The 206,829-nt window shown below is 46.7% G+C and carries 207 protein-coding genes, 1 other RNA gene, 2 pseudogenes and 2 riboswitches (1 of these 212 only partly in view); of the genes and pseudogenes, 107 read left to right on the top strand and 103 right to left on the bottom strand.

Going from position 1 to position 206,829, the window contains the following annotated elements:
- The 4 genes from ERX35_RS04055 to ERX35_RS04070 form a co-directional block, all read left to right on the top strand.
- Positions 1-948 carry the 3' portion of a RecQ family ATP-dependent DNA helicase gene (locus tag ERX35_RS04055; protein ID WP_149458636.1) on the top strand. It extends 414 nt beyond the left edge of the window, so 948 of the gene's 1,362 nt are visible here — the last part of the coding sequence; its start codon lies beyond the left edge, outside the window; it ends in the stop codon at positions 946-948.
- Positions 949-1,022: 74 nt separating this feature from the next.
- The gene (locus ERX35_RS04060) at positions 1,023-2,042 is read left to right on the top strand and encodes a LysM peptidoglycan-binding domain-containing protein (RefSeq protein ID WP_149458637.1); all 1,020 of its coding nucleotides are present in this window, start codon (positions 1,023-1,025) and stop codon (positions 2,040-2,042) included.
- A 22-nt stretch (positions 2,043-2,064) separates the two neighbouring features.
- Entirely contained in the window at positions 2,065-2,703 is a 639-nt protein-coding gene (locus ERX35_RS04065; RefSeq protein WP_149458638.1) for a CBS domain-containing protein, read from the top strand.
- 45 nt (positions 2,704-2,748) lie between these two features.
- On the top strand, positions 2,749-3,729 hold the full coding sequence (locus ERX35_RS04070) for a YpdA family putative bacillithiol disulfide reductase (RefSeq protein ID WP_149458639.1): 981 nt from the start codon (positions 2,749-2,751) through the stop codon (positions 3,727-3,729).
- On the opposite strand, the gene ERX35_RS04075 is transcribed toward ERX35_RS04070, so the two are convergent.
- A complete protein-coding gene (locus ERX35_RS04075; RefSeq protein WP_149458640.1) occupies positions 3,719-4,684 on the bottom strand; it encodes an asparaginase in 966 nt (321 codons plus the stop codon). The genes ERX35_RS04070 and ERX35_RS04075 overlap by 11 nt on opposite strands.
- A 74-nt stretch (positions 4,685-4,758) precedes the next feature.
- On the opposite strand from ERX35_RS04075, the gene cmk reads away from it, so the two are divergent.
- The 22 genes from cmk to ERX35_RS04185 all read left to right on the top strand — a co-directional run bounded on the left by cmk (position 4,759) and on the right by ERX35_RS04185 (position 22,363).
- Positions 4,759-5,412 carry a (d)CMP kinase gene (gene cmk / locus ERX35_RS04080; protein WP_149458641.1) on the top strand — a complete coding sequence of 218 codons (654 nt, stop codon included), beginning with the start codon at positions 4,759-4,761 and terminating at the stop codon, positions 5,410-5,412.
- Between the two features lie 75 nt (positions 5,413-5,487).
- A complete protein-coding gene (rpsA, locus tag ERX35_RS04085; protein ID WP_149458642.1) occupies positions 5,488-6,645 on the top strand; it encodes a 30S ribosomal protein S1 in 1,158 nt (385 codons plus the stop codon).
- Between the two features lie 107 nt (positions 6,646-6,752).
- Entirely contained in the window at positions 6,753-8,063 is a 1,311-nt protein-coding gene (gene der, locus ERX35_RS04090) for a ribosome biogenesis GTPase Der (RefSeq protein ID WP_149458643.1), read from the top strand.
- A gap of 12 nt (positions 8,064-8,075) precedes the next feature.
- Positions 8,076-9,074, top strand: coding sequence for an NAD(P)H-dependent glycerol-3-phosphate dehydrogenase (locus tag ERX35_RS04095; RefSeq protein WP_149458644.1), 999 nt, complete (start codon positions 8,076-8,078; stop codon positions 9,072-9,074).
- A gap of 9 nt (positions 9,075-9,083) precedes the next feature.
- On the top strand, positions 9,084-9,290 hold the full coding sequence (locus tag ERX35_RS04100; RefSeq protein ID WP_149458645.1) for a DUF2768 domain-containing protein: 207 nt from the start codon (positions 9,084-9,086) through the stop codon (positions 9,288-9,290).
- Positions 9,283-9,999 carry a hypothetical protein gene (locus ERX35_RS04105; protein ID WP_170234530.1) on the top strand — a complete coding sequence of 239 codons (717 nt, stop codon included), beginning with the start codon at positions 9,283-9,285 and terminating at the stop codon, positions 9,997-9,999. Before ERX35_RS04100 ends, ERX35_RS04105 begins: the two co-directional genes overlap by 8 nt.
- A gap of 111 nt (positions 10,000-10,110) precedes the next feature.
- The gene (locus ERX35_RS04110; protein WP_149458647.1) at positions 10,111-10,383 is read left to right on the top strand and encodes an HU family DNA-binding protein; all 273 of its coding nucleotides are present in this window, start codon (positions 10,111-10,113) and stop codon (positions 10,381-10,383) included.
- Between the two features lie 108 nt (positions 10,384-10,491).
- Positions 10,492-10,947, top strand: a complete 456-nt coding sequence (locus ERX35_RS04115; RefSeq protein ID WP_149458648.1) for a hypothetical protein — start codon at positions 10,492-10,494, stop codon at positions 10,945-10,947.
- A 23-nt stretch (positions 10,948-10,970) separates the two neighbouring features.
- Positions 10,971-11,681, top strand: a complete 711-nt coding sequence (locus ERX35_RS04120; protein WP_149458849.1) for a demethylmenaquinone methyltransferase — start codon at positions 10,971-10,973, stop codon at positions 11,679-11,681.
- A gap of 11 nt (positions 11,682-11,692) precedes the next feature.
- The gene (gene hexs-b, locus ERX35_RS04125; protein WP_246143113.1) at positions 11,693-12,628 is read left to right on the top strand and encodes a hexaprenyl-diphosphate synthase large subunit; all 936 of its coding nucleotides are present in this window, start codon (positions 11,693-11,695) and stop codon (positions 12,626-12,628) included.
- A 69-nt stretch (positions 12,629-12,697) separates the two neighbouring features.
- Entirely contained in the window at positions 12,698-13,144 is a 447-nt protein-coding gene (ndk, locus tag ERX35_RS04130; protein WP_149458650.1) for a nucleoside-diphosphate kinase, read from the top strand.
- A gap of 87 nt (positions 13,145-13,231) precedes the next feature.
- Positions 13,232-14,398 carry a chorismate synthase gene (aroC, locus tag ERX35_RS04135; protein ID WP_149458651.1) on the top strand — a complete coding sequence of 389 codons (1,167 nt, stop codon included), beginning with the start codon at positions 13,232-13,234 and terminating at the stop codon, positions 14,396-14,398.
- 8 nt (positions 14,399-14,406) lie between these two features.
- Positions 14,407-15,441: a 3-dehydroquinate synthase gene (locus ERX35_RS04140; RefSeq protein WP_246143114.1), complete on the top strand. Its 1,035-nt coding sequence runs from the start codon at positions 14,407-14,409 to the stop codon at positions 15,439-15,441.
- Positions 15,431-16,714, top strand: coding sequence for a 3-phosphoshikimate 1-carboxyvinyltransferase (gene aroA / locus ERX35_RS04145; protein ID WP_149458653.1), 1,284 nt, complete (start codon positions 15,431-15,433; stop codon positions 16,712-16,714). Before ERX35_RS04140 ends, aroA begins: the two co-directional genes overlap by 11 nt.
- Positions 16,711-17,925, top strand: coding sequence for a tetratricopeptide repeat protein (locus tag ERX35_RS04150; protein WP_425463248.1), 1,215 nt, complete (start codon positions 16,711-16,713; stop codon positions 17,923-17,925). Before aroA ends, ERX35_RS04150 begins: the two co-directional genes overlap by 4 nt.
- Complete coding sequence (locus ERX35_RS04155; RefSeq protein ID WP_170234531.1) at positions 17,915-18,430, top strand: YpiB family protein; 516 nt, start codon at positions 17,915-17,917, stop codon at positions 18,428-18,430. The genes ERX35_RS04150 and ERX35_RS04155 overlap by 11 nt, the downstream gene beginning before the upstream one ends.
- A gap of 4 nt (positions 18,431-18,434) precedes the next feature.
- Entirely contained in the window at positions 18,435-18,863 is a 429-nt protein-coding gene (locus tag ERX35_RS04160) for a DUF2487 family protein (RefSeq protein WP_149458656.1), read from the top strand.
- 117 nt (positions 18,864-18,980) lie between these two features.
- Complete coding sequence (locus ERX35_RS04165; RefSeq protein WP_149458657.1) at positions 18,981-19,484, top strand: QcrA and Rieske domain-containing protein; 504 nt, start codon at positions 18,981-18,983, stop codon at positions 19,482-19,484.
- A gap of 12 nt (positions 19,485-19,496) precedes the next feature.
- Complete coding sequence (gene qcrB / locus ERX35_RS04170; protein ID WP_149458658.1) at positions 19,497-20,171, top strand: menaquinol-cytochrome c reductase cytochrome b subunit; 675 nt, start codon at positions 19,497-19,499, stop codon at positions 20,169-20,171.
- A gap of 32 nt (positions 20,172-20,203) precedes the next feature.
- A complete protein-coding gene (locus ERX35_RS04175; protein WP_149458659.1) occupies positions 20,204-20,992 on the top strand; it encodes a menaquinol-cytochrome c reductase cytochrome b/c subunit in 789 nt (262 codons plus the stop codon).
- 49 nt (positions 20,993-21,041) lie between these two features.
- Positions 21,042-21,611, top strand: a complete 570-nt coding sequence (locus tag ERX35_RS04180) for a DUF1405 domain-containing protein (protein WP_149458660.1) — start codon at positions 21,042-21,044, stop codon at positions 21,609-21,611.
- A 56-nt stretch (positions 21,612-21,667) separates the two neighbouring features.
- Positions 21,668-22,363, top strand: a complete 696-nt coding sequence (locus tag ERX35_RS04185; RefSeq protein WP_149458661.1) for a zinc metallopeptidase — start codon at positions 21,668-21,670, stop codon at positions 22,361-22,363.
- 52 nt (positions 22,364-22,415) lie between these two features.
- Here ERX35_RS04185 and ERX35_RS04190 read toward each other — a convergent pair whose 3' ends face one another.
- A complete protein-coding gene (locus ERX35_RS04190) occupies positions 22,416-23,258 on the bottom strand; it encodes a YitT family protein (protein WP_425463254.1) in 843 nt (280 codons plus the stop codon).
- Positions 23,259-23,354: 96 nt separating this feature from the next.
- Here ERX35_RS04190 and ERX35_RS04195 point away from each other — a divergent pair, with 96 nt between their 5' ends.
- The 11 genes from ERX35_RS04195 (at position 23,355) to ERX35_RS04245 (ending at position 34,112) form a co-directional block, all read left to right on the top strand.
- Complete coding sequence (locus tag ERX35_RS04195) at positions 23,355-23,678, top strand: nucleotide pyrophosphohydrolase (protein WP_149458663.1); 324 nt, start codon at positions 23,355-23,357, stop codon at positions 23,676-23,678.
- A complete protein-coding gene (gene mgsA, locus ERX35_RS04200) occupies positions 23,675-24,049 on the top strand; it encodes a methylglyoxal synthase (protein ID WP_149458664.1) in 375 nt (124 codons plus the stop codon). Before ERX35_RS04195 ends, mgsA begins: the two co-directional genes overlap by 4 nt.
- Position 24,050: 1 nt before the next feature.
- Entirely contained in the window at positions 24,051-25,181 is a 1,131-nt protein-coding gene (gene bshA / locus ERX35_RS04205; RefSeq protein WP_149458850.1) for an N-acetyl-alpha-D-glucosaminyl L-malate synthase BshA, read from the top strand.
- Entirely contained in the window at positions 25,165-26,331 is a 1,167-nt protein-coding gene (locus ERX35_RS04210) for a CCA tRNA nucleotidyltransferase (RefSeq protein WP_170234532.1), read from the top strand. Before bshA ends, ERX35_RS04210 begins: the two co-directional genes overlap by 17 nt.
- Positions 26,324-27,301, top strand: coding sequence for a biotin--[acetyl-CoA-carboxylase] ligase (locus tag ERX35_RS04215; RefSeq protein WP_149458666.1), 978 nt, complete (start codon positions 26,324-26,326; stop codon positions 27,299-27,301). The genes ERX35_RS04210 and ERX35_RS04215 overlap by 8 nt, the downstream gene beginning before the upstream one ends.
- 1 nt (position 27,302) lies before the next feature.
- A complete protein-coding gene (locus ERX35_RS04220) occupies positions 27,303-29,888 on the top strand; it encodes a helicase C-terminal domain-containing protein (RefSeq protein WP_149458667.1) in 2,586 nt (861 codons plus the stop codon).
- Positions 29,889-29,949: 61 nt separating this feature from the next.
- On the top strand, positions 29,950-31,137 hold the full coding sequence (locus ERX35_RS04225; RefSeq protein ID WP_149458668.1) for a pyridoxal phosphate-dependent aminotransferase: 1,188 nt from the start codon (positions 29,950-29,952) through the stop codon (positions 31,135-31,137).
- Positions 31,134-32,426, top strand: coding sequence for an asparagine--tRNA ligase (gene asnS / locus ERX35_RS04230; protein ID WP_149458669.1), 1,293 nt, complete (start codon positions 31,134-31,136; stop codon positions 32,424-32,426). Before ERX35_RS04225 ends, asnS begins: the two co-directional genes overlap by 4 nt.
- A gap of 52 nt (positions 32,427-32,478) precedes the next feature.
- A complete protein-coding gene (locus ERX35_RS04235) occupies positions 32,479-33,144 on the top strand; it encodes a DnaD domain-containing protein (RefSeq protein ID WP_149458670.1) in 666 nt (221 codons plus the stop codon).
- On the top strand, positions 33,134-33,793 hold the full coding sequence (gene nth / locus ERX35_RS04240) for an endonuclease III (RefSeq protein ID WP_149458671.1): 660 nt from the start codon (positions 33,134-33,136) through the stop codon (positions 33,791-33,793). Before ERX35_RS04235 ends, nth begins: the two co-directional genes overlap by 11 nt.
- The gene (locus ERX35_RS04245; protein ID WP_149458672.1) at positions 33,783-34,112 is read left to right on the top strand and encodes a YpoC family protein; all 330 of its coding nucleotides are present in this window, start codon (positions 33,783-33,785) and stop codon (positions 34,110-34,112) included. The genes nth and ERX35_RS04245 overlap by 11 nt, the downstream gene beginning before the upstream one ends.
- Positions 34,113-34,648: 536 nt before the next feature.
- On the opposite strand, the pseudogene ERX35_RS04250 reads toward ERX35_RS04245, so the two are convergent.
- Positions 34,649-36,724 (bottom strand): annotated as a pseudogene (locus ERX35_RS04250) (transglycosylase domain-containing protein); the annotation flags it as partial.
- Between the two features lie 3 nt (positions 36,725-36,727).
- On the bottom strand, positions 36,728-37,336 hold the full coding sequence (gene recU, locus ERX35_RS04255; RefSeq protein ID WP_149458674.1) for a Holliday junction resolvase RecU: 609 nt from the start codon (positions 37,334-37,336) through the stop codon (positions 36,728-36,730).
- 74 nt (positions 37,337-37,410) lie between these two features.
- On the opposite strand from recU, the gene ERX35_RS04260 reads away from it, so the two are divergent.
- From ERX35_RS04260 to ERX35_RS04295, 8 genes are all read left to right on the top strand, one after another.
- On the top strand, positions 37,411-37,743 hold the full coding sequence (locus ERX35_RS04260) for a DUF1798 family protein (protein ID WP_149458675.1): 333 nt from the start codon (positions 37,411-37,413) through the stop codon (positions 37,741-37,743).
- Positions 37,743-38,300: an SLOG family protein gene (locus ERX35_RS04265; protein WP_149458676.1), complete on the top strand. Its 558-nt coding sequence runs from the start codon at positions 37,743-37,745 to the stop codon at positions 38,298-38,300. The genes ERX35_RS04260 and ERX35_RS04265 overlap by 1 nt, the downstream gene beginning before the upstream one ends.
- 10 nt (positions 38,301-38,310) lie before the next feature.
- Entirely contained in the window at positions 38,311-38,622 is a 312-nt protein-coding gene (locus ERX35_RS04270) for a DivIVA domain-containing protein (RefSeq protein ID WP_149458677.1), read from the top strand.
- Positions 38,623-38,666: 44 nt separating this feature from the next.
- Positions 38,667-39,040: RNase P RNA component class B (gene rnpB, locus ERX35_RS04275), an RNA gene on the top strand.
- A gap of 147 nt (positions 39,041-39,187) precedes the next feature.
- Positions 39,188-40,306 (top strand): THUMP domain-containing class I SAM-dependent RNA methyltransferase, encoded by a 1,119-nt coding sequence (locus tag ERX35_RS04280; protein WP_149458678.1) that lies wholly within the window; start codon positions 39,188-39,190, stop codon positions 40,304-40,306.
- Positions 40,307-40,415: 109 nt separating this feature from the next.
- On the top strand, positions 40,416-43,781 hold the full coding sequence (locus ERX35_RS04285) for a dynamin family protein (protein ID WP_149458679.1): 3,366 nt from the start codon (positions 40,416-40,418) through the stop codon (positions 43,779-43,781).
- Between the two features lie 11 nt (positions 43,782-43,792).
- Positions 43,793-44,590 carry a sulfurtransferase gene (locus ERX35_RS04290; protein ID WP_149458680.1) on the top strand — a complete coding sequence of 266 codons (798 nt, stop codon included), beginning with the start codon at positions 43,793-43,795 and terminating at the stop codon, positions 44,588-44,590.
- A gap of 3 nt (positions 44,591-44,593) precedes the next feature.
- The gene (locus ERX35_RS04295) at positions 44,594-45,466 is read left to right on the top strand and encodes a 5'-3' exonuclease (RefSeq protein ID WP_149458681.1); all 873 of its coding nucleotides are present in this window, start codon (positions 44,594-44,596) and stop codon (positions 45,464-45,466) included.
- 167 nt (positions 45,467-45,633) lie between these two features.
- Here the strand turns inward: ERX35_RS04295 and ERX35_RS04300 are convergent, their stop codons facing one another.
- Positions 45,634-46,038: a ribonuclease HI family protein gene (locus tag ERX35_RS04300; protein WP_170234533.1), complete on the bottom strand. Its 405-nt coding sequence runs from the start codon at positions 46,036-46,038 to the stop codon at positions 45,634-45,636.
- Positions 46,019-46,720, bottom strand: a complete 702-nt coding sequence (locus tag ERX35_RS04305; RefSeq protein ID WP_149458683.1) for a queuosine precursor transporter — start codon at positions 46,718-46,720, stop codon at positions 46,019-46,021. The genes ERX35_RS04300 and ERX35_RS04305 overlap by 20 nt, the downstream gene beginning before the upstream one ends.
- Before the next feature lie 113 nt (positions 46,721-46,833).
- Between ERX35_RS04305 and ERX35_RS04310 the strand changes: the two genes are divergently transcribed.
- From ERX35_RS04310 to brnQ, 25 genes are all read left to right on the top strand, one after another.
- Entirely contained in the window at positions 46,834-47,010 is a 177-nt protein-coding gene (locus ERX35_RS04310) for a zinc-finger domain-containing protein (protein WP_149458684.1), read from the top strand.
- 10 nt (positions 47,011-47,020) lie between these two features.
- Complete coding sequence (locus ERX35_RS04315) at positions 47,021-48,133, top strand: conserved virulence factor C family protein (RefSeq protein WP_149458685.1); 1,113 nt, start codon at positions 47,021-47,023, stop codon at positions 48,131-48,133.
- 1 nt (position 48,134) lies between these two features.
- On the top strand, positions 48,135-48,572 hold the full coding sequence (locus ERX35_RS04320) for a BrxA/BrxB family bacilliredoxin (RefSeq protein ID WP_149458686.1): 438 nt from the start codon (positions 48,135-48,137) through the stop codon (positions 48,570-48,572).
- Entirely contained in the window at positions 48,556-49,335 is a 780-nt protein-coding gene (locus ERX35_RS04325) for a class I SAM-dependent methyltransferase (RefSeq protein WP_149458687.1), read from the top strand. The genes ERX35_RS04320 and ERX35_RS04325 overlap by 17 nt, the downstream gene beginning before the upstream one ends.
- Positions 49,336-49,572: 237 nt before the next feature.
- Positions 49,573-50,523: a thymidylate synthase gene (locus ERX35_RS04330; RefSeq protein ID WP_149458688.1), complete on the top strand. Its 951-nt coding sequence runs from the start codon at positions 49,573-49,575 to the stop codon at positions 50,521-50,523.
- Between the two features lie 11 nt (positions 50,524-50,534).
- Positions 50,535-51,005, top strand: a complete 471-nt coding sequence (locus ERX35_RS04335; protein ID WP_149458689.1) for a dihydrofolate reductase — start codon at positions 50,535-50,537, stop codon at positions 51,003-51,005.
- A 1-nt stretch (position 51,006) separates the two neighbouring features.
- Positions 51,007-51,720, top strand: coding sequence for a lysophospholipid acyltransferase family protein (locus ERX35_RS04340; RefSeq protein ID WP_246143115.1), 714 nt, complete (start codon positions 51,007-51,009; stop codon positions 51,718-51,720).
- Positions 51,713-52,255 (top strand): DUF2140 family protein, encoded by a 543-nt coding sequence (locus ERX35_RS04345; protein ID WP_149458691.1) that lies wholly within the window; start codon positions 51,713-51,715, stop codon positions 52,253-52,255. Before ERX35_RS04340 ends, ERX35_RS04345 begins: the two co-directional genes overlap by 8 nt.
- Positions 52,256-52,260: 5 nt before the next feature.
- Positions 52,261-52,779 (top strand): peptide-methionine (S)-S-oxide reductase MsrA, encoded by a 519-nt coding sequence (gene msrA, locus ERX35_RS04350; RefSeq protein ID WP_149458692.1) that lies wholly within the window; start codon positions 52,261-52,263, stop codon positions 52,777-52,779.
- 1 nt (position 52,780) lies between these two features.
- Positions 52,781-53,209: a peptide-methionine (R)-S-oxide reductase MsrB gene (msrB, locus tag ERX35_RS04355; protein WP_149458693.1), complete on the top strand. Its 429-nt coding sequence runs from the start codon at positions 52,781-52,783 to the stop codon at positions 53,207-53,209.
- A gap of 25 nt (positions 53,210-53,234) precedes the next feature.
- Positions 53,235-53,735 carry a PTS sugar transporter subunit IIA gene (locus tag ERX35_RS04360; RefSeq protein WP_149458694.1) on the top strand — a complete coding sequence of 167 codons (501 nt, stop codon included), beginning with the start codon at positions 53,235-53,237 and terminating at the stop codon, positions 53,733-53,735.
- The gene (locus ERX35_RS04365; protein ID WP_149458695.1) at positions 53,735-53,959 is read left to right on the top strand and encodes a YozE family protein; all 225 of its coding nucleotides are present in this window, start codon (positions 53,735-53,737) and stop codon (positions 53,957-53,959) included. Before ERX35_RS04360 ends, ERX35_RS04365 begins: the two co-directional genes overlap by 1 nt.
- Positions 53,960-53,994: 35 nt before the next feature.
- On the top strand, positions 53,995-54,120 hold the full coding sequence (locus ERX35_RS11640; RefSeq protein ID WP_281290570.1) for a hypothetical protein: 126 nt from the start codon (positions 53,995-53,997) through the stop codon (positions 54,118-54,120).
- Between the two features lie 18 nt (positions 54,121-54,138).
- Positions 54,139-55,602: a S41 family peptidase gene (locus tag ERX35_RS04370; RefSeq protein ID WP_149458696.1), complete on the top strand. Its 1,464-nt coding sequence runs from the start codon at positions 54,139-54,141 to the stop codon at positions 55,600-55,602.
- 13 nt (positions 55,603-55,615) lie between these two features.
- On the top strand, positions 55,616-56,680 hold the full coding sequence (locus tag ERX35_RS04375; RefSeq protein WP_149458697.1) for an undecaprenyldiphospho-muramoylpentapeptide beta-N-acetylglucosaminyltransferase: 1,065 nt from the start codon (positions 55,616-55,618) through the stop codon (positions 56,678-56,680).
- A gap of 11 nt (positions 56,681-56,691) precedes the next feature.
- Positions 56,692-57,315, top strand: coding sequence for a phosphatase PAP2 family protein (locus ERX35_RS04380; protein WP_149458698.1), 624 nt, complete (start codon positions 56,692-56,694; stop codon positions 57,313-57,315).
- A 179-nt stretch (positions 57,316-57,494) separates the two neighbouring features.
- Complete coding sequence (locus ERX35_RS04385) at positions 57,495-58,157, top strand: response regulator transcription factor (protein ID WP_149458699.1); 663 nt, start codon at positions 57,495-57,497, stop codon at positions 58,155-58,157.
- Positions 58,154-59,521, top strand: a complete 1,368-nt coding sequence (locus tag ERX35_RS04390) for a sensor histidine kinase (protein ID WP_149458700.1) — start codon at positions 58,154-58,156, stop codon at positions 59,519-59,521. Before ERX35_RS04385 ends, ERX35_RS04390 begins: the two co-directional genes overlap by 4 nt.
- A 105-nt stretch (positions 59,522-59,626) precedes the next feature.
- On the top strand, positions 59,627-62,395 hold the full coding sequence (locus ERX35_RS04395) for a 2-oxoglutarate dehydrogenase E1 component (RefSeq protein ID WP_149458701.1): 2,769 nt from the start codon (positions 59,627-59,629) through the stop codon (positions 62,393-62,395).
- A gap of 13 nt (positions 62,396-62,408) precedes the next feature.
- Positions 62,409-63,623: a 2-oxoglutarate dehydrogenase complex dihydrolipoyllysine-residue succinyltransferase gene (gene odhB, locus ERX35_RS04400; protein ID WP_149458702.1), complete on the top strand. Its 1,215-nt coding sequence runs from the start codon at positions 62,409-62,411 to the stop codon at positions 63,621-63,623.
- A 158-nt stretch (positions 63,624-63,781) separates the two neighbouring features.
- Positions 63,782-64,645: a VOC family protein gene (locus ERX35_RS04405; protein WP_149458703.1), complete on the top strand. Its 864-nt coding sequence runs from the start codon at positions 63,782-63,784 to the stop codon at positions 64,643-64,645.
- A gap of 53 nt (positions 64,646-64,698) precedes the next feature.
- Positions 64,699-64,902 carry a DUF6501 family protein gene (locus ERX35_RS04410; RefSeq protein WP_149458704.1) on the top strand — a complete coding sequence of 68 codons (204 nt, stop codon included), beginning with the start codon at positions 64,699-64,701 and terminating at the stop codon, positions 64,900-64,902.
- 36 nt (positions 64,903-64,938) lie between these two features.
- Entirely contained in the window at positions 64,939-65,721 is a 783-nt protein-coding gene (locus ERX35_RS04415) for an ATP-binding protein (protein WP_149458705.1), read from the top strand.
- Positions 65,721-67,553 carry a vWA domain-containing protein gene (locus tag ERX35_RS04420; protein ID WP_149458706.1) on the top strand — a complete coding sequence of 611 codons (1,833 nt, stop codon included), beginning with the start codon at positions 65,721-65,723 and terminating at the stop codon, positions 67,551-67,553. Before ERX35_RS04415 ends, ERX35_RS04420 begins: the two co-directional genes overlap by 1 nt.
- Before the next feature lie 99 nt (positions 67,554-67,652).
- Positions 67,653-68,984 carry a branched-chain amino acid transport system II carrier protein gene (gene brnQ, locus ERX35_RS04425; protein WP_149458707.1) on the top strand — a complete coding sequence of 444 codons (1,332 nt, stop codon included), beginning with the start codon at positions 67,653-67,655 and terminating at the stop codon, positions 68,982-68,984.
- Between the two features lie 15 nt (positions 68,985-68,999).
- On the opposite strand, the gene ERX35_RS04430 is transcribed toward brnQ, so the two are convergent.
- From ERX35_RS04430 to ERX35_RS04440, 3 genes are read right to left on the bottom strand one after another with little or no spacing between them, the layout of a single operon-like run.
- A complete protein-coding gene (locus tag ERX35_RS04430) occupies positions 69,000-70,163 on the bottom strand; it encodes a toxic anion resistance protein (RefSeq protein WP_149458708.1) in 1,164 nt (387 codons plus the stop codon).
- Positions 70,163-70,846, bottom strand: a complete 684-nt coding sequence (locus tag ERX35_RS04435; protein ID WP_149458709.1) for a 5-bromo-4-chloroindolyl phosphate hydrolysis family protein — start codon at positions 70,844-70,846, stop codon at positions 70,163-70,165. Before ERX35_RS04435 ends, ERX35_RS04430 begins: the two co-directional genes overlap by 1 nt.
- Positions 70,847-70,880: 34 nt before the next feature.
- Positions 70,881-71,147, bottom strand: a complete 267-nt coding sequence (locus tag ERX35_RS04440) for an acylphosphatase (RefSeq protein WP_149458710.1) — start codon at positions 71,145-71,147, stop codon at positions 70,881-70,883.
- Positions 71,148-71,282: 135 nt separating this feature from the next.
- Between ERX35_RS04440 and ERX35_RS04445 the strand changes: the two genes are divergently transcribed.
- Both ERX35_RS04445 and cspA read left to right on the top strand, forming a co-directional pair.
- Complete coding sequence (locus ERX35_RS04445; protein ID WP_149458711.1) at positions 71,283-71,600, top strand: DUF1033 family protein; 318 nt, start codon at positions 71,283-71,285, stop codon at positions 71,598-71,600.
- A 152-nt stretch (positions 71,601-71,752) separates the two neighbouring features.
- Positions 71,753-71,953, top strand: a complete 201-nt coding sequence (gene cspA / locus ERX35_RS04450) for a cold shock protein CspA (RefSeq protein ID WP_016912585.1) — start codon at positions 71,753-71,755, stop codon at positions 71,951-71,953.
- A 235-nt stretch (positions 71,954-72,188) separates the two neighbouring features.
- On the opposite strand, the gene lysA is transcribed toward cspA, so the two are convergent.
- The 8 genes from lysA to ERX35_RS04490 form a co-directional block, all read right to left on the bottom strand.
- Positions 72,189-73,454 carry a diaminopimelate decarboxylase gene (gene lysA, locus ERX35_RS04455; protein ID WP_149458712.1) on the bottom strand — a complete coding sequence of 422 codons (1,266 nt, stop codon included), beginning with the start codon at positions 73,452-73,454 and terminating at the stop codon, positions 72,189-72,191.
- Positions 73,451-74,518 (bottom strand): alanine racemase, encoded by a 1,068-nt coding sequence (locus ERX35_RS04460; RefSeq protein ID WP_149458713.1) that lies wholly within the window; start codon positions 74,516-74,518, stop codon positions 73,451-73,453. Before ERX35_RS04460 ends, lysA begins: the two co-directional genes overlap by 4 nt.
- Positions 74,515-75,663: a M20 metallopeptidase family protein gene (locus tag ERX35_RS04465; RefSeq protein WP_425463249.1), complete on the bottom strand. Its 1,149-nt coding sequence runs from the start codon at positions 75,661-75,663 to the stop codon at positions 74,515-74,517. The genes ERX35_RS04460 and ERX35_RS04465 overlap by 4 nt, the downstream gene beginning before the upstream one ends.
- Positions 75,664-75,754: 91 nt before the next feature.
- Positions 75,755-76,468, bottom strand: a complete 714-nt coding sequence (dapD, locus tag ERX35_RS04470; protein ID WP_149458715.1) for a 2,3,4,5-tetrahydropyridine-2,6-dicarboxylate N-acetyltransferase — start codon at positions 76,466-76,468, stop codon at positions 75,755-75,757.
- A gap of 20 nt (positions 76,469-76,488) precedes the next feature.
- Positions 76,489-77,205, bottom strand: coding sequence for a 4-hydroxy-tetrahydrodipicolinate reductase (gene dapB, locus ERX35_RS04475; protein ID WP_149458716.1), 717 nt, complete (start codon positions 77,203-77,205; stop codon positions 76,489-76,491).
- Positions 77,202-78,086, bottom strand: coding sequence for a 4-hydroxy-tetrahydrodipicolinate synthase (gene dapA / locus ERX35_RS04480; RefSeq protein WP_149458717.1), 885 nt, complete (start codon positions 78,084-78,086; stop codon positions 77,202-77,204). The genes dapB and dapA overlap by 4 nt, the downstream gene beginning before the upstream one ends.
- The gene (locus ERX35_RS04485; protein WP_149458718.1) at positions 78,079-79,074 is read right to left on the bottom strand and encodes an aspartate-semialdehyde dehydrogenase; all 996 of its coding nucleotides are present in this window, start codon (positions 79,072-79,074) and stop codon (positions 78,079-78,081) included. Before ERX35_RS04485 ends, dapA begins: the two co-directional genes overlap by 8 nt.
- Before the next feature lie 11 nt (positions 79,075-79,085).
- Entirely contained in the window at positions 79,086-80,294 is a 1,209-nt protein-coding gene (locus tag ERX35_RS04490; RefSeq protein ID WP_149458719.1) for an aspartate kinase, read from the bottom strand.
- A gap of 65 nt (positions 80,295-80,359) precedes the next feature.
- Positions 80,360-80,535: riboswitch (Lysine riboswitch) on the bottom strand.
- A gap of 114 nt (positions 80,536-80,649) precedes the next feature.
- On the opposite strand from ERX35_RS04490, the gene ERX35_RS11400 reads away from it, so the two are divergent.
- A complete protein-coding gene (locus tag ERX35_RS11400; RefSeq protein WP_170234534.1) occupies positions 80,650-80,823 on the top strand; it encodes a hypothetical protein in 174 nt (57 codons plus the stop codon).
- A 38-nt stretch (positions 80,824-80,861) separates the two neighbouring features.
- Here ERX35_RS11400 and ERX35_RS04495 read toward each other — a convergent pair whose 3' ends face one another.
- Complete coding sequence (locus tag ERX35_RS04495; protein WP_149458720.1) at positions 80,862-82,463, bottom strand: ABC-F family ATP-binding cassette domain-containing protein; 1,602 nt, start codon at positions 82,461-82,463, stop codon at positions 80,862-80,864.
- 115 nt (positions 82,464-82,578) lie between these two features.
- Between ERX35_RS04495 and ERX35_RS04500 the strand changes: the two genes are divergently transcribed.
- The 10 genes from ERX35_RS04500 to ERX35_RS04545 all read left to right on the top strand — a co-directional run bounded on the left by ERX35_RS04500 (position 82,579) and on the right by ERX35_RS04545 (position 92,192).
- Complete coding sequence (locus ERX35_RS04500; RefSeq protein ID WP_149458721.1) at positions 82,579-83,448, top strand: CvfB family protein; 870 nt, start codon at positions 82,579-82,581, stop codon at positions 83,446-83,448.
- 136 nt (positions 83,449-83,584) lie between these two features.
- Positions 83,585-84,163, top strand: coding sequence for a TetR/AcrR family transcriptional regulator (locus ERX35_RS04505; protein WP_170234535.1), 579 nt, complete (start codon positions 83,585-83,587; stop codon positions 84,161-84,163).
- 73 nt (positions 84,164-84,236) lie between these two features.
- Entirely contained in the window at positions 84,237-85,379 is a 1,143-nt protein-coding gene (locus ERX35_RS04510; RefSeq protein ID WP_149458723.1) for an acyl-CoA dehydrogenase family protein, read from the top strand.
- A gap of 17 nt (positions 85,380-85,396) precedes the next feature.
- Positions 85,397-87,034: an AMP-binding protein gene (locus ERX35_RS04515; RefSeq protein WP_149458851.1), complete on the top strand. Its 1,638-nt coding sequence runs from the start codon at positions 85,397-85,399 to the stop codon at positions 87,032-87,034.
- A gap of 1 nt (position 87,035) precedes the next feature.
- Positions 87,036-88,382, top strand: coding sequence for an acetyl-CoA carboxylase biotin carboxylase subunit (locus tag ERX35_RS04520; protein WP_149458724.1), 1,347 nt, complete (start codon positions 87,036-87,038; stop codon positions 88,380-88,382).
- A gap of 30 nt (positions 88,383-88,412) precedes the next feature.
- Positions 88,413-88,622 carry an acetyl-CoA carboxylase biotin carboxyl carrier protein subunit gene (locus tag ERX35_RS04525; protein WP_149458725.1) on the top strand — a complete coding sequence of 70 codons (210 nt, stop codon included), beginning with the start codon at positions 88,413-88,415 and terminating at the stop codon, positions 88,620-88,622.
- Positions 88,623-88,633: 11 nt separating this feature from the next.
- Entirely contained in the window at positions 88,634-89,542 is a 909-nt protein-coding gene (locus tag ERX35_RS04530) for a hydroxymethylglutaryl-CoA lyase (RefSeq protein ID WP_149458726.1), read from the top strand.
- Positions 89,523-90,281: an enoyl-CoA hydratase-related protein gene (locus tag ERX35_RS04535; RefSeq protein WP_149458727.1), complete on the top strand. Its 759-nt coding sequence runs from the start codon at positions 89,523-89,525 to the stop codon at positions 90,279-90,281. The genes ERX35_RS04530 and ERX35_RS04535 overlap by 20 nt, the downstream gene beginning before the upstream one ends.
- A 7-nt stretch (positions 90,282-90,288) precedes the next feature.
- Positions 90,289-91,806: an acyl-CoA carboxylase subunit beta gene (locus tag ERX35_RS04540; RefSeq protein WP_149458728.1), complete on the top strand. Its 1,518-nt coding sequence runs from the start codon at positions 90,289-90,291 to the stop codon at positions 91,804-91,806.
- A 155-nt stretch (positions 91,807-91,961) separates the two neighbouring features.
- Complete coding sequence (locus ERX35_RS04545; RefSeq protein ID WP_149458729.1) at positions 91,962-92,192, top strand: hypothetical protein; 231 nt, start codon at positions 91,962-91,964, stop codon at positions 92,190-92,192.
- Positions 92,193-92,228: 36 nt separating this feature from the next.
- Here ERX35_RS04545 and pepF read toward each other — a convergent pair whose 3' ends face one another.
- Positions 92,229-94,037 (bottom strand): oligoendopeptidase F, encoded by a 1,809-nt coding sequence (gene pepF, locus ERX35_RS04550; RefSeq protein ID WP_149458730.1) that lies wholly within the window; start codon positions 94,035-94,037, stop codon positions 92,229-92,231.
- Between the two features lie 167 nt (positions 94,038-94,204).
- Here pepF and ERX35_RS04555 point away from each other — a divergent pair, with 167 nt between their 5' ends.
- Both ERX35_RS04555 and ERX35_RS04560 read left to right on the top strand, forming a co-directional pair.
- Positions 94,205-94,576 carry a hypothetical protein gene (locus ERX35_RS04555; protein ID WP_246143116.1) on the top strand — a complete coding sequence of 124 codons (372 nt, stop codon included), beginning with the start codon at positions 94,205-94,207 and terminating at the stop codon, positions 94,574-94,576.
- Between the two features lie 134 nt (positions 94,577-94,710).
- Positions 94,711-96,306 (top strand): choice-of-anchor I family protein, encoded by a 1,596-nt coding sequence (locus tag ERX35_RS04560; protein ID WP_149458731.1) that lies wholly within the window; start codon positions 94,711-94,713, stop codon positions 96,304-96,306.
- 171 nt (positions 96,307-96,477) lie between these two features.
- Here the strand turns inward: ERX35_RS04560 and ERX35_RS04565 are convergent, their stop codons facing one another.
- Together ERX35_RS04565 and ERX35_RS04570 are read right to left on the bottom strand one after the other, a co-directional pair.
- Positions 96,478-97,764 carry an aminoacyltransferase gene (locus ERX35_RS04565; protein ID WP_149458732.1) on the bottom strand — a complete coding sequence of 429 codons (1,287 nt, stop codon included), beginning with the start codon at positions 97,762-97,764 and terminating at the stop codon, positions 96,478-96,480.
- Between the two features lie 19 nt (positions 97,765-97,783).
- Positions 97,784-99,034, bottom strand: coding sequence for an aminoacyltransferase (locus ERX35_RS04570; protein ID WP_149458733.1), 1,251 nt, complete (start codon positions 99,032-99,034; stop codon positions 97,784-97,786).
- Between the two features lie 160 nt (positions 99,035-99,194).
- On the opposite strand from ERX35_RS04570, the gene ERX35_RS04575 reads away from it, so the two are divergent.
- Together ERX35_RS04575 and ERX35_RS04580 are read left to right on the top strand one after the other, a co-directional pair.
- On the top strand, positions 99,195-99,860 hold the full coding sequence (locus ERX35_RS04575; RefSeq protein ID WP_149458734.1) for a virulence RhuM family protein: 666 nt from the start codon (positions 99,195-99,197) through the stop codon (positions 99,858-99,860).
- The gene (locus ERX35_RS04580) at positions 99,860-100,237 is read left to right on the top strand and encodes a hypothetical protein (RefSeq protein ID WP_149458735.1); all 378 of its coding nucleotides are present in this window, start codon (positions 99,860-99,862) and stop codon (positions 100,235-100,237) included. Before ERX35_RS04575 ends, ERX35_RS04580 begins: the two co-directional genes overlap by 1 nt.
- 25 nt (positions 100,238-100,262) lie before the next feature.
- Here the strand turns inward: ERX35_RS04580 and ERX35_RS04585 are convergent, their stop codons facing one another.
- The 3 genes from ERX35_RS04585 to ERX35_RS04595 all read right to left on the bottom strand — a co-directional run bounded on the left by ERX35_RS04585 (position 100,263) and on the right by ERX35_RS04595 (position 103,141).
- On the bottom strand, positions 100,263-101,303 hold the full coding sequence (locus ERX35_RS04585; protein ID WP_149458736.1) for a M42 family metallopeptidase: 1,041 nt from the start codon (positions 101,301-101,303) through the stop codon (positions 100,263-100,265).
- A 64-nt stretch (positions 101,304-101,367) separates the two neighbouring features.
- Positions 101,368-102,630, bottom strand: a complete 1,263-nt coding sequence (locus ERX35_RS04590) for a Y-family DNA polymerase (RefSeq protein WP_149458737.1) — start codon at positions 102,628-102,630, stop codon at positions 101,368-101,370.
- 139 nt (positions 102,631-102,769) lie between these two features.
- A complete protein-coding gene (locus ERX35_RS04595) occupies positions 102,770-103,141 on the bottom strand; it encodes a sporulation protein (protein WP_149458738.1) in 372 nt (123 codons plus the stop codon).
- A gap of 88 nt (positions 103,142-103,229) precedes the next feature.
- Here ERX35_RS04595 and ERX35_RS04600 point away from each other — a divergent pair, with 88 nt between their 5' ends.
- Both ERX35_RS04600 and ERX35_RS04605 read left to right on the top strand, forming a co-directional pair.
- Positions 103,230-104,243 carry a cation diffusion facilitator family transporter gene (locus ERX35_RS04600; RefSeq protein WP_149458739.1) on the top strand — a complete coding sequence of 338 codons (1,014 nt, stop codon included), beginning with the start codon at positions 103,230-103,232 and terminating at the stop codon, positions 104,241-104,243.
- A 2-nt stretch (positions 104,244-104,245) separates the two neighbouring features.
- Entirely contained in the window at positions 104,246-104,434 is a 189-nt protein-coding gene (locus tag ERX35_RS04605) for a 2-hydroxymuconate tautomerase (RefSeq protein WP_149458740.1), read from the top strand.
- 42 nt (positions 104,435-104,476) lie between these two features.
- Here the strand turns inward: ERX35_RS04605 and ERX35_RS04610 are convergent, their stop codons facing one another.
- Positions 104,477-105,418, bottom strand: coding sequence for an LCP family protein (locus ERX35_RS04610; RefSeq protein ID WP_149458741.1), 942 nt, complete (start codon positions 105,416-105,418; stop codon positions 104,477-104,479).
- A 132-nt stretch (positions 105,419-105,550) separates the two neighbouring features.
- Between ERX35_RS04610 and msrA (ERX35_RS04615) the strand changes: the two genes are divergently transcribed.
- Positions 105,551-106,060 (top strand): peptide-methionine (S)-S-oxide reductase MsrA, encoded by a 510-nt coding sequence (gene msrA / locus ERX35_RS04615; RefSeq protein WP_149458742.1) that lies wholly within the window; start codon positions 105,551-105,553, stop codon positions 106,058-106,060.
- 150 nt (positions 106,061-106,210) lie between these two features.
- On the opposite strand, the gene ptsG is transcribed toward msrA (ERX35_RS04615), so the two are convergent.
- Positions 106,211-108,304 (bottom strand): glucose-specific PTS transporter subunit IIBC, encoded by a 2,094-nt coding sequence (ptsG, locus tag ERX35_RS04620; protein WP_149458743.1) that lies wholly within the window; start codon positions 108,302-108,304, stop codon positions 106,211-106,213.
- A gap of 101 nt (positions 108,305-108,405) precedes the next feature.
- Positions 108,406-109,251 (bottom strand): glucose PTS transporter transcription antiterminator GlcT, encoded by an 846-nt coding sequence (gene glcT / locus ERX35_RS04625; RefSeq protein WP_149458744.1) that lies wholly within the window; start codon positions 109,249-109,251, stop codon positions 108,406-108,408.
- Positions 109,252-109,383: 132 nt separating this feature from the next.
- Here glcT and ERX35_RS04630 point away from each other — a divergent pair, with 132 nt between their 5' ends.
- Complete coding sequence (locus tag ERX35_RS04630) at positions 109,384-110,364, top strand: DUF1002 domain-containing protein (RefSeq protein WP_149458745.1); 981 nt, start codon at positions 109,384-109,386, stop codon at positions 110,362-110,364.
- A 22-nt stretch (positions 110,365-110,386) separates the two neighbouring features.
- Here the strand turns inward: ERX35_RS04630 and alsT are convergent, their stop codons facing one another.
- The 5 genes from alsT to ERX35_RS04655 form a co-directional block, all read right to left on the bottom strand.
- The gene (alsT, locus tag ERX35_RS04635; RefSeq protein WP_246143117.1) at positions 110,387-111,865 is read right to left on the bottom strand and encodes a glutamine transporter AlsT; all 1,479 of its coding nucleotides are present in this window, start codon (positions 111,863-111,865) and stop codon (positions 110,387-110,389) included.
- A gap of 105 nt (positions 111,866-111,970) precedes the next feature.
- Positions 111,971-114,373 carry a DNA topoisomerase IV subunit A gene (gene parC / locus ERX35_RS04640; RefSeq protein WP_149458747.1) on the bottom strand — a complete coding sequence of 801 codons (2,403 nt, stop codon included), beginning with the start codon at positions 114,371-114,373 and terminating at the stop codon, positions 111,971-111,973.
- Positions 114,373-116,385, bottom strand: a complete 2,013-nt coding sequence (gene parE / locus ERX35_RS04645; RefSeq protein ID WP_170234536.1) for a DNA topoisomerase IV subunit B — start codon at positions 116,383-116,385, stop codon at positions 114,373-114,375. Before parE ends, parC begins: the two co-directional genes overlap by 1 nt.
- A gap of 167 nt (positions 116,386-116,552) precedes the next feature.
- Positions 116,553-117,194: a 3-oxoacid CoA-transferase subunit B gene (locus ERX35_RS04650; protein ID WP_170234537.1), complete on the bottom strand. Its 642-nt coding sequence runs from the start codon at positions 117,192-117,194 to the stop codon at positions 116,553-116,555.
- Complete coding sequence (locus tag ERX35_RS04655) at positions 117,194-117,892, bottom strand: CoA transferase subunit A (protein WP_149458750.1); 699 nt, start codon at positions 117,890-117,892, stop codon at positions 117,194-117,196. Before ERX35_RS04655 ends, ERX35_RS04650 begins: the two co-directional genes overlap by 1 nt.
- A 187-nt stretch (positions 117,893-118,079) precedes the next feature.
- On the opposite strand from ERX35_RS04655, the gene plsY reads away from it, so the two are divergent.
- A complete protein-coding gene (gene plsY / locus ERX35_RS04660) occupies positions 118,080-118,661 on the top strand; it encodes a glycerol-3-phosphate 1-O-acyltransferase PlsY (RefSeq protein WP_149458751.1) in 582 nt (193 codons plus the stop codon).
- Between the two features lie 8 nt (positions 118,662-118,669).
- Positions 118,670-118,954 (top strand): HesB/YadR/YfhF family protein, encoded by a 285-nt coding sequence (locus ERX35_RS04665; RefSeq protein WP_149458752.1) that lies wholly within the window; start codon positions 118,670-118,672, stop codon positions 118,952-118,954.
- Between the two features lie 66 nt (positions 118,955-119,020).
- On the opposite strand, the gene ERX35_RS04670 is transcribed toward ERX35_RS04665, so the two are convergent.
- The 5 genes from ERX35_RS04670 to ERX35_RS04685 all read right to left on the bottom strand — a co-directional run bounded on the left by ERX35_RS04670 (position 119,021) and on the right by ERX35_RS04685 (position 125,350).
- Positions 119,021-119,437 carry an acyl-CoA thioesterase gene (locus ERX35_RS04670; protein WP_149458753.1) on the bottom strand — a complete coding sequence of 139 codons (417 nt, stop codon included), beginning with the start codon at positions 119,435-119,437 and terminating at the stop codon, positions 119,021-119,023.
- A gap of 72 nt (positions 119,438-119,509) precedes the next feature.
- Positions 119,510-122,218: an aconitate hydratase AcnA gene (gene acnA, locus ERX35_RS04675; RefSeq protein ID WP_149458754.1), complete on the bottom strand. Its 2,709-nt coding sequence runs from the start codon at positions 122,216-122,218 to the stop codon at positions 119,510-119,512.
- Positions 122,219-122,352: 134 nt separating this feature from the next.
- A complete protein-coding gene (locus ERX35_RS04680; protein ID WP_342779909.1) occupies positions 122,353-123,726 on the bottom strand; it encodes a TrkH family potassium uptake protein in 1,374 nt (457 codons plus the stop codon).
- Positions 123,666-123,812, bottom strand: a complete 147-nt coding sequence (locus tag ERX35_RS11405; protein ID WP_170234538.1) for a hypothetical protein — start codon at positions 123,810-123,812, stop codon at positions 123,666-123,668. Before ERX35_RS11405 ends, ERX35_RS04680 begins: the two co-directional genes overlap by 61 nt.
- The gene (locus ERX35_RS04685) at positions 123,812-125,350 is read right to left on the bottom strand and encodes a glycine betaine uptake BCCT transporter (RefSeq protein ID WP_149458756.1); all 1,539 of its coding nucleotides are present in this window, start codon (positions 125,348-125,350) and stop codon (positions 123,812-123,814) included. Before ERX35_RS04685 ends, ERX35_RS11405 begins: the two co-directional genes overlap by 1 nt.
- Before the next feature lie 220 nt (positions 125,351-125,570).
- Here ERX35_RS04685 and mscL point away from each other — a divergent pair, with 220 nt between their 5' ends.
- A complete protein-coding gene (mscL, locus tag ERX35_RS04690) occupies positions 125,571-125,936 on the top strand; it encodes a large conductance mechanosensitive channel protein MscL (protein WP_149458757.1) in 366 nt (121 codons plus the stop codon).
- A gap of 36 nt (positions 125,937-125,972) precedes the next feature.
- Here the strand turns inward: mscL and ERX35_RS04695 are convergent, their stop codons facing one another.
- The 5 genes from ERX35_RS04695 to ERX35_RS04715 all read right to left on the bottom strand — a co-directional run bounded on the left by ERX35_RS04695 (position 125,973) and on the right by ERX35_RS04715 (position 131,210).
- Complete coding sequence (locus tag ERX35_RS04695) at positions 125,973-126,584, bottom strand: SCO family protein (protein WP_149458758.1); 612 nt, start codon at positions 126,582-126,584, stop codon at positions 125,973-125,975.
- A gap of 86 nt (positions 126,585-126,670) precedes the next feature.
- On the bottom strand, positions 126,671-129,559 hold the full coding sequence (locus ERX35_RS04700) for an AAA family ATPase (RefSeq protein WP_149458759.1): 2,889 nt from the start codon (positions 129,557-129,559) through the stop codon (positions 126,671-126,673).
- Positions 129,546-130,664: an exonuclease SbcCD subunit D gene (locus ERX35_RS04705; RefSeq protein ID WP_170234539.1), complete on the bottom strand. Its 1,119-nt coding sequence runs from the start codon at positions 130,662-130,664 to the stop codon at positions 129,546-129,548. Before ERX35_RS04705 ends, ERX35_RS04700 begins: the two co-directional genes overlap by 14 nt.
- A 99-nt stretch (positions 130,665-130,763) precedes the next feature.
- The gene (locus ERX35_RS04710) at positions 130,764-130,979 is read right to left on the bottom strand and encodes a DUF2922 domain-containing protein (RefSeq protein ID WP_149458761.1); all 216 of its coding nucleotides are present in this window, start codon (positions 130,977-130,979) and stop codon (positions 130,764-130,766) included.
- A gap of 30 nt (positions 130,980-131,009) precedes the next feature.
- Positions 131,010-131,210: a DUF1659 domain-containing protein gene (locus ERX35_RS04715; RefSeq protein WP_170234540.1), complete on the bottom strand. Its 201-nt coding sequence runs from the start codon at positions 131,208-131,210 to the stop codon at positions 131,010-131,012.
- A gap of 93 nt (positions 131,211-131,303) precedes the next feature.
- Here ERX35_RS04715 and ERX35_RS04720 point away from each other — a divergent pair, with 93 nt between their 5' ends.
- Entirely contained in the window at positions 131,304-131,801 is a 498-nt protein-coding gene (locus ERX35_RS04720; protein WP_149458763.1) for a DUF2621 family protein, read from the top strand.
- A 12-nt stretch (positions 131,802-131,813) separates the two neighbouring features.
- On the opposite strand, the gene ERX35_RS04725 is transcribed toward ERX35_RS04720, so the two are convergent.
- From ERX35_RS04725 to ERX35_RS04755, 7 genes are all read right to left on the bottom strand, one after another.
- Complete coding sequence (locus tag ERX35_RS04725) at positions 131,814-132,299, bottom strand: CcdC family protein (RefSeq protein ID WP_149458764.1); 486 nt, start codon at positions 132,297-132,299, stop codon at positions 131,814-131,816.
- A gap of 1 nt (position 132,300) precedes the next feature.
- Complete coding sequence (locus ERX35_RS04730; RefSeq protein WP_149458765.1) at positions 132,301-132,984, bottom strand: cytochrome c biogenesis CcdA family protein; 684 nt, start codon at positions 132,982-132,984, stop codon at positions 132,301-132,303.
- Between the two features lie 127 nt (positions 132,985-133,111).
- Positions 133,112-133,342 (bottom strand): YneF family protein, encoded by a 231-nt coding sequence (locus ERX35_RS04735; protein WP_149458766.1) that lies wholly within the window; start codon positions 133,340-133,342, stop codon positions 133,112-133,114.
- A 64-nt stretch (positions 133,343-133,406) separates the two neighbouring features.
- On the bottom strand, positions 133,407-134,717 hold the full coding sequence (locus ERX35_RS04740) for a CitMHS family transporter (protein WP_149458767.1): 1,311 nt from the start codon (positions 134,715-134,717) through the stop codon (positions 133,407-133,409).
- Between the two features lie 108 nt (positions 134,718-134,825).
- The gene (gene tkt, locus ERX35_RS04745) at positions 134,826-136,814 is read right to left on the bottom strand and encodes a transketolase (protein ID WP_149458768.1); all 1,989 of its coding nucleotides are present in this window, start codon (positions 136,812-136,814) and stop codon (positions 134,826-134,828) included.
- Between the two features lie 60 nt (positions 136,815-136,874).
- On the bottom strand, positions 136,875-137,111 hold the full coding sequence (locus tag ERX35_RS04750) for a DUF896 domain-containing protein (RefSeq protein WP_149458769.1): 237 nt from the start codon (positions 137,109-137,111) through the stop codon (positions 136,875-136,877).
- 106 nt (positions 137,112-137,217) lie between these two features.
- Positions 137,218-137,451, bottom strand: coding sequence for a hypothetical protein (locus ERX35_RS04755; protein WP_149458770.1), 234 nt, complete (start codon positions 137,449-137,451; stop codon positions 137,218-137,220).
- A gap of 140 nt (positions 137,452-137,591) precedes the next feature.
- Between ERX35_RS04755 and lexA the strand changes: the two genes are divergently transcribed.
- The 4 genes and pseudogenes from lexA to ERX35_RS04775 all read left to right on the top strand — a co-directional run bounded on the left by lexA (position 137,592) and on the right by ERX35_RS04775 (position 139,813).
- Complete coding sequence (gene lexA, locus ERX35_RS04760; protein WP_149458771.1) at positions 137,592-138,212, top strand: transcriptional repressor LexA; 621 nt, start codon at positions 137,592-137,594, stop codon at positions 138,210-138,212.
- 394 nt (positions 138,213-138,606) lie between these two features.
- Entirely contained in the window at positions 138,607-138,813 is a 207-nt protein-coding gene (locus tag ERX35_RS04765) for a hypothetical protein (RefSeq protein WP_149458772.1), read from the top strand.
- Positions 138,814-138,818: 5 nt separating this feature from the next.
- Positions 138,819-139,292, top strand: a pseudogene (locus ERX35_RS04770) (ZinT/AdcA family metal-binding protein); the annotation flags it as partial.
- Positions 139,293-139,357: 65 nt separating this feature from the next.
- A complete protein-coding gene (locus ERX35_RS04775) occupies positions 139,358-139,813 on the top strand; it encodes a hypothetical protein (protein ID WP_149458773.1) in 456 nt (151 codons plus the stop codon).
- A gap of 36 nt (positions 139,814-139,849) precedes the next feature.
- On the opposite strand, the gene ERX35_RS04780 is transcribed toward ERX35_RS04775, so the two are convergent.
- The 6 genes from ERX35_RS04780 to ERX35_RS04805 all read right to left on the bottom strand — a co-directional run bounded on the left by ERX35_RS04780 (position 139,850) and on the right by ERX35_RS04805 (position 145,321).
- Positions 139,850-140,269, bottom strand: coding sequence for a hypothetical protein (locus ERX35_RS04780; RefSeq protein WP_149458774.1), 420 nt, complete (start codon positions 140,267-140,269; stop codon positions 139,850-139,852).
- A gap of 9 nt (positions 140,270-140,278) precedes the next feature.
- Complete coding sequence (locus ERX35_RS04785) at positions 140,279-141,280, bottom strand: CAP domain-containing protein (protein ID WP_149458775.1); 1,002 nt, start codon at positions 141,278-141,280, stop codon at positions 140,279-140,281.
- 104 nt (positions 141,281-141,384) lie between these two features.
- The gene (guaC, locus tag ERX35_RS04790) at positions 141,385-142,368 is read right to left on the bottom strand and encodes a GMP reductase (RefSeq protein ID WP_149458776.1); all 984 of its coding nucleotides are present in this window, start codon (positions 142,366-142,368) and stop codon (positions 141,385-141,387) included.
- Between the two features lie 142 nt (positions 142,369-142,510).
- A complete protein-coding gene (gene rpsN, locus ERX35_RS04795; RefSeq protein WP_149458777.1) occupies positions 142,511-142,780 on the bottom strand; it encodes a 30S ribosomal protein S14 in 270 nt (89 codons plus the stop codon).
- Positions 142,781-142,791: 11 nt separating this feature from the next.
- The gene (locus tag ERX35_RS04800; protein ID WP_149458778.1) at positions 142,792-143,706 is read right to left on the bottom strand and encodes a metal ABC transporter solute-binding protein, Zn/Mn family; all 915 of its coding nucleotides are present in this window, start codon (positions 143,704-143,706) and stop codon (positions 142,792-142,794) included.
- 136 nt (positions 143,707-143,842) lie between these two features.
- On the bottom strand, positions 143,843-145,321 hold the full coding sequence (locus ERX35_RS04805; protein ID WP_149458779.1) for a catalase: 1,479 nt from the start codon (positions 145,319-145,321) through the stop codon (positions 143,843-143,845).
- A gap of 234 nt (positions 145,322-145,555) precedes the next feature.
- On the opposite strand from ERX35_RS04805, the gene ERX35_RS04810 reads away from it, so the two are divergent.
- Both ERX35_RS04810 and ERX35_RS04815 read left to right on the top strand, forming a co-directional pair.
- Positions 145,556-146,998 carry an amino acid permease gene (locus tag ERX35_RS04810; protein WP_149458780.1) on the top strand — a complete coding sequence of 481 codons (1,443 nt, stop codon included), beginning with the start codon at positions 145,556-145,558 and terminating at the stop codon, positions 146,996-146,998.
- A gap of 87 nt (positions 146,999-147,085) precedes the next feature.
- Entirely contained in the window at positions 147,086-147,406 is a 321-nt protein-coding gene (locus ERX35_RS04815; protein ID WP_149458781.1) for a hypothetical protein, read from the top strand.
- A gap of 45 nt (positions 147,407-147,451) precedes the next feature.
- Here ERX35_RS04815 and panD read toward each other — a convergent pair whose 3' ends face one another.
- The 3 genes from panD to panB are packed head-to-tail and all read right to left on the bottom strand — an operon-like array spanning position 147,452 to position 149,488.
- Positions 147,452-147,832 (bottom strand): aspartate 1-decarboxylase, encoded by a 381-nt coding sequence (panD, locus tag ERX35_RS04820; RefSeq protein WP_149458782.1) that lies wholly within the window; start codon positions 147,830-147,832, stop codon positions 147,452-147,454.
- The gene (panC, locus tag ERX35_RS04825) at positions 147,829-148,680 is read right to left on the bottom strand and encodes a pantoate--beta-alanine ligase (protein WP_149458783.1); all 852 of its coding nucleotides are present in this window, start codon (positions 148,678-148,680) and stop codon (positions 147,829-147,831) included. The genes panD and panC overlap by 4 nt, the downstream gene beginning before the upstream one ends.
- The gene (gene panB, locus ERX35_RS04830) at positions 148,673-149,488 is read right to left on the bottom strand and encodes a 3-methyl-2-oxobutanoate hydroxymethyltransferase (RefSeq protein WP_149458784.1); all 816 of its coding nucleotides are present in this window, start codon (positions 149,486-149,488) and stop codon (positions 148,673-148,675) included. Before panB ends, panC begins: the two co-directional genes overlap by 8 nt.
- 83 nt (positions 149,489-149,571) lie before the next feature.
- Between panB and ERX35_RS04835 the strand changes: the two genes are divergently transcribed.
- Positions 149,572-150,423, top strand: coding sequence for an oxidoreductase (locus tag ERX35_RS04835; protein ID WP_149458785.1), 852 nt, complete (start codon positions 149,572-149,574; stop codon positions 150,421-150,423).
- 129 nt (positions 150,424-150,552) lie between these two features.
- Here ERX35_RS04835 and ERX35_RS04840 read toward each other — a convergent pair whose 3' ends face one another.
- From ERX35_RS04840 to ERX35_RS04855, 4 genes are read right to left on the bottom strand one after another with little or no spacing between them, the layout of a single operon-like run.
- Complete coding sequence (locus ERX35_RS04840) at positions 150,553-151,362, bottom strand: Cof-type HAD-IIB family hydrolase (RefSeq protein ID WP_149458786.1); 810 nt, start codon at positions 151,360-151,362, stop codon at positions 150,553-150,555.
- Positions 151,363-151,381: 19 nt separating this feature from the next.
- A complete protein-coding gene (gene thrB / locus ERX35_RS04845; RefSeq protein ID WP_149458787.1) occupies positions 151,382-152,272 on the bottom strand; it encodes a homoserine kinase in 891 nt (296 codons plus the stop codon).
- Entirely contained in the window at positions 152,269-153,330 is a 1,062-nt protein-coding gene (gene thrC, locus ERX35_RS04850; RefSeq protein ID WP_149458788.1) for a threonine synthase, read from the bottom strand. The genes thrB and thrC overlap by 4 nt, the downstream gene beginning before the upstream one ends.
- Position 153,331: 1 nt before the next feature.
- A complete protein-coding gene (locus ERX35_RS04855) occupies positions 153,332-154,525 on the bottom strand; it encodes a homoserine dehydrogenase (RefSeq protein WP_149458789.1) in 1,194 nt (397 codons plus the stop codon).
- 116 nt (positions 154,526-154,641) lie between these two features.
- Between ERX35_RS04855 and ERX35_RS04860 the strand changes: the two genes are divergently transcribed.
- Complete coding sequence (locus ERX35_RS04860; protein WP_149458790.1) at positions 154,642-155,985, top strand: aspartate kinase; 1,344 nt, start codon at positions 154,642-154,644, stop codon at positions 155,983-155,985.
- Positions 155,986-156,009: 24 nt separating this feature from the next.
- Here the strand turns inward: ERX35_RS04860 and ERX35_RS04865 are convergent, their stop codons facing one another.
- The 10 genes from ERX35_RS04865 to ERX35_RS04910 all read right to left on the bottom strand — a co-directional run bounded on the left by ERX35_RS04865 (position 156,010) and on the right by ERX35_RS04910 (position 165,111).
- Complete coding sequence (locus ERX35_RS04865; protein ID WP_149458791.1) at positions 156,010-157,041, bottom strand: DUF2332 family protein; 1,032 nt, start codon at positions 157,039-157,041, stop codon at positions 156,010-156,012.
- 90 nt (positions 157,042-157,131) lie between these two features.
- Positions 157,132-157,554, bottom strand: a complete 423-nt coding sequence (locus ERX35_RS04870; RefSeq protein WP_149458792.1) for a MarR family winged helix-turn-helix transcriptional regulator — start codon at positions 157,552-157,554, stop codon at positions 157,132-157,134.
- 142 nt (positions 157,555-157,696) lie between these two features.
- On the bottom strand, positions 157,697-158,728 hold the full coding sequence (locus ERX35_RS04875; RefSeq protein WP_149458793.1) for a S66 family peptidase: 1,032 nt from the start codon (positions 158,726-158,728) through the stop codon (positions 157,697-157,699).
- Between the two features lies 1 nt (position 158,729).
- On the bottom strand, positions 158,730-159,104 hold the full coding sequence (locus ERX35_RS04880) for a hypothetical protein (RefSeq protein ID WP_149458794.1): 375 nt from the start codon (positions 159,102-159,104) through the stop codon (positions 158,730-158,732).
- Between the two features lie 2 nt (positions 159,105-159,106).
- Complete coding sequence (locus ERX35_RS04885; RefSeq protein ID WP_170234541.1) at positions 159,107-159,577, bottom strand: alpha/beta fold hydrolase; 471 nt, start codon at positions 159,575-159,577, stop codon at positions 159,107-159,109.
- A 109-nt stretch (positions 159,578-159,686) separates the two neighbouring features.
- Positions 159,687-160,640, bottom strand: coding sequence for a family 20 glycosylhydrolase (locus ERX35_RS04890; protein ID WP_149458796.1), 954 nt, complete (start codon positions 160,638-160,640; stop codon positions 159,687-159,689).
- Positions 160,641-160,712: 72 nt separating this feature from the next.
- Positions 160,713-162,677 (bottom strand): ABC transporter permease, encoded by a 1,965-nt coding sequence (locus tag ERX35_RS04895; protein ID WP_149458853.1) that lies wholly within the window; start codon positions 162,675-162,677, stop codon positions 160,713-160,715.
- 1 nt (position 162,678) lies between these two features.
- Positions 162,679-163,431 carry an ABC transporter ATP-binding protein gene (locus ERX35_RS04900; protein WP_149458797.1) on the bottom strand — a complete coding sequence of 251 codons (753 nt, stop codon included), beginning with the start codon at positions 163,429-163,431 and terminating at the stop codon, positions 162,679-162,681.
- Between the two features lie 92 nt (positions 163,432-163,523).
- Positions 163,524-164,435, bottom strand: coding sequence for a sensor histidine kinase (locus ERX35_RS04905; RefSeq protein ID WP_425463250.1), 912 nt, complete (start codon positions 164,433-164,435; stop codon positions 163,524-163,526).
- Positions 164,436-164,439: 4 nt separating this feature from the next.
- Positions 164,440-165,111 (bottom strand): response regulator transcription factor, encoded by a 672-nt coding sequence (locus ERX35_RS04910; RefSeq protein ID WP_149458798.1) that lies wholly within the window; start codon positions 165,109-165,111, stop codon positions 164,440-164,442.
- A 530-nt stretch (positions 165,112-165,641) separates the two neighbouring features.
- Here ERX35_RS04910 and ERX35_RS04915 point away from each other — a divergent pair.
- Entirely contained in the window at positions 165,642-166,307 is a 666-nt protein-coding gene (locus ERX35_RS04915; RefSeq protein WP_149458799.1) for an Ltp family lipoprotein, read from the top strand.
- A 346-nt stretch (positions 166,308-166,653) separates the two neighbouring features.
- Here the strand turns inward: ERX35_RS04915 and glnA are convergent, their stop codons facing one another.
- From glnA to ERX35_RS05000, 17 genes are all read right to left on the bottom strand, one after another.
- Positions 166,654-167,991 carry a type I glutamate--ammonia ligase gene (gene glnA / locus ERX35_RS04920; protein ID WP_149458800.1) on the bottom strand — a complete coding sequence of 446 codons (1,338 nt, stop codon included), beginning with the start codon at positions 167,989-167,991 and terminating at the stop codon, positions 166,654-166,656.
- 16 nt (positions 167,992-168,007) lie between these two features.
- Complete coding sequence (locus ERX35_RS04925) at positions 168,008-168,373, bottom strand: MerR family transcriptional regulator (protein WP_149458801.1); 366 nt, start codon at positions 168,371-168,373, stop codon at positions 168,008-168,010.
- 111 nt (positions 168,374-168,484) lie between these two features.
- A complete protein-coding gene (locus ERX35_RS04930; protein WP_149458802.1) occupies positions 168,485-169,732 on the bottom strand; it encodes a methionine gamma-lyase family protein in 1,248 nt (415 codons plus the stop codon).
- Positions 169,725-171,008, bottom strand: a complete 1,284-nt coding sequence (gene hflX, locus ERX35_RS04935; protein WP_149458803.1) for a GTPase HflX — start codon at positions 171,006-171,008, stop codon at positions 169,725-169,727. The genes ERX35_RS04930 and hflX overlap by 8 nt, the downstream gene beginning before the upstream one ends.
- A gap of 79 nt (positions 171,009-171,087) precedes the next feature.
- A complete protein-coding gene (hfq, locus tag ERX35_RS04940) occupies positions 171,088-171,282 on the bottom strand; it encodes an RNA chaperone Hfq (RefSeq protein WP_149458804.1) in 195 nt (64 codons plus the stop codon).
- Complete coding sequence (miaA, locus tag ERX35_RS04945) at positions 171,279-172,217, bottom strand: tRNA (adenosine(37)-N6)-dimethylallyltransferase MiaA (protein WP_425463251.1); 939 nt, start codon at positions 172,215-172,217, stop codon at positions 171,279-171,281. The genes hfq and miaA overlap by 4 nt, the downstream gene beginning before the upstream one ends.
- Positions 172,201-173,103: an alpha/beta fold hydrolase gene (locus ERX35_RS04950; protein ID WP_149458806.1), complete on the bottom strand. Its 903-nt coding sequence runs from the start codon at positions 173,101-173,103 to the stop codon at positions 172,201-172,203. Before ERX35_RS04950 ends, miaA begins: the two co-directional genes overlap by 17 nt.
- Before the next feature lie 80 nt (positions 173,104-173,183).
- On the bottom strand, positions 173,184-174,860 hold the full coding sequence (locus ERX35_RS04955; protein WP_149458807.1) for a glycerol-3-phosphate dehydrogenase/oxidase: 1,677 nt from the start codon (positions 174,858-174,860) through the stop codon (positions 173,184-173,186).
- Positions 174,861-174,985: 125 nt separating this feature from the next.
- Positions 174,986-176,485: a glycerol kinase GlpK gene (gene glpK, locus ERX35_RS04960; RefSeq protein ID WP_149458808.1), complete on the bottom strand. Its 1,500-nt coding sequence runs from the start codon at positions 176,483-176,485 to the stop codon at positions 174,986-174,988.
- 13 nt (positions 176,486-176,498) lie between these two features.
- Positions 176,499-177,317, bottom strand: a complete 819-nt coding sequence (locus ERX35_RS04965) for an MIP/aquaporin family protein (RefSeq protein WP_149458809.1) — start codon at positions 177,315-177,317, stop codon at positions 176,499-176,501.
- 148 nt (positions 177,318-177,465) lie between these two features.
- A complete protein-coding gene (locus ERX35_RS04970; RefSeq protein WP_149458810.1) occupies positions 177,466-178,011 on the bottom strand; it encodes a glycerol-3-phosphate responsive antiterminator in 546 nt (181 codons plus the stop codon).
- Complete coding sequence (gene mutL / locus ERX35_RS04975; RefSeq protein ID WP_149458811.1) at positions 178,011-179,813, bottom strand: DNA mismatch repair endonuclease MutL; 1,803 nt, start codon at positions 179,811-179,813, stop codon at positions 178,011-178,013. The genes ERX35_RS04970 and mutL overlap by 1 nt, the downstream gene beginning before the upstream one ends.
- Positions 179,813-182,296, bottom strand: a complete 2,484-nt coding sequence (mutS, locus tag ERX35_RS04980) for a DNA mismatch repair protein MutS (RefSeq protein WP_149458812.1) — start codon at positions 182,294-182,296, stop codon at positions 179,813-179,815. Before mutS ends, mutL begins: the two co-directional genes overlap by 1 nt.
- 111 nt (positions 182,297-182,407) lie before the next feature.
- Positions 182,408-182,833, bottom strand: coding sequence for a YlbF/YmcA family competence regulator (locus ERX35_RS04985; protein WP_149458813.1), 426 nt, complete (start codon positions 182,831-182,833; stop codon positions 182,408-182,410).
- On the bottom strand, positions 182,833-184,368 hold the full coding sequence (gene miaB, locus ERX35_RS04990; RefSeq protein ID WP_149458814.1) for a tRNA (N6-isopentenyl adenosine(37)-C2)-methylthiotransferase MiaB: 1,536 nt from the start codon (positions 184,366-184,368) through the stop codon (positions 182,833-182,835). Before miaB ends, ERX35_RS04985 begins: the two co-directional genes overlap by 1 nt.
- Positions 184,369-184,443: 75 nt before the next feature.
- A complete protein-coding gene (locus ERX35_RS04995) occupies positions 184,444-186,282 on the bottom strand; it encodes an ABC transporter ATP-binding protein (protein ID WP_149458815.1) in 1,839 nt (612 codons plus the stop codon).
- Positions 186,275-188,032, bottom strand: coding sequence for an ABC transporter ATP-binding protein (locus ERX35_RS05000; protein WP_342779907.1), 1,758 nt, complete (start codon positions 188,030-188,032; stop codon positions 186,275-186,277). The genes ERX35_RS04995 and ERX35_RS05000 overlap by 8 nt, the downstream gene beginning before the upstream one ends.
- Before the next feature lie 106 nt (positions 188,033-188,138).
- Between ERX35_RS05000 and ERX35_RS05005 the strand changes: the two genes are divergently transcribed.
- On the top strand, positions 188,139-188,789 hold the full coding sequence (locus tag ERX35_RS05005; RefSeq protein WP_149458816.1) for a VTT domain-containing protein: 651 nt from the start codon (positions 188,139-188,141) through the stop codon (positions 188,787-188,789).
- A gap of 30 nt (positions 188,790-188,819) precedes the next feature.
- Here the strand turns inward: ERX35_RS05005 and ERX35_RS05010 are convergent, their stop codons facing one another.
- From ERX35_RS05010 to ERX35_RS05065, 12 genes are all read right to left on the bottom strand, one after another.
- Positions 188,820-189,527 carry an ABC transporter ATP-binding protein gene (locus ERX35_RS05010; RefSeq protein WP_342779910.1) on the bottom strand — a complete coding sequence of 236 codons (708 nt, stop codon included), beginning with the start codon at positions 189,525-189,527 and terminating at the stop codon, positions 188,820-188,822.
- Complete coding sequence (locus tag ERX35_RS05015) at positions 189,520-190,257, bottom strand: ABC transporter permease (protein ID WP_149458818.1); 738 nt, start codon at positions 190,255-190,257, stop codon at positions 189,520-189,522. Before ERX35_RS05015 ends, ERX35_RS05010 begins: the two co-directional genes overlap by 8 nt.
- The gene (locus ERX35_RS05020) at positions 190,254-190,541 is read right to left on the bottom strand and encodes a thiamine-binding protein (RefSeq protein WP_149458819.1); all 288 of its coding nucleotides are present in this window, start codon (positions 190,539-190,541) and stop codon (positions 190,254-190,256) included. The genes ERX35_RS05015 and ERX35_RS05020 overlap by 4 nt, the downstream gene beginning before the upstream one ends.
- A 2-nt stretch (positions 190,542-190,543) precedes the next feature.
- Positions 190,544-191,542: an ABC transporter substrate-binding protein gene (locus ERX35_RS05025; RefSeq protein WP_149458820.1), complete on the bottom strand. Its 999-nt coding sequence runs from the start codon at positions 191,540-191,542 to the stop codon at positions 190,544-190,546.
- A gap of 40 nt (positions 191,543-191,582) precedes the next feature.
- Positions 191,583-191,686, bottom strand: a riboswitch (TPP riboswitch).
- A 19-nt stretch (positions 191,687-191,705) separates the two neighbouring features.
- On the bottom strand, positions 191,706-192,569 hold the full coding sequence (locus tag ERX35_RS05030; RefSeq protein WP_149458821.1) for a 2-oxoacid:ferredoxin oxidoreductase subunit beta: 864 nt from the start codon (positions 192,567-192,569) through the stop codon (positions 191,706-191,708).
- Positions 192,570-194,312: a 2-oxoacid:acceptor oxidoreductase subunit alpha gene (locus ERX35_RS05035; RefSeq protein WP_149458822.1), complete on the bottom strand. Its 1,743-nt coding sequence runs from the start codon at positions 194,310-194,312 to the stop codon at positions 192,570-192,572. It lies immediately after the preceding gene.
- A 90-nt stretch (positions 194,313-194,402) separates the two neighbouring features.
- Complete coding sequence (locus ERX35_RS05040; protein ID WP_149458823.1) at positions 194,403-195,200, bottom strand: TIGR00282 family metallophosphoesterase; 798 nt, start codon at positions 195,198-195,200, stop codon at positions 194,403-194,405.
- A 27-nt stretch (positions 195,201-195,227) separates the two neighbouring features.
- Complete coding sequence (locus tag ERX35_RS05045) at positions 195,228-195,536, bottom strand: DUF3139 domain-containing protein (RefSeq protein ID WP_170234543.1); 309 nt, start codon at positions 195,534-195,536, stop codon at positions 195,228-195,230.
- A gap of 301 nt (positions 195,537-195,837) precedes the next feature.
- Positions 195,838-196,647, bottom strand: coding sequence for an AAA family ATPase (locus tag ERX35_RS05050; protein WP_149458825.1), 810 nt, complete (start codon positions 196,645-196,647; stop codon positions 195,838-195,840).
- Positions 196,640-198,076 carry a Mu transposase C-terminal domain-containing protein gene (locus ERX35_RS05055; RefSeq protein WP_149458826.1) on the bottom strand — a complete coding sequence of 479 codons (1,437 nt, stop codon included), beginning with the start codon at positions 198,074-198,076 and terminating at the stop codon, positions 196,640-196,642. Before ERX35_RS05055 ends, ERX35_RS05050 begins: the two co-directional genes overlap by 8 nt.
- Positions 198,048-198,641: a recombinase family protein gene (locus ERX35_RS05060; RefSeq protein ID WP_149458827.1), complete on the bottom strand. Its 594-nt coding sequence runs from the start codon at positions 198,639-198,641 to the stop codon at positions 198,048-198,050. The genes ERX35_RS05055 and ERX35_RS05060 overlap by 29 nt, the downstream gene beginning before the upstream one ends.
- Positions 198,642-198,817: 176 nt before the next feature.
- Positions 198,818-199,417, bottom strand: a complete 600-nt coding sequence (locus ERX35_RS05065; protein WP_149458828.1) for an SCO family protein — start codon at positions 199,415-199,417, stop codon at positions 198,818-198,820.
- Positions 199,418-199,510: 93 nt separating this feature from the next.
- Between ERX35_RS05065 and ERX35_RS05070 the strand changes: the two genes are divergently transcribed.
- Both ERX35_RS05070 and ERX35_RS05075 read left to right on the top strand, forming a co-directional pair.
- Positions 199,511-199,867, top strand: a complete 357-nt coding sequence (locus tag ERX35_RS05070; protein WP_149458829.1) for an ArsR/SmtB family transcription factor — start codon at positions 199,511-199,513, stop codon at positions 199,865-199,867.
- Complete coding sequence (locus ERX35_RS05075) at positions 199,864-201,954, top strand: heavy metal translocating P-type ATPase (protein ID WP_149458830.1); 2,091 nt, start codon at positions 199,864-199,866, stop codon at positions 201,952-201,954. Before ERX35_RS05070 ends, ERX35_RS05075 begins: the two co-directional genes overlap by 4 nt.
- A gap of 352 nt (positions 201,955-202,306) precedes the next feature.
- Here the strand turns inward: ERX35_RS05075 and ERX35_RS05080 are convergent, their stop codons facing one another.
- Positions 202,307-202,627: a hypothetical protein gene (locus ERX35_RS05080; RefSeq protein ID WP_149458831.1), complete on the bottom strand. Its 321-nt coding sequence runs from the start codon at positions 202,625-202,627 to the stop codon at positions 202,307-202,309.
- Positions 202,628-202,644: 17 nt separating this feature from the next.
- Positions 202,645-206,829, bottom strand: a 4,185-nt coding sequence (locus tag ERX35_RS05085) for an RHS repeat-associated core domain-containing protein (protein ID WP_149458832.1), incomplete at its 5' end; no start/stop codon positions are given.

A 206,829-nucleotide genomic window follows, 5' to 3' on the forward strand; every position in this document is an offset into this window, starting at 1 on the left:
CTCTCTGAGTGGGGCTATGATTTCAGGCCGCATTATCTGCTGCTGAACGAACTGCTGGATTATTATGCCGGCGCCCAGGTGATAGCCCTGACAGCGACTGCTAATGATAAGACCATTCATGACATCCAGCATCTGCTGCACCGGCGCCTTCATGTCATCGACAATCGAACGGTCAGAGAGAACATCTTTTTGAAGGTGCTGCCTGCGCCATCTGCCAGAAAAATGTCGCTGCTGAAAGAGCTGCTGTGGTCTGCCGGACCGTCAATCATCTACTTCTCTTCAAAGCGGATGTGCGATGATATCCATCAGCAGCTGACAAGTGCGGGTTTCAAGGGGATGACCTATCATGCTGATATGAGCTATGAGGATAGGATGGGCGTGCAGCTGTCCTTTCAGAATGACAGCATCCAGTATGTCTGCGCCACCAGCGCGTTTGGCATGGGAATCAACAAGAAGAACATCAGAACGGTTATCCACTATCATGTCCCGAAGTCGATGTTTCAATACGTGCAGGAAATCGGCCGGGCGGGGCGTGACGGTGAGCAGTCCCAGGCCATTCTGCTGTTTAATGCAGAAGACCTGAATATTGCCTACAGATTTCTTGAAGAAGACCGGGTGACAGAACAAGACCTGATATTATATCGGGACAATATCCGGCTCAGTGAAGAGAAACAGGAGTCTATCTCGATTCTGCTCAGACGATTTTCGTATCAGGAACTTGAGCGGCTGCTGACACTGGAAACCGCCGTCAAATATGAGGCGCTGCGGGCGATGACTGAATACGGGGCAAAAGACCATTGTCTGACCAGCAGGCTTTATGATGTAGAAGAAGGGTGCCGACATTGTCAAGTCTGTGTCGGTGATCAAGCGTTCAGCTTCCAGACGGTGCTGCAGCAGAAAACAGAGCTCGGCTACAAGGAATACATTAATTCTTTGTTTCCGGCCTAGTAGTGCTTTACTAATAAGTCTTTCATTGTCTATAATAAATAATATATTTATATAAAGAATAAGCAGGTGAGAACATGTCAAAAGATGATTTTAGAGATGAATTTGAAAAAAGCAGACAGCCTATCGAAAGACAGGAAGATGTGACAGAAGAGCCGACGGTGACGTCTGATGCGCAGGCGGATGACACGCAAGGATTTCTGAAGCGTGGTGTGTCCAGAAAGAACCGTTCAGCAGAAAGACGACGTCGTGTCGAACAGAACGAAGATGAACCGGCGGAAGAAAGAGGAAGAGACAAACGGCGTAAGCGCAACGCGGCAGCCGGTGAAGCGGATCAAACAATCAGCCGGACGACATTTGTTGCCGGTGCCGGCAGCACGGCGGAACAAAGTGCAGAAGCGGATGCGGTTGAGCCGACTCCTGTCGAGCCCGTCGCAGCAGAACATGAAAGTGATGAAGCAGACGAGCATAAGCCTGCAAGCAAGTTGATACCTCTGTTAGCGGCTCTGTTAATCTTAATACCGATCATACTGCTGATTGGAATGTATATTAACAAGCAGATCAACGGTCCAAAGCAGGATCAAGTAGCGGTCACTCAAAATAAAGAGCAGTCTACAGAAGACAAAGCTGCGACGAAATCAAAGGCTGAAACGACAGACACAGCTCAAGAGCCGGCGACGACAGAAGCAGTAACGACAGAAGCACCGATGACCGAAGCAGCAACTGAAGAAGTGACGACAGAAGCACCAATGACAGAAGCACCAACGACAGAAGCACCGATGACCGAAGAAGTAACAACAGAAGTACCGACGACGGAAACACCGATGACAGAAGCAGCAACTGAAGAAGTAACAACAGAAGCACCGACAACAGAGGTGCCAACGACAGAAACACCGGCTTCCGAGAAAGTCACAACTGAAGATAGCCATCATACAGTAGCAGCGACTCACGTTGTAGGCGCCAACGAGAATTTATACCGCATTGCCATTAAATATTATGGCAGTGGTACACCTGCAAACGTAGAAAAGATTAGACGTGCCAATGGCATTTCAGGCAATGCAATCGGGGCAGGACAGACATTAGTCATACCTGAATAGTAAGCAAATTAGGGGGATGGATATGTACTTAAAAACGATTATGATACCAAAAGGCAAGTGTTATGTGGCAAGTCCTGACGATTCTGTCAGATCAGTGCTTGATAAGCTGGAGCATTACGGAATTGACGGCATGCCGGTAGTAGGCAGCGGTACTTATTTCGGCACAGCGACACAGTTTGATATTTTCAGACATTTCTTCTTCATGAAAGATAGAAAAGGTAAGGACGATTTTCTGGATAATACGAAGATTAAAGACATTTTGACACTTGATAAATATAGTGTTAAAGACGACTCATTATTTGAAGAATCATTTTTGTCACTTCAAGATTTCCCGATTCTAAGTATCATCAATGACCGTAATGAATTTCTCGGTGTAGTCACACGCTTTGATGTTATGGAGCAGTTCAAGAGTGCATTCGGCATGAACCGTAAGGGCGTCCGTATCGCCATCACTTCCATCGATGCAGAAGGCCGTATTAAGCGTCTGGCGCAGGCGATGCAGAAATTCAAAGTGAACGCCATTTCATTTGTTACATTTGATGAGACAGATAAGATGCACCGCCGTATGATCATTAAAGTAGAATCAGATAAGGACATCAAGAAATTTACAAAATACTTAAAAAATCACGGATTTAAAATCCTTGATATTCAAGAAGACTAAGGAGCTCGTTGCTGAGCTTCTTTTTTATGAGGAAGGTGTAATCATTTGAAAGTAATTGAAAGTATTATTATCGGAGCAGGGCCGTGCGGTATGTCAGCAGCAATCGAGCAGAAAAGGCTGGGGATTGATACGCTGATTATTGAAAAAGGTAATGTAGTGCAGGCAATCTACAACTATCCGACCCATCAGACGTTCTTCTCATCCAGTGAGAAGCTCGGCATCGGGGACGTACCGTTTATAGTCGAAGAGCATAAGCCGAGACGCAACCAGGCGCTTGTCTACTACCGTGCGGTTGCAAAATATTATGACCTGGACATCCGTATTGAAGAGACCGTGCTTGAAGTGACACGACATGACGACGGCTTCCGGCTGAAAACAACTAAGGACACGTATCAGTGCCGCTACTTGACGATTGCGACAGGTTACTATGGTCAGCCGAACACACTTGAAGTGCCGGGTGCAGAGCTTGCGAAAGTCCATCACTATTTCAAGGAGGCACATCCGTACTTCAACAAGAAAGTAGTGATCATCGGCGGCAAAAATTCAGCAGTCGATGCTGCGATCGAACTGGAGAAGGCAGGGGCAGAAGTGACGGTCATTTACCGGGGCGCTGCGTATTCAAAGAGCATTAAGCCATGGATACTGCCGATTTTTGATTCACTCGTCAAAAACGAAAAGATTGAGATGCATTTCAATGCGCATGTTGAAGAAATTACTGAAAACATCGTCATCTTCTCAGCGGAAGGTAACACTTATGAGCTTGAGAATGATGATGTGTTTGCGATGATCGGTTATCATCCTGACTATTCATTTCTGAAGGCAGCGGGCATCGAGCTTGTGACCAATGATTACGGTACAGCGCCTTACTATGACCGCGAGACGATGGAGACGAATGTAGCTGATTTGTTCATCGCAGGCGTCATCGCTGCCGGAAATGATGCGAACACCATTTTCATCGAAAATGGTAAGTTCCACGGCGGTCTTATAGCGGAAACCATCAATAAGAGGAGAGCCGTTACCGGCTGAAATAAGTGGTCAGTTTCTCACTGTGCAGACCGTTGCTGAGTGCAACAATCAGCTTCAGCCGGGCTTTCTGACCGTTCAGGCCGTTCGAGAAGATGACTCCTTTCTGATGAAGCTCATAGCCGCCGCCTTCATACTGATAGTTATTGCTGACGATGCCGTTGAAGCAGCGTGAGACAAGGACGACTGGAATATGCTGGGCAAGCAGTTCGTTCAGCCCGCTGAGCGCACTCGGCGGCAGGTTTCCCTGCCCTAGTGCTTCAATGATGACGCCGTTATAGTGCGCTTCACTGAAGAAGCGGAGCAGTTCTGCATCCAGGTCGGCATGTGCTTTAATCAGTCCGACTTTAATGGATTCATCGACTTTGACGAGCGGCTGATGCCTCACCGGCAGATGATGGAAGTAAATGTTGTTCTTTGTAATAATGCCGAGCGGCCCGTAGTTCGGGCTCTGGAAAGTGCTGGTGTTGGAAGTATGGGTCTTTGTCACGTTTTTAGCGCTGTGAATCTCGTCATTAAACACAACGAGTACGCCCTTTCCTTTGGCATTCACATCACAGGCAGTCCGTACCGCTGCGATATAGTTGTATAGACCGTCCGCACCGATTTCATTGGAGGAACGCATGGCGCCGGTCAATATAACAGGGATGGAGACATTTAACGTCAGATCCAGAAAATACGCTGTTTCTTCAAGCGTATCAGTGCCGTGGGTGATCACGACGCCGTCATAGTTATCTTCATTAATATGCAGGATAATGGTCTTTCTTAAGTCATTCATATGATGTAACGTCATATGCGGTGAGGGCACCTGGAATGGATGAATCTCTGTAATTTCTGCCAGCTGCTGTACCGTCGCAGCATTGGATACTGGGTTTTCATTGTTCGTTGTCACATAGCCGTCTTTATTTTCTGACATGCTGATGGTGCCCCCTGTATGGAGCACTAATAGCTTTTTCATGGCTGCCTCCTTATTACATTGCTGTTATTTCTATGATAGAATAAATAAGATTAAACGACAAGGTAGGTAACATGATGAATAAGATAAACATCGCAATAGACGGCCCGGCAGCAGCCGGGAAGAGCACGATTGCTAAACGAGTGGCTGAAGCACTCCGTATGGTCTACGTGGATACAGGTGCCATGTACCGTGCCATTACGCTTGCACATCTTAATAATCAGGAGACATCTTTCAAGGAGCTGGTTGGTCAGCTGGAGCTCAGACTGATCAACGATGACGGTCAGCGCGTACTGCTGAACGGTGAAGACATTACAGACAGAATCCGGGAGAATGATATCACGGAAAATGTATCGTTTGTAGCGAGTCAGCAAGAAGTCCGTGAGTTTCTTGTGCAGCTGCAGCAGCTGATGACCCGCGACAAGGGAGTGGTCATGGACGGCCGCGATATCGGCACGACAGTCATTCCTGATGCCGAACTGAAAATTTATATGATCGCCTCTGTCGAGGAACGGGCTAACAGACGGCTGCTGGACAATGCCGCCCGCGGCATCGTGAGTACGTATGACCAGCTTGTCGCTGATATTTCCGAGCGTGACCATCTGGACATGACGCGTGACATCTCCCCGCTGTCAAAAGCAGAAGATGCCATCCAGATCGATACAACAGGGCTGACGATCGACAAAGTAACCGAGAGAATTCTCGCCCTTGCTGAAGAAAAACTGCAGTAAAGGCGTATCTCTTGACTTTTAAACAATATTATAAGAAGTTTAATAGGGAAGATTTATTATTAGGAGGACGAGACGATGACTGAAGAATTCAACGAAAATATGATTACTGAAATTAATGAAGGCGATAAAGTGACAGGTACTGTCCAAAAACTCGAAGATAAGCATGTAGTCGTGCATATCGACGGTGCAAAATATGATGGTATCATCCCAATCAGCCAATTAACAAGCCTTCATATCGACAAAGCTGAAGAAGCGGTTTCTGTTGGGGACGAAATCGAAGCATTTGTCACTAAAATCGAAGACAAAGAAGAAGATGGACACTATATTCTTTCTAAACGTCAATTAGATGAAGTTCAATCATTTGATTCACTACGTGAGAAATTCGAAAATAATGAAACCATTGAAGCAGAAGTTAAAGAAGTCGTTAAAGGCGGCCTTGTAGTAGATGTCGGTCTGCGCGGTTTCATTCCTGCTTCATTGATTTCCACTAACTATATTGAAGACTTCTCAGATTACCAGGGCCGTCAGCTGACACTGAAAATTGAGGAGCTGGATCAGGAGAAAAACCGTGTCATCCTGAACCATAAGGCTATTGAAGAAGAAGAGAACAAAGTGAAGCGTGCAGAAATGTTGAAATCACTTGAAACAGGTGCGGTCGTAGACGGTAAAGTCGCACGTATTACGAACTTCGGCGCTTTCGTCAATATCGGCGACGTCGACGGGCTGGTTCACATTTCGCAGATTACCCACGACCGTCTTGAAAAAGTAGAGGATGCCCTTGAAATCGGTCAGGACGTCAAAGTTAAAATCTTAAATGTCGATGAAGATTCAGAGCGAATCTCACTTTCTATTAAAGATGCACTGCCAGGACCTTTCGAAACAATCGATGAACAGTTCAAAGTGGGCGATATTGTCGACGGTAAAGTGATGAGACTTGCAGCATTCGGCGCATTCGTCGAAATCGCTAAAGGACTTCAGGGTCTTGTGCATATTTCTCAGATCAGCCACGAACATATCGGCAGTCCATCAGACGTACTAGAAGTCGGTCAGACCGTACGCGTGAAAATTCTTGATATCAACAAAGCGGATGAACGTATCGGCTTATCTATCAAAGCGACTGAAGAACAGACAGAAGACTTTGATACATCTTATTTAAGTGCTGCACAGCATGACGACGATGCACCGACTTTAGGCGATGTTTTCGGCGACAAATTCAAAAATTTAAAATTATAATAAGCCCTTATTAAAGAAGTAACGTTTCGGCGTTACTTTTTTTAATTATGATAACAATTCAAGATATGATAGAATATACAGGATATTAATTGAGAGGAAGAACAAGATTGACTAAACCAACAATAGCTATAGTCGGCCGTCCTAACGTCGGTAAATCGACGATATTCAACCGGATTATCGGTGAGCGCGTCTCTATCGTCGAAGATACACCCGGTGTGACACGCGACCGAATTTATTCCAGTGGTGACTGGCTGACACATGAATTCAATATTATAGATACGGGCGGCATTGAGCTCGGTGACCAGCCGTTTCAGGAGCAGATTCGTGCCCAGGCTGAAATTGCGATCGATGAAGCAGATGTCATCATCTTCATGACTAATGCCCGTGATGGCGTAACGCGCGACGATGAATTCGTGGCCCAGCTGCTCTATAAATCCAATAAACCGGTTGTACTAGCAGTGAATAAAGTGGATAACCCGGAAATGAGAGCAGATATTTATGAATTCTATTCGCTGGGATTCGGTGAACCGTTCCCTATCTCAGGCTCCCACGGCCTTGGCCTGGGCGACCTGCTGGATGAAGCGAGCAAGCATTTCCCTGAGGAAAGTGAAGAGGACTATGATGACAATGTCATTAAATTCAGTCTGATCGGTCGTCCTAACGTCGGTAAATCAAGTATGATCAACAGTATTCTTGGTGAAGAGCGGGTCATCGTGTCACCGGTCGCTGGAACAACTCGTGATGCCATTGATACGGTATATACCTACCAGGACCAGGAATATGTCATGATTGATACAGCTGGTATGCGTAAAAAAGGGAAAGTCTATGAAGCGACGGAACGCTATTCAGTCTTACGTGCGCTGCGTGCCATTGAACGTTCCAATGTCGTCTTAGTTGTCATCGACGCTGAAGAAGGTATCATTGAGCAGGACAAGAAGATCGCAGGCTACGCACATGAAGCGGGAAAAGCTATCATCATTGTCGTCAACAAATGGGATACAGTGGATAAAGACTCGAAGACGATGAAGAAGTTCGAAGATAATATCCGGGCGCACTTCCAGTTTCTGGACTATGCGCCGATTGCGTTTGTCTCTGCTTTACAGCGCAAACGTCTGACAACATTGTTTCCGCTGATCAATATGGCAAGTGAAAACCATAAAAAACGGGTGCAGAGCAGCACGCTCAATGAAGTAATCACTGATGCTGTAGCGATGAACCCGACGCCCACTGACAATGGCAGCCGCCTGAACATCTTCTACAGTACACAGGTCGCGATTGAACCGCCGACGTTTGTCATCTTTGTCAATGATGTAGAGATGATGCACTTCTCCTATAAGCGGTTCCTGGAGAACAGAATACGTGATGCATTTGGATTTGAAGGAACGCCGATCCATTTAATCACAAGGAAGCGTAATTAGGAGGGACTTTTAATGACAGCTATAACAGTGTTGGGGACAGGAAGCTGGGGAACAGCACTTGCGAACGTTCTGCTGGATAACGGTCATGACGTCCTCATGTGGGGTAAAACAGAGCAGACGGTCAATGAGCTGACGACTGATCAAACGAACAGTCAATATTTGCCGGGGATATTATTGAACCCGCGTATGCGGGCGACGACGGCTCTTCACGAAGCGGCTGCCTTCAGCGACATCGTCATCATGGCTGTGCCGACGAAAGCCGTCCGGGAAGTCTGCCGGAAGCTGAATGATGCAGTCGCTGGCAGGAAAGTGTTTATCCACGTCTCAAAAGGGATTGAACCGAAAACATTCAAGCGTATCTCTGAAATGATTGAAGAAGAAATAAAACCGGAATTCTTCGGTGGTGTCGGCGTGCTGAGTGGACCGAGTCATGCGGAGGAAGTGGCGCAGAAGCAGCCGACGACTGTCGTGGTGGCCTCCTGCAGTGAAACCATCAGAACAATGGCACAGGATTTGTTTATGTGTGATTACTTCCGGGTCTATACCAATGATGATCTGGTTGGTGTGGAGATCGGCGGCGCCTTAAAGAATATTATTGCGCTGGCTGTCGGTATTACAGACGGGCTCGGCTACGGAGATAATGCGAAAGCTGCGTTGATGACCCGTGGACTTGCTGAAATCACACGGCTCGGCACGAAAATGGGCGCAGATCCGCTGACATTTCTCGGTCTCGCAGGGATCGGTGACTTGATTGTCACTTGTACATCCGTGCACTCGAGAAACTGGAAGTGCGGTAATATGCTGGGCAGAGGACTATCACTTAATGATGCCTTAAATGAGATGGGTATGGTGGTCGAAGGTGTCAGAACGACGGAAGCGGCCTATGAGATGGCCCGGACGTATCATGTCGAAATGCCGATCACTGAAGCGCTCTACGGTGTGCTGTTCAATGATGAACCGCTGGAAAATAACGTGAAGCTCTTGATGAACCGCGAAAAAACAAATGAATAGGTGGCTCTAATGTTTAACATCTCTAGAATGGATTTAATGTGGGTATCTTTCTACTCATTAGGATTAATGCTGGCGGCGATGGCACTCATCTACTTCGCCAGATTTAAAGTGAAGAATAAAGCTCTAGCGACTGTGCTGACCATTGCCGCTTATTTAAGTCTGCTGATCAGCGGGCTGTTGATGATTATTGTGCTAGGTGGGTCCAGTTATGCTTAAACGTCTCTTACTATTAATTATTCCTGTCTTTTTCCTGTCCGGCTGTCTATATCCGGAAGAGCAGCGCGCTGAAAACCAGGTGGCACCAGCCGATCAGCTGAACATGGTGCAGACTGCGGTCAATCAGTATCAGCAGGATAATAACGGCCTGCTGCCGCTTAAAGACCGGGATGAAAGCTATGACCTGTATGTCAAGCATCCGATTGATTTCGACAAACTATCACCGCGCTACTTATCTCAGCTGCCCGGCTCTTCTTTCGAAAAAGGCGGCTACTTCCAGTATGTGCTGATGGACGTCGAGACGCATCCGAAAGTGAAGCTGATCGACCTGAGAACAGCAGAAGTGCTGAAAGATTTGAGGATCCGGCTGAACATTAAAGATAATGAACTGCCGCTGAAAAAGAAAATCGGACCTAATGTCTATGAGATTGACTATAAAAAATACGGCTTAAAAAAATATCCGACTGTAAAAAGCCCTTACAGCGGTGAAGCGCTGCCCGTTTATATCAACGGGGGCAGCGAATTCATCGTGGATTACACAGTGGATCTCGGCAGAATCATCAATACAAAACAGTTGAAGCTGAAAAAAGGAACAGATATCCGTCATATTCTTTATGACGACTCACCCATCCTGCCGGCCTACAGTGTTCCATATACAGTAGACAATCATAATGAACCGATATTTAAATCGCAGGCTATTGCAGAGTGAAAAAAGAGTGAAACTGACAATAAACATTGCAGTATCAACGTTTGTTGTGTTAAAGTCATAACATAATGATAATCATTTATCATTACATAACCTTTGGGGAGGTGAATTGACGTGAATAAAACAGATTTAATCAATGCAGTTTCTGAAAATGCTAATTTAACTAAAAAAGAAGCAGGTTTAGCTGTTGATGCTGTTTTTGAATCAATTCAGAAATCATTATCTAATGGTGAGAAGGTTCAATTAATCGGTTTTGGTAACTTTGAAGTTCGTGAACGTGCTGCTCGTAAAGGGCGTAACCCACAAACTGGTAAAGAAATCGAAATTCCGGCAAGCAGAGTGCCAGGATTTAAAGCTGGTAAAGCTTTGAAAGACGCAGTTAAATAATTGTGACTTTTAAAAAAGCCCGTTAACGGGCTTTTTTATTTTGAGTATTTTAGTTTATCTCTTTCATATTTAAGTTATAATATACAGGTAATGACTGGAGGAAAAATGATGGATTTCATCGCGCAGTACCAACATGATAACCAATTACTTGAACAGCGGTACACATCATACAAGTGCCCTGAAATCAATCCTTATATCGCATCTATCGTTCGGCGCCTCGATATAAGCAGCAACATCAAAAAAGCTGTGCTGGCCATTGACTCGAGTATGAGATATGCAGACACGATCACGCATAGCAACAAAGCGACAGCTTTATTGACAACCGACCTGCTGAGCGCACTCTTCTATCGGTATATGGCGGAGCCTTTCAACCCGGAGCAGTTCAAGCTGCTGACACAGGCGGTTAAAGACCAGAATATATGGAAGGCGCAGTTCAAGGAAACCGGGGACTTATCATTAATCGCCCGGATTGAGACCGCCTTCATCGCGCCGTTTATGTCGCTTGACGATACCGATGTAGTGACATTGATTCAACAGTCTTCGCTTAATAATTTGACAAAGTAGGTGCAACATTGACTAAACAGGGAATGCCGCAAACACAGGAAGAAAAAACAGAACTGGTTCACGGTGTCTTCGAAAACATTTCGACGCGCTATGACCGGTTGAATGATATTATCAGCTTCAACCAGCATAAGAGCTGGCGTAAGAAAGTCATGAAACGGATGCAGGTGAAACGAGGTGCCCATGCGCTTGATGTCTGCTGTGGTACCGGGGACTGGACGATTCAGCTGGCTGATGCTGTCGGCCGCACCGGACATGTGACCGGTCTTGACTTCAGTGCCAACATGCTGAAAGTCGCCGAGGCAAAGACAAATCATACTGCCAACATTGAACTGATCCAGGGCAATGCCATGGCGCTTCCCTTTGAAGATGACCAGTTCGACTATGTCACCATCGGTTTCGGTCTCCGAAACGTCCCTGATTATTTGCAGACTTTAAAAGAAATGCTCCGTGTGGTAAAACCGGGCGGTATGGTGGTCTGTCTGGAGACAAGTGACCCGACCATGCCGGTATTTAAGCAGGGCTATCAGGTCTACTTTAAATTCATCATGCCGCTGTTCGGCAAAATATTCGCCAAATCAATGAAAGAATACAGCTGGTTACAGCAATCTGCCTTTAACTTCCCGGGCAAATACGAGCTGGCAAAACTTTTTGCACAGGCCGGATTTGTCAATATCGAATTCAAAGGATTTACAGGCGGCGTCAGTGCGATGCATATCGGCTATAAACCACATTAAGGATGATCACTATGAATGAAAGTATCCGCTCAGTTGAATCGTTGTTAAATGAGGTCATCAGTGACAATCATTCTTCCTTGAACGAAGCGGGGAAGCACATTTTGACGTCTGGTGGTAAGAGAATCAGACCTTATTTCGTGCTGCTGGCCGGGACATTCGGCAGTGCGGACGATGACACTTTGATCCGGACCGCAACTGCACTGGAAATTATCCATATGGCGAGTCTTGTCCATGATGACTATATCGACAACAGCGCTAAAAGACGGGGGGTCAGCGCTGTTCATGAAGAATGGAATGCACCGGTAGCCATACAGACCGGACATTATCTCCTCGCCTCGGCGCTTAACTTGATCTCTGGCATTGATAATCAGTCCTATCATCAGTACTTCGCAGACGTTATTCTGGAAGTGTGCTACGGAGAGTTCGCACAGATGGAAGATCAGTTTAATACGGCTGTATCATTTACGAAGTATTTGAGGCGCATCAACAGAAAGACCGCGATCCTGCTTGAGGCGAGCTGCAAACTTGGTGGTCTCAGCACGGGGGCAGCTGACAAAGAGATTTATCATCTCGGTAAGTTCGGTCATTTTATGGGGATGAGCTTTCAGATCATCGATGATGTACTGGATTATACAAGCAATGAAGCAGCCCTTGGTAAACCGGTCGGCAGTGATATCAGGAATGGTCATATGACACTCCCGCTGATGTGCGCCGTAAAACATGACGCGCAGCTGAGCGCACTGCTTGCTGAACTTCACGCCGGGCAGTCTGAAGATTATTTCAGGCAGGTCATTGAAGCGGTGAGAGCAGCAGGTATTACTCCTGCTTTGGACATCAGTGCAGCCTATGCCCGAAAAGCGGCCGCTCATCTCCATGAACTGCCTGAGACACCGGCTCGAGCAAAGATGCAGGAACTGCTGGACCGGATGACAAGACGGACACATTAGGCATTGAAAGAAATCGTTTACAATGGTAAACTGTCTTTGGCTTTATAATAATTAAAGGTAGGGATAATGATGGAGAGAACATTTTTAATGATCAAGCCTGACGGTGTTGGTCGTAACTTGATCGGCGAGATCGTCAGAAGAATTGAAAACAAAGGGTTAAAAATTGTTGGTGCTAAATTGATGACTGTGTCCGAAGAGCTGGCAAAAACGCATTACGGGGAGCACAGTGAAAGACCATTTTTCGGTGAGCTTGTAGAATTCATTACATCAGGCCCAGTGTTTGCGATGGTACTTGAAGGGGAGAACGTTGTTCAGGTCGGACGTACGTTAGTGGGTGTCACTAATCCTTCTGAGTCATTGCCTGGCACTATCCGTGGTGACTACGGTCTGACAGTCGGCAAAAATATTATCCATGGTTCAGATTCTGTTGAATCAGCAGACAAAGAGATTGCCTTGTGGTTCAAGGAAGACGAACTGGTTGACTATTCTTTAGTGAATGCAGCCTGGATCTATTAATATACATAAAACAGGTCGTGCCGTGGCACGACTTTTTTTATTTATGTTAAACTAGACGTATTGAATAGTGTGAAAGGATGTATGCGTGTGAGATTTTTAACAGCGGGTGAATCGCATGGCCCACAGCTGACTGTGATTATTGAAGGAATTCCTGCCAATCTTCAGCTGACAGCGGAAGAAATAACGAGTGAACTTTTGAAAAGGCAGGGCGGCTACGGCCGGGGACGCCGTATGCAGATCGAGAAAGATACAGTGGAAATCATGTCCGGTGTAAGAAATGGCTATACACTCGGCAGTCCGATTACGCTTGTCGTCAAAAATGACGATCATAAACACTGGCTGAACATCATGGGCACCGCACCGATTGACGAGGCAGCTCAGGAGGCGATGAAACGCGTTATCACGAAACCGAGACCAGGGCATGCTGACCTTGTCGGCGGCATGAAATATAATCACCGGGATCTGCGGAACGTACTTGAACGTTCAAGTGCACGGGAGACAGCGGCAAGAGTAGCTGTCGGTGCGGTCGCAAAATTACTGCTCAAACAGCTGGGAATCGAGATCATCAGCCGCGTCAAAGAAATCGGCGGCGTCAAAGATGAGCACGAGTATACGCTGGAGGATATTAGGAATGGCAATGAGCGGAATGATGTCAGATGTCTCGATGAAGCAGTGGCCGAGCGCATGCGCGAGCGGATTGATGCAGCCAAGAAAGCAGGTGACTCTATCGGCGGTGAAGTGGAAGTCACGGTTATCAACTGTCCAGCAGGGCTCGGCAGCTATGTGCATTATGACAGAAAGCTTGACGGGCGCATCGCTCAGAGCGTCATCAGCATCAATGCATTTAAAGGCGTCTCGTTTGGTGCCGGATTTAAAATGGCCGCGCTCCCGGGCAGCGAAGTTCAGGATCCGATCGCTTATGACGAAGCGCAGGGCTATTACAGGCTGAGCAATCATCTCGGCGGCTTTGAAGGCGGGATGACGAACGGCATGCCGATTACAGTGAATGCGGTGATGAAGCCGATTCCGACGTTATACAAACCGCTGCCGTCTGTCGATATTGAGACGAAAGAAGCTTATCAGGCAAGCATTGAGCGGTCAGACAGCTGTGCCGTTCCAGCGGCCTCCATCGTCTGTGAGCACGCCGTGGCATTCGAGATTGCCCGCGCGGTTCTCGAGGAGTTCCAGTCGAATCATATGGAGCAGCTGATACAGCAGGTCGCCGAGTACCGTGCAAAGGTGAGAGCGTACTGATGCAGCTGATGACGACGTATGCCGATAACAATTATCCTATTATCGTCGGTGATGAAGCGCTGTCTTCATTGGCAGCGGTCAGCGGCTACAGCCATTATATTTATATAATTGACCGGGCAGTCATGCGGCATCACCGGGCGATGATTGACAGCCTGATCCATAAGCACGCTTTAGTGTACGAAGTGGACGGCGGTGAAGCATTGAAGACGCTGACTAAATATGCTGCAGCAATAGAAGATATACTGGCAGCCGGCATTACGCGCCGTGCTGTCGTCATTGCTATCGGCGGGGGCAGTGTCGGTGACTTTGCCGGATTTGTCGCTGCCACGCTGCTGCGCGGTGTTGACTTTATCCAGGTGCCGACGACGATTCTGGCCCATGACTCTAGTGTCGGAGGGAAGACAGGTCTGAACAGCGCTGCCGGTAAAAACTTAATAGGCGCATTCAAACGCCCGGCAGGAGTCTATTATGACCTGACGTTTCTGACCTCTTTACCTTATGACGAGAAACTGAGCGGCTTCGCTGAAGTCATTAAGCATGCGATGCTTGAGTCAGAGGAGAGAAGGAGAGAACTGCAGCGTGACATCCCGTCCTGGAACGAATTAGCAGCGCTTAACCGGATGGACTACTGGGTGATGTCCGGCATCCGGCAGAAACTTGCGATTGTCTTGGCGGATGAACTGGAGCACGGTGCAAGACGTTACTTGAACTTAGGGCATACGTTCGGTCATGCCGTTGAATTCAGACATAAAATCCCCCACGGTTATGCCGTCATGATCGGTCTGCTGTACATGGAAATACTGTCCGGAAGAACCCCGCATCACCTCATCGACTGGTTCCGTGCGCTGCAGCTCCCGATACCCCGGTTTGCTGACTTTCAGGACTATTATGAATTGATGAAGAAAGACAAGAAAAATAATGATGAAAACGTGCAGTTCGTGCTGCTGAATCCGCAGCCGTGCATGCATAGTTTCGGTGAAGATGAGTTGAAGGAAGCGTTCACTCAGCTGCAGTCATTGTTAGGAGTGGAAGATGAATATTAAACTGAAAGCCCCGCTTAAAGGCGAAGCAAAAGTGCCGGGCGATAAATCAATCACACATCGGGCGATCATATTCAGCTCGCTTGCAGAAGGACGGTCAGTCATTCACCAGCCGCTGCTTGGAGCGGACTGTCTGTCAACCATCGATGTCTTCAGACGTCTCGGCGTGACAATCACTGTGGGCGCTGAGCAGGTCATTATCGAGTCACGAGGATGGCAGCAGTTCGAGGAGCCTGTACAGGCCCTCTATACCGGCAACTCGGGCACGACGACACGCCTGCTTGCCGGCGTGATGAGCGGTCTGCCGTTCAGAACGATATTATCGGGCGATGCCTCCATCGGCAGACGGCCGATGAAGCGGATTATCGATCCGCTGACACAGATGGGTGCCCGCGTCAGCGGCAGCCGGCATAACACCCGGACACCGCTTGTGATAGAGCCGGCACGCATCCAGGGCATCCATTATACGCTGCCGGTAGCCAGCGCGCAGGTGAAGTCCGCTGTCCTGCTGGCAGGTCTGTTTGCAGAAGCGCCGGTCACAGTGATAGAAAACGTGAGAACAAGGAATCATACGGAGACGATGCTGCCGGTCTACGGTGTCCCGGTTAAAGTAGAAGACAAAGCAATAACGCTCGGCAGTCGTGCCATCGGTCAGCTGCACGCCAGTGACTTCACGGTGCCCGGCGATATTTCTTCAGCAGCTTTTCTGATGGTGGCTGCGCTGATCACACCGGGCAGCGATATCACGCTTCATGATGTAGGGATCAACGAGACGCGGGACGGGATTATAGAAGTCATCAACAAGATGGGCGGTGCCATTGAAGTCGATAAGCAGACGACGACAGGGGAACCGACCGCGGCGATTCGTATCCGGTATACAGAGAACTTGAAACCGCTGACCATTGAGGGTGAGCTGATTCCGCGGTTGATTGATGAGCTGCCGGTCATTGCACTGCTGATGACGCAGGCTGCAGGGACGAGTGTCATTAAAGACGCAGAAGAACTGAAAGTGAAGGAGACCAATAGAATCGATGCAGTAGTTGAAGAACTGTCAAATCTTGGTTTCCGTCTGACGGCAACAACTGACGGCATGATTATAAGATCCGGCAGGGACCACCGGCAGAACGCTGCGGACAGCCGCGGCGATCACCGCATAGGAATGATGCTTGCTGTTGCCAGTCTGTTACTGGACGAACCTGTCCATATCGATGGTTTTGACAGCATTGCTGTATCATTCCCAGACTTTATGGAGATGATGGAAAGGTTGGGAGCTTGATGGATGTTTATCAGCTGATAGATAAAGTGCATTTACAGCATATTGAACATATTGATGATGAAGTGAGTGAGGTGCTTACTTCAGAGGACCATGAAGGTCTGTTCATACTCGGTGAGACGCTGTATCAATACGGGTTAGTGCCTCAAGGGATGAGAATTTTTGATGCGCTGTATCATCTCTATCCTGAAGAGATCGAACTGCTCGTTTATTACATTGAAGGTCTGATCGACGAGAATCAGGTGGACAAAGCGATCGAAGTGCTCCACCATGCACCGATGACAGCTGAACGGCTGCTGCTGGAAGCTGATGTCTATCAGCAGCAGGGGATGAATGAAGTGGCGCTCGAAAAATTGAAGACAGCAGAAGAACTGGCGCCGGATGATCTGATTATTACGTTTGCTCTTGCTGAGCTGTTTTATTTTGATGGGGAGTACTTACAGGCGGCGCGCCGCTATGAAATGCTGCTTGCCGGCGGTGAGACCTACATCAATCATATTAATATCAACAGTCGTCTGGCGGACACGATGCTGCAGAGCGGAAACTATGAGGGAGCGGAGCAGTACTACAGCATGCTTGACGACAAGGAGATGACGAGTGACGATTATTTCAAGAAAGCTATCGCATTCGAGAAAAACGATCACCTGCCGGATGCCATCCAAGTGCTGACAACACTGCTTGATAAAGATCCTGACTATATGCAGGCTTACTTGCTGCTCGTCAACCTGTACGAAGCAGAGCGTCTGTATGACGAGGCGATTCTGATCGGTAAGCAGGGACTTGCACTGAATGAATTCTTCAAGGAACTGCTCGTGGATACGGCGCGGGTGATGCTGCATACGAAGAATGGTGAAGCAGAGCCATTATTGATCCAGGCGCTGACGATTGACCCGTCCTACACAGAAGCGGCACTGCTGTTATCCGATTACTATAAGGAGAATGACATGTTCGAAGAAGCGGTCCGTCTGTTCTCACTGATTGACGAGGAAGACATGGACCCGGTCGTCAAGTGGAATCTCGCTTACAGCTATCAGCAGCTTGAACGTGATATAGAGGCGAAGCACTTCTATGAGCAGGCCTATAATGAACTGAACGAAAATATCGACTTTCTGCATGATTACTATCAATATTTGCTGGAAATCGGTGGAGACAGTACAGCGGTCAGCGGTCAGCTTGCCAGTCTGGATCCGGACTTTGAACCTTATGAAAGATGATCCAATGCTGGTCGATATTACGGAGAAACGGCGTGGACTGTTAAAATATATACTGTTTCGTTACGCCATCGAACAGAAAGAGAGCGTGTGGGTGCTGAACTTTCTGAAAGATCATGAGGTGCTGCGGCAGTTCACTTTCCGCAGACCTTTGTCAGCGAAAGATGAAGGGATTATTTTGACGCAGTCCCATCATCTGCTGTTTCATTTCAAGGACCGCATCATGACTCAGCCGGATGTGATTTTCCATCTGCTGAATGAAATCGAAGGCCAGTATTATTTCTATGTGGCATTCGACGAACCGAAATTTGCTGAGCTCGAGCAGTATGAAAGTATCCGCCGGCTGATTGATGAAAGACGCATTCCTGAAAATATGCAGGGTCTGCGGGAGACGGACCGGACACGGCTCACTGAGCTGTTGAACAGCAAAATAGACATCGCCCTGCTGCTGCATGATAAAGAAGATTTTGTTTATTACAGTTCACTGATCAAACGATTGAAGGAATGATGAGATGTTATTTAACTACAGGGATTTAAAAGAACTTAAGCATCAGCTTGAATACATTGATACGGCGATTATCCCGGTCATTGAAGTCGATTACCGTGGACAGCTGATGGCTATCGTCGACCAGTACGAAGTGATTCAGATGCTGACGCTGGACGCTGAAAATCAGTTCAAAGGCCGGGTGCTGCTTGTGCCGCCGGTTCAAGTGCAGGAGGATTATACATTGCCGGTTGTCATCGGTGAACAGCTGAAAGGCTTCGGGATGAAGCATATTTTATTCGTGACGCCGATGACGAGCAGACTTGAGACAGCAGAAGACCAGTTCAAAGTGAATATTTTTCCGCTGGCATCGATGGATGATCATTTCAAGCAGGAAATGATGGAAGGTCAGGTTAAAGACTTGATGCGCAGGATCATCGCGATGTGGAATAAGTAACCTTATTTTCCTGGACTTATTTCTGTCATCATATTGACCATCAATAGTTATTAGGCTAAAATTGATATGTCCTAGTATATTTTTAAGAAAAAGAAGCGTTAGAGGGGGGAAATCTAAATGAGCCAACGTGTCACAAGACGCCAATTTTTAAACTATTCCCTAATGGGAGTTGGGTCATTTATGGCAGCAGGTATTGCTTTGCCGCTGGGTCGATTCGCATTGGATCCGATCTTTAAATCAGGCGCTGCCGGCGGTATGATAACAACAAGCGTCAAAGTTTCTGAAATTAAAGACGAACCGACTAAAGTCGACTTTAAATTCGAACAAAAAGACGCATGGTATACAAGTGAAGTGACGGCATTTGCATGGGTTTACAAAGACGGCGAGAATATAGTCGCGCTTTCACCGACATGTAAGCACTTGGGCTGTACAGTCAACTGGAATTCAGACAAAGACAATCCAAACCAGTTCTACTGCCCATGTCACAGTGGCCGTTACAAAAAGAATGGTAAGAACATTCCAGGTACACCACCACTTGCACCGCTTGACCAGTATGAGACCGGCGAAAAAGGCGGTATGCTGACAATCGGTAAAAAACATCCAAACGAGATAGCGAAATAAGGAGGGTAAATAATGATCGAGAAAATCTATGATTGGGTCGATGACAGACTTGATGTAACACCAATCTGGCGTGATATCGCGGATCATGAAGTGCCGGAGCATGTTAACCCTGCTTATCACTTTTCTGCTTTCGTCTATTGTTTTGGTGGTTTAACATTCTTTATTACAGTCATTCAAGTACTCTCAGGCATGTTCCTGACAATGTACTATGTACCAGACATCGTCAATGCCTGGAAATCAGTGTATTACCTGCAGCATGACGTGGCAGCGGGTGTTATTGTCCGCGGTATGCACCACTGGGGAGCAAGTTTAGTCGTTGTTATGATGTTTCTTCATACACTGCGTGTCTTCTTCACAGGATCTTATAAACAACCCCGTGAATTGAACTGGGTAGTCGGCGTATTAATTTTCTTCGTTATGCTTGGTTTAAGTTTCACAGGTTACTTATTACCATGGGATATGAAGGCATTATTCGGAACTAAAGTTGGTCTGCAGATCGCAGAATCTGTTCCATTCATCGGCAGCTGGGTTAAGACACTGCTTGCAGGTGACCCGCAGATTGTTGGTGCACAGACATTGACGCGTTTCTTTGCCATCCACGTCTTCTTCCTGCCGGCTTGTTTATTCGCGTTATTAGCGGCGCACTTTATCATGATCAGAAAACAAGGTATTTCAGGCCCACTATAAAACCGAATATATTATAAAGGAGGTAATGAGGAATGCATAAAGGTAAAGGTATGACATTTGTTGGTGACTCTCGTATTAAACAGTACAAGAAAGCCAAACTAAATAGAGATTATTCAGAGTTCCCCGGTAAAACCGAGAGTTTCTGGCCGGATTTCTTATTGAAGGAATGGATGACTGGCGCAGTATTCCTGGTCGCATTCTTATGCTTGACTGTGGCGCATCCGGCGCCGCTTGAACGTGTCGCGGATGCATCAGATACGGGTTATACGCCACTTCCTGACTGGTACTTCTTATTCCTGTATCAAATTCTGAAATATACATATGCATCGGGTCCATTCAACACATTCGGTGCTATTATATTACCGGGTATCGCTTTTGGTGCGTTACTGCTTGCACCATGGCTTGACCGCGGTCCAGAACGTAAATGGTACAAACGTCCGGTCGCGTCTGGTTTGATGCTGACAGCGTTCGCAATAATTTTCTATACAACCTGGGAATCTGCAGCTTATCATGACTGGAAGAAGCAGGAAGCACAAGGTGCGATTGCTTTTACGAACTTAGATAAAAAAGACCCGACTTATGAAAAAATCATTAAGTCGAACTGTACAAGCTGCCACGGTGGTGAGCTGACAGGTGGCGCGGGTCCAAACTTAGTAAAAGCTAATCTGCAGCCGGCAACTGTTGAAGCGTTTGTTACTCATGGTAACGGCGCAATGCCTTCTTTCAAAGATACATTGACTAAAGACCAGATCAAAGAAGTTGCCAAATTCGTTGCCAACCTTCATGAAACAGATGAAAGCGGCAAGGAACTTAAAAAATAAGAACAAAGAGTCATCTGCGAAGATGACTCTTTTTCTATAGGAGGTCATGATGAAGCAGCAGTTTTATGCCTGGATGATGAATCGTTATTTTCTCGTCTTGCTTATTGTCTGTAACTTGCTCGGCACACTTTACGGCTACTACTGGTACGGTAGTCAGCTGGCCCGCACCAAATGGTATTTCATGCCGTTTGTGCCGGACAGTCCGACAGCATCCCTGTTTTTATGTATCGCTCTCGTTTTCATCGTGCTCGGCAGGCATTCGGGCCTGATGGAAGCACTGGCCTTCATCACGCTGATTAAATACGGCGTATGGGCTGTAGCGATGAATATATTTGCCTTTATAGAGCTGAAAGAAGTGTCAGAAATGGGCTTGATGCTGTGCGTCTCGCATAGTATTATGGCGGTAGAGGCGCTGCTGTTTCTGCCGTTCTTCAAAATCAAGAAGTGGCATATACTCGCTGCTATCATCTGGGTGTTCCATAATGATGTCATTGATTACGTCTATATGCAGTATCCGGTCTACAGCATGCTTGAGCAGTATATCCGGCATATCGGCTACTTTGCTTTCTGGCTGACAGTCATACCGGTCGTCATCTTATGGCGGAAATTTATAAGTTGATTTTATTTGACTTAATCTGACCATCTTAATAAAATAAAGCTAAAGGAGAGTGTAAAATGGGATATATCATTTATTTTGTATTGATCATGTTGATTCCTATGTATTTTCAGGCGCGCGTGAAATCGACTTACAATAAATATTCTAAAGTAAGATCAACTTCAGGCAAGTCAGGCAGGCAGGTCGCTGAAGAGATACTGGCAGCCAACGGAATTCATGACGTCCAGGTCATTGAGGGACAGGGCTTCCTGTCAGATCATTATGACCCGCGGAGTAAACGCGTCGTGCTCAGTCCATCTAACTTCAGACAGCCGAGCGTAGCAGGAACTGCTATCGCGGCGCATGAAGTGGGACATGCCATTCAGCATGCGACCGGCTACGGCTTTCTTAAATTCAGAACAAGCTTATTACCGCTTGCGAACTTAGGAACGTCATTCAGTTACTTGCTCATCATGATCGGTGCCGTGCTGACCAGCATATCCAGTACAGGAGGCGGTATCGGTTCGCTTGCCATCTGGGCTGGCGTAGCTCTGATGGCGTTCGCGGTGTTATTCTCAATCGTGACACTGCCGGTCGAGTTTGATGCGAGTAAACGTGCGATGCAGCAGATTCAGGCACTTCACATGGTGGATGCTCAGGAATACCGCCATGCCAAATCTGTATTATCAGCTGCAGCCATGACTTACGTCGCAGCTACAGCGATTGCGGTTGCAGAGTTTGTCAGAATGTTCATGCTTGCAAGAAGCAGTGATTAATTAAAGTTGATAAAAGAACTCAGACAGTGGCACTGTCTGAGTTCTTTGTATATTAACGGTCGCTGATAAGCTGCTTGTTCTCATCCAGCGTGAATCCTTCGCCGAGAACATCATGCACTTCAAGCAGTGAGACAAAAGCATGCGGGTCGACCGCATTGATGATCTGCTTCAGCCGGGTGATTTCATTTTTTGGAACGACGCAGTACAGTATCGGCCGGCTGTTCTTTGAATAGTGACCTTGAGCTGATATCTGGGTCACGCCCCGGTCGAGCAGGCTGTTAATTTCGTCGCCGATCTTCTCGTGATGTTCAGAGATGATGAATGCACCACGCGCTGAGTAGCCGGCATCCTGTATGGCGTCAATCACACGGGCACCGACGAACACACAGACGAGCGTATACAAAGTGAGTTTGTAGTCACCGATGGCCAGGAGTGTCAAGGTCATGACGAAGCAGTCAAAAGCAAACATAGTCCGTCCCATAGGTACGTCGAAGTACTTCTTCATCAGCCGGGCTAAAATATCAACTCCGCCTGTCGTTCCGCCGAAACGGAATATAATGCCGAGCCCAAGACCGATGAGGACACCGCCGCATAAGGCGACAAGCAGCAGATCGTCCTGCAGATTGATGTGAACCGGCATAAGTCCGCATAAATAGAGAAAGACGGAGACACTGATAGTGCCGATCAGCGTATAGACGAATGATGTTTTTCCGAGCAGTCGATAGCCGACAAAAAACAGCGGAATATTGAAAATTAAGTTCAGTACAGCAGGGCTCCAGTTAAATAAATGATATAATATAAGAGCAATGCCGGTGAAGCCGCCTTCTGTCAGATGGTGCGCCATGTTAAAGTTGACGACGCCGAAACTAAAGATGAAACTACCCAGCAGAATCATTAAAATATTGAGCGGCTTGATTTGAATGCGCAATTGATTACCCCCTTTATACTCCATAATAAACATGAAACCGTGATATAGGCAATAGGAGGGACTATGAAAACTTTATTTGAGATGCAGCGGCAGGTCGATGATTACATCAACCAGTTCAAAGCGGGTTATTTTACACCGATGGAAAATATGGTCCGGCTGACTGAAGAAGTCGGCGAACTTGCGAGAGAGATCAACCATGTATACGGGCCGAAACAGAAGAAACTATCAGAACAGGAAAAGGAGATCGGTCTTGAGCTTGCAGATAATTTATTTGTCTTGATCTGTCTTGCCAATTCGATGAATTTGGACCTGACCGATTATTTTGAGCAGACGATGACTAAATTCAACACGAGAGACAAGAACCGCTTCGAAAGGAGCGAGCTATGAAATTTGCCATTATCGCACACGACCAGAAGAAAGAAGCACTTGTCAGCTTTATTAAGCAGCACATTGATGAATTCAGCAGGCATGAGCTGTTTGCGACCGGTACGACAGGTCTGAGAGTATCAGAACAGACGGGGCTTCATGTGCACCGGTTTAACTCAGGGCCGCTCGGCGGGGACCAGGAAATCGGGGCGCTCGTTGCAAATAAAGAGATCGATGCCATCTTTTTCTTTCGGGATCCGCTCACAGCTCAGCCCCACGAGCCTGATGTCTCTGCACTGCTCAGACTCTCAGATGTCTATGACGTTCCTCTGGCGACAAATGAGGGGAGCGCCGGCGCCATCATCAGTTATTATGAAAGCTTAGGTGATTAAAGTGAAGATAGGAATTACATGTTACCCGACTATGGGCGGCTCAGGGATTATAGCGACGGAGCTTGGACTGAAGATGGCGGAGCGGGGCCATGACGTTCATTTCATTACGTCGAACACGCCGTTTAGAATACAGTTTCACCGGCCGAATATTACGCTTCATCAAGTAGACGTCAATCAGTACGCGGTCTTTCAGTATCCGCCGTATGATATAACGCTTGCCACTAAAATTGCGGAAGTCATCAACAACTATGATCTGGATGTACTTCATATGCATTATGCAGTGCCGCATGCCATCTGCGGCATACTGGCCCGCCAGATTGCAAGGAGAGACGTCAAGATTGTCACGACGCTGCACGGTACGGATATTACGGTGCTCGGCTATGACTCTACACTGAGAGAAGCCATTAAATTCGGTATTGAAGAAAGTGATGTCGTGACGAGCGTCAGTGATGCGCTCATTGCGGAAACTAAGCAGGTCATCAATCCGGATAAAGAGATTGTGACGGTTTATAACTTTATCAATGAACAGGATTTTGAGACTTGTGACAATCCGGATTTAAAGCGCATTTATGGGATTCCGGACGACTACAAAGTCATGACGCACGTCTCGAACTTTCGCAAAGTGAAACGCATCCAGGATATTCTGCAGACCTTTAAAATTACCCGGACAGCACTCAAAGCGAAGTTACTGCTGATCGGCGATGGACCTGAACTGGCCAAGATGCGGCAGCTGGCCGACAAGCTGGGCATCGCTGACGACGTCCTGTTCATCGGTAAGCAGGAAAAAGTGGCACCGTTCTATCAGCTGTCAGATTTATTCCTGCTGATGTCTGAGAAGGAAAGCTTCGGCCTCGTCCTGCTCGAGGCGATGCACTGCGGCGTGGTCTGCATCGGTACACGTGCCGGAGGAATCGGTGAAGTCATCAGCCACGACGAAACAGGTCTGCTTGTTGACGTCGGTGATACAGAGACAGCAAGCGACTATGCGGTCAAGCTGCTGACGGACGATGTGTATTATAAAACACTCCAGCAGAACATGCTTGCGGATATTAAGAGACGGTTTGCGTCCGATCATATTACAGACCAGTACGAACAACTGTATCAGGAGCTCATCGATGGACAATATCGCTAAGCTTGAGACGGCAGTGCCGATTATCGAACAGCTGAATGCACATGGGCATTCAGCCTACATAGTCGGCGGCGCTGTCCGGAACTATTTGCTTGATATACCGATCAACGATGTGGATATCACGACGAGTGCGACGCCCGATGAAATAGAAGCGGTTTTTGAGCGCACGGTTCCTGTCGGCAAGGAACACGGAACAATCATGGTCCTTGATACAGGAGAGCCGTTCGAAGTGACGACTTACCGGATAGATGGGACTTATGAAGATTTCAGGCGGCCGGATGAAGTCATCTTTGTGACTGAACTGAAAGACGACCTCCTGCGACGGGATTTTACCATCAATGCGATGGCGCTGGACAGTGCGCTGCATGTCGTTGATTATGCAGACGGACAGCATGACCTTAATCATCGGCTCATCCGTGCAGTCGGCAATCCATATGACCGTTTTCATGAGGACGCGCTGCGGATGATCCGTGCCTGCCGTTTTCAGAGCACACTTGATTTTCGGCTTGAGGACGAGACGGCAAGGGCGATGAAGACTCATGCGCAGCTGATCAGTCACGTAGCGATTGAACGGATTATCGTGGAGTTCAGAAAGCTGCTGCAAGGGCTGAATCCCGAGGCTGCCCTGATGACCGTTGAAGCTGCCGGTATTCATGCAGCGATTCCTGTGCTGCAGCAGCTGGAGCCGTTGATGAAGCCTCGGCATGCGGTGACACTGGAAGCTTATTTCGGCTACTGTCTTTACAAGGGCCAGTTCGTCGAGCGCGGACTTGCGCAGCTGAAGCTGTCCAATCAGGAAAAGAAGGCCATTAAAGCATCATGTGAAATTTACCGGGAACTGGACGCTGGAGCGGCGATGCTGCTCGTCTATAAGTACGGGGCGGCGCTCGTCATCAACTGTCTCGACATGCGGGCGGCGCTCGGTATACCGGCCGTGCTCACAGCGGCCGCGGTCCGTCAGCTGCATTCAGCGCTCCCGATAGAGGACCGTTCAGAAATGGCCGTCGATGGTCACCTGCTGATGACTCACCTCGGCCGCAAAGGGGGGAGCTGGCTGAAGGGACTTCTCGGCCGCGTTGAGGAACATATTGTGCTTGGCCGACTGCCAAACAATAAGGAAGCTATTTTAAAGTGGGTTGATGACAATGTCTAAATACAAATATAAAATTCTATCGTATCTTTATGACCATAAAGAGAGTTATGTCTCGGGTCAGCATATAGCGGAGCAGCTGCAGATCAGCCGTACAGCTGTATGGAAAACCATCGAATCCTTGAAAGATGAGGGCTTTGTCTTTGACTCCGTTCAGAACAAAGGCTACAAGCTGGTTGAATTCCCGGACGTCTGGGACAACAATCTGATGCAGCTGATGATCAGAAAATCTGATTATTTCAGCACGATCTATGTTGACCATGAAGTGACTTCCACTCAAAAAGTGGCTCATGAGAAGCTGCTGGATAACAGCGAGCCGTTTATTGTCATCAGTGAAGTTCAGACAGCCGGCCGGGGTCGCTTTAACCGGGTATGGGACTCGCAGGGTAAGAAAGGACTGTGGATGAGCCTCGTCTTCAATCCGCATATCCCGTTTGCAAAAATCGCGACGTTCAATCTGTTTATCTCTCTTGCTATCGCCGAGACGATGCGGGATTACGGGGTCAACGCGACCGTAAAATGGCCGAATGACATCTACATCAATGACAGAAAAGTATGCGGTTTTCTGACGGAAATCAGCGGTGACTCAGCAGGTGTGCATCATATCATCTGCGGCATCGGCATCAATCTCAACCACATGCCGGCAGACTTTCCCGAGGAACTGCAGACGACGGCGACAAGTATCGCGCTTGAACGGGGCAGGACAGTCAACCGCTACGCCTTTTTTGAAGCGCTGTACCAGCAGATTGAGCGGAGCTATAACCAGTTTATGACGCTTGAATTCAGCGATATAAAGGAAGAGTATAAAGCGTATTCCAACATATGGGGGAGGACGCTGCGCTATACAGAGGGCAAAAAACAGATTTTTGGGGAAGCGGTTGATATTAAAGATGACGGCCGCCTGATCGTCCGGGATGAAGCAGGAAACACCCATCAGTTCATCAGCGCTGATATAGAAATGCAGGTGGACTGAGATGCAGCTAGCCGTTGTTGATATAGAGACGACAGGAAATAATGCCGCCGTTGATGATATCATCCAGATCGGTATCATCCTCATGGAAGATAACCGGGTCATCGAACGCTTCGACAGTTACATTTATACGGATGAAATGATTTCCCCGTTTATTGAATCATTGACCGGCATCAATAATGCGATGCTTGAACAAGCGCCGACATTCAGTGAACTGGCGCCGCGTATTCTTGAACGGCTGGAGAACAAAGTGTTTGTCGCCCATAACATCAGCTTTGATCTGAACTTTCTGACCCAGCTGTTCAATAAAAATAATTTATCGTTCAATCCCCGCTATACCATCGACACGGTGGATCTGTTCAAAATTTTCTATCCGGATCAGCCGAGCTATCAACTGGGTGTCATTGCAGCAGCACTTGATGTCCCGCTTGACGATGCTCACAGTGCGATTGCAGATGCAGAGGCGACTGCGGCCCTGCTGATCAAATGTCTGGATAAGGCAGCCTCACTGCCGAAAACGACACTGATTCAGCTGTATCATCTGGCGAAACGACTGAAGAATGACATCGACCATCTGCTGTTCCCGCTGATAGAGGCTCACCGTTCGGAAGATGACCTGCCGGAAGCATCCGGATTGAAATACATAGCGGCAGACCGTTCGTTCGTCCAAGGAACGTTTGACGGGACACTCGCACAATTTTATGCTGCGATCATAGCCGACAACGACTTGAATTACCGGAAAGAGCAGCTGTATTTAACAGAGCTCATCTACGATAATCTGGTGACGAGCCAGGTCAAATTGATCGAGGCAGAAGTGGGCAGCGGCAAAACACTGGCCTATTTGACGGCAGCCGTCTATTATGTACTCACTCACAAAGAGAATGTGCTCTTTACGACGGCGACAAAGGCACTGCAGCAGCAGCTGATTCATGCGGACGCAGCTAAGATTGAAAAGACGTTGAGACAATCACTTCCGCTTGTGCTGCTGAAAAGTAAGCGGAACTATATTTCTGTTGAGTTTGTTAAATTCATACTCGCTGACAAAAAAGAAAATCACGATATTCTGCTGCTGAAAATGCAGCTCCTGGTCTTTCTCGTTGCAGGGCAGGACGGTGATATTGAACGCATGAACTTGAACGGCGGCCGCAAAATTTATTTTGAGCTGATGAGGAATCTCTATAAGCCGAAGCAGGATACGTATCTTTATCAGGACGTCAAAACGATCGCTGTGCCGATGCTCGGTGTGACCAATCATTCACACCTCCTGCATTCAGGCTACGAAGGATTTCCGAAGTATTTCCAGCATCTTATCATCGACGAAGGCCATCAGCTGCAGGAAGTGGCATTGAACCATACGTCTACAGAATGGAGCTACCAGAACATCAAATACAATCTGTCACAGCTGTCTAAGGAGGACGGTCTGTTATTCTCGAACTACAGGGCTGTACAGACGAAGCTGTCGATTGATTCACTGATGGCCTCCCACTATGAGCTGAAAGAGCAGATACAGGAGATCGAACGCTGCAATGACCTGTTTTTCGATGACTTGAGCTATGACAGCTCTCAGCCTTTCACACGGCTGGGCGCTCATCTGCTGCTGGATGACCTTGTGGCCAAATGCATGCAGTTTCATTTAATCATAGAGCAGCTGCCTGTCAGCCGTATCGTCAAAAAGCAGTCGCGCTATGTGCTGCAGATCTATCAGCAGATCAAGCAGGCGATTGATAAGGGCAGACTCGTTTTTTATAACACGTCTGCTAATAAGACAACACTGACGATATATGTCAAAGACCGGAAGCTTGAGGAACTGTTTTCAAAACAGCTGATCAGTCATTTCGAGTCTTTAGTGCTGCTGTCAGGTTCACTGCTGCTGGACCACTCCGTTGCACATTTAAGCCCGCTCCTCGGCCATCATGAACGGGAGATCATTGCGTTCAATCCGATGCACCGGAGTGACAAGGTCACTTTCTTCATTCCTGACGACGTGCCCGTGTTCAATCATCGGTCGACGCAGGGGTTTATTGAGCAGGTGATTTTATATATCACTTCTTATTTAGCGACCGGTCATAAGAAGATGCTCATCCTGTTCAACAATTATCAGCTGATCATGGAAGTGGAGCAGTATTTGGAGGCGATGACTGATCATGTCCGGCTCGTCCAGACACCTCAGTCCAATCCTCATAAGCTGCTGACTCAGTTCAATCAGCTGGACAGCGGTATCCTGCTCGGCACGCAGTCGTTCTATGAAGGGCTGGACTATCAGTCGGATGCCTTTAAATGCGTGATGATTGTCAGTCTGCCGTTCATTCACCCGAATGATAAGCGGGTCATGCTGATGCAGGATGAAACAGGAGACAGCTTTGACAGCTATCAGCTGCCGTATGCCGCTACAAAAGTCAGACAGGCAGCAGGCCGGCTGATCAGGAATGAGACGGACGACGGCATCATTCTATGCATGGACCGCCGCATTGTAGAGGCGCACTACCACCAGGTCTTTGATGGAGTGCTTGACCAGTATACAGTCAGACGGGGCAGATTAGACGACTTCATCGACTGGATCGAGAAAAATAAGCCGGTCAACAATAAATGATTTAAAGAATCAAGTTAACTTTGGTAAACTATAGTTATCATAATGTTAAGGAGCTGTACTCATGGAACTATCTAACCGCGTCAAACAACTGAGACCTTCATCCACGCTTGCCATTACAGCGAAAGCTAATGAATTAAAAGCAAGCGGCAGACCGGTCATCGGTCTTGCTGCCGGGGAACCTGACTTTAATACGCCGTCGAATATCATTGAAGCGGCATTTAAAGCGGTCAACGAAGGAAAAACAAAATATACACCGGCCGGCGGGCTGCCTGAACTCAAAAAAGCGATTCAGCACAAACTGGCGAAAGACCACTTGAATTATGAACTGAACGAGATCATGGTGGCATCAGGTGCGAAACATGCACTCTATAATTTGTTCCAGTCCATTTTGAACGAAGGGGATGAAGTCATCATACCGATTCCTTTCTGGGTGAGTTATCCGGAACAAGTCGTGCTGGCAGGCGGGAAGCCCGTCTATGTCTTTACAGATGAAAGCACGGAGTATAAAGTGACAGCAGAAATGCTCGAACAGGTGGTCACACCGAGAACGAAAGCACTGATTCTGAATTCACCGAGCAATCCGTCAGGTGTCATCTATGAACGGGAAGAACTTGAATCAATCGCAGACTTTGCAGTCAAGAACGACATCATCGTAGTGTCAGACGAGATCTATGAAACATTGATCTACGACGGCAGCCATGTGAGCATCGCGAGTTTAAACGATGACATCAAGCGCCTTACGGTCGTCATCAACGGTGTGTCAAAAAGTCATTCGATGACCGGCTGGCGTATCGGCTATGCGGCAGGCGATGCAGCACTCATCAAAGCGATGACGGATCTTGCCAGCCATTCAACAAGTAATCCGACGACACCTTCCCAGTGGGCAACAGTCGAAGCATATAATGGTGATGAGACGTTCATCGATGAGATGAACAGCATCTTCAAGGAGCGCCTTGAGACCATCTATCCTAAATTGATGGAGATTCCGGGTATTCAGTGCATTAAACCGCGCGGGGCGTTCTATCTTTATCCGAATATCAGCGAAACGGTCAAGTTATGTGGTCTTGAGTCAGCGGATGAATTTGTCGAGCAGCTGCTGGAGGAAACACTTGTAGCCGCTGTACCGGGCTCAAGCTTCGGCTCCCCGGATAATATCCGTCTGTCTTACGCAACGGATTTAGCGTCAATGCTTGAAGCTATTGATAGAATGAAACAATTTGTCGAGAAAAGAATGGAGAACAACTCATGAAAATTACAATCAATCAGGCCGGCAGTCACGTCGGTGAAACAGTGACGCTTGGTGCTTGGATTTTAAACAAGCGCTCAAGCGGTAAAATTGCATTTCTGCAGCTGCGGGACGGCACAGGCTTCATGCAGGCCGTTGTCGTTAAGGAGAATGTCGCTGAAGAGCTGTTCAAGACAGCGAAAGGGATTACTCAGGAGACGTCGCTCTATGTGACAGGCATCATTAAAGAGGACGAACGTTCAGATTTCGGTTATGAGATGGAAGTCACCGGCCTTGAGGTCATTCATGCGGCAGTTGATTATCCGATCACGCCGAAAGCCCATGGTCCTGAGTTCCTGCTGGACCACCGTCATTTATGGCTGCGCTCAAAACGCCAGCATGCAGTGATGAAAATTAGAAATGAAGTGATTCGGGCGACCTATGAGTTCTTCAATAACGAAGGATTCACTAAAATCGATCCGCCGATTTTGACAGGAAGTGCACCGGAAGGCACAAGTGAGCTGTTCCATACGAAATACTTTGATGAAGATGCGTTTCTTTCCCAGAGCGGTCAGCTCTATATGGAAGCGGCAGCGATGGCCCACGGCAAAGTGTTTTCATTCGGGCCGACATTCCGTGCAGAGAAATCCAAGACACGTCGTCACCTCATCGAGTTCTGGATGATCGAGCCGGAGATGGCATTCTTTGAACATGAGGACAGCCTTCGTGTACAGGAGAACTATGTCAGCTTCGTCGTCCAGTCAGTGCTTAAAAACTGTGCGCTTGACTTGAAGATTCTTGGCCGCGATACAGAAAAACTAGAAAAAGTGGCGGCGCCTTTCCCGCGTATCACTTATACAGAAGCTATCAAGCTGCTTAAAGAATGGGGCTTTGACGACATAGAGTGGGGTGATGATTTCGGTGCACCGCATGAAACAGCGATCGCCAATCATTATGATCTGCCGGTGTTCATCGTCAACTACCCGACGAAGATCAAGCCGTTCTACATGCAGCCGAATCCTGAGGAAGAAGGCACAGTGAAATGTGCTGACTTGATCGCACCGGAAGGTTACGGTGAAATTATCGGAGGCTCTGAACGTATTAATGATCTGGAGCTGCTTGAGACGCGTATTAACGAGCATGGACTTGATCCGGCAGCTTATACGTACTATACGGACCTGCGTAAATACGGCAGCGTGCCGCATTCAGGTTTCGGCCTTGGCCTTGAACGCACCGTCGCTTGGCTGTCCGGCGTAGAGCATGTGAGAGAAACAAGCCCGTTCCCAAGATTGCTGAACAGATTATATCCATAAAAACAAAGAGGCTGGGACGAACGTCTCAACCTCTTTCTTGTAGGTGAAAAATATGCAGTATATTAACCAGCAGATGGCTGTGCCAAAACAGCTGATTAAATATTATCCAAAACTTGCCATCAATGAAACAGAGTTAGCTGTCCTGCTGAAGCTCATTCTGATTCATCACGAGACGAGCGAAATGCCCTCGTTTGAAGCAATGGCGCAGGAGACGACGCTTGAGGTGAACGAGGTGGCCGCGCTTATTCAGGGGCTGATACAGAAAGACCTGCTGCATGTCTCTGTCGGACAGGCAGGCAGTCAGTACAGTGAACACTTCTCACTGCAGCCGCTCGATGACCGCCTGCATGCTCAAACTGACAGTGATGAAACAGCGCAGAAACAGCTGGATTTCAGTCAGCTCTTCGAACGGTTTGAAGTCCAGTTCGGCAGACCGCTGACACCCATTGAGATGCAGACGCTGACGCACTGGATAGATACAGACCATCATTCCACCGACCTGATCAACGCCGCACTTGACGAAGCGACTATCCATGACAAGCTCAGTTTCAAGTATATAGACCGCATCCTGCTGAACTGGAAAAAACGCCATGTCAAAACAGTCGATGACTCCAAAACTGTACGGAAAGATTTCGAGCAGACCAAACAGCTGACAAAGACGATTGAGAACTTCCCGGTGTTTGACTGGGTGAATGGAGATAATCCATATGATAAGTAAGAAGAAGACAATGCAGATGCTGGATGTCATCGCAGCTATGTATCCGGATGCGGAATGTGAACTGCTCCATGATAATCCGTTTGAACTGACTATTGCGGTGCTCATGTCGGCCCAGTGCACAGATGCTGCTGTCAATCGAGTGACCCGTTCATTATTCCGGAAATATAGGACGCCGGAGGATTATCTCGCAGTCCCGGTGGAAGAGCTAATGGATGACATCCGGTCGATCGGTCTCTACCGGAACAAAGCGAAAAACATCCAGGCGCTCTGCAAAATACTGATAGAACAGCACGGCGGTGACATTCCACGGGAACACAGTGAACTCGTTAAACTGCCGGGAGTCGGACGTAAGACCGCCAATGTTGTAGTCTCTGTCGCATTCGGTGTTCCCGCGCTGGCTGTTGATACGCATGTGGAGCGTGTGTCAAAACGACTCGGTATATGTAAGTGGAAGGACAGTGTGACGCAGGTCGAAGAGACACTATGCAGTAAAGTGCCGCGCGAGCGCTGGAACAAAACGCATCATCAGCTGATTTTCTTCGGCCGTTACCATTGCCTCGCCCGCAACCCGAAGTGTCATGAATGTCCACTGCTTGCAGACTGCAGAGAAGGCCGGAAACGGAAGAAGGTGATTACAGATGCAGAGTGAAGAATGGTTTCTAGAGAAGGAAGAGCAGCTGGATGCACTCGCGGATCAAAAAGCACTTCACCGTGAAGAAGGTGTCGCGCTTATCGCTGCGTACCGCACAGCACTCCTCGAAATGATGTTTGAGATCAATGACCGTGAAGTGGATTTAGCAGCGCTGTCAGCACTTGAGTATAAGCCGCTGAATGTCATAGAGCGGGTGGATTACTTCTCACAGGATAAATTCCATTTCATGAGATATCAACAGATGAAAACAATGAGACAGGAACTTAAAAAATTGAAGGCAGTCATGGAAATCAGGAAGAAAAGAAACAATAAATAGCATACTATAATACAGAAAGCGTCGGAAGGATATCCTTCCGACGCTTTCTGTATTGATCATTAATTCGATGCGGCTTCGGTCGTAACGGCTTTCGTTATGACGGCTTCTGTTGTCGGTGCTTCGGTCGTGACTTGTTCTGTCGTTGTCTTTTCCGTCGTCGGTGCTTCGGTCGTGACTTGTTCCGTCGTGACTTGTTCCGTTGTCGGTGCCTCAGTCGTGACTTGTTCCGTTGTCGGTGCCTCAGTCGTCGGTGCCTCAGTCGTCGGTGCCTCAGTCGTGACTTGTTCCGTCGTTGTCTTTTCCGTCGCCCGTGCCTCAGTCGTGACTTGTTCTGTCGTTGTCTTTTCCGTCGCCGGTGCCTCGGTCGTGACTTGTTCCGTCGTTGTCTTTTCCGTCGCCCGTGCCTCGATCGTGACTTGTTCCGTCGTTGTCTTTTCCGTCGTCGGTGCCTCGATCGTGACACTTTCCGCCGATTCAGCTTCCGTTGACGCTTGTTCCGTCACTGGGCCCTCAGTTGCAACAGAGGCTGCACGTTCATTAGATGATCGCGCAGCTTCTGTAGTTGATACTTGATATTCAGTTGAAGAATGATTTGGGTCTGTCGTCACTGAGTTATCAGGATTTGTTCCGGTGACTTGCAGTTCATTGCCGACTTCTGTGACGGATGCCGGTTTATCAAAATCTGCGCCGTCATACGAACTGATAGTGCTCATGACATTTCTAAATAGAATCTGCGGCATCACCTGTTCATCGTGACCGACGAATGAGTTGACACCGTCCGGAGCTATTTTAGTAAAGCCCATCCATACTGACATCGTATACTGCGGTGTATATCCAGTGATCCAGACATCTTTCGCAGCATCATCCGGCAAATTGTAGTCCCGGTAAGTTTCATCTGCATACGTAGACGTCCCTGTTTTTGCAGCCATATTGAGCCCTGGAATACCAGTGCCGTAAGCTGAACCGTATGGCTCAAAGACATCTTTCAGCATATCTGTGACCATATAAGCCGTGTAGTCTTCCATCACTTTTTCGGAGCGGTGCGTGAATTTTATCGTTTCATCGTCCTGAGTGACAATCTTTCTGATGGCAGTCGGCTCATTATACTGACCGCCGTTGCCGAACGCTGAGAACGCGGCTGCCATTTGTTCCGGTGAAAACTCAGAAGCGCCGCCGCCGAGTGCTTCGGCAGGTCCGAGGTCTTTTGTGCTGTAATTCAATCCTAGATTTTTCGCGAAATTATATGATGCGTTGTTACCTGCATTATTTTTAACGACCTGGAATGTTTTAAGGGCAGGGATGTTATAGCTTTTACGCAGCGCGTCACGCATCGTCACAATACCGTGGTTCTGTGTATCATAGTTTCTGAATATATTGCCGTTAATATCATATTCACGTTGATCTTGTAGTTTATGGTCAGTCGACCATTTTTCATTCTCGATGACAGGACCATAGCTTAAGATCGGTTTGATGGTAGATCCGACGGCATGGGGATCAGTCGCCTGATTGCGGTTAACAACGTCCATATAGTTACGGCCGCCGGAAATCGCAGCAAGTCCTCCGGTCTTCGTATCAAGAATCGTCACACCTGCCTGCTGGTCATCATTTTTATAGGCGATCATATTGTTGACGTTATTTTGCAGGACCTGCTGGGCATTCATGTCCATATTAGTATAAATGCTGAGCCCGCTTGTCAAAATATCATTGATTGATTTACCTTTAAATGCATTGTTTTTCTTGATCTCATCTTTGATGACATTGACGTAGGACGCATAGCGTTGATCGTTCTGATCGATATTCTTGCGGTCTGCTGTTGTGCGATGGACGAGGTTAGTCGTCAAATCTTCATTTTGCGCTTTCTCCATCTCCGCTTTCGTGATTCTGTTATGACGGTTCATTAAATAAAGAACTGTGTCTTTTCGTTTCTCTGCTGCTTCAGGATGGTCATAGATGTTGTAGCCATTCGGAATTTGTGGGAGACCCGCAAGATAAGCAGACTCAGCAAGTGTCAGATCGCTTAAATTTTTATTGAAATAATATTTAGCCGCAGTCTTAATACCGTATATGCCGTCTGAATAATAAATTTTGTTCATGTACATCGTAAAGATATCATTTTTACTGTATTCCTGCTCCAGTCGATAAGACAGGTAGGCTTCCTGCGCCTTACGTTCAATCGACTTTTTCTCTGTCAGGAATGAGCGTTTAACGACCTGCTGGGTCAAAGTGGAAGCACCTTGTGAACCGAAGCCGCCGGTCACATTTTTCATAACCGCACCGGCCAGACGTCTGAAGTCGAGAGCACCGTGCTCATAGAAGCGGTTATCTTCAGTGGCAAGAACCGCATCACGCATCTGGTCAGGAATTTCATCGAATTTGACGCTTTCACGTTTTTGCCCCATGTACAGCACTGTTGCCAGCTGATTATTTTTGTCATAGATCTTTGTAGGAAGCTGGTCCCTTAAGCTGCTTTCATTGAATGACGGAGCTTTCCATGCATAATAAATGAATAACATAAGGCCTAATACGAGTACTAGAGCCGCTGCAATCACTGCACCACCGATTATTTGAAGTATTAACTTCTTGTTATTTCTTTTTTTCTTAGTTGTTGCCATGAATTACTCCTCGCTCTCATCTTTCAAGTTCAAGGCTGCTAAATAGTCCAGCCGCGGTTGATACTCATATGGTATCAATATACCATCGTTTTTAATTTCTGTTAAAGCAATTGATTTTCTGCCGCCCTCGGTCATCCGTCTCCAGTAGACGGAGAGCCGCTCAAAAGGAAGCAGATAAACTTCCTCCAGCCTTGAGAAATGGACGAGGAGGAAACAGATACCGCCCTGTTTTGCAACCCGTTCCATATGCTCTATTTGATGCAGATGGATATTCTGCAGCGGGAAGCTCGTTTTATTATGCGTCTCTTTTGCTTCAAAATCAATATGTCTGCCGCGATAAATCCCGTTATAATCCGTTGTTGAGGGTGTCTTGAAATAAGCTTCTTTGATCACTGCTTTACTGCGCATCGGATAATCCACTTTGACGATCTGCACCGGTGTGGGCTTTTTGTGGATGACCGCTATATGATGCGTGATATAATAGTGATTCGTCTTATCGATCGCTTCTTCAAATGACATGCCTCGTTTGCCATACTCAATCTTACTATGTTTCTGCTGCTTTGTAACTAAGTCTTTAGTAGTATGTTTTTTTCCGTTCGGATAGTTTACCATTCCAAATCATCCCGATTTTCTTGTATTATAGTGATATAGATGATTCTACCATAACTTAAGTGAGGTGACGTCCTATGTTACATGAATGTATCATTTTTCTGATTGATGATCTGACGGAGATCGAATCGACGTTCGAAGCAGCAAAAAAAGGCCGTGAGTTCAATTTCGTCATCGATATCCAGCCGTTCACGGAGCGGATAGATGCGCACTTGACTGAACTGATGCAGTACGAGGAAACAATCACCGCGCTCAGACTGATGAATCCGCTGAAGCTTGAGCTGCTGGTGAGTCATATAAGGGAGCTGTCGGTATCCTGCTTCTTTGACAGAACAAGCAAAAAGATGTTTATCGACCAATTCAAGGCTGCCCAGCATGACCTTCATTATATCGAAAGACAGACGAAGTGATGAAGACTTTGTATGTCAGTGGCTATAAGCCGTTCGAGCTGAATATATATAAGAACAGCCAGCCTGAAGTGAAGTATATCAAGCTCTTCCTGCAGGAGCGGCTGAAGCAGTATGCAGAAGAAGGACTGGAATGGGTCATTATCAGCGGGCAGCTTGGTGTGGAACTCTGGGCAGCGGAAGCGGCCATACGGCTGAAGAAAAATTATGGCCTGAAGCTTGCGATTATCACCCCTTTTTTAGAACATACCTCCAAATGGAATGAAGAGAACCAGCTGTACTACCAGAAAATTCACGGAGCCGCTGATTTTGTCACCACTGTCTTCGAGCAGCCCTATCAAGGAGGCTATATGTTTAAGGCGGCAACGCACTTTATTGTGAATAATACGGACGGTGCGCTTGTGCTGTATGACGATGAGCGGGAAGGGAGCCCGAAGTATACGCTGAGGACACTCGTTGATTTTACAGCTGAAAATGACTATACTATGGATATCATTTCACTGGATGATCTGTCAGTGTTCATAAACGACTACTTAAGTAACCAATGGGAGAATGGATGAGGTGTAACGTATGGATGATTTAACGTTGAAATTATCGGCAAAAGATATTTACGAGAAAGAATTTGAAAGAACGATGGTCCGTGGATTCAAGCCGGAGGATGTCGATGGTTTTCTTGATGAGGTAATCGCGGATTACCAGAAGATGGGTGACCTTAATCAGCAGCTCATCAAATTAATGGACGAAAATAAAAAACTGAAACGTGAAGTGGAGGATCTTAGAATCCGCGTCGCCACTGGTAGAGCCGATACTGGCGGGCAGCACAATAACTATGACCTGCTGAAAAGAATCTCAAATCTTGAAAAAGCTGTATTCGGTAAATAGTATTTTTTAAAATGATGTGCTATAATGAAAAGTAATTGTGAAGATATCTCGGATAATCGCTATATACATCGTATATAGAGGAAAGTCCATGCTCACACAGACCTGAGACGGCTGTAGTGATCGTGCCTGGCGAAACAATAAGCCAGGGCATTAATTTGACGGCAACGACCAGACCTAAGTCCCTGGATATGGTCTCAGTAGTTTGAAAGTGCCACAGTGACGTAGCTTTTTTAGAAATAAAAAAGGTGGAACGCGGTAAACCCCTCGAGTGAGCAATCCAAATTTGGTAGGAGCACTTTTCTAGCGGAAATGAACGTATAGAAGAGGTATGGTTACATACAGACAGATGATTATCACCGGCGTACGAGAGTGACTAGACTCGCCAGCAGTACTAAGGAACAGAACATGGCTTACAGAGATATCTTTCTAGGTTAGCTCTCCCGTTACGGAGAGCTTTTTTATTTGTCAGTTTATCGGGTATAGTAGGTAGACAAGCAGAATTTATTTTTTTGACTTAAAAATAATAATAACAATATTATGTAAACTTATTATAAAGGAGAATATTATGTATCAGTTATTAGCGACGACACCGATGGGCATAGAAACAGTGGCAGCAAAGGAAGTACAGGCTTTAGGCTATGAGACTGAGACAGAAAACGGCCGTGTGCTGTATAAAGGCGATGCAAGAGCTATCGTCAAATCCAATCTATGGCTGCGCAGCGCAGACCGGGTGAAGATTGTCGTCGGCAGATTTAAAGCTGTGACATTCGATCAGCTGTTTGATAATACTTGTCAGCTGCCATGGGAGGATATCATCGATGAGAACGGCAGTTTCCCGGTCTCCGGAAAAAGTGTTAAATCAACGCTGCACAGTGTGCCGGACTGCCAGGCGATCGTCAAAAAAGCGATTGTTGAACGACTGAAAAGAGCGCACAAAAAGCAGGGCTGGCTGACCGAGAACGGCGCACTCTATAAAGTAGAGGTTTCGATTCTGAAGGATGAAGTACTGCTGACGATCGACACATCAGGAGCAGGGCTGCATAAGCGGGGCTATCGTCTGGCGCAGGGTGAGGCACCGATGAAAGAGACGCTGGCGGCAGCTCTTGTACTGCTCTCCAACTGGAAGGGCGCTACACCGTTCATCGATCCGTTCTGCGGGTCCGGGACCATTGCGATTGAAGCCGCAATGATCGCGCAGAATATTGCACCGGGCTTCAACCGTGACTTTGCAAGTGAGGAATGGAGCATTATTCCTGACGGCATGTATGATGAAGAACGCATAAAAGCGGAAGACGCGGCAGACTACGATAAAGAAGTGGCGATTCAGGCCAGTGATATCGACCCTAAGATGATTGATATTGCGAGAAATAATGCGGCGGAAGTCGGCTTTGCTGATATTATCGACTTCAAGCAGCTGAATGTCCATGACTTGAACTTACATGCGGAACGCGGCGTCATCGTCGGCAATCCGCCATACGGGGAACGAATCGGGGAACGCCGTGAAGTGGAAGCGATGTATACTTATTTAGGAGAATTGCTTAAGCGCAATCCACAGTGGTCACTCTACATTATGACGAGCTACAAGGAATTCGAAGTGCTCGTCGGCCGGAAAGCGACGAAAAGAAGAAAGCTTTTCAACGGCTACCTTGAATGTACTTATTATCAGTACTGGGGCAGAAAATAGCATCGAATAATGACAGACAGCATAAACATGCTGTCTTTTTACGGTTGTTTTAAACTGTATACTTTCTTTATAATAGGACATATCATTGATTCAAGCTAAGGGGATTCAGATGGACGTTAAACAGAAGATTGATTTGCTCTATAAGTTGAAAAAAGAAGTCGAAAAATCAAGTAACACACTGCTCGTTGCTCAGATCAACGAAGTCATCAAGAAAGTTTATGAGGATAAAAAGATCATCAGCTTCGTCGGGCATTTCTCATCCGGGAAGTCATCGCTGATCAACAAGCTGCTGGGAGAAGCTATTCTGCCGAGTTCGCCTGTGCCGACGACAAGCAACTCAGCACAGATCACGATTAGTGCCCATGAAGAGATCATCGTCAATCTTGAGAACCATGAATATGCGGTCGTAGAGGACTATGAGACGGTGAAGAAGATCAACACTGAGAATCAGCGGATTGAGTCTGTTGAAATCAAGCATCAGGCCGAGCACTTGGCTGAAGGGCTGACGCTGCAGGATACGCCGGGGATAGATGCGACGTTCAGCAACCACGAAGAAAACACGATGAAGTATTTGCTGACGAGCGATCTGATCATCTATACGGTTGAGTACAACCATGTGGAGTCTGAGAAGAACTTCAAGGAGATGCAGCGGCTGAATGCACTTGGTGTGCCGCTGATTTTAGTCATCAATCAGATTGACAAACATGATGAGACGGAAGTGGCGTTCGAAGATTTCAAAGCAGCCATCTTGTCCAACATCAACCTCTGGAAGATTGACCTGGAGATATTATATTTCACGTCGATCTATGACCATCTGCTCAACCAGTTTGACCAGCTGAAGAAAGAACTGATGACTGACCAGCAGGTGCTGAATGCAAGTGCTGCAGGCTTCTTCAAGAGAATCGTACCGTATATTACGACTGAACAGCTGCGTTTTCTGGAACAGACACAAAAAGAGCTGCTGGAACAGTTCGGCATTGACGCTGACGGGTTCGAAGATTTCAAAGCAAAGGCGCTGGAGCAGTCTCAGCTGTCTGAAGAGCAGGCGATCTTCAGCGATGAGCAGACGACGCGTGACACATTCCTGAAAGAAATACGTGACATTCTGAAGAACGCTTATATCATCCCGTTTGAAATTAGAGAGCAGATTCGTGAACTGCTGGAAGTCTATGCACCGGACTATAAAGTCGGCGGGTTGTTCGGTAAAGAGAAAAAGCGCGAGCAGCTGAGAAACGATAAGATGGACGCAGTGCTCACTGCACTTAATCAGTCGGTTGACAAGCAGGTGAACTTCCATATTCGCGCGTTCTATCAGAACTATGCGAAGTATACAAAAGATAACAGCTGGATTGAAAGCTGCAAAGATTATACATACAGTGTGACTGCAGAAGATTTACGCGCCCAGATGAAATCACAGGCGCTCATCAACAACGACTATGTCCAGAACTACACAGACCAGCTGAAGAAATTTATCGAGCAGGATGTCGTCCGTGATAACCGGGCGATTATCGCTGATTTTATTCAGCAGCTGGACCGTTCACGTGTGCAGTCGTCAGGTGATAGTAAACAGATGAAGCTGCTTGAGCAGTACGAACAGAACTATGAGCTGATTGACTCATTAACGACTGAAAACTACCGCCATTACTATATTCACGTAGACGAATCGATCGATAAACTGATCGACCGTCATTTAGTGACGCTGACGCTGCAGGAGAACGCACATGAAGCGCAGCACGTGCTCACAAGAAAAGCAGCAGCAGAGACCGACATCGAGCAGGCAGTGAAGACGCTCGGTCAGTTCAGCGGCATCAGCTATTTCAGCGATATCACGGCACGGCTCTGTCAGCAGCTGGACCGCATTAATAATGATGTCACTAGAATCGTGGTCTTCGGTGCGTTCAGTGCCGGGAAAAGCTCGTTGATCAATGCGCTGCTCGGTGACAAGAAGCTGGTCTCCTCTCCCAACCCGACTACTGCAGCAATTACAGAAATCAGCTATGGCCGTCAGCATACGATGAAGTTCAAGACAACAGCCGTGCTGACAGCTGAACTCAATAAAATCGGCCGCGCGGTCAATATTAACGAGCCGACGATTGAAGGATGGTTAAAGACTTATGACAAAGTGCAGCCGGTGCTTGATAATCAGCACAAAAAGTTTATCCAGGCACTTAAAGAAAACTATCATCATTATATGACGCATCTGGCTGAAGGTGATATCATCGCGATTTCAGAGGAAGAAGTCGTCAAATTCACCGCGGTTGACGCGCATTCAGCATTTGTAGATAGAATATACCTGCAGTACGACATTGATTTTCTGCGCGGCAAAGTCATTATCGACTCACCGGGCATCGGCTCGACGAATATGCGGCATACTAACGAGACGACTGAAATTATTGCTGACAGTGACCTGCTGATTTATGTGTCATATTTTAACCATGTCTTTACGGAGAGCGACAAAGCATTTATCTCTTATTTGAATGAGCTGCAAGTATTAAGTGAGGACAGCGAAACATTTTACGTCATCAATGCGATCGACCTTGCGAGAAACGACGCAGAGATTGAACAGGTGACCCGCTACTTCGAATCAGAGCTCGCGCAGTTAAATGTCCCTGCGACATTGTTCCAGCTGTCAAGCAAGCAGGCGCTCGCAGCACAAGATGACCGTTTCAATGACTTTAAGACTGCTATTTCGCGCTTTGCGGCAGTCGACAGCAAGACACAGAAGATTCAGCAGTTCGAACGCGGCGTGAATCAGCTGGCGGCGCATGCTGACTTCATTGTTCAGAACTTTGAGGCCGCTAAAATAGAAGAAGCTGCGCATAAGGCTTATTACGCGAAACTCGCATCAGAGCCGCCATTCACTGCAGCTGTTATTGACAGCAGCATTGACAAAGCAGCGCAGGAACTGAACGAGCAGCTGACGTTTCTCACTGACCGCTTTAACATTCAGCTGCACGACTTGATCAAGACGTACTATAACAGACGGACAGTGGACGATTCAGCGGGCTATTTAAATCATCTGTCGAACCGGCTGGAAGAAGAATTATCAATGATCTCACCGCGGCTGAATCACGTGTTCAATCAGGCGGTGCAGAATCACTCAAGCTTAATCCGCCAGGACCTGCTGGACCATCAGATTATCAGCAGCCCGGCTGAAATGAAGCTCATCCAGCTGGCAGAATCATTCATCGATGTCAAGCTCGGCCGTATCCCCGTTAAAGTGACAGCACGGAGCTACAGAACTAAGGAGACCATCAGTGAATTGTATGAGCGGATTCATGAAGAATCCATGCAGCTGCTGGCAGCGAAGCTGAAAGATTATCAGTCGGCCGTCTCCAGCTATTTAAATGACCGGCGGGAAGCGGTGACCGCTGAGTGGACAGCCAACAATGAACAGGTTCTTGCGGATATTCAGGAAAGACAATCTCAGCAGCTCGATGATCGTGTGGTCAGTCAAATTCGTGCTGCATTATAGGAGTGAGCCATATGAAAGTCTGGATCGACAGTGAAGAGTTCACTGCAGAGAAGCATCAGCTGTTTGACTGCAGAAATGTCATGGATAATTTAGCGGCGAGCATTAAACGATTTAATGAAAGTCATATGGAAGGTGCGGTCTTCGTACCGGGCTATCCGCTGCTCTATAGTAAGGACAAGCCGGAAGAAGGAAGGCATCCGCTCCCTGACTTGACGCGCTTTTATACGTTTGTGACGCATCATGCGGCGGGTAAGACTGCGGTCTGCTATGACGAGAGCGCAGCGTTTATGGCCGCGCGGTTTTTCTTTCTCTGTGAACTCGTCGGCATTCCCTGCCTGATTATCAGGCAGGGTTATGAGGCGCTGGCGCTGCCGGAAGCAGTGAGTCATCTAGAGCCGGCTGGTTACGTGGCGGCCGTACTTGCGCTTACGCCGGTCCATCCGGCGCGTATTCACACAGAGCTGCTGGCATCACGGGAGGAAGTCAGACAGGCGCGGACAAGCAGAGCGCAGCTTGTGGATGCCCGTGAGGAGAAGCGTTTTTTAGGTGAGACAGAACCAATTGACGTCCATCCGGGAAGAATTCCAGGTGCAGTCAATTTTCCGTATAAGAACGTCTTTGCATCACATGGTGCAGAAAAGCTGCAGGCGACCGTCGGTGAGTCCCCTGCCATTGTCTACTGTGGTTCAGGCATGTCGGCGACCCCGCTGTTTGCAGCACTGAAGTCAGTCGGTCATCCGGTCAAACTGTATCCGGGCAGCTATTCAGAATGGATCTTCCATCATCCGGAGGACATAGAAAGAGGTTAAACTATGGAAAAACTATTAATCGTCGATGGTATGGCGCTGCTGTTCCGTCATTACTTTGCGACAGCGATGAATCATCACTTCATGCACAATTCAGACGGTGTGCCGACTAACGGCGTGCAGGGGTTCATCAGGCATGTAGCGAGCGCCATTAAAGATTCAGAGGCTGATCACGTCATTGTGACGTGGGACATGGGAGCGACGACGTTCAGAAATACAATTTCTGCTGACTACAAAGCGCATAGACCTGCGCCTCCGGTTGAACTGAACCCGCAGTTTGAGATGGTGCAGCGCCTGTCGGAGGAACTCGGCTTCTTTAATATCGGCGTAAGGAACTACGAAGCAGATGACGTCATCGGCACGATTGCGAAGCAGCTGGAAGGCGAGTATCGGATCACGGTGATCAGCGGTGACCGCGATCTACTGCAGCTGCTGGATGATAGAGTGGAGATCTGGCTCATCAAGAAAGGCTTCACGGAATACAATAAATATGATGTGAACCGCTTCCGGGAGGAGTACGGTATAGAACCGCCGCAGCTGATAGATGTCAAAGCTTTTATGGGTGATACGTCAGACGGCTATCCGGGCGTTAAAGGTATCGGCGAGAAGACGGCGCTGAAATTCATTCAGACTTACGGGTCAGTCGACGGCACACTGCAGCATAAGTCACAGCTGCCAAAAGGACAGCAGAATAAAATAGATACATTTTATGACGATCTGATGATCAGCTGCAAGCTTGCGGCGATTCATACGACTGTGCCGCTTGACCTTGAGCATATCCGGCGTGCAATGCCTTACACAGCGGACATCGAAAAAATGTGTGCCATCTGTGACAGTCATGAACTGAAAGTCGCCAGCAGCTATTTGATGAAACTGTAGCAGCTCATTATTTATATTTTCGAGGTATATCGGCAAATGACGGACTTATTAAACTGATGTTAATCGAATAATTTCTTATCCAGAGAAGTAGGGGTATGGTCCTGTGAAGCTTCAGCAGCGGTCCGCGTCCTTTGACTGCTCACCTCAAAAAAGCCTGACGGTGACCGTCAGGCTTTTTTGAAGTGTGCTCCCTTATTCAAATAGTGGCGCGCCACGTGGTCGGCATGTTTATTCTGGTCGCGCGGAATCCAGTCGACCAGCACGAGGTCAAAGTGCTGCTCAAGCTGCTGGTACTTGCTCAAATATGGCTTGAACTTCGCGTTCTTTGTATAGGCTTTATTGACCGCATCAACGACAACTTTGGCATCGCTTTTAATGATCAATGTTTTGATGTTCAAGAGCGATGCCTGTTTGATTCCCTCGATCAATCCTGTCCACTCAGCCTCATGGTTGTCCATCTCCCCTAAATACTGACCGAATTCAAGAACCTGGTCGTCATCTTTAATGACGTAACCGATGCTGCTTTCAAACGGATTCTGTCTTGTTGCTGCATCAATGAACAGCTGGGCCATCGTCATCCACATCTTTCGCGATAGATTTCGCAATATAGCCGAACGGCACATTGCAGATCGTCGTTAATAATTTGAACAGATAAGTCGTCAGGAAAATCTCAAACAGTATGGCGTTCGGCATCAGGCCGTAAAAAGCAATGAGCGTGAACAGCGCTGTATCGATGATGGAACTGACTGCTGTGCTGCCGTAAGCCCGGATGATGAACGTTCTGTCGCTTGAGAAGTACTTCTTGATGAAACTGAAAATATAGACATCGACGTACTGGCCGATAATATAGGCGATGATGGAGCCGAGAGCGATTCTCGGGACAAGCCCGAACAGTGTTGCCATGCTCTGCTGGGCGATATCTGATGCTGCCGGCTGATAGCTGAGCGCGATGGTCATGAGCACGACCATGATGATGACAGACATGAAGCCGAGCCAGACCGCACGTTTTGCGGTCTTTCTTCCATATATATCATTTAAAATATCTGTCGCCAGATAAATAGAAGCAAAAAGAATGTTTCCGAGTGTTGCCGTGATACCAAATACTTCGATGGTCTTTGTGACCTGAATGTTGGCAATGACAGTGCCGATCGCCACCCAGACCATTAAGCCGCTTTTACCGAAGAAGCGGTACATTACAATTAAGCTGATGAATGTCGCAAAAAAAGCGATGACCGCAATGAATTCATTGGACATCTTGATTCCTCCTTTCATAATTCAACTTTACAATTATAGGTGAGGGATGCAATTTAAGCAAGGGCAATTACAGTGAGGCGCTTATCTGCTATAATCATGTTTGAGGTGATAAAGTGAAGAAGACAGTTGAGACGGTAAGGAAGATCAATCAACTAGAAGATCACTATTGTCATCATTGTTTAATTAAGCAGACGTTGCGCAGGGAAAGTAAGACAGCGGCGCATGCTTACTGCATTTCCAAATGCTCAGTCGGCCTCCAGATTAAACAGTGGGGCAATAATCTTCAGTAAGGAGCACAGCATGAAAATATTAAAGATAGAACCGACGCCGAGTCCTAATACGCTGAAAATCATATTGGATTATCAGCGCGATGACAATAAGAGCAGGACTTACCACACAGCTGACAGCAGCAACCCGGAATTCATCAATGAACTCCTTGGCATTGAAGGCATCCGTTCTGTCTTCCATGTCATGGATTTTATATCGGTCGATAAGGCACCGAAAGCAAACTGGGAGCAGTTACTGCCGGAGATCAAGCACATATTTGATGATGAAGTGACAGCAGACCCTGAACTTCAGATTGATACGGGTGAGCATACGGTGGAACTGCTGTCATTCAAAGGCATCCCGTATCAAGTCAAAGTGACGAATGTCGAAGGCGAAAAACGCAAGCAGCTGGATCTGCGGTTTATAGATGCGATGCTCGATGCCCAGCAGGATGACGATAACGTTGTGTTCCTCAGAAAATGGGTGCCGTTCGGTACCCGTTACGGACAGATGGATGAAATCATTCAGTCAGTGATCGAGGAAGTGGATGCCTTATTCCCTGATTCACGGTTAAATCAGCTGACAGCAGCGGCAAAAGAGACGACGTATGTCATAAAGGAAAAAGAGCTGGCAAGAACAGCGGTGGAAGAATATCTGGCTGAGCCGGACTTTCAGGAGCGTTACCGGATGCTTGACCATTTTCCGGAGCCGGATTTAACGGACATTCCATTTCTGGAAGTGGTCATGCAGGACGACAAACCGCAGCTGCGAAGACTGGGCATCGTCTTCCTCGGCATGATCGGGGGTAGCGAAGTACTGCCGCTGCTGCATGCGGCGATGACGGATAAAAATTTGACGATCCGCCGTACAGCGGGTGACACGTTAAGTGACCTCGGCTTCAAGGAAAGTCTGCCGGTGATGCACGAAGCACTCGATGACACACAGCCAATCGTCAGATGGCGTGCAGCGATGTTTATTTATGATGAAGGAGACGAGTCAAGCCTGCCGTATTTAGAGAAACATCTCGATGATCCGGCGTTTGAAGTCAGGCTGCAGGCAAGGATGGCAAAGGAACGAATCACGAAAGGCGAGGAAGCGGTCGGCTCCGTATGGAAGCAGATAGCGAACAGAGAAAGGGAGCAGTAATATGAATGCATATGAAGAATACATGAAACAACTGGCAATGCCGATGAGAACTGAACTGACAAACCAAGGGTTCAAGTCCCTGGAAACAGCAGAAGCAGTAGCGGATTACTTTAATGACGTTGCTGATGACAAAACAACATTTGTCGTCATCAATTCAGTGTGCGGCTGTGCAGCGGGCCTGGCGCGTCCGGCAGCGGTCACCGTAGCTCAGCAGAACGATCATAAGCCGGAGGAGTCCGTCACTGTGTTCGCCGGTCAGGACAGAGAAGCGACTGAACTGATGCGTCAGTATATCGGTCAGGTGCCATCCAGCCCGTCAATGGCCTTGTTCAAGGGCACGGAACTAAAGTTTTTCATGCCGCGTGAACATATTGAAGGCCGGCCGATTGAAGAGATCTGCATGGACATCAAGGAAGCTTTCGATGAGCATTGTCAGTAAAGTGAGGATCACATCACCGGTGAAGACCGATGATGTGATTTTTTTGATGATGAAACAGACGCAGGCAGAACTCGCGCTGCTCGTGCCTGACATGGCGATAGAACGCGTGACCCGGCGCAAGCAGACGATTACAGAGCTGTTTAAGACAGACGATTCACCCGTCATTGTCATCAGCCGGCAGCTGCCTGTCCTTTATTTCTCGGCCGATGAAAAAATAGTCTATCACGAGAACACGATGAACTTCAAGCTGAAGCGGTTCCATAAGTACGGGGAGGTGCCCCCGCTGATTGCTGTCATGCCGGTTGAACTGACTAGCCGTGCAGTGATTGTCGATGCGACGATGGGTCTCGGAAATGACCTGATGCTGATGGCGCATATGCTGAAGTCAGCACGTTTTCATGCGTTCGAGGCACATCCTTTGATCTACTATGTGATTAAAGAAGGGATCATGCGGTACTACAGCGAGGAACTGACCGGCCGCATCACATTTCATTACGGCACTGCGTGTGATGACATAGTCGCCGCGTCAGATGTGGTCTATGCCGACCCGATGTTCGAGACGACCATCAGTCAGGATTCAGGCATGCAGGTGCTCACCAACCATGTACAGCAGGCGGATCACGACTTTTTAGCAGCGCTCATCGTTCATGCGCCGTGCGTCATACTGAAAGCACATTTCAGAAGCCCGCTCTTTCAGCAGTACGGTTTCCAGGTGGCTGTCAGAAAAAGCTCGAAAAGTCATTTCGGGATTATCTGCAACTAAAAAGCAGCTGAGGCATTTGCCTCAGCTGCTTTTTAGTCATCGATTTAGAACTATTCTGTGATCATCATGCTGATCATGTAGGCGAGTAATAAGAATAAACCAGATACTACCATCACTTGTTCCATCGTTCTTCCCCCAATACAACGATAAATGATTCTGTGTAAATTTATCGTTTTATTTATCATTCATCTATCTGTATTATAAAGTATAGTAGACAATTATGAAAGAGGTGACCTCATGAATTCATTTGATAAAGTGTATCATGATTTATGTGAAGAGATATTAGCCGCGGGACGGGAGAAGGACGACCGCACTCATACCGGGACTCTGTCGAAATTCGGCCACCAGATGCGATTTGACCTAAAAGAAGGATTTCCGCTGCTGACGACAAAGAAAGTGTCATTCAAGCTGCTGGCGACAGAACTCATCTGGTTCATCAAAGGAGACACGAACATCAGATACCTGCTGCAGTATAACAATAACATATGGAACGAATGGGCTTTCAAGAAATGGGTGGAGAGCGCGGACTATGCAGGTCCTGATATGACAGATTTCGGGCACCGCTCGCTGGCCGACCCGGAATTTAACGAACAGTACAAGGAGCAGCTGGCGAAGTTCAAGCACCTTGTACTGACGGATGACACCTTCATGGCGACGTACGGCGACCTCGGCAATGTGTACGGCAAGCAGTGGCGTCATTTCGAGACGAAGGACCGAGTGACGGACCAGCTGAAAGATGTGGTGGAGAACATTAAGATCAACCCTTCATCAAGACGGCACATTGTCTCAGCCTGGAACCCCGGAGAAATTGATACGATGGCTCTGCCGCCCTGTCATACGCTGTTCCAGTTCTACGTCCAGGACGGGAAACTCAGCTGTCAGCTGTATCAGCGCAGTGCGGACGTCTTTCTCGGTGTCCCGTTCAACATTGCAAGCTACAGTCTGCTGACTCATCTTGTCGCAAAGGAATGCGGGCTGGAAGTCGGTGAGTTCATCCATACGATAGGTGATGCCCACATTTACAGCAATCATATCGATGCCGTCAAAGAGCAGCTGACCCGTAAATCCTTTGCGCCGCCGCAGCTTGAAATTTTGACGAATAAATCACTGTTCGATATGGAATATGAAGACTTAGCCATTAACAATTACGAGGCACATGCTGCCATCAAGGCACCGATTGCCGTATAGAGGAGACTAATATGCTATCAACTATCGTTTGTCATGACCAGAACTTAGTCATCGGCTATGAGAACAAAATGCCGTGGCATCTGCCGGAGGACTTAAAAAGAGTGAAACAGCTGACGACAGGAAACACCATTGTGATGGGCAGAAACACTTTTCTGTCACTCGGACGACCACTGCCGAACCGCCGCAATGTCGTCCTGACACGGGACAAAGATTTTGCAGCTGAAGGTGTTGAAGTGATCCACTCACTGGATGACATCAGCCGGCTGGACGGCCACGTCTTTATTTTCGGCGGCCAGAACTTGTATGAGCAGACGATGGATCTCGTCGATGATATGTATGTCACTGTCATCGAGGCGAAGCATATGGGAGATGCATTCTTTCCTGCTTATTCCTTTTTGGACTGGGAAGTGGAGTCCATTGAAGCGGGGACGACTGAGCCGCCGCATAAATTTATGCACCTCGTCAGGAGAAGCCGTGATTAGAATGATTAAAACAGTCGGTGTCATTATCGGCTATGCCGCACTTGCGACGACGAAGATTGATTACATGGAGCGGCATCAGCGGCTGCTGAACAGCGTCAACGCCAAAGACCGCTACGCCGCTTTAATGGCTAAAAACTGGGCCGGACGAGTACTGGACAGTGCAGGTGTGACCGTGACAGTCACCGGTCATAATAAAGACGACGGTCAGCCGGCACTGTTTGTCAGCAATCATGAGGGTAACTTCGATATTCCCGTCCTCATGGCTGCAATTGATAAACCGTTCGGCTTCGTCTCTAAAGTGGAAGTGAAGCAGATCCCGTTTCTTCACCGCTGGATGATGCTGCTGAACTGTATTTATCTAGACCGCTCAAATCGCAGGTCATCGCTGCAGATGATCAAAGATGGTGTCCAGTCACTGCAGGAAGGCCACAGCGTCATGATCTTCCCGGAAGGCAGCCGCAGTAAAGGTCACGGACTGCAGGAATTTAAGTCCGGGGCTTTCAAACTGGCAAAGTCTGCCGGTGTGCCGGTCATCCCTATTGCGATTTCCGGGACAGCAAAAATTATGGAGGCATATGACAGCAGAAAAATGGTGCCGGGTCACGTTCAAGTACACGTATTTGAGCCGATCTCCCCGGACGTCTTCAAGGAGCAGTCCCTGCAGGAAGTAGCGGCGGCAGTCCAGGCACAGATTAAGGACCATCTAGATGTTTAAGCTGAACGGCTGGACCGTATTATTTGCAGTGCTGCTTCTGATCAACTTAATCACCGTCATATACGTCGCACGGCTGTCAGCGGAGTCCCCGGGAGTCACCGTGACCAGTCAACCTGCAGCACAAGGCAAGAATACACTGACACTGCAGCCCGAAGTCGTCAATCATTACTTGCAGCAGGAGAATACGCAGGCAATGAAATTATCATTGACAGGTGAACAGCTGCAGATTGTTCAGTACAGTGACTTTCTTAGTCAGAAAATTGAAACAAATATTTTGACGACACCTGTTGTTATTGGTCATAATAAACTCAGGCTGGACATTAATGATGTCGCAGTAGCCGGGCTTCCATTATCTAAGAAACAGACACTGAATCTTATCAGACGGTTCGGCAGCCTGCCGGACAATGTAGTACTTGATGTCAACAAAGAATGTTTTTACTATGATATGGCACCCATTGAACTGGGTGGAACTGCCTTGGATCTTACTCATATCAATCAGACAGGCTGGCACTTTAACATTACAATCGAGGAGTGATACTTATGGCAGTAGCAACATTAGCAGGAGGCTGTTTCTGGTGTCTCGTCAAACCGTTTCATCAGTATGACGGCGTAGAATCAGTCATCTCAGGTTACAGCGGAGGACATGTTGAGCATCCGACATACAAGGAAGTGTGCTCCAATACGACCGGTCACCGTGAAGCGGTGCAGATTACTTTTGATGAGACGATCATCTCATATAAAGAAGTACTGGAAGTGTTCTTCAAGACGTTTGATCCGACCGATGCGGCGGGACAATTCTATGACCGCGGGGAAAGTTATGAGCCCGCTATATTCTATCACGACAGCACGCAGCAGGAGACAGCCCGTGCACTGATTGAAGAGCTGGATGCGCAACATATTTTCAGCAGTCCGATCGTGACACCTGTGATTCCTTACAAAAACTTTTATCCGGCAGAAGAGTATCATCAGGACTATTACAAGAAAGATCCTGTCCATTACAAGAACTATCAGGAGCGGTCAGGACGAAAAGCATTTATAGAGCAGCACTGGGAGGGTTAACATGATCAAGAAAAGTATCGATGACTTAAATGAAATGGAATATATTGTGACTCAGCAGAACGGCACAGAGCCGCCTTTTCAGAATGAATACTGGGATCACTTTGAAAAAGGCATCTACGTGGATAAAGTGAGCGGTAAGCCGCTGTTCACATCAGAGGAGAAATTTGACTCGAACTGCGGCTGGCCGAGCTTCTCCAAGGCGATATCAGATGATGAGATCATCGAACTTGTCGATAAATCGCACGGCATGGTGCGGACAGAAGTGAGAAGTGATTCTGCCAACAGTCATCTAGGGCATGTGTTTAATGACGGGCCGAAGGAAACAGGCGGTCTCCGTTACTGCATCAACTCTGCGGCTGTTCAGTTCATTCCTTATGATAAACTTGAGGAATTAGGGTATAGCCATGTTATAGGGCATTTTAAATCTTAATGGAATACTGAAGGAGCGGAAAACTATGTTTAAAAAGTTATTTGGTAAAGGTGAAGAAGCATCTAAAACAATTGAAATCAAAGCACCGCTTTCAGGCACTTATGTTGCGCTTGCTGACGTTCCAGACCCAGTCTTTGCCCAGGAGATGATGGGTAAAGGATTCGGCGTAGAACCCATTGAAGGCACGCTTGTCGCACCGATTGACGGCGAAGTGGTCAATGTCTTTCCGACGAAACATGCTATCGGACTGAAGGCGGCGAATGGTCTTGAAATACTGCTGCATGTCGGTCTCGAAACCGTTGCGATGAACGGAGAGGGCTTTACAACGAAAGTTAAAGCAGGCGATAAAGTCAAAGCAGGCGACACGTTGCTGACATTCGACCTTGAACTGATCCACCAGAAAGCAGCGTCTATTATTTCACCGGTCATCATCACAAACAGCGATGTCATCAACACGTTTGAGATTGTTCAGACAGGCAACCTGCAAAAAGGCTTGACGACCGTGCTGAAAATAGACACCCACTAATGAGCAAGTCTTTTTCTTTCTATCAGTACATTCTGACGGTAAGAGGCGCTAAAGGAGAAGCAGGCGTGTTCGCTGATGAGGCATTTGATGATCTGATGTTTCCGAAATATGAAACGGATTATAATCTTCTCTCGGACTACATTGAAAACTACGGTTCAGCAGACATGCGGCTGTCCGTCTTTGATGAGCTTTATGACAAGTACCAGGAATGGCTGAAATTTTAGTGCACACCCATACCAGACAATTAACTGAGAAGCAGATGGAAACTCAAGTTTCATCTGCTTTTTTAATCGGCATATGGCAGCGGTTCATCAGTGAAACGGCAGACGGTCATGTAGAAAACTTTCGTTTTGTCCGTTATATTGATAAAATGACTTATAAATAATTTTGGATGTGAAAAAAATTGGATAAAGACCACAATGCGCATGAAAAAAAACAGAATGAGAGAAAAATAACGATCAGTCTTTTTAGATTCATCATGCTGCTGCTGACGGCAGTGATCTTAACGGCCGGGATTACTGCATTTGCAACAACGACCGGCAGCAGTAAAGTGATTTCGCAGCAGACACCGAAGCGGACTGAGTTTCTGAAGCTTTATGAAGTATATGACACCCTGAATTCACAGTACTACAAAAATGTGAATAAAGAGAAGCTGATAGACAGTGCTATTAAAGGCATGGTCAATGGACTGGACGATCCTTACAGCGAGTATATGACGAAGTCAGAACAGCAGGAGTTCACGGATTCCATGAGCGGCGACTTCCAGGGTATCGGAGCTGAAATGGGAGAGGAAGGCAGCAAAATCATTATTACAAGCCCTATTAAAGGAGCACCGGCAGATAAGGCCGGCATTAAAGCGAATGATGAAATCGTTGAAATTGACGGCAAAAGTACTAAAGGAATGAACAGTGTAGATGTCGTCAAAAAAATTCGCGGCAAAAAAGGGACGACTGTCACGCTGCTGATCAAACGCGGCGTCAGCACCCCGTTTAAAGTCGCTATTAAACGGGACACGGTTCATGTCAATAGTGTGGAAACTAAGATGCTGAACAATAAAGTGGCATTAATTACGGTCACTAAATTCCAGCAGGGCACTGCAGCTGAATTCAATGCTGCCTTAAAAGACATGCACGAGCAGGGTATGAAGAAACTGATTCTCGATTTCCGTAACAACCCGGGCGGCTATCTCGATGAGGCGAGCAAGATGGCCAATGAGTTCATCGGTAAAGGTGAAGTGCTGTTCTATACAGAAAATAATCACAGTAAACCTCAGGCCTATAAAGCGGAAAATCCTGCTGACCCGGTCACTAAGAACTTGCCGACTGTCATCATCATGAATGAAGGATCTGCCAGCGCATCTGAAGTATTTGCTGCATCCCTCCACGACCATGATAAAGCATATATCGTCGGTACAAAGTCATTCGGTAAAGGCATCGTGCAGACGGCAGCACCGTTCAAGGATGATTCTATGCTGAAGTTCACGCAGATGAAATGGCTGACACCTGACAAAACATGGATTCATAAAAAAGGCATCACACCGGACAAGCTGATTAATTTACCGGATTATGCCAACATTCACATCCTTGATCCTGACGAAGTCTATGTCAAAGGAGAGTCCAGTGCAGAGGTGAAATCACTTGAAACAGGGTTGAAAGCACTCGGCTATAACCCGGGTGCAGTGGACAAGACATTTGACGAGAACACAGCGCTCAGCGTTGCCCAGTTCCAGCAGAAAGAAGGACTTGAAGTCACGGGTCAAATGACCGGTAAGTCAACGCTTAAGTTCACTGAACTGCTGCGAAATAAACTGAATGCTGATGATACACAGCTGAACGGCGCAGTCAGCTATATCAGCACGCTTAAATAATGGAGGTAAAACAGTGAAGATTGCTTTTACGGGCGGCGGGTCTATCGGCCATGTTGCTGTCAACATGGCGTTAATCCCGGAAGCTGCTAAACATCAAATTGAATGTATATATATCGGTTCTAAAGCAGGGATTGAAAAAGAGGCGATTACTTCTCAGTTTCCTGACGTCAAATACTACGGCATTTCAAGCGGTAAACTGCGTCGTTATTTTTCGCTTGACAACGCAAAAGATATTCTCAAAGTGCAAAAAGGAGTATTTGATGCACTGAACGTTCTCCGTAAGGAACGGCCGGACATCGTCTTTTCCAAAGGCGGATTCGTCACAGTGCCTGTGATCATCGCAGCACGGATGCTGAAAATCAAAACGATCATCCATGAGTCTGATGTGACACCGGGCCTTGCGAATAAAATCGGCCTGAAATTTGCGATGAAATGCTACACGACATTTGAGGAGACGCTGAAATATATTCCAGGCGGTAAAGCTGACTTTGTCGGTGGTGTCGTCAGAGATGATATATTTACAGGAGATAAGAACACGGGTTATGAGCTGACCGGCTTCAGCCCGGATAAGCAGGTGCTGCTTGTGATGGGCGGGTCACTCGGCTCGAAAACCGTGAACACGGCCATCAGAAGTCACCTTGACGCGCTGCTTCGGCACTACCAGGTGATCCATATTACAGGCCAGGGGTTGACGGATCAGCAGCTTGACCGACCGGGATATAAGCAGTTTGAATTTGTGAAAGACGAGCTGCCGCACTTGTTTGCGATTACAGATACGATTGTGTCACGGGCCGGCTCTAACGCCATCTACGAATTTCTGGCACTGCGTAAACCGATGCTGCTTGTGCCGCTTGGTCTGGATCAGAGCCGCGGTGACCAGATTGACAATGCCCGTATATTTGAGCAGGAGGGCTATGCGGGCGTCCTGCAGGAGAACGAGCTGACGAGTGCGACATTGATGGCTGCCCTGCAGAAGATTGAGGACAACAGAGCAGCACTGACAGCCGCAATGAATGAGGCATATACGTCGTTTACACCGGAAGCACTGCTGCAAAAAATATTGGATGATGCCAGTTAAGGAGAACGCCTATGTCTAGAGTTCAAAGAATTTCATTAATCATCATTTTCTCGGTCATTTTTGGCATGATCGCTTTTTTCCATGAATCGCGGCTCGGCAAATGGATTGATAATGAAGTATATGAATTTATTTATTCCTCAGAAAGCTTTATCACGACGTCTATCATGCTCGGTTTCACGAAGCTCGGTGAAGTATGGACGATGATTGTCATGTCGCTCATCGTCATCTGCTACTTGATGCTGAAGCGTATGAAGATCGATGCCTTATTCTTTGCCCTGGCTATGATCATCTCGGGCACGCTAAACCCGCTTTTGAAAAATATTTTTGACCGGGAGCGTCCTACGCTGCTGCGGTTAATTGATATTACCGGATTCAGTTTTCCGAGCGGCCATGCGATGGGGTCAGCCGCTTTTTTCGGCAGTCTTGCCTTCTTGGTCAGCAGACATCATAAAGGCGCAGCCAAACCTTATTTAATTGGCTTGTGCATTCTGTTTATCATGATGATTTCGTCTTCACGGGTCTACTTAGGCGTTCATTATCCGACAGATATCATCGCAGGCATACTCGGCGGCGTCATCAGTATACTGCTGGCGCAAACTTTTTTACATAATCTAATTGACAATGATTCTCAATAAGTTATAATGTAATTGAAAGTGATTCTCATTTAACAAGAGTTCCCCCTCTAAATGGAGAGTCATTTTCTAGTAACCCCCTTTATGCCCATTAACCTGACGGTGACGTCAGGTTTTTTTTGTTTAATTTAAAAATAATTACTGCTATGATTTGGTTAATAATTGAAGAGAGAGGCTTACTCATGAAAAACATTCTAATAATTGAAGATGAACAGAATTTAGCGCGGTTTATTGAACTGGAGCTGATGCATGAAAATTACAAGGTGGATATCGTCAATGACGGCATTGCTGGTCTGCAGCATGCGCTGAACAATGACTATGACTGTCTACTGCTGGATCTGATGCTGCCCGGTATGAATGGGCTTGAAGTGTGCAGAAGAATCCGCAACATTAAACAGACACCGATCATTATGATTACAGCGAAAGGGGATACGTATGATAAAGTGATCGGGCTGGACTACGGAGCAGACGATTACATTGTCAAACCATTTGACATCGAAGAGCTGCTGGCGAGACTGAGAGTCATTATGCGGCGCAACCAGCCTCATGACAATCACATCACTATCGATCAGCTGGTCATTGACCTCGATGCCTTCACAGTGACTGTCGGCGGTGAACTGCTGGAGCTGACGAAGACTGAATATGAACTGCTGAAGCTGCTGGCGGAACATCAGAAGCATGTATTGACCCGCGAGCAGATTCTCGCACATGTCTGGGGCTATGAAAGCGAAGTGGAGACGAATGTGGTCGATGTCTATATCCGCTACTTGCGCAACAAACTGAAGCCTTATCAGCTGCACTCAATGATTGAAACAGTCAGAGGGGTAGGCTATGTCATTCGATGAACAACTCGACATCCCTTAAAACGAAATGGACACTGATTACGACAAGTATTACGTTCATCATATTCATGCTCTTCAGTTTCTTTATCATCTATTTCATCAGCATCTATTTGAAAGAGCAGGAATATGACAGTGCCAGACGCAGCACCGTGGATATCGGCAAGCTGCTGGTCAGCGAAAATCCGGGGGAAGTCTCGACAGTCGACATTAGAGCGGCGATCACCGATCATCAGAAAGTCATCTTCTATGATACAGCGGGACAGCCGTATTCAAGTGTGTCAAGTGATCAGACGATTAGATGGACGCCCCGTTTCGAGCGAATCACGCGCGTTGAGATCACTGAAGAGACCTACAGCAATGAAGCTTACATCGTCGTTAGAGCACCGATCAATACGATGCAGTCAGCAGGATTTCTGACAATTGTCCATCCGCTGAAGATCTATCATTCAATCATTCAGTACATGTTTGTGCTCGCCGGTATTTTCGGACTGACCGCCCTGTTCATTACAGCGATTATCAGCTATTTCTTCTCGAATCATATCACGAAGCCCATCCGTAAGCTGTCGGAACAGATGAAACAGATTCAGCGGGACGGCTTCCAGAACAAACTGACGCTGCCTAAGAGCTATTATGAGACAGATGATATGATCAATACGTTCAATAATATGATGGCCCAGCTTGAAACATCGTTCAATCAGCAGAAGCAGTTTGTCGAAGATGCCTCCCACGAACTCAGAACGCCGCTGCAGATTATTCAGGGTCATCTTAACCTGATCAACCGATGGGGGAAAAACAAGCCTGAAGTGCTGGATGAATCACTTAAGATTTCACTGGATGAGATGAACCGGATCACTAACCTCGTAGAAGAGCTCCTGCTGCTGACAAAAGATGATAAAGGGCAGTATAACCGGGAAGTGGACACGATTGCTATCAATGACGAGATTCAGGCGCGGTTGAAGTCGCTTGCTCAGCTGCACCCCGACTACCGTTTTGAGTTCCATTCCTCTCATAAAGCAATCAAGCTTCAGATGAATCGGCATCAGTTTGAGCAGCTGCTGCTGATATTCATTGATAATGCCATGAAATACGATAAAGACGAGCAGCATATCATTATCAGGACGTCACTAAAAAACAAAGTCGTCCAGCTGGAAATCATCGATCACGGCGCGGGCATACCGAAAGAGGATATCCCATTTATTTTTGACCGGTTTTACCGTGTTGATAAATCAAGGTCAAGAGAAATGGGCGGCAATGGGCTCGGACTTTCCATCGCACGGAAAATCATTGAAAGTTATGGCGGGACTGTCAAGATTGACAGCGAATTAAACAAATATACAAAAGTCATGATTCAATTCTCAGAACTATGAAAGTAATTTTCATAAAATGATATTACAGCCTTTAAAATCAATATTTAGAGTGCTAAAATAGGTTATGGAAACGTTTTATATTAATTTTCGGAGGGTGGAACTACAATGAAAGGGAAAAACCTCGAAGAAGCGCCTGCACGGTTCGGCGCGAATTTAGGTTATCTTTTAGAGATGTTTGATCTGTATCAACAGAATCCTTCATCTGTAACAGGGGAACTACAGGAATTATTTTCGACGATTTCAACAGGCCGGAGCACCGGCTCTGTCAGCGGCATCGATTCCGAGAAAGTCAAATCAGTGATGAGATTAACTGATAATATCAGACAGTATGGGCATTTAACAGCTGATATTTATCCATTGTATAAACCTAGACGTGAAAATCTGCCAAAATTAACTATAGAAGATTTTGACTTGACTAAAGAAGACCTTGAAAAGCTTCCGGCCAAACTTGTCTCTGCACATTTTGAAGGACATGCTGCCAATGCCTATGAAGCAGTCACTCAGCTGGCAGAGATTTATCAAGGGACAATCGCTTATGAAGTAAGCCATATCAACAACACGGAAGAACGCGACTGGCTGAAAAAGACAATCGAGTCGAACAGCAGAAAATCCTATAGCAGAGAAGAGAAAATCACTCTGCTGACAAGTCTTGCTCAAGTTGAAGGATTTGAAAAATACATCCACAAAAATTTTGTCGGCGCTAAGCGCTTTTCCATTGAAGGAGTCGATGCATTAGTACCGATGCTGCAAAAAGTACTGGCGATTGCGAGCGACAGCAGCATTCCGAACATCCAGATCGGTATGGCACACCGCGGCCGTCTGAATGTACTGACTCATGTTCTTGAGAAGCCTTATGAAATGATGCTGTCAGAATTCATGCATACAGACCCGATGAAGTTTCTGCCGGAAGACGGCAGTCTGACGGTGACAAAAGGCTGGACCGGAGATGTGAAGTATCACTTAGGCGGTGTTAAAAAGACAAGCCGCTATGGTTCTGAGCAGTTGATTGCACTGGCCAACAACCCGAGTCACCTGGAAATCGTCGCACCGGTCGTCTTAGGTAAAACACGTGCGGACCAGGAAGTGACTGCGGGTGTGGCACAGCCTGAAGTCGACTTCAATAAAGCGCTGGCCATCCTCATTCATGGTGACGCGGCATTCCCGGGTCAGGGTATTAACTTCGAAAGTATGAATTTAAGCAACCTGAAAGGCTATTCTACAGGCGGCTCTCTTCATATCATCACAAACAATCGTGTCGGCTTTACAACTGAAAGCTACGACTCCCGCTCCACGGTTTATGCGACAGATGTAGCAAAAGGCTATGATATCCCGATCGTCCATGTCAATGCAGATGATGTAGAGGCATGTATCGATTCCGTCATTCTTGCGATGCAGTTCCGCCAGCAGTTCAATAAAGATTTTGTGATTGACTTAGTCGGCTACAGACGTTACGGCCATAACGAGATGGATGAGCCGTCAGTGACTAATCCGATGCTCTACAAAGAAGTGAAAGGCCATCCGAGCATCGAGATTAAATACGGCAAGGAACTCGTTGCTGAAGGAACGATCACTGAAGATGAAATGAATGAGATCTTCCGTCAGGCAGAAGAAGCGATCCGCTCTGCGCATAATGCCATCGATAAGAACGAAAAAGTGCTTGATGCAAAGATGGCGATGCCAGAAGGGGTCAGCGCTGGTCAGGAAACCGTTGAAACAGGTGTCGCTAAAGACAGACTGACAAAACTGAACGACGAGATGCTGACTTATCCGGAAGGCTTTACACTGTTCGGCAAGCTTTCAAAAATACTTGACAGACGCCATGAGCCGTTCACTAAAGACGGATTGATTGACTGGGGCCATGCAGAACTGCTTGCATTCGGCACAATCATTGAAGACGGCCATCCAGTCCGTCTGACGGGTCAGGATTCTGAGCGGGGAACATTTGCCCAGCGCCATGCAGTATTAAGTGATGAGAACACAGGTGCTAAATATACACCGCTTCAGCATATCACTGACAGCCAGGCATCTTTTGATATTCATAACTCACCATTGTCAGAGGCGGCAGTTGTCGGCTTTGAATACGGCTATAACGTGGAGAACAAAGATGCGATGACGGTCTGGGAGGCACAGTACGGCGACTTCTCAAACATGTCACAGATGATGTTTGATAACTTTATTTCCAGCGCGAACGCGAAATGGGGCGAAACGACAGGTCTGACATTGCTCCTGCCGCATGCCTACGAAGGTCAAGGACCAGAGCATTCATCAGCCCGTCTGGAACGTTACTTGCAGCTTGGTGCAGAAAACAACTGGACAGTTGCAAACGTTACAAGCACTGCAAACTACTTCCACTTACTGCGCAGACAGGCACATTACTTGAACACCGATAAGATGAGACCATTAGTCGTCATGACACCGAAGAGCCTGCTGCGCAATAACGTTGTCTCTGACAAAGTAGACGCATTCACAACAGGTTCATTCAGACCGATCATTGTTGATGACTTCAAAAAGACAAAAGTGAAGAAATTACTGATCGCGAGCGGTAAAGTGGCCATTGACCTGTACACTGAGCTGCAGAAATCACCGAACGAGGAGATTCTGCTAGTCAGACTTGAACAGCTGTACCCGCTGCCTGCTGAAGAAATCAAAGCAGTGATCAGTGAGCTTAAAGGCATCAAGGAGATCGGCTTCGTTCAGGAAGAACCTAAAAACCAGGGCTCATGGAATTACATTTATCCGCAGCTGGAAGCACTAGCAGGTAATATCGCTGTCAACTACTACGGCAGAATCGAGCGTTCAAGCCCGTCAGAAGGCGATAATGAAATTCATAAGCTGGTGCAGTCTCAAATTATTCAGAACGCGTTAACTATTTAAGGGGGAAATTACAGTGGCAGAAATCAGAGTTCCAGAATTAGCAGAATCAATTACGGAAGGTACAATCTCAACATGGTTCAAACAAGTGGGCGACCGCGTTGAAAAAGGTGAAAATATCGTTGAGCTTGAAACAGACAAAGTCAACGTTGAAGTGATTTCAGAAGAAGCAGGTGTCATCACTGAACTGAAAGCAGCAGAAGGCGATACCGTAGAAGTAGGTGCAGTCATCGCTGTCGTCGATGAAAGCGGTACGGGTGCAGCACCCGCTCCTCAGGCGGAGGCACCAGCGGCAGCTGACACCGGAAAAACGCCGACTATTGAACAGGCAGTTGAAGAGACAAAAACTGAGCGGATCGTAGCGACCCCTTCAGCTCGTAAATTAGCACGCGAAAAAGGTATCAGCTTAAGCGATATCAACGCTAAAGACCCGCGCGGCTTAATCCGCAGCCATGATGTTGAAAACAGCACGAAGCAGGAAGCGCCGAAAGCGGCTGCACCAGCTGCACCGAAAGAAAATCCTAATAAACCGGTCATCCGTGAGAAAATGTCACGCCGCCGTAAAACAATTGCTAATAAATTACTGGAAGTATCTCAAAATACAGCAATGCTGACGACATTCAACGAAGTGGATATGACTAATGTCATGGAACTTCGTAAACGTAAAAAAGACAAGTTCCAGGAAGATCATAATGGAACACGCCTCGGCTTCATGTCATTCTTTACGAAAGCCGTCGTTGCTGCCCTTAAAAAATATCCTGCGGTTAACGCTGAGATTGACGGCGATGACTTAGTGCTGAAACAGTTCTATGACATCGGAGTTGCCGTCTCCACTGAAGAAGGATTAGTCGTACCGGTTGTCCGTGACTGTGACAAGAAGAACTTTGCAGAAATCGAAGGCAGCATTTACGACCTTGCAGTTAAGGCACGTGACAAAAAGCTCGGACTTGATGATATGATGGGTGGTTCATTCACAATCACCAATGGCGGTGTGTTCGGTTCATTGATGTCGACACCGATCATCAATGGTACTCAGGCTGCAATCCTCGGCATGCACTCAATTGTCACACGTCCCGTCGCTATCGACAAAGAGCGCATGGAAAACCGTCCGATGATGTATATCGCCTTAAGCTATGACCACAGAATCATTGACGGCAAAGAAGCAGTAGGATTCCTGAAAACAGTGAAAGAACTGATTGAAAATCCTGAAGATTTACTGCTTGAAAGCTAAGCTATGATAATGAAGACGCCCCGGCTGCCATGACAGCCGGGGCGTCTTGCGGTTTGACAGCGAAAGATTGACGAGACGACTGAACACCGCTTGTATTCATCGGGCTAAAACTTTAGAATAATAGAGTAAGAGTTCATCTTGTTTAAGGAGAGTAATTTATGAATTTATCTGGTATTCATCATGTGACTGTTGAAACGGCTGATATAGAGCGCTGTCATGATTTTTATCATGGGATACTCGGCATGACGCTTGTGAAGAAGCCAATCAATTTTAACAATACAACGTCTCACCGCCTTTCCTTCGGTGACGCCAAAGGGAGTCCGGGTACACTGCTGAATTTTATCAGTGCTGAGGAACAGGACTACAGAGAGGGGACGAACGGTATTTATGCCTATTCGTTAAGAGTGCCGACGGACAGAAGCCTGTATTACTTCAAACTGCGCTTTGATGAGCACAGCATCAAGTATGACGGTGTGATCCAGTTGAACGGTCGACACGCGCTGCCGTTCTACGACATGGATGACCGCCTCGTCTATTTAGTGTCCGACGAGAACAACATAGGCATTCCATATGGGACGCCTCATATTGATTCACCGGTCGATTCCATCCATCAGATAGTCGGACTCGGTCCCGTGCTGCTGAGAGTCGAGCATACACTGCCGACTGCGTCAGTGTTAAAGCAGCTGCTCGGCATGGACCGCACGACTGAGTATAAGCATCAATCATCAGCACAGCTTGTCCAGGCGTTCAGCATGGCTGAAGGAGGCAACGGCGGTGAAGTACATATATTACAGTCGTCAGGTTTAACAGGACAGAGCGGGGTGCATCATGCAGCATTCAGAGCGGCAGACGAAGACACTCTGAAGCAAGTATTAACCGTACTCGAGTCGGCAAATGTGCCGAATTCAGGCATCGTGGACGACAATTATTTTAAATCTCTTTATTTCAATGACTTAAGTGGTATATTATTTGGTATAGCAACAGATTCGCCTGGAATCGACGGACATGCAGAATCACTGTAAGTGTGCCGTATTACTTGATGATGAGCGGGCAGCAAATGAGAAGGAGGTATAACATGTTACACGAGGAATGGCTGACTAAAGAGCCGATCAAACAAGTGACAGTCGTCCAGACAAACGCCAAGAAATACAAAGTGAGCGATATGCTGACGATCGGTCAGACCTATGATGTTGTCAATGAAACGGAAGAATATTATCATATAAGAGATAACAGCGGCAAAGTCGGCGGCTATTATAAAGAATATTTTGAAGAAATATAAGGGCGGAAGCCCTTTTTATTATTGAAGGAGAAGGCAATGAACTTATATCAGAATGATGATACAACGATTTTAGACGATGCGGTGAATATGCTGCAGCTGCAGAAGAACATCCTCTTAAAAGGACCGACGGGTTCCGGCAAGACGAAACTCGCGGAAACACTGCGGCTCAAGCTGGGCCGTGAGATGAACAGCATCAACTGTTCTGTGGATCTTGACGCTGAGAGCCTGCTCGGGTTTAAGACGATTGAAGTGATAGACGGAGAAACGCAGATTACTTTTGTCGAAGGCCCCGTCATTCAGGCGATGAAAGAAGGACATCTGCTGTATATTGATGAGATTAATATGGCGAAACCTGAGACGCTGCCGATATTGAACGGTGTGCTCGATTTCAGAAGAACCCTCACCAATCCATTCACCGGAGAAGTGGTAACCGCACATGATGACTTCGCTGTCATTGCAGCGATCAATGTCGGCTATGTCGGTACATTACCGATGAATGAAGCGCTGAAAAACAGATTCGTTGTCATTGATATGAACTACATTTCAGGTGATATACTGAAGCAGGTCATCCAGGAGCAGACGAAGCTTGCGGATATCACACTTATCGACCAGCTGATTCAGTTCAATCAAGATTTAGTGGTGATGGCAGAGCAGGGGCAGATCAGTGAAGAAGCAAGCTCCATCCGGGCGCTGCTTGACCTGTGTGACCTGACGACCATCATGCCGGTTGAACGTGCCATCAAGCGTGCCATCGTTGACAAGCTGGAGGATGAACGGGAACAGCAGGCCATTATGAATGCGATGGAACTGACGTTTTAATGGCAGACAAGTTCATACTATTCAACGATGAAAAAATCGACCCGACCCAGCTGATGATGCTGACCGATCTTGCCCAGCTCATCATGGAAGATAATGAAGTGAAAGTAGGCTATCAGAAGTTCGGTTACTTTGACCCGCTTGAGAAAGAGCTGAATGTGAGCTTTAAATGGCGTCATCGCGGGTCAGAGCTGTATGCCTTGAAGAGTGACTGCCTGCTGTATGGTCTGGGATACTCCATGCAGGACCAGGACGCCATCCATGACATGCTGGAGACAGAAGTGCGTCACCGGAAGTTTTTCATGCAGCTATTTGTCATGCTGGAAGAGCAGCGGCTGACGCGTCTTATCGTCAGAGTGAGACCCGCTGCCCGTAAGTTCTTCAAGACGCGGCGGACATTGAAACGTCAGGATAATGCCAGTCAGCTGACTGTGTACCGGACGAAGAAGATGCCGACGGACCTGCTGTTCCTTCAGCTGGAAGAAGCGCTGCTGACCGATAATGTTCTTGATCTTGAGACATCTTATAGCGGCATAGTCGATGCCAGACTGCGCGAGCTGCTGAGCCGGGCATTTGATACTTTGACGACAGCAGATAGCGCGGACATTGCCATCGGAATGATGTATGTCATTGATGACCTGCTGACACGTGATATGCTGAATGACTATTATTATTTACCGGTCAAACTGCTGGAAGATATTAAGCGGTTCAAAGAGATCAAAGCCGTCGAACTAGATGAGAGCGCCGGAGAATCAGGGCACGTTGAAACAGAAGAAGTACTGGCGAATAGTCAGTCCTCAGACAGTGAGTCCGGCAGCTATATGCAGACGGAAATTGCAGAGGGCAGGAACAGCCGCATTGAAGCGGCAGGCGGCAGAGCAGGCAGTGATTCAGACGAAGTGACTGAAATCATGGCAGGCCGAGGGAAAAGCACGGCTCAAAAAGACGGGGATGGTGTCGATATCTCTGAGGAAGTCGGCGAGGAGAACAGCAATGTTATCATTGAATGGCGGACGCCGGTCATCACGCCTGACACGCAGGTGAACTATTCACTGCTTCAAAAGGAAGTGCTGCCGGAAGTACGCAAGCTTACTTCAATCATTCAGAAGACGATTGCACACCGCAGTGAGAACACACGGACCCGTCTTGCGAAAGGGCTGCTCGACAAAAAGCTGACGAACTGGTTCCTTGACGAGCAGAAACGGTTATTCTATAAGAAGGATCAGCAGTCGAAAGAGCTGGATGCGACGTTCACACTGCTCGTCGATGCGTCCTATAGTATGGAGGATAAGATTGAAGAGACAAAAAAAGGAATCGTCCTCTTCCACGAGACATTGAAGAAGCTGCTGATCCGCCACGAAGTGATGGCGTTCAACGAAGATACATTCAGCTCAGACCAGCATGCCCAGCGGAATATATTCGATTATCTGGTCAACTACCAGGAATCATTGTCACCGGCGGGCGGCACCGGAATTGCCTCGATTAAAGCCCAGGATGATAACCGGGATGGCTTGGCGATACGCGTTGCAGGTGAGATGATCAGACGGCGCAGTGAACAGCAGAAGTTCCTCATTGTCTTTTCAGACGGCGAACCGTCTGCGTTCAGCTATGAATCAAACGGTATCATCGATACGCATGAAGCAGTGATGAACCTGCGGCGTCAAGGCGTATTTGTCATCAATATATTTTTGAGCCAGTCACCGATAGACCCGCAGACTGAAGCGACAATCAAAAATATTTATAATGATTACTGTGTCTTTGTAGAAGGCGTCGAGAAGCTGCCGTTCATCATATCGCCCCTGCTAAAAAAATTACTGCTGCAGTCATTGCGGTGATAAAGAATGTTTAAATAAAATTTAAATATTCAGAATTCTGTGGACTTCAGCCCTTTAAAGTGATATAATTTTTTTGACTTTATTTTTAGGAGGAATGTTATGAAAAAAAGTACATGGGTAGTGGGGTTTATGTTATTTGCCATTTTCTTCGGCGCAGGTAACTTAATCTTCCCGCCGAAATTAGGTCATACTAGCGGCGCGTATTTCTGGCCGGCAATTTTAGGTTTTATTGTGACAGGGGTAGGGCTGCCGCTGTTAGGCATCATTGTAGGATCGCTTGACGAAGGGGGCTATAAAGAAGCACTCAGAAAAATCAATCCGGTATTCGGAACTATCTTTCTAGTGGCAATCTATTTGACGATCGGACCGCTGTTTGCGATTCCTCGTACAGGAGCAACTTCTTATGAGATGGCTGTCGTTCCGTTTCTCGGTTCACCTTCTGTCTTATCACTATTCATCTTTACATTGATTTATTTCGCTGTTTCTTTATGGCTGGCAATCAATCCATCAAAAATGGTTGATAGAGTAGGTTCATTTTTGACACCTGTCTTACTAGTATCGATTGTCTTACTTGTGATTAGAGGAATTTATATTTTATTCAACAAGCCAGCGACACCTACTGATACAACAGTTTATTCTTCAGGAGTCGGCAGCTTCTTCAAAGGATTCACTGAAGGGTATTTAACAATGGATGCGATTGCAGCCATCGCTTTCTCAGTGATCGTACTGAATGCCATCAAAGCTAAAGGCATCACGAAAGAAACCGGTTTGTTCAAGCAGACGGTGCTGGCAGGCGTTATCGCAGCAGCAGCACTCGGCTTCATCTATTTGACACTCGGCTGGATCGGTAACCACTACAGCTTGTCTGCAGCGACAGCAGCTAGCATTGAAAAGAACCATCTTGACATGGGAACGTATATTTTAACGCATGTAGCTAACGAAACGTTCGGCGGATTCGGTAAGCTGCTGATCGGCGTCATTGTCACACTTGCATGTCTGACGACTTCTGTCGGACTGATTGTAGCGGTGAGTGAATATTTCTATGAGATTTTCCCTAAAATCTCTTATAAAGTATATGTTATCGTCTTTACATTGTTCAGCTTCCTGCTGGCTAACCAAGGTTTATCAGCAGTGATCTCTAAATCTGTACCGGTATTGCTCGTGCTTTATCCGATTGCTATGACGTTAGTTCTCGTCATGCTTCTTGCAAAGTTTATCCCGACACCGCCGCTCGCACAGCAGCTGGCATTAGGACTCGTCACAATCGTGTCTATACTGTCTGTCATGCACGCATATGGCATGCTGCACTTATCATTCATGGACAGCCTGCCATTAAAAGGCCAGTCACTGGAATGGCTGCTGTTTGCAATTATTGGATACATCGTCGGCTATCTATTAGGCGCACGTCAGGAAAAAATTCAGTACACATAATAAAAACCAATCGAACTAATAGTTCGATTGGCTTTTTTCGTTGCGCAGCTGCAGCAGCTGGTTTTTAAGGTCATTTTCCATCTTGGAAAGCTCTGCTTCAGCGGCACGGCGTCTTGTTGCGCCTTCCTGCTGAATCGATAATGTCTCACGGATTGTTTCCACGATATTGCTCTGCGTGGTCTTCAATGTTTCAATTTCTACGATGCCGCGCTCATTTTCCTGTGCAGTCAGAATCGTATTCGTTTTGAGCATTTCAGAGTTTTTCAGGAGCAGTTCATTCGTGGTGTTAGTGACCTGCTGCTGTGCTTTTGAAGCTTTCTGCTGATGTAACAATGACAGCGCGATGGCCATCTGGTTTTTCCAGAGTGGGATGCTCGTCAGAATAGAGCTCTGAATCTTCTCAGCAAGCGTCTGGTTGACGTCCTGAATCATCCGGATCTGCGGCGCTGACTGCAGAGTGATCTGCCTTGACAGCTTCAAGTCATAGACCCGTTTGTCGAGCCGGTTGATATAGTGGCGCATATCGTTGACTTCCTGGACCATCAGCTGGTCATTTGATGCTGCTGCTTTCTGCTGCAGCAGTGGCAGGTCGGCATTTAGTTCATCGCGCTTTTCTTCTGCGGCCAGAATAAACATATCCAGCGCTTCAAAGTAAGCACGGTTTTCCTCGTACAGCCGGTCCAGTAAAGCGACGTCTTTCATCAGCACATCTTTTGAGTGGGACAGTTCAACCGAAATACGGTCGATTTGTCCGGACACGGATTGATATCTTGACAGCAGTTCGTTAATGCTTGAAGACACTTTCTTGAACAGGCGCTTGAATCTTGATTTTTCCTGCTCATTTAATTCATCAGGATCAATTTCCTTCAGCTTTTTCATCAGATTGTCCAGGTTATCACCGATCGGACCGATGTCCTTACGCTGTACTTCATCCAGTATTTGATGTGAAAACTGGGACAGCTTCATCTGGGCATTCGCACCATACATTAATAAGTTCTCATTGTCGAGCGGCTTAATCTGCGCTTTAATTTTGTTGATCTTTTCCCGTTTCTCAGGAGACAGTTGTGCCGGCTGTGCGGTTATGTCCTGTCTGACGACCGGAATGGGCTGTATTTCAGGCTGCAGGTCAGCAGCAAACGGGTTTGCGGTCAAATCGTCTAGTAGCTCATCTTTTGGCATTAACGTTCAATCCTTTCTTTCTGTTGTGATTTTAATACAGGGACTTCGACCTGCTCTGTATGGTCGAGCGCTGGCAGCTGATTGATTTTAGCGAGGTCCACTTCAACAGACATCTGCTGATAATCCTCAGCGTTTAATGCCCTCAAATCTGCGTGCAGCGTACGCTTTAATTCTTCAAGTGTGATCTTTGCTGCATTCAATTGATTGATCTCCTCATGATTTTTATGCGGCATACGGACAAGATAGACATACTGGTTGATCAAGTTCACCGTGTTATCAAGATGGGAGAAAAAGAAGCTGTCGACTTTGAAAAACTTTTTCGGGTTTTTCTGGACAGTCTTATAGATGGCACGGGCAATACGGTTGATTTCATTAATATTTTTAAAGTCGCTGTAACTGCGGATTTTTGTGTACTGGCTGAGGAGCACTTTGATTTTAGGTTTCGCCTCATTCAAATGCTTTCTCACATATTTATATTCTCGTCTCGATAAACCCACTTCATTCAAATACTGATTGGAAGTGGTCAGTTGAATCGGAATATAGGCACCGAAATAGCTGCCGATCATAAGCAGCCAGTCCAGCCACTGGTCAACGACAAAAAAATTGATGCTGATGAATCCGACGATTAAAGCGACGGGTACAGCAAATATGGCGCCGATAAAATGCGAGACACTATACTTCATACGTCATCATTTCCTTTTTATAATAAAACTGAGGTTAAATCTGCTTAAAACTATCATATTCACGGTAAGGAATCTCAAATATTTCATAAGATCTGACTCTTGAAAATGATGCCGGTCCAGTGATGACTTTCGCAGCGAAAGCTTTCACCTCATCAGATTTCCCTGAAACAAATACTTCGACAAAATCTTCTACATTCTGTACAGTTCCAGTAATATCATATTTCGCAGCAAGCTTGGCAGTCGCATTGCGAAAACCGACACCCTGCACACGTCCATAAACTTTAATATGCTCTGTTATCATGCGTTTCACCTCTCACAAATAATTATATGGATTTTCGCCTGAAATTCCTAATAAATTGCATTATCAGGTGAATTACTTGAAATCTGATTTTTTTGCTTACATAATATAGACTGGATTGGAAAGAAGGGAAGTTACATGTTTCAACTCAAAGTAATAAGAGCAGATTATGAAGGCTGGTGGCTGTTTGAGGACTGGCCGGAAAAAGTAATCATGACTCAGACATTCCAGACAGCAGAAGAACTGGCAGCAGGCTATGAACAGCAGCTTGAAGCCATGCGACAAAAGTTTCCGAACGAAATCATCGGTAAATATAATATTCATGCATTCTACAGAAACTGTGAGCTGGAGTTCTGCGAGGAATGTGATGAAGATCTGCAGATATACTACAGTTTGATCGCACTGGAAGGCGAGCAAGTTTTACAAGGTGGTAAACATTGTAAATGTCTAAATTAACACAAAATTGTGTTGATTATTGATACACCTTATTTTATAATTAAAGCAAGCAATAAGCGTTATTCCATATTACAAAGTGAATAGCCGCGGCCGTTTGTTTTGTAATATGTGAATAATTGCATATTGAATTTTTAGTCTTGGAGGTTTCAAACATGAAACAAGGTACAGTTAAATGGTTTAACGCAGAAAAAGGTTTCGGTTTCATCGAAATCGAAGGAGAAAATGACGTATTCGTACATTTCTCAGCAATCAACCAAGAAGGTTACAAATCTTTAGAAGAAGGTCAAGCAGTGGAATTCGAAGTCGTTGAAGGCGATCGCGGACCACAAGCTGCTAACGTTGTCAAATTATAATCTAAAATTATATAGAAACGTTAATAAGACACCCTAACTTTTATGTTAGGGTGTCTTATTTTCTGCGCTGAATAATCTAAAAATTTTTTCAATTAATAAAAATATAATAATGTTATGTAAACTTATATTATAATTAAAAAATAAAAATACAATAAGAAAAAGGATAGGACTAAAGTGTATTACACTGAAAAATAAAAAAACCTGACGATATTAATCGTCAGGGGAAAACCAATCATTAATGAACCACATCGTTTTGTATGAGCTGCTCAAGTGACTGGCGGCGGATGACTTCTCTGGCACCTGCTGCTGTGACGAAGACAACGGCAGGTTTCAGCATCTGATTATAATTGGAGCTCATGCTGTAGTGGTAGGCTCCGGTCGAGAGTACCGCCAGATAATCGCCTGTCCGTATGCTTGCCGGGAGCTTGATGTCACGGCGTATAATATCTCCTGACTCACATAATTTGCCGGCAACCGTCATAAGCTTATCGTGAGGTTCCTCGCGATTGACAAGTTTCAGTTCATACTGGGCATCGTATAACGCTGTACGAATGTGGTCGCTCATGCCACCGTCAATCGACACATAGTAGTTCACGTCGGGTATATCTTTCACTGTACCGACTTCGTACAGTGTAATGCCTGCTTCGCCGACAATCGAGCGGCCGGGCTCAAGAGAGATTTCCGGCACTGAGTAGTGGTTACGCTCGCAGGCTTTTTTCAGTGCATCTGTAATAGCCTTGATACCGTCTTCGATAGGGTAGCTGACGTCGTCATCAGTATATTTAATGCTGAAGCCGCCGCCGATATTCAGCACACTGATGGCGATGTCATTGTCAGCTAGCCAGTCAATCACTAGATCAATCGTTGCGATGGTGCCAGTCGATTCAAAGATCTGCGAACCGATATGAAAATGCACGCCCATAAAATCAATGTGCGCTGCCTGCTGGATTTTTTTGATGCCTTCAAGTGCCAGTCCTTTTTTGACACTGAGACCGAACTTGCTGTTCTCCTGACCGGTCTGGATGAATTCATGCGTATGGGCTTCTACGCCGGGATTGATTCTGAGCACTGCCTTGACCGTCCGGTCGGCGAGTGCATCAAGACGATCGATTTCATCCAGGCTGTCAATCACAAAGTAGTCAACACCGGATTCAACGGCATATTTAATCTCGCGGTCCGTTTTGTTGTTGCCGTGAAAATGAATGCGGTTTTCAGCGACAGTGGACTGCAGCGCTGTAAACAGCTCGCCTTCACTGACGACGTCAAGTCCCGTATTTTCCTCTGCCATCAAGTTGAAGAGCTGGACAGAAGAAAACGCCTTGGAGGCATAGGATATTGTATAGTTGAGCTCTGATTCCTGTAAGGCACGATGAAAACGTCGGCACTGATTCCGGATCATTGTCTCATCATAGACGAAGAGAGGCGTGCCGGATGTGCGTGCGATGTCGCTGAGACGATGACCATGCAGGGTTAGTTCATTATGAATATATTGTAATGTCATTGAATAATCTCCTTTTGTAATGAATCATGATTAAGGGCGCTCAGCTGCTCTGAATTGGCACCGACGCCTTTAAAAGTGAACGTGTCGATTCTTATGTCATTGCTATAGAGGGTGACATCATCTCCTGCTGTGACAGTATCATCAACTTCCACAAACATATGGCTCATCATCAGTGCACGAATAGGGTGACGCCTGCCGTTGATCATACAGTCGTGCTTGCTGCGTGTTCTGAGAATACCGTCTCCGTAACCGATATCGACAACAGCAAGACGGGTCTTCTGCTCAGTCGTATAAGCGAAGCTGTAGCCAGCTGACTCACCAGCTTCTATCGTGCGTACTTGAATGACATTGGCACTGACTGTCAGTGCCTGCCGTGTGATTGCTTCCGGTAATGAAGCATATGGTCTTGACCCGTACAGAATAATGCCGAGTCGTGCATGACTGTGATCCTGCAGCAGGCCGTCACGGACGAAGCTTGCACTGTTCTGTGCATGGATGTATGTAAAGCGATGATATTTGCTGATCATGGCAAGGCCTGTCAGCCACGCTTCTTTCTCTGTATGATAGTCATCCACATCAAATTCATCTGCATAGCCGAAATGCGTCCAGAGGCCGGTTATCATCATCTGCTCCTCTGCTGGAACATTGTTATTCTCTTCAATCACGTCTATCATATCGTCAAATGTCTTGAACCCTGAACGGTGCAGCAGGTTTTCATATTCCAGATGGACATGGATGCCGGCGAGCTGCTGCTGATACTGACGATAAAACGCAGCGGACGGCAGTGTCATTTGAATGTGATGATCCCGCAGCACTTGAAACTCTGTACTCGGATTCATCAGAAAGATGAGCGCATCCGGTGCCAGTTCACGTATTCTGACAGCTTCCCGGAGCACGGTCGTGCTGAAGGCAGTAATGCCGCATTCCAAAAAGGCAGTGACCGCAAAATCAAGACCGAAGTGATAGGCATCGTTCTTCATCACCGCCATGACCGGCTTGTTCTGGATGACATGTGCCACATTATCTTTGAAGGCTTGAGCATAGAGTGTCCACCGCGCCGTCATGACTGCACCTCGTGCTGTTGAAGAATCGCTTCAAACAGGTCAATGCCTTTCAGCAGTATTGCTTCGTCAAAGTTAAATGTCGCTGTGTGCAGTCCTGTCACAAAACCTTTCGCCTCATTTCTGCAGCCGAGAAAGGCGAACGCAGTCGGTGCAGCACCGCTGTAGAAGGCAAAATCTTCACCGAATAAGTAAGGATCGTCTTTCTCGATCCACGTCAGGTCTGTCGCTCCGGCAGCCTGCTGCATCAGCTGATAGGCTGCTTCATCATTGATCGTCGGTGGATAACCTTCAGCAAACTTCAGTTCAACTGATACACCGGTCAATGTCTCACAAGCTGTACGTATGCGTGCCATCTGCTCCTTGACGACTGCGAGATTCGCCATATCGAACGTGCGGATCGTGCCTTCAAGATAACCGGTTGACGGCACGGTATTGATTGCTTCGCCGGCACTGAACTTTCCGATGTGAACGATATTCTGCCTTAAGCCCGGCAGGTGATAGTGCTGCAGCTGGCTCAACTGATTCAGTATGAATGCCAGTGCTTCGCCGGCGGACTGACCCTGTTCTTTGTTGGCGACGTGGGCGGATGTCCCGCTGATAAAGAAGCGGTATTCTGTCGCACTCGCGGTCAGCGGTCCTGGTTTCGATAAAATCGTGCCTTCCTCATTGTCCGGCATCATGTGCAGACCGTAAATACCTGCCAGCGGTCCGAAGTCATAGGCACTAATCAGCTGATTGGCTCCTGCCATCGTCTCTTCAGAAGGCTGGAAGATGAAGTAGACCGTCGTATTTAAACGGCCGCTGTCTGCCAGCTGTTTAACGCGTCCCGCAAAACCGAGCAGCATCGCTGTATGGCCGTCATGACCACAGGCATGCATCACGTGGTCTACTGTCGATTTATAGTCGCACGTATTCTCCTCAAGAATAGGGAGGGCATCAATATCAGCTCTGAAGCCGACAGCAGTAGAGCCGCTGCCTTCAATCTTTGCGATGACTCCTGTCGGAAGCGGGCACTCATAACTGATGTGCAGGGCGTCAAGCCTGCTTTTAATGAATGCGGTTGTGTTGAACTCTTCCATGCTCAGCTCAGGATGCTGATGGAGATGGCGTCTTGTTTCAGTCAAAAATTGCAGTTCCATTATCATTCTCCTAATAAGAAAGAGGTTGGGACATCTATAGCGCCTGCACGTGTCACAGGCGCCTATCAAGATATGTCACAGCCTCATTCAGGATGATTTATTTTAAGTTTCTTAATGCCTGGACAATTTCAATTTTAGAGCCTTCTACTTCACTGACCTGCTTGATCACTCTGGCAGGTGTGCCGGCGACTACTGTTCCTGGAGCCACATCTTCAGTCACGATGGCACCAGCTGCAACGACAGCACCTTTGCCGACACGGACGCCTTCCAGAACGACGGCGTTTGCTCCGATCAGGACGTCATCTTCAATGATGACAGGCTGCGCACTTGGCGGCTCTATGACGCCCGCAAGCACGGCTCCTGCACCGACATGGACATTTCTGCCGGTTGTCGCACGGCCGCCGAGCGTCGCGTTCATGTCAATCATCGTTCCTTCACCGACAACAGCGCCGATATTGATGGTTGCACCCATCATAATCACGGCATTGTCACCGATCACTGCATGTTCACGGATGAATGCACCGGGTTCAATGCGTGCATTGATTGTTGTCTGGTCGATCAGCGGAATGGCTGAGTTTCTACGGTCATATTCCACTTCGAATTCAGTGACTGCTGACTGATTGGCTTCATAGAATGCTGCCCAGTCGCTGTAGTCCGCAAAGATTGTTTTTGATGCATCAGAGCCGAACACTTTGAAGCTTTCAGGGAATGTCACTGCTTCGAAGTTGCCGTTCACATAAACTTTGACAGGGGTCTGCTTTTTAGCGTCGCTGATATACTGGATGATTTCCTGTGCTGTAAATTCTTTCATGAATAAGTCCTCTTTTCGTTTTATAAAGTATCGAATGTATAATATCCGGGTGGTCTATTGATCAACTGTTCTGCCACATCGATGCTGCCGTTGGCAAATATATCTTTGCTCTGGGCGCGGTGAATAATCTGTATCGTTTCATCATGACCGGCGAACAGCACCTCATGTTCGCCGACAATTGTACCGCCGCGGACGACGTTGATGCCGACTTCTTCGGCCGTGCGGGCTGAGTGGATATTTGTGCGGTCGTACACAGGTGTCGACTGCGCGCGCTGCTCTTTAATCGCATCATAGAGTTTGACCAGTGTACCGCTCGGCGCATCGACTTTTCTGCGGTGGTGCTTCTCAGTCAGCTCTATATCAAAGTTCTGGAGCAGCGGGACACTGTACTTGATGATTTCAGTCAAAATATGGACGCCGTAGCTCATATTCGCACTGAAGAAAACAGGGAGTTCTGCTGACCGGTCGTGCAGTGCCTGGATGATATTTTCCTTTTGACCGGTTGTCGCCATCACAATAGGCAGCTGCGCCTTGCTGATCAAAGCCAGTGACAGTTCAGGATGGGAGAAGTCAATGATGACATCCGCATCCGGCCAGTCACTCTCCATTGAATAGGCGGGGTAGGGGTAATCGTTCTGGCGGTTGACAATAATACCGGTGATGACATGACCACGTTCTTCAGCAAGTTTGGCGACGCGTACGTTCATGGCGCCGTAGCCGGCGAGCAGAATTCTCATAGTATCCCGTCCTTCAGCTGCTGATACATATGGATAACAGCTTTAGTTTCATGCGGCGGCAGGGCGACAAGCGGTAATCTAAGACTGCCGTCTGCAAAGCCTAAGTAAGTGACGAGCGCTTTAATCGGCATCGGATTGATATCGATATTCAGCGCTTCAATCAACGGGCTGACGCCTGCATACATATCGCCTGCTTGAGAGGGATCCTGCTGATACACTTCGTAGATCGTTTGAAACTCTTTCGGTACCGCATTGGCAGCTACAGATATAATGCCGTCGCCGCCGTGATCCAGGAATTCGATGAAGGAGTCATCGTTGCCGCTGTATAGAGCGAAATCGTCAGGAACAAGACTTTTCACTGCTTCAAAGTACTGCATATCGCCTGTCGCATCTTTTAACGCGGCGATATGCGGGTGAGCAGCCAGTTCCTTCACTGTCTCAGGCTCAATCGTCACGTTCGTGCGCGACGGTACATTGTAAAGAATCACCGGCAGTTCGACCGCATCAGCGATAGCTGTGAAATGAGCGATTAATCCGCGCTGATTGGTTTTATTGTAGTAAGGGGTGATGAGCATGATCCCGTCTGCGCCCGCTGCTTTCACATTTAATGACTGCTGGATGGACGCCTGAGTATCATTGGTGCCTGAGCCGACATAGACCGGTACACGGCCGGCAGTGACTTTCACCGCTGTCTCGACAAGTCTGATTTGTTCTTCTTTCGTCAATGTGGAGCCTTCACCCGTCGTGCCGTTGACAAACAGCGCTTTAATATCGTTAGTGAGCAGAAACTCAATATGGCGTTCGAATGTATCATAATCTACGACACCTTCTTTGAACGGGGTCGTGATAGCAACCGCTGTACCATGAAACAGTTTAGACATGAGATTCACTCCTTATCGTATGAAGCTGCTCGAGAATCTGTACAGCGTTCAGCGCTGCACCTTTCAGTAAATTATCAGCTGTACACCAAATATGGAAGGTGTTCGGCAGTGACTCGTCGCTGCGGATGCGGCCGACGAACACTTCATCGCGGTCTGTGGAATGGATGGCCATCGGATATGCATTATTTTTGACGTCATCGACAACGACAACACCTGGTGCCGCAGCAAGTACGTCTCTGATCTCTTCAACAGTCGCCGGCGTGCTTAACGTGACGTTGATAGCGACGCTGTGGCTGTCCTGGACAGGAACCCGGACACAAGTCGCTGTAACTTTCAGTTCAGGCAGCTGCAGAATCTTCTTCGTCTCATCGACCATCTTCTGTTCTTCCTTAGTGTAGCCGTCGTCCTGGAAGACATCAATATGAGGCAGCGCATTGTTGTAGATAGGGTGAGGGTAGTTGGTCGGTGCGATCCCTTTCTCTCCGTTTGCCAGATCGTTCCTGCCTGCAATGCCTGACCCCGATACCGCCTGATAAGTCGTATAGCTGACACGCTCAAGTCCGAAGCGGTCGGCCAGCGGTTTCAGCGGGACGACGGACTGGATCGTTGAGCAGTTAGGGTTGGCGATGATTGTACGGCTGGATTGAGGGCGGTTCACCTCAGGGACAATGAGGTCAATATCTTCCTCCATTCTGAAGGCACTTGAATTGTCAATCACTGTCGCGCCGCTCTGTTCGAATAGGGGTGAGAATTTCAGCGATGTCCCGCCGCCTGCGCTCATCAAGATATAATCAAACGGTTCAGCCGCTGCTGCTGCTGTCAGTTCCCGGACAATATAAGTCTGTCCTTTGAAGACGACTTCAGTGCCGGCTGACTTTTTTGAGGAGAATAATGTCAGTTCACTGAAAGGAATGTTTTTTCTGTCTAATACTTCGAGCATTTTAGAGCCGACAAGCCCTGTCGCTCCGACTACTGCTAATCTATACATGTGATTGCCTCCTAAAGTTCAAATGCTTGGCACAGCTGCTCTACTGCAAGCTGGCCGTTTTCATGGTTGACGACATAGGAAATGCTGATTTCCGACGTCGTGACCTGATAAAAGTTGATATTGTGGTTGAGCAGCGTCATAAATACTTTAGATGCGACGCCGGACATATCTCTCATGCCGGAACCGATCACTGACACTTTGACGTAGTTTTCCTCAACGTTATAGACGAGGGAAGGGAACCGGCCGATCAGTCCGCTGAAAATCTCATTGATCTGATTGACATCTGTATCTTTCATTGTGAACGACAGCTGCAGGCCGTCGCTGTTGACGATCTGTGAAATCATATCAACATTGATCTCTCCCTGCTCAAGCCGTATAAACAGCTCCTCCAGCAAGTTTCTGTCATACATCGGATAGCTGAGGGTCACGTAGTTCATATCTTTGTCGAGGGCGACCCCGGTCACTGCTTTCTTCTCGAGTATATTTTCTTTCGGCATGATCCATGTTCCTTTCTCATCTGATAATGTTTTACCGAGATAAATCGGGATGTTATAGTTTTTCGCGATTTCAACGCTTCTCGTCTCCAGCACGCCGGCACCGAGCGCGCTCATCTCCATCATTTCTTCGAAGCTCACAACGTCAAGCCGCTTCGCTGCCGGATACAGCCGCGGGTCTGTGCTGTAGACGCCGGCGACATCTGTATAGATCTCACACGGTGCTGCAAGCGCTGACGCGATGGCCACCGCTGTTGTGTCACTGCCGCCGCGGCCGAGCGTCGTAATCTCTCCGCGCTCATTGATGCCCTGGAAGCCGGCTACGACTAGTACATCGTGTGACTCGAAGTTTCTGTTGAGTACTTCCGCTTCGATATCCTGGATTTTGCTTTTCATATGATGGCCCATTGTCTTGATACCTGCCTGGAATCCGGTCAGCGCCTTGACGCTGACACCCAGTTCATGGAGCACAATGGCGAGATAGGAGATGGTCTGCTGTTCACCCGTCGTAAGCAGCAGAGCCAGATTCTCCTCATTCGGCTTAGCCGATAACATGCCGACATTCTCAAGGAGCACGTCCGTCGTCTTGCCCATGGCGGAGACGACAACAACCAGCTGTTCATCATTGTTGACGCGGTCTTTCAAATAATTCCCGATATTCTTGATCTTCTCAAAGTCAGCGACAGATGTACCGCCGAACTTCAATACGCTTCTCTTTGTAACCACAAGTCTGCCTCCTATGGCATCTATAAACAAAAAAACAAGTCCGCGTGCGGACTTGTTTATCTATTTACAAGTGATGCACTCCATTATTATCAAATAATGACAGATTCCTAGCTCTTAACCTGTGAATCCAACCGGGGCACTGCTGCAACAGCGACTCCGATTTCGGCATCTCACCCTTTCAGTAAAGCATTTGCAGATACGAACTTTACTTACTTATGATTGATGCGCCTCATCTCTAACTATTCAATTGTTGGTTTTATTATACATAAAGCGAATTAATTTGTATAGTGTATTTATAATTGTTTGAAAATTTGTTGCATTACTGCGATAAATAATTCTGAAAAGAGGGGTAAAAATGAAGAGCACTATCGATGACAAAGAGCGGCTCAGTTATAAAGAGTCAAAAACGAATCCTTTAACGGACCCACTGAACAACGGGGCAGGGAATCTGCTGGATACGAAAAGCACCGGAATTCTCCTGGTGATCGTCCTCATCGGCTCACTGCTCGGCTGGCTTATTGTCAGCTGAAAAAGGTCGTGCCGCATGATGCGGCACGACCTTTATGATTATTTCAGTACGCCCTGCTCTTTCAAGTACTCTTCATATGAGATTTCTTTAGAGAGTCCACCCGTTACATTCAGATCGATGACACGGTTGGCGATTGTATTGATGAATTCAAAGTCATAAGAAGTGAAGATGATAGAACCTTTGAATGCCTTCAAGCCGTCATTGACAGCAGTGATGCTCTCTAAGTCCAGATGGTTCGTCGGTTCATCAAGCAGCAGCACATTGGCAGATGACAGCATCATCTTGCTCAGCATACAGCGGACCTTTTCTCCCCCGGACAATACTTTCGCTTTCTTGCGGACTTCTTCACCGGAGAACAGCATACGGCCGAGGAATCCACGCAGGAACGTCTCTGTCTGTTCCTCAGGTGGTGCGTACTGACGCAGCCATTCTACAAGGTCGATGTTCTTCTCGTCAAAGAACTCTGAATTATCTTTCGGCAGGTAAGACTGGGACGTCGTGACGCCCCATTTATAGCTTCCTTCATCCGGCTCCATTTCACCTGCAAGGATTTTAAGGAGTGTGGATTTCGCGATCTCTGAATCACCGACAAGAACTGCTTTGTCGTTCGGGTTCATCGTGAATGACAAGTTATCGAGGACTTTCACACCGTCGATAGATTTAGACAGCCCCTGAACCTGCAGCAGTTCATTGCCGATCTCACGTTCCGGCTTGAAGTTGACGAATGGATACTTACGCGATGACGGCTGGATGTCATCCAGCTCGATCTTCTCGAGCATCTTCTTACGGCTTGTCGCCTGCTTGGATTTCGATGCGTTCGCACTGAAGCGGGCAACGAAGTCCTGCAGCTCCTTGATTTTCTCTTCCTTCTTCTTGTTTGAATCCTGCAGCATCTGCTGTGCGAGCTGGCTTGACTGATACCAGAAATCATAGTTGCCGACATAGACTTTAATCTTACCGTAGTCAAGGTCAGCGATATGCGTACAGACGTTGTTCAGGAAGTGACGGTCATGGGACACGACGATGACTGTGTTGTCGAAGTTGATCAGGAAGTCCTCAAGCCAGCTGATGGCCGGGATATCAAGACCGTTTGTCGGCTCGTCAAGCAGCAGGACATCCGGCTCACCGAACAATGCCTGCGCAAGCAGCACTTTGATCTTCTGGTTGTTTTCTAGCTCGGACATCGTTTTGTCATGGAACTCATCTTTAATACCGAGTCCTGACAATAACACTTGCGCATCGCTTTCAGCAGTCCAGCCGCCCATCTCACCGAACTCACCTTCAAGTTCAGCGGCACGCATGCCGTCCTCATCGTTGAAGTCAGGCTTCATGTAGATCTCATTCTTCTCATTCATGACGGACCAGAGGCGTTCGTTACCGCGAAGCACAACATCCAGTACACGCTCATCTTCATAGGCGAAGTGGTCCTGTTTTAAAACTGATAAACGTTCATCTTTGCCAAGCGAGACGTGACCTGTCTGTGAATCCAGTTCGCCGGAGAGGATTTTCAGGAAAGTTGATTTCCCGGCACCATTGGCACCGATCAGGCCGTAGCAGTTGCCGGGCGTGAATTTAATATTAACGTCTTCAAATAATTTGCGGTCGCCGAAACGAAGACTGACATTAGATACTTGTAACATAACATTCTCCTTAATATTTGTTTTCCGCTCAAAATTATAACATATTTCATCATACGCTTATACTTTAATTATTATGAGGTGTTATAATATGAGAAAAAGAACTAAAGGAGTACGTATGGAAAACAATGAAAAACGCCTGTCAGGCAGCATTGACTTTTTGAAGGTCATTGGTCTTGAAGGTTCGACTTACAAGCTTGCTGGACCGAATAATGAAAGTGTGAAGTTGAATGCCTCTGAGATTGAGGAAGGGGATGAGCTGGAGATCGGTGAGGACTACAGCTTCTTCGTCTATCCCGGCCGTACAGGAGAACTGTTTGGGACGCAGAACATGCCGGTCATCTCGACGAATAAATATGACTGGGTGAAAGTCATCAAGAAAGACCGGGACGGTGTTACGGTCGATATTGGCCTGCCGAGGGAGATCATCATCCCGTGGGAGGACCTGCCGAAAGTGAAGGATGTCTGGCCGGAGAACGGCGATGAGCTGTTCTGTACGCTGCGCGTCGATAAAAATGACCAGATTTATGCCCGTCTGGCGAGTGAGACGGTTGTCACAAGTCTCTACACACCGGCAGAGGAAAGCGTGCTGCACACGACGATTGAGGCCTATCCTTATCGTCTCCTGCGCATCGGCACATTCCTGCTGTCAAAAGAGGGCTATAAGATCTTTGTCCATGAGTCAGAACGGAAAGAAGAGCCGCGGCTCGGCGAGAAAGTCGCTGTACGCATCATCGGTCATAAGGAGAACGGCGAACTGAACGGATCGTTCCTGCCGCTTGCCCATGTCCGGATGGATGATGACAGTGAGATGATCTTAAGCATGCTGGATGAATACAGCGGTGAACTGCCGTTCTCAGATAAATCTGACCCGGAAGCCATTCGTGAAGTGTTCAAGATGAGCAAAGCGAGCTTTAAGCGAGCTTTAGGAAAGTTATATAAAGAAAAGAAAATTCGTATTGAACAAGACAAAATCATAAAGTTATAATGAAAGGAGAATCATCAGCTGATGATTCTTTTTTATATTGAAACCGATTACAAAAAATGAATCACTATTCAATTTTTATTTGAATTTTCTAAATTCTTTGATATAGTAAATTTATAAACATGATGAGGTGTTGCACGTGCATGAAGATTTACAGAGCAGATTGATTCAGTCTGCATTGATATTGTTTGAGGAGAACGGCTTCAAAAATACGACGGTCAACAGTATCGTCATTCACAGCGGCTCGTCGAAAGGCGGCTTTTATCATCATTTCAAGTCAAAAGATGAACTGCTGTACCGCATTCATGAAAGCTTCATCAATCATGTCAATCGCCTGGTAGATGAACTGGAGCAGAAAGACCTTCCGCCGGCAGAGAAACTGGATTATATTTTGACGCATTTCATTTTTGTCTATGACCATTATAAGGCGCATATCACTGTTTTCAATGACGAGAACAAGTATCTGGCTGATGAGTACAAGACAGAGATCGTTGCTTCGAGACGCAAGTTCAAATCTGCCATAGAGACTATCATTATCGAGGGTCAGGCGGCAGATGTTTTCACAAAGGACATCCATCCGACAGTGATCACGATGTCAATACTCGGCATGGTCAACTGGATGTACACGTGGTATAAGCCGGACGGCAGGAAGTCGCTCGAGGACATCGCCGAAGAAATGAAGATTTTCGTGTTCAACGCTTTAAGAAGTCATTCTTAAAGTTTTTACTTTAGTCATTAGAGACCGAATGGTCGGTTTTTAATAGATAACAATTATTTAAGGGGTGCTTGTAATGAATTTCGAGTTATCAGAAGAACAGCAGATGATTAAGAAGATGACAAGAGATTTTGCAGAGGAGGTCATCCGTCCACGCGCCATAGCAATCGATGAGACAGCAACGATGGACGTCGATATCTTCAGACAGATGGGGGAACTGGGCCTGTTCGGCATTCCGTTTTCTGAGGAATACGGCGGTTCTGACGGCGGCACGCTCAGCTACTGTCTTGCTGTCGAGGAGATCGGTCGTGTGTGCGGCGGTACGGGGCTCAGCTATGCTGCCAATGTCAGTCTCGGGGCTACACCGATTTACCAGTTCGGAACAGAGGCGCAGAAGCAGGAGTTTCTCGTGCCGATCATCGAAGGGAAGGCCTTCGGATCATTCGGGCTGACAGAACCGAACGCCGGAAGTGATGCCGGTGGTACACGGACGACAGCAAAAGAAGTGGACGGCAATTTCGTCATCAATGGTGAGAAGTGCTGGATCACGAACGCCCAGTATGCGAACGTCATCACGACGACTGCAGTGACAGGCAAGCGTGCAGACGGCAGGAATATCATCTCAGCAGTGCTCGTGCCGACGACAGCACAGGGTCTTAAAATCACGTCGCCGTACGACAAGATGGGTGTGCGCGGCTCCAACACATGTGAAATCGTCTACGAGGACGTCACAGTGCCGACCGAGAACCTGCTCGGTGACCCGGAAGGAGGATTCAAGCAGTTCCTGAAGACGCTTGACGGCGGCCGTATTTCCATCGGCGCACTGGCAGTAGGTATCGCTCAGGGCGCACTGGAAAAAGCCGTGAACTATGCGAAGGAACGGAAGCAGTTCGGTCAGTCCATCTCAAACTTCCAGGCGATCCAGTTCAAGCTTGCTGATATGGCACTTGAAGTGGAACTGGCACGGACGATGGTACATAAAGCTGCCTGGCTGAAAGATAACGGCAGACCCTTTACGAAAGAAGCGGCAATGGCGAAGCTGTACGCGTCTGAAACAGCGTTCCGGACAGCGAATCAGGCCATTCAAATACACGGCGGCTACGGCTACATGCGTGAATATGAGGTGGAACGTTATTTAAGAGATGCCAAGCTGCTTGAAATCGGGGAAGGAACATCTGAAATCCAGCGTATGGTCATTGCACGCCAAGTGCTGAAATAGGGAGGACAAACATGGAGATGGGGCTCAAGGAACAGACAGTCGGTCAGCTGCTGAAAGCTAAGGCACAGGAAAACCCCGAGCAGACCGCCTATATTTACCCTGAACGCAGCGTCACTAAATCATACCGGACGTTTGACGAGGAGACAGATGCGCTCGGCAGGTCCCTCATGGCGTATGGCATTGAACAAGGGGACCATGTAGCCGTCTGGAGCGACAACAAGGAAGAATGGCTGCAGCTGATGTTTGCGCTCGCAAAAATCGGTGCGGTGCTCGTCACAATCAATACAAGTTATCAGAAAACTGAACTTGAATACATTTTGAGTCAGTCCGATGCAAAAATGCTGATCTTGACCGAGCAGGTCTCACGGACGAACTACAGGGACATTGTCCTTGAACTCGTGCCTGAGCTTGCAGGAAACAACGGCCATATGATTCAGTCGGCAGTGCTTCCCCGGATGAAGACCGTGGTTGCGATGCGCGACTTTGAAGATGACCGCTTCGTCAGCTGGCAGCAGCTTAATCGCAGCACTGTGACGGCCGAAGCATTTCAAGAACGCGTCCAGTCGCTTGACTTCAGAGATGTTATCAACATCCAGTATACGTCCGGGACGACCGGATTTCCGAAAGGGGTCATGCTGACGCACTACAACATCGTGAACAACGGCAGCATCATCGGCGGGCGGATGAACTATTCGCCGGACGACATCGTCTGTATCCCGGTGCCATTTTTCCACTGCTTCGGCTGCGTGCTGGGTGTCCTTGCTGCAGTGAACCACGGGGCGGCGATGGTGATCATCGAAAGCTTCAAACCGGATACTGTGCTGCAGGCTGTTCAGGATCACCGCTGCACTAGTCTCCTCGGTGTGCCGACGATGTTCATCGCGGAATTGAACACACCTAACTTCAGCAGCTATAATACACAGTCGCTCAGAACAGGAATTATGGCAGGGTCCATCTGCCCGGTTGAAGTGATGAAAAAAGTCATGTCCGAGATGGGAGCGAATGAAATCACCATCTGCTACGGTCAGACTGAATCGTCACCGGTCATCACGCAGACGACGACTGATGATCCGATCGAACTGAAAGTCTCCTCTGTCGGCAAAGTCCATCCGAACGTAGAGGCGCGGGTCATTAACCCGGAGACAGGAGAGGAAGTACCGCCGGGCACACCGGGTGAGCTTGTGACACGGGGTTACCTTGTCATGAAAGGTTATTACAAAAATCCTGAGGCGACTGCTGCTGCTATTGATCATGACGGCTGGCTGCATACAGGTGATATTGCAGTCATGGACGACAACGGCTACTTTTCGATCACCGGCCACATCAAAGATATGGTCATCCGCGGGGGAGAGAATATTTATCCGCGTGAAATTGAAGAGTACTTGTATGAACATCCGGCTATTCAGGATGCACAGGTCGTCGGCGTACCGGACGCGAAGTACGGCGAAGAGCTCATTGCCTATATCATCCTGAAAGATCATCATGAACTGTCGGCAGATGACGTCAAGACGTACTATCAGGGCAGGATCGCCCATTATAAGATTCCGAGATACATTGAGTTTGTCACAGAATACCCGATGACAGCATCCGGTAAAATACAGAAGTTCAAACTCAGGGAACTGGCACAGGAATTCATAGCGAAAGAGGAGGATTAACGTGTTTAAAAGTGTATTGATTGCCAACCGCGGAGAAATCGCCAGAAGAATCATCAGAGGATGCAAGGCACAGAACATCAGAACAGTCGCTGTCTATACGGAAGCGGACCGGCATATGCCTTTTGTCAGCGAAGCGGATGTCGCAGAACTGATCGGTAAGGACCAGGTGAAGGACAGCTACTTAAATATCGATAAAATCATTGCAGCGGCCAAGAAACATGATGTGGATGCCATCCACCCGGGATACGGCCTGCTCAGTGAAAACATCGCATTCGTCAATGCCTGCCGTGATCACGGCATTACATTCATCGGCCCGAGTCCTGAAGCGATCGAGCAGATGGGAGACAAAATCGCTTCACGCCTGCTGATGGCGCAGCACGGCATCCCGCTCGTGCCGGGCAACAATGATATCGCCGATGCAGCAGCCGCGAAACAGTTCGCTGACGAGATCGGCTATCCGGTCATGCTGAAAGCAAGTGCAGGCGGAGGCGGTATCGGTATGCAGCGCATCGATGACCCGGCTAAGCTGGAGAAGGCATTTGAGAGCAACCAGCGCCGCGCGGAGAACTTCTTCGGCAACGGCGCGATGTTCATCGAGAAATTCATCGAACAGCCGCGTCACATTGAAATACAGGTGCTGGCTGATAAGCATGGGCACACGATCCACCTGTACGAACGTGAATGCTCAGTACAGCGCCGCCATCAGAAAGTCATCGAAGAATCACCAAGTGCCGACCTGACGCAGGAGACGCGTGAGAAAATGGGCGCGACAGCAGTGAAGATTGCTGAAGCGATCGGCTACTACAATGCCGGTACAGTAGAGTTTTTAGTCGACAAGGACGAGAACTTCTACTTCCTTGAGATGAACACACGGCTGCAGGTGGAGCACCCGGTGACGGAAGAGACGACAGGCGTTGACCTGGTGTACTGGCAGCTGAAGATCGCTAATGACGAACCGCTTGAAATCAAACAGGAGGACGTCAAACAATCCGGGCATTCCATCGAGCTGAGGCTTTACGCGGAAGATCCGAAGACCTTCTTCCCGTCACCCGGTGAGATCACTCACATTAAGTGGCCGTCAGGCGATATCAGACTGGATGCAGCGATTGACGGTCCAATCAAAATCACACCGTTCTATGACCCGATGATTGCCAAGATCATCTGTCATCAGGAAACGCGGGATGAAGCCATCGAGTCGCTCACCGCATATCTTGAGCAGCTGGAGATTGAAGGCATTAAGACGAACCGCTTGATGCTGATTGACTGTCTGACGAACGCAGTGTTCCGTTCCGGCAAATATACGACGAATTTCATTGAAGAACAAATAGTGGCGAAGCCGTCCAAGTAGTTAACATTACAACAGAAGAGGATGATACCGATGGAAGTATTAGCAACGATGTCAGGAAGCGTGTGGAAAATTGTCAAAGCAGTCGGAGACACAGTAGAGATGGATGAGGACATCATGATCCTGGAATCCATGAAGATGGAGATTCCGATCATGGCTGAAGATGAAGGGACGATCAAGGAGCTCAAAGTCGCTGAAGGGGACTTTGTCAACGAAGGGGATATCGTCGCGATTATTGAATAAGGGGGATCTTTATGCTGCCAGCTCAAGTGGTCATCAAGGAAGTCGGTCCCCGCGACGGACTTCAGAACGAAACACAGACAGTACCGCTGGAAGTCAAACTGAAGTTGATCGGGATGCTGGAGGCAAGCGGCTTATCTTATATCGAAGCCACTTCCTTTGTCCATCCTAAATGGATGCCGCAGCTCAGCGATGCAGATGAACTGCTGCAGCGTCTGACCGGCCATGCCCGGTTCAGCGCTCTCGTGCCGAACATCAAAGGTATGGCACGGGCGGAAGCGACCCGGCTGCAGGAAATAGCCGTCTTCATCTCGGCTTCTGAAGTCCATAACAGCAAGAACTTGAATAAATCCACTGCGGAAGCGCTGGACGACATTAAACAAGTCACCGAGAGAAGTAACGGACGCTATCAAATACGGGCCTATATTTCCATGGTCTTCGGCTCACCGTTTGGAGACGACGTGAGCCTGGGCACCGTGAAGGAACTGATGGCCGCGCTCTATGAGCTCGGTGTCTATGAAATTTCGCTCGGAGATACGACGGGGGTGGCGAATCCGCAGCAGGTGGATGCTGTGCTCAGTGAGCTGCTGAAGTCCTTCCCGCGTGAGAAGATAGCGATGCACTTTCATGACACCAATGGTCTTGCGCTCGCTAATATTTATGCCAGTCTGCAGCACGGCATCGCGGTGTTTGATGCATCAGTCGGCGGCTTGGGCGGATGCCCATATGCTGAAGGGGCGTCGGGCAATGTCGCGACAGAGGATGTCGTCTACATGATGAATGAGCTGAATATCGCGACAGGCATCAATATGGAGCAGCTGCTCATGACTGCGGACTATATTTCACGGGCACTGAACTTCACGAACTTAAGCAGTCAGCTGAGAAAGTACAGGGGGGAGCGGGATGGCACTTATAGAAATTAATCAGTACAGCGATTACATCACGCTACTGACTTTGAACCGGCCGGCAAGCAGGAATGCCCTGAACCGGGAACTGCTTTTAGAACTGCAGGACGTGCTGCATCATCTGGACACACGGGTGCTGATCATTACAGGGGCAGGCAAGGCATTCTGTGCAGGAGCGGATTTAAAGGAGCGTCTCGGCATGACGCCTGAAGAAGCAGATGAGACGAGTGTGAACATCGGCAGAAAGATCAGCATGATCGAAGAGCTGCCGTATGTCACAATCGCCGCACTGAACGGCGGTGCATATGGCGGCGGACTGGAACTGGCACTTGCCTGTGACTTCAGGCTGGCAGTGCCGGATGCTGAAATCGGACTCACTGAAACGTCGCTTGGCATCATTCCGGGAGCGGGCGGTACACAGAGGCTGACAAGACTTGCCGGCCCATCCAGAGCAAAAGAGCTGATATTCACCGCAGAGCCGGTGTCTGCTGATACCGCACTTGAGCTCGGCCTGCTGGAAGAGGTGTCAGCTGATGTAGTGGAGAGCGCCATTAAACTTGCGGAACGCATCTCAAAGAATGCACCGCTTGCTGTCACAGCGGCAAAAAAAGCTGTGAACAGAGCGCTGGACCTGCCGCTCGCAGATGGTCTGCACTATGAACGTGAATGCTATGACCTTGTGCTGAATTCTGAAGATCGTATTGAAGGATTGCAGGCATTCAAGGAGAAGCGGAAACCAAATTATAAGGGGAAGTAGGGATAACGTGGAGTTCAATGAAAGAATTGAGAAGATTGAAGCAGGGGGCAAGGAAAAATATCATGAAGCCAACAGCGCAAAAGGTAAACTGTTTGTCAGAAAGCGTCTTGAGCTGTTATTTGATGACGGTCGTTTCATAGAAGATGCCCGCTTCGCCAATCATATGGCAGCAGACCTGCCGGCTGACGGCGTTATAACGGGCATCGGCAAGATTCACGGCCGCTCTGTTGCCTTTCTGGCGAATGACTCAACCATCAAAGCCGGCTCATGGGGGAAAAGAACGGTTGAGAAGATGATCCGCATTCAGGAGAAGGCGATGAAATTAAATATTCCGATGCTCTACCTGGTAGATTCAGCCGGTGCGAGAATTACGGACCAGATTGAGATGTTCCCGGGGCGTCGTGGCGCGGGCCGCATTTTCTACAATCAGATTGACATGAGCGGTAAAGTGCCGCAGCTCTGCCTGTTATTCGGTCCGTCTGCTGCAGGAGGCGCCTATATTCCGGCATTCTGTGATGTGGTCGTCATGGTGGAAGGCAACGCATCGATGTATTTAGGTTCACCGCGTATGGCCGAGAAAGTCATCGGCGAGAAAGTGACACTGGAAGAGATGGGCGGCGCTAAAATGCACTGTTCAGTGTCAGGCTGCGGTGATGTGCTTGTCAAGTCAGAGGAAGAAGCACTGACGTTTGCAAGAGACTATATGGCCTATTTCCCGCAGAACTTCAATGAGCTGCCAAATACTGTTGAATCGAAGGCGGTTAAAGCGACTGACAAGACTTTGTCCGCTCTTATTCCTGACAACCAGAACGCACCGCTCAATATGATGGATGTCATCAACCAGCTGATTGATGAGGGTTCATTCCTGGAGATCAAGAAACTGTTTGCCCGCGAGTTGATCACCGGGCTTGCCAGAATTGACGGCAAACCAGTCGGCATCATTGCCAATCAGCCGCGGATGAAAGGCGGCGTCCTGTTCCCGGATTCAGCGGATAAGGCGGCGAAGTTCATCAACCTGTGCGATTCATTCAATATTCCGCTGTTATTCCTGATGGATATCCCGGGCTTTATGATCGGCACACAGGTGGAACGTGCAGGTATCATCAGGCACGGCGCGAAGATGCTGTTTGCGATGAGCAGCGCCACTGTACCGAAAATATCCGTTGTCATCCGTAAAGCATACGGCGCCGGGCTCTATGCAATGGCAGGACCGGCTTTTGAGCCGGATTACAGCATCGCACTGCCCACTGCGTCCATCGCCGTCATGGGACCGGAAGCTGCCGTCAATGCGGTATATGCCAACAAGATTGCTGAGCTGGCTGAAGAAGAACGTCCGGCGTTCATCAAGCAGAAGCAGGATGAGTATAAGGATGATATTGATATTTACCGGCTGGCAAGTGAGCTGGTGATTGACGACATCGTTGATCCTGATCATCTGAGGGAAATATTAATTGACCAGTATGCGTCACTCGATAGTAAATTCCAGAAGTCAGCCCGTAAAAAGCATGGTGTCTATCCGGTATAATATAATGACCCGGCACATTCATTTAACTGTCAATGGATGTGCCGCGCTTTTTATGTCCAATTATTTTTTAGAGTTTAAAGCATGATAAAAAAGGGAATATATGAATAAAATTAAGTTTTTATATTATAAGTATTTATACTAAATTGGAGGTTGTCATGAAGCAGGATGACAAGATTTTCGTTCTTTTTCTCAGTTTGATGTGGATGCTGTTCTTTTTTATGCTCGTGCGTTTTAACGGGCTGATGAATTCCCCTGATTTAATATGGCTGCCTTTTTTAGGCATCGGTGTATTACTCGCCTTCTATGTCTTCAGAAGACAGATAGCTATTGTCAAAGAAGAAGATGCCAGACGGCTGAAAGCTGCTGAAGAACTGAAGAAAAACTAAAATGATCCCTCCATCATCAGTGATGGAGGGATTCAGTTATTCTGCTGCTTCTATTTCAGCTGTCAGCCGCTCGAGTTCATCGATGAGAGAACCGATGTAGGCGATCGTTTCTTTTAATGGCTGATCAGTCGATAAGTCGATGCCGACCATCTTTGCAAGTTCTACAGGAGGTCTGCTGCCGCCTGCCTTCAGCACTTCAATCCAGTCGTTGACTGCGGGCTCTCCTTCTTCGAGAATACGCTTCGCCATCAATGTTGAGATCGTCAGGCCTGCTGAATACGTATAAGGATATAATCCCATATAGTAATGCGGCTGTCTCATCCATGTCAGTTCAGCACCTTCTGTTATCTCAGCGGCATCTCCCCAGAATGATGCGATGACATCTTTCTTGATGGCATTCAATACAGGAGCCGTCATATTCTCGCCGGCATCAACACGGTTGTAGACTTCGCGCTGGTAGGCCGCCTCAAGCAGGTGAGTGACGAAGTTGTGATAATACGTTCTGGAGATAATAGTCGAAATAACCCAGCGCTTGAATTTCGGGTCATCTGACTCACTCAGCAAATAGTTGGCCATCAGCATTTCATTGGCTGTACTCGGCGCCTCTACAAAGTACATGGAGCTGCTGGCATCAAAGATGTTCTGATGCTTGTTGGCCAGGTTGAAGTGGCCCGCATGACCTAACTCGTGTGCCAGGACGAACACTTCTGTCATTTTGGACGTCCATGAAATCAGGATGAACGGATTCGTCGCATAAGGGCTCGCACAGAAGGCACCTGTTGATTTGCCTTTATTCTGAGCAAAGTCAATGTAGCGGTTATCGTAGGCCGCTTCCACCAGCTTCATGTAGTCTTCACCCATGACCGCCAGACCTTTTCGGATGTAGTCTCTTGACTCTTCGACTGTAATCTCAGGTTCATAGCTTTCGTCCAGGGAGATCTTCAAGTCTTCAAACCGCATTTCCTCAAGACCGTTCGTCCGCTTCAGCAGCCTGGCATAACGCCGCATATGCGGTGCCAGTTCGGTCGTGATGAGGTCGATCTGCCGGTTGTATAAATCACGTGAAACTTCCTGTCTTTCCAGCAGGAAATCAATAACGGAGTCAAAACCGCGCAGTCTGGACTCTGTTTTCTCCTGCTGGACTGCCATGTCATACGTTTTAGCCGTTGTGTTCTCGTATTTCTTCAGTGTATCTGAGAACTTTCTGAAGGCATTTCTTCTGACGACCGGGTCAGAATCGACTTCAAGCTCGCCTTCAAATGACACGTAGCTTAGCGGGATCTCCCTGCCGTGCGCTTCAAATGTCCCGAAGTCGATATCAAGCAGCTTCGTCGTGTCATAGAAGTTATAAGGTGCGTTAAAGGTAGAAGAGAAGGCAGCAAGCACTTTCTCGACTTCAGGATGGAGCTGATAAGGCTTCTTCTTTAACAGCTTCTCTATGTAGCGCTTGTAGCTGGCTGTCGTATCCTTCACTTCCTGGAGCACTGCTTCATCCAGCTGCAGAAGCTCTGAATCAACAAACGACAGCAGGCTTGCGATCTCGCTGTAAGAAGAATCGAACTTACTGTAAAGCCGCTGTGCCTCCGCATTGGACTGATCGGTGCTTAAGTTGAGGGATGCATAGTTGGCCAGTCGGTCCAGCTCAATTTCAAGAGCCGCAAGCCTGCTCAGCATCTCCTCGATAACGGCCGCATCAGTCAATCTGCCTTGATATTCTTTGTTGAAGGCGCTGACTGCAGCCGTCGTCTCTGCCAGACTGCTGTAGAATGCATCATCACTGCTGAACAAGGGACTCAAGTCCCACGTTTCTTTAACATCCACATCTTTTCTTAATGGTAAACTCATGTTTAACTCTCCTCTCTGCTCTATGAATCAATTATACCGTTCGGTTTCCGATAAAGCACTGCTAATTTACTGAAACCTCTGAATAATCTTAAAGTTATCACATAATGTTTAGATAACAGGAATCAGGTAATTAATCAATGTAGAGCACCATAAAAGGAGGACATGATATGTATATTTTAGGAGACATCAGCTATACGGATATACCGAACTTTCTACTGATCACGATTATCGGTATGCTGCTATTATCACTTGTATTCGGTCTTTTCATGAACAAGTTCATACTGGCACCTGTCTTTACATTTATCGTTTTAGCAATATGTGCGTTCATTCTGCCGAATTTCTTCGATATCAAGTATCCTGCGTTACTCGGCTATGCGGTCTTTCTGACTGTCATCTCACTCATACTCAGTGCAATCTTCTGGTATGTCACTAAAGACAGCCGTGACCGAAAGCGGAGAGAGCGGCGCGCTGCCGAGGAAAGACAGGCATTTGAAGACAAGCAGAACAGAGCACGTTATAACGATACAGACGTAAGATAGAACATGAATGCCTGTACAGGCATTCTTTTTTTTTGGAAAATTTATTGGTTTGTTTACTGAGTATTTACAATGTTCATTCATGCTTTACATGCGGCGTCTACAATGGAAGGATCACAGTCATTGGAGGAGAACATATGAATAAAGCAGTGAAGTTAATAGCAGCAGCCTCGCTCTCAGCGGTGCTGCTCGCACCGGCAGCAGAAGCGGCCTCTGTATCATCCTACGCAGGCTCGCATATCAAAGTCTCTCAGCTGGCGCGTTATGATTCACAGACAGATTACGGGGAAAGCGGCACGGAGATCGTAGCCTATGACAAGAAGTACAAACGCGCGTACTCCATCAACGGTGCTCTGAACGCCCTTGATATTCTGGATGCGTCCCAGTTGAAGGCGGGTCAGTTCCCGCTGTACAAACGGGTGCTGCTCAAGGATTTCAATGCCGCAGGTTCTGACATCACAAGTGTCGCCGTTCATCCGAGCCATCGCTACATTGCTGTCAGCGTGCCGGCTGCCGCTAAGACGGATAACGGCCATGTCATTTTCATGTCCATGGACGGGGAGTTTCTGAGTCAGGTGGAAGTAGGGGCACTGCCTGACATGCTGACGTTTACAAGTGACGGCAGACAGCTGGTCGCCGCTAATGAAGGGGAGCCGAATGATGCCTATACGATTAATCCGGAAGGTTCCATCTCCATCATCCAAACCAATAAAACTGGTGTCATCAAGCAGCAGCATGCGAAGACCTGTTATTTCAATCCTAAGATGATTCCGTCCGACGTACGGGCACTCGGAAGAAATGCGAGAGAAAGTTTTCTCAACCTGGAGCCTGAGTATGTGACGATTGACCGGAAGAACAGGTTCGCCTATGTGACAATACAGGAAAGGAACGCTATCGCTAAAGTGGATCTTCAGACCGAAGCTATTGTCTCAGTCAAGAGCCTCGGCTATAAGAGTTACCATCATAAGGCGAAGATGGATGCCTCAGATAAAGACAGCGCCATCAATATGCAGAACTATCCTGTATACGGTATGCTGCAGCCGGATGGTGTCAGTCACGTCGACTACAAAGGCAGGACCTACCTGCTGACGGCGAATGAAGGGGACACCCAGGATTATCCGGGATTCAGCGAAGAGACCCGCGTAGGAGATATCGCAGACCAGTACAATACAGCCTCGTCTTACTTCAAAGGTTTTCAGCCGGGTATTTTAGAGGATAAAAGCGCATTGGCCCGTCTTAAAACTTCGATCAACAATCCTTTTACCGGAAAAGACGGCAAGTACAATGCTGTGATCACGTTCGGAGGGCGCTCATTCTCGGTCATCGAAGCGGATTCTATGAAGCGGGTATATGACAGCGGTGACGACTTTGAAACTATTACTGCTCGTGCATGGCCGACTGCATTCAATAGTAACCAGGAGAAACCGGGTAAGATTGACTTTGATTCTAGAAGTGATGACAAAGGCCCTGAGCCTGAATCCGTGACTGTCGGCATGATCGGCAGCCATCAGTATGCATTTATTGGCCTTGAACGCACCGGCGGCATCATGGTTTATAACATCGATCAGCCAGTAAAACCTGAGTTCGAGACTTATTTCAAGTCAGCTGACATTTCACCTGAAGGCATCACATTTATTCCTAAAGAGCAGTCACCAGTTGATAAACCATTGTTACTTGCGAGTCATGAAATGTCCGGCACGATTGCTGTCTATGAACTGGATGATATGAAGTAATGATAATCACACATCCATCAAATGGTGGATGTGTGATTTTTATGATGAAGAAGGGCAAGTGAAATGACTGTTTTCTTTTATACATATAACTTCCTATAATATATATTATGTAAACTAGAATATTAAAAAATAAATAAGGACAGCTTCATCCTTATTTATTTCTATATTCAGCTAGTTGTTTCTGCGCAGCAGTTTCCGCTGAACTTTTCTGAAGCCGCGTCCTGCTTTACCGGCCGCCTGATAAAGTTTCTGCTTCGGTTTGTTGATGGTCTTCGTGAAATCACCGACAAGCTCTTCTATCTGGGCATTGAATCCGCGCTTAAACTGATAGACGCCGTAATCTTCGCCGGATTCTGAGAAATCGCCGGACACACCGTAAAAATTATAACGATGATAACCATGTTCAAAACAGTAATTAATCATATGCCAGTGCATTGCATACGGACCCATGAAATGGCTGTATTTGCTGCTTGAACCGCCTGAGAAATAATTGAGCTCAAAGTTGTTCTCAAAATACATTCCGGCCGCCAGGTTTAAAATGCTGCCGTCTGTTTTTTTCAGTTCATGTGTATCCAGCAGAGTCTGCTGCAGCTGATCAATCTGTTTATCGAGCTCAGCGATCTTTTTAATGAGTTTATCGCTTTTGTTATCGTGCATCATCATCTGGTCGCGCTTAGCTTCTGCACCGTTCAGTTCAGCAGATGTAGTTCTGATATAGTCATCCAGATCAATATAAGCAAGCGGCATGATGACTTTACTGCCGTAATTATCCGCGAACTGACGGAAATAGTCATCGTCCCGGGCAATCATACCGGTCCGCTCTTCTGTTTCTTTGTATAATTCCAGAAACTGCTCGACTTCATCTGTGCCGAGCAGACGGACTTTAACGCCATATTTCTGGGATTTTTTTACATTTCGTTTACGCTGGCTGTCAAACTGTTTCATGATAGACGCCGGTGTTTCGTTATCCAGATACAGGACGCTCATCCATCTGACCTGCGAATCAGCCGTATACCCTCTCGTATAGCCGCTGTGGTCATATCCGAGCGACTTCATAAGCTCGATGATATGCTGATTCGTCCCGTTGGCCTCCTTGTAGTTGACATCCTTGTCATATGTCTTGTAGAGCCAGTACGGGTCTACTTTGACAGAGAGACACTGATGCCGCTTCAAGTACTGGTCAAGTGACGTGAAATAGAAGGTCACAAGCGCTGTATCACGGAAATCAAGGACAGGTCCTCTGTTTGAGTAGTACATATAGCTGCCGAACATCGGAATTTTCGAGAAGAGGCTTGCCGCGATGACTTCGTCATCATGTTTGACACCAAGCAGTACGACGGGATACCCTTCGTCCTCTCTGTTCTTGATGTTCTCCTTGACCTGGAAGTAATGGCTCATCAACGGCGTCGTTGACATAAAGTTGCTATATTCCTTGACAGTCAGTTCTGTAAACTGCATGTTTATTCCTCTCTTTCTGCTATCCTCTGATCCTTTTTAAGGCACTGTACACTTTGTAGACAGGCTTATTGATCGGCGCAACGAAGTCACCGATATATTCAATCACATCTGCGTTGAAACCTTTTTTGAACTTGATTACTCCTGCATCTTCCGCCTGGTCACTGAAGTCCCCGCTGATACCGTAGAAATTGTAGCGGTCGATATGGTGGTCAAGTGCGTAGTTGATCATCTTCCACTGGATGGCGTAAGAGCCGGCAAAATGACGGAATTCATTGGATGACCCCCCTGCCAGATAGACGACTTCGTACGGGTTGATCAGGAAGAATGACGCAGCAATCGGCAGTGTGTCGCCGTGCTGGGCATGAAGTGTCTTCGCTTCCAGCAGCTTTTCCTCTACTGAAGCAAGCTGCTGCTCGGCAGCCTCCTTCTTGTTCACGGCTTTTTTATTGTCCGGCTTTTTGTCGATCTCCTCAGCTGCTTTCGCTATATCCTTGGTCAGCCTGTCCTGCTCGGCCTCCAGTTCAGGGATATAAGTCTTGAAATCGATATAGGCCAGTGGTACCAGCACGCGGTCACCGAAGTATTTCATGCGGTCTGTGTAGAACTTGTCGTCTCTGTCCAGGAATTCCTTCTTACCGCTTGTGTCTTTCATGAAATTACGGAACAACTGGATTTCGTCTTTCTCAAGGAATCTGACTTTAACCCCGTTCTTCAGCACTTTCTTGATATTTCGTTTCCGCAGGCTGTCCATGTCCTTTAAGACCTGCTTGTCATCCTTACCTGTCAGATCAAGAATCGAATGCCAGCGGATCTGATGCACCGGATGGAATCCGGTCGTGAAGCCCTGATGGTCATAGCCGAGCTCGGGCAGTGTCTCCAGCAGTGAAGCGGACGGATAAGTCTCGAGCTTCTCCCCGTCATGGTTCCAGCGCTGATAAGGCACGTATGGGTCGACGCGCAGCATCAGTGCGCGGTGCTGCTTCACATAGCGCTTCAGTTCTGTGAAGAAGAAGGTCGTCAGTTCCTTGTTGCTGTAGTCCATCACCGGGCCGCGGTTAGAATAGAAGTACTTGAATGTCTTCAGGACAGGGACCGCAGTCAGCAGGCTTGCGGCAATGATGCGCCCGCCTTCTGTGACACCGACAAGATGCGTCTCCGTGCCTTCTGATGTTTTTAAGTCATAGTTGACCGCCATCTGCGTGAAATGACTGTACGACTGACTGTCACAAAATTCGCCGAATTGTTCTCTAGTTAAAGTTGTAAATTTCATTGTTAACTCCTTGTAAGTCCGTTGATTTAATTTATTATACATGAGTACTGGCTGATGCATTAACTAATAGCTTCGCTCATTGATGAAACATGTTATAATTCGTCTATATAGAAGAATTTTAACGAATTCGTTTATTTAGGCGAATATTAGGGGGGATTTCATGCTCGGCATTTTTATTATGGACGTCTCTCACAGCACGTCTTTTCATAATACAGAGGAAATCAGTCATTTCCTCAGAAAGCTGGAACGTCGTATTGAGGCATGGTCTGCTGTTCTGCCGCATTCCTATGTCAATTTCCGCATGGGGGACGAACTGTTCTTTGTCAGTGATTCACCGAGCAGTACACTCGTACTTGCCTATTATATCAAATTATTATGGCCTTTTAACCATCAGCCTGTTAAATTCGGTATTGCAGTCGGAGAAGCGGCACTGCCGGACCATTCATTTGAACACTGGAACGATCCACTGATCAAGCAGGCGAGACTTGCACTGGATGAGATCAAGACTCATGAGCTCGTTGACTTCAAGCTCGCCGCACCGGTGGACACAGCGCTCTACAATGATATCCTTTTCTATTATCTGACCGATATTCTGCAGTCCCAGACCGCTATGCAGCGGCAAGTCTACTTGATGAACTTGACTGCAGCGACGCAGAAAGAGCTGGCTGAGACGTTTCAGAAGAGCATATCGACGATCTCCACCCATCTCAAGAAAGGCCGGTCCCGCCAGCTGGCACTGATTCTGCAGTCACTGGAGCGGTTTGATGAGACGTATGAGCCGCGGATGAAACAGCTGATCCATGACTCAATCAAGGAGGCGGACTGATGCTGATGAACATCATCCTTTACTTCCTCTGCTTCATCCTGTACATGTACAGCGGGCCGTTCATCAAACTCATACTGGTGAAGATGAGTACAACCCGGATGCCGGCGTCTGACCATGTCGGCCTCTTGATCGGTTACCTGGAACGACTGCTGATCATTATCTTTATACTGCTGAAGGAATACACGGCTATCGGTCTGATCATCGCGAGTAAGTCTATTCTGCGGTTCAATGATATGAAGCAGGATCCGGTAACGGACATCCCTGAGAAAGTCGACAAACGCTCTGAATATATTCTTCTCGGTACGATGCTCTCACTGACCATCGGCATGCTGATCGGTCTGCTGGCGTCCATCGATTTCAGCACACTAGACAAATAACACACCTATACGGTGTGTTATTTGTCTATGCTAATTCACTCTGGACATAGGCATAGATCAGGTGCTCAGTCTGTTCGATGGAATCCTTGTGCGTCCGCTCCATTGCGTGGGAGGACTCGATACCGGCACCGAACAGAGCATGCTTGACATCATGGCCGGCATGCATCGCTGCACTGGCATCAGAGCCGTAGTACGGATAGATATCCACTTTGTATTTAATGTCGTTTGTCCGGCACAGCTTGACGAGATGCTGACGCAGCTCATAATGATAAGGGCCTGAGCTGTCTTTAGCACAGATGGATACTGTGTACTCGTCTGATGCCTGACCGTCACCGAGCGCCCCCATGTCGACTGCGATATATTCCACGACCTGAGCCGGGACATTGGAGTTGCCGCCGTAACCGATCTCCTCATTGTTCGAGAAGTAGAAATGCGTCGTGTACGGCAGTGTTATCTGTTCGTCTTTTAAGTGGCGCAGCAGCTCAAGCAGCATCGCCGCGCTGGCTTTGTCATCCAGATGACGGGATTTGACGAAGCCGCTGTCTGTCGTCTGGAATCTCGGACTGAAACTGATGAAATCACCGACACTGATCCCCAGTGCCTCTGTCTCTGCAGCAGAGGTCGTCCGCTCATCGATACGGACCTCCATATGTGTGTCATCACGTTTGATGTCAGTCGCTTCCCGGTACACATGGACGCTTGTCTCATGCATGCAGATTGTCCCCGTGAACACTTTATCCGCGCTATGAATCTCACAGTATTCCCCTTCTACTGCGTTCCAGTTGAAACCGCCGATCATCGTCATACGAAGCCGGCCGTCCGGCAGTATCGCTTTGACCATAGCGCCGAGCGTATCGACGTGTGCTGTCATGAAGCGGTGACGTTCATCGTCCGTGCCTGTCACTGTGACCCGTATGCCGCCTTTATTCGTCTCTGTGACGGTATAACCATAGGACCTCAGGAGCTCCCTGCAGTAGCGGACCGCCTCATGTGCGAAGCCTGATGGTCCCGGAATATGGACGAGCGCTTTAATTCGGTTGACTGTTGCCTCTACATCTGGATACATCTTATCCCTGCTTTCTTATGAAGTGTACCTTTCCATAGTAGCTAATTTGAAAGCAGGAGACAAGTTATGCCTTGTGGCCCGCAATCAGCCCGCTGCGTTTCAGGGCCGTGCCTGCTGCGGTACAGGAGCTGGCACGGACGACACTTGCCGGGCCATATTTTCTCTTCAGCCGGTCGATTGTCTTTGCCAGCTGCTCCTCCCTGCTGCGGCTGAACTCATCGATGAATAGAGTCAGCTGACGGTCTTCCTCAGGAATGAAGTTCGACAATGTGACGGACAGCGTACGATAACGGCGATTCCGGTCGCACAGCTGCTCCATGAAGCCCCAGATGACCTGGAAGACGTCGCGCGTTAAGTTCGTTCCTTCGGAGAGTGTATAGGCCTTGCTCACTTTCCCCTCATCGCTGTACCCCGCTGCGAATGTGATTGTCTTCGCCAGACGGTTCTCAGCCCTCAATCTGAAGGTGACTTCCTCCGCCTGTTCCAGTAAGACGATTCTCAACTCCTCAAATGCATAGTCACGCATCAATATCTGACTCTTGCATATAGAGGGCTTGTACACCTGATGTTTCTCCCGGATGATGCTGGTATCGATTCCGTTGGCGTGCAGATGCAGATCCACACCGATGACACCGAAATCACGCTTTAAATAATGATGCGGGTAATGCGCCAGCTGCCCGACCGTGAAAATCCCTTTCTGGTTCAGGCGTTTCTCCATGCGGCGGTTAATCCCCCAGAACTGATGAAGCGGCTCGATCGACCAGAGTTTCTCCGGGACGTCATGATAACGCCATTCAGCGATGCCGCGGGTTGATTTCTTCGCTTCAAAGTCGAGGGCAAGTTTGCTGAGCAGCACGTTTGAGCCGATACCGACGGCGCACTGTATATGCGTGGCATGAAAGATTTCGTCTTTGAGCATCACCGCAAATGCCGCGGCACTATCAGCAAACCGTCCATAGCTGCGGGACACATCCATGAAAAATTCATCGATGCTGTACTGATGGAAATCTTCCGGGGCGACATACTTCAGGGCAATCTCAGTGATCTTGCTCGCGACTTCCAAATAAAGCTTCATCGACGGGTTGATGATATAGATGTCATGATGATGAGGGATTTCAAACAGCCGTGAGCCTGTCTTGATTCCGAGCGCTCTCAGCGGCGGCGTTGCAGCAAGCACTACTGAACCCTGCCGTTTCGTATCAGCGACGACCGCCAGTTTGACGCTGGAGGGATCCAGCCCTTTGCTCATGCAGGATACACTCGCAAAAAAGCTCTTCTGGTCAATACAGAGTACATCGCGTTCTTCACATAGATGATAATCATACATCTTGATCCTTCCCTTCAAAATAAGTGTGATAGCCTGAGTTATATTTTCATTATAAAAGAACATATGTTCTTTTTCAATTATAAATAGAACATATGTTCTATTTATATGCATAACAAAACCCGCCCGGGCAGGCAGGTCTTTAAATAAACTGTATATAGTCTTCATCACTTGCATCTACTGACCCGTCAATGAACAGCTGTGTCATAATAACGAATTCGTGCTCCAGTGACTGGATGCGGGCCGGAACAGGGAATGAGAAAGGAATGTCATCACCATTATCAGTCAGTGACAGTTTCTCCAGCACACGGTCATATGTCGCAAATTCACTTGTTTCGTCATGATTAGGGACTCGTTCAATCAGTGTCAGCTCGATATGATCAATATGATGGTCATCCCGCTCAATACGGACGATGCCTGTCACGTGTTCATGTCTATCAAACTGACTGCGGGCCACGAGTGTATCCACGGTCATGCCGTTAAAGCCGATAGATGATAATAAATGCTTAAACATTATAATCCTCCAAAAAAGTTATTATTTACGACTATTTTCGCATATAATAGGGAACAGAACAAACAAATCAAATTAAAGGAGTACAAATATGAAAAATCTGTTTAATCTGCTAAAGAAAGGCAGTAAATCTTCTCTGACAGCTGCCATCGTCAACTTTGTTCTTGGTGCCTTGAAGTTTGTCGCTTACCTCTTCACCGGCAACGTGGCGATGTTTGCTGAGATGATGCACTCATTCGGTGACGCGGCAAACCAGCTGTTCGTCTGGGTCGGTTCAGCAGTCTCAAAGAAGGCCCCGAATGAGAAGTTCCCGTTCGGTTACGGACGCCTTGTCAACATCGTCTGTTTATTCGCCGTCATTATCGTGGCCATCCTTGCTTATGAAACTGTACTGGAAGGAATTCATCATATCCAGCATCCGACGAATGGCGATCAGAACTTTACCCACTTTTTGATTAATGCCGGTGTGTTACTGGTTGGTATTATTCTAGAAGGCAGTGTCCTCCATAAAGCAGGAAAAGAAGTGCTGGAAGAAGCGCACTTACCGGCGACAGGGCTTCATCCGTTCACAACAAGCTATGCTAATATGAACAGAGCGAAACCTGCGACAAAACTTGTGTTCCTTGAAGATACAGTAGCCACATTAGGCGGCATCATCGCCCTTATCGCCATCATGATTTCAAGATGGACCGGTTTTGGTCAGATTGAAGGGATTGTATCAGTCATTATCGGCCTGATGATGTTTTATGTCGTTGCCCGGGTGTTCCTTGAGAATGCAGCTGGAGCGATCGGTGTTTCTGATGATGAGATGGAAGTGAAAGCTTCAAAAATCATTCTCGAGAACAAATATATCTCTGATATTAAACGTCTCATCGTTTTGAAGGAAGGCGAAGACCTTCATCTGGAAGCGATCGTTGAAACACCGTATCATGATTATAACTTAAGACAGCTGTCAGAAATCAAGCGCGACCTTGCAGAACGTCTGCTGCAGCAGCCTCATGTCGTCGATGTTAACATTGAATTCATGGAGGAAGACGCACAGCAGGACTGGATCAATGGTAAAGGCTCATCTATCTATAATCCATATGACAATAAAGGAGAATAACTATGCCATTCATTACTATCGAGTTACTTGAAGGACGTTCAGAAGAACAGATTAAAGCGATGGTGCAGGAAGTGACTGAAGCGGTCAGCAAAAACACGAATGCACCGAAAGAAAACATTCATGTCTTTGTGGAAGAACTGAAACACAATCGATATGGCGTCGGCGGCACATTGAAATCCGACGAAAACTAGACAAAAGGCATCACAGGAATGTTCCTGTGATGCCTTTTGTTATTATTCATTAAGAAAATCCTGTATCGCTTTCTTGTTCTTCTCTTTATCGATATCAAGTACACTACCTATACCATCAACATCGACCATGCGGAAACTGTTTTTTACAGGGACAATCATTGTCTGAATGTCTTTATCCCCTCTGACCATATAGGATATTCCCGTCTTAAAGATATTTCCGTCAGCCATGTTCGTATCAACATATCCTCTGGCAATGCCTGCAAGTTTCGGTGCTTTCATGACAGCCGACAGTGACATCATTTCCTTCTCAAGTGCTTTAATGACCTGCTGCTGACGTCTGACACGTCCGAAGTCCCCTTCTTCATCATGACGGAACCGTGCATAGCCCAGCACTTCTTTACCGGTCAAGTTATGCTGCCCTTGTTTGAGTGAAACACCAATCTTAGCAGACATATCTTTCTCCACATTGATCGGCAGACCATTCGGAGCAAGTTCATCGACCATCTGCTCGAATCCTTTGAAGTCGATAACCGCATAGTATTCAATATCAAGCCCTAAGTTACGCTTGATTGTTTTTCTTAATAACTCAGGCCCGCCAAGCGTATAAGCTGTGTTGATTTTATAGTTCCGGTAGCCGTCTGGGATATCAGCGTAAATATCACGCATAATTGAAATGATCTTCATCTTCTTATTCAAATAATCGTACTGCGCCACCATAATAGAGTCGGTTCTTGAGGATCCGTCAACCGCCCGGTCATGACCAAGAATCAGCACATTCACTTTGGCATCTTTATTTATCGGACCGTTAAATGTATATTTTTCCGGTGTCTTGCCATGTTCACGTGCGACCCCGATACCGGCGCTGTAGCTTGATTTCATCCAGAAAGCCAGTAAGACCGAAAGTAATAGTAACGCTAAAATAACGATTGGTAATTTTTTTAAACGGCGTTTCTTCTTACGCGCGTTTGGTTGTTGAGCTATCATGTAAACCCTCTCTCATATATATACAATAATATATTTAACTTATACAAATTAATATTAAAAATCAAGTAATTCCTGTAATAATCAGTTAAAGAATATAGTAAAATGAAAACAGGAAAGAAGAAGGTGATCAATTTGAAAATAAATAAAGCCTACTTTGCAGGCGGATGTTTCTGGTGCATGGTAAAACCATTCGATAAATTTGAAGGAATCGAAGGCATAATCAGCGGTTATATGGGCGGACATACCGATCAGCCGACATACGAACAGGTCAAAACAGGAACTACAGGTCATTACGAAGCTGTAGAAATCGAATATGATCAGGCGTTATTCCCGTTTGAAAAACTACTTGATATTTATTTTAAGCAGATTGACCCGACGGATGCAGACGGCCAGTTCCATGACCGCGGCTCTCAGTACAAAACAGCGGTGTTCTATGTCAATGAAGCTCAGAAAGAAGCAGCTGAAAGCTATATCAAAACCATTCAAGTGAATTATGACAAACCTATTGTCACTGAAGTACTCCCTTATCAAACATTTTATCCGGCTGAAGATGAGCACCAGGACTATTACAGAAAAGAACCTGAAAACTATGCCCGTGAACAAGCTTTAAGACAGCAGTACAGCGAAGAGACATCACGTTAAGGTGGTGTCTCTTTATTTCTCTTCTTTTTCAGTAATTCATTCCTTTTGTTACTAGTGATCTAATATTCATTTATAATAATAAGTTTACATAATATTATTATAAAATTAAAAATCGTCATAAAAATACCCCGATTGCTCGGGGCAGATTTACTATTTAATTTCAGTGATTTTGTCACCTTGGTTGACGTGACCGTAATGTGTATTCACTAATGATTGCTTATTAAGGTTTGTGAAGACAATCGGAGTGATGTCGCTCTTCGCATGCTTTCTGATGTAATCGAGATCCACACGTAATAACGGCTGACCAATCACGATTTTATCGCCTGGTTTAACGAGTACGTCAAACCCTTCCCCTTTTAATGCCACTGTTTCAAGACCGAAGTGAATCAGCATTTCAACACCTTCATCTGATTCAAGCCCTAATGCGTGTTTTGTCGGGAAGTCCATTTTCACGACTCCGTCAAACGGTGCAACGACTTCGCCTGTTTCAGGAATGATGGCAACACCCTCACCCATCATTTTGCCGGCGAATACTTCGTCCGGTACTTTAGTGATATCAACGACTTCGCCTGTGATTGGTGCAAACACTTCTGTTACACCTGCTGTCGCACCGTTATCACGCGCAGCTGGAGCTGTCGGTTCGATGACAACATCGTCATTACCTTCTGAAGTGATAGTCTGCTCTGGACGTGTGATTTCACCTGAAATAATACGCGCCATGTCATGCTTAATCTGATCGGATTTCGGACCGAAGATTGCCTGCATATTGTTGCCGACTTCAAGCACACCAGCAGCACCGAGAGCTTTTAACTCGCCAGTATCTACTTTAGATTTATCTCTTACTTCAACACGCAGACGCGTAATACAAGCATCCAGATGTTTAATGTTTTCCTGGCCGCCCATTGCGTCCAGAACTGCAAACGGAAGTTCACCTGCTGTTGCTGTTTTAGTCGTTGTTTCTTCATCTTCACGACCTGGTGTTTTCAAGTTGAATTTCTTGATAGCGAATGTGAACAGGAAGTAGTAAACGACTGCGTAGACAAGACCTACAGGAATGACCAGCAGTGCATTTGTACGGTCCCAGTTCAACAGACCGAATAATGTGTAGTCAATGAAACCACCGGAGAATGTCATACCAATCTTAACATGCAGTAAGTGCATGATCAGGAATGAAGTACCTGCTAAGAACACGTGAATGACATAAAGAATCGGTGCAACAAATAAGAATGAGAATTCAAGCGGTTCTGTAATACCTGTTAAGAATGATGTCAATGCTGCTGACAGCATTAAACCACCGACTACTTTTTTACGCTCCGGGCGTGCCTGACGGTAAATCGCGTAAGCTGCTGCCGGAAGACCGAACATCATGAATGGATATTTACCTGTCGTAAACATACCTGCTGTAAATGGTACACCGTCTTTCATCTGTGCCATCCAGATCTTCTGGTCACCACGGACTAAGTTGCCCGCAGCATCTGTATACTGACCGAACTCGAACCAGAACGGTGCATAGAAGATATGGTGAAGACCGAATGGAATTAACGCCCGTTCAATGATACCGAAAATAAATGTTGTCAGTACTAAGTTTTTGTTCAGCAGGAATTCAGACAGTCCGTTCAGTCCGCCCTGAATCGTCGGCCAGACAAGTGCCAGTACGATACCTGCAATAATTGCCATTAAAGAAGTGATGATTGGTACGAAACGTTTACCGGCGAAGAAGCCAAGGAAAGCCGGCAAAGTAATATTGTAAAATCTGTTGTAGCACCATGCGGCGATTGCCCCCATGATAATACCGCCGAATACCCCTGTCTGCAGTGTCGGAATGCCGAGCACTAGTGCATTACCTGGTTCTTTAGCAGCCTGACCTAATGTATGCGCACCGTCTGCATAGCTGAAAATATCGTCGATTGTTATACCGAGGAATTTCCCTATCGTCGCATTCATAATCAAGTAACCGACTAAAGCAGCAAGTCCGGCAACGCCGTCTCCTCCTGCCAGACCAAGTGCAGTACCGATGGCGAACAGCAGTGGCAGGTTGTCAAAGATAACTTGACCCGCTGACTCCATAATGCCTGATAACATAATAAAGAACTGAGTATTTAACCACGGTGCATATTGAACAAGCTGTTCGTTGTGCATCGCATTACCGAACGCCAGCAGGATCCCTGCGGCCGGCAGAATGGCAACCGGGAGCATTAATGCTTTACCGATACGCTGCAACTGCCCGAATAATGATTTGAACATGTGTGTTCCTCCTTTTTGTTTAAGGTAAAAATGATACAAAAAAAGACATGAGTATAGACTGGTCCCTTGTACCAGTCACCAACTCATGCCTGCATTACCAGTTACACGTCTTCGACTTCAGTATTAAACTGCTGTATATGCATCGTTAAATAAACGAGTTCGGATTCATACACCGGTTTATTTAACTGCTGCTGCATCATTTTTACTATCTTAACAGCAATATTGTAGCATGCCGGATATTGAAGTTTCAATAGTTTTTCTAAATTTCTTTGTTCGGGCGGCCGGTCATTGATCATGACGCGCTGCACAGCGAAACTGATGTGTCTGACAAAACGCGCATATACTAATGAATCTTTGTCCACTTGTATTTTCAGATCATGCTCGATGATCTGGACCGCCCGCGCGACCACTTCAGTCATCATATTCATCTCACGCATCGTATGATTATTGATGGAAGAATGAATGTGGAGCGCGATAAACCCTTTCTCCGTGTCCGGAAAATAGACACGGAGCTTATCATTCAGCATATCGACGACTTTAGTCGCAATATCAAACTCCTTAGGATACAGTGCTTCTGTTTCCTTCAGAAATGGATTCGCAATCACAATGCCGTCCTCGAGTCGTTTCAATGCGAAAATAATGTGGTCGGTCAGTGATAATAAGATGGAATCATTCACTTCACCGTATGCCATCTCCTTAATTGTATCGACCACTTCAATGACCGTTTTAATGACCCGGTCATTCGTCATACCGAGCAGCGTTTTATAGCGTTCCTGCTCATGGTAGCCCCTTAATTCATAAATCTTCTCAATCTTATCAGCCTCTATTCGCTGACCCTGCTTCTTGCCGAAACTAATCCCTTTGCCGATAAGCACGACTTCCTCGCCGTAATAGTTCGCGATGAGAACATTGTTATTCAATGCTTTTTCAATAATATACTCACCCATACGTTACCTCATTCTTAAGCCCTATGTCAGATTATTTTCTGCATGCTATACTAAGTGCAAGACTTGTATTTAATATAAATATAACAAATATGAGCAATTAAACAAGGAAGTGAGTTCTAAAAAATGAAAATAATGAAGCGTTTACTCCTACTGAGCAGCATCGCTATGATGAGCTCGACACTAGTCACTAAACCGTCCTATGCAGTCACTGAAGAAGCTTGGCAGGAAGCAGTCACCGTCTACGGTGCAGCTCTTGAGTCCAATCCACAGCTGCAGGATACGACAAAGCAGCTGTTAGGTACAGCAGATTCTGATAAGACGACTTATGTCCATGCCGATGACTTAAATAAATATTTAAACCTCCAGTCATCAAACGCTGTATTGAAATCAAGCATCCGCATCAACAAGTTAAGCAAAGGTTCCGGACTGACACTGAATATTGACGAATCAAAAGGTCAAATTACGAAAATTACTGAGGACACTTATAAAAATGCCCTGTTAACTGCCGGTGTGACAGATGCCGACGTTAAAATCGCTGCGGCAGAGGACGTCACCGGTGAAAGCGCACTGGCAGGTGTCTACAAAGCATTTGAGACACAAGGTGAAGCCATCAACAAGAATCAGACACAGGCCGCCCAGGAGGAACTGACTACGATTACGAGCATCAACGAAGACAATCAGAACAAGTCCGGCTACTCTCAAGAACAGCTGAATAAAGCCATTGCCGAGGCGAAAGCAGCAGTCGCTAAACAGGGCGGCAATTTATCACAGGACCAGATCAAAAATGTCGTCATCGAAAAAATCAATAACAACGGACTGAGTGATGTCCTGAACAGCAATCAGATCACATTGATCATCAACTTCATCACGAATGCCCAGAATCAAGGCGTCTTTACAGGTGCAAATGCTGACAAATTTATCGACAGCGCAACGAACTATGTCAATGACATCAAAAACTCAGAGGGCTTTAAACAGGCCGCTGACACAGCAAAGGAAGCGGGTAAAAACTTGAAGGACTCACTGGAGCAGCAGGGCGTCATGGATAAATTCATGGCAGCGCTCAAGTCTTTCTTCACAGCCATCGTCAACTTCTTCAAATCATTGACCGCATAAAAAAATAAGCAGCCGAAGCTGCTTATTTTTTTTGGTATGTCGTGCTCTGGAACTCTTCGTCCCACGTTTCGACACGCGACAGGTCAGTCGAGATATTCGATTTTCTGAATACCGGATTCAGTCCGCGTTTTCTCTGTGCACTGTAATCTTTCGTTACTTCAAAGATCACGTGCGCAAGTCCGATAATCGCTGTAATATTCAAGATAGCCATGAGACCCATGAATAAGTCAGCTGTATCCCACACAGTCTGTACTTTAACCACCGCACCGAGGAATACCATCACGACCACCAGCAGTCTGAAAATAAGCATGACACTTTTATTAGTCGTCAAATATTCAATATTAGACTGCCCATAGTAGTAGTTGCCGATTACTGATGAGTAGGCAAACAAGAAGACGGCGATCGTCAGGAATACTCCGCCGAAGGAACCAATGTGGCTGTTCAGTGCCGCCTGCGTGACCGCTACCCCTTGAGGTGCCTTGTCACCGAACTCAAGCCCTGAATAGAGCAGAATCATAATGGCTGTTGCTGTACAGACAAGCATCGTATCAAAGAAGACACCCAGCGACTGGATTAAACCTTGTTTGACCGGATGGGTGACCGCTGCAGTAGCTGCTGCATTCGGTGCAGAACCCATACCCGCTTCATTGGAGAACAAGCCACGCTTAATCCCCTGCATGATCGTGAAACCAAGTGCCCCGCCGAATGCCGGCTCAAGGCCGAAGGCACCTTTAAAAATACTGATGATCATCGGGATAATGGCACCAATATGTGTCACTAAAACGAAGAAGACGATTAAGATGTAGAAGATCGCCATGACCGGCACAATCGCAGATGAAACATTAGCGATCCAGCGTACGCCGCCAAAAATAACGACAGCCGTAATAACAGCTAGTATTAAACCTGTCACCCACGCTGGTGTGTTGTACTGCGTGTTAAAGCTTTCAGCAATAGTGTTTGACTGTACCATGTTGAAGACAAAGGCGAACGTGATAGTGATCAATACCGCAAATGTCGTGCCGAGCCATTTCTGGCCGAGCCCCTGCTCCATATAGTAGGCAGGACCGCCGCGGAATCCACCGTCAGCATCCTTTACTTTGTAGACTTGCGCGAGCGTCGCTTCAAAAAATGCACTTGCCGCTCCGAAAAACGCAATCACCCACATCCAGAAGACCGCACCAGGACCACCAAGAACGATAGCTGTCGCTACGCCGGCAATGTTACCCGTGCCGACACGGCTGGCCGCACTGATTGCGAACGCCTGAAACGAAGAAATCCCTTTTTTTCCGTCTTCTAATGTTTCAGGTTTCTCACCGATGACCCGGAACATTTCCGGCAGCCATCTTAACTGGACAAACCTTGAACTTAAGCTGAAGAACAGTCCTGCTAAAAGCAGCAAGCCGATCAGAAACTGTGTCCAGATCAAAGCATTACCTGTTGAGACGATTGTCTTAAACCATTCCGGTATAAGCGCGTCAAAATTAACGTGATTGAAATTCAAATAAAAAATCCTCCTGTGAAAAAATACGTACATAACCGTATTTTATCATAAATAGGAGGATAAAAAATAACTTTTTAAAATACGAGGAACAAGAAGACACGCATGCTACAGTGTTATCAGCGTCTTCGGCATACCGAAATCTGCAGTGTCGACAACAAAGCTGCCGTTTGTATAGCGTTCTGTGAGCCTGATACTTTTGACCGTCCCTGTTTCAGTATTTCCGGAATCCGATATGATCATATAGTGTCCAGCATCTTCAGTGACCACTGCTCCGACCAGCTGGTGCGGATTGGATTTTATCTCTTTCAGCACGACGACGCCGCGATTAGCACGTCGGCCGACTTCAACCGTATCCAGCTTCATCCGTTTGACAGCCCCGCGGTGCGTCGCCAGAACAATAAAGTGGTCCGGATATAATAATTCCGTCGCAACGACCGAATCATCTTCCTTTAAATTGATGGACTTCACGCCTGCTGCTTTAATCCCCGTCTCCGGGACTTCACTCAATGAGTAGCGGAGCGCCATCCCTTTAGCCGTCACGACCAGTACTTCTTCGTCACCTGTGATGTAGAGGGCCTGCAGCACTTCGTCATCATCTTTCAGCTTCATCGACAGAATCGGCCGCGAGAAGCGCTTCGTGCTGAACTCAGCAAGGCTGGTCTTCTTGATCATACCGCCCTTAGTGGCAGTCATAATAAAGCCGCCCTGCTCAAAGTCCGCAACCGTCATCATATGAATGACCCGTTCTCCTTCTTTCAGCGGGACAAGCTGTGAAATATGCATGCCGAGCTCTTTCCATTTATGGTCAGGAAGATTGACGACCGGTACATAGATATAGTTACCGAGCGACGTGAAGACAAGGACGACGTGCTGCAGATTAGATGACACATGCGTCAGCAGGAAGTCCCCCTCCTTCAGCCCGATCTCGTCGAGCCCGGTTGCACCGAAGCTCCGGAGTGACGTGCGTTTTATATAACCTTCGCGGGTCAGGCTGACAATCACTTCCTCGCTCGGCACAATAATATCTTTTGAGATCTTAATTTCAGCGACTTTGTCTTCAATGGCACTCAGCCGTTCTGTTGCAAAGTCTTTCTTGACCGCTTTCAGTTCTTTTTTAATGACCTGCATCAGCTTTTTCGGATTGCCGAGAATTTCCTCAAGCGCCGTCAACCGGTTGCTCAGCTCTTTATGCTCGTCTTCCAGCGCAGCGATGTCAGTGTTCGTCAGCCGGTAGAGCTGCAGCGTCACAATAGCTTCCGCCTGGTCCAGCGTGAAGTCAAAGCGGCTGACTAAGTTTTCCTTCGCATGCTGCTTATTTTTTGACTCACGGATCGTCGTGATCACTTCTTCCATGATAGACAGTGCTTTAATCAGTCCCTCAACGATATGCATGCGTTTCTTTGCCTGGTTAAGTTCGTGTTTACTGCGTCTCGTCACTACTTCCTGCTGATGATCGATATAGCTCGTCAGTATTTCTTTGATCCCAAGCAGCTTAGGTCTTCTGTCACTGATGGCCACCATGTTGAAGTTATACGTCACTTGAAGGTCCGTGTTCTTATAGAGGAAGTTCAAGATACCTTCTGCATTGGCATCTTTCTTCAGCTCTATCGCAATGCGCAGCCCGTCACGGTCAGTTTCGTCACGCACTTCAATGATGCCTTCCACTTTCTTATCGGCTCTCAGCTCATCAATCCGCTTCACTAACGTGCTTTTATTCACTTCATATGGAATCTCTGTGATGACAATCTCAGTTCTGCCGCCCCGCAGTTCCTCAAACGCCACTTTGCCGCGGACGACTGCTTTTCCTTTGCCTGTCTCGTAGGCCTGCTTGATGCCGGCACGGCCTTGAATGATGCCGCCGGTCGGGAAATCCGGGCCCGGCATCAACGTCATCAAGTCGTCTACTGTAATTGACGGTTTGTCAATGATCGCAAGTGTTGCATCGATGACCTCCCCTAAGTTATGTGTCGGAATATCTGTTGCATAACCTGCTGAAATACCGGTCGACCCGTTGACGAGCAGATTCGGATACTTTGCCGGCAGCACCATCGGCTCCATCGCGGTATCGTCAAAGTTCTGCACGAAATCCACCGTATTATGCTGGATGTCCTGCAGCAGCACACTCGCAAGCTTAGACAGCTTCGCCTCAGTGTAACGCATGGCAGCAGGAGGATCATTATCGATGCTGCCGTTATTGCCGTGCATCTCAATCAGCACATGACGCAGTTTCCAGTCCTGACTCATACGCACCATAGCATCATAAACTGAAGTATCTCCGTGCGGATGATAGTTACCGATGACATTGCCGACGGTTTTCGCACTCTTCCTGAAGTTTCTGTCAAAGCTATTGCCGTCCTGGTGCATGGCAAACAAGATGCGCCGCTGCACCGGTTTCAGACCGTCACGCACATCCGGCAGTGCGCGGTCCTGAATAATATATTTACTGTACCGTCCGAAACGATCGCCGATGACGTCTTCCAGCGGTAAAGTCTGTATGTGTTCTGCCACTATGCCTCATCTCCAATCGTTACATTCTCCATCATTTCGATATCCTGCGCTTCAAGCAGCGCGACTTCATCATTCTCAAGGATACTGGAATCTTCCTGCATGCCGAATTCGACATGGCGTTCAATCCAGTCACGTCGCGGCTCCACTTTGTCACCCATCAACGTCGTCACACGTTTAGCACTGCGCAGTTCATCGTCAATCTGAACACGGATGAGTGTTCTCGTCTCAGGATTCATCGTCGTATCCCAGAGCTGGTCGGCATTCATCTCACCAAGTCCTTTATAGCGCTGCAGCGTGAAGCCTTTGCCCACTTTCTTCTGAACGTCCTTCAGTTCGTCCTCGGTCCAGGCATATTCAATCACTTCACTTTTCCCTCTGCCTTTAGCTACTTTGTAGAGCGGCGGCAGTGCGATATATACTCTGCCGTCTGCCAGCAGCGGCCGCATATATTTAAAGAAGAATGTCAGGAGCAGCACTTGAATATGGGCACCGTCCGTATCAGCATCGGTCATGATGATGACTTTACTGTAGTTGCTGTCCTTCAGCGTAAAGTCACTACCGACGCCGGCACCGATTGTATGGATGATCGTGTTGATCTCCTCGTTCTTGAAAATATCCTCAAGCTTTGCTTTCTCCGTGTTGATGACTTTACCACGGAGCGGCAGAATCGCCTGGAACTTACGGTCCCGGCCGAGCTTGGCAGAGCCGCCCGCGGAATCCCCTTCCACAAGATAGAGCTCATTCTTCTCTGTGTTCTTGCTCTGGGCAGGTGTCAGTTTACCTGACAGCAGCGTCTCCTTGCGTTTATTCTTCTTGCCGTTCCGTGCTTCCTCGCGGGCTTTACGTGCTGCTTCACGGGCCTGTGACGCTTTGACCGCCTTCTTCACCAGGTTCTGTGACAGCTGACCGTTCTCTCCCAGGAAGTACGGCAGCTGGTCGCTGATGATATTATCGACGGCGCTTCGTGCTTCGCTCGTGCCGAGCTTCGACTTAGTCTGCCCCTCAAACTGCAGCAGTTCTTCCGGAATCTTCACCGAAATGACCGCTGTCATCCCTTCACGGATATCGTTACCATCAAGATTTTTATCCTTCTGCTTCAGTTCGCCGATCTTTCTCGCATATTCATTGAATACCCGCGTCATCGCAGTCTTCATCCCGACTTCATGCGTTCCGCCGTCTTTCGTACGGACGTTATTGACGAACGAGAGAATGGTTTCCGAATACTGGTCATTATACTGGAAGGCAATCTCCGCCTCAATCCCATTCGATTCACCGGAGAACATCGCCACATCATGCAGTGTATCTTTACCTTCATTAATAAATGAGACGAACGCCTTCAATCCTTCTTCAAAATGAAAGACTTCTGCCGTTTCAGGCTCTACCCGTTTGTCAGTCAGCGTGATCTTCAGATCTTTCAGCAGAAAGGCTGACTCTCTTAACCGCTCAGCAAGCGTCTCATAGTTGAAAGTCGTCGTTGTTTTGAAGATTTTAGGATCCGGTTTGAACGTGACCGATGTCCCTGTCCGTTTCGTCGTGCCCTTTTCAATGAGCGTCGTCACCGGTACACCGCCGTTTTCAAACCGCTGTTCGAAAACTTTGCCGTTATGATGAATCGTCACTTTCAGCCACTCACTGAGCGCATTCACAACCGACGCACCGACACCGTGCAGGCCACCACTTGTCTTGTAGCCGCCCTGACCGAACTTACCGCCGGCATGCAGCACAGTGAAAATCACTTCCGGTGTCGGCTTTCCTGTTTTATGCAGACCTGTCGGCATACCGCGGCCGTTATCCTGAACGGTCACACTGCCATCTTTGTTAAGTACCACGCTGATTTCTGTCCCATGGCCGTTCAGTGCTTCATCGATTGAGTTATCGAGAATTTCATAGACCAGATGATGGAGACCGCGGCTGTCTGTTGAACCGATATACATACCAGGCCGTTTTCTTACAGCTTCTAAGCCTTCCAGCACCTGGATGGATTCGTCATTATATTGATTATTCTTCGCCAAATTACTTCCTCCTGCAAACATATGTTCGTTGTTTTTATCACAGTTCTTATTTTTATATACTTTAGCGAAAAAATCAAGTTTAATTAATACAATAAGTTTACATAATATTATTATTTATATTTTTAATATAAAAAAAAGAAACCTGCTTGAGGTTTCTTCGTCAGTATTTATTCGTGCCAAGCTGTTTCAAACGCGGCTTCCGTCTTATCCTTCACTTCTTGAAGTGTCGCATCTCCGAGCAGTTCCACGAGCTTCATCTTCCCGTCAGTGAACTCAAACACCGCAAGATCTGTGATCAACTTGTTGACGACACCTCTGCCCGTCAGCGGCAGTGTGCATTCAGCTTTCACCTTTGACTCACCGTGCTTATTCACGTGCTCCATAATGACGACCACTTCTTTCGCACCATTGACAAGGTCCATCGCCCCGCCCATGCCTTTGACCATCTTACCTGGAATCATCCAGTTGGCCAGGTCTCCGCTGCTTGACACTTCCATCCCGCCAAGAATGGCAAGGTCGATATGGCCGCCGCGAATCATTGCGAAACTTTCTGCTGAATCAAAGTACGCTGCTCCTTGTACAGCGGTCACTGTTTCCTTACCGGCATTGATCAGGTCAGCATCGACTGCGCTTTCAGTCGGATAGGCACCGATGCCGAGCAGCCCGTTCTCGGACTGATAGAAGACATGCTGCACGTCTGCCGTCGCTTCGTTGGCTACAAGCGTCGGTAATCCGATGCCCAGGTTGACATACATGTTGCTTTTGATCTCTTTTGCGGCTCTTTGAATAATCAGTTGACGTTCTGCCATTATTTCTCCTCCTTGACGACTTTACGTTCAATACGCTTCTCGTAGTTCTCGCCTAAATAAACATGCTGCACGTATATGCCCGGCGTATGGATGTCATCCGGATCCAGCTCACCTACTTCAACAAGCTGCTCGACTTCTGCAATCGTCACTTTACCTGCCGCTGCACAGAGAGGATTGAAATTTCTGGCGGTTTTACGGAAGACCAGATTGCCGAGTTTATCAGCTTTCCATGCTTTGACTAATCCATAATCACCGGTAATACCCCGCTCCAGTAAATAGTCCTTCCCGTCGAAGGTCTTCACTTCCTTGCCGTCAGCAACCGGGGTTCCGACACCTGTCCGGGTATAAAAGCCGGGTATGCCGGCACCACCCGCACGAAGCCGTTCTGCCAGTGTTCCTTGCGGCGTCAGCTCTACTTCCAGTTCACCATCCAGATACTGACGCTCAAACGTCTTGTTCTCACCGACATACGAGCTGATCATCTTCTTCACCTGACGTCCGGCAAGCAGAATACCGAGACCGAAGTCATCAACGCCGCAGTTATTGCTGACGATGGTCAAATCTTTCGTCCCCTTATCTTTGATCACTTGTATCGCTTTCTCCGGAATTCCGCACAGTCCGAATCCTCCCACTACAAGCGTCATCCCGTCCTGAAGCCCGTTCAGTGCTTCATGTAAATCAGTCGTCACTTTTGACATGCTGCATCCCCCTTAAAATGAATACCTATTCATTTATGTTATACCATATTTTCAGAATTTTTAAAAACATTATTTTAATGACGTTTTTTTACAGCAGGACTTCTGACGCCGAAACAATTAAAATTTCTTTCATTCCTGGTTTTATGGTAAACTATTAGCACCAGCTATCAAAGGAGTGCATGTCTATATGACAATGGTGTTGATGTTCCTGCTTGCCTATTTAATCGGATGCTTGCCATCCGGTCTGATCATCGGCAAAGTTTTCTACAATAAAGATATCAGACAGTCTGGCAGCGGTAATCTAGGAACTACGAATACGTTTCGTGTATTAGGGAAAAAAGCTGGAATCATCGTGATGATACTAGATATCTTCAAGGGTTTTATTGTCGTCTTTCTACCATTACTTTTTAATCATGAAGTTCATGGTGTCATCATCGGTCTTTTCGCGATACTCGGTCATGTTTACCCCGTCTTCTTAAAGTTCAGAGGCGGTAAAGCAGTCGCTACATCGGCAGGTGTCATTATGGGGGTCAATCCGATCCTGTTCGTAGCCGTGACCATCACATTTATCATCGTGCTGTACTTATTCAAATTTGTGTCACTGGCAAGTATTATCGCAAGTATTGTTAACTTCATCCTATCCATTGTTTTCATGGACTGGATATTGATTGTCATTGCCTTTGTCATCATGCTGATTGTAATCATTAGACATCGGTCCAACATCAAACGTATAATCAATAAAGAAGAGCCTAAAATAACCTGGATGTGAGGTGCGAGATGAAAATTAACCTAGATGATAAAGCAGTCGGCTGGTTCAAGAAAGAACTGGACATACCAGACAACAAGGCTATCCGTTTTTACGTGCGCTACGGCGGCGATGTCAATCTGAAACAAGGATTCAGCCCGGCGTTTACAGTCGATACAGTCGATCCGGAAGGCTACTCAGAGACACAGGACGGTCTGACATATTACGTGGATGAGAAAGATTTGTGGTATTACGAAGATAATGTGCTTAATGTCACATGTGAGAATGACGAAATCAAATATACGATTACAAACTAAGCAGACCTATAAAATAAGAGCCCGGCATGTTATATTTCATAACATGCCGGGCTCTTATTACTTAGTTTATGAATACAATGCCATATAGCGTTCATGCCATTCCGGGAAATGGCGGTCCAGTCTGATCGGTCTGTTCGTCCCGCGTTTCATCAATATATGAGTCGTCGTACCTGTGGCGGCTACAGAGCCGTCCTCTTTAACAACCTTATAGGCATAAACCGTCTTCAGCTTTGAATAAGACTCAATCCACGTCAGAACTGTCACTTTCTCAGGATAAGTCACCGAGTTTTTGTAAGTCAGCTGTGCATCGATGACAGGAGAAATCACTCCTGCTTCTTCCATCTCCGCATAGCTGAACCCTGCTTTTTCAATGAAATCTGTCCGTGCCACTTCAAACCAGATCAAATAATTAGCATGATAGACCACACCCATCTTATCCGTCTCTGCATATCTGACCGGTATTTCTAATTCTGTCGTAAACATAGCCACACTCCTTACTCTCATTATACCATAAACAAAAACCGACTACATAAGTAGCCGGCCTGTCATTCTTAATTACTGTGCGAGTTTATCGCGTAATACCATGCGGAGAATGCCGCCGTGACGGTAATAATCAATCTCGACTTCTGAATCGAAGCGCGCCAGCGCCTCGAATTCCACAGTTGAACCGTCTTCTTTGACCGCTGTGACTTTAACGTGGTCACGTGGTCTAACGCCTTCAGCAATATCCACTGAGAATGTTTCGTTACCAGTGAGTCCAAGTGATTCAGCAGAATCTCCTTGTAAAAATTGCAGTGGCAGTACACCCATCATGACTAAGTTAGAGCGGTGAATACGTTCATAGCTCTGTGCGATGACTGTTTTAACGCCTAGTAAGTTCGTACCTTTAGCTGCCCAGTCACGTGAAGAGCCCATACCGTAATCGTTGCCGGCAAGTACAACTAAACCAGTACCGTCTGCCTGATACTTCATGCAGGCATCAAAGATCGGCATGATAGCGCCTGTCGGCCAGTAAGTTGTGAATCCGCCTTCTGTGCCCGGAGCGATCTGGTTTTTAATGCGGATATTCGCAAATGTTCCGCGCATCATGACTTCATGGTTACCTCGACGTGAGCCGTATGAGTTGAAGTCACGAATAGCTACACCATTATCCAGTAAATATTTGCCTGCCGGTGTATCTCTACCGATAGCACCTGCCGGAGAGATATGGTCTGTCGTCACGGAATCACCGAATTTACCCATGACACGCAGGCCATTCAAGCTCTCGATGCGGCCCGGTTCAGGCGTCAATCCTTCAAAGAATGTCGGATTCTGAATGTAAGTAGATGTCGGATCAAAGTCGTATAACGGCTGATCTGTAGATTCGATCTGGTTCCACAGTTCATTGGATTCAAAAACAGATGCATATTCTTTACGGAACAAGTCAGGCGTCACAACAGAGCGCACGACGTCTTTGACTTCATCGATTGACGGCCAGATATCTTTCAAGTAAACATCCTGGCCATCTGCACCTTTACCCAGTGAATCTTTCTGCAGGTCAATGTTCACTGTTCCCGCAAGGGCATAAGCGACAACCAGCTGAGGGGATGCCAGGTAGTTCGCTTTAACTAATGGATGGATACGTCCTTCAAAGTTACGGTTACCTGATAGTACAGAAGTCACAAGCAGATCTTCCCGTGCAATCGCATCTTCGATTTCAGGAAGTAACGGTCCTGAGTTACCGATACATGTCGTACAACCGTAGCCGACTGTGTTGAAGCCCAGTTGATCCAAGTACTGCTGCAGTCCTGACTGCTCAAGGTAACCTGTCACTACTTTAGAGCCCGGTGCCAATGATGTTTTGACGAATTCAGGTACTTGCAGTCCTAATTTCACTGCGTTGCGAGCGACAAGACCTGCACCAAGCATGACATAAGGGTTGGATGTATTTGTACAAGAAGTAATCGCAGCAATAGCGATATCACCTGTCGACATCAAGCCGTGATGACCATCATTGAAGTTGATGACTGCTTTTTTGTCGAATTCTGCTTTATCCAGTCCGTGGCCCTGGTTGCCGGCCGGCGCTGTCACAGATTTAACGAATTCCTTTTTCATCTGACTTAATGGAATTAAGTCTTGAGGCCGTTTTGGACCCGCTAATGATGCTTCCACAGTTGACAAATCAAGCTTCACGATATCTGTATAGGTCGGTTCAGGCTGGTCGACTGTGAAGAACATGTTATTTGTCACCAAGTATTCTTTGACCACTTGAATATGTTCCTCATCACGACCTGTTAAACGCATGTAGTCAAGCGCTTCTTCGTCAACAGGGAAGAAGCCGCAAGTTGCGCCGTATTCCGGTGCCATGTTAGCAATTGTCGCACGGTCTGCAAGCGGCAGGCTGACAACGCCCGGACCAAAGAACTCGACGAACTTACCGACGACCCCTTTTTTACGGAGTTCCTGAGTGACGCGAAGTGCCAGGTCAGTCGCTGTTGCGCCTTCCGGCAATTCGTTAGTCAGTTTAACACCGACGACTTCCGGAATCGGGAAGTATGACGGTTGTCCGAGCATGCCCGCTTCCGCTTCAATACCACCAACACCCCAGCCGAGAACACCGATACCATTGATCATCGTCGTATGAGAGTCTGTGCCGACTAATGTGTCAGGAAATGCAACATTTTCGCCGTCAGCTTCACGAACGTGAACTACATTGGCAAGGTATTCAAGGTTGACCTGATGGACGATACCTGTCGCAGGTGGCACAGCGCGGTAGTTATCGAACGCTTTAGTCGCCCAGTTCAGGAACTGATAACGCTCTTTATTACGCGCAAATTCAAGTTCGACGTTGCGCTGCAGTGCAGTCGCGTTACCATAGGCATCAACTTGCACTGAGTGGTCAATGACGAGATCCACTGGAACTTCCGGATTAATTTTAGTGACATCCCCACCGACATCATCCATCGCTTTACGTAATGATGCCAAGTCAACGACAGCCGGCACGCCAGTGAAATCCTGCAGAATAACACGTGACGGCTTAAATGGCACTTCTGCATTTGGATCGTTCTTTTTTCCCCATTTAACAAGATGTTTAATATGCTCTTCTGTAATAACGCGGCCGTCAAACTGTCTTAACACAGATTCAAGCAGCACACGAATAGAATATGGCAATTTGCTGATTTCGCCGAGACCTGCTTCTTCAAGAGATTTCAGGCTGTAAAACGTATAAGTCTTACCATTCAATTCAAATGTCTGCTTAGAAGCATTTTGAAGATTTGAATTCATACTAGTTCCCCCTATTTAAATTAATCCTTTACTTCTCTATTTTAATCAATATGAAACGAGAAGTAAATGTTATCAAATTTCAAATATCAAATACATTGTTATAAGTTTTTCTTATCATTAGCAGCATGCTGCTGTCATCCGGTAAGAATATCTTCTTTCGGGAAATAATACGTCTGTTTTCTCGGTCGTGAGAAGGTGAAGACTATCGTCAAAATACCGACTTTACCGATCATCATCATTAAAATAATCAGCAGTTTACCGATCACAGACAAGTCATCGGTAATACCCATTGTCAGCCCGACTGTACCGAAGGCAGACACCGCTTCAAAGAACAGCTTTAGGAACGGGATGTCTGGTTCTGCAAGGACAAGCAGAAAAGTGATCGTGAAGACAATCAGCGTACTGAGCACGACAATCGCGAAGCTCCGGAGCAGAATTTTATAGTCAATCGCCCGCTTAAAGATGTTAATCTGCTCATGCTGCTTAATAAAACTGATCGTCCCGAACAAAATGACTGCAGCAGTCGTCAGCTTAATCCCGCCGGCCGTTGAAGTCGAACCGCCACCGATGAACATCAGCAGCATCATGACTAATATGGAATCCGTGTTCATAGCGCCGATGTCTATCGTATTAAAACCAGCCGTTCTTGTGGTGATAGCCTGGAAGTAAGCCATCTGCAACTGATTGTACCAGGAATGACCGCCCAGCGTCTGATGGTTATCCATCTCCAGCAGAAAGATGACAATAGTCGCGCTGACATTGATTAAGAGCGTGCCGAGCAGCATAATTTTTGTGTGAACCCGGAGCTTCTGGAACGATGTCTTCTTCGCGACATCAATCAGCACCGTGAAGCCGAGCCCGCCGAGAATGATCAGCGTCGTAATGACAAAGTTGATGACCGGATTGAACCGGTAACCGACCAGATTGTCACTGTGCAGCGCAAAACCGGCATTGTTGAAGGCACTGACTGCCGTGAAGAAGCTGCGGTACAGTCCCTGCCAGAAACCGAACTCCGGTATCCACTCCATCGCTAAAAAGACGGCGCCTGATAGTTCGATCGCCAGACTGAGAAAGAATAAATACATGACCAGCCTTAAAATACCGCCGATATTCCCCTGGTTCAGTGCTTCTGAAACAAGGAAGCGGTTTTTGAGACCTACTTTCTTGCCGATCATAATGAAGACAATCATCGCCAGTGTGACCAGCCCAAGCCCGCCCGCCTGTATCAATATGAGCAGCACAGTCAGCCCGAAATAACTGAAGTGCTCTGTAATGTCAATCGGTGACAGGCCGGTCACTGTAAAGGCGCTTGTCGCCAGAAACAGACAGTCGATGAATGACGTCGGTTTCAGCTGTGAGACCGGTAAAGACAGAAGCCCGGTCCCTGCCAGCAGAAACATTATAAAGGATGATAAAATAATAAAGTATGGATTCGTTTTTCGACGTTTTATAATGATTCCTCCAATCTTAGCTTCTTTATTGTTCCACCAAATGATGTGAAATGCAATATATAATCTTCACCAGTATAAAGCAAGCGACGGCTGAATGGAGACAGTAAAAAACCGTAAACCTGAGCAGGTTTACGGTCAATCATCATTTTTCGGGTGGCTGCGCCTTGCGGAAACGCTTGTCCGGTTTTAAAGTGAGTCCCAGTCGCATCCGCTCCCGGTTGCCATCCATGTAGAGAGAGATCATCATCATGATCAGCACGAATGAGAACGGGAAGGCAACAATAATAGCTGCACTCTGCAGCGCATTCAATCCGCCGGCGTAAATCAGCACAAGTGCAATCAATGACTGCGCGAGTCCCCAGATTATTTTTATGGAGTTCGGCGGATTCAGCGAACCGTGAGTCGACTGCATGCCGAGGACAAATGTCGCAGAGTCAGCAGATGTAATGAAGAAAGTCGCAATTAAAGCAAGCGCGATCAATGATAAGCCGAAGCCCATCGGCACTTCCTTAAACACTGCAAACAGTTGAAGTTCAACAGCAAGCTCACCGATACCCGGCACTTTCTTGAACATTTGTATTGCCGTCGTGCCGAACACACTGAACCAGAAGAAGCTTAACAGTGCCGGCACCATAAGAACACCGATCAGAAATTCACGGATGGTCCGCCCTTTAGAGACCCGGGCGATGAAAATACCGACGAACGGACTCCAGCTCATCCACCAGCCCCAGTAATAAAGCGTCCATGACGACATCCAGTCCTTCTTATGTTCATTGAGCGGTGCCACATCAAAACTCAAATACATGAAATGCTGCAGCAGATCTCCGACGGTCGTTGAGAACATATTCAGGATTAGGATGGTGGGGCCGAGAATCAGCACGCTGATCAGTAACAGCGCTGCGATAATAATATTGACGTTGCTTAAAATCTGGATGCCTTTAGACAATCCGCTCCATGCACTCATCAGGAACAAAATAGTCACGATGACAACAATGATGACTTTAACCCAGAAAGTATTAGGAACATTGAAGAGATAATGCAATCCACCATTGATCTGCTGAGCACCCATCCCGAGAGAAACTGCAACCCCTACAACCGTTGCAAATACTGCAAGTACATCAATGATAGTGCCGAACCAGCCTTCTACTCTATCACCGAATATCGGTCTTAAAGTATGTGATAACAGGCCGGGTTCACCTTTTCGAAACTGAAAGTAGGCAAGGGCCAGTGCGACAACACCGTAAATCGCCCAGGCATGAAAGCCCCAGTGAAAGAATGTCGAGCGCAACGATTCTTTAAACGCTTCATCGGTCTTCGGTTCAGCGGTCGGCGGCGCCATAAAATGACTCAGCGGCTCAGCGGCTCCCCAGAACACAAGGCCGATTCCCATCCCTGCACTGAACAGCATCGCAAACCATGAAACGATATTGAATTCCGGTTTGTCGGATGGTTTTCCGAGCTTCAGCTTGCCGATCGGACTTAATATCAGGAATACACAGAAAGCGACGATGACAGCAGATAACATGACATAGTACCAGCCGAAATCCCGTGTGATGAACGCGTTGATTCTGCCGGTGACTTCCCCGAATCCTTGTGGAAACAATGCACCCAGCATCACTGTCAGCAGCACTAATACAAGCGAAATATAGAATACATTAGTGATTTTCTTTTGATTTTTCATTTAATACTCCTTTCCTATTTTAAAAAACATGTATTACTATAACGTATATCCAGTTATTTATCAAACGAACCATTTTATCGGCATTTATTGAATCCGCTTCCTCACTAGCCGTACAGTTACTGCGACAGCTGCAATCAGGAAAAAGTGAAAAAAAGTGAAAAAAATTCTTTTTTATATACTGTTTTTATTGTATGCTATAGTTTATAGGAGGTGACTATACATGTCATTATGGCAGGAATTCAAAGATTTCGCTATTAAGGGGAACGTCCTTGAATTAGCAGTAGCTGTTGTCATCGGGGCAGCATTCGGCAAGATTGTTACAGCACTTGTACAAAGTGTCATTATGCCGCTTATCGCACTGATTTTCGGTAACACTGATTTTGCTTCACAATGGGCTTATAAAGGTATTAAATATGGTGTCTTCATTCAATCCATCATCGACTTCTTGATCGTTGCTGTTTCTATCTTCCTTTTCGTCAAAGTATTCAACAAATTAACAAAAGCGAAACCAAAAGAAGAAACAATCGAAGAGAACACGGTTTTATTAACTGAAATCCGTGACTTACTTCGCAGCAAAAACATCTAAACGTCAAAAAACATCCCATCACTGATGGGATGTTTTTTATTTCTTATAAGGTCCTTTGTCACTCATCACTTTAACATCTTTGACAATTTGATCTTTCGGGAATTTCTGATCACCTGTATCTTTACCGATATAATCCTTAATAACGGTTCCGTTCTGGTCAATCAAGTAAAATGATGTGCCGTGCGTTGCCTGATCATTATTTTTAGATGGCGGCACGACAATGGTTTTAAAGCTTTCTTCTCCAAACTGGCGGATAAACTTCTCGTCATAATTCGTCAGCAGCTTCCAATGTTTCATTGCAGAGCCATACTTTGCCACATAGTTCTTCATGACTTCAGGCTTATCGCGCTTTGGATCCACGCTGAAACTGATGATGCCGTAATTTTTAACGTGCTGTTTCTCCAGCTCATCAACGACTGTACTCATATTGTAAGTCATCGGCGGACAGACTGTTTTACAGTTTGTGAACATGAAGTCCGCGATCCATACTTTCCCCTTTAAATCTTTATTAGTAAACGTTTTACCGTCTTCATCGGTTGCACTGAACGAACTGACTGTATTACCGTAGCCGCTCGCAGGTGCAATCGCTGACTTCCCGCATGCTGTCATTAAGACTGTTAACACGATAAGAATGATATATTTCTTCATATTTCCCTCCTATTTGTTTTAATATATCAAAATGGCAGGCCGGCATAAATATGATAACAAAGAAATATTTGACCAAATGATTACAATTATTTAATTTTGAAAGCTGTCGTGCTTAAATAACCGCTACTGTTGACAGTTAATATCGCAGGAATACGGTTTTTAAGTTCCTGCACATGCGATATTAAGCCGACCATCTTGCCGCTCTGCTCCAGTTCGACAAGCGATGCAATGGCTGTTTCCAGCGTCTCGCTGTCCAGTGTACCGAATCCTTCATCGATGAAGACCGACTCCAGGTTAATGCCGCCGGACAGCTGTGTCACATAATCGCTTAAGCCGAGCGCTAAAGCGAGTGACGCCAGAAACGTTTCGCCGCCGGATAACGTCGAGATATCGCGCACCTTGTTGCTGTAGTTGTCAAATATCTCTATTTCAAGGCCGCTGTAGCCTTGAGTCACCTGCGTCTTCCGCTGAAATTGATAACGATAGCTTGTCATTTGATCCAGCCTTGTATTGGATAGTTTCAGTGTCTGTTCAAGGTAATAAGTCAGCACGAAGTTTTCAAGTGTGAGCTTCTGGCGGTTGCGTCCACCGAACAGCTGGGCAAGCGTCACGATTTCCTCATGTCTTCCGACTGTCTTTTGATAATCCGCCAAAACATGCTGCAGACGTGCCATCAAGCTGATATTATGTTCCAGCTGGTACTGCTGCCGTCTCAGTTTTTCCTGCTGCTGCTCGTATACTGTCCGCTGCCGCTCGAATTCCATTTCAAGCGGTTGTAAATCTGTGAAGTGCTGCGTCCCGATGCGTGCTGTCAAATCCGCTATTTTGACTGTCATTGCCTGCTCCTGCTCTTTATACCAGTCGAGCCGGTCCTCAAGTTCAGCCATCAGCTGCTCATCAAATGTCGCCGGCAGCTGCTCCTTAGTCAGCTGAAACCCGCTCAGCATCGATTCATATTTCTGCGTCAGCTTCTGCACATTCAGCTGCCGCTCACGCTGCTCGCCATTGATACGCTCATACAGCTGCTGTTCGTGCTGCTGCTGCTGCGTCAGCTGATCGAGCGTCAGCTCAGCATTTCTCAGTTCTTCATCGTAGTCGCCGACCCGTTGCTGCATGCTGCGGTACTGCTCATAAAAATCATCATAGGAAGAAAATCCCGTCACCGCAGTGAACTGCGATTGCTGAGCCTTATAATACTCCAGCTTGACATCGGCTGCTGTCCGCTGTGCTTTCATATGTGCCTGCTGCTCACGGAGCTCGTCCATCTCTCTAGTCAGTGCTGCCAGCGCTGCTGACGTCCGGTCCTGCTCGTCCTCAAGACCGGCCACTGACTGTGCCAGTGCTGCATAGCGCGCCGGAATTCCAGCTGCTGTTTCCCGGTGTGTAAGCCTTGTCTCCAGTCGTACCCGCTGCTCCTGTAAATCCCAGAGCTGCTGCATGTCGAATAGCGGCTCTTCACTCTGCACGACTTGAGAAACCGTCTGCCGGCAGACCGGACATTCCTCTCCGTCATGTAACTGATGCCGCAATAGCGCTGCTGCACAGCGCTCTTCATCGTAGGAGGCAAGCAGCTGACTCAGCTGCTTGTTGATCAGTCGAAGCTCCTGTTCATTCGTCTTGTTCTCTGACTCATGCAGCTCGGCTGCCTTCATCTGAACTGCAAAGTGCGACAGCTGCTCCTGCCCGCATTCGATTTCTTCCTTAAAGACTTGAATACTGTCTTTCAGCTGAAGCTGCTGCTCCGTCATCTGGCGCTGCTGTGCTGCCAGCTGACCCATTTTGTCCTCATACTGTTGATATTCCTTTGAATAATCAGCTATTGTCTGCTTCAGCCGCCCGTAATCATCTCTATTGAGATAGAACAGCTGCCAGTCATGCAGTCTTGTTCTCATCTCTTCAACTTGCGGCTGCCGCTCCTCAAGCACTGCCAGCTGGTCAGACCGTTCTTTTATTTCGCGCTGGATATACTGGAGCGTCTCACTTTTAGCAGCCGCCTCTTCAATGACTGCAGTCAGTTTCTGCTGCTCTTCCTCGGCATCCGTCTGTACGTCCGTCAGCTGCTCCATCGCGCGCATGACATCAAGTTGCCGTTCTCGTTCGCTCACGTCAGGAAGCTGCTGACGATGGCCGGTCAGCTGCTCAGTCACCTGCTGCCGCTCCTCGATCGCCTGATTCACTGCTGCAGCGCTCTGTAATTGCTGCTCCGCCTTGTCTGCAGCTGCCTGATACTCCACAAGCCGCTCCTCCAGAGCCGCAGCTGCTTCCTGCTGCCTGGTGATTTCTTTACCGCGTTCCTCCAGCTGACTGACCGCTGAACCGTCCAGCTGCTGCTCCGATTTAAACTGACTGAGGAGCACTTCTATTTCCTGCTCAGTTTCACGGACCTGCTGCTGCAGCGCTTTCGTCTCCTCAGCAAGCTTAATTTCAAGCGCTTTAAACCGCGTTGTATCAAACAGCGTCCTCAGCACCTTCTGCTTCTCGCTGCTGCCCGCCACTAGAAATTTCTTGAACTCTCCCTGCGGCAGAATCAGTATTTGCCGGAACTGATTGGCGTCTATCTTCAGCAGCTCCTTCAGCTGCTGGTTGCCATCCTTGACGCTTTTCGCGAGCAGCTTCCTGTCATCGCCGAGCCGTTCAATCACTTCGAGCTTCGGCAGTGTCTTCGTCTTGTTGCCGGGCTTGATGTAAGGAAGATGACGGGTGACTTCATATACCCGGTTGTTCAGCGCAAACTGAAAGCGGACAAAAGTCGGCTGCCCTGCTTCAGCAAAATGACTGCGGAGTGCTGCTTCATCTCTTGCCGCGGTAGAAGCTTCACCGTACAGTGCATACGTCATGGCATCAAACAGCATCGTCTTGCCTGAGCCGGTCCGCCCGCTGATCAGAAATAAGTGATGGTCACCCAGCTGTGTGAAATCAATGGTTTCATGGATGAACGGCCCGAAGTTCTGCAGTTCCAGTTTAATCGGTCTCATGCTTGTCTCCTCCCCCGTGCAGTCGATTGATGATCGTCAGCTGTCCTTTTGTCAGCGGTTCCGCTGTCAGTGCAGCCGCAAACAGATTCATAATATCCGCATCGCTCTGCTCTATGATTTTGACGGCTGCTGTCTCCTGAACTTTCACTTCATCAGCATGCCTTAGCTCCAGCAAGTACGGATAAACCTGCTTCAGTTTGGTCATCGGGTCATTGACGTGACGCATATCACTCAGGATCATCTTCAGATAATCTTCCTGATGCACCGCTGCCGGCTGCTGATAGAAGTCATCAAATGAGCCTTCAAGGACCTTCACATCACGCATCGGCTTGAGCGGTATGAATGTGTTAGTGATGCCGTCATCTGTGTCTATCATGCGGAATCCTTTCGGCTGATCCGCTTCAGAGAACGAATACTTCAACAGACTGCCGCTATAGCTGATAGTCGCGGAATTCACGGCAAAGGGATGATGCAGATGGCCGAGCGCCACATAATCAAAGTGATTGAACAGCTCTTTTGGCACGTATTCAACCGCGCCTAGCGATAGCGGCCGCTCTGAATCACTTTCATCGCCGCCTTTAATGAAGAGGTGGCTGACAGCGATATTGGTCTTCGTCATGTCCAGCTGCGCTTCTATCCGGCTGATGACAGCGCTGTATGCCGCCCCGTGACTTGTGATCGTGTCATCCTCAAAATAGAACCGTGCTTCTACCGGCTCTATATACGGGATTAAATAGAAATGGATGTCATCATAAACGACCGGCTCAAAGCTGTCGGCAATCGCCGTACTGATATGGAACCCATGCGTCTTGAACCATTCTTTCCCGTAGCCCAGCCGCTCAGCGCCGTCATGATTGCCGCTGACAGCAAGCACAGGTATGTTCCGGTCGATGTTCACCGCCCGGATGAACTGTTCAAACACCAGCACCGCTTCTTTCGACGGCAGCGAACGGTCATAAATATCGCCGGCAATGATGAGCAGTTCTATATGAAGCCGGTCAATCTCCTCAATGATTCGACCGAGTATGTAGGACTGATCTTCCAGCAGAGAGTGCTGGTTCAGTGTGCGGCCGATATGTAAATCTCCTATATGCATTAATTTCATAGTCATCACCTCATCTGCATTATACACAAAAAGCATGCCCGATGAATCAGACATGCCCTGTCAGATAAATAACCTCGTGCTGAAAAACCTGAACACTGATTACAGTTTAAATAATGGTGTCTCAATACGTTCCACAAGCTTCGCTTCTTTCACTGCGACAGGACGACCGTTTGTTGTCTCAAAATAGTTTCCAGTGACAATGGACTGCATGACATTCCGGACATCGGCTGCAGTCAGCTGCTCTTTCGGATGCGCGATGTTGAACTGGTAGCTCTTACCGAAATCAGTCGTAAATACCATCTGTAATGTTTTCATCAAATCACCTCCTCATCTTTTTTTCGTCTGCTATACAGTCTTCGTTTCGATCTTCTCTGCTGAGACATAGTCTTCGCCGGTCAGCACGGCGATTAGCTCTTTAAAGCTGTTGGCCTGAGCTTCAGTCAAGTCCATTCTCACTTGATTGAAGCGGCGCGTCTTACGTACTTCCTTGCCGCTCTCTGAAACATCAGCGACATAAGTAAGACTAAGCACGACTTCCTTTAACATATGATCACCTCCTTTACACTCTATATATCGAATAAAGGACGAGGAATAGACACAGCAGGTTATTTTTTCTATAATGAGCATGAGGTGAATACATTGAACGCTATTTTTATTACGCTGATCTTCGTCTGGACCGTCATCTTTCTCGGATTGCTTGCCATCGGCGGTTTTTTCATGTTCCGGAAATTTCTGAAGCGGCTGCCTAAAGAAGACGGCAAAAGTGAGCTGGACTGGCAGGACTACTACATCCATAAGGCGCTTCCCATGTGGCATGATGACAGTAAATCACTGCTGAATGAACTGGTGACACCGGTGCCTGAACTCTTCCGGGACGTCGCTAAAGAGCGGATCGCGGGCAGAATCTCAAAGATTGCGCTTGACGAAGGTGCTGAAAGAATAGAACTGGACCATATTATGCGCGGCTATATCATCGCTACGCCGAAGCGTGACCACGGCTTTATGAAGAAGAAACTGACACAGCTGGGTATCGACTATACACCTTACAGTTCCTACTTCAAATATGCGGATGACGAAAAGAATAAATTCTCTATTTTCGACCATTCAGAACTTATCGCGAAAGAAGCACAAAAATAGCGCAGCTCTCATTTAGAGAGCTGCGCTTTTGTCGTGAATGTCCAGTGAATCAGCGAGTTTTTTATATTTAATGTACATTGCGATACGCCACGGTACAATCATGCTGAATGCGAGCAGGAAGAACATGCCTGCAAGCTCGCCCGGATGTATCGTGCTGCTTAAATAAAACTTAAGCACAGAGCGGATCACCAGCAGCGAGATTAAAATCACCGGGAACAGCTTCGAACGTTTCATATAAATCTGTCCGTCGATCACCTGGAAATTGGAAGTATAAATTAAAAACAATGAGAAAAACATGCCGACAAGAACTGCTTCCAGTACTTCCATGCCGGTCAGCCTGAAATAAGGGATAAGATACATCAATGCCCCGGTCGCCATAAAGAAAGGCGGCATAATAATCTTTCTGGCATTCGTCGGATATTTCTGCGCCTTCATCCGAACGACGATCACAATCATCCCCATACATAACGCTACAACCATCGATAGAATGACATACATATTAAATCCCCCAGCTAAATAGTCTAGTAATCTCTGTCAGTAAATCAAAGAACAGGAGCAGTCCCATGATCACCATAATGACGCCGCCCACTTTCGTCAGTATGCGGCTGTATTTCTTGATGAACTTGAGTTTCGTCAAACAGAACGTGAGCAGGAAAAAGGGAATACAAAAACCGAGCACATATAAGATCATATAGAACAACGCAAGCGACTGATTCGTCAGCGCGAGTGAGATGATCGTCCCGACAATCGGTCCCATGCAGGGCGTCCAGCCGGCCGCAAAGGCAATGCCGATGACCAGTGAGCCGAAGTAGCCGCCCGGTTTGTTTCTAAAGCTCAGTTTTTTGTCAGCCATCAAAAATTCAGGCGTGAAAACACCGAGCGTCATCAGGCCGAACACCACCATCAGGAGGCCGCCGACCATCCGAATCGTATCATCATACTGATTGAGAAAATCGCTGACGAAGCCGATGCCGACTCCAAAGGAAATATAGACGATTGAAAATCCGATGAGAAACAGCAGCGTGTGAAGGATCGCTTTTGTGTTCAGCTGCCCTTCCTGCAGGTCATTGAACGATACACCGGTGATATAAGATAAGAAAGCCGGGTAAATCGGTAGTACACACGGTGATATAAAACTCAGTAAACCTGCACCGAAAGCAAGCGCCATGGTGACATCACCCATATTAATCACTCCATTCCAGACTATTTTACCAAATCTTCATCCAGTTGAAGTACTCTTTTTTGAAAAATTAGTGACACTCACAGCTTTTAATGAGGACAAATAAAATAAGGATGCCGCAGCACCCTTATTATTTGACGTTTTGATTCATATTCTTGTTCATCATCGCCATCATCTGATTGATTTTTTTCTGAGAAGGCTTTTGACCCATCTGCATCATCATCATTCTTAACATATCTTCATTGATCGGCGGGTTCTTCTTCAAGTAATCCATCATATATTTACGTGCCAAGTAGAAACCAAGTGCTGCACCTGCCACTGCTGCTAGAATAATTAATAAAATCCATATCCAAGTCGCCATTATTTCACCCACTTTCTCATTCCTTTAAAAGTGTACTAAATAATCACAAGTTTTTCAACAGTTATTACAGTGGAATGACACCGAGGATTATTGCTACTACAATCATAAAGACAGAGGAACCTATCGCCCATTTTAAAGCAAACTTCTGATTTTCCCCGTAATCAATACCGAGCATACCTACCAGTAAATAGCCGGCAGCGTATAGCGGACTTAAGACATGGACCGGCTGACCTAATATAGATGCTCTTGCCATTTCGGCTTTTGTGATGCCGAACTGAGATGCAGACTCCGCAAGAATAGGGAGTATGCCGTAATAATACGGATCATTGGCCATGAAATAAGTAAATGGCATGCTTAATAGTGCGGTGATTACTGCAAAGTGATCTCCCATACTTGCGGGAACGATATTAACGAGCGCAGTGGCCATCGCATCCACCATTTTCGTGCCATTCATCACACCAGTGAATATTCCTGACGCAAACACCAGGCTGACGACTGCAAGAACATTAGGCGCATGTGCTTTAATGCGTTCTGACTGCAGGGCTATATTCGGATAATTGATGAGCACAGCGACCGCAAAACCACACATGAATAACACAGGAATAGGAAGAAATTCGGTAATCAATGCATAGAGCAGCAGTATGGTGAGCAGTGCATTGACCCAGACGAGTTTCGGCCGTAGTAATGCATTTTCGTCGTTCGACTTACCATCAGGATGCAGATGCATATCATCAAGTGACATCGTCAGATGATCAGCGATGCCTACTCTTTTACGTTCCTTCACTCCGAAGTAGTAAGCGACACCGAGTGCAAACAGAATGCCTGCCGCCATAACCGGGATGATCGGCGTGAAAACTTCTTCAGTCGTCGTCTGCAGCGCTGATATCGCGCGGGCTGTCGGACCGCCCCACGGCGTCATATTCATGACACCTATCGATAATAAGGCCAGTGCAGCAAGTATGTATGGATTCATTCCAACTTTTCTATAGAGCGGAAGCATCGCAGTCACGGTAATGATAAAGGTTGTTGTCCCATCCCCATCTAGTGCAACAAGACTCGCGAGTATGACGGTCCCGATTGTAATTTTCAAAGGATCGCCTTTCACCGCTTTAATGATGACATTGATGACAGGATCAAAGAGGCCTGCATCAATCATAATACCGAAGTATAGAATGGCAAAAATCAGCATCATACCAGTCGGTGCTACTTGCTTCAGTCCTTCCAGCATATGCTCGCCGATGCCGTTATAAAAGCCGCCGATAATCGCAAAGACCGTCGGCACAAGAATCAAGGCGACAAGCGCTGACATTTTCTTCGACATGATAAGCGCCATAAAAACGACAATCATAATAAAACCTAATAATGCTAAATTCATAATAAAAATACCCCCTTGCCTCAATTTTAAAATGATTGAGGCAAGAAGGCAATAATTATTCTGAAAATTCATTTAAATTTTTTCTGTTGTCTTGTGCTTATCAATCAGTTATTGCATTGCAAGCACTTGCTTTACTACTTGTTCTTTCGTGAAACCATATTTCTCCATCACCACGTCACCTGGTGCACTGGCGCCGAAGCGGTCGATACCGATGACGAGGCCGTTCAATCCGACATATTTGTACCAGCCGTCTGTCGCACCCATTTCGATAGCGACACGTTTCGTGATCACAGACGGGAGCACTTCTTCGCGGTATGCTTTATCCTGCTGGTCAAATAAGTTCAAGTTAGGAAGTGACACGACCTGCACGCCTTTTCCTTGTGCTTCCAGCTGTTTTCCTGCTTCTAATGCAAGAGACACTTCTGATCCTGTAGCGATCAGCAGAATTTCAGGAGAAGCTGATTTGTAGACGACATAGCCGCCGCGGCGCACCCCTTCTTCTACGACTTCTTCGCTGACATCTAATGCCGGCAGATCTTGACGTGTCAGCACTAAGGCAGTCGGGTCTTTCTTCGATTCCATTGCCACTTTCCATGCGACACGTGTCTCGTTGCCATCAGCTGGACGGAACACATTCAAGTAAGGCATTGCGCGAAGACCAGCCAGCTGTTCAACCGGCTCATGCGTCGGACCATCTTCACCGACAGCGATAGAGTCATGTGTGAAGACGTACGTAGACGGCACACCCATCAAAGCGGCAAGTCGCAGCGCCGGTTTCAAGTAATCACTGAAGACAAAGAACGTCGCACCGTATGGCTTGACGCCGCCGTGTGCTGCCATACCGTTAATTGCTGCACCCATCGCGAATTCACGCACACCGAACCAGATGTTGCGTCCTTCAGGTGTTTCAGCTGAGAAGTCTGCTTCTTTCTTCACGTTAGATTTGTTTGATGATGCAAGGTCGGCAGAACCGCCGAACAGCTGCGGCACGGATTGTGACAGTGCCTGGATCATTTCGCCGGAAGTAGCACGTGTAGCGGCTTTAGAACCTACTTCATATTTCGGTAGGTTCGCTGCATAGTCATCTGTCAGACGGTTGTCAATAGCCGCCTGCAGCTGTTCACCAAGTTCCGGATTGTTCGCTTTGTATTCTTCAAGCTGTTCATTCCACGCCGCTTCTTTGTCGTTGCCGCGTTTCAGCATCGTCGTCTGGAAGATTTCATACACTTCTGCAGGGACATTGAATTTAAGTGCTGGATCAAGCCCGTAACTTTCAAGCGCAAGTTTACGCTCTTCAGCGCCAAGTGGTGAGCCGTGCACACCGTTTGTGCCTTGTTTGTTCGGTGCGCCGTAGCCGATCACTGTCTTCACTTCAATCAACGTCGGACGGTCTGACTGCTTCGCTGTCTCGAGCGCCTCGTTGATCGCTTCCATATCATTGCCGTCTTTCACAAGAATATGCTGCCAGCCGTATGATTCAAAACGTCCTTTCACATTTTCAGAGAATGCTTTGTCCAGGTCACCGTCTAAAGAAATGTCATTGGAGTCATATAAAGCGATTAGTTTGTTCAGCTTTAAATGCCCTGCGAGTGAAGCCGCTTCATGAGAAATCCCTTCCATGAGGTCACCATCAGAAACAAGGACATACGTAAAGTGGTCGATAATAGCCGCATCCGCTGTATTATATGTCGCAGCTAAATGCTTCTCAGCCATTGCCATACCGACACTCATCGCAAACCCTTGGCCGAGCGGTCCAGTCGTAATGTCGATGCCATCTGTATGGTTGAACTCAGGATGTCCCGGTGTTTTAGATTCCCACTGACGGAAATTTTTAAGTTCTTCCATCTCAAGCGCTCCTGAGACGTGCAGCAATGAATAAAGCAGCGCTGAGCCGTGACCCGCCGATAACACGAAGCGGTCGCGGTCAAAGAAGTACTTTGAACTTGGATTGAATCTTAAATGCCGCGTCCAGAGCGTATACGCCATCGGAGCCGCTCCCATAGGTAATCCCGGGTGGCCGGAATTCGCCTGTTCAATCTGGTCAATACTTAATGCGCGCAGCGTATCTACTGCTAACTGATCTTTCTCATTAAACATTATAAAATCTCCTTTATATGAAAGTCATAATTCTTTTAAATTATAGCTTATTGCTGGTCATCAATCCCGTAAATTGTTTTGACGCTGAATGTCCTTGATCTTTTCAGGTGTGACATCAGTGCCTTCCTGATCGATGATTTTAGTGTTTTCAATCGTTTTCTTAAAGCTGTCTCTGAAACTATTCAAGTACTCTGCACGCAGACTGCTCTGCTCGCGGCCTTCTTCTTCTGTTAAACCTTCCGCCTTCTTTTTCTTTGCAAGATGATTGATACGGTCCATTTTATGTTGTTCTAACATGAGCATCCTTCCTTTCATAATAAAGATAGCAAAAAAGGCGTAGAAAACCAACTTGTGCACGTCCACCTCCACAAAAAACCCTGCTCAGCTGAGCAGGGCAAGAAAATTACTGGACAATTCCCAGCACTTCGCCATTCTGTGTGGACTGATGCGGGCTCCTATGATTAGAACGCGTGTTCGTTTCGATCGTTGTGTCACCGGCGGTCTGTTTTAATGATACTGACTGACCTTGTTCATATATTCTTTCAGATTGTGCCATATATAATGTGCCAAATGTCAAAAACATTGTAAATAAAACGGAATAAAGGAAAAATTCTTTCGAAATTCTGATTGTCATCATTAATTACCTCCAGAACATTTGTTTGTATACTCACAATAACAGAACATCTGTTCTCTGTCAAACACTATACGAACAAATGTTTGTTCGCCCCGAACATGTATGCTATAATGGCTTTAGAACAAACATGAAGGAGTGTTCTCATGAAAGAATTAACTAAAAGACAGCAAGAAATATATGAATATTTAAAACAAGTCGTATCAGCTAAAGGATATCCACCGAGTGTCAGAGAAATCGGTGAAGCAGTCGGTCTTGCTTCCAGCTCAACTGTGCACGGCCATTTATCGCGTCTTGAGGAGAAAGGTTACATCAAACGTGACCCTACGAAGCCCCGGGCGATAGAAATCGTCTCTGATTCTGCTCAATCTGCGCTGCATGAAGAAACAATCCATGTCCCGGTCATCGGTAAAGTCACTGCCGGTCTGCCGATTACAGCGGTTGAAAACGTCGAAGAATATTTCCCACTGCCTGCCCACTTCACTTCCAGCCACAACAGCGATATCTTCATCCTTGAAGTCGTCGGTGAAAGTATGATTGAAGCAGGCATTATGGATAAAGATAAAGTCATCGTAAGACGTCAGGCGATTGCCGAAAACGGAGACATCATCGTCGCAATGACGGAAGAAGATGAAGCGACGGTGAAACGCTTCTACAAAGAAAACAATCGCTACCGGCTGCAGCCTGAAAACAGCACAATGGAGCCGATTTACCTTGATAAAGTAACAGTACTCGGTAAAGTCGTCGGTTTGTTCCGCGAATTTTAACACCACTTCAATGATGAAGCGGTGTTTTTTTATGGCAAATTAAATACCGGCTGAGTCAGCCGGTACGGGTTATAGTGGAGTTCATCTACTTTTTAATGATCTTTTTACTTGCGTCCGAGTATTTCTTTAACTTGCTCTAAAATGTCTTTTTCTTGTGGTTTTTTTGTTTCCATCGTTCTATCCCCTTATCATGCAATTACAATAGTACTGTACCCGCATCAAGCAGCCGCAAACATACATGTGAATTATTACAACTTATACTCCACGTCACCCTTCTCCTATATTTTAACTGAAATCATCATGCTTTGAAAAAATTCAGCTCCAGTATTGACAATACAGCCCAGTTAACTTATATTATAAATCGTAACAATTACGTTTTATGGAGATGTTTTAAATGCAAGCTACGAAAATCACTGCCGGTCTGCTTATGATGTCACTCGCGCTGGCCAGATGTCAGCAGAAAGAAGCTCAGCCCACTCAAACGGCGCAGCAGCAGAGCCATGTTCATCGTCAGTCACATAGTCACAGTAAAATGTCCGCTGCAGAAAAAAAGTTCATGATGGTTACTTCAAGGACGCGGAAGTCCAGGACCGTCAGCTAACTGATTGGCAAGGAGACTGGCAGTCTGTCTATCCGCTTGCAAAAGACGGCATATTGGACGAAGTCTTCACACATAAAGCAGAAGATGGTGACATGACGGCTGAGGAATATAAAAAATACTATTTAAAAGGCTACCAAACAACAGTCAAACGTATAGTCATCGACGGACAGTCCATAACTTTCTATGATAACAATAAAAAACTACAAGCTGATTATACATATGATGGCTATGAACTATTAACATATGATAAAGGTAACAGAGGTGTGAGATTTATATTCAAGAAAACGTCCGGAGATGCCGGGGCACCTAGCTACGTTCAGTTCAGCGATCACAATATCAGTCCGAAGAAAGCATCGCATTATCATATTTATATGGGTGATGACCGTGCTGCACTACTTAAAGAGCTTGAAAACTGGCCGACGTACTACTTCAGTGATATGAGCGCCGATAAGATTAAGAATGAAATGATTTCACACTAGACTGAGTAACTTTCTTATGGACGGGTATAGTTATCCATCAATCAAATTCCAAAGGAGAATGACAGATGGCTAATGAATATCAATGGGTAAGAAATGAACGGGAACAACTACTCGCGAAACTGCAGCATTTAAGCGATTCTGAATTTAATTACAACTTCGGCTTCGGGGGTGGCAGCATTAAAGCCGTGCTGCTTAAGATTGCAAGTGCTTATCATTCCAGTTTCGGACAAAGTGACACCCCTCACCTCCACCATTCCGGTGTCCAGGATTATAAGAACAGTTTAAGTGCTTTGAACTTTGATGATGTCCTTGAATCTTTCAATCAGGTCAATCGCTTGATGGACAGTGAACAAGACCATTACGAGACCATCCAGAAAAACATTGTCAACGAGTTCCGTCAGCTGGGACAGATTGATGTCATGCTTCATCTCCTCGAGAATTCAGATTATCCTGTTGCCAGCAGAACAGCGAAGCGCGAAAAAGTGACAGAGCGCCGGAATATGAGGATTACACGATTATAATCAATAAGATAACCCCGGAAAAATTCCGGGGTTATCTTATTGATTTAAATTAATCAGCGGCACACTGGATTTAATCACTTGATTGGAGACGATGAGCTGCTTGAGCTCATCAGCAATATCAAGCTGATTTAAATATTCAAACGGCAGCCAGTAATAGGGTCGTCTCACTTTAAATTCTTCCTTGTTCCTCACGTTGAAAACAAACGACGTTTCATTTACCGGTGTAGTGAACAGCCATCCTTTATGCTCGGCAGTTTCTTCCACGACGAACAAAATGCCGCCGACTTTCAGTTCTTTATTCAGCTGTGCCGCGAAAGCGTGGGCGCTGTCCTGAATGGACTGGCTGCCTTTTTTCAGGACATAAGGAAGCTTCATTCGTTTATGCCCGATGTCCTGCACAAGTATTTTTTCTTCTGTCGTAATAAGTAATGATGATACTACTAGTTCTTTAGCCATAACGTTCTCCTAATTCTCGGTAATGTAATCTTCAGTGTAAAACGGGATATTCTTATCATCAAAAGCAACACCTATCCCTACTTCTTTAAAAATTACATTCAATATATTTTTACGATGTCCCAGTGAATTCATTAAGCCGTGGTGAGCTTCTATCGGCGACAACTGTCCGTACGCGAGATTCTCTCCGGCGAAGATATAGTCGAAGCCAGCTCTTTGCATCCGGTCAAACGGATCTAACCCCTGCTTGTTCGTATGACTGAAAAAATGATGCTCTGCCATATCGATTGAATGTTCCACTGCGGTATGACTCATTCTATCATGATAGCTGACAGGAGGTAAACCGTGTTTTACCCGGTCAGCGTTGATGAGATGGTAATCCAGTTTCTCATAAGCGGCCGCCAGCTCTGGCGACGGACTCGCATATAACTGCGGCTTTCTGTTCTCAAGTGACTGCGCAGTCACTTTCATCCCGACCAGCTTGTCGTCCTCATGCTGATCGAAATAATACGTATAGTACACACCGTCAGTCAAATAAGTGAGCATGTGCGGATCATCGAGCTCCAGGCGATAACGCGGCCCCTCAATCACTTCCAGAGGAGCACCAAGCCGCTGACGGACGCTGTTCTCTGTCATGCCGTAGCTCACCTGCTTATCAGAAGTAAAAGGACCGGCCACTGTATAGATGCCTGTCACCCGCTGCGCCGTATAGTTGACGAGTATAAAGTGCCGGTAATGATCGTGATAGACATTCCAGTTATTCTGATACTGATTTCTCAGCTGGTCTTTCGGCGGGCCAAGCAGATGATCAACTTCCTGCTTTGACATACCAAGCTTAATGTCATCTATATAGCTTTTCGGTATACGGACAGCAGTAGTGCCGGACTGTGCAGATACGGCATCCCGCAGCCGGTGCTTAGCAGCCAGTGTCCAGTCATCAGGTAGTGACAGTATGCGCAGCGGAAAAATAAACAGTCCTGCCGCAAGCAGGAGAAATAACAGCAATTTTTTCATGGCACTCCTTATAAGCGTTAGTTAAGTATATATTATAACAAGTTCAAGGCTGCGATGCATGGAATAAAAATGCACATGACAGCTCTCTGTCATGTGCATGATGATTAACGATCCATATCGCCGTTAAAGATTGAGTTCTTCACGACAACGTAATCTACTTTGCGGATGGATTCCAGGTCTCTACCACCAGCGTAGGAGATAGAGGACTGAAGATCCTGCTGCATTTCTGTTAATGTGTCCTGCAGGCTGCCTTTATGCTCAACGAACATTTTTTTACCTTCGACGTTCTTCTTCTCACCTTTTTGGAACTCAGAAGCACTGCCGAAATATTCTTTGTACAGCTTACCGTCCAGTTCAACCGTTTCTCCCGGAGACTCTTCATGAGCCGCAAATAATGAGCCGACCATTACCATGTCAGCACCGAAACGGATTGATTTAGCGATGTCCCCGTGCGTACGGATGCCGCCGTCTGCGATAATCGGCTTACGTGCGGCTTTTGCACACAGCTTGATAGCTGCAAGCTGCCAGCCGCCGGTACCGAATCCTGTCTTGATCTTAGTGATACATACCCGGCCGGGACCGATGCCTACTTTAGTCGCATCAGCACCCGCATTTTCAAGTTCTCGCACTGCTTCAGGTGTCCCGACATTGCCGGCGATCAGGAATGTACCCGGCAGATGCTTCTTAATGTGCTTGATCATCTCAATGACCTGGTCAGAATGGCCGTGTGCGATATCGATTGTCATATATTCAGGAATTATGTCACTGTTTTTAAGTTCTTCTACGAAAGCATATTCATTGTCTTTGACGCCGACTGAAATAGAAGCAAACAATCCTTTATCATGCATTTTTTTGATGAACGGGATTCTGGCCGCCTCATCGAAACGGTGCATAATGTAGAAATAATCATTGGCTGCAAACCACTCTGCCAGTTCTTCGTTCATGACCGTCTGCATGTTTGCAGGAACGACTGGAATTTTAAATGTTTTTGGGCCGAACTGAATAGACGTGTCACATTCACTTCTACTTTTCACGATACACTTATTTGGAATCAGCTGAATATCTTCATAATCAAATACATCAAACATGAGTTAACCATCCTTTAAATGCGAACTATTTTTATATACAACAAATTATTATTCGTCCATAGGATAATTTACAGGTTTTCAAGTGATTTGTAAAGAGAAATAGCGCGTTTTTACGAATTTTACATATTCTACTGCTTTGTTTTTACCAGCTGGCCTTCTTGACGCCTGGTATTTGGCCTTTATGGGCCAGTTCCCGGAACGCGATACGAGAGAGCTCAAACTGCCGGATGACGCCTCTTGGACGTCCTGTGAGCTGACAGCGCCGCGTTAGTCGTGTCGGTGAGGAGTCACGCGGCAGTTGTGCGAGTGCCTCATAATCACCTGCTGCTTTTAATGCTTGTCTTCTCTCTGCGTATTGAGCGACTAGAGCCGCGCGCTGCTGCTCTTTTGCTATTTTCGATTTTTTAGCCATGTGTGTTCCTCCTATTTATTAAGTGCGCTATCGAGCGTTTTAATGTTTTGCTTCATTAACGACTGATACGTTGCATCTTTATCCTGATTAGTCAGTACGGCCATGTTGTGGAACTTCAACGGTTTGGCATTTGTATCATCTTTAATGATATCCGTGATTTTTGATGAAATATTCTGCTCGTATATGATGTAAGGTGTCTTTGAAGCTTTGATGTCATTGATCATATGAACAATTTCATTTTGTGAGGGTTCATCGTTATTCATGCCGGAGACGCCGACCTGGTTGAAGTGATAATGGTCCGCCAAATAGCCGAGTGAATCATGTGAGATATAGACGGTGTCTCTTTTCGGGTGCTTAGTAATGTCCTTCAGCTGGCTGTCGATTGATTGTAAATCCTTCTTGAGTGACTGATAGTTCTTCTCGTAATCTTTCTTGTGTGCCGGATCTTTAGCGATCAGTTCGTCTTTAATCTTACGGGCAAACGATTGGTCAAGTACTGGGTCCAGCCAGACATGAGGATCAAAGGTCGATTCATGTTCGTGTTCCTCATGTGCCTCATCATGATCATGCTTCAGCAGCTCGCTGCTCTTAATGTCAGCAGCTACCGCCAGCAGTTTCTTTTTGTCTTTTACCACCTTGGCCATTTTGCCGGCTATAGGGTCCAGCTCATCACCTGTGTAGACGAACAGGTCGCTTTTAGCGACTGCCAGTGTATCTTTCTGTGTCGGTTCGTATGTATGAACATCTATCCCGTTTGGATAAATACTTGTTACAGCAACGTGATTTCCGCCTATCTGCTCGATAAACGATTTTAAAGGAAATACTGTCGTGTATACCTGCATCTTCTCACTCTTAATGCTAGTCTGCTGATTACACCCTGCCAGAGTGAGCAGCAGTGCCGCCACTAAAAAAATAATGCGTTTCATTTGTCCATCTCCTAATCGTAATGATTTCGATATAAATCTTATAACGAACTCGGGATAAATGCAAGAACTTTTTGCAAATCGTCATAATTATTATTTACATAAAAAAACCAGCCGCCGAGGCGACTGGTTCAATCTGCTAGTTTTCAAGATCAACTGTAGCAATATCAATATTGAGAGCTGTAGCAATTCCTTGACCATAAGCAGGATCTGCTTTGTAGCAGTTTCTAATATGGCGGCGCTTGACTTCGTCGTTTACACCGTGCATAGCATTGGCTGTATTAATGAACAGTCGATGCTGCTCCTCAGTAGTCAATAAGTTGAACAGTTTGCCCGGCTGCTCGTAGTAGTTCGTATCGTCTTCACGGAAATCATGTTCATAGACACTTCCATTAAGCGGTAACGCCGGCTTTTTGAACTGCGGCTGCGACTGATGATGACCGTAGCTGTTTGGATAGTAGTTCGTATGAGCGCCTAAGTTACCATCTACACGCATCTGCCCGTCACGAGAGAACGGACAGAGGTTCGCCACTGCTTTTGGATAGTTGACGGGAATCTGCCAGTGGTTCACGCCGAGACGATAGCGCTGAGTGTCACCGTATGAGAACAAGCGGCCCTGCAGCATTTTATCAGGAGAGAAGTCAAGTCCTGGAATAATGTTAGTCGGTGCAAATGCAGCCTGTTCCACTTCCGCAAAGTAGTTTTCAGGATTACGGTTCAATTCGAACTCGCCTACTGGAATCAGCGGGTATTCATCTTTAAACCATACTTTCGTTAAATCGAACGGATTGTCTTTATGATTTTTCGCCTGTTCCTCAGTCATCACCTGGATGAACATTTTCCATTTCGGGAACTGACCTTGTTCAATCGCGTTGAACAGGTCACGCTGGCTGGATTCGCGGTCCGTGCTGATGATACGGTTGGCTTCTTCGTCCGTTAAGTTCTCAATGCCCTGCTGTGTTCTGAAGTGGAACTTCACCCAGACACGCTGACCCTGCGCATTATACATGCTGTACGTATGAGAACCGAAGCCGTGCATATGACGGAAACCGTTCGGAATACCACGGTCACTCATCAGGATTGTCACTTGATGCAATGCTTCAGGCAGACTTGTCCAGAAATCCCAGTTGGACTGTGGATTATGCATGTTAGTCTTTGGATCGCGTTTAACGACGTGGTTTAAGCTTGCGAATAACTTCGGATCTCTGAAGAAGAAGACCGGTGTATTGTTACCGACGAGATCCCAGTTACCTTCCTCTGTATAAAATTTAAGCGCGAAACCACGAATATCACGTTCAGCATCTGCTGCCCCGCGTTCTCCCGCTACTGTTGAGAAGCGTGCGAACATTTCTGTCTGCTTGCCGATCTCTGAGAAGATCTTCGCAGATGTATATCGAGTAATATCATGTGTCACTGTAAAAGTTCCGAATGCACCAGACCCCTTGGCATGCATACGACGCTCCGGAATCACTTCACGGTCAAAATGAGCCATCTGCTCGATGAAGAAGATATCCTGCATCACAACGGGTCCCCGTGGTCCTGCAGTCATTGTATTTTCACGGTCACTCACAGGTGCACCGAATAATCCTGTTAAATGCTGGTTATTGTTTTCAGTCAATGGTCATACCTCCAGAATAGTAAGTTTAAGTAATGGCTTTGTTTCTCGTTTCTTATTTATAATAATTATTATAACACACTTATTATAATCTGAACATTTTCTTTGTCAGACTTTTACCATTAATATTTAAATACTTTACTGCTTTAAAGGTTTTATGCACTAAAATTTTTTCTTGCCAAATCTTTCTGGCTCCCATACAATAAATATTAATACAGACAAAGGTTAGGTGAATCTATGGAAAACAACCAGATGGACAGAGATTTAAAAACAAGACACATATCGATGATCGCTATCGGCGGCTCTATCGGTACCGGCTTATTTATGGCGAGCGGCGCTATTATCAGTCAGGCTGGACCAGGCGGTGCCATCGCAGCGTACGCCCTGATCGGCATTATGGTCTACTTCCTGATGACAGCACTCGGGGAACTTGCAACATTTTATCCAGTATCCGGCTCTTTCAGTGCGTATGCCCGACGTTTCGTTGACCCTGCTGCGGGATTTATGGTCGGCTGGCTGTACTGGGTCATATGGGCGCTTGTGGCAAGTGTCGATATCATTACGGCTGCCAAAGTACTGTCCTACTGGCATGTCTTCGGCGGTATTCCTTCACTTGTATGGTGTCTTTTCTTCCTATTATTATTATTTCTACTTAATGCATTCTCAGTTAAGTCATTCGGGGAAGCTGAATACTGGTTCTCATTTGTCAAAGTAGCAACGATTATTATCTTCCTGATTATCGGCGTGTTAATGATCTTCGGCATACTTGGAGACAAAGGGGCTGTCGGGCTTCAAAACTTCACAGCAGGCGATGCACCGTTTGTCAACGGCTTCCTTGGTCTGCTCGGCGTGCTGGTCGTCGCTGGATTCTCATTCGGCGGGACAGAAGTAGTCGCTGTCACAGCCGGTGAATCAGAGAACCCTGAAGAATCGATGCCGAAAGCCATCAAGCAGGTATTCTGGAGAATTCTGCTGTTCTATATCGGTTCTATCTTTGTAATCGCGGCACTGATCCCTTACACTGATCCGCGTCTGCTGAATGAGAACTCTGATGTGGCGATGAGTCCGTTCACAATCATCTTTGATAATCTCGGCATTCTATTTGCGGCGACGCTTATGAATACAGTTATATTAACAGCGGTATTATCGGCCGGCAACTCAGGATTATACGCGACAAGCCGTCTGCTCTACTCATTGAGCAATGAAGGACAGGCACCGAAATTCCTCGGTAAACTTAATCAACGCAACATGCCTTTTAATGCGCTGCTTGTCACAACGGCACTGATTATCGCGAGTATTATCTATGCTCATATTAACATGGGCGGCTATGGCAAGCTGCTGAATATGCTTGGAACGCTTGTCCTGCTCGTCTGGGGCATGAGCATACTCAGTCACTACAGACTGCGCCGTGCCATTAAAGTACAGAACCGCAATGACGATGAGCTGTTATCTTATAAAGCACCGTTCTTCCCGCTAGGCGTCATCATCGTCGGTGTTACCATCATCTTCCTGCTTGTCGGGCAGTCATTTGCAGACATTTCGTCTCTTAACTGGGCGAAGCTGATTGATTCGTTCATACCGATCATCATCGCGATAGTTACATATTTCGGCTATAAACTCGTGAAAAAGACAAAGGTCATCAAACTGGAAGATATCGATTTATCTAAACATCAGCTGTAAAAACAGTCAGATGAGAGATTTGCATCCGCAAATCTCTTTTTTTTATGTATAATAAGAGTAATAAAACGGTTACAAGGAGGCAGACTCATGACTGCAGGACAGTTCAATATATTTGATGATGTGCTGAAAACTGATGAGAAGTTCGTCATTGTCGTCCAGGGGGTCTATAATCAGAACGGCAACCTGACCAAAAAAATACTGCGTGAATATCCAAGTCTGGATCAGCAGGCGATGCAGCGGTTATTCGTTCATCTGAAAGAAGTCTATTTACAGGAGCGGTTCGATAAAGATATGGCGTTCTATGACATCACCGTCTATACAAATGAGGATTATGCAGCGGACCATATTTATGCCCATACGAAAAGACATCGCCATCCAGGAGACCAGTGGACAGCGACGAGCAAGTAAATATGACTGACTAGAAAACCCCGTACAATGGTACGGGGTTTTGTTTTATATAATAGTGGCTTCTTTTTCAGTGATTAGTTCTACAATATGGTTATGTTCATCCATAACTGCGACTTTCGGTTTATGAAGCTGTGCTTCTTCGTTTGTCAGCTGGACATAGTTCATAATGATGACCACATCATCCACCTGGACGAGACGGGCTGCTGCGCCGTTCAGGCAGATGACCCCTGAACCGCGTTCGCCTGCGATGACGTAAGTCTCGAGTCTCGCCCCGTTGTTGTTATTGACGATCGCTACTTTTTCATCCGGCAGAATGTCTACCGCATCCAGTATATCCTGGTCAATCGTAATGCTGCCGACGTAGTTAAGATTCGCCTCTGTGACTCTTGCACGATGAATCTTTCCGTGCATCATTGTTCTAATCATTTTGTTCCCCCAATAATTATATTATCTATTAAGCGCGCTTTTGAGAACTTGACTGCAAGCGAAATAAAGCACCGGCCTTCAAGCGTATCGACTTTAATGAGTTCAGGATACTGATAAACTGCCGCTTCCTCCACTGTTCCTGATGAATAAGACGTAATGTAACGCGTGATTTCTTCTTCAATGACTGCAGTATCTCTCTCGCCGCCGTCAATCAAGTCTTTAGCGAGCTGCAGGCTGTTATAGAGCGCCACGGCTTCCAGTCGCTCCGCCTCTGTTAAATAAATATTTCGTGAGCTCTTGGCAAGGCCGTCAGCCTCGCGCACAATATCGATACCCCGAATTTCAATATCTTGATTAAAATCTTCTACCATCGCCTCTATGATTGCAAGCTGCTGGGCATCTTTTCTGCCGAAGTAAGCACGCGTCGGCTTAATGATATTGAACAGTTTATTGACGACTGTCACAACCCCGTCAAAATGGCCAGGACGTTTAGCACCTTCAAGTACTGAAGCAAGTCTGCCGACTGTGAGCGTGATGTCCTGTTTTGGATACATCTCTTCTGCAGACGGATGGAATAAATAATCGATGCCGATGCCTTTGACGAGTGCTTCGTCCTTATCGATATCACGCGGATAAGCGTCAAAGTCTTCATTCGGACCGAACTGCAGCGGATTGACGAAGACGCTGACAACGGTCACAGTGTTATCCTGCTTTGCCGCTTTCATCAACGTCGCATGGCCGTCATGGAGAGCACCCATCGTCGGCACAAAGCCTATCGACTCGCCTGCCTGCAAATGCTTATTGGCGATGGCTGTCATTTCTTTGATAGATGTAATACGTTTAGTCATGTGCTACCTCACCCATAATTTTCGCCTTATAAGTGAACTCATCCGTTGGAAACTGGCCGGCTTTCACTTCATTGTTATAGCTGCTCAGTGCTTCGATCCCTGCTGAGAAGTCACCGTATTGCTTCACAAACTTCGGCTTACGGTCTGTCGCGTAATTCAGAACGTCATGATAGACAAGCACCTGGCCGTCGGTATCACGTCCCGCGCCGATGCCGATCACCGGAATGCTCAGTTCGCCTGAAATATAGGCAGCAAGGTCGCTCGGCACTGCTTCCAGCACAAGCATGACAGCACCTGCCGCTTCAACGGCCTGTGCTTCAGCGATCAGCTGCTCTGCCGCTTCTTTTGTTTTAGCCTGGACGGCATAACCTGTGAGCCCGGCACTCTGCGGTGTCAGTCCTAAATGAGCGACAACCGGAATACCGAGGTTCGCGCACTGCTGAATAAATGCCGTCAAGTGCCCGCCTTCTGCTTTGACGGCATGAGCACCTGAGTCGCGGTATAGTCTGACGGCATTCATGAGGTCCACTTCTTCACTGATGCCGACGCTGCCGAACGGCATATCAATGATAGTGAATGTATCGGGGGCGCCGCGGCGCACCGCCTTTGTATGATGGATCATGTCTTCCATCGTCACGTAGACCGTGCTGTCATAGCCGAGCACTGTCATACCGAGGCTGTCACCGACTAAAATCATGTCAATGCCTGCTGCCTCCACCTGCTTAGCACTTGGATAGTCATAGGCAGTCATCATGGTCAGCTTGACGTGCTCACGCTTCATCTGCTGAAGATCTTTTAATAGTTTCATGGTTCCACTTCCTTGTTTAGCGATGAATACATTATAATAGACACATTGCACTGTGTATATAAATAAATTCCAAGGAGGCTATTATGACTCAATACGCCGTTATCGGACCCGGTGCTGTCGGCACTGTCATCGCCCATGAAATCAGCAAGGTGGCAGCAGTCAAACTGTTCGGCCGCCGCGAACAGCAGGTTGTGCTGAACAGCGGTTCGAATGACTATAAGATTAATGTCTCTTCCCTGCTGCTGAACAGTGATACATTCGATGTCATATTCGTCGCGGTCAAAGTGACGAAACTCGCGTCAATACTTCCTGCGCTTCAGGCGATGAGCCATGATAATACAGTCATCATTCTCTGTCAGAACGGCATGGGACAGCTTGACATGCTTCATGAGTTTAATGCGGTGCAGGCCGTCGTCTACATCAGCGGCCAGAAAACAGATGACTACGTCCGCCATTTCCAGGATAAGAAACTGATTCTTCCCGTTAATCAAGAGCTGCAGCGCATCAGTCAGCGGCTTGACGCGACTAAGCTCGAGCTCGTTGTATCCCCTGACTATGAAGCGGCCCTCTGGTTTAAACTGCTGGTCAACTTAGGCATCAATACGGTCACCGCCCTGACAAAAAACACGGCCCATGTACTAGAACTGCCTGAAGTTATGCAACTGACGGAACAGCTCTTACAGGAAGGGCTGAGAATCGCCCGGGCTGAAGGCCTCGATTTTACGGCGCAGACCGTCCAGGATATTATAGCCATCTATCGCACTTATGCCGGTGATATGGGGACAAGCATGTACTACGATACACTTGCCGGCGTTCTCCTTGAATATGATTATATTCAAGGAGAACTGCAGCGCTTGGCCCGGAAACATCAGCTGACGACCCCGCTGCTTGATGTCTGCTGCACATTGCTTACAGGCTATCAGTATAAGCGGTAGGCCATAAATCATTTGAAGGCCACTTCCTGCCGGAGATTTCTTGTTTTCAATGAATTTTGGCCTTCAGGAGAGGTTTGAAGGCCACTTCCTGCCAACCAATGACAGTCAGAAAAAAAGAAGCAGCCGCAGCTACTTCTTTAATATATACTGTTCTAAAACGTCCGCAATACCATCACTGTTATGATCTTTAGTGATGAGATCTGCGGCTTTTTTTATAGCCTCATTGGCATTGCCCATAGCGACACCAAGTCCTGCATATTCAATCATGTCTTTGTCGTTGTTGCTGTCGCCGAAAGCCATGATTGCTTCACGGTCAATACCAAGCTCAGTCACCAGTTCACGCAGTGCCCGACCTTTCGACACGCCTTCAGCCATGAATTCAAGGAAGAACGGTTTGGATGTTGTGACATGTATATCATGGCCGTAGTGGCCACCGAGTTCCTGATTGGCCCGGCTAATGTTTTCTTCAAAATCCACACCCATCAGTTTTGGGACGTTGCTCTGCACAAAATCTTTCAGCGACGCCACCTGCTTCATCGGCAGGCCAGTCAGTTCATGCTCCACATCCATATAAGGATGTTCTCCTTCATAGACAATCGTCTCATCCACATAAGTCAGCACGAAAAATCCTTTTGACTTGCAGTAGTCATAGCATTTATCGAACTGGTCTTTCGTCAGTGCTGTCTCTTTGACCATCTTGAAATCACTCATGTCAAAAATACGGGCACCGTTATAGCTGAGTATATAAGACTGATGCTTATCAAGCTGCAGCTCTTCCGCTGTCTTCACCATGCCGTTTGTCGGCCGTCCTGAGGCAAGTATGACGCCGACGCCATGCTGCTGCACTTGAAGCAGCGCATTTTTCGTCCGTTCTGACATGACATTATCTGAAGTCATCAATGTGTCGTCCATATCCAGTACTACTAATCTGTAATCCATGTTTTCACTCCATCATTTATTAGTCACTTAACTCTACTTCAGCATAACAGACTGCACCTGCTGTGTCAGTGTTCACCCGTCTGACTTCACAATTCAGAAAGCGTTCACGCAGCTGCTGCTCAATATCAGCATCAGGCCTCGCCATGACAAACAAGGTTGGTCCTGCCCCGCTTAAAAAAGCATAGCCTTGACCATTCAGCATGTCATGCAATTCGGTATAATCTTTGATTAAATGCTTTCGGTAAGGTTCGTGCAGCAGATCCTGCATCATCATCTGTCCTGCAAGATCGTAGTTTCCCGTGCTGAGCGCCGCGACTAGAACATTGCTCACAGCACTCGCTCTCACTGCACTGCTGTATGTCAGTTCGAAAGGCAGGGCATTCCTTGCATCTGCCGTCTTCAGTTCATAGTCCGGTATGACTGCATACATGGGCCACGCTATAGGCGCTAACGTCTCATAATAGCATTGCCCGCCGTCATGACAGCCGACGACAAGGCCGCCGAGCAGTGACGGGACGACATTGTCCGGGTGTCCCTCTTCTGCTGATAACAGCTGGATCAGTTCATCTGTACTCAACTTCAGCTGACGTACATGATTGACAATCAGAAGACTTGCGATCAGCACTGTTCCTGAGCTGCCGAGCCCGCGTGCCAGCGGTATAGTCGAAGTCATGGTCACCGTCAGCTTAAAAGGTTCGACCTTTAACAGGCGGCAGAAATGATTGACCATGCGCGCTAAATAATGGGTATCATCAGCAGGCAGATCATGCAGCAACTCTGACCGATGATTAAACTGCCAGTCGCGGCTGACCTCAGCTTCAATCTCAAGATAACTATCCAGCGCCATACCGATTGAATCAAAACCCGGTCCGAGGTTTGATGTGGAGGCCGGGACTTTCACCCGGATCATGATAATTTATCCTCGATATACTGGATGATGGCATCTTCATCATTTTTCAGTACTGCCGGTGCCTGCATGACTCTGTCGATTGCAGTCTGCGGGTCCTTCAGTCCATTCCCTGTCAAGATAGCGACGACTGTTTTTCCTGCTTCCAGTCTGCCTGCCCGGTGCAGCTTCAGCAGTCCGGCAATCGCAGCATTGCTCGCCGGTTCTGCAAACACTCCTTCTTTTGTCGTCATCAGCTCATATGCCGCTAGAATCTCTTCATCTGTCACGCTGTCGATCAGACCGTCTGATTCATCTCGCGCTGCAACTGCGAGCTGCCAGCTGGCCGGATTACCGATACGAATCGCTGTCGCAATCGTTTCCGGCTGGTCAACGACTGCATTGCTGACAATCGGTGCGGCACCAGCTGCCTGGAAACCAAGCATGCGCGGTAACGCTGTCCCTTTAACGTCGTTGAACTCCTTAAACCCTTTCCAGTAAGCTGAAATATTGCCTGCATTACCGACAGGAATGGACAGCATATCAGGCGCCTGTCCTAACTGGTCGATGATTTCAAACGCACCGGTCTTCTGTCCTTCAAGGCGGTAAGGATTCACTGAGTTGACGAGCGCTATCTTATCGCTCTTCTCCGCGACTTTACGGACGATATGAAGCGCCTCGTCAAAGTTTCCTTCTATAGATACGATGTCAGCGCCGTAGATCATCGCCTGTGCAAGTTTCCCCATCGCAATCTTACCTTCAGGAATGACTACGATCGTCTTCATTCCGGCACGTGCCGCATAGGCTGCCGCTGCGGCTGATGTATTGCCGGTAGATGCGCATATCACAATCTCTTTCCCGGCATCTTTCGCTTTAGCAACAGCCATGACCATCCCTCTGTCTTTAAATGAGCCGGTCGGATTCAACCCCTCGAACTTGGCATATAGCTCCACATTCAGCTGGCCGGATAAATACGGAAGATGAATCAGCGGTGTGTTTCCTTCATTCAATGTCAGTCTGGGTGTCTGCTCAGTCACCGGTAAATAGTCTTTATATGCATCAATTAAACCTTTCCATCTCATCTTACACACCTTCTATTTCGTAGATTTTAACATCGTCAAGTGCCGCCACTTCATCAAACACAGCGGTCGACACGTTCAGCAGTTCTACAGCAGTCGTCTCACCAGTCGTGACAGTTCTGCCGGCAAATGTCTTTGTCACCGTCTCGTCACCGATAACAAGTAAGTGACGTGAACGGTCAAGCGCCTTGCTTTCAATCTCAAAGTGCGGCGGCAGCGTATGGAGCTTCGTATCGATGTATCTGATGACATGCAGCAGGTCACTGACGACCGCGCTGCCGGTTGCAAGGCTTCCCGCACCTCTGCCGTAATACATTGTATCTCCTACAGCACTGCCATCTATGTAAATCGCATTGTATTCATAGTCCACATGTGCTAGCTGATGATGGACCGGCAGGCACGTCGGCTTGACTGACGCTTCGACACGGTCGTTTTCAGCATATGCCTGGCCGATCAGTTTGATGGTATACCCGAGTTCACCGGCAAGCTTAATATCAGTGCTTGTGACATTTCTGATGCCTTCCACTGCACAGTCATCAAGTGTCATGAACTGATTGAATGCAAGATAGCTTGTAATCACGACTTTACGCTGTGCATCAATGCCGTCCACGTCAGCAGTCGGATCCGCTTCTGCATAGCCGAGTTCAGTCGCCGCAGCGAGCGCTTCTTCAAATGACTGCCCTTCAAGTGCCATCTTACTCAGAATAAAGTTGGATGTGCCGTTGAAAATACCCATGAAGTGTTTAATTCCATTGGCATTCAAGCCGTTATTAATGGCATTGACGATCGGGATGCCGCCGGCCACACTGGCTTCATATTTCAAGGATATCTCCCGTTCAGCGGCCAGTGTTTCAAGTTCCTCTAAATGTACCGCAAGCAGATCTTTGTTAGCTGTAATCACATGAACGCCGCTGGTCATCAGCTGCTTCAAATAATGATAAGTCGTGTCGATACCTCCCATTACCTCGATAGCAATATCAAGCGTATGATCATTTAAAATATCATTGATGTCATCCGTCAGATGATAACGTTCTGTATTGATTGCCCGGTCCTTATTAACATTCTTGACGAATATGTGTTTGACGGTGATACGTGCATCCATCGTCTTCTCAAGCTGTAGTTTGTTCTCTTCCAGAATGTTGACTACTCCAGTTCCAACCGTCCCTAATCCAAGCAATGCAATCTTAATATCTTTCATGTGAGCGCTCCTAACGTTGTCTATTCTAAAAAAACATATGTCCTCTTGAAATGGAAACCTGATTATAGTATAACTTAAGGATATCAGATGTAAAGAAAAGAAAAAGGTGGTTTCACATGAAAATAGCGAAATTCGGCGGCTCATCCGTAGCAGACGTAGCACAGATCAAAAAAGTCCTTTCAATCTTCAATGCAGATGACGAGCGGCGTGTCATCGTTGTATCAGCACCCGGCAGACGCTATCCGGACGATACGAAATTGACTGACCTGTTGATTGAATTATATCACTTGGTCATCGGTCATGCTGACACGCAGCAGATCACCGACAAAATTAATACAGTGCTCGAACGCTTTCAATCCATCGAACAGGACCTGCCTCTTAAACAGTCACTCATTCCCCACTTCAAGGGAAAACTGGAACACCTTATTAAAGAAACTACTGAGCACGCACGGCTGCTTGACGCGCTGAAGTCATGTGGCGAAGACTTTAACGCCGAACTGATTGCAGCTTATAACACACAGCAAGGAATCGACACACTATACTATCATCCGCGGGATGCCGGTCTATTTGTCACCGATGAGCCAGGCAATGCGCGGGTGCTCGAGGAAAGCTACACTGCTATAAAAGATAGCTTGCCGCCGACTAAAAAAATCGTCATCCCCGGGTTTTTCGGCATCTCAAAGACAGGACATATCGTCACTTTTTCACGTGGGGGCTCTGACTTAACCGGAGCTGTCATCGCCCGGGCCCTCGATGCCGGCATTTATGAAAATTACACGGATGTCAGCGGCATCTTCAGCGCGAATCCCAATATCATACCGAACCCGAACCGTATTGAAGAAGTGACATATGACGAAATGCGGGAACTGTCTTACGCAGGCTTCAATGTCTTTCATGATGAAGCTATTGCACCGCTCTACTCAAAGGAAATACCGGTCGTCATCAAAAACACGAATAGACCGGAAGACCCAGGTACACTCATCGTCTCCAGCCGTCAGGCAGAAGGCGTTGTCGGCGTCAGCTGTGACAAAGGGTTCGCCAGTATCAATATAAAGAAGTATATGATGAACCGGGAGATCGGCTTCACCCGGAAACTGCTGTCCATACTGGAGGATCTCAATATTTCTTATGAGCATATCCCGTCAGGCATCGATAATGTCAGCATCATCTTAAGAGAGCATCAGCTGCACGGCAAAGAAGCGCTGTTGACCGAGCAAATACGGACAACATTGAACATCGATCAGCTCTCTACAGAGAAGAACCTCGCCATTCTGATGATTGTCGGCGAAGGAATGAAGACGGCTGTCGGAACCGCCAACAAAGCGACACAGGCCTTCATGGATCATCAAATTAACTTGAAGATGATCAACCAGGGGTCATCGGAGATCTCCATGATGTTCGGCATCGAGGAAAAAGATGCGGTTAAAGCCGTAAAAGCGGTGTATAACGCTTATTTCTAAAAAAACACGCCATTGCTGGCGTGTTTAAATTTTTAACGGATGATTCACCAGCCATTCAATCTTCAGTTTATCCAAATCAAAATTAGCGAGCTTCTCGCGTTTCAAATAGCCTTCATTAAAATAATCAAGGAATATATCGGAACCGAACAGCTGATGATGGACATGATAGATTTCTTTGTCAGCCGCTTTCCTGCTGATCAGACTCAAGAAATTCGCTTTCTTTTCATCGGACCAGTTTTTAGTGCGATGCACATGAAAAATAATAATCGGCTCATCGGCCGGCAGCTCATCAATCACCTGTTCAAGCAGGACAAGCTCGTCCCCTTCGAGCATCGTCACAGGATGCTCAAGGAAAATCTGACGGGCTTTCAGCAAGTTTTTACGGCGTTTTGTTTCTTCTGGATAAAGGAGACTCAGCATCCAGTAGAACTCATCATCGTTCTCAATATGCGTCACCGATTCTGAAATGCCGTATTTCATATGCGGATGCTCAAGCGGCTTAAGCAGGGAGTGATTATAACCTTTCAGCTTCACCTTAATATTGATGTGCTCTGTATCACCGACCGACACGGCCTTGTTGAAGGTGTAGCCGTACCAGTCATAATTCAGCAGCAGCCCTGCTTTGGAGCCGACTTCAATAACGTTGAAACGACACGAGCTCACTTCTTTGACAATTCTATGGAACACCGGGACAAGGAGAGACGACCGTTCAACGATGTTCTTCTTCAAGTCGCCTGTAGTTGTCATCATGATGATCATATCCCGATGACGCTGGACAAACGATTTGAATAGACCGTAAGCGTCGTCGTCAAAAGGCTTAACAAAATCATTAAAGTTCATGTAATAATCGCGCAGCTCATCGTCATGATAATATAAACTATACAAAACACTGCTCATGAATAACGGGACAGCCTCAGGACCTGTCATCAATGGACTCAACAGCATCTTCAGCTCTTTATCGTCAGCCATTCTTTTTGAGATGTCACTATATAAAGGACTCTTCCTGTCAATCGCTGAACTGTAGGACAACATCAAATTTCTATATTTAAAGGACATTTTATCGCTCCTTAAATGATTACAGTCATTGCTATTAAGACGCTAACTATACTATATATTGTGTAAGAAGCAAAGCCTTGTTACATAATCTTAACATTTCATCTCTTTTGTTAACACATCAAGTAAACTTTCTCCGGTCTCAGCTAAATCTTCAAAAAATATTTCAGCAGCCATCTCCATCGACGGCATCATTTCTTCCATTAAGGATAACCCGATTGAAGTCATGTAAACATTTTTTGCCCGTGTATCTGAGCGTGACTCGACGCGGCGAACAAGACGTCTCGACTCCAGATTACGGATGATTGTAGACAATGTCATGACATCTATACCGATCAGTTCACTTAAACCTGCCTGTGTGATTCTTTTGTTATCATTCTGTGATTCAACAAGACCGGATAAAACTCTGAATTGCGGGTAAGTAATATCATAGGCCTTTAAAAATTTACGCGCAGACTGCTGCCACAGCTGCTGAATCCTTAGTAATTCATTGGTTGCATTAAGATATTGATTCATCAAAAAATTCTCCTTATTAGCTATTAATACTTATATTATAAACACTTATTAATAATAGATAAAACCTTTATTTATTAAGTTTTTAATACTTAACAAATGTAAGAGAGTAACAGCTATTTGTCAGCTGTTACTCTCACATTGTTTAATCGATGACTGCATTCTCTAAAATAGTAAAGTTTTTCTCATAAGCATTGATTTCAGCCTGCAGTCCATAAGGCAGAATAAATTTAGGTTCATTATGCCCGAAGCTTGCATTGTATAAAATAGGTTTGTGGTCACATTGACATTCTTTCATTATCAGCTGATAGACTTCTTTATACGCTTCATAAAAAACACCGTTCTGTGGTCTTCCGACGATGATGCCGTTGACTTTGTCCATGATTCCCATGACCGCAAAAGTTCTTAAATAGGATTCGAGCGTTTCAGCAGATATATATTCTTCACTGGTCTCCAGAAATAAAATAGCACCTTCAAAATGATGCAGTTCCGGGAATAACGAAGTACCACGAAGGTCAGACAATGATTCAATACAGCCGCCTATGAGATGTCCTTGTACTATGCCTTGACCACTAATCACTTCATAGCTATTGTTTGGCAGCTGCCTCCGAGCAGTGAACTGATTCTCCGGTGTCCACTTTAAACCTACTTCTCGTACAGTGGACGACGTCATGATCTCTCCTATCACTTTGCTAGAAAACCATGTCTGATGAATGCTCGCTACCGTGTAATCATCCATTGCGATATTCTCAGCAAAATCTGTCAGCAGCGCAGGTCCATAGCTTGAAGAGACACCGCTTAAATAGAACATCAAATGTCCAATTGTGCTGTCTGAATAGCCCGTAAAAATCTTAGGATTCGTTTTAATCGTTTCGAAGTCAATATAAGGCAGCAGCCGTATAGATTCATTGCCGCCGATAGCACAAATTATCGCTTTTACTGCCGGGTCTTTAAGTGCATTATGCAGATCTTCCGCCCGCTTCTCCGGATGGTGGTAAATATAATCAGTCCCCTTCAGTGCATGAGGCATCACCTTCACCTGCAGGCCAAATACTTCTTCGAGCCGTTTAATCCCCTGTTCTGTCCTCCAAAGAAATGCATCTTCTCCTGCCATCCCGCTCGACAAAGAGACGATCGCTACAGTATCTCCGCGCTTAAGTTTCTGTGGTTTAATCATCTCATTCCTCCTTTATTATTCCTGCTGTTAGAAATTGTCTGACGTCTGACCAAGGGAAATCATCTTCCCATAAGACGTAGTGACCGCCTTCGACCGCTATTGTTTTAATTGGCGCCTTGTATGTATTCACTGTTGTGACAGCCTGCTCCGTCCGTTTCTTCTCTTTGTCATTCACATCCTTAAATGTACCGTATATAAGAAGCGTCTCTACTTTAATATGGTTAAGTAGCTGCGGCTGATTAACGTTGTAATAAGCGAACAGCAGATTTAACCCTTCAGCTGACAGCTCTGTATCAGTTTTTAGTGCTGCGGTAATATAAGGAGACGGCGTCAGCTTCATCCGCCTGCAGAAGTTTTCGACTTCCTGGCCGTTCACTTCTACTGCTGGTGCCGTAAAAATGGCAGCAGTCTTATTAGCAGCGGCCTTTTTATAAGAGAGACACCTAGATTGAGCAAAGGCAGCAGCAGCGCGAACTTGCCGAATTCAGCAAAAGGTATGTTCGGAAATTTTTTGTGGCCCTGATCAAGCAGAATTAAACGGTTCACTCTATCTGGATAATGCAAAGCGAACATGAGTGCCAGCGCTCCGCCTATAGAATGGCCGATAAGTGTCACGCATGCTATATCAGCTTCATCCAGAAAGCCTTTCAGCCAGTCCGCTACAGCTTGTGTATTAATTCTGCCTTGAATACCTTCACTTGCTCCGTAGCCTGGTAAATCAAGTAAATACGTTTTAAAGCTATCTTTTAAATAATCAGCAATAATCAGTCCTTCATTACCTTTAAAACCACCTGCCGGCAAAAAGATGACAGGGTCTCCTTCTCCTATCGTTTCAACAGAATATTTCACCGTATCACCCTTTATATTATCTGAATATTTCTTCTTTTAAGTTTACAATAAATCCCCGGTATTTTAAATACCAGGGATCAATGGTCTTCTCAACGCCCCTTAATCAATGTCATTGTCTCGCTGTCTGTAAAAATGCACGTATCAGCGGCACTAGTTGTAAAAGCAGCTCTTCATCGCTTAATCCTGCCGCCTCTTCATTCCAGAATGTCATAGCAGATCCTGCTATGTTACTGGCGGCAGCTGCATGATATGGATCGTCATGGTGACAGAAGCGGGTCAGTCTGTGGTGATTCTTGATGTAAGACGCCTGTTCATGAACAGCCTGTTCGCTGCGCTGCACATTCGGCAGAAATGCTGCTGTGTAGAAGTTGTAGTTATACACTGCCCGCTGACTGCTGAGGAACTCATCAGCAGTCAGCCCTTGTTCCGGCTGTTGCCAGTATAGAATCTCAACATTCGGCGCTAAGCTCTTTAATCCGTCTGTTGTCACGCCGTCATTCCAGATGGCAGGTGTATATCCTTGTTCAGTCACATAGTCAGCGATGGTGTTGATGAAATGAATATAGTCCTGCTGATAGCTTCCGCTTCCCGGAACTTCGTCTGCGCCGATCACTAGACGCTGCAGTCCCCGCTGCTGAAACAGAGCCGTGATGTCATCGATCATCTGCTTGACGGCAGCCACTGCCGCTTCATTGCCAAAATAATCAACGACTGTCTCATCAAAATCCGTCTGAATGACATGCTGCGGATAAAGCTCCTGATGACGTTCCAGCCAGTACTTCGAATGTGCCGGTACATCAAAGTCCGGTATGACCTGAATGTTTCTGTCATTTGCGTAATGAATCAGACCTGTCACTTCCTGCTGTGTCAAATAGTCCGGATTCGTTTCCCCGCTGTTCAGCGCTAAGTAGTCAGAAGCTATGCCGTATCCTTCGTTATCCGAGAAATGCAGCTGCAGAAAATCACCTTTACCAGCCGCCAGTTCATCTATAACAGCCGTCAGAACGTCGACTGAGCAGTAACGTCTTGCACAGTCGATGACGACACCATGCTGTTGATTCATGTGTATCACTCCTTTACTTCATGTATACACGCTGTCTTCAGGTGTAAACAAAAAATAAGCGGAAGTTTCCGCTTATTTTCCCGTCTTTGCTGCATTGATGATGCCGAAGTAAATTTTGGATGTTATCCAGTACATCACCCCGTAGACCAGCATAATGACCGCGATAACACTTAAGTAGCTGGTCATGAACAGCAGATGGTCCCTGATGCCTAGCAGACCAAGCAGCTGGAAGATGATGTTCGATGCAAACGCCGTATGAATGACGCCGATACTAATCGGCAATAAGAAGATAAAGAGAATCTGCGTGTTGATCGTCTTTTTAATAAGCGCATGAGGCAGTCCCACTTTTTTCATGATGTCATAGTTCCCCTGATCTTCATAGCCTTCAGCAATCTGTTTGTAGTATAGGATAAGGAACATGCCCACGAGCAGCACAATAGAAACAACCAGGCCGATAAACACCAGACCTCCATTGATTTCATACAGTCTGTTCTGTGTCTCCTGCTTCTCCTCCAGCTGCACACCATATTTCTTCCTGAAATGATCAAGCTGTTTATCAAGTGCCTTTTTATCGCTCACTGCGTTAAATGTCATTATTGTACCGATGTCTGCAGTAAAAATCTCGGCCATCTGTTCAAGTGCCGGCATATCTTTGACGACGATATACATCGCATCAATCGCAATTTCTCCTCCAATATACTGGTGTTTTAGAGGAACAACATCATACGTTTTTTTGCCCAGTGTCAGTGTCCGATAGTCATTAAAGCGTTGCGTATTAGCACTTAAAGCAATCTGTCCGTCTTTCAATGATAACCGTTCGCCTGTCACCGCATTATGCCCCTGCTCTGTCACAAAGAAAGCACATATTAAGTTTTTGGAATTCGTTTTTGCTACGGCCTGATTGATTGTTTTCAATGTGCCGTTCACATTGCTCATGCAGACCGACATAGTCGGTTTCACATTGAAGTGGTCAATAGTTGTAATGTCTTCTATATCTGCCATCATCGCTTTAAGTGTCTTCGGCGCTGAACCATCCTTATTATACTCATAAACAGTCGTTATATAATCCTGCTTAAACTGGGAATTAACATTGGACTCTATACCACGGTACGTCGTTAAGGACATGCCGATTGTCACAATAAGAAAGGTGACAAGCATGGTGATGCTTGCCAGGCTGACTGCATTGGCTTTCATCCGTGCCAGCAGTCCGGAGATTGACAGGAATCTGACCGGATGATAGTAAATCGCCGGTATGTTCTGCAGGGTCTGCAGAATAAGGATGGTAAGCGACATGAACAGTAAATATGTTCCTATCGTCACGACGAGCACTGCCAGAAAGATCCGCTGCAGTGAATTGATGACACCTTGGGCAGACAGCGCGATGTAGTAGCCGTAGCCCAGAGCGGAGGCACCGATGATAAGCAGCATGATAATGACCCATTTCTTCATCTTCTTTTCGCCGGCTTTCTTGCTCTGCATTAAATGAACCGGGCTTTGTCTTGAAAGTATCCAGCTGTTAATGATGAATAACACCAGCATGACAGCTGCCAGCAGGGCGAGTGTTATTATCATTCCTTTAAAATCAAATGGATAGTCCATCAATGTGATACCGGACGACTTAACGAGCCGGTTCAATACCATAAAGATCAGATTGCCGAAAAGATAGCCGCCGGCAACACTGATAACACTGATGATGACGTACTGCACAGCCATCTCAAGCAGCAGTATCAGTCTTATGTGCTTCTTCTCCATGCCGAGCACCATGTTCAGCGCAAACTCCTGCTTCCGCTGTTTCATGACGAAGCGGTTGGCATAAATGACAAACACAGCGGCAAGCAGTGTCGTCATGATATTCGCATACTTCAGAATAAGCGGCAGACTCGCATGACGCTGCTTAATGAAGTCATTTCCCATAAGAGACAGCATGATATACTCAAGACCGAACATGACACTTGCTGCCAGGACAAACGGAATAATGATCTGTTTCAAAGCTTGAAAGTTTTTAACGACAAGTTTCCAGAGCAGACTGAGTTTCAAATCACTCACCTCTTTCGTTCAGCATCGCCAGACTGTCAGAGATACGCTTTTGAAACGCTGCAGGCTTATCCTGACCTCTATATATCTCATGATACAGCACGCCATCCTTAATGAAGAGCACACGGTCCGCCGCCGCTGCATCGATGACTGAATGCGTGACCATCAGAATTGTCTGATTGTTGTCGTTGATCATCCTGAAGAGTGACATAATATCATTTGATGTCCTGGAATCCAGTGCTCCTGTCGGCTCATCTGCCAGCAGTACTGACGGCTTTGTAATTAAGGCCCGCGCAATCGCCACCCGCTGCTGCTGGCCGCCGGATAACTGATACGGATATTTATCAAGCAGGCTGCTGATACCAAGCTGCGCTGCAAGCGGTTCAAGCCGCTGATTCATCGCACTGGGTTTCACGTTGGATAACACAAGCGGCATCAGTATGTTGTCACGGTTCGTCATCGTATGCAGCACATTGAAATCCTGGAAGACAAATCCAAGCGTCTCACGCCGGAACTTTGCGATTTCCTTGTCTGCCAGCTGCCCGATTTCCTGTCCGGCGATAGTGACCGAACCTTCTGTCGGCTGATCGAACGTCGCGATGATATTGAGCAGCGTTGACTTCCCTGAACCGGACTCCCCCATGAGCGCGACAAACTCACCCTCGTGGATCGAGAAGTTCATTTGGCGCAGTGCTGTTGTCTGATTGCTGCCTTTGCCGTATACTTTTTTTACGTTTTTAATATTAAGTAATGTCATTGTCCTCACCTTTCCTTTCTGTTGATACTTATAGGTTACTCGACAGAAAACGCGGCTGCCTTTATCTATTCTTACAACCAGCCGTCGCTATCTTACAAAAATGAAAGGTTGGACTGCGGAGACTTAAAGTGAATAGTAAATGTGGAGCCCTGCCCTGCATTTGACTTGACGGTGACCGGCTGATTCAACCGGCGGCCCACTGTACTAGTAATATAAAGACCGAGTCCGCTTGACTTATCATTCAGCCGTCCGTTGAAGCCTGAGAAACCGCGGTCAAAAATCTTCGGCAGATCAGTGTCGCTGATACCGACTCCATTATCACGGATATCAAGCTGATGTTCTCTGTTGTCAAAAGTGATCCATATATCGCCGCCGCGCGCATATTTAAGCGCATTGTTCAGCAGCTGTTCAACCATGATTGATGACCATCTGGCATCCGTCAGGACGAAATCGTCAATCGGCTCATAGTGCAGCTTTGTATGGTAATGAATAAAGAGAATCGAATATTTCTTCAGCAGCGGGAGGATCAGATCATCCAGCTTGACTTGACTGAATGTCATATCAGTCGTCGTATTCATGAGCTTTAAATAACTGAGTGTCAGATTCGTATAGTTATCGATCTGCAGCACTTCCTGCCGCACTAGACTGATCATATCATCGTCCGGATGCTCCAGCAGTAATTTCACTGCTGTGATCGGTGTCTTCATTTGGTGCACCCAGAGCAGAAAGTAGGACTCCACTTCATCCCGGTAGTCATTATGTTCGTTCCGCAGCTGTTTCAGCAGTGCCTGATTCTCGCGGAGCTCATCAGCAAGCTTCATCTCCTTCTTAAAAGTAATGAACGCAATGATCCAGTAGATCACACTAATAAACAGCACGATACTTGCAGCGATGATATAGACGTCAAGCGGCAGGTCAAATAAGATAAAAACACTCAAAAACAATAATAACGTTAAACCAATCATCAGCAGTTCTGGTGTTTTCCGGCGGAGAAACGTTGTCACGCCATCACCCCTCAATCCGGTAGCCGACGTTTTTCTTCGTCTCGATAAAATCCGTTAGGCCGAGCGTACTCAGTTTCTTGCGCAGCCGCGTCATGTTGACCGCAAGCGTATTATCATCTATGAAGTGCTCAGATTCCCAGCACTTCTCAATCAATGCGTTACGGCTGACAAACTTGCCCGCCCTCTGAAATAACAGGGACACTATCTGCAGTTCAGTAAGTGTCAGACCAACCGATGCATCTTCTCTGTATAACTTTGCTTCATCGGCTGCCAGCCTGCAGTCACCCACCGTCAAATCATGACGTGCTTCTGTGAAATCATAAGTCCGGCGCAGCAGTGCCTGAATCTTGCTGATGGTTACCGACATATTGAACGGCTTCTCGATAAAATCATCGCCGCCCATCTGCATGGCCATCACTTGATCCATGCTGTCAGTCCGCGAACTGATAAAAATAATCGGCACATTGGATGTCTTCCGGATTTCCTGGCACCAGTGATAACCATTGAATGACGGCAGATTTATATCTAACAGCACTAAGTGCGGATTAACTTCATTATAAGTTGACATAATATTATTAAAGTTTTCAATAATGTAAGTGTCGTACTGCCATCTGTCGAGTTCAGCTGCTAATGAACGCGCAATGACTGTATCATCTTCTATTATTAAAATTTTCACCATCTCACCTCGTTGGTCTCTTCTTATAAAAAGTATAACTTAAAGCATGCAATATATCAGCTGTTTGACCCAGCCCTTACATTCAGTCAGTGCAGAGAAGACTGCTGCAAAAAAGAAATAACATAAGGCGTTAACTGGAGTTGATTCATGACTGACACAATCAGATCCGTGAGAAAAGTTCATTCGGTCATGACCCCTAACCTCCGAAAGCTAAGAAAGAGTTGGTACTTAATAAGTTATGATGTACCGGCACAGATTATTACCAACTAGTTTTTAACAAAAATTCTCGAGTGATTATAGTTATAATTTTTATTTTAGTGTTGTTTTACATTTAAAATGTATAATATAATTAATTAACTCTACTGTTTCATTTGTTTAATTTGTTGTTAATTGCTAACCTGCTTGGGCAATTGGATGAATGAACAACCTCTGTCATACGTCTCAATCTTATTTTCGATTCCAGCGATTATGTGGGATATTTAATTGGCTTCGAGCCTTTGAATATAAAAAAACTAGAAAGAGGGATGGGAATGGCACGTAAAGAAAAAGAAGTGGTTTACAGCAGTGAGCAAGGTCGCGAGCAGTACACTGAAAATGGAGAAAGAGTGGTATATGTAGAAAGACCGAAGAAAAAGAGAAATCCGTTTTTATTAGGGTGCCTCGGACTATTAGGATTATTTATATTATTAGGGGCATGTGGTGCAATTTTAGGTACATTTAATGATAATAAAGATGCAAAAGATACAGCTACTACTGAAGAAAAAACAGCTGAAGAAACGACTACTGAAGATACAACCACTGAAGAAGCTTCTACTGAAGATACAACCACTGAAGAAGCAGCTACAAAAGAAGATGCTACTACTGAAGAAACGACTACTGAAGCACCTAAAAATGACGCTACACGCGAACAACAAGCTGCTATCGGTAAAGCGGAAAGCTATGCTAAGACTATGAACATGTCAAAACAAGGAATAATCAATCAATTAACATCACAATTTGAAGGTTTTTCTCAAGCAGATGCAGAATATGCAGTAGAAAATATCGAAGTGAATTATAAAGACAATGCTCTTAAAAAAGCAGAAAGTTATGCTAAAACTCAAAACATGAGTAACGATGCTATCTATAATCAATTAACATCACAATTTGAAGGGTTTACTCCTGAAGAAGCACAGTATGCAGTTGATAACTTAAAGTAAATACACATGAGGGTATCTAGCATACCCTCCTTTTTTCACGCTAATTTTCAGAAAAGGACTGATGTTATGGTTCAATTTGAAAAACGCGGAAAGACGTGGCGATATAGAATCACTTACAAAGTGGTAAGCATAGAGTCTAATCAAAATCCGGATTCCCGACCCCATCTGAAGCACGGGCTGCAGCGACAAAACGCCAGGCATTCGACAAGTTGGAGAGTTATTTTAAGGAACTTTACTAAAGCCTGCACCCACTTTGCACCCAACCTTCTATTTTTTTATGCAGATAACAAAATGGGTGCAAAACAAAAAAATCCTCAGAGCCAGATGGCTCTAAGGATAAACTATATTAATACTGCTTCATGTATTGATCGCGTTCCCATTCTGACACTTGGGTTCTATACATATCCCACTCAATAGATTTTGAGTTGATGAACTGGCGGTAGATGTGCTCGCCTAACGCATCTTTCATGATCGGGTTTTCGCGCATCGCTTTGATTGCTGTGTAAAGCGTAGATGGTAAGTCCTGTACGCCGACTGCTTCACGCTGCTCGCGGTCCATCTCGTAAATGTTTTCGTTGACTGGTGCTGGTACTTCCAGTTTGTTCTTAATGCCGTCAAGACCTGCCTGTAAAATAGTCGCAAGCGCCATGTACGGGTTTGCTGCCGGGTCTACTGAGCGTACTTCTACACGAGTAGACAGGCCGCGTGATGCCGGAATACGGACAAGTGGTGAACGGTTCTGGCCGCTCCACGCGACGTAACAAGGTGCTTCGTAACCAGGTACTAGACGTTTGTATGAGTTTACAAGCGGGTTACATACTGCAGTGAAACCACGGGCATTTTTCACGATACCTGCGATGAAGTGACGCGCGTCATCTGACAGCTCCATCTCACCTTTTGGATCATAGAATGCATTGTCTTTCGGCCCTTTGAACAGAGAGACGTTGAAGTGCATTCCTGAACCGTTGACACCGAACAATGGTTTCGGCATGAATGTCGCGTGCAGGTTGTGCTTACGAGCAATCGTTTTGACAACGAGTTTGAACGTCTGGATGTTGTCACATGCTGCGACTGCATCTGCATATTTAAAGTCGATTTCGTGCTGTCCTGGTGCGACTTCATGGTGTGATGCTTCGATTTCAAAGCCCATGTCTTCAAGTTCCAGCACAATATCACGACGGCAGTTTTCACCCAGATCAGTCGGTGCTAAGTCAAAGTAACCGCCATTGTCGTTCAGTTCCAACGTCGGCTCGCCTTTTTCGTCTAATTTAAACAGGAAGAATTCAGGCTCAGGTCCTAAGTTGAAATCAGTGAAGCCGAGTTCTCTCATTTCTGCCAGGACACGTTTTAAGTTGGCACGTGGGTCACCGTCGAACGGTGTACCATCCGGCTTGTAGATGTCACAAATTAAACGTGCCACTTTGCCTTTATCAGAAGTCCACGGGAAAATCACCCAAGTATCTAAGTCCGGATATAATTTCATATCTGACTCTTCGATACGGACGAATCCTTCGATGGATGAACCATCAAACATCATTTCATTGTCCAGCGCTTTTTTCAGCTGGCTGATCGGAATCTCAACGTTTTTGATTGTCCCTAAAATGTCAGTGAACTGTAGCCGTAAGTAACGGACGTTCTCTTCCTCTGCAAATCTGATAATATCTTCTCTTGTAAATTTAGCCATGTGAGCCTCCAAAGGTTTATTTATAGAATCTTGATAAATCTCCACGGTTTAATGGTACTTCTGTGGCATTCGGTTTTATGAAAATATCTTTGTACAGACGCTCGCGCACGCGTTTTTCTTCTGATTGATGATGAGACGCTTTATCCGCCATGAACTGCTTGATGGCTTTCATGTTGAAACCTTTTTCAAGCAGCACTTTAATCTCAAGCAGCTGGTCCAGTTCATTCATCGAGAACAGACGCTGATTACCGGCTGTCCGTGCGGGGGTGATCAAGTTCTGTTCTTCATAGTATCTGATCTGTCTCGCTGATAGTTCAGTGAGCTTCATAACGACACTAATCGGAAAGACAGCCATGTTTCGTCTTACCGCATCTGACGACATCAAACCGCCTCCCTGTTAAGAACTTAATGCTAATTTATCATAGTTTTTTGATTAAAACAAATCCATGTGAGAAAACCTCACATGGAGTGCCGCATATTTCTATATTAATGATTACAGTTCGATGATTCCTTTCTGCTGCATCGTCTCCACCGCCTGGATAATCGCAAGTTTGACATGCTCGTACGTCAGCCCGCCCTGCACATAGGCTTCGTATGGTGCACGGAGCGGACCGTCCGCTGTCAGTTCAATGGATGCCCCTTGAATGAATGTCCCCGCTGCCATGATCACATCATCTTCATAACCCGGCATGTAGGCAGGCATCGGTGCGAACTGAGCATTGATCGGGCTCGCTGCCTGTATCGCCTGGCAGAACGTGATCATCTTGTCAGGATCGTTGAACGTCACGGCCTGGATTAAATCTGTCCGCTCAGCATCAAATTCCGGTGTCGTCTGCATGCCGAGCCGGGTCAGCAGCGCCGCCGTGAAGACCGCGCCTTTTAAGCTCTGGCTGACGACGTGCGGGCTTAAGAAGAAGCCCTGATACATCTCGTGCAGGCTGTACAGTGATGCCCCTGCTTCTTTGCCGATGCCCGGCGCAGTCAACCGGTAGCCGATACGCTCAATCAGCGCTTTGTTCCCGGCGATATAGCCGCCGATCTTGCATATACCGCCCCCGGGATTTTTAATGAGTGATCCTGCGATAAGATCTGCCCCCGCTTCAACCGGCTCACGCGTCTCCACAAATTCGCCGTAGCAGTTATCAACGAAAATAATTTTGTCCGGAAACTGCGCTTTGATCGCCCGGCATGCCGCTTCTATTTCAGCGATCATGATGGACGGTCTGCTGGCATAGCCTTTTGAGCGCTGGATTGCGATGACCTTCGTCTCGGGGCTGACGGCCTGGAGTACAGCTTGAATATCGATGCGCCCGTCTGCCAGCGGAACCGTGCGGTAGCTGACACCGTTCTCGATTAACGAGCCGATGCCGTTGCCGTTCACCCCGATCACTTCAAGCAGTGTATCATAAGGCTCCCCTGTAATATAGAGCAGTTCATCCCCGTGCTTCAGCTGGCTGGATAGCGCAAGCGTAATGGCATGCGTGCCTGAGATGACCTGCGGCCGGACAATCGCATCTTCAGCCTTGAAGACTCTCGCGTATAATGCCTCCAGCTGGTCGCGTCCCGTATCATCATAGCCGTAGCCGAATGTGCCGATGAGGTCATTCTCTGATATCCGCTGGTCACGGAACGCAGCCAGCACTTTCTTCTGATTGATTAAAGCACGTGCTTCTATTTGTGCATGAACGGGTCTCACCTGTTCATCTGTTGCTGTAATTAATTGCTGCAGTTGTTCATTCATCTGTTGTTTCGCTCTTTTCTGTCTTCATTATTCTGCTGACTGTCCCGCTGCCGGGACGTTCAAAACCGGTCATACGGTATACATCGCGTGCTTCGTCGTAATCTATGGCCGTCACCATCGTCTCCTCTTTCAGCTGACTGATGGCCCGTCCCTGGTCAGAATCGACGTTAAAGTGATACGGTGTCATCTGCCGCTGGATGAACCGTGACACGAACTGTTTCACCCGGCCGATATCTTCCTGGTTTCTAGAAGAGACGACAAGAGTATCATGCGTCTCCTCCTGCATTTCTTCTGTTACAAGGTCACTCTTATTCAGCAGCGTCACGGTCGGTATCGCCGCCATATCAAGAGATGACAGCAGGTTATTCACCGTCTTAATATGACCTTCATAGTTCGGATGGCTGCGGTCGACGACATGGATCAGGATGTCTGCATACTTCGCCTCTTCAAGCGTTGAGCTGAACGCTTCAATCAAATGCGTCGGCAGCTGCTGGATAAAACCGACAGTATCCGACAAAATCACTTTGAAGCCTTCATTGATCTGCATCACTTTGGATTTGGGATCAAGCGTTGCGAACAATAAGTTCTCTTCGTATGTCTCACTCTGCGTCAGCTGATTGAACCAGGATGACTTACCGGCGTTCGTATAACCGACAAGCGCCACTTGATACACCTGGCTTTTTTTGCGCTGCTCGCGGTAGCGCTGACGATGCGCCTTGATTTCTTCCAGCTGCCCTTTAATGTCATGAATACGGGAGCGGATATGCCGGCGGTTCGTCTCAAGCTTCGTCTCACCAGGCCCCCGCGTTCCGATCCCGCCGCCGAGACGCGACAGACTGACACCGTGGCCGGAAAGCCGTGGCAGCAAGTATTCATTCTGTGCAAGTTCCACCTGCAGCTGACCTTCACGGGATTTCGCACGCTGGGCAAAAATATCGAGAATCAGCTGCGTGCGGTCGATAATCTTGGCATCAAACAGATCAGATAAATGCCGGGACTGGCTCGTTGTCAGTTCATCATTGACGATGACGACATCAAACGTAATATCTTCGCGTTCAACCTGCTCCATGACTTCTTCAATGCGCCCTTTACCGAGATACGTCTTAGCGTCTGAACGCTCTCTGTTCTGTACATAGGTGCCGGCCACTTCAAGACCTGCCGTCTCACTGAGTGACACTGTCTCTGCCAGCGACTCCTGGAACTGGAAATCATCCATTGACTTCAATTGCACAGCGAATATAACAACGCGCTCTTGCTCTTTCTTTGTTTCATTCATGGCTTTCACGTCCTTTGTTACAGTGTAACGGAAAATGACCAAAAAAAACAGGCGCAGCTGCACCTGTCCTGATGATTCATTATTCTACAAACGTACTGATAGCATGCTTGTAGATTAAATTCTGTTTATCCCCGACTTTAATGAGAATGACATATTTGTCAAAGTCGAGTACAGTCCCTTTCATCTGAAACCCGTTGAGTAAGAATACAGTCAGCTCTGTGCCTTCGTTCTTATATTTATCCAAGAACGCGTCCTGCAGATTATGTTGTGTCATAAAGATTCCCCTTTTAGTTTAGTCGTCAATATGTCAACCATGTCAGCCATGGATATTGCCGTCATATCGTACCAGTCAAGAGACATCTGATTTCTGAACCATGTCAGCTGCCGTTTAGCAAACCGTCTGGAATTCTGCTTTAACTGCTCCACTGCTTCTTGTTGTGACAAGTCATTTCTAATGTAAGGCATAAGCTCTTTGTAGCCGATTGCTGTCATGCTTCTCGCATCGCTGTAGCCTGCTGCCATCAGCCGCGCTACTTCGTCAGGCAGTCCCTGCGCCATCATCATGTCCACACGACGGTTGATCCGGTCATACAGCACTTCACGCGGCATCGTTAATCCTATTAACAGCGTATCATATTTAGCATGAATTGTCTGACTTTTCGATTGAGTCGTAATCGATTGATTATGCAGGCGGTTAAATATAAGGGCGCGGAGGATACGCTGCCTGTTGTTCGGATGAATTGTCTCACTGGCTGCGGGGTCGCGGTCGCATAGTTCCGCAAATAATGACTCGTTTGAATAGTGCTCATACTGCTGAAGCAGGCGGCCGCTCTCTTGAGCATCTTCTTCCTGATACTGATAATCATACAGCACGGACTGAATATAGAGCCCTGTGCCTCCGACAATCATCGGTATGTGGCCGCGGGCGTGAATCGCTTCGATCAGCGGGACAGCCATCTCCTTGAACTGAGCGGCAGAATACTGCTCGTCCGGCTCTAAAATATCGATTAAATGATGGGGAACGCCGTCCATCTCTTCCGATGTGATCTTGGCGGAACCGATATCCATGCCGCGGTACACTTGAATAGCATCACCGCTTATGATTTCCCCGCCGATTTGTTTTGCAAGTTCAATGCTGAGCGCCGTCTTGCCGACCGCTGTAGGACCGACGATGACGACTAGTTTGATTCGTTCATTCATCTCTGACAATTCCTTTTATCCATAGTAGTATTCTGTCGAGCACTTCGTCCTGATTCGATTCGAACAGCACTTCGTGGCGCGACTGTGTATAAAGCTGCACTCTGACGTGCTTCATGCCGACGCTCTTATAGTCCCTGCCGAGCTTCTTGATCCCCTTGCCGTAGTTCGAGAACGCATCTTCTTCTCCTGACACAAGAAGCACCGGCATCTCATAATTCATTTTCTTCATTTCTTTCTTCTTCTGCGTCCGCTTCATCGCCCGCAGTATTTCCGCAAGCGCATTCAGTGACATGTCAAATCCGGTGTACGGATCATCGATGAAGCTTTTCACGTTATCGACATTGCGGCTCAGCCAGTCGCTTTCGGTCTGCAGCGGCTTAATCTTCTTGTTGAACTGCTTCAGCGTCATCTGGTTAATCCGCCGCAGCTTTGCCTTCTTGCCGAAGACGAGCATTAATGCGTTCAATGCCTGCAGCGACACTTTATGACGGCTGTCATAGTAACTTGTGCCGCTCAGCACTAAGGCATCAAATAAATCGGGGAACAAGACCACATATTGTCTGGCGATCATTGACCCCATCGAATGTCCGATCAGAATGACCGGTTTGTCTTTGACGACAAGAGACTCCAGCACCTCTTCAGCATGGCGTGCCAGCGTCTCGATGTGTTCAAAATGACCGCGCGCCTCCTGGCCAATCGTTTTGCCGTGTCCCATATGGTTGTGCATAATGACTTTGTAGCCCAGCGCCTCAAAGTACTCACCGATCTTATAATAACGGGCCATATGCTCAGCCATGCCATGCAGCACTTGTATCGTTCCGATTGGAGCGGCCGGTTCAAACACGGCGACTTCTAACTTCTGATTGTCACGCATCGACATCGTATATTCCTTCATCTGTCATCCCACCTTTTATTATATTATACAACAAAAAACACCTCATACCCCAATCAAGGTATAAGGTGGTAAAGACTCATTTATTTCTCTACTGACACTTGAACAGCTGGTTCGACTGCTTCTCTGATCAGTTCATCGAGCTCTAGACTGTACTGCTGCTGCTCGGCGTCTGTGTAATTGAGCAGTCTGGTCATCGTTTCGATGACTGCTTCTTTATAGTTGTATACCGTTCTGATATCAAAGTACAGTGCACCAGTTCTCCGGACGAAGAAGTCAGCCGGTTTGTAGACCATCTCATTTTGGATGCTGTAGACAAGTTCGCTGTATAGCACTAACGGCAGACCATTCACTTCATCATCCAGGCTGGCGTGGGCGATACTGAACAATTGCGGCGCATTAGAGCCGTAGCGATTTATAAGCTGCAACTGCTCTTCTGCTGACAAGCCGAGCGCCGGGTTATTGTTCATCATATCCGCCTTATATTCTTTAAACCCTTTAGACCCGCCGACATCTCCACCGGAAATCGGTGTATGCTTCGTCTGAGACGCCGGGAACTTCATGCCGTACTGCTCTTTCAGACGTTCTGCCACTAAGTCCACAATCTCTTCGGCCATATGCCGGTAGCCTGTCAGCTTACCGCCGGCAATAGTGAGCAGCCCGGAATCGCCTTCCCATATTTCATCTTTACGGGAGATTTCAGAAGGATCTTTACCTTCCTCAAGAATGAGCGGGCGAATACCTGCCCATGTTGATTCAATGTCTTTGTCTGTCACATTGACTGTCGGGAACATGTAGTTGATGGCTGCCAGCAAGTAATCCCTGTCTTCTTTAGTGACCAGCGGCGCTGTCTTCTTGTTGTTATAGAACGTATCGGTCGTACCTACATACGTCTTGCCGTCCCGTGGAATCGCAAAGATCATCCGCTTGTCTTGCTCTGTATCGAAATAGACTGCCTGTTTCAATGGGAAGACACTGCTGTCGAAGACCAGATGGACCCCTTTAGTCAGTCTCAGCTGCTTGTTATTTTTAGAATAGTCACCGCCGCGCACTTCATCTACCCACGGGCCGGAGGCATTGACGACCTTTTTCGCGAGAACTTCGAATTTATGGCCGCCGATCAAGTCATCAGCATTGATTCCGATCACCTGCTCATCACGGTCATAGACAAATCCTGCCGCCTTTGTATAGTTGATGATGTCAGCACCGTATTCCGCGGCACGTTTCATGACTTCAATCGTCAGACGTGCATCATCTGTGCGGTATTCCACATAGTAGCCGCCGCCCCGCAGACCGTCCTGCTTAACGAGCGGTTCCCGTGCTATCGTTTCTTTGACTGACAGCATTTTTCTTGTCTCTTCTTTTTTGACGTCTGCCAGAAAATCATAAACTTTCAGCGCGATGGATGTTGTCAGCGGTCCGAACGTGCCGCCTTTATGCATCGGCAGCAGCATGAATTCAGGCGTTGTAACGTGCGGTCCATTTTCATAGACAATCGCACGCTCTTTCCCTGTCTCAGCGACCACACCGATCTGCAGCTGCTTCAAATAGCGCAGTCCGCCGTGGACCAGTTTAGTCGATCTCGAGCTCGTTCCTGCTGCAAAGTCCTGCATCTCAACGAGAGCCACTTTCATGCCGCGCTGGGAAGCATCGAGAGCGATACCGGCACCGGTGATACCACCGCCGATGACTACTAGATCATATTCTGTACGATTCATTTTAGAAATAATCTGTCCACGATTTAAACTTGAGAATAACATATAATTTCCCCCTAAAAAAATTGAGACTCTGCCTACATATAATGTATTCAAAGTCTCATTTCTCTGCTTAATTATTAACTTGTATTAACTATAACATAATAATGTCAGATGTTCTAATATTATGCTTAGCGTTTCGGTTTGAACACTTGTGTCGCTTTGACGGCCTGCTGCCATCCTGAGTACAGCTGTTCACGAGATTCGCTGTCCATCTCTGGTGTGAACTCACGGTCAAGCTTCCAGCGTGTTTCAATCTCATCTTTAGATTCCCAGAAACCGACTGCAAGTCCGGCAAGATATGCGGCACCAAGTGCAGTCGTTTCATTGACTTCAGGACGCTGGACCGGCACATCCATAATATCGGACTGGAACTGCATGAGGAAGTTGTTTTTAACAGCGCCACCGTCCACCCGTAAATTCTTAAGCTGAATGCCTGAGTCTTTCTCCATCGCATCCAGGACGTCACGCGTCTGGTAGGCGAGTGACTCAAGCGTTGCACGGATGAAGTGCTCTTTCTCTGTGCCGCGCGTAATGCCGAATACTGCACCGCGTGCTTCAGAATCCCAGTACGGTGTACCGAGACCGACAAAGGCAGGGACGACATACACCCCTTCAGTCGATTGAACACGAACAGCGTAGTCCTCGGATTTCGCGGAATCGTTGAACATGCGCAGCCCGTCACGCAGCCATTGTATCGCACTGCCTGCTACAAAGATTGAACCTTCAAGTGCATAGAACACTTTACCGTCGATACCGCAGGCAAGCGTTGTCAGCAGACCGCTGTCAGATTTCACTGCTTTCTCACCTGTATGCATCAGCATGAAGCAGCCTGTGCCGTACGTATTTTTTGCCTGACCCGCTGTGAAGCAGGACTGACCGAACAAGGCTGCCTGCTGGTCACCGGCGATCCCTGCGACGGGTACTTCCTGACCGAAGAAATGATGCTTCACAGTATGACCATAGACTTCACTAGACGGTTTCACTTCAGGCAGCATGGATTTAGGCACGGTCAAATACTCAAGCAGCTGCTCATCCCACTTCAGCTCATAGATATTGTACATTAATGTCCGGCTCGCATTCGTATAGTCCGTGACGTGAATCGCACCGCCTGTCAATTTCCAGACAAGCCATGTGTCTATCGTCCCGAATAACAGATCGCCGCGCTCCGCTTTTTCCCGTGCGCCTTCAACATTGTCAAGAATCCATTTGACTTTTGTGCCGGAGAAATAAGGATCAAGCAGCAGTCCTGTCTTATCGCGGAACTCCTGCTCCAGCCCCTGTTCTTTCAAGTCGTTACAGATGTCCTGCGTCTGACGGGACTGCCAGACAATGGCATGGTAGATCGGACGGTCTGTCGTCTTATCCCAGACGACTGCGGTTTCACGCTGATTCGTAATACCGATGCCGGCAATCTGGCTGGCATTGATGTTCGATTCGGTCAGTACGGAAGCGAGCACCGCAAGTGTCGTTGACCAGATCTCGTTGGCATCATGCTCCACCCATCCTGACTGCGGAAAATACTGCTTGAACTCTCTCTGTGAGACGCCGACGACCTGACCTTCCTTGTCAAAAATCATCGCCCGAGTGCTTGTTGTTCCCTGGTCAATTGATAAAATATATTTCTCCATCCATAATCTCCTCCTACATTAATTTGGCTTCTTCGCCTTTAAGCACTGCTTTGTTCAACAAGACACCGAGCAGCAGTGTCAGCAGTGTCACTACTAACGATACCCATCCTATCAAATTAATCTCACCCTTGAACAGCAGATGATAAAGCGTGGCACCAAGCATACTGCCGGCAATCGGACCGAGCACCGGCACAATCGCATATTTCCAGTTTGAGAAGCCTTTATTCGGAATCGGCAGCAGTGCATGCGCAATACGCGGACCAAGGTCACGGGCAGGGTTGATCGCATAACCTGTCGTTCCACCAAGACTAAGACCAATCGCAATAATCAATGCCCCGACAATTATAGGATTCAAACCATCCGTGAACTTGTTGGCACCGATGAACAGCAGACCCATCATCAGAATCATTGTCCCAAGAATCTCAGAAATAAAGTTGGCGACAAAGTTCGGATAGACAGGACCTGTAGAAAATACACCAAGCTTCGCTCCCGGATCTTCTTCGTCAGCAAAATGCGGCATATAATGAATCCAGACAAGCACTGCACCGATAAACGCTCCAATCATCTGCGCGAGAATATACATCGGCACTTTACTCCACGGAAACGCACCGTCGACAGCAAGTCCAATCGTCACTGCAGGATTCAAATGAGCGTCTGTGATCTGCCCGACGGCATACACACCCATGACAACTGCAAGCCCCCAGCCGACTGCTACAACAATCCAGTCACTGCCTTTTCCAAGGGCGCCTTTTAGATTGACGTTCGCAACAACTCCGCCGCCGAAAAGAATCAAAATGGCCGTGCCTACTAATTCAGCTAAAAATTCACTCATCTCATCTACTCCTTCATATAGTATGCCAATAAACAGGAAAAACCACTATTCATAATCAATAGATTAAAAATAATGGTCTCAAGTCTCGTCCGATTTATTAACTTAACCTCATGTTAACTGTTTTTGCAAACGCTGTCAAATCATTCTTTTATGGCTTCGGTTCATAGTGCTCCCAGAGTGGTCTGTGACTTGTCGTAATGAGCTCTGCACCGTGAGCTATAGCCGCTTCTACTTCTTCGACCGTCTCTATTAAACCACCCGCTATAATCGGTTTATCGGTCTTTGCCTTCACTTGATTGATGACTTTTGATGCGATGCCGGGCATCACTTCGACGAAATCAGGAGCCGCCTGCTGAATGAGCAAGAAGCTGCGCTGCAGTGCACTCGTATCAAGGATAAAGACCCGCAGCACTGTCTTGACACCGAGATGATTCGCTTTTTTCACAAGTTTCGGCTTCGTCGTGATGATACCGGCCGGCTTATACTTCTGGACGATATATTCGACTGCTGCTTCATCGGTCGACAGCCCTTTAATAAGGTCCAGATGAATATAAGCCTTCTTATCTGCTGATTTCAGCAAGTTCAATATGTTCGTCAAGTGACCGATATGTGTATCGAGAATAACACAAGTGTCGTAATTCATCGTGTTGAACCGTTCTATATCTTTTATTTCCCGTATTGCCGGTAAAATCATTACATCACCCGCTTAAATAGTTTTTCCAGGTCGTAGCCCGTGAATTGGATGGTGATCGGTCTGCCGTGCGGACAAGTATACGGCTCGGAAGTGAAACTGAGCTCCTCAATCAGCCGCGCCATATCGGCATGTCTTAAATAATGATTGGCTTTAATCGATTTCTTGCAGCTCATCATGATCGCCGTGTCCTCCCTGAATTTATTCAGGTCGACCGACTGATGATTCAAGCAGTAATCGATAATATCCTTGATCGTCTCTTCAGCATTCGCTGGAAACCATACCGGGACTTCCTGCACGATATAATCACTGCCGCCGAAGTTCTCAAGCACAATACCTACGGCGTTCAGTTCGTCAAGATGACGGTTGATGCGCAGCGCTTCATCATTTGTGAATGTAAGTGTCAACGGAAGTAACAGCGGCTGCACATCATGCGTCACCTGCCCGATCCGCGTCTTGAAGTATTCATATTTAATCCGTTCCTGTGCAGCGTGCTGGTCAATCATATACATGCCTTCGTCGTTCTGCGCGATGATATAAGTCCCATGCACCTGTCCGACGACTTCCATGAAAGGCAGCTTACGCTCACGCGGCTGGTCAAGTGGCGCTTGTTCCGGCGTTTGTTCCAGCGGTGGTTGTTCCGGCAGAGGCTTATTGTCACGCTGGGTCACCGGCGTTTCCGGCAATGCTTCTCTGATCACTGCTTTCACTGCCGGCGGCTCGACTGCTGGATCAGCAATCAGCTGCTGGTCATAGCTGAATTTCTGCTGCTCAAACTTCTCCAGCACTTTGTTCTTTTTAACGTCTACTTGTGGAATCAGTGAGCGGCCGAGCAGTGCCTGCTTGATCAGCTGTTCTATCAGCGCCATCAAATCCGCTTCCTTCGACAGTCGCACTTCCTGCTTTGTCGGATGGACATTGACATCGACAAGCGCCGGGTCCATCTTAATATGGAGAGCGGCAATCGGATAACGGCCGATCGGCAGCAGCGTGTGATAGGCAGTCATCATGGCTTTTGTCAGCATGAAATTACGGATATAGCGGCCATTGATGAACAGCGAGATATAATGACGGTTCGCACGCGTGTGTTCTGGCTTCGCGACGAGACCGGTCACCTCGTAGTCTCCGGTCTGCCCTGTGATCTCTACTAAGTCACGGGCAATCTTCATGCCGTAAATCGATGCCATCACTTCAGCGAGTCTGCCGCTGCCTGTCGTCTGCAGCATCATTTTATCATCCGCATAGAACGTGAAGCGGATCTTTGGATGGCTCATCGCAAAGCGGTTCATCATATCCGTGATTTTGCCGAGCTCGGTATGCAGACTTTTGACGTACTTCAGCCTGGCCGGCGTATTATAGAACAGGTCGCTGACCGTAATCTCTGTTCCCTGCTTAGCACGTGTCAATGATTGTTCCATGCGGCCGCCTGCAACCGACAGCTGGTGACCGATCTTGCCGTCCGCACATGATTTCATGACGACTTTACTGACTGCAGAAATACTGGCGAGCGCTTCACCGCGGAAACCGAGCGTCCGTATATGAAATAAATCATGGTCACTGTTAATTTTACTTGTGGCATGACGGCCAAACGCAAGCGGCATATCCTCCTCCAGTATACCTGCACCGTTATCGCTGACCGTAATAGTCTGCAGACCTGCTTCAGTGACTTTCACCGTAATCTGGGTGCTGCCTGCATCGATTGCGTTCTCGACCAGTTCCTTGACGACAGAAGCAGGCCGTTCGACAACTTCTCCTGCGGCAATTTTATTGGCAAGCTGGATATCCAGCTCCTGAATGATGCCCATTAACGTCCACCTGCTTTATCCTGGAGTTCCTGCAGCTTAAGCAATGCTTCAATCGGTGTCATCCGTGCGATATCAAGGCGTGTCAATTCTTCTTCGACGCCTGAATCAAACAGCTGAAAAGCTGTCTGTTCATAGACCGGTGTTTCTTTGACGGACGGCTGCTCAAAGTGTGTGAGAATCTCACGTGCCCGGCTGATGACCGGTTCAGGCAGCTCCGCCAGCTGTGCGACGTGGATACCATAACTGTTCTCAACCGCGCCCGGCATCACTTTATGCAGGAAGATCAGCTCCCCGTTGTATTCCTTCGCTGCCACGTGAATATTGTTCAACCCGCTGAGCGTCCCGTCCAGCTGCACGAGTTCATGGTAATGCGTCGAGAACAATGTCTTCGCCTGAATGTGATCATGAACGTATTCAATCATCGCCTGGGCGAGACTGATACCGTCGTATGTCGAAGTGCCCCGCCCGATCTCATCAAAGATGATCAGACTGTTTTTTGTGGCATTGTTCAGCGCATTTCTAGCTTCCAGCATCTCCACCATAAATGTACTCTGGCCGGACACTAAGTCATCTGCTGCACCGATCCGTGTGAAGATCTGGTCGAAAATCGGCAGCTCTGCCCGGCTGCACGGGACAAATGAACCCATCTGCGCCATCACACTGATGAGCGCAACCTGCCGCATATAAGTACTTTTACCTGACATATTCGGTCCTGTAATCAGATAGATGAAGGCATTATCATGCAGTTCGCAGTCATTCGGTACATAGTCCTCACGGTTCATTACCTGCTCGACGACCGGATGACGCGCATCACTTAAATTCAACATACGCTCGTCTGAGAACTCCGGCCGCACATAGTCATTTTTCTGTGAGACTTCGCTGAAATTCTGCAGCACATCAAGCACCGCTATTCTTTTAGCTGCTGCCTGCAGAAGCGTCAAGTAGGACTTCAGCGTCTCTCTCAACGTGACAAACAGCTCATATTCCAGGTCAACCGCTTTTTCTTCAGCACCGAGAATGAGTGTCTCTTTTTCTTTCAGCGACTCTGTGACGAAACGTTCTGCATTCGATAATGTCTGCTTGCGTGTATAACCGAAGCGGTCCGCATCAAACTGATGCAGATTCGCTTTTGAGATTTCAATATAATAGCCGAACACTTTGTTGTAGGCGACTTTCAGTGAACGTATGCCTGTTTTATCGCGCTCCTGCTGCTGCAGTTCACTCAGCCACAGCTTCCCGTCTTTAGAAGCCGCCCGGTAATGGTCCAGCTGCTCATTGAATCCGGCCTTGAAGACCCCGCCTTCTTTAATCGACTGCGGTGCCTCTTCATTCAGCCCGTCAAGAAGCGTGACAATATGAGCCAGCTCATCAGCCGGAATCTGCTCGATATCGAGGCGGCTCAGGAGCTCATTCAATACCGGCAGCTGCTCCAGCGAATATTTCAGCTGGACCAGGTCCTTCGCGTTGACGTTACCATAGCTGATGCGGCCGACAAGCCGCTCGATGTCATAAACGTCGTTCAGCGCCTGGCGCAGTTCATCCCGTTCCAAGAAATGCGCATTGAATAGTTCCACATGATTCAATCGGTCTTCAATCTGACTTTTACTGATCAGCGGCCGTTCAATCCATTCTTTCAGCAGGCGATGGCCCATCGGTGTTTTTGTCTCATTAAAAATGGACAGCAGCGTGCCTTTTCGTGTTTTCAGCCGGATGCTTTCTGTCAGTTCAAGATTGCGCTTCGCATAAAAATCAAGCCGCATATAATCAACCGCGTGATAATACACCGCCGGCTCAATATGAGCGAGGTTCCGTTTCTGTGTCATCGTCACATAATCGAACAAGAGATGGACTGCAGGCTGGAGCGTTTTCTCTAACTGTCCGGCCTGCTCGGGTAAGTCCGTTGACAGCTGGTCGTGCACTGACAGGACAGTCGTCACTGCCTTTATTTTCGCAGTCAGCGTATGACTGAACGGTTCAGCAGTAATGATCTCGCTTGGTTTCACTGCTGCCAGTTCATTGAAGAATGTCTCTTCATCGCACAGCGTCACTTTCAGTTCTCCCGTGGATACATCACAATAAGCAATATTAAAATGCTCTGCGAGAGAGACAGCCATCAAATAGTTATGACTGTCTTCATCAAGTGATGTATCCATCACGGTGCCGGGTGTGATGATCTGCACGACTTCCCGTCTGACCATTCCTTTGACTTCGCGCGCATTCTCCATCTGTTCGCAGACCGCGACTTTATATCCTTTCTCAATCAGCCGTTCAATATAGCCGCGTGCTGAATGGTGCGGGACACCGCACATCGGTATCGGATTTTTCTTGTCACGGCGTGTCAGTGTGATTTCGAGCTCTCGTGCAGCGGTCAGTGCATCGTCATAAAACATTTCGTAAAAGTCACCAAGGCGGAAAAATAATATACTGTCCTGATGTTCTTCTTTCATCGCTAAATATTGTGCCATCATCGGCGTCGGTTTCATACACTTCAATCCTTTATAACTTAATAATGCCGCGTTGAATAATCAAGGGGACCCTCCATGTTCTCCTCCTGATGTAAAAAATAGCCGATTCATACTGAACCGGCTCATGTTTTAGTTTCCGCAGCCAGGTGCTGAATTCGCACGCTGCGCTCCTGTTTCTCCTGCTAAATAATCGCCACCGGTAGAAATCACAATCTCATCGGTGACGGTCTGACTGATTGCGTGTGACACCATCTGCAGCAATGAATTGACTTCTCCCTGCGCTTCTTTGAACTGATCGACAAGCGGCATCTCGTCCAGTTCCTTCTCGACGTTCTCGATTTTTACCTCCACCATTGTCAACGCTTTTTCCTTGCCGTAATTCTCGAAGTTCACTGCCTGCTTCTGCAGTGATTTGAGCGATGCCATCTTCTCACGGACGGTCTGATTCTCATGAATCTGCGCTTCCGCACGTTTGAAGAAGTCCACCGCTTCTGTATTGGCCATCATATGACCGAGTTCTTTTGCTTTTGCTAAAATTTCATCATTTGTATACATCAATTTGCCACCTCTACTGGTTCTATTATTTCAATCAGTTCACCGTTCATTGAATAGCGTTTTGTTTCCGTCACGCGGACGCGGACAATCTTGCCGACAGCGTCAAGCGGCCCCGCAAAGTTGATGAGCTTGCTCTTATCAGTGTAGCCTGCTAAAATCGCATCGTTTTTCTTAGACGGGCCTTCGCACAGGACAAGCACTTCCTGTCCTAAGTAAGACGCGAGTTTATGCTCTGTATGATGCTCGACGACTTTGTTCAGGCGCTGCAGCCGGTCTTTCTTCTCACGCATCGGCACATTATCCTGCATGTTAGCGGCAGGCGTCCCTTCACGCGGTGAATATAAATAAGTATAGGCATGCTCGAAGCCGACGCGCTCATACAAATCTATTGTATCTAAAAACTGCTCTTCCGTCTCATTCGGATACCCGACAATAATGTCTGTCGTCAGCGCGACGTCCGGCAGTGCCCGGCGGATATCTTCAACAAGCTGCAGATAACTTTCCCGTGTATATTTACGGCCCATGATCTTCAGCACTTCGTTATTACCCGACTGCACCGGCAGATGAATGTGCGGCATAATATTACCGCCGCGGGCAATGACTTCAATCAGCCGGTCATCAAAGTCCCACGGGTGACTTGTCATAAAGCGCACGCGCGGAATATCAATCTTCTGGATGTCGGCCATTAAATCACCGAGCCCGTAGTCCAGCCCTTCGATGTCTTTACCGTACGCATTGACGTTCTGCCCGAGCAGGGTGATCTCCTGATAGCCCTGGCGTGCGAGGTCGCGCACTTCACTGATGATTTCCTGCGGCAGACGGCTGCGTTCCTTGCCCCGTGTAAACGGCACAATGCAGTAAGTACAGAACTTATCACAGCCGTACATAATATTGACCCATGCCTTAATCTTGCCGGTACGTACTTTCGGCAGATTTTCAATAACGTCCCCTTCTTTGGACCAGACTTCAACAACCATCGCCTTAGACATATAGGCTTCTTCCAATATCGCGGGCAGCCGGTGTATGTTGTGCGTACCGAAGATCATATCGACATTCTGGTAAGATTTCATGATTTTGTTGACGACTGATTCTTCCTGGCTCATGCAGCCGCATACGCCGATCAAGACGTCCGGTTTTTCAAGCTTCAAATGTTTCAAGTGGCCGATCTCACCGAACACTTTGTTCTCTGCGTTCTCACGGATCGCACATGTGTTCAGCAGCACTACATCTGCCTCGTTGACATCATTAGTCGCGGTATATTCCAGTGCTTCAAGTATCCCGGCCATCACTTCTGTGTCATGCTCATTCATCTGACAGCCGTATGTACGGATGAAGAATTTACGGCCGCGGCCGAGACCTTTATATTTCTCTTCTATAGTAAAGTCATTATGATACTGAATACTTTCTTTGCCCCGCTTTTTGGCGTCTTTTAAATTCGGCGGCTGATAGACGTGCTCGAAATATTTGCTGTAGTCTTTTTCAGGCTGCTGCTCTGTCTGAGCTTCAGCGCCGGCTAATCTACTTTCTTCATTCATTAAAAACCCTCATTCCGCTTGTTAATCCTCTATATAGTATATTACTAAACAGGCGTTTAATCAAAGGTTTTTAAGCTAGTCAAGCAGCTCGTCAAAGTCGGCATGAGCACTGTTGACCATGCTGTAGTAGATGCCGCGCTGTTCGAGCAGTTCTTCCTGATAACCCTGCTCAATGATTTCACCTTGCTGCAGCACGATGACTTTATCTGCTTTTTTGACGGTGTTCAAGCGGTGGGCAATGACGATGCTTGTCCGGCCGGCCATCAATCTGTCTATCGCTTGCTGCAGCTTCATCTCAGTCACCGTGTCGATGGAACTCGTCGCCTCATCAAGCAGTAGAATCGCCGGATCCAGTACAAGCGCCCGTGCAATGGCAAGCAGCTGCTTCTCACCTTGTGACAGGCTGGAATCCTCCCCTGCTATGACAGTGTCAAAGCCTTTATCCAGTCTGACAATAAAGTCATAGGCATTCGCATCTTTCGCTGCCTGAATGACTTCTTCATCGGTCGCATCCAGCTTGCCGTATTTAATGTTGTCAGCGATTGTGCCGTCAAACAGGAAAGGGTCCTGCAGCACGTAGGCGATCTGGCTGCGCAGCGTCTTCCGCGGGATATCCCGCACGGAAATACCGTCTATTAAAATATCACCGCTGTTAATATCATAGAAGCGGTTGAGGAGCTGGACGATTGTCGTCTTCCCGGCACCGGTAGCACCGACAAGCGCCACTGTCTCACCCGGCAGGACATCAAACGTGACATGATTGATGACATTTTTCTGCTGTTCCTCGTCATACTTGAACGTCACATCATTGAACGTGATGCTGCCATTGATCTGCAGGCTGCGGTTATCGTTATCAATATCCGGCTCTGCAGGTTCATCGAGGATGGAGAAGACCCGTTCCGCGCCGGCCAGTGCTGACAATACTTCATTGAACTGGTTGGCAAGGTCAGACAACGGCCGCGTGAACTGTCTCGCATATTCGGCGAAGATGACAATCGTACCGACCGTCACACCGTAGCCGTTCAATGCCAGCAGGCCGCCGACACCTGCAACAACCGCGAACGAAATATTGTTCAGCAAGTTCATGACTTTCGGGATAAAACTTGAGTACGTAATCGCCCAGAAGCCATTTTCACGCACGCTTCGATTCTTCTCTTCGAAGCCGCTGATCACCGCCTCTTCCTGCGAGAAGACTTTGACGACCTGCTGGCCGGAAATGATCTCTTCGATATAGGCGTTCATTTCGCCGAGCGCATGCTGCCGTTTTTTGTAGAGCGGTCCAGTCCGTCGTGTGATCCAACGTGTAGCGAAAAACATCAGCGGGATGATAAGCATCGTCAGGACGGTCAGCAGCGGACTGAGCATGAGCATGACAATAATTGTACCGACAAGTGTCACAATACTTGACGTGAACTGGATGAACGATGAGTTCAGCACTTTCGAGATGTTTTCTATATCATTGGTCATCCGGCTCATCAGTTCACCGTGCTGCCGCTTGTCAAAGAACGGAATACTCAGCGACTGCATGTGGCTGAACAGCTGCATCCGCAGTCTGTATATCGCTTTCTGTGCGATGTCGACCATGAAGTATGCAGCAAGATAAGTCAGTGCAGACAGGGCGATATAGACTGACATGAGCAGCAGCAGCTGGTTGAGCAAGCCGTCAAACTGTTGCGGAATAATTTTGTGGTCAATGATCTGACCGATGATATAAGGACCGATTAAACTGAGGAGCGACGTGATGATGACCAGGAGAATCACCGCAACGAGCAGCCACTTGCGGTCTTCCATCAGCTGCCATAATCTGTAGAGCGTCTGCTTCCAGTCTTCAGCCCGCTTGACTTTCTTCTTGGGCTTACGCTTTAAATCTTCAGCAGTCAATATTCTATCGTGCGAGAAAACGTTTTTAATCATAATCTGTCCCCTCCTGGCTGGCTACAATGTTCTGGTACAGCGTCGACTGCTGCAGCAGCTGTTCATGCGTACCGAGACCTTCCATCCGGCCATGGTCAAGCAGTAAAATCTGGTCGGCTGTCTTAGCGGTATGCACTTTCTGCGTGACGATGATGCGTGTCATTTGGAGCTCTTTCAATGCATCGAACAGCTGATTCTCTGTATGGATGTCCAGTGCTGACGTACTGTCGTCGAGTATTAATATCCCGGGCTTGCGGATCAAGGCCCGCGCAATCGCCAGCCGCTGTTTCTGGCCGCCGGACAAATTGACGCCCTGCTGACCGACCCGAGTCTCATACTGCTGGTCAAAGCTCATGATAGATTCATGAATCTGCGCAAGCTGTGCCGCATCAGCGACTGCTTCAGTCGTCGCATCATTATCTCCCCAGCGTACATTATCATTGACGCTGCCCGTAAAGAGCACGGTCTTCTGCGGCACATAGCCGATATAATCGCGCAGCGCATTGACGTTCCAGTCATCGATGTTCCGGTCATCAATCGTGATGCTGCCGGACGTCGCCTGATACATCTTCGGAATCAGACTGAGCAGCGCTGACTTACCTGAGCCGGTCTGTCCCATAATGACGAATTTCTCGCCTTTATTCACGGTGAATGAGATATTTTCCAGCACATAGTCATTGGATGCCGGATACTTGAAGGACACACGGTCAAATATCACGTTGCCCGCAGTATGCGCTTCACCGGAATCGGCAGCCTCATAAGCTTCATCTGCAGGTGTCGTCAATATTTCACTCATGCGGTCAGCGCTTGCCTTAGCGCGGGAATAGCTGATGATGATAAAGGCAAACATCGAGAAGCCGCCCTGCATTCTGAGCGCATAGTTGATGATCGCGACTAGATGGCCGACCGCTATAGCATTGGCGCTGATGGCCGCTGCCCCGAACCAGATGACCGCAAGCAGTGACAAGTTCATGATGATCAGCAGCACCGGCATAATGCTCTCCATCAACCGCATCGCTTTTATTGTGTCTGTTTTAAGCGGTGTGGCGATCGTGTCGAACTTCTCGGTTTCGTACGGGCCGTTCAAGCTTGATTTGATGAGGCGTACGCCTTCTAAATTCTGCTGGATAAACCGGTTCAGCCCATCCATCCGCTGCTGAATGCGCAAAAAGATCTTCATCCCGGCTCGCGCTGTCACAAATAAGAAAATGGCAAGGAATGGCGTCCCGATGACCAGATAAACCGCAATGTCCGGCGCCACAACGAAGCTCATGATAATACTGCCGATGACCATTAGCGGTGCTTTCAGCATGATTCTGAGACTCATGAACAGCACCATTTCAGTCGCAATGACGTCACTCGTCAGCCGGGTGATGATGCTTGACGTTCTGAAGCGGTTCAATGTTTTGACGGAGAAATTCTGAATCCGCCGAAAAATGGCATTACGCAGATCATAGGAGAACATATGACAGACGTGCGCCGCTATGTAGGAATTGATGATACCTGACACAAATGCCGCTACACTGATAGCGACCATAATCAGTAAATACTTGCTGACATATGCCGTGTCGTTCTTTAATATGCCGTTGTCAATAATATGACTCATCAGCACAGGCGCATACAGGTCGACGCCAAGTTCAACGAACATCAGCAGCAGTGCACAGACAATCAGCCCTAAATAAGGCTTCGTAAACTTAAGGATAACTCTCATTTTATCACCGATCTTTCGTAATCCGATATATTTATTCATATTATGCCACATTACTTGTTAGGTGGGAATTTATAAATCTGTTGCTTATAAAATAAACCATCATTATAATGAGGTAGATTGAAACTTACTGAAATGGAGTCTTTCTATGAACATCATATCCAGTCTCATTGATTTTATTTTACATATTGACGACTATCTTGTGACTATCGTCAAAGACTACGGCACGATGACCTATGCGATTCTGTTCCTCATCGTTTTTGTCGAAACAGGTCTTGTCATCATGCCGTTCCTGCCGGGTGATTCCCTGCTGTTTGCTGCAGCGGCTCTCGCTCCTCAAGGCGCCCTCAACATATGGCTGCTGTTCATCGTCTGTGTCATAGCAGCCGCGCTTGGTGACACTGTCAACTACCACATCGGTAAGGCAGCAGGACTCGGTGTGACGAATCACCGGACATTCGGCCGCTTCATCAAAACTGAGCATCTTGAGAAAGCGACGACTTTCTTCAACAAATACGGCGGAAAAACAATTGTCATGGCCCGCTTTATGCCGTTCATCCGGACATTCATTCCGTTTGTAGCAGGCGCAAGCCGCATGCATTACAGCTACTTCATTCTTTATAACATTATCGGCGCTGTCGTATGGGTGGCTGTCTGTCTTGGGCTCGGCTACTTCTTCGGCAACCTTCCAGTTGTCAAAAACAACTTTGAGGTTGTACTCATTCTGATTATCGTCGTCTCTGTGCTGCCTGCTGTCATCAGCGGTATACGCGGATTAATGGCTGGGCGTCAAAAATAACCACTTCTCACATGAGAAGTGGTTTTTTGGTTATCTCAATAAGTCCAGCAGTTCATGACGCAGCACTTGAGTGTCCTCAGCGCTCAGGCGTGACGTATCATGCACCTGCTGAATGACAGCAGGCTTGCCTTCAAGCACAGCGACTTTATCAGACAGCTTAACGGCTTCTTCAATGCTGTGCGTGATCATCAGCACGGTCCGCTGCTCCATAGCCAGTATTTCTTTCAGCCACTGCTGCATGTCAATGCGGGTGACTTCATCAAGCGCGCTGAACGGTTCATCGAGCAGCAGCAGACTTCCCGGACTGTTCAGCGCCCGGATAAATGACACCCGCTGGCGCATACCGCCGGACAGCGTACTTGGCATCGCGTCTTTTATCGCAGTGAAACCGCACCGTTCAATCAGCTGCAGTGTCCGGGCGCGGTCTGCTGTCCCGCGTATCTCCTGACCGAGCTCCACATTCTCAAGCACAGTCCGCCACGGCATGAGTGACGGTGTCTGCGGCATATAGGAGACGTGACCCGTATGACCGGTAATCGCCTGTCCACCGAGCAGCACATCACCTCCGGCAGGCGTCATGAGCCCGCCGATAATATTGAAGAGCGTGGTCTTCCCGCTGCCGGACGGGCCGAGCAGCGTGACAAACTCTCCTGCTGTGACAGAGAGATTAATGTCCTTTAATACTTGGTGACTGCCGAAGTGGTGCGCAATATGACGTAATTCCAGTAAGTCAGCGATGCCACTTCACCACCTTTCGTTCCAGCAGCAGAATGACGCCGTATATAATGAGCGCAAACAATATGATCCAGACGATGGCTACAAACACTTTGTCCACTTGAAAAGCACGCTGTGAGAGAATCATATATTTACCGAGCCCTTTATCACTGCCGAGCCATTCCGAAATGATGGCCCCCATCACTGAATAAGTGCCCGCAATGCGCAGACCATTGAAGAAGTACGGCAGCGCGTTCGGCCACTCAAGTTTTGTGAAGAGCTGCATTTTGCGCGCGCCGCTGATCTTCATGTACTTCATTAAATCTTTGTCAGCCGACTTAAAGCCCTCCAGCAGACTGACAGTGATCGGGAAGAAGCAGACGAGCGTGATGACGATCAGTTTCGGCAGCAGACCGAAACCGAACCAGATGACAAGCAGCGGCGCAATGACGATGACCGGAATGTTCTGGCTCATAATCAGCAGCGGATAGACAAACGGTTCAAGCGCCGGCACTAAATGAAGCACGACCGCAACCGCTATACCGAAGACGACTGACATGACGATGCCTTCAAGCACCAGCATGACTGTCGGAACGAGATGAACCCGGTAGTCACTGAAGCCCGTGACAAATTCCCGGACGATCGCAGATGGCGCGGGCAGCGTATACGGGTCGACATGGAGCAGTCTGACAAGCGCTTCCCAGATGACAAGGAGAACGAGCATGAACAGACCAAACTTCAAATAATACGTCATCGGTAGTTCTTCACGAGCTCTGCCATCGACGCATCAGCTGCGTGATAGAACTTCACCTGTGAAATCACACTTGTGCAGTCTAGTTCCATCATCCGCCGGTTCATCTGCCCAATGAGCGGCAGCAGTTCTGCCATAGTGCCTTCTATCGTTGTTTCAAGTGGTGACACGAAATAAGGCAGCCCTGACGCGTCGATAACAGCGATCGCTGCGTCGACATACGGGATGACATCCTCCCCGCCCGGTGTCTTTGGAATGATCTGAATGCTCATTAATGTATCAGCCATGTCTATTCCTCCACGAATTTGTTAGTATAAGCTTGTTCCGGGTTGAAATCTTTCTTGATGACTTTATTCTTCTTCATGAACTCCCCGAAGTTTTTCCAGACAGCGGCATCCTGCATGCCCCAGCTTGAAGCATCGGCTTGGTATTTGTCTTTCAAGTACTGCTGGCTTTGTTCTACGAGTTCGCGTTTATCTTTCAGTTCCGGCGCTTCTTTGATTAAGATGTCAGCACTTTTCTTCGGCTCTTTGATCGCATATTCATAACCTTCTTTAACCGACTGCATGAACGCTCTGACCGTCTTGCTGTCTGATTTGATGTACTTCTCATTGGCGATGAATAACGGCGTATAGTAATCGAGGTTTTTATCATAGTCGATCAAATACTGCATGTTCACTTTCTCACCGCGTGTCTCAGCTTCAATACCTGTCCAGCCGTAGAACACCCAGGCGAAGTCGATATTCTTCTTGGAAGCCGTGAAGAAATCTGTGTCACCGATATTGACGATTTTCACATTTTTTGAGTCCGCCCGCTCTTTTTTCATGATCGCGTTGATAAACGGCTCCTCTATCGGTGCACCGAAGCCGCCGTAAGTTTTTCCTTCATAGTCTTTCGGCGACTTGATGTTTTTATCGGCAAGGCTCATGAAGCCGCTCGTATTATGCTGGATGATCGCGCCGATGGACTTGACCGGTACGCCTTCTGTGCGCTCCTGTGTCAATATTTCCTGTGAGCTGATACCGAACTGCGCTTTACCTGCCGCCACCAGCTGATCCGCTGTGACATCACCCGGTGTTTTAATGGTCACATCAAGACCGTGCTTCTTGAAATAACCCTTCGCCTCTGCGACATAGATTCCTGTATGGTTCGTGTTCGGTGTCCAGTCGAGCATCAATGTCACTTGCTTCAGTTCCTTACTGTTACTTTCCTCTTTCTTGTCCGCCGTCTGACTGCCGCACGCTGCCAGCAGCAAGCAGGACGACCCGATGATCAATGCCTTCTTCACAATTTTTCCTCCAATAAAAAACACACAACCTCAAGAAGGGTTGTGTGCAAAGACACTTCCCTCCGCCAGCATTAACTAGATCAGGTCGATAAGGGTTTAGGACGCATCCAGTCTCAGCACTCAAGTGCTCCCCCAGTGTTTTTTCTATATTTCACTCATGTGATTACTTAAATTGTAACATAAGTTCGTTGAAATCTTCTTCTTTTATTTCGATATTTTCTTTGACAAGTGACGGGCTGTAACCGTCAATCTGGTCAGCGTAGCTTTTTGTCACAGTGTCCTGATAGACAATACCTGTCACTAAACCATCATGCGCCATCACAGTGGACAGGGCAAGTGCCTTATTTGACGGGTCATAGCCGTCAATCGTGCTGAGCTTCGTAATATTCTCTTTGAACCAGTCGTATGTGTTCACTTTGTTGTAGGTCACACATGGCGAGAAGACATTGATGAATGAGAAGCCTTTATGCTGTATACCCGCTTCAATGATGGCTGTCAGCTCTTTAATGTCTGACGAGAAGCTCTGAGCGATGAATGTCGCCCCGCTTGTCAACGCCAGCTGCAGCGGTGATACGTTCTGCTCGATAGCACCGTGCGGCGTCGTCTTAGTGACAAATCCCGGCGCTGAGCTCGGAGACGTCTGACCTTTCGTCAAGCCGTAGATCTGGTTATCCATCACGATATACGTGATATCGATGTTTCGGCGCAGCGCATGCACTGTATGCCCCATACCAATCGCGAAACCATCACCGTCACCACCGGAAGCGATGACTGTCAGCTCCTGGTTCGCCATCTTAACGCCCTGCGCAAGCGGCAGCGCACGGCCGTGAATAGAGTGGAAGCCATATGAGTTCACATAGCCTGACAAACGACCGGAACAGCCGATACCTGTAATGATCGCCAGGTTCTCAGGTTCGAGACCCGCGCCCGCTGCCGCTTTCTGGATTGCAGCCTGCACGGAGAAGTCACCGCAGCCTGGGCACCAGTTAGGTTTTACGTCATTTCTAAAATCTTTGAATGTAGCCATTTATAATAACTCCTTTGCAGTCACAACAGAATTGATCTGTTCTTCAATTTCGTGCGGCAAAATAGGTGTGCCATCGTATTTCACGAAGCTGTGAATTTTATTTTGATGATTCACGTTCATCTTGATGATCTGTGCCAGTTGTCCCTGATAGTTGTTCTCAGCGACGATGACACGTTTCGCTTTATCGAATGCCTGCTGCACTTCTGCTGTCGGGAATGGATGCAGCTGCTTGATGTGCAGGTGGTTCACAGATGCATCCACGCGGTCCATCGCTTCTTCGATGGCACCGTATGTTGAAATAAAGCCGATGACAAGCACGTCCGCCGCTTCAAATCCACCGGTTTCAACGACCGGCTCTGAAATTTTTAAGTTCGCGATTTTTTCCATCCGTTTTTTCATCTGCTTAATGCGGTTGACAGGACTTTCAGACGGTTTGCCGTCTTCTGCATGTTCCACGCCGGTAACATGATGAATGCCGTTTTTAACGCCGGGAACCGTTCTCGGCGACACGCCTGACGCTGTCACTTCATAACGCTTGAAGTAGTCTTTGTTTTCGCGCTCAGGTACTTCTGTGACCAGGTTACCGCGCTCTATTTTAATGCGGCTGTAGTCAAGTTCAGGCACGGTCTGCTTACCGAGTGATAACTGCAGGTCGCTTAAAATAATGACCGGACACTGGTACTGTTCCGCCAGGTTGAATGCTTCCACTGTTGTATAGAAGGCATCTTCTGCGGTAGTCGGTGCCACAACAATCTTCGGAATATCACCGTGCGTACCGTAGATCATCTGCATCAAGTCTGACTGCTCCTGCTTCGTCGGCAGTCCAGTAGATGGGCCGCCGCGCATCGTGTTGATGACGACAAACGGCTGCTCTGTCATACCGCTCAAGCCGATCGCTTCCATCATCAGTGATAAGCCGGGACCTGCTGACGCCGTGAATGATCTGACCCCCGCATAGTTGACACCGATCGCCATGACCGCCGCTGCAATCTCGTCTTCCGTCTGGATGACTGTACCGTTAAACTTCGGCAGCTTGTCAATCATGTATTCCATGATTTCAGAAGCCGGCGTAATCGGATAGGCTGCCATAAAGCGTGCACCGCCTGCAATAGCACCGAGTGAGATCGCTTCGTTGCCGATCATGAACAGATGGCCGTTCTCACCGCTCTCTTCAAGATTGAACATATCGCCAATCTCACTGCCGTATTTCACCATTTCCTCAACGCCGAGCTGAAGCGCCTGTTTATTAAGCGCAACGATTTTGTCGCCTTTTTTCTTGAACAGTGACTCCACTAACGCTTCAAACGGTTCCAGTGACATGCCGAGCAGCTGAGCCGTCGCGCCGACCGCCACCATGTTTTTCATCAGAGCGGTGCCCAGTTCTTTAGCGATTTCTGTAAAATTAATCTCGACGAATAAACCCGTGTAATCTTCCGGTTTTTCCGGCGTGAACTTGCCATCCGCTAAAATAATACCGTTCTCATTTAATTCGTGGTAGTTTAAATCAATCGTCTCCTGATCGAATGCCACCAATATATCTAGGTCATCGCTGATTGCGTAGACCGGTGTCGTAGAGACACGAATTTTATTATTTGTATGGCCGCCTTTAATACGGCTTGAAAAATGTCTGTAACCGTAAAGGTAGTATCCTTGTCTGTTTAATGCTGTTGAAAAGATCTCCCCTGTTGATTCAATCCCTTCACCTTGCTGTCCGCCAACTTTCCACGAAATTTGTGATCTCACATCACTAACCTCCTCGAATTCTCTTCATCTAATATAACAGAAAACCTCCACCAGAACATGTCTGGTGAAGGTTTTCACATGAAAATCATACTAATGGCCGATAAACGGATGATCGTCATTGATTAAAATCCGCTCAATCTTTTTCGTGCGGCCTGTTTTATCGAGCTCGATGAATACACCGGATAGCATACCGCGGCCGGTATCATGCAGCACGTGCTTGACCGGCAGTGCCGTCAGGAAGCGGTGGATGACCTCGTCCTTGTTAATACCGAGTATGCCGTCGTAATGGCCCGTCATCCCTACATCTGTAATAAACCCTGTGCCGCCCGGCAGCACCCGCTCATCAGCGGTCTGAATATGTGTATGCGTGCCGACAACCGCACTGACGCGGCCGTCCAGATAATAACCCATCGCGCCTTTCTCAGATGTTGTCTCCGCGTGGAAATCAACAAAAATATAAGGCGTCTCTTTCCGCGCTTCAGCGATCAGTTCGTCCGCCTTCTTGAACGGGCAGTCAATCGCCGGCATAAACGCCCGGCCCTGCAGATTGATCACCGCAAGCTTGTCCTGATTGAAACGCACCATCTTCATGCCGACACCAGGTGCCTCGGCTGGATAGTTCGCAGGCCGGATCATCTTGATGTCCTGGTCCAGCAAGTCATAGACCTCACGCTGACCATACGTATGATTGCCGAGCGTCACCATATCCACGCCCTGCGTCATCATTGACTTATAGATCTTCTCCGTGATACCTCGGCCATGAGCTGCATTCTCGCCGTTCACAATCGTCACGTTCGGTCTATATTGACTCTTCAGCTGCGGTAAATATGTCTCCAGCATATCGCGCCCGATTGCACCGACGATATCACCGATAAATAATAGTCTCATTATTAACTCCTTTAGTTCACATGTATATTATTTTTCAAAATGCTGCTTATGATTTTTATCCAAGTAAAACTCAAGTTTCACTTGATCTTTACTGGTCCGGTAGTAGTAATAGTAGTTCGGATCACCTTTCACTTTCACTTCCACCATGTAGTTTTTGTCACCGCTTCTGTTGGCCATAAATCCTTTTGCCTTGAAGTCCTCTTTCTTCACGTGCTGTTCCTTCACCATGTATTCAGCAACACGCTCCTGCACAGTGCTCACTTTGTACTGAATGAAGCCGTATATACCGGCAAACAGCATCGTGACAACAAGCACAATGCCTATCAGCCATCTCATCGTTTTATTCGTCATACTGTCGTTCCTTTCCTCGTACTCTCAATTACTGTAACATAAAAATTGATCAGCTGACGTACTAATAAGTAAACTTCATATTTAAACAGATGCGTTAAACGTTAAAAGCCCTTTTGTCCATCTGTTCATCTTCGTGTACTATATCTGAAATCTTCATTGGTTTCTAGCCATACAATAAAAGATGAGTTTCTGTACATAAAATTAGATAGCAATTGATAGTGTATAGTTACTTAATAAATGAGAATATTTTTACATGATAAAAGAGAACTAGAATGTCTAGTTCTCTTTATCTAATTCCTATGACTAGGCTATCTCTTGCTGCTTCGACTACCTCCGTGCTTATTTTATCAAGTCCGTTGATATCCATAATTCTATCAATCTGCGCAAATAAACGGTGAATCAAACGAAAATTGCCTTTTGTGATTTTTATGATAGTGGTAATAGCCTCATAATCAGAAAAATCTTCAAGTTTTAAATCAAATCCTAAGTCCTGCCACTTATACTCTAAGATATGATGTGTCTCATCCTTACTGAGTCTTTCAAATTCATGCGCAAATCCTATTCTTGAATAAAGCTGTGGGTATCTTGAAAGCTTCTTTTCAATTCCAGGCATTCCTATGAATATCATTGCCAGGTCATAAGTATCATAGATATTTCTCAGTTGTTCCAGATGCTGCACTTTAAGCCTATCAATCTCATCGACAATGATTAATTTGATTCCAGAATAACTATCAGTAAATTTCGCACCTTCTTCATTATATTTATCGACTATATAACTGGTCTGTACTCTACATATCTTAGAATCAATGCTATCAATCTGTTGACTTATTTTTGTCTGGTGTTCTGCTGGAGCAGTATAGAAGATTTTATCTACTTTTAGAATACTTTCATCAGCTTTCATTAAAATTTTTTTGATGTTGATTTCTTTAATCTGGCTACTGATATTATCCCAGTCACAGTAATATCTCGAAGAAAGTGTCTTTCCTACACCTGGCTGCCCATAACATATTCCAATATATTTATATTTAATACATGCTTCACAAAACTCGACGAATCTCTTATACTCCTTTGTCTCAATAAAAGTGGGTCTACTCATTTATATACCTCTTTAATTTTTTGACATCTTTTTTACTGGTATCAGAGTTATTTTTACTTTTTTCTTCTATTAATATATCCTTCGTACTTAGATCAGAAATCTGTTGCTTGATTTCCCTTCTTCTCTTATTCCTCGCATATTCAAGGTCTTTGATATCAATAGAATACTCTGCAAGTTCCGGTGCAATGGCAGTACAAAGGAATTCACTTTCATAGAACACACGGATTTCTGCCAGATCATTCGGATTATAGCGGATTAACACCTGTTCTCCGATATATGCTGCAAGATTGGTATTGGTATATTTAAAACCTTGAAAATGTATCCCATCTGAATGTATCTTACGAGTCTTTGCTATTTCCAGTAGTAATAAATCTAGCTCTTCTAAACTTATCGGCATATTTGGCATGAAATTATTTCTATTCCACATTTCTACTGGAGAGGATTTTTTCGTACTGTGTATCTTGTGATTATATTCGTGAACAAGATAATGATGTAGTTTTTGATTGAATTGCTTGTAATCGAGTAATTCTTGATTATCGGAGTTTCCTAGATATCCTGGCATTTGTTCTAGAAACATCTGATTGATACTTAGAAAAAATCTTTCAATCTTTCCTCTTCCTCTGGGTATGCCTACCTTAGAAAAAATTAAATTTATCTTTAGGTCCACTGCTACTTGTTCCAGGTGATTTGAAGTGAAGTCACTACCATGATCGGTATAGAACTTTTCTGGTATCCCACAAATGGGCCACTTCACATCAGCTTTGTGCCATATGGCTTGATGCAGTGTCAATGCTGTATTCTTAGCATTTGGACTTTCAAAACTGACGTGATATCCTGCCACTGCACGACTATAATCATCTAATATGATGGTCAGCCAAGGTCTATTAACATGGCCTTTCTGATCATAAACTAGAATATCCAGCATGGTGTGATCAGCCTGCCAAATCTCATTGGGTTCTGTTGATTCTCTCAACTTAACAAGGTCATATTTATTGGAATAGAATGAATCGCCCTTATGAGCATAGTCAATCAATGAAATCGGCATGCAATTGACGATATCATAAACTTGCTTGTAGCTTGGGGAAGATATTTTATTATCTTTACAGAATGTATCAATTTTTCGATGGATTGTAGCTATACTGATTCTCTTATTTTTAAGTCTGATTTTTTGTATTTCTTCTATTATAATAGAATCTACTTTTCTGGTTCCTGAATCAGATCTTTTTCTATGAATCAAACCCATCAGACCATCTGATTGATAGAGTTTCTTCCATTTATATAGTGTACTGATTGGAACTCCCGATTGAAGGGATATATCTTTCATCGGATATGCATCAAAAATGTTGGATTTTATGATATTAAACTTGGCTATCGCTTTATTACGTTGTTCATCTGAATAACTAGTGAGTCGATTCTCCATACTTTTCATCTTCTCGTTCCTCCAGTTTCTCTAGATAACGATAAATCGTAGTACGTGATACTCCCCATTTCTCCGCAACAGTTTTAATAGGTGTTCCATTATCAACAAGTGTTTTCATCAGATGAATATCATGCTCAGTCAGCTTCTCAGGTCTTCCGCCCAAGCGACCTCTTGCTCTCGCAGCCATCCGTCCTGCTGCTGATCGTTCTAATATCAGATTACGCTCAAATTCTGCAAATGCTGCAAAGAGATGAAAAAGTAATTGTCCGGTTGAACTGGATTTATCCATCGTAATATTTTCCTGTATACTATGAAAACTTACTCCTCTGTCATTCAATGTATTGACGATGGAAATTAAATCCTCCATATTTCGTCCTAACCGATCCAACCTCCAAACGACAACTGTATCTCCTGACCTGGCAAAATTAATAACTTCATCAAGACCTTGTCGTTTACTTTTGGCTCCACTGATTTTATCAGTAAATATTTTTTCACACCCATAACTTTCCAGGCTATCTTTTTGTAAATCCAAATTCTGTAATCCGGTCGAAACTCGTGCATAACCTATTTTCATAATGTTCCTCCTGTCAAAATCATTGTAACATATCTTAAAATCAGACACCTTAATGAACGTAGAATATTTGACGGGTTTTTGAACGTGACATGATATGTTTTTTACCCAAAAAATAATGAAATATCGAGTGTACAGAAAAAGAGGAGTTTCTGTACACTCATTATTTCATCATCGGATTATTTCACGGGACCTTTATTAATTAACGTCTTCACATCTTTTACAATCTCATTCTTAGGGAATTCTTCCTGACCGGTGTCTTTACCGACATAATCTTTTATCACTTTACCGTTCTGATCAATCAGATAGAATGAGGTGCCATGTGTAGCCTGATCAGTCCCAATGGTCGGGGCGGCGACAAGCGCCTTGAAATTTTTTGCCGCAAAGTCTGCGATTTCTCTTGGTTTATATCCTGTCACAAGCTTCCATTTACCATCAGTCTGATCCAGGTCTTTTACATAATTTTTTAGTTTAGTCGGAGAATCTACTTCAGGGTCTACACTCATGCTGAGAATCCCATAATCTTTAACTCCTTTTTTTTCGAGTTCGTCTGTAACATCACTCATATTTTTGGTCATCGGCGGACAGACCGTTTCACATTTCGTAAATATAAAGTCTACGAGCCACACTTTTCCTTTCATCTCTTTCGTATTGAATGTTTTCCCTTCCTCGTCAGTTGCTGTGAAACTGGATAGTTGATTGCCATAGCCTTCCTGGACTTTTACGTTTCCACAGCCTGCCAGTACAAGCAGTAGGATGAGTAAGATTGATTTCTTCATTAGATATTCTCCTTCATTCAATTATATAGTTGATTAATATCGATTCTTATATTATACTACATTCAACTAATTAATTGAATAAGGAGTTTTTAAATGACTAATTATACGTGTGATGTCGTCTGTCATAATGAAGAACAAGTCAGTCGAGTGAAACGTCATCTAAATCAATTACCGATGAAAGATGTTACGTTGTTCCTTAAAGCCATCGCAGATGAAAACCGTTCGAAGATTGTCAGTGCATTATGTGCTGAAGAGGAACTATGTGTCTGTGATATCTCCTGTATCCTGGATATTTCAATCGCCAATGCCTCCAGTCATCTAAGGAAGCTTCATAAACAGGGAGTCGTCAAAACAAGGAAGGATGGTAAACTGGTTCATTACAGTCTTGATGATCAACACGTCAGACAGATCATGGAAATGACCATCGAACATATGGAGGAAATCGCATGAGTACGAATAATGAGAAAAAAGCCTACCGCATACAGAACCTTTCCTGCTCAAGCTGCGCAAAGACATATGAAGCTAATCTGAAAGCATTACCTAATGTAATCGATGCAGAAGTTAATCATACGGCTGCGAAGATTTATATTACTGGTGATGCGACGATTGCGGAGATGGAGAAAGCCGGCGCATTCGATAACGTTAAAGTGAGAGATGTCAATGAACGTAAAATCGAAAAAGAAAATTTCTGGAAGAAGAAAGAGAATTATCCTGTCTACTTGGCTGCTGTCATCGTTCTTATCAGCCTGATCCTTTCCTTTACTTTAGGAGAGAAACATATTCTGCCGACAATCGGTTATCTGGCGGCAATCATCATCGGAGGATATTCTCTTTTCATCACCGGATTTAAAAACCTGATTCGATTGAAGTTTGATATGAATACATTGATGACGATTGCGGTTATCGGTGCTACCTTAATCGGAGAATGGCAGGAAGGAGCGACTGTTGTCATCCTGTTTGCGATAAGTGAAGCACTGGAACGCTATTCAATGGATAAAGCGAGACAATCCATCAATCTTCTGATGGATGTTGCGCCATCAGAGGCATTGATTCGAAGAGATGGTGCTGAACAGACAATGGATGTCACAGATATTCGGGTCGGTGATATCATGATCGTCAAACCGGGTAAGAAAGTGGCAATGGACGGCATCGTCATTAAAGGTCATTCTACAATCAATCAGGCGGCTATCACAGGAGAAAGTGTGCCGGCAGCCAAAGGGATAGATGATGAAGTTTTTGCGGGCACCTTGAACGAAGAAGGATTGATTGAAGTCAAGGTCACAAAACTAGTCGAAGATACGACGATTTCCAAGATCATACATCTTGTTGAGGAAGCACAGGCAGAACGTGCTCCTTCTCAGGCGTTCGTCGATAAATTTGCTAAATATTATACACCAGCCATTATGATAATCGCAGTCTTAGTCATGCTGATTCCACCATTATTACTGAATGGTTCATGGCATGAGTGGTTGTATCAAGGCCTTGCTGTATTAATCATTGGATGTCCATGTGCCCTTGTCGTTTCTACACCTGTCGCAATAGTGACTGCAATCGGTAATGCAGCTCGTCAAGGCGTTCTGATCAAAGGTGGAATACACCTTGAAGAGGCAGGTCATATTGATACGATTGCATTTGATAAGACCGGTACATTGACTGAAGGTATTCCTGCAGTCACTGATATCTTCCCTGTTGATAATGATTCACTTATCAAAGCAGCTGCACTAGAGAATGGTTCACAGCATCCTCTGGCAGCAGCTATCCTTCGTAAAGCAGAAACAGAACAGTTATCTTATCAAGCTGTGACAGTCGAAAACTTCCAGTCGATTACAGGTAAAGGCGTAAAAGGAGATATTGATGGTAGGACGTATTATATAGGTAGCCCGTCATTATTTGAGTCGCTTGGACTCGGTAGCGATGAGAAAATCGAAACGTTACAGGCAGATGGTAAGACAGTGATGTTATTTGGTAGTGATAAAATTGAGTTGATCATCGCGGTAGCTGATGAGCTAAGACCTGAGGTGACAGCCGTCCTTAGAGAGTTGAAGCAGATGAAACTTAATACGATGATGCTGACAGGTGATAACGAAAGAACAGGTCAGGCGATCGGAAGACGTGCAGGATTGGCGTCAGTCCAGGCTAACTTGATGCCTGAAGATAAACTTAACATCATACGTGAAACAAAGAAACAGCATAAAGTTGTGATGATTGGTGATGGAGTCAATGATGCCCCGGCGCTTGCAGCTGCTGATATTGGTATAGCGATGGGGGGATCAGGTACAGATACTGCATTAGAGACTGCTGATATCGCCTTGATGTCAGGTGACCTGAATAAACTTCCCTATACTATCAGGTTAAGCAAAAAGACATTGAAAATCATTAAACAGAATATTACCTTCTCACTGATTATCAAACTGATTGCCCTACTACTGGTCATCCCCGGATGGTTGACCTTATGGATTGCCATCTTCTCAGATATTGGAGCCACTTTGATTGTCACACTCAATAGTATGCGACTAATCAGGCTCAAAAATAAATAATATTAATTGAAACCGAACGATATACATTACAGTATGTCGTTCGGTTTCTCATTTATTGAATTAAATTTTTCTAGATTAACAAATAAATTTACATGATAGAAAAGTTCATTAAAAAGAGTGTACAGAAAATGGAGACTTTCTGTACACATACTCACAATATGATCTAAAAAATTGTTTCTATTAAATAATCATCACTTTTAAAGATTTCTTCTATAGTATTATCATTTATCTTCTCAATCTTTATAAACAATATTGGATCACTATAATATGGGGAAGGATCATGATGGGGTTCAGAAAAGCACCTTCCTTTTTTCATTAGAAATGATCAGAGCTTTATTCCCAAACAAGTTTATTAAAAAACTGTTTCAATAAAATAGTTTTCATTTTCAAAGATGTCTAAAAGTAAATTACCTTTTAGACTTTCTTTTATTAAGAGTTCTCTGCTGTCTTTATAATGTGGAGATGGATCGTGATTTGGTCCAGATAATACTCTTCCTAAGTGATCATCAGAAATAAAATATAATTCGCCTTCATAGTAGAACTCTATTTCTCTTCCAGTATCCAACAAATGTAGAAAATGTTCGAATGTAATCTTTTCTCCTATAGGCTTTAAGTCATATTTTTTATGGTACTCATCTGTATGATAATTTTTATAAAAATCCGCTGCATCCATTTCAACTCCTCCAGTCTCTAATGTTTTGTTCTTTTCCCGTTTGGAAAAGTATGCGTGTGAGGGAACTTAATATTTTGCTTCGGACTAGCACTATGAAAAAAGTCTACATCCATTTCAGGTTTACCATTTTTATCATAATATCTTCTTTGCTTTAATTTACCATTTGATATTAAATCTTTTGAAGAGTTAGGTGTTCCTTTGAAAGGCAACGCAGTATCACCCTTTTTAGATACTTTTGTACTATGCCTCTTCGTTTTTCCCCAATATTTTTTTGCATTACTATAACTTCTATAAGTTTTGTCAATATACTTTGTACTTCTTACTGTAACTTTTTTTCCTTTCTTAAAAACGGCTTTCGTTACAACGACTACTCCTCTCGCTATCCATGAACTAGCAATAATAATTATTCTAAGTATCGGATTCTTTCCATTACTATCAATTTTTATAATGGGATTGTTATCTGCATAAGCATATCCATTATGCATTCCTACTCTCTCATCAGCACCTAAATCAGGATCCACTGATAGGAATAAGCCATGCTTAGGATGATAGTATCTCGCCATCAGATAATACTGACTGGATTCATTGTCATAAAAATATGAGGCATATCTAAATGGCTGTCCCTTCAGATTTGTATCTTTGACATCTTCCTTCAGCACATTACCCCAGCTGTCATATTCATAAGATGCCTGAAGATTCCCTGACATATCCGTGATACTGATGATGTCACCCCGATAATTCTTATGATAACTGTAATACTTGTCATTGACCTTCAGTCCTAACAGTTCACCGTCCTGGTCACGGATGTACTGACGAATAACCTGACCGTCCTGACTTTCTGCCATCAGATGATTAGTGTCACTATCATAGTGGTAACGAGTTGTCGTCCCGTTATGAACCTTCGCGATACGACGTCCCTGTTCATCATACTGGTAGGTCCATGTCTCACCAGTCGATTTCTCAGTCAGCTTTGTCATCTGCCCTAAGCCATCCCATTCATAGGTGAACTTACCGTCACCGGTTCTGTTACCGTCTGCATCATAGCTGATGGACTCACTGCCGAACTGGGTCAGCTGGTTCATGATATTGAATGTCGCATTCACACCGTTGATAGATGTCCGGTTGCCTCGCTTGTCGTAGGTATAGCTGAAGGTCTTATCGCCTATCTTCTCCTCAGTCAGCTGATCCATCGCGTCATACTGATACGTGCTGACGACACCATTTGACTGTTTCTGACTCATGTTACCATACTGATCATAGCTGTACTGATCATTGACAACGTTCGCAGTACCTGTCTCTGAAACCAAGCTTTCAATAGCCCCGTTGTCACCGAACTCATACTCGACGCTTCCGGTATTCATCGGCAGCTTCGTCTGATTGACCCGGCCGAGTTCATCATGTCTGAACAGCCATTTGTTCCCTGACACTTCCACTTTATCAAGGCGGTTGACTTTATCATAGCCATAGATAGATTCAACGCCATTGAATGTCATGGATGAGGGAAGGTCGGTCTTGATACTGTCGATTCCAGTGACATATTTATAGCTCTGATTGATACCGAAGTAATCAGTGATACTCAGTAGTCTTCCCTGACCGTCACCGGCTGAACTGGTCAGTGTATTCTCATATGAATAACGTTTGCTCTTACTGTTCGTGCTGTCCTTAATCTCTGTCAGGTTGCCGTCAGCATCATACACATAGTCAAAGAGATTCTTCGTCCCATCGCTGACTGCCGTTGTATCGCCTTCACTGTTATATTTATAGACGATGGATTTCCCGGATGGCAGATCGATACGGGAAAGGTCACCGGTCTTGTCATTATAGGCATACTGTGTGACCTTACCGTCAGCTGTCTTCACCGAACTGATTCGGTTCTTATTATACGTATAGGATGTATCCTGTCCTTCAAAATGCTTAGCTGAGACCTGGTTCTTCTGATTGTAGTCATAAGAAATGACGGCGCCATTCTCCGCAGTGGTCTTAAGGAGGTTGTCCTTATTATCATAGACATTACTTCGTTTCTTGCTGCCCTGCGTGACACTCAGCACATTACCGAAGGCATCATTCTCATAGACCACAGAAGACTTGGAAAGTCCGGATTCCTGAGTGACAAAATTGTTCTGTTGGTCATAAGTGGTCTCTTCGACAGCCCTTCCTTCAGATACTCGGACGGCATCGAATAAGGTCTCACCGTCCTTATTAGTGAGCGTCACATCGACCGTCTTGATGGCCGGCTTATTCTCTGCACTGAACTGAACAGTCTGTCTCTGCCATAAATCATTGTTCTGGTCCAGTGTCTGGAACGGCTGTTCCAGTGTCGCCTGCGTTCCATCACTGTAAGTGACAGTCGCCTTGAGGGTGTCAGAAGCATTCGCATTCTTGCTGAGTGCTGTGACATAAATCGGTTTCGCAGTAGCCTGAGCGATATTCACTTTCTGCGTCGCACTTCCGCCTGCAGAAAGCTGAAGTGCCTCTGAACCTTCAAAGCCCGATGCTGATGCAGCGCCTGAAGTCAGGGACCATTTATCTGTCCCGTTAAAACCACCCTGTTCTACAAAGTTGAACGGTGTGACTGATGTTGAGTGTCCTGCCTGCGCCGTCTCAATCTGAATCTCATCAAACATCACGGTTCCGGCTGTTGCTGATAACTCAACGGAAGCTTTGACAGTACCTGTCGGTGCCACTTCCTCCTCCATCTTACGGATCCATCTTCCTTCTGCTTTCGGCGAAGGAATCACTACAGATGAGATGACTGCCGAGGAACTGTTAAGAAATTTCAGCGTGATAGCGCCTTTAGATGATGTAGACAGTTTGAATGAACCTGAAATATTCAAAGGCTGTCCTGCCTTGAAAGGTATATCCTGAGTGACATTCTGACCTGAAAGCTTCAGTGCCTTACCATTTATTCCACCATCGACAACTGTTCCACCCGAGAAGGTATTTGTATTTTCAAAACTTCCACCTTTCAGCAGGTTCGATCCTGCCGCGAGAGAAACACCTGTCCGTGATTCGTTACCGAACTGGTTATACTGAGTGAATCCGATGACTGCATCCTGAACGGAATAGTCAGCGACCTCCTCACGGTCAGCATTCAGTGCGACTTCATCCTTGATATTGAACTCATCCGTCGTAGCGATGACATCATCCTGATTGGCTGCATATTCATAGGTCGTCTGGGATGTTGCGTCCTTCTCCTTGACGACATTTCCATCAAGCTCCTGGTCTGTCTTATTCGCAGATTCACGTCTGCCGTAGTCAGAAATCTCAACCTCTCCGTCAGGATGGGTTGTCTTTGTAATTCTATGATCCAGCCATTGGAACGTCGTGATCTTTGCCGGATTACTTTCGGTACGATTCTCAAGCAGATGCCCCTGTTTATCAAAGGTCGACTTTTCAGTCACACGTTCCTCACCGGACACTTCAGCTGAAGCACCGTTGTCCTCCTTAATAAGGGCGTAATGAGTGGTAATACCTTCATCATCCTTGACGGATTTCAGTACATCCTCCTCATAGACAGCTGATATCTGATGGCTGCCATCAATATTGCCTGGCATGCCGTAAATCTCGATTTCGCCCGGATATCTGACATCCTCCGGTGAAACTTCAGTGCCGTCAGCGTTCAGTGCATATTTCTCCCTGTAACTGTATGTGTATGTGCCATCAGGTCCTGTCACTGAAGTCAGGCGTTTGAATGAATCATACTGATAAGTATAGATACGGCTTGCTGCATTTGAGTCAGAGCTGCCGGACACAGTCATCTTTGTCACCAGATTCTGATCATTGTACTCAAATTCAATCCGGTTTTTCGATACTGTGGTATTCCCAGGATCAGAGGCACTGAGTATAGTTTTCAGCTGCTTGATTCCATCCGTATCCTCATAGATAAAACGGACTGCATTTTTCTTTCCTGTCTGTTTGGCATCATATTCTATACGATTCAGAAGTCCATCTTTTCCGTAGACTTCCTGTGATCCGTCCTCATCCTTGATGATATACTCTCCGTTCAGGATATTGAATTCATAGTCAACTCCTGTCGGCGCCAGAAGCTTTCCATCCTGATTGATGAATAAGTGAATGGAGCCGTCCTCCTCTGTATACTGGACGACCTTCGGCGTGACAGCTGTATCTTCAATATTCAGTCTGCGTTCAAATCCACTCATCCATCCGAGACCGAACATACCTGTATGATTGGTCTTCGAGTT

Source organism: Macrococcus equipercicus (assembly GCF_004359525.2).
GTDB classification, from domain to species: domain Bacteria; phylum Bacillota; class Bacilli; order Staphylococcales; family Staphylococcaceae; genus Macrococcus; species Macrococcus equipercicus.

Excerpts from the sequence above, each read along its gene's own strand:
- ERX35_RS04060 (WP_149458637.1), top strand. The coding sequence starts at position 1,023 with ATGTCAAAAGATGATTTTAGAGATGAATTTGAAAAAAGCAGACAGCCT.
- ERX35_RS04065 (WP_149458638.1), top strand. The coding sequence starts at position 2,065 with ATGTACTTAAAAACGATTATGATACCAAAAGGCAAGTGTTATGTGGCA.
- ERX35_RS04075 (WP_149458640.1), bottom strand. The coding sequence starts at position 4,684 with ATGAAAAAGCTATTAGTGCTCCATACAGGGGGCACCATCAGCATGTCA.
- cmk (WP_149458641.1), top strand. The coding sequence starts at position 4,759 with ATGAATAAGATAAACATCGCAATAGACGGCCCGGCAGCAGCCGGGAAG.
- rpsA (WP_149458642.1), top strand. The coding sequence starts at position 5,488 with ATGACTGAAGAATTCAACGAAAATATGATTACTGAAATTAATGAAGGC.
- ERX35_RS04095 (WP_149458644.1), top strand. The coding sequence starts at position 8,076 with ATGACAGCTATAACAGTGTTGGGGACAGGAAGCTGGGGAACAGCACTT.
- ERX35_RS04100 (WP_149458645.1), top strand. The coding sequence starts at position 9,084 with ATGTTTAACATCTCTAGAATGGATTTAATGTGGGTATCTTTCTACTCA.
- ERX35_RS04105 (WP_170234530.1), top strand. The coding sequence starts at position 9,283 with ATGCTTAAACGTCTCTTACTATTAATTATTCCTGTCTTTTTCCTGTCC.
- ERX35_RS04115 (WP_149458648.1), top strand. The coding sequence starts at position 10,492 with ATGGATTTCATCGCGCAGTACCAACATGATAACCAATTACTTGAACAG.
- ERX35_RS04120 (WP_149458849.1), top strand. The coding sequence starts at position 10,971 with ATGCCGCAAACACAGGAAGAAAAAACAGAACTGGTTCACGGTGTCTTC.
- hexs-b (WP_246143113.1), top strand. The coding sequence starts at position 11,693 with ATGAATGAAAGTATCCGCTCAGTTGAATCGTTGTTAAATGAGGTCATC.
- ndk (WP_149458650.1), top strand. The coding sequence starts at position 12,698 with ATGGAGAGAACATTTTTAATGATCAAGCCTGACGGTGTTGGTCGTAAC.
- ERX35_RS04140 (WP_246143114.1), top strand. The coding sequence starts at position 14,407 with ATGACGACGTATGCCGATAACAATTATCCTATTATCGTCGGTGATGAA.
- aroA (WP_149458653.1), top strand. The coding sequence starts at position 15,431 with ATGAATATTAAACTGAAAGCCCCGCTTAAAGGCGAAGCAAAAGTGCCG.
- ERX35_RS04155 (WP_170234531.1), top strand. The coding sequence starts at position 17,915 with ATGAAAGATGATCCAATGCTGGTCGATATTACGGAGAAACGGCGTGGA.
- ERX35_RS04160 (WP_149458656.1), top strand. The coding sequence starts at position 18,435 with ATGTTATTTAACTACAGGGATTTAAAAGAACTTAAGCATCAGCTTGAA.
- ERX35_RS04165 (WP_149458657.1), top strand. The coding sequence starts at position 18,981 with ATGAGCCAACGTGTCACAAGACGCCAATTTTTAAACTATTCCCTAATG.
- qcrB (WP_149458658.1), top strand. The coding sequence starts at position 19,497 with ATGATCGAGAAAATCTATGATTGGGTCGATGACAGACTTGATGTAACA.
- ERX35_RS04175 (WP_149458659.1), top strand. The coding sequence starts at position 20,204 with ATGCATAAAGGTAAAGGTATGACATTTGTTGGTGACTCTCGTATTAAA.
- ERX35_RS04180 (WP_149458660.1), top strand. The coding sequence starts at position 21,042 with ATGAAGCAGCAGTTTTATGCCTGGATGATGAATCGTTATTTTCTCGTC.
- ERX35_RS04185 (WP_149458661.1), top strand. The coding sequence starts at position 21,668 with ATGGGATATATCATTTATTTTGTATTGATCATGTTGATTCCTATGTAT.
- ERX35_RS04190 (WP_425463254.1), bottom strand. The coding sequence starts at position 23,258 with ATGATTCTGCTGGGTAGTTTCATCTTTAGTTTCGGCGTCGTCAACTTT.
- ERX35_RS04195 (WP_149458663.1), top strand. The coding sequence starts at position 23,355 with ATGAAAACTTTATTTGAGATGCAGCGGCAGGTCGATGATTACATCAAC.
- mgsA (WP_149458664.1), top strand. The coding sequence starts at position 23,675 with ATGAAATTTGCCATTATCGCACACGACCAGAAGAAAGAAGCACTTGTC.
- ERX35_RS04210 (WP_170234532.1), top strand. The coding sequence starts at position 25,165 with ATGGACAATATCGCTAAGCTTGAGACGGCAGTGCCGATTATCGAACAG.
- ERX35_RS04215 (WP_149458666.1), top strand. The coding sequence starts at position 26,324 with ATGTCTAAATACAAATATAAAATTCTATCGTATCTTTATGACCATAAA.
- ERX35_RS04220 (WP_149458667.1), top strand. The coding sequence starts at position 27,303 with ATGCAGCTAGCCGTTGTTGATATAGAGACGACAGGAAATAATGCCGCC.
- ERX35_RS04225 (WP_149458668.1), top strand. The coding sequence starts at position 29,950 with ATGGAACTATCTAACCGCGTCAAACAACTGAGACCTTCATCCACGCTT.
- asnS (WP_149458669.1), top strand. The coding sequence starts at position 31,134 with ATGAAAATTACAATCAATCAGGCCGGCAGTCACGTCGGTGAAACAGTG.
- ERX35_RS04235 (WP_149458670.1), top strand. The coding sequence starts at position 32,479 with ATGCAGTATATTAACCAGCAGATGGCTGTGCCAAAACAGCTGATTAAA.
- nth (WP_149458671.1), top strand. The coding sequence starts at position 33,134 with ATGATAAGTAAGAAGAAGACAATGCAGATGCTGGATGTCATCGCAGCT.
- ERX35_RS04245 (WP_149458672.1), top strand. The coding sequence starts at position 33,783 with ATGCAGAGTGAAGAATGGTTTCTAGAGAAGGAAGAGCAGCTGGATGCA.
- recU (WP_149458674.1), bottom strand. The coding sequence starts at position 37,336 with ATGGTAAACTATCCGAACGGAAAAAAACATACTACTAAAGACTTAGTT.
- ERX35_RS04260 (WP_149458675.1), top strand. The coding sequence starts at position 37,411 with ATGTTACATGAATGTATCATTTTTCTGATTGATGATCTGACGGAGATC.
- ERX35_RS04265 (WP_149458676.1), top strand. The coding sequence starts at position 37,743 with ATGAAGACTTTGTATGTCAGTGGCTATAAGCCGTTCGAGCTGAATATA.
- ERX35_RS04270 (WP_149458677.1), top strand. The coding sequence starts at position 38,311 with ATGGATGATTTAACGTTGAAATTATCGGCAAAAGATATTTACGAGAAA.
- ERX35_RS04280 (WP_149458678.1), top strand. The coding sequence starts at position 39,188 with ATGTATCAGTTATTAGCGACGACACCGATGGGCATAGAAACAGTGGCA.
- ERX35_RS04285 (WP_149458679.1), top strand. The coding sequence starts at position 40,416 with ATGGACGTTAAACAGAAGATTGATTTGCTCTATAAGTTGAAAAAAGAA.
- ERX35_RS04290 (WP_149458680.1), top strand. The coding sequence starts at position 43,793 with ATGAAAGTCTGGATCGACAGTGAAGAGTTCACTGCAGAGAAGCATCAG.
- ERX35_RS04295 (WP_149458681.1), top strand. The coding sequence starts at position 44,594 with ATGGAAAAACTATTAATCGTCGATGGTATGGCGCTGCTGTTCCGTCAT.
- ERX35_RS04300 (WP_170234533.1), bottom strand. The coding sequence starts at position 46,038 with ATGGCCCAGCTGTTCATTGATGCAGCAACAAGACAGAATCCGTTTGAA.
- ERX35_RS04305 (WP_149458683.1), bottom strand. The coding sequence starts at position 46,720 with ATGTCCAATGAATTCATTGCGGTCATCGCTTTTTTTGCGACATTCATC.
- ERX35_RS04315 (WP_149458685.1), top strand. The coding sequence starts at position 47,021 with ATGAAAATATTAAAGATAGAACCGACGCCGAGTCCTAATACGCTGAAA.
- ERX35_RS04320 (WP_149458686.1), top strand. The coding sequence starts at position 48,135 with ATGAATGCATATGAAGAATACATGAAACAACTGGCAATGCCGATGAGA.
- ERX35_RS04325 (WP_149458687.1), top strand. The coding sequence starts at position 48,556 with ATGAGCATTGTCAGTAAAGTGAGGATCACATCACCGGTGAAGACCGAT.
- ERX35_RS04330 (WP_149458688.1), top strand. The coding sequence starts at position 49,573 with ATGAATTCATTTGATAAAGTGTATCATGATTTATGTGAAGAGATATTA.
- ERX35_RS04335 (WP_149458689.1), top strand. The coding sequence starts at position 50,535 with ATGCTATCAACTATCGTTTGTCATGACCAGAACTTAGTCATCGGCTAT.
- ERX35_RS04340 (WP_246143115.1), top strand. The coding sequence starts at position 51,007 with ATGATTAAAACAGTCGGTGTCATTATCGGCTATGCCGCACTTGCGACG.
- ERX35_RS04345 (WP_149458691.1), top strand. The coding sequence starts at position 51,713 with ATGTTTAAGCTGAACGGCTGGACCGTATTATTTGCAGTGCTGCTTCTG.
- msrA (WP_149458692.1), top strand. The coding sequence starts at position 52,261 with ATGGCAGTAGCAACATTAGCAGGAGGCTGTTTCTGGTGTCTCGTCAAA.
- msrB (WP_149458693.1), top strand. The coding sequence starts at position 52,781 with ATGATCAAGAAAAGTATCGATGACTTAAATGAAATGGAATATATTGTG.
- ERX35_RS04360 (WP_149458694.1), top strand. The coding sequence starts at position 53,235 with ATGTTTAAAAAGTTATTTGGTAAAGGTGAAGAAGCATCTAAAACAATT.
- ERX35_RS04365 (WP_149458695.1), top strand. The coding sequence starts at position 53,735 with ATGAGCAAGTCTTTTTCTTTCTATCAGTACATTCTGACGGTAAGAGGC.
- ERX35_RS11640 (WP_281290570.1), top strand. The coding sequence starts at position 53,995 with ATGGAAACTCAAGTTTCATCTGCTTTTTTAATCGGCATATGGCAGCGG.
- ERX35_RS04380 (WP_149458698.1), top strand. The coding sequence starts at position 56,692 with ATGTCTAGAGTTCAAAGAATTTCATTAATCATCATTTTCTCGGTCATT.
- ERX35_RS04385 (WP_149458699.1), top strand. The coding sequence starts at position 57,495 with ATGAAAAACATTCTAATAATTGAAGATGAACAGAATTTAGCGCGGTTT.
- ERX35_RS04390 (WP_149458700.1), top strand. The coding sequence starts at position 58,154 with ATGAACAACTCGACATCCCTTAAAACGAAATGGACACTGATTACGACA.
- ERX35_RS04395 (WP_149458701.1), top strand. The coding sequence starts at position 59,627 with ATGAAAGGGAAAAACCTCGAAGAAGCGCCTGCACGGTTCGGCGCGAAT.
- ERX35_RS04405 (WP_149458703.1), top strand. The coding sequence starts at position 63,782 with ATGAATTTATCTGGTATTCATCATGTGACTGTTGAAACGGCTGATATA.
- ERX35_RS04410 (WP_149458704.1), top strand. The coding sequence starts at position 64,699 with ATGTTACACGAGGAATGGCTGACTAAAGAGCCGATCAAACAAGTGACA.
- ERX35_RS04415 (WP_149458705.1), top strand. The coding sequence starts at position 64,939 with ATGAACTTATATCAGAATGATGATACAACGATTTTAGACGATGCGGTG.
- ERX35_RS04420 (WP_149458706.1), top strand. The coding sequence starts at position 65,721 with ATGGCAGACAAGTTCATACTATTCAACGATGAAAAAATCGACCCGACC.
- brnQ (WP_149458707.1), top strand. The coding sequence starts at position 67,653 with ATGAAAAAAAGTACATGGGTAGTGGGGTTTATGTTATTTGCCATTTTC.
- ERX35_RS04430 (WP_149458708.1), bottom strand. The coding sequence starts at position 70,163 with ATGCCAAAAGATGAGCTACTAGACGATTTGACCGCAAACCCGTTTGCT.
- ERX35_RS04435 (WP_149458709.1), bottom strand. The coding sequence starts at position 70,846 with ATGAAGTATAGTGTCTCGCATTTTATCGGCGCCATATTTGCTGTACCC.
- ERX35_RS04440 (WP_149458710.1), bottom strand. The coding sequence starts at position 71,147 with ATGATAACAGAGCATATTAAAGTTTATGGACGTGTGCAGGGTGTCGGT.
- ERX35_RS04445 (WP_149458711.1), top strand. The coding sequence starts at position 71,283 with ATGTTTCAACTCAAAGTAATAAGAGCAGATTATGAAGGCTGGTGGCTG.
- cspA (WP_016912585.1), top strand. The coding sequence starts at position 71,753 with ATGAAACAAGGTACAGTTAAATGGTTTAACGCAGAAAAAGGTTTCGGT.
- lysA (WP_149458712.1), bottom strand. The coding sequence starts at position 73,454 with ATGACATTACAATATATTCATAATGAACTAACCCTGCATGGTCATCGT.
- ERX35_RS04460 (WP_149458713.1), bottom strand. The coding sequence starts at position 74,518 with ATGACGGCGCGGTGGACACTCTATGCTCAAGCCTTCAAAGATAATGTG.
- ERX35_RS04465 (WP_425463249.1), bottom strand. The coding sequence starts at position 75,663 with ATGATAATGGAACTGCAATTTTTGACTGAAACAAGACGCCATCTCCAT.
- dapD (WP_149458715.1), bottom strand. The coding sequence starts at position 76,468 with ATGAAAGAATTTACAGCACAGGAAATCATCCAGTATATCAGCGACGCT.
- dapB (WP_149458716.1), bottom strand. The coding sequence starts at position 77,205 with ATGAGAATTCTGCTCGCCGGCTACGGCGCCATGAACGTACGCGTCGCC.
- dapA (WP_149458717.1), bottom strand. The coding sequence starts at position 78,086 with ATGTCTAAACTGTTTCATGGTACAGCGGTTGCTATCACGACCCCGTTC.
- ERX35_RS04485 (WP_149458718.1), bottom strand. The coding sequence starts at position 79,074 with ATGTATAGATTAGCAGTAGTCGGAGCGACAGGGCTTGTCGGCTCTAAA.
- ERX35_RS11400 (WP_170234534.1), top strand. The coding sequence starts at position 80,650 with ATGAAGAGCACTATCGATGACAAAGAGCGGCTCAGTTATAAAGAGTCA.
- ERX35_RS04495 (WP_149458720.1), bottom strand. The coding sequence starts at position 82,463 with ATGTTACAAGTATCTAATGTCAGTCTTCGTTTCGGCGACCGCAAATTA.
- ERX35_RS04500 (WP_149458721.1), top strand. The coding sequence starts at position 82,579 with ATGGAAAACAATGAAAAACGCCTGTCAGGCAGCATTGACTTTTTGAAG.
- ERX35_RS04510 (WP_149458723.1), top strand. The coding sequence starts at position 84,237 with ATGAATTTCGAGTTATCAGAAGAACAGCAGATGATTAAGAAGATGACA.
- ERX35_RS04515 (WP_149458851.1), top strand. The coding sequence starts at position 85,397 with ATGGGGCTCAAGGAACAGACAGTCGGTCAGCTGCTGAAAGCTAAGGCA.
- ERX35_RS04525 (WP_149458725.1), top strand. The coding sequence starts at position 88,413 with ATGGAAGTATTAGCAACGATGTCAGGAAGCGTGTGGAAAATTGTCAAA.
- ERX35_RS04530 (WP_149458726.1), top strand. The coding sequence starts at position 88,634 with ATGCTGCCAGCTCAAGTGGTCATCAAGGAAGTCGGTCCCCGCGACGGA.
- ERX35_RS04535 (WP_149458727.1), top strand. The coding sequence starts at position 89,523 with ATGGCACTTATAGAAATTAATCAGTACAGCGATTACATCACGCTACTG.
- ERX35_RS04545 (WP_149458729.1), top strand. The coding sequence starts at position 91,962 with ATGAAGCAGGATGACAAGATTTTCGTTCTTTTTCTCAGTTTGATGTGG.
- pepF (WP_149458730.1), bottom strand. The coding sequence starts at position 94,037 with ATGAGTTTACCATTAAGAAAAGATGTGGATGTTAAAGAAACGTGGGAC.
- ERX35_RS04555 (WP_246143116.1), top strand. The coding sequence starts at position 94,205 with ATGTATATTTTAGGAGACATCAGCTATACGGATATACCGAACTTTCTA.
- ERX35_RS04560 (WP_149458731.1), top strand. The coding sequence starts at position 94,711 with ATGAATAAAGCAGTGAAGTTAATAGCAGCAGCCTCGCTCTCAGCGGTG.
- ERX35_RS04565 (WP_149458732.1), bottom strand. The coding sequence starts at position 97,764 with ATGCAGTTTACAGAACTGACTGTCAAGGAATATAGCAACTTTATGTCA.
- ERX35_RS04570 (WP_149458733.1), bottom strand. The coding sequence starts at position 99,034 with ATGAAATTTACAACTTTAACTAGAGAACAATTCGGCGAATTTTGTGAC.
- ERX35_RS04575 (WP_149458734.1), top strand. The coding sequence starts at position 99,195 with ATGCTCGGCATTTTTATTATGGACGTCTCTCACAGCACGTCTTTTCAT.
- ERX35_RS04580 (WP_149458735.1), top strand. The coding sequence starts at position 99,860 with ATGCTGATGAACATCATCCTTTACTTCCTCTGCTTCATCCTGTACATG.
- ERX35_RS04585 (WP_149458736.1), bottom strand. The coding sequence starts at position 101,303 with ATGTATCCAGATGTAGAGGCAACAGTCAACCGAATTAAAGCGCTCGTC.
- ERX35_RS04590 (WP_149458737.1), bottom strand. The coding sequence starts at position 102,630 with ATGTATGATTATCATCTATGTGAAGAACGCGATGTACTCTGTATTGAC.
- ERX35_RS04595 (WP_149458738.1), bottom strand. The coding sequence starts at position 103,141 with ATGTTTAAGCATTTATTATCATCTATCGGCTTTAACGGCATGACCGTG.
- ERX35_RS04600 (WP_149458739.1), top strand. The coding sequence starts at position 103,230 with ATGAAAAATCTGTTTAATCTGCTAAAGAAAGGCAGTAAATCTTCTCTG.
- ERX35_RS04605 (WP_149458740.1), top strand. The coding sequence starts at position 104,246 with ATGCCATTCATTACTATCGAGTTACTTGAAGGACGTTCAGAAGAACAG.
- ERX35_RS04610 (WP_149458741.1), bottom strand. The coding sequence starts at position 105,418 with ATGATAGCTCAACAACCAAACGCGCGTAAGAAGAAACGCCGTTTAAAA.
- ptsG (WP_149458743.1), bottom strand. The coding sequence starts at position 108,304 with ATGTTCAAATCATTATTCGGGCAGTTGCAGCGTATCGGTAAAGCATTA.
- glcT (WP_149458744.1), bottom strand. The coding sequence starts at position 109,251 with ATGGGTGAGTATATTATTGAAAAAGCATTGAATAACAATGTTCTCATC.
- ERX35_RS04630 (WP_149458745.1), top strand. The coding sequence starts at position 109,384 with ATGAAGCGTTTACTCCTACTGAGCAGCATCGCTATGATGAGCTCGACA.
- ERX35_RS04650 (WP_170234537.1), bottom strand. The coding sequence starts at position 117,194 with ATGGCAGAACGTCAACTGATTATTCAAAGAGCCGCAAAAGAGATCAAA.
- ERX35_RS04655 (WP_149458750.1), bottom strand. The coding sequence starts at position 117,892 with ATGTCAAAAGTGACGACTGATTTACATGAAGCACTGAACGGGCTTCAG.
- plsY (WP_149458751.1), top strand. The coding sequence starts at position 118,080 with ATGACAATGGTGTTGATGTTCCTGCTTGCCTATTTAATCGGATGCTTG.
- ERX35_RS04665 (WP_149458752.1), top strand. The coding sequence starts at position 118,670 with ATGAAAATTAACCTAGATGATAAAGCAGTCGGCTGGTTCAAGAAAGAA.
- ERX35_RS04670 (WP_149458753.1), bottom strand. The coding sequence starts at position 119,437 with ATGTTTACGACAGAATTAGAAATACCGGTCAGATATGCAGAGACGGAT.
- acnA (WP_149458754.1), bottom strand. The coding sequence starts at position 122,218 with ATGAATTCAAATCTTCAAAATGCTTCTAAGCAGACATTTGAATTGAAT.
- ERX35_RS11405 (WP_170234538.1), bottom strand. The coding sequence starts at position 123,812 with ATGATTGACCGTAAACCTGCTCAGGTTTACGGTTTTTTACTGTCTCCA.
- ERX35_RS04685 (WP_149458756.1), bottom strand. The coding sequence starts at position 125,350 with ATGAAAAATCAAAAGAAAATCACTAATGTATTCTATATTTCGCTTGTA.
- mscL (WP_149458757.1), top strand. The coding sequence starts at position 125,571 with ATGTCATTATGGCAGGAATTCAAAGATTTCGCTATTAAGGGGAACGTC.
- ERX35_RS04695 (WP_149458758.1), bottom strand. The coding sequence starts at position 126,584 with ATGAAGAAATATATCATTCTTATCGTGTTAACAGTCTTAATGACAGCA.
- ERX35_RS04700 (WP_149458759.1), bottom strand. The coding sequence starts at position 129,559 with ATGAGACCGATTAAACTGGAACTGCAGAACTTCGGGCCGTTCATCCAT.
- ERX35_RS04705 (WP_170234539.1), bottom strand. The coding sequence starts at position 130,664 with ATGAAATTAATGCATATAGGAGATTTACATATCGGCCGCACACTGAAC.
- ERX35_RS04710 (WP_149458761.1), bottom strand. The coding sequence starts at position 130,979 with ATGAAAACATTACAGATGGTATTTACGACTGATTTCGGTAAGAGCTAC.
- ERX35_RS04715 (WP_170234540.1), bottom strand. The coding sequence starts at position 131,210 with ATGTTAAAGGAAGTCGTGCTTAGTCTTACTTATGTCGCTGATGTTTCA.
- ERX35_RS04725 (WP_149458764.1), bottom strand. The coding sequence starts at position 132,299 with ATGTATGTCATTCTATCGATGGTTGTAGCGTTATGTATGGGGATGATT.
- ERX35_RS04730 (WP_149458765.1), bottom strand. The coding sequence starts at position 132,984 with ATGGGTGATGTCACCATGGCGCTTGCTTTCGGTGCAGGTTTACTGAGT.
- ERX35_RS04735 (WP_149458766.1), bottom strand. The coding sequence starts at position 133,342 with ATGGCGACTTGGATATGGATTTTATTAATTATTCTAGCAGCAGTGGCA.
- ERX35_RS04740 (WP_149458767.1), bottom strand. The coding sequence starts at position 134,717 with ATGAATTTAGCATTATTAGGTTTTATTATGATTGTCGTTTTTATGGCG.
- tkt (WP_149458768.1), bottom strand. The coding sequence starts at position 136,814 with ATGTTTAATGAGAAAGATCAGTTAGCAGTAGATACGCTGCGCGCATTA.
- ERX35_RS04750 (WP_149458769.1), bottom strand. The coding sequence starts at position 137,111 with ATGTTAGAACAACATAAAATGGACCGTATCAATCATCTTGCAAAGAAA.
- ERX35_RS04755 (WP_149458770.1), bottom strand. The coding sequence starts at position 137,451 with ATGATGACAATCAGAATTTCGAAAGAATTTTTCCTTTATTCCGTTTTA.
- lexA (WP_149458771.1), top strand. The coding sequence starts at position 137,592 with ATGAAAGAATTAACTAAAAGACAGCAAGAAATATATGAATATTTAAAA.
- ERX35_RS04765 (WP_149458772.1), top strand. The coding sequence starts at position 138,607 with ATGCAAGCTACGAAAATCACTGCCGGTCTGCTTATGATGTCACTCGCG.
- ERX35_RS04775 (WP_149458773.1), top strand. The coding sequence starts at position 139,358 with ATGGCTAATGAATATCAATGGGTAAGAAATGAACGGGAACAACTACTC.
- ERX35_RS04780 (WP_149458774.1), bottom strand. The coding sequence starts at position 140,269 with ATGGCTAAAGAACTAGTAGTATCATCATTACTTATTACGACAGAAGAA.
- ERX35_RS04785 (WP_149458775.1), bottom strand. The coding sequence starts at position 141,280 with ATGAAAAAATTGCTGTTATTTCTCCTGCTTGCGGCAGGACTGTTTATT.
- guaC (WP_149458776.1), bottom strand. The coding sequence starts at position 142,368 with ATGTTTGATGTATTTGATTATGAAGATATTCAGCTGATTCCAAATAAG.
- rpsN (WP_149458777.1), bottom strand. The coding sequence starts at position 142,780 with ATGGCTAAAAAATCGAAAATAGCAAAAGAGCAGCAGCGCGCGGCTCTA.
- ERX35_RS04800 (WP_149458778.1), bottom strand. The coding sequence starts at position 143,706 with ATGAAACGCATTATTTTTTTAGTGGCGGCACTGCTGCTCACTCTGGCA.
- ERX35_RS04810 (WP_149458780.1), top strand. The coding sequence starts at position 145,556 with ATGGAAAACAACCAGATGGACAGAGATTTAAAAACAAGACACATATCG.
- ERX35_RS04815 (WP_149458781.1), top strand. The coding sequence starts at position 147,086 with ATGACTGCAGGACAGTTCAATATATTTGATGATGTGCTGAAAACTGAT.
- panD (WP_149458782.1), bottom strand. The coding sequence starts at position 147,832 with ATGATTAGAACAATGATGCACGGAAAGATTCATCGTGCAAGAGTCACA.
- panC (WP_149458783.1), bottom strand. The coding sequence starts at position 148,680 with ATGACTAAACGTATTACATCTATCAAAGAAATGACAGCCATCGCCAAT.
- panB (WP_149458784.1), bottom strand. The coding sequence starts at position 149,488 with ATGAAACTATTAAAAGATCTTCAGCAGATGAAGCGTGAGCACGTCAAG.
- ERX35_RS04835 (WP_149458785.1), top strand. The coding sequence starts at position 149,572 with ATGACTCAATACGCCGTTATCGGACCCGGTGCTGTCGGCACTGTCATC.
- ERX35_RS04840 (WP_149458786.1), bottom strand. The coding sequence starts at position 151,362 with ATGGATTACAGATTAGTAGTACTGGATATGGACGACACATTGATGACT.
- thrB (WP_149458787.1), bottom strand. The coding sequence starts at position 152,272 with ATGATCCGGGTGAAAGTCCCGGCCTCCACATCAAACCTCGGACCGGGT.
- thrC (WP_149458788.1), bottom strand. The coding sequence starts at position 153,330 with ATGAGATGGAAAGGTTTAATTGATGCATATAAAGACTATTTACCGGTG.
- ERX35_RS04855 (WP_149458789.1), bottom strand. The coding sequence starts at position 154,525 with ATGAAAGATATTAAGATTGCATTGCTTGGATTAGGGACGGTTGGAACT.
- ERX35_RS04860 (WP_149458790.1), top strand. The coding sequence starts at position 154,642 with ATGAAAATAGCGAAATTCGGCGGCTCATCCGTAGCAGACGTAGCACAG.
- ERX35_RS04865 (WP_149458791.1), bottom strand. The coding sequence starts at position 157,041 with ATGTCCTTTAAATATAGAAATTTGATGTTGTCCTACAGTTCAGCGATT.
- ERX35_RS04870 (WP_149458792.1), bottom strand. The coding sequence starts at position 157,554 with ATGAATCAATATCTTAATGCAACCAATGAATTACTAAGGATTCAGCAG.
- ERX35_RS04875 (WP_149458793.1), bottom strand. The coding sequence starts at position 158,728 with ATGATTAAACCACAGAAACTTAAGCGCGGAGATACTGTAGCGATCGTC.
- ERX35_RS04890 (WP_149458796.1), bottom strand. The coding sequence starts at position 160,640 with ATGAATCAACAGCATGGTGTCGTCATCGACTGTGCAAGACGTTACTGC.
- ERX35_RS04900 (WP_149458797.1), bottom strand. The coding sequence starts at position 163,431 with ATGACATTACTTAATATTAAAAACGTAAAAAAAGTATACGGCAAAGGC.
- ERX35_RS04915 (WP_149458799.1), top strand. The coding sequence starts at position 165,642 with ATGGCACGTAAAGAAAAAGAAGTGGTTTACAGCAGTGAGCAAGGTCGC.
- glnA (WP_149458800.1), bottom strand. The coding sequence starts at position 167,991 with ATGGCTAAATTTACAAGAGAAGATATTATCAGATTTGCAGAGGAAGAG.
- ERX35_RS04925 (WP_149458801.1), bottom strand. The coding sequence starts at position 168,373 with ATGTCGTCAGATGCGGTAAGACGAAACATGGCTGTCTTTCCGATTAGT.
- ERX35_RS04930 (WP_149458802.1), bottom strand. The coding sequence starts at position 169,732 with ATGAATGAACAACTGCAGCAATTAATTACAGCAACAGATGAACAGGTG.
- hflX (WP_149458803.1), bottom strand. The coding sequence starts at position 171,008 with ATGAATGAAACAAAGAAAGAGCAAGAGCGCGTTGTTATATTCGCTGTG.
- hfq (WP_149458804.1), bottom strand. The coding sequence starts at position 171,282 with ATGACACAACATAATCTGCAGGACGCGTTCTTGGATAAATATAAGAAC.
- ERX35_RS04950 (WP_149458806.1), bottom strand. The coding sequence starts at position 173,103 with ATGAAGGAATATACGATGTCGATGCGTGACAATCAGAAGTTAGAAGTC.
- ERX35_RS04955 (WP_149458807.1), bottom strand. The coding sequence starts at position 174,860 with ATGTTATTCTCAAGTTTAAATCGTGGACAGATTATTTCTAAAATGAAT.
- glpK (WP_149458808.1), bottom strand. The coding sequence starts at position 176,485 with ATGGAGAAATATATTTTATCAATTGACCAGGGAACAACAAGCACTCGG.
- ERX35_RS04965 (WP_149458809.1), bottom strand. The coding sequence starts at position 177,317 with ATGAGTGAATTTTTAGCTGAATTAGTAGGCACGGCCATTTTGATTCTT.
- ERX35_RS04970 (WP_149458810.1), bottom strand. The coding sequence starts at position 178,011 with ATGATTTTACCGGCAATACGGGAAATAAAAGATATAGAACGGTTCAAC.
- mutL (WP_149458811.1), bottom strand. The coding sequence starts at position 179,813 with ATGGGCATCATTCAGGAGCTGGATATCCAGCTTGCCAATAAAATTGCC.
- mutS (WP_149458812.1), bottom strand. The coding sequence starts at position 182,296 with ATGAAACCGACGCCGATGATGGCACAATATTTAGCGATGAAAGAAGAA.
- ERX35_RS04985 (WP_149458813.1), bottom strand. The coding sequence starts at position 182,833 with ATGTATACAAATGATGAAATTTTAGCAAAAGCAAAAGAACTCGGTCAT.
- miaB (WP_149458814.1), bottom strand. The coding sequence starts at position 184,368 with ATGAATGAAGAAAGTAGATTAGCCGGCGCTGAAGCTCAGACAGAGCAG.
- ERX35_RS04995 (WP_149458815.1), bottom strand. The coding sequence starts at position 186,282 with ATGATTAAAAACGTTTTCTCGCACGATAGAATATTGACTGCTGAAGAT.
- ERX35_RS05000 (WP_342779907.1), bottom strand. The coding sequence starts at position 188,032 with ATGAATAAATATATCGGATTACGAAAGATCGGTGATAAAATGAGAGTT.
- ERX35_RS05005 (WP_149458816.1), top strand. The coding sequence starts at position 188,139 with ATGAACATCATATCCAGTCTCATTGATTTTATTTTACATATTGACGAC.
- ERX35_RS05015 (WP_149458818.1), bottom strand. The coding sequence starts at position 190,257 with ATGACGTATTATTTGAAGTTTGGTCTGTTCATGCTCGTTCTCCTTGTC.
- ERX35_RS05020 (WP_149458819.1), bottom strand. The coding sequence starts at position 190,541 with ATGGCTGATACATTAATGAGCATTCAGATCATTCCAAAGACACCGGGC.
- ERX35_RS05030 (WP_149458821.1), bottom strand. The coding sequence starts at position 192,569 with ATGGCTACATTCAAAGATTTTAGAAATGACGTAAAACCTAACTGGTGC.
- ERX35_RS05040 (WP_149458823.1), bottom strand. The coding sequence starts at position 195,200 with ATGAGACTATTATTTATCGGTGATATCGTCGGTGCAATCGGGCGCGAT.
- ERX35_RS05045 (WP_170234543.1), bottom strand. The coding sequence starts at position 195,536 with ATGAGATGGCTGATAGGCATTGTGCTTGTTGTCACGATGCTGTTTGCC.
- ERX35_RS05050 (WP_149458825.1), bottom strand. The coding sequence starts at position 196,647 with ATGAGTAGACCCACTTTTATTGAGACAAAGGAGTATAAGAGATTCGTC.
- ERX35_RS05055 (WP_149458826.1), bottom strand. The coding sequence starts at position 198,076 with ATGAAAAGTATGGAGAATCGACTCACTAGTTATTCAGATGAACAACGT.
- ERX35_RS05060 (WP_149458827.1), bottom strand. The coding sequence starts at position 198,641 with ATGAAAATAGGTTATGCACGAGTTTCGACCGGATTACAGAATTTGGAT.
- ERX35_RS05065 (WP_149458828.1), bottom strand. The coding sequence starts at position 199,417 with ATGAAGAAATCAATCTTACTCATCCTACTGCTTGTACTGGCAGGCTGT.
- ERX35_RS05070 (WP_149458829.1), top strand. The coding sequence starts at position 199,511 with ATGACTAATTATACGTGTGATGTCGTCTGTCATAATGAAGAACAAGTC.
- ERX35_RS05075 (WP_149458830.1), top strand. The coding sequence starts at position 199,864 with ATGAGTACGAATAATGAGAAAAAAGCCTACCGCATACAGAACCTTTCC.
- ERX35_RS05080 (WP_149458831.1), bottom strand. The coding sequence starts at position 202,627 with ATGGATGCAGCGGATTTTTATAAAAATTATCATACAGATGAGTACCAT.